Annotated in this window: 210 protein-coding genes, 7 tRNA genes, 3 rRNA genes, 3 pseudogenes and 1 riboswitch (1 of these 224 running past the window's edge); of the genes and pseudogenes, 108 read left to right on the plus strand and 115 right to left on the minus strand. The window is 42.1% G+C overall.

The window, feature by feature from the left end:
* Positions 1-146: 146 nt before the first annotated feature.
* Positions 147-359, minus strand: coding sequence for a 50S ribosomal protein L31 (gene rpmE / locus BTO08_RS12290; RefSeq protein ID WP_105061118.1), 213 nt, complete (start codon positions 357-359; stop codon positions 147-149).
* A 266-nt stretch (positions 360-625) separates the two neighbouring features.
* Between rpmE and priA the strand changes: the two genes are divergently transcribed.
* The 7 genes from priA (at position 626) to rraA (ending at position 8631) form a co-directional block, all read left to right on the plus strand.
* Entirely contained in the window at positions 626-2827 is a 2202-nt protein-coding gene (gene priA / locus BTO08_RS12295; protein ID WP_105061119.1) for a primosomal protein N', read from the plus strand.
* Between the two features lie 184 nt (positions 2828-3011).
* Entirely contained in the window at positions 3012-4034 is a 1023-nt protein-coding gene (gene cytR / locus BTO08_RS12300) for a DNA-binding transcriptional regulator CytR (protein ID WP_289844205.1), read from the plus strand.
* Between the two features lie 159 nt (positions 4035-4193).
* Positions 4194-4928: an SPOR domain-containing protein gene (locus tag BTO08_RS12305; RefSeq protein WP_105061120.1), complete on the plus strand. Its 735-nt coding sequence runs from the start codon at positions 4194-4196 to the stop codon at positions 4926-4928.
* A gap of 182 nt (positions 4929-5110) precedes the next feature.
* Positions 5111-5638: an ATP-dependent protease subunit HslV gene (gene hslV / locus BTO08_RS12310; RefSeq protein ID WP_005371875.1), complete on the plus strand. Its 528-nt coding sequence runs from the start codon at positions 5111-5113 to the stop codon at positions 5636-5638.
* A gap of 10 nt (positions 5639-5648) precedes the next feature.
* Positions 5649-6980, plus strand: coding sequence for an HslU--HslV peptidase ATPase subunit (gene hslU, locus BTO08_RS12315; protein ID WP_105061121.1), 1332 nt, complete (start codon positions 5649-5651; stop codon positions 6978-6980).
* Between the two features lie 134 nt (positions 6981-7114).
* On the plus strand, positions 7115-8023 hold the full coding sequence (locus BTO08_RS12320) for a 1,4-dihydroxy-2-naphthoate polyprenyltransferase (protein WP_105061122.1): 909 nt from the start codon (positions 7115-7117) through the stop codon (positions 8021-8023).
* Between the two features lie 122 nt (positions 8024-8145).
* The gene (gene rraA, locus BTO08_RS12325) at positions 8146-8631 is read left to right on the plus strand and encodes a ribonuclease E activity regulator RraA (protein ID WP_045083854.1); all 486 of its coding nucleotides are present in this window, start codon (positions 8146-8148) and stop codon (positions 8629-8631) included.
* 100 nt (positions 8632-8731) lie between these two features.
* On the opposite strand, the gene zapB is transcribed toward rraA, so the two are convergent.
* Positions 8732-8974: a cell division protein ZapB gene (gene zapB, locus BTO08_RS12330; protein ID WP_005371883.1), complete on the minus strand. Its 243-nt coding sequence runs from the start codon at positions 8972-8974 to the stop codon at positions 8732-8734.
* A 609-nt stretch (positions 8975-9583) separates the two neighbouring features.
* Between zapB and glpX the strand changes: the two genes are divergently transcribed.
* The 5 genes from glpX to tpiA all read left to right on the plus strand — a co-directional run bounded on the left by glpX (position 9584) and on the right by tpiA (position 13560).
* Complete coding sequence (gene glpX, locus BTO08_RS12335) at positions 9584-10591, plus strand: class II fructose-bisphosphatase (protein WP_105061123.1); 1008 nt, start codon at positions 9584-9586, stop codon at positions 10589-10591.
* A 162-nt stretch (positions 10592-10753) separates the two neighbouring features.
* On the plus strand, positions 10754-11368 hold the full coding sequence (locus tag BTO08_RS12340; RefSeq protein WP_105061124.1) for a helix-turn-helix transcriptional regulator: 615 nt from the start codon (positions 10754-10756) through the stop codon (positions 11366-11368).
* 15 nt (positions 11369-11383) lie between these two features.
* The gene (locus BTO08_RS12345; protein ID WP_105061125.1) at positions 11384-12127 is read left to right on the plus strand and encodes a ferredoxin--NADP reductase; all 744 of its coding nucleotides are present in this window, start codon (positions 11384-11386) and stop codon (positions 12125-12127) included.
* Positions 12128-12266: 139 nt separating this feature from the next.
* On the plus strand, positions 12267-12605 hold the full coding sequence (locus BTO08_RS12350) for a DUF3135 domain-containing protein (protein WP_105061126.1): 339 nt from the start codon (positions 12267-12269) through the stop codon (positions 12603-12605).
* Positions 12606-12789: 184 nt separating this feature from the next.
* The gene (gene tpiA, locus BTO08_RS12355) at positions 12790-13560 is read left to right on the plus strand and encodes a triose-phosphate isomerase (protein ID WP_105061127.1); all 771 of its coding nucleotides are present in this window, start codon (positions 12790-12792) and stop codon (positions 13558-13560) included.
* A gap of 145 nt (positions 13561-13705) precedes the next feature.
* Here tpiA and pfkA read toward each other — a convergent pair whose 3' ends face one another.
* Together pfkA and BTO08_RS12365 are read right to left on the minus strand one after the other, a co-directional pair.
* Positions 13706-14668, minus strand: a complete 963-nt coding sequence (gene pfkA, locus BTO08_RS12360) for a 6-phosphofructokinase (protein ID WP_105061128.1) — start codon at positions 14666-14668, stop codon at positions 13706-13708.
* Between the two features lie 472 nt (positions 14669-15140).
* Positions 15141-15608 carry a Spy/CpxP family protein refolding chaperone gene (locus tag BTO08_RS12365; protein ID WP_105061129.1) on the minus strand — a complete coding sequence of 156 codons (468 nt, stop codon included), beginning with the start codon at positions 15606-15608 and terminating at the stop codon, positions 15141-15143.
* Between the two features lie 199 nt (positions 15609-15807).
* Here BTO08_RS12365 and BTO08_RS12370 point away from each other — a divergent pair, with 199 nt between their 5' ends.
* Both BTO08_RS12370 and cpxA read left to right on the plus strand, forming a co-directional pair.
* Positions 15808-16500, plus strand: a complete 693-nt coding sequence (locus BTO08_RS12370) for a response regulator (protein ID WP_105061130.1) — start codon at positions 15808-15810, stop codon at positions 16498-16500.
* A complete protein-coding gene (gene cpxA / locus BTO08_RS12375; RefSeq protein ID WP_105061131.1) occupies positions 16500-17879 on the plus strand; it encodes an envelope stress sensor histidine kinase CpxA in 1380 nt (459 codons plus the stop codon). Before BTO08_RS12370 ends, cpxA begins: the two co-directional genes overlap by 1 nt.
* On the opposite strand, the gene BTO08_RS12380 is transcribed toward cpxA, so the two are convergent.
* Complete coding sequence (locus BTO08_RS12380) at positions 17857-19497, minus strand: sensor domain-containing diguanylate cyclase (protein WP_105061132.1); 1641 nt, start codon at positions 19495-19497, stop codon at positions 17857-17859. The two genes, cpxA and BTO08_RS12380, sit on opposite strands and share 23 nt — an antisense overlap.
* 177 nt (positions 19498-19674) lie before the next feature.
* On the opposite strand from BTO08_RS12380, the gene BTO08_RS12385 reads away from it, so the two are divergent.
* Positions 19675-20139 (plus strand): tRNA (cytidine(34)-2'-O)-methyltransferase, encoded by a 465-nt coding sequence (locus BTO08_RS12385; protein ID WP_005371898.1) that lies wholly within the window; start codon positions 19675-19677, stop codon positions 20137-20139.
* Between the two features lie 72 nt (positions 20140-20211).
* Here the strand turns inward: BTO08_RS12385 and cysE are convergent, their stop codons facing one another.
* The 4 genes from cysE to BTO08_RS12405 all read right to left on the minus strand — a co-directional run bounded on the left by cysE (position 20212) and on the right by BTO08_RS12405 (position 23243).
* Positions 20212-21033: a serine O-acetyltransferase gene (gene cysE, locus BTO08_RS12390; RefSeq protein WP_105061133.1), complete on the minus strand. Its 822-nt coding sequence runs from the start codon at positions 21031-21033 to the stop codon at positions 20212-20214.
* A gap of 150 nt (positions 21034-21183) precedes the next feature.
* The gene (gpsA, locus tag BTO08_RS12395; RefSeq protein ID WP_105061134.1) at positions 21184-22200 is read right to left on the minus strand and encodes an NAD(P)H-dependent glycerol-3-phosphate dehydrogenase; all 1017 of its coding nucleotides are present in this window, start codon (positions 22198-22200) and stop codon (positions 21184-21186) included.
* A 17-nt stretch (positions 22201-22217) separates the two neighbouring features.
* Positions 22218-22679, minus strand: a complete 462-nt coding sequence (gene secB / locus BTO08_RS12400) for a protein-export chaperone SecB (RefSeq protein WP_045083845.1) — start codon at positions 22677-22679, stop codon at positions 22218-22220.
* Positions 22680-22802: 123 nt separating this feature from the next.
* Positions 22803-23243, minus strand: a complete 441-nt coding sequence (locus BTO08_RS12405) for a rhodanese-like domain-containing protein (protein WP_105061135.1) — start codon at positions 23241-23243, stop codon at positions 22803-22805.
* Positions 23244-23662: 419 nt separating this feature from the next.
* On the opposite strand from BTO08_RS12405, the gene gpmM reads away from it, so the two are divergent.
* Positions 23663-25204, plus strand: a complete 1542-nt coding sequence (gene gpmM / locus BTO08_RS12410) for a 2,3-bisphosphoglycerate-independent phosphoglycerate mutase (RefSeq protein WP_105061136.1) — start codon at positions 23663-23665, stop codon at positions 25202-25204.
* Between the two features lie 8 nt (positions 25205-25212).
* Complete coding sequence (gene envC, locus BTO08_RS12415) at positions 25213-26508, plus strand: murein hydrolase activator EnvC (RefSeq protein ID WP_105061137.1); 1296 nt, start codon at positions 25213-25215, stop codon at positions 26506-26508.
* 85 nt (positions 26509-26593) lie between these two features.
* Here the strand turns inward: envC and BTO08_RS12420 are convergent, their stop codons facing one another.
* Positions 26594-27238, minus strand: a complete 645-nt coding sequence (locus BTO08_RS12420) for a TetR/AcrR family transcriptional regulator (RefSeq protein WP_105061138.1) — start codon at positions 27236-27238, stop codon at positions 26594-26596.
* A gap of 115 nt (positions 27239-27353) precedes the next feature.
* Between BTO08_RS12420 and rfaD the strand changes: the two genes are divergently transcribed.
* The 6 genes from rfaD to waaA are packed head-to-tail and all read left to right on the plus strand — an operon-like array spanning position 27354 to position 33940.
* A complete protein-coding gene (gene rfaD / locus BTO08_RS12425) occupies positions 27354-28298 on the plus strand; it encodes an ADP-glyceromanno-heptose 6-epimerase (RefSeq protein WP_045083840.1) in 945 nt (314 codons plus the stop codon).
* 7 nt (positions 28299-28305) lie between these two features.
* Entirely contained in the window at positions 28306-29262 is a 957-nt protein-coding gene (gene lpxM / locus BTO08_RS12430) for a lauroyl-Kdo(2)-lipid IV(A) myristoyltransferase (protein WP_105061139.1), read from the plus strand.
* Positions 29262-30533 carry an O-antigen ligase family protein gene (locus BTO08_RS12435; RefSeq protein WP_105061140.1) on the plus strand — a complete coding sequence of 424 codons (1272 nt, stop codon included), beginning with the start codon at positions 29262-29264 and terminating at the stop codon, positions 30531-30533. Before lpxM ends, BTO08_RS12435 begins: the two co-directional genes overlap by 1 nt.
* The gene (locus tag BTO08_RS12440) at positions 30530-31612 is read left to right on the plus strand and encodes a glycosyltransferase family 4 protein (RefSeq protein WP_105061141.1); all 1083 of its coding nucleotides are present in this window, start codon (positions 30530-30532) and stop codon (positions 31610-31612) included. Before BTO08_RS12435 ends, BTO08_RS12440 begins: the two co-directional genes overlap by 4 nt.
* 15 nt (positions 31613-31627) lie before the next feature.
* Entirely contained in the window at positions 31628-32659 is a 1032-nt protein-coding gene (waaF, locus tag BTO08_RS12445; protein WP_105061142.1) for a lipopolysaccharide heptosyltransferase II, read from the plus strand.
* Between the two features lie 6 nt (positions 32660-32665).
* On the plus strand, positions 32666-33940 hold the full coding sequence (gene waaA / locus BTO08_RS12450; RefSeq protein WP_105061143.1) for a lipid IV(A) 3-deoxy-D-manno-octulosonic acid transferase: 1275 nt from the start codon (positions 32666-32668) through the stop codon (positions 33938-33940).
* A gap of 41 nt (positions 33941-33981) precedes the next feature.
* Here waaA and BTO08_RS12455 read toward each other — a convergent pair whose 3' ends face one another.
* Complete coding sequence (locus tag BTO08_RS12455; RefSeq protein WP_105061144.1) at positions 33982-34686, minus strand: 3-deoxy-D-manno-octulosonic acid kinase; 705 nt, start codon at positions 34684-34686, stop codon at positions 33982-33984.
* An 89-nt stretch (positions 34687-34775) separates the two neighbouring features.
* On the opposite strand from BTO08_RS12455, the gene BTO08_RS12460 reads away from it, so the two are divergent.
* The 4 genes from BTO08_RS12460 (at position 34776) to BTO08_RS12475 (ending at position 38181) form a co-directional block, all read left to right on the plus strand.
* A complete protein-coding gene (locus BTO08_RS12460) occupies positions 34776-35834 on the plus strand; it encodes a glycosyltransferase family 9 protein (RefSeq protein ID WP_105061145.1) in 1059 nt (352 codons plus the stop codon).
* A 7-nt stretch (positions 35835-35841) separates the two neighbouring features.
* Complete coding sequence (locus tag BTO08_RS12465) at positions 35842-36618, plus strand: glycosyltransferase family 2 protein (protein WP_105061146.1); 777 nt, start codon at positions 35842-35844, stop codon at positions 36616-36618.
* 8 nt (positions 36619-36626) lie between these two features.
* Positions 36627-37109: a pantetheine-phosphate adenylyltransferase gene (gene coaD / locus BTO08_RS12470; protein WP_105061147.1), complete on the plus strand. Its 483-nt coding sequence runs from the start codon at positions 36627-36629 to the stop codon at positions 37107-37109.
* Between the two features lie 265 nt (positions 37110-37374).
* Complete coding sequence (locus BTO08_RS12475; protein WP_039872822.1) at positions 37375-38181, plus strand: glycosyltransferase; 807 nt, start codon at positions 37375-37377, stop codon at positions 38179-38181.
* A 17-nt stretch (positions 38182-38198) separates the two neighbouring features.
* On the opposite strand, the gene BTO08_RS12480 is transcribed toward BTO08_RS12475, so the two are convergent.
* The 6 genes from BTO08_RS12480 to radC form a co-directional block, all read right to left on the minus strand.
* The gene (locus BTO08_RS12480; protein WP_105061148.1) at positions 38199-39203 is read right to left on the minus strand and encodes an NAD-dependent epimerase; all 1005 of its coding nucleotides are present in this window, start codon (positions 39201-39203) and stop codon (positions 38199-38201) included.
* A gap of 142 nt (positions 39204-39345) precedes the next feature.
* Entirely contained in the window at positions 39346-40155 is an 810-nt protein-coding gene (gene mutM, locus BTO08_RS12485; protein WP_105061149.1) for a bifunctional DNA-formamidopyrimidine glycosylase/DNA-(apurinic or apyrimidinic site) lyase, read from the minus strand.
* Positions 40156-40169: 14 nt separating this feature from the next.
* Positions 40170-40688 carry a hypothetical protein gene (locus BTO08_RS12490; protein ID WP_105061150.1) on the minus strand — a complete coding sequence of 173 codons (519 nt, stop codon included), beginning with the start codon at positions 40686-40688 and terminating at the stop codon, positions 40170-40172.
* 171 nt (positions 40689-40859) lie between these two features.
* A complete protein-coding gene (gene rpmG, locus BTO08_RS12495) occupies positions 40860-41027 on the minus strand; it encodes a 50S ribosomal protein L33 (RefSeq protein WP_005371942.1) in 168 nt (55 codons plus the stop codon).
* Positions 41028-41040: 13 nt separating this feature from the next.
* Positions 41041-41277, minus strand: coding sequence for a 50S ribosomal protein L28 (rpmB, locus tag BTO08_RS12500; protein WP_005371944.1), 237 nt, complete (start codon positions 41275-41277; stop codon positions 41041-41043).
* A 172-nt stretch (positions 41278-41449) separates the two neighbouring features.
* Positions 41450-42124: a RadC family protein gene (gene radC / locus BTO08_RS12505; protein WP_105061151.1), complete on the minus strand. Its 675-nt coding sequence runs from the start codon at positions 42122-42124 to the stop codon at positions 41450-41452.
* Between the two features lie 233 nt (positions 42125-42357).
* Here radC and coaBC point away from each other — a divergent pair, with 233 nt between their 5' ends.
* From coaBC to slmA, 3 genes are all read left to right on the plus strand, one after another.
* Positions 42358-43572, plus strand: coding sequence for a bifunctional phosphopantothenoylcysteine decarboxylase/phosphopantothenate--cysteine ligase CoaBC (gene coaBC, locus BTO08_RS12510; protein ID WP_045149856.1), 1215 nt, complete (start codon positions 42358-42360; stop codon positions 43570-43572).
* An 8-nt stretch (positions 43573-43580) separates the two neighbouring features.
* Positions 43581-44036, plus strand: a complete 456-nt coding sequence (dut, locus tag BTO08_RS12515; protein WP_045083821.1) for a dUTP diphosphatase — start codon at positions 43581-43583, stop codon at positions 44034-44036.
* Positions 44037-44269: 233 nt separating this feature from the next.
* Positions 44270-44860, plus strand: coding sequence for a nucleoid occlusion factor SlmA (slmA, locus tag BTO08_RS12520; RefSeq protein WP_005371955.1), 591 nt, complete (start codon positions 44270-44272; stop codon positions 44858-44860).
* 76 nt (positions 44861-44936) lie between these two features.
* Here slmA and pyrE read toward each other — a convergent pair whose 3' ends face one another.
* Positions 44937-45578 (minus strand): orotate phosphoribosyltransferase, encoded by a 642-nt coding sequence (gene pyrE, locus BTO08_RS12525; protein ID WP_045083819.1) that lies wholly within the window; start codon positions 45576-45578, stop codon positions 44937-44939.
* Between the two features lie 145 nt (positions 45579-45723).
* Positions 45724-46440: a ribonuclease PH gene (gene rph / locus BTO08_RS12530; RefSeq protein ID WP_105061152.1), complete on the minus strand. Its 717-nt coding sequence runs from the start codon at positions 46438-46440 to the stop codon at positions 45724-45726.
* 227 nt (positions 46441-46667) lie between these two features.
* Here rph and BTO08_RS12535 point away from each other — a divergent pair, with 227 nt between their 5' ends.
* From BTO08_RS12535 to recG, 6 genes are all read left to right on the plus strand, one after another.
* Complete coding sequence (locus BTO08_RS12535; RefSeq protein ID WP_105061342.1) at positions 46668-47531, plus strand: YicC/YloC family endoribonuclease; 864 nt, start codon at positions 46668-46670, stop codon at positions 47529-47531.
* Positions 47532-47732: 201 nt separating this feature from the next.
* On the plus strand, positions 47733-48359 hold the full coding sequence (gmk, locus tag BTO08_RS12540) for a guanylate kinase (protein ID WP_005371959.1): 627 nt from the start codon (positions 47733-47735) through the stop codon (positions 48357-48359).
* A gap of 51 nt (positions 48360-48410) precedes the next feature.
* Positions 48411-48686: a DNA-directed RNA polymerase subunit omega gene (gene rpoZ / locus BTO08_RS12545; protein WP_005371960.1), complete on the plus strand. Its 276-nt coding sequence runs from the start codon at positions 48411-48413 to the stop codon at positions 48684-48686.
* Between the two features lie 17 nt (positions 48687-48703).
* On the plus strand, positions 48704-50806 hold the full coding sequence (gene spoT / locus BTO08_RS12550; RefSeq protein ID WP_105061153.1) for a bifunctional GTP diphosphokinase/guanosine-3',5'-bis pyrophosphate 3'-pyrophosphohydrolase: 2103 nt from the start codon (positions 48704-48706) through the stop codon (positions 50804-50806).
* A gap of 118 nt (positions 50807-50924) precedes the next feature.
* On the plus strand, positions 50925-51650 hold the full coding sequence (gene trmH / locus BTO08_RS12555; protein WP_105061154.1) for a tRNA (guanosine(18)-2'-O)-methyltransferase TrmH: 726 nt from the start codon (positions 50925-50927) through the stop codon (positions 51648-51650).
* Positions 51650-53731: an ATP-dependent DNA helicase RecG gene (gene recG / locus BTO08_RS12560; protein ID WP_105061155.1), complete on the plus strand. Its 2082-nt coding sequence runs from the start codon at positions 51650-51652 to the stop codon at positions 53729-53731. The genes trmH and recG overlap by 1 nt, the downstream gene beginning before the upstream one ends.
* A 71-nt stretch (positions 53732-53802) precedes the next feature.
* Here the strand turns inward: recG and envZ are convergent, their stop codons facing one another.
* Together envZ and ompR are read right to left on the minus strand one after the other, a co-directional pair.
* Positions 53803-55134, minus strand: a complete 1332-nt coding sequence (gene envZ / locus BTO08_RS12565) for a two-component system sensor histidine kinase EnvZ (protein WP_105061156.1) — start codon at positions 55132-55134, stop codon at positions 53803-53805.
* A 3-nt stretch (positions 55135-55137) separates the two neighbouring features.
* The gene (gene ompR, locus BTO08_RS12570; RefSeq protein ID WP_005371969.1) at positions 55138-55857 is read right to left on the minus strand and encodes an osmolarity response regulator transcription factor OmpR; all 720 of its coding nucleotides are present in this window, start codon (positions 55855-55857) and stop codon (positions 55138-55140) included.
* Between the two features lie 364 nt (positions 55858-56221).
* On the opposite strand from ompR, the gene greB reads away from it, so the two are divergent.
* Both greB and BTO08_RS12580 read left to right on the plus strand, forming a co-directional pair.
* The gene (gene greB, locus BTO08_RS12575) at positions 56222-56704 is read left to right on the plus strand and encodes a transcription elongation factor GreB (RefSeq protein WP_105061157.1); all 483 of its coding nucleotides are present in this window, start codon (positions 56222-56224) and stop codon (positions 56702-56704) included.
* A gap of 163 nt (positions 56705-56867) precedes the next feature.
* Positions 56868-59198, plus strand: coding sequence for a Tex family protein (locus tag BTO08_RS12580; protein ID WP_105061158.1), 2331 nt, complete (start codon positions 56868-56870; stop codon positions 59196-59198).
* A 66-nt stretch (positions 59199-59264) separates the two neighbouring features.
* Here the strand turns inward: BTO08_RS12580 and BTO08_RS12585 are convergent, their stop codons facing one another.
* A complete protein-coding gene (locus BTO08_RS12585; RefSeq protein ID WP_105061159.1) occupies positions 59265-59723 on the minus strand; it encodes an ATP-dependent Lon protease in 459 nt (152 codons plus the stop codon).
* A 71-nt stretch (positions 59724-59794) separates the two neighbouring features.
* Entirely contained in the window at positions 59795-60577 is a 783-nt protein-coding gene (gene bioH / locus BTO08_RS12590; RefSeq protein WP_105061160.1) for a pimeloyl-ACP methyl ester esterase BioH, read from the minus strand.
* 35 nt (positions 60578-60612) lie between these two features.
* Between bioH and BTO08_RS12595 the strand changes: the two genes are divergently transcribed.
* Positions 60613-61320 carry a ComF family protein gene (locus tag BTO08_RS12595; protein ID WP_105061161.1) on the plus strand — a complete coding sequence of 236 codons (708 nt, stop codon included), beginning with the start codon at positions 60613-60615 and terminating at the stop codon, positions 61318-61320.
* Between the two features lie 142 nt (positions 61321-61462).
* The gene (nfuA, locus tag BTO08_RS12600; RefSeq protein WP_005371977.1) at positions 61463-62041 is read left to right on the plus strand and encodes a Fe-S biogenesis protein NfuA; all 579 of its coding nucleotides are present in this window, start codon (positions 61463-61465) and stop codon (positions 62039-62041) included.
* A 73-nt stretch (positions 62042-62114) separates the two neighbouring features.
* Here the strand turns inward: nfuA and BTO08_RS12605 are convergent, their stop codons facing one another.
* The 6 genes from BTO08_RS12605 to BTO08_RS12630 all read right to left on the minus strand — a co-directional run bounded on the left by BTO08_RS12605 (position 62115) and on the right by BTO08_RS12630 (position 67290).
* Positions 62115-62498, minus strand: a complete 384-nt coding sequence (locus BTO08_RS12605) for a 3D domain-containing protein (protein ID WP_105061162.1) — start codon at positions 62496-62498, stop codon at positions 62115-62117.
* A 105-nt stretch (positions 62499-62603) separates the two neighbouring features.
* On the minus strand, positions 62604-63950 hold the full coding sequence (gene dinF / locus BTO08_RS12610) for an MATE family efflux transporter DinF (protein WP_105061163.1): 1347 nt from the start codon (positions 63948-63950) through the stop codon (positions 62604-62606).
* Positions 63951-64065: 115 nt separating this feature from the next.
* On the minus strand, positions 64066-64983 hold the full coding sequence (gene cyoE / locus BTO08_RS12615; RefSeq protein WP_105061164.1) for a heme o synthase: 918 nt from the start codon (positions 64981-64983) through the stop codon (positions 64066-64068).
* Complete coding sequence (locus BTO08_RS12620) at positions 64976-66049, minus strand: COX15/CtaA family protein (RefSeq protein ID WP_105061165.1); 1074 nt, start codon at positions 66047-66049, stop codon at positions 64976-64978. Before BTO08_RS12620 ends, cyoE begins: the two co-directional genes overlap by 8 nt.
* A 24-nt stretch (positions 66050-66073) precedes the next feature.
* A complete protein-coding gene (locus tag BTO08_RS12625; protein ID WP_105061166.1) occupies positions 66074-66610 on the minus strand; it encodes a cytochrome oxidase in 537 nt (178 codons plus the stop codon).
* Entirely contained in the window at positions 66607-67290 is a 684-nt protein-coding gene (locus tag BTO08_RS12630; protein ID WP_105061167.1) for an SURF1 family protein, read from the minus strand. The genes BTO08_RS12625 and BTO08_RS12630 overlap by 4 nt, the downstream gene beginning before the upstream one ends.
* Before the next feature lie 91 nt (positions 67291-67381).
* Between BTO08_RS12630 and BTO08_RS12635 the strand changes: the two genes are divergently transcribed.
* Positions 67382-67588, plus strand: coding sequence for a DUF2909 domain-containing protein (locus tag BTO08_RS12635; RefSeq protein ID WP_105061168.1), 207 nt, complete (start codon positions 67382-67384; stop codon positions 67586-67588).
* Positions 67589-67610: 22 nt separating this feature from the next.
* On the opposite strand, the gene BTO08_RS12640 is transcribed toward BTO08_RS12635, so the two are convergent.
* From BTO08_RS12640 to lexA, 6 genes are all read right to left on the minus strand, one after another.
* Positions 67611-68507, minus strand: a complete 897-nt coding sequence (locus BTO08_RS12640) for a cytochrome c oxidase subunit 3 (RefSeq protein WP_105061169.1) — start codon at positions 68505-68507, stop codon at positions 67611-67613.
* Positions 68491-69066, minus strand: a complete 576-nt coding sequence (locus BTO08_RS12645; RefSeq protein WP_105061170.1) for a cytochrome c oxidase assembly protein — start codon at positions 69064-69066, stop codon at positions 68491-68493. The genes BTO08_RS12640 and BTO08_RS12645 overlap by 17 nt, the downstream gene beginning before the upstream one ends.
* An 8-nt stretch (positions 69067-69074) precedes the next feature.
* Positions 69075-70694, minus strand: a complete 1620-nt coding sequence (gene ctaD / locus BTO08_RS12650) for a cytochrome c oxidase subunit I (RefSeq protein WP_105061171.1) — start codon at positions 70692-70694, stop codon at positions 69075-69077.
* Positions 70695-70706: 12 nt separating this feature from the next.
* Positions 70707-71849 carry a cytochrome c oxidase subunit II gene (coxB, locus tag BTO08_RS12655; protein WP_105061172.1) on the minus strand — a complete coding sequence of 381 codons (1143 nt, stop codon included), beginning with the start codon at positions 71847-71849 and terminating at the stop codon, positions 70707-70709.
* 365 nt (positions 71850-72214) lie between these two features.
* Positions 72215-73012 (minus strand): class I SAM-dependent methyltransferase, encoded by a 798-nt coding sequence (locus BTO08_RS12660; protein ID WP_005372004.1) that lies wholly within the window; start codon positions 73010-73012, stop codon positions 72215-72217.
* Positions 73013-73151: 139 nt separating this feature from the next.
* Positions 73152-73772, minus strand: coding sequence for a transcriptional repressor LexA (lexA, locus tag BTO08_RS12665; RefSeq protein WP_005372006.1), 621 nt, complete (start codon positions 73770-73772; stop codon positions 73152-73154).
* 351 nt (positions 73773-74123) lie between these two features.
* On the opposite strand from lexA, the gene plsB reads away from it, so the two are divergent.
* Entirely contained in the window at positions 74124-76565 is a 2442-nt protein-coding gene (gene plsB, locus BTO08_RS12675; protein ID WP_105061173.1) for a glycerol-3-phosphate 1-O-acyltransferase PlsB, read from the plus strand.
* A gap of 80 nt (positions 76566-76645) precedes the next feature.
* Here the strand turns inward: plsB and ubiA are convergent, their stop codons facing one another.
* Both ubiA and BTO08_RS12685 read right to left on the minus strand, forming a co-directional pair.
* Entirely contained in the window at positions 76646-77506 is an 861-nt protein-coding gene (ubiA, locus tag BTO08_RS12680; RefSeq protein ID WP_105061174.1) for a 4-hydroxybenzoate octaprenyltransferase, read from the minus strand.
* Entirely contained in the window at positions 77500-78042 is a 543-nt protein-coding gene (locus tag BTO08_RS12685; RefSeq protein WP_105061175.1) for a chorismate--pyruvate lyase family protein, read from the minus strand. Before BTO08_RS12685 ends, ubiA begins: the two co-directional genes overlap by 7 nt.
* Positions 78043-78210: 168 nt before the next feature.
* Between BTO08_RS12685 and BTO08_RS12690 the strand changes: the two genes are divergently transcribed.
* Positions 78211-78630, plus strand: coding sequence for a flagellar basal body-associated protein FliL (locus tag BTO08_RS12690; protein WP_105061176.1), 420 nt, complete (start codon positions 78211-78213; stop codon positions 78628-78630).
* Positions 78631-78691: 61 nt separating this feature from the next.
* On the opposite strand, the gene glpG is transcribed toward BTO08_RS12690, so the two are convergent.
* From glpG to ftsY, 6 genes are all read right to left on the minus strand, one after another.
* Positions 78692-79537, minus strand: coding sequence for a rhomboid family intramembrane serine protease GlpG (glpG, locus tag BTO08_RS12695; RefSeq protein WP_105061177.1), 846 nt, complete (start codon positions 79535-79537; stop codon positions 78692-78694).
* Positions 79538-79616: 79 nt separating this feature from the next.
* Positions 79617-79943: a thiosulfate sulfurtransferase GlpE gene (gene glpE / locus BTO08_RS12700; RefSeq protein WP_105061178.1), complete on the minus strand. Its 327-nt coding sequence runs from the start codon at positions 79941-79943 to the stop codon at positions 79617-79619.
* A 549-nt stretch (positions 79944-80492) separates the two neighbouring features.
* Positions 80493-81353, minus strand: a complete 861-nt coding sequence (gene rpoH / locus BTO08_RS12705; RefSeq protein ID WP_105061179.1) for an RNA polymerase sigma factor RpoH — start codon at positions 81351-81353, stop codon at positions 80493-80495.
* 184 nt (positions 81354-81537) lie between these two features.
* Complete coding sequence (gene ftsX / locus BTO08_RS12710) at positions 81538-82470, minus strand: permease-like cell division protein FtsX (RefSeq protein WP_105061180.1); 933 nt, start codon at positions 82468-82470, stop codon at positions 81538-81540.
* The gene (gene ftsE / locus BTO08_RS12715; RefSeq protein WP_006647648.1) at positions 82460-83128 is read right to left on the minus strand and encodes a cell division ATP-binding protein FtsE; all 669 of its coding nucleotides are present in this window, start codon (positions 83126-83128) and stop codon (positions 82460-82462) included. The genes ftsX and ftsE overlap by 11 nt, the downstream gene beginning before the upstream one ends.
* A 3-nt stretch (positions 83129-83131) precedes the next feature.
* Entirely contained in the window at positions 83132-84511 is a 1380-nt protein-coding gene (gene ftsY / locus BTO08_RS12720) for a signal recognition particle-docking protein FtsY (RefSeq protein WP_105061181.1), read from the minus strand.
* Positions 84512-84595: 84 nt separating this feature from the next.
* Here ftsY and rsmD point away from each other — a divergent pair, with 84 nt between their 5' ends.
* Positions 84596-85201 carry a 16S rRNA (guanine(966)-N(2))-methyltransferase RsmD gene (gene rsmD / locus BTO08_RS12725; protein WP_005372034.1) on the plus strand — a complete coding sequence of 202 codons (606 nt, stop codon included), beginning with the start codon at positions 84596-84598 and terminating at the stop codon, positions 85199-85201.
* The gene (locus BTO08_RS12730) at positions 85198-85464 is read left to right on the plus strand and encodes a DUF1145 domain-containing protein (RefSeq protein ID WP_005372036.1); all 267 of its coding nucleotides are present in this window, start codon (positions 85198-85200) and stop codon (positions 85462-85464) included. The genes rsmD and BTO08_RS12730 overlap by 4 nt, the downstream gene beginning before the upstream one ends.
* 259 nt (positions 85465-85723) lie before the next feature.
* On the opposite strand, the gene BTO08_RS12735 is transcribed toward BTO08_RS12730, so the two are convergent.
* The 4 genes from BTO08_RS12735 to BTO08_RS12755 all read right to left on the minus strand — a co-directional run bounded on the left by BTO08_RS12735 (position 85724) and on the right by BTO08_RS12755 (position 88576).
* Positions 85724-85966, minus strand: coding sequence for a hypothetical protein (locus BTO08_RS12735; protein ID WP_045085049.1), 243 nt, complete (start codon positions 85964-85966; stop codon positions 85724-85726).
* Positions 85967-86273: 307 nt separating this feature from the next.
* Positions 86274-86594, minus strand: a complete 321-nt coding sequence (locus BTO08_RS12740; protein ID WP_005372049.1) for a DUF2007 domain-containing protein — start codon at positions 86592-86594, stop codon at positions 86274-86276.
* 22 nt (positions 86595-86616) lie between these two features.
* Positions 86617-87237: a lysoplasmalogenase gene (locus tag BTO08_RS12745; protein WP_105061182.1), complete on the minus strand. Its 621-nt coding sequence runs from the start codon at positions 87235-87237 to the stop codon at positions 86617-86619.
* A 982-nt stretch (positions 87238-88219) separates the two neighbouring features.
* Complete coding sequence (locus BTO08_RS12755; protein WP_005372055.1) at positions 88220-88576, minus strand: hypothetical protein; 357 nt, start codon at positions 88574-88576, stop codon at positions 88220-88222.
* A 189-nt stretch (positions 88577-88765) separates the two neighbouring features.
* Here BTO08_RS12755 and BTO08_RS12760 point away from each other — a divergent pair, with 189 nt between their 5' ends.
* The gene (locus BTO08_RS12760) at positions 88766-89098 is read left to right on the plus strand and encodes a DUF2500 domain-containing protein (protein WP_005372057.1); all 333 of its coding nucleotides are present in this window, start codon (positions 88766-88768) and stop codon (positions 89096-89098) included.
* Between the two features lie 59 nt (positions 89099-89157).
* Here the strand turns inward: BTO08_RS12760 and BTO08_RS12765 are convergent, their stop codons facing one another.
* Positions 89158-90162, minus strand: a complete 1005-nt coding sequence (locus BTO08_RS12765; RefSeq protein ID WP_105061183.1) for an acyltransferase — start codon at positions 90160-90162, stop codon at positions 89158-89160.
* Between the two features lie 159 nt (positions 90163-90321).
* The gene (locus BTO08_RS12770) at positions 90322-91044 is read right to left on the minus strand and encodes an SDR family oxidoreductase (RefSeq protein WP_105061184.1); all 723 of its coding nucleotides are present in this window, start codon (positions 91042-91044) and stop codon (positions 90322-90324) included.
* 379 nt (positions 91045-91423) lie between these two features.
* Here BTO08_RS12770 and BTO08_RS12775 point away from each other — a divergent pair, with 379 nt between their 5' ends.
* The 4 genes from BTO08_RS12775 (at position 91424) to BTO08_RS12790 (ending at position 95664) form a co-directional block, all read left to right on the plus strand.
* Positions 91424-93019, plus strand: coding sequence for an AbgT family transporter (locus BTO08_RS12775; protein WP_105061185.1), 1596 nt, complete (start codon positions 91424-91426; stop codon positions 93017-93019).
* A 113-nt stretch (positions 93020-93132) separates the two neighbouring features.
* A complete protein-coding gene (locus tag BTO08_RS12780) occupies positions 93133-93990 on the plus strand; it encodes a LysR family transcriptional regulator (RefSeq protein ID WP_045084698.1) in 858 nt (285 codons plus the stop codon).
* 103 nt (positions 93991-94093) lie between these two features.
* Positions 94094-94978 (plus strand): patatin-like phospholipase family protein, encoded by an 885-nt coding sequence (locus BTO08_RS12785; protein WP_105061186.1) that lies wholly within the window; start codon positions 94094-94096, stop codon positions 94976-94978.
* A gap of 209 nt (positions 94979-95187) precedes the next feature.
* Entirely contained in the window at positions 95188-95664 is a 477-nt protein-coding gene (locus BTO08_RS12790; RefSeq protein ID WP_105061187.1) for a Dps family protein, read from the plus strand.
* Between the two features lie 144 nt (positions 95665-95808).
* On the opposite strand, the gene BTO08_RS12795 is transcribed toward BTO08_RS12790, so the two are convergent.
* Positions 95809-97032, minus strand: coding sequence for an EAL and HDOD domain-containing protein (locus BTO08_RS12795; RefSeq protein WP_105061188.1), 1224 nt, complete (start codon positions 97030-97032; stop codon positions 95809-95811).
* A 29-nt stretch (positions 97033-97061) separates the two neighbouring features.
* Positions 97062-97679, minus strand: coding sequence for a homoserine/homoserine lactone efflux protein (rhtB, locus tag BTO08_RS12800; protein ID WP_105061189.1), 618 nt, complete (start codon positions 97677-97679; stop codon positions 97062-97064).
* Positions 97680-97944: 265 nt separating this feature from the next.
* Here rhtB and BTO08_RS12805 point away from each other — a divergent pair, with 265 nt between their 5' ends.
* Positions 97945-98865 carry an alpha/beta fold hydrolase gene (locus BTO08_RS12805; protein ID WP_105061344.1) on the plus strand — a complete coding sequence of 307 codons (921 nt, stop codon included), beginning with the start codon at positions 97945-97947 and terminating at the stop codon, positions 98863-98865.
* Positions 98866-99022: 157 nt separating this feature from the next.
* Positions 99023-99829, plus strand: a complete 807-nt coding sequence (locus BTO08_RS12810; RefSeq protein WP_105061190.1) for a Cof-type HAD-IIB family hydrolase — start codon at positions 99023-99025, stop codon at positions 99827-99829.
* A gap of 57 nt (positions 99830-99886) precedes the next feature.
* Here BTO08_RS12810 and BTO08_RS12815 read toward each other — a convergent pair whose 3' ends face one another.
* Complete coding sequence (locus BTO08_RS12815) at positions 99887-100345, minus strand: EVE domain-containing protein (RefSeq protein ID WP_105061191.1); 459 nt, start codon at positions 100343-100345, stop codon at positions 99887-99889.
* A 60-nt stretch (positions 100346-100405) separates the two neighbouring features.
* Here BTO08_RS12815 and BTO08_RS12820 point away from each other — a divergent pair, with 60 nt between their 5' ends.
* The 3 genes from BTO08_RS12820 to BTO08_RS12830 all read left to right on the plus strand — a co-directional run bounded on the left by BTO08_RS12820 (position 100406) and on the right by BTO08_RS12830 (position 102076).
* Positions 100406-100822 carry a hypothetical protein gene (locus BTO08_RS12820; protein WP_105061192.1) on the plus strand — a complete coding sequence of 139 codons (417 nt, stop codon included), beginning with the start codon at positions 100406-100408 and terminating at the stop codon, positions 100820-100822.
* A gap of 78 nt (positions 100823-100900) precedes the next feature.
* On the plus strand, positions 100901-101488 hold the full coding sequence (locus BTO08_RS12825) for a tRNA-uridine aminocarboxypropyltransferase (RefSeq protein WP_105061193.1): 588 nt from the start codon (positions 100901-100903) through the stop codon (positions 101486-101488).
* Between the two features lie 120 nt (positions 101489-101608).
* Positions 101609-102076, plus strand: a complete 468-nt coding sequence (locus BTO08_RS12830) for a glycine zipper 2TM domain-containing protein (protein ID WP_045130319.1) — start codon at positions 101609-101611, stop codon at positions 102074-102076.
* Positions 102077-102151: 75 nt separating this feature from the next.
* On the opposite strand, the gene BTO08_RS22490 is transcribed toward BTO08_RS12830, so the two are convergent.
* Complete coding sequence (locus tag BTO08_RS22490) at positions 102152-102892, minus strand: type II secretion system protein (protein WP_105061194.1); 741 nt, start codon at positions 102890-102892, stop codon at positions 102152-102154.
* A 756-nt stretch (positions 102893-103648) separates the two neighbouring features.
* On the opposite strand from BTO08_RS22490, the gene potE reads away from it, so the two are divergent.
* The 3 genes from potE (at position 103649) to adiA (BTO08_RS12850) (ending at position 110517) form a co-directional block, all read left to right on the plus strand.
* Entirely contained in the window at positions 103649-104971 is a 1323-nt protein-coding gene (gene potE / locus BTO08_RS12840) for a putrescine-ornithine antiporter (RefSeq protein WP_105061195.1), read from the plus strand.
* A 219-nt stretch (positions 104972-105190) separates the two neighbouring features.
* Positions 105191-107494 carry an arginine decarboxylase gene (adiA, locus tag BTO08_RS12845; protein ID WP_105061196.1) on the plus strand — a complete coding sequence of 768 codons (2304 nt, stop codon included), beginning with the start codon at positions 105191-105193 and terminating at the stop codon, positions 107492-107494.
* 725 nt (positions 107495-108219) lie between these two features.
* Positions 108220-110517, plus strand: a complete 2298-nt coding sequence (adiA, locus tag BTO08_RS12850) for an arginine decarboxylase (RefSeq protein ID WP_105061197.1) — start codon at positions 108220-108222, stop codon at positions 110515-110517.
* Positions 110518-110695: 178 nt separating this feature from the next.
* Here adiA (BTO08_RS12850) and cspE (BTO08_RS12855) read toward each other — a convergent pair whose 3' ends face one another.
* The 7 genes from cspE (BTO08_RS12855) to BTO08_RS12885 form a co-directional block, all read right to left on the minus strand.
* Entirely contained in the window at positions 110696-110908 is a 213-nt protein-coding gene (cspE, locus tag BTO08_RS12855; protein WP_006647467.1) for a transcription antiterminator/RNA stability regulator CspE, read from the minus strand.
* Positions 110909-111160: 252 nt separating this feature from the next.
* Positions 111161-111373, minus strand: a complete 213-nt coding sequence (cspE, locus tag BTO08_RS12860; protein WP_045084685.1) for a transcription antiterminator/RNA stability regulator CspE — start codon at positions 111371-111373, stop codon at positions 111161-111163.
* Positions 111374-111626: 253 nt separating this feature from the next.
* Positions 111627-111839 carry a transcription antiterminator/RNA stability regulator CspE gene (gene cspE / locus BTO08_RS12865; RefSeq protein ID WP_005372111.1) on the minus strand — a complete coding sequence of 71 codons (213 nt, stop codon included), beginning with the start codon at positions 111837-111839 and terminating at the stop codon, positions 111627-111629.
* 225 nt (positions 111840-112064) lie between these two features.
* Positions 112065-112274, minus strand: a complete 210-nt coding sequence (locus BTO08_RS12870) for a hypothetical protein (RefSeq protein WP_045084684.1) — start codon at positions 112272-112274, stop codon at positions 112065-112067.
* Positions 112275-112612: 338 nt separating this feature from the next.
* On the minus strand, positions 112613-112846 hold the full coding sequence (gene cspE / locus BTO08_RS12875) for a transcription antiterminator/RNA stability regulator CspE (protein WP_370444651.1): 234 nt from the start codon (positions 112844-112846) through the stop codon (positions 112613-112615).
* A gap of 283 nt (positions 112847-113129) precedes the next feature.
* Positions 113130-114197 carry an FUSC family protein gene (locus BTO08_RS12880; RefSeq protein WP_105061198.1) on the minus strand — a complete coding sequence of 356 codons (1068 nt, stop codon included), beginning with the start codon at positions 114195-114197 and terminating at the stop codon, positions 113130-113132.
* 31 nt (positions 114198-114228) lie between these two features.
* On the minus strand, positions 114229-114801 hold the full coding sequence (locus BTO08_RS12885) for an isochorismatase family cysteine hydrolase (RefSeq protein WP_347337944.1): 573 nt from the start codon (positions 114799-114801) through the stop codon (positions 114229-114231).
* Between the two features lie 144 nt (positions 114802-114945).
* On the opposite strand from BTO08_RS12885, the gene BTO08_RS12890 reads away from it, so the two are divergent.
* Positions 114946-115854: a LysR substrate-binding domain-containing protein gene (locus BTO08_RS12890; protein ID WP_105061199.1), complete on the plus strand. Its 909-nt coding sequence runs from the start codon at positions 114946-114948 to the stop codon at positions 115852-115854.
* Between the two features lie 76 nt (positions 115855-115930).
* Here the strand turns inward: BTO08_RS12890 and BTO08_RS12895 are convergent.
* The 8 genes and pseudogenes from BTO08_RS12895 to BTO08_RS12930 form a co-directional block, all read right to left on the minus strand.
* A pseudogene (locus tag BTO08_RS12895) lies at positions 115931-116110 on the minus strand (NAD(P)/FAD-dependent oxidoreductase); the annotation flags it as partial.
* Between the two features lie 235 nt (positions 116111-116345).
* Positions 116346-117176 carry an ATP F0F1 synthase synthase gene (locus tag BTO08_RS12900; RefSeq protein ID WP_105061200.1) on the minus strand — a complete coding sequence of 277 codons (831 nt, stop codon included), beginning with the start codon at positions 117174-117176 and terminating at the stop codon, positions 116346-116348.
* A gap of 2 nt (positions 117177-117178) precedes the next feature.
* The gene (locus tag BTO08_RS12905) at positions 117179-117724 is read right to left on the minus strand and encodes a hypothetical protein (protein WP_198038465.1); all 546 of its coding nucleotides are present in this window, start codon (positions 117722-117724) and stop codon (positions 117179-117181) included.
* The gene (locus tag BTO08_RS12910; RefSeq protein WP_105061202.1) at positions 117724-119043 is read right to left on the minus strand and encodes a restriction endonuclease subunit S; all 1320 of its coding nucleotides are present in this window, start codon (positions 119041-119043) and stop codon (positions 117724-117726) included. The genes BTO08_RS12905 and BTO08_RS12910 overlap by 1 nt, the downstream gene beginning before the upstream one ends.
* Positions 119036-120667 carry an HsdM family class I SAM-dependent methyltransferase gene (locus BTO08_RS12915; protein WP_105061203.1) on the minus strand — a complete coding sequence of 544 codons (1632 nt, stop codon included), beginning with the start codon at positions 120665-120667 and terminating at the stop codon, positions 119036-119038. The genes BTO08_RS12910 and BTO08_RS12915 overlap by 8 nt, the downstream gene beginning before the upstream one ends.
* 6 nt (positions 120668-120673) lie before the next feature.
* A complete protein-coding gene (locus BTO08_RS12920) occupies positions 120674-123850 on the minus strand; it encodes a type I restriction endonuclease subunit R (RefSeq protein ID WP_105061204.1) in 3177 nt (1058 codons plus the stop codon).
* A gap of 141 nt (positions 123851-123991) precedes the next feature.
* Positions 123992-125371: a DEAD/DEAH box helicase gene (locus tag BTO08_RS12925; RefSeq protein ID WP_105061205.1), complete on the minus strand. Its 1380-nt coding sequence runs from the start codon at positions 125369-125371 to the stop codon at positions 123992-123994.
* The gene (locus BTO08_RS12930; protein ID WP_105061206.1) at positions 125365-125895 is read right to left on the minus strand and encodes a hypothetical protein; all 531 of its coding nucleotides are present in this window, start codon (positions 125893-125895) and stop codon (positions 125365-125367) included. Before BTO08_RS12930 ends, BTO08_RS12925 begins: the two co-directional genes overlap by 7 nt.
* Before the next feature lie 101 nt (positions 125896-125996).
* Between BTO08_RS12930 and BTO08_RS12935 the strand changes: the two genes are divergently transcribed.
* Positions 125997-126314, plus strand: coding sequence for a helix-turn-helix domain-containing protein (locus BTO08_RS12935; protein ID WP_105061207.1), 318 nt, complete (start codon positions 125997-125999; stop codon positions 126312-126314).
* A gap of 3 nt (positions 126315-126317) precedes the next feature.
* Here the strand turns inward: BTO08_RS12935 and BTO08_RS12940 are convergent, their stop codons facing one another.
* The 9 genes and pseudogenes from BTO08_RS12940 to ftnA form a co-directional block, all read right to left on the minus strand.
* On the minus strand, positions 126318-127514 hold the full coding sequence (locus tag BTO08_RS12940) for an NAD(P)/FAD-dependent oxidoreductase (RefSeq protein ID WP_105061208.1): 1197 nt from the start codon (positions 127512-127514) through the stop codon (positions 126318-126320).
* Between the two features lie 99 nt (positions 127515-127613).
* Positions 127614-129110, minus strand: a complete 1497-nt coding sequence (locus BTO08_RS12945; protein WP_105061209.1) for a tyrosine-type recombinase/integrase — start codon at positions 129108-129110, stop codon at positions 127614-127616.
* The gene (locus tag BTO08_RS12950; protein ID WP_105061210.1) at positions 129100-129609 is read right to left on the minus strand and encodes a hypothetical protein; all 510 of its coding nucleotides are present in this window, start codon (positions 129607-129609) and stop codon (positions 129100-129102) included. Before BTO08_RS12950 ends, BTO08_RS12945 begins: the two co-directional genes overlap by 11 nt.
* A complete protein-coding gene (locus BTO08_RS12955; protein ID WP_105061211.1) occupies positions 129599-131797 on the minus strand; it encodes a hypothetical protein in 2199 nt (732 codons plus the stop codon). The genes BTO08_RS12950 and BTO08_RS12955 overlap by 11 nt, the downstream gene beginning before the upstream one ends.
* Complete coding sequence (locus BTO08_RS12960) at positions 131794-133896, minus strand: hypothetical protein (protein ID WP_105061212.1); 2103 nt, start codon at positions 133894-133896, stop codon at positions 131794-131796. The genes BTO08_RS12955 and BTO08_RS12960 overlap by 4 nt, the downstream gene beginning before the upstream one ends.
* Positions 133897-134025: 129 nt before the next feature.
* Positions 134026-135036: pseudogene (locus tag BTO08_RS12965) on the minus strand (NAD(P)/FAD-dependent oxidoreductase); the annotation flags it as partial.
* Positions 135037-135181: 145 nt separating this feature from the next.
* Positions 135182-136291, minus strand: coding sequence for a mechanosensitive ion channel family protein (locus BTO08_RS12970; protein WP_105061213.1), 1110 nt, complete (start codon positions 136289-136291; stop codon positions 135182-135184).
* 151 nt (positions 136292-136442) lie between these two features.
* The gene (gene uspB, locus BTO08_RS12975; RefSeq protein WP_105061214.1) at positions 136443-136778 is read right to left on the minus strand and encodes a universal stress protein UspB; all 336 of its coding nucleotides are present in this window, start codon (positions 136776-136778) and stop codon (positions 136443-136445) included.
* A gap of 69 nt (positions 136779-136847) precedes the next feature.
* Positions 136848-137372, minus strand: coding sequence for a non-heme ferritin (ftnA, locus tag BTO08_RS12980; RefSeq protein WP_105061215.1), 525 nt, complete (start codon positions 137370-137372; stop codon positions 136848-136850).
* Positions 137373-137626: 254 nt separating this feature from the next.
* Between ftnA and BTO08_RS12985 the strand changes: the two genes are divergently transcribed.
* A complete protein-coding gene (locus BTO08_RS12985; RefSeq protein ID WP_105061216.1) occupies positions 137627-138049 on the plus strand; it encodes a universal stress protein in 423 nt (140 codons plus the stop codon).
* 147 nt (positions 138050-138196) lie between these two features.
* On the plus strand, positions 138197-139069 hold the full coding sequence (locus BTO08_RS12990) for a carboxylate/amino acid/amine transporter (RefSeq protein ID WP_105061217.1): 873 nt from the start codon (positions 138197-138199) through the stop codon (positions 139067-139069).
* A gap of 64 nt (positions 139070-139133) precedes the next feature.
* Here BTO08_RS12990 and fre read toward each other — a convergent pair whose 3' ends face one another.
* From fre to trxA, 6 genes are all read right to left on the minus strand, one after another.
* A complete protein-coding gene (gene fre / locus BTO08_RS12995) occupies positions 139134-139844 on the minus strand; it encodes an NAD(P)H-flavin reductase (RefSeq protein WP_105061218.1) in 711 nt (236 codons plus the stop codon).
* A 9-nt stretch (positions 139845-139853) separates the two neighbouring features.
* The gene (locus tag BTO08_RS13000) at positions 139854-140120 is read right to left on the minus strand and encodes a 2Fe-2S iron-sulfur cluster-binding protein (protein ID WP_045084675.1); all 267 of its coding nucleotides are present in this window, start codon (positions 140118-140120) and stop codon (positions 139854-139856) included.
* 77 nt (positions 140121-140197) lie between these two features.
* Positions 140198-142096 carry a 4-hydroxy-3-polyprenylbenzoate decarboxylase gene (ubiD, locus tag BTO08_RS13005; protein ID WP_105061346.1) on the minus strand — a complete coding sequence of 633 codons (1899 nt, stop codon included), beginning with the start codon at positions 142094-142096 and terminating at the stop codon, positions 140198-140200.
* A 169-nt stretch (positions 142097-142265) separates the two neighbouring features.
* A complete protein-coding gene (locus BTO08_RS13010; RefSeq protein ID WP_105061219.1) occupies positions 142266-143282 on the minus strand; it encodes a hypothetical protein in 1017 nt (338 codons plus the stop codon).
* A gap of 127 nt (positions 143283-143409) precedes the next feature.
* Entirely contained in the window at positions 143410-144675 is a 1266-nt protein-coding gene (gene rho / locus BTO08_RS13015) for a transcription termination factor Rho (RefSeq protein ID WP_005372168.1), read from the minus strand.
* 198 nt (positions 144676-144873) lie between these two features.
* Positions 144874-145200, minus strand: coding sequence for a thioredoxin TrxA (gene trxA / locus BTO08_RS13020; RefSeq protein WP_005372169.1), 327 nt, complete (start codon positions 145198-145200; stop codon positions 144874-144876).
* Positions 145201-145312: 112 nt separating this feature from the next.
* Between trxA and rhlB the strand changes: the two genes are divergently transcribed.
* Both rhlB and gppA read left to right on the plus strand, forming a co-directional pair.
* Positions 145313-146626, plus strand: coding sequence for an ATP-dependent RNA helicase RhlB (gene rhlB / locus BTO08_RS13025; protein WP_105061220.1), 1314 nt, complete (start codon positions 145313-145315; stop codon positions 146624-146626).
* A gap of 22 nt (positions 146627-146648) precedes the next feature.
* Positions 146649-148139, plus strand: coding sequence for a guanosine-5'-triphosphate,3'-diphosphate diphosphatase (gppA, locus tag BTO08_RS13030; protein ID WP_105061221.1), 1491 nt, complete (start codon positions 146649-146651; stop codon positions 148137-148139).
* Positions 148140-148213: 74 nt separating this feature from the next.
* Here the strand turns inward: gppA and BTO08_RS22495 are convergent, their stop codons facing one another.
* Positions 148214-148813, minus strand: a complete 600-nt coding sequence (locus BTO08_RS22495) for a type II secretion system protein (RefSeq protein ID WP_105061222.1) — start codon at positions 148811-148813, stop codon at positions 148214-148216.
* Positions 148814-148882: 69 nt separating this feature from the next.
* Positions 148883-150925: an oligopeptidase A gene (prlC, locus tag BTO08_RS13040; protein WP_105061347.1), complete on the minus strand. Its 2043-nt coding sequence runs from the start codon at positions 150923-150925 to the stop codon at positions 148883-148885.
* A gap of 214 nt (positions 150926-151139) precedes the next feature.
* Between prlC and BTO08_RS13045 the strand changes: the two genes are divergently transcribed.
* A complete protein-coding gene (locus BTO08_RS13045) occupies positions 151140-151979 on the plus strand; it encodes a 23S rRNA (adenine(2030)-N(6))-methyltransferase RlmJ (protein ID WP_105061223.1) in 840 nt (279 codons plus the stop codon).
* A 205-nt stretch (positions 151980-152184) separates the two neighbouring features.
* A complete protein-coding gene (gene gorA / locus BTO08_RS13050; protein WP_105061224.1) occupies positions 152185-153540 on the plus strand; it encodes a glutathione-disulfide reductase in 1356 nt (451 codons plus the stop codon).
* A 577-nt stretch (positions 153541-154117) separates the two neighbouring features.
* On the opposite strand, the gene BTO08_RS13055 is transcribed toward gorA, so the two are convergent.
* Positions 154118-154705 carry a hypothetical protein gene (locus BTO08_RS13055; protein ID WP_105061225.1) on the minus strand — a complete coding sequence of 196 codons (588 nt, stop codon included), beginning with the start codon at positions 154703-154705 and terminating at the stop codon, positions 154118-154120.
* Between the two features lie 459 nt (positions 154706-155164).
* Here BTO08_RS13055 and BTO08_RS13060 point away from each other — a divergent pair, with 459 nt between their 5' ends.
* Together BTO08_RS13060 and BTO08_RS13065 are read left to right on the plus strand one after the other, a co-directional pair.
* Positions 155165-156532, plus strand: a complete 1368-nt coding sequence (locus BTO08_RS13060) for a YjiH family protein (RefSeq protein WP_105061226.1) — start codon at positions 155165-155167, stop codon at positions 156530-156532.
* Between the two features lie 278 nt (positions 156533-156810).
* Positions 156811-158229 (plus strand): hypothetical protein, encoded by a 1419-nt coding sequence (locus tag BTO08_RS13065; protein ID WP_105061227.1) that lies wholly within the window; start codon positions 156811-156813, stop codon positions 158227-158229.
* A gap of 58 nt (positions 158230-158287) precedes the next feature.
* On the opposite strand, the gene BTO08_RS13070 is transcribed toward BTO08_RS13065, so the two are convergent.
* The 9 genes from BTO08_RS13070 to BTO08_RS13110 form a co-directional block, all read right to left on the minus strand.
* Positions 158288-159226, minus strand: a complete 939-nt coding sequence (locus BTO08_RS13070; protein WP_006647518.1) for an ABC transporter permease — start codon at positions 159224-159226, stop codon at positions 158288-158290.
* A gap of 3 nt (positions 159227-159229) precedes the next feature.
* Positions 159230-160207 carry an ABC transporter permease gene (locus tag BTO08_RS13075; protein ID WP_005372184.1) on the minus strand — a complete coding sequence of 326 codons (978 nt, stop codon included), beginning with the start codon at positions 160205-160207 and terminating at the stop codon, positions 159230-159232.
* Positions 160208-160282: 75 nt separating this feature from the next.
* The gene (locus BTO08_RS13080) at positions 160283-161842 is read right to left on the minus strand and encodes an ABC transporter substrate-binding protein (RefSeq protein ID WP_105061228.1); all 1560 of its coding nucleotides are present in this window, start codon (positions 161840-161842) and stop codon (positions 160283-160285) included.
* 56 nt (positions 161843-161898) lie between these two features.
* Positions 161899-163617, minus strand: a complete 1719-nt coding sequence (locus tag BTO08_RS13085; protein WP_105061229.1) for a dipeptide ABC transporter ATP-binding protein — start codon at positions 163615-163617, stop codon at positions 161899-161901.
* Between the two features lie 768 nt (positions 163618-164385).
* Positions 164386-164462 (minus strand) — tRNA-Pro (locus BTO08_RS13090).
* A 53-nt stretch (positions 164463-164515) separates the two neighbouring features.
* Positions 164516-164591: transfer RNA gene (locus BTO08_RS13095), tRNA-His, on the minus strand.
* A gap of 9 nt (positions 164592-164600) precedes the next feature.
* Positions 164601-164677: transfer RNA gene (locus tag BTO08_RS13100), tRNA-Pro, on the minus strand.
* Between the two features lie 76 nt (positions 164678-164753).
* A tRNA-His gene (locus BTO08_RS13105) sits at positions 164754-164829 on the minus strand.
* 35 nt (positions 164830-164864) lie between these two features.
* A tRNA-Arg gene (locus BTO08_RS13110) sits at positions 164865-164941 on the minus strand.
* A gap of 279 nt (positions 164942-165220) precedes the next feature.
* On the opposite strand from BTO08_RS13110, the gene BTO08_RS13115 reads away from it, so the two are divergent.
* Positions 165221-165628, plus strand: coding sequence for a c-type cytochrome (locus BTO08_RS13115; RefSeq protein WP_105061230.1), 408 nt, complete (start codon positions 165221-165223; stop codon positions 165626-165628).
* A gap of 77 nt (positions 165629-165705) precedes the next feature.
* Here BTO08_RS13115 and rep read toward each other — a convergent pair whose 3' ends face one another.
* Positions 165706-167721, minus strand: coding sequence for a DNA helicase Rep (gene rep, locus BTO08_RS13120; RefSeq protein WP_105061231.1), 2016 nt, complete (start codon positions 167719-167721; stop codon positions 165706-165708).
* Between the two features lie 310 nt (positions 167722-168031).
* Between rep and BTO08_RS13125 the strand changes: the two genes are divergently transcribed.
* From BTO08_RS13125 to ubiK, 6 genes are all read left to right on the plus strand, one after another.
* Complete coding sequence (locus BTO08_RS13125; protein WP_105061232.1) at positions 168032-169180, plus strand: efflux RND transporter periplasmic adaptor subunit; 1149 nt, start codon at positions 168032-168034, stop codon at positions 169178-169180.
* A 9-nt stretch (positions 169181-169189) separates the two neighbouring features.
* Positions 169190-172321 (plus strand): efflux RND transporter permease subunit, encoded by a 3132-nt coding sequence (locus tag BTO08_RS13130; RefSeq protein ID WP_105061233.1) that lies wholly within the window; start codon positions 169190-169192, stop codon positions 172319-172321.
* 206 nt (positions 172322-172527) lie between these two features.
* On the plus strand, positions 172528-173139 hold the full coding sequence (locus BTO08_RS13135; protein WP_105061234.1) for a TetR/AcrR family transcriptional regulator: 612 nt from the start codon (positions 172528-172530) through the stop codon (positions 173137-173139).
* A gap of 27 nt (positions 173140-173166) precedes the next feature.
* On the plus strand, positions 173167-174270 hold the full coding sequence (locus BTO08_RS13140; protein ID WP_105061235.1) for an efflux RND transporter periplasmic adaptor subunit: 1104 nt from the start codon (positions 173167-173169) through the stop codon (positions 174268-174270).
* 16 nt (positions 174271-174286) lie between these two features.
* Positions 174287-177364, plus strand: coding sequence for a multidrug efflux RND transporter permease subunit (locus BTO08_RS13145; protein WP_105061236.1), 3078 nt, complete (start codon positions 174287-174289; stop codon positions 177362-177364).
* Positions 177365-177472: 108 nt separating this feature from the next.
* Positions 177473-177742: a ubiquinone biosynthesis accessory factor UbiK gene (gene ubiK, locus BTO08_RS13150; RefSeq protein ID WP_005372214.1), complete on the plus strand. Its 270-nt coding sequence runs from the start codon at positions 177473-177475 to the stop codon at positions 177740-177742.
* Between the two features lie 67 nt (positions 177743-177809).
* Here the strand turns inward: ubiK and ilvC are convergent, their stop codons facing one another.
* The gene (gene ilvC / locus BTO08_RS13155) at positions 177810-179294 is read right to left on the minus strand and encodes a ketol-acid reductoisomerase (protein ID WP_006647529.1); all 1485 of its coding nucleotides are present in this window, start codon (positions 179292-179294) and stop codon (positions 177810-177812) included.
* Between the two features lie 133 nt (positions 179295-179427).
* On the opposite strand from ilvC, the gene ilvY reads away from it, so the two are divergent.
* Positions 179428-180324, plus strand: coding sequence for an HTH-type transcriptional activator IlvY (gene ilvY / locus BTO08_RS13160; protein WP_431356671.1), 897 nt, complete (start codon positions 179428-179430; stop codon positions 180322-180324).
* A gap of 37 nt (positions 180325-180361) precedes the next feature.
* Positions 180362-181567 carry an NAD(P)-binding domain-containing protein gene (locus BTO08_RS13165; protein WP_105061238.1) on the plus strand — a complete coding sequence of 402 codons (1206 nt, stop codon included), beginning with the start codon at positions 180362-180364 and terminating at the stop codon, positions 181565-181567.
* Between the two features lie 106 nt (positions 181568-181673).
* Here BTO08_RS13165 and BTO08_RS13170 read toward each other — a convergent pair.
* The 8 genes from BTO08_RS13170 to BTO08_RS13205 form a co-directional block, all read right to left on the minus strand.
* A tRNA-Trp gene (locus tag BTO08_RS13170) sits at positions 181674-181750 on the minus strand.
* Between the two features lie 37 nt (positions 181751-181787).
* Positions 181788-181864 (minus strand) — tRNA-Asp (locus tag BTO08_RS13175).
* A gap of 65 nt (positions 181865-181929) precedes the next feature.
* Positions 181930-182045 (minus strand): 5S ribosomal RNA (gene rrf, locus BTO08_RS13180).
* 115 nt (positions 182046-182160) lie between these two features.
* A 23S ribosomal RNA gene (locus BTO08_RS13185) occupies positions 182161-185051 on the minus strand.
* A 333-nt stretch (positions 185052-185384) separates the two neighbouring features.
* A 16S ribosomal RNA gene (locus BTO08_RS13190) occupies positions 185385-186929 on the minus strand.
* The 16S, 23S and 5S rRNA genes sit together here with 2 tRNA genes alongside, the layout of an rRNA operon.
* A gap of 454 nt (positions 186930-187383) precedes the next feature.
* On the minus strand, positions 187384-187920 hold the full coding sequence (gene hemG / locus BTO08_RS13195) for a menaquinone-dependent protoporphyrinogen IX dehydrogenase (RefSeq protein ID WP_105061239.1): 537 nt from the start codon (positions 187918-187920) through the stop codon (positions 187384-187386).
* A gap of 10 nt (positions 187921-187930) precedes the next feature.
* Positions 187931-189388, minus strand: a complete 1458-nt coding sequence (locus BTO08_RS13200) for a TrkH family potassium uptake protein (RefSeq protein ID WP_105061240.1) — start codon at positions 189386-189388, stop codon at positions 187931-187933.
* Between the two features lie 34 nt (positions 189389-189422).
* Positions 189423-190049: a YigZ family protein gene (locus BTO08_RS13205; protein WP_105061241.1), complete on the minus strand. Its 627-nt coding sequence runs from the start codon at positions 190047-190049 to the stop codon at positions 189423-189425.
* Between the two features lie 266 nt (positions 190050-190315).
* Between BTO08_RS13205 and fadB the strand changes: the two genes are divergently transcribed.
* From fadB to BTO08_RS13220, 3 genes are all read left to right on the plus strand, one after another.
* Entirely contained in the window at positions 190316-192484 is a 2169-nt protein-coding gene (gene fadB / locus BTO08_RS13210; RefSeq protein WP_105061242.1) for a fatty acid oxidation complex subunit alpha FadB, read from the plus strand.
* Positions 192485-192500: 16 nt separating this feature from the next.
* Positions 192501-193667 carry an acetyl-CoA C-acyltransferase FadA gene (fadA, locus tag BTO08_RS13215; protein ID WP_105061243.1) on the plus strand — a complete coding sequence of 389 codons (1167 nt, stop codon included), beginning with the start codon at positions 192501-192503 and terminating at the stop codon, positions 193665-193667.
* A gap of 243 nt (positions 193668-193910) precedes the next feature.
* On the plus strand, positions 193911-194891 hold the full coding sequence (locus BTO08_RS13220) for an MDR family oxidoreductase (RefSeq protein ID WP_105061244.1): 981 nt from the start codon (positions 193911-193913) through the stop codon (positions 194889-194891).
* Between the two features lie 58 nt (positions 194892-194949).
* Here the strand turns inward: BTO08_RS13220 and BTO08_RS13225 are convergent, their stop codons facing one another.
* Positions 194950-195894, minus strand: a complete 945-nt coding sequence (locus BTO08_RS13225; protein WP_105061245.1) for a LysR family transcriptional regulator — start codon at positions 195892-195894, stop codon at positions 194950-194952.
* Positions 195895-196011: 117 nt separating this feature from the next.
* Positions 196012-196191 carry a hypothetical protein gene (locus BTO08_RS13230; RefSeq protein ID WP_105061246.1) on the minus strand — a complete coding sequence of 60 codons (180 nt, stop codon included), beginning with the start codon at positions 196189-196191 and terminating at the stop codon, positions 196012-196014.
* Positions 196192-196332: 141 nt separating this feature from the next.
* Between BTO08_RS13230 and tusA the strand changes: the two genes are divergently transcribed.
* The gene (gene tusA / locus BTO08_RS13235; protein ID WP_005372237.1) at positions 196333-196581 is read left to right on the plus strand and encodes a sulfurtransferase TusA; all 249 of its coding nucleotides are present in this window, start codon (positions 196333-196335) and stop codon (positions 196579-196581) included.
* Positions 196582-196678: 97 nt separating this feature from the next.
* Here tusA and BTO08_RS13240 read toward each other — a convergent pair whose 3' ends face one another.
* The 3 genes from BTO08_RS13240 to BTO08_RS13250 form a co-directional block, all read right to left on the minus strand.
* The gene (locus BTO08_RS13240) at positions 196679-196924 is read right to left on the minus strand and encodes a hypothetical protein (protein ID WP_198038440.1); all 246 of its coding nucleotides are present in this window, start codon (positions 196922-196924) and stop codon (positions 196679-196681) included.
* Positions 196925-197092: 168 nt separating this feature from the next.
* On the minus strand, positions 197093-197650 hold the full coding sequence (locus BTO08_RS13245) for a TMEM165/GDT1 family protein (protein ID WP_105061348.1): 558 nt from the start codon (positions 197648-197650) through the stop codon (positions 197093-197095).
* A gap of 87 nt (positions 197651-197737) precedes the next feature.
* Positions 197738-197835: riboswitch (yybP-ykoY riboswitch) on the minus strand.
* A gap of 97 nt (positions 197836-197932) precedes the next feature.
* Positions 197933-198622, minus strand: coding sequence for an OmpA family protein (locus BTO08_RS13250; RefSeq protein WP_105061248.1), 690 nt, complete (start codon positions 198620-198622; stop codon positions 197933-197935).
* A 292-nt stretch (positions 198623-198914) separates the two neighbouring features.
* Between BTO08_RS13250 and glyQ the strand changes: the two genes are divergently transcribed.
* From glyQ to BTO08_RS13265, 3 genes are all read left to right on the plus strand, one after another.
* Positions 198915-199826: a glycine--tRNA ligase subunit alpha gene (glyQ, locus tag BTO08_RS13255; protein ID WP_005372243.1), complete on the plus strand. Its 912-nt coding sequence runs from the start codon at positions 198915-198917 to the stop codon at positions 199824-199826.
* 9 nt (positions 199827-199835) lie between these two features.
* Complete coding sequence (gene glyS / locus BTO08_RS13260) at positions 199836-201905, plus strand: glycine--tRNA ligase subunit beta (RefSeq protein WP_105061249.1); 2070 nt, start codon at positions 199836-199838, stop codon at positions 201903-201905.
* Between the two features lie 280 nt (positions 201906-202185).
* On the plus strand, positions 202186-203433 hold the full coding sequence (locus tag BTO08_RS13265) for a valine--pyruvate transaminase (protein WP_105061250.1): 1248 nt from the start codon (positions 202186-202188) through the stop codon (positions 203431-203433).
* Between the two features lie 89 nt (positions 203434-203522).
* On the opposite strand, the gene gyrB is transcribed toward BTO08_RS13265, so the two are convergent.
* Genes gyrB through dnaA form a run of 4 tightly spaced genes read right to left on the minus strand, consistent with a single transcriptional unit; the run spans position 203523 to position 209547 of the window.
* Complete coding sequence (gene gyrB / locus BTO08_RS13270; protein WP_105061251.1) at positions 203523-205940, minus strand: DNA topoisomerase (ATP-hydrolyzing) subunit B; 2418 nt, start codon at positions 205938-205940, stop codon at positions 203523-203525.
* A 19-nt stretch (positions 205941-205959) separates the two neighbouring features.
* Positions 205960-207042, minus strand: a complete 1083-nt coding sequence (gene recF / locus BTO08_RS13275) for a DNA replication/repair protein RecF (protein ID WP_005372252.1) — start codon at positions 207040-207042, stop codon at positions 205960-205962.
* 2 nt (positions 207043-207044) lie between these two features.
* Complete coding sequence (gene dnaN, locus BTO08_RS13280) at positions 207045-208145, minus strand: DNA polymerase III subunit beta (RefSeq protein ID WP_105061252.1); 1101 nt, start codon at positions 208143-208145, stop codon at positions 207045-207047.
* Position 208146: 1 nt separating this feature from the next.
* On the minus strand, positions 208147-209547 hold the full coding sequence (dnaA, locus tag BTO08_RS13285) for a chromosomal replication initiator protein DnaA (protein ID WP_006647549.1): 1401 nt from the start codon (positions 209545-209547) through the stop codon (positions 208147-208149).
* A gap of 475 nt (positions 209548-210022) precedes the next feature.
* Between dnaA and BTO08_RS13290 the strand changes: the two genes are divergently transcribed.
* From BTO08_RS13290 to mnmE, 9 genes and pseudogenes are all read left to right on the plus strand, one after another.
* Entirely contained in the window at positions 210023-210778 is a 756-nt protein-coding gene (locus BTO08_RS13290; protein WP_005372255.1) for an amino acid ABC transporter substrate-binding protein, read from the plus strand.
* A 79-nt stretch (positions 210779-210857) separates the two neighbouring features.
* Positions 210858-211529: an amino acid ABC transporter permease gene (locus BTO08_RS13295; RefSeq protein ID WP_045084635.1), complete on the plus strand. Its 672-nt coding sequence runs from the start codon at positions 210858-210860 to the stop codon at positions 211527-211529.
* Complete coding sequence (locus tag BTO08_RS13300) at positions 211526-212263, plus strand: amino acid ABC transporter ATP-binding protein (RefSeq protein WP_105061253.1); 738 nt, start codon at positions 211526-211528, stop codon at positions 212261-212263. Before BTO08_RS13295 ends, BTO08_RS13300 begins: the two co-directional genes overlap by 4 nt.
* A 183-nt stretch (positions 212264-212446) precedes the next feature.
* Positions 212447-212584 carry a 50S ribosomal protein L34 gene (rpmH, locus tag BTO08_RS13305; protein WP_005372258.1) on the plus strand — a complete coding sequence of 46 codons (138 nt, stop codon included), beginning with the start codon at positions 212447-212449 and terminating at the stop codon, positions 212582-212584.
* A gap of 15 nt (positions 212585-212599) precedes the next feature.
* Positions 212600-212956 carry a ribonuclease P protein component gene (gene rnpA / locus BTO08_RS13310; RefSeq protein WP_005372259.1) on the plus strand — a complete coding sequence of 119 codons (357 nt, stop codon included), beginning with the start codon at positions 212600-212602 and terminating at the stop codon, positions 212954-212956.
* A complete protein-coding gene (yidD, locus tag BTO08_RS13315) occupies positions 212923-213180 on the plus strand; it encodes a membrane protein insertion efficiency factor YidD (protein WP_005372265.1) in 258 nt (85 codons plus the stop codon). Before rnpA ends, yidD begins: the two co-directional genes overlap by 34 nt.
* Positions 213181-213182: 2 nt before the next feature.
* A complete protein-coding gene (gene yidC / locus BTO08_RS13320; RefSeq protein ID WP_045128910.1) occupies positions 213183-214817 on the plus strand; it encodes a membrane protein insertase YidC in 1635 nt (544 codons plus the stop codon).
* A gap of 153 nt (positions 214818-214970) precedes the next feature.
* Positions 214971-215630, plus strand: a pseudogene (gene yidC / locus BTO08_RS13325) (membrane protein insertase YidC); the annotation flags it as partial.
* A gap of 113 nt (positions 215631-215743) precedes the next feature.
* Positions 215744-217111: a tRNA uridine-5-carboxymethylaminomethyl(34) synthesis GTPase MnmE gene (gene mnmE / locus BTO08_RS13330; RefSeq protein ID WP_005372275.1), complete on the plus strand. Its 1368-nt coding sequence runs from the start codon at positions 215744-215746 to the stop codon at positions 217109-217111.
* A 75-nt stretch (positions 217112-217186) separates the two neighbouring features.
* On the opposite strand, the gene BTO08_RS13335 is transcribed toward mnmE, so the two are convergent.
* Positions 217187-217726, minus strand: coding sequence for a cobalamin adenosyltransferase (locus tag BTO08_RS13335; RefSeq protein WP_105061254.1), 540 nt, complete (start codon positions 217724-217726; stop codon positions 217187-217189).
* Between the two features lie 155 nt (positions 217727-217881).
* On the opposite strand from BTO08_RS13335, the gene BTO08_RS13340 reads away from it, so the two are divergent.
* The 15 genes from BTO08_RS13340 to atpG all read left to right on the plus strand — a co-directional run.
* Positions 217882-218811 carry an ABC transporter substrate-binding protein gene (locus BTO08_RS13340; protein WP_242446256.1) on the plus strand — a complete coding sequence of 310 codons (930 nt, stop codon included), beginning with the start codon at positions 217882-217884 and terminating at the stop codon, positions 218809-218811.
* On the plus strand, positions 218804-219838 hold the full coding sequence (locus BTO08_RS13345) for a FecCD family ABC transporter permease (protein WP_105061256.1): 1035 nt from the start codon (positions 218804-218806) through the stop codon (positions 219836-219838). The genes BTO08_RS13340 and BTO08_RS13345 overlap by 8 nt, the downstream gene beginning before the upstream one ends.
* A complete protein-coding gene (locus BTO08_RS13350; protein ID WP_105061257.1) occupies positions 219835-220596 on the plus strand; it encodes an ABC transporter ATP-binding protein in 762 nt (253 codons plus the stop codon). Before BTO08_RS13345 ends, BTO08_RS13350 begins: the two co-directional genes overlap by 4 nt.
* A gap of 375 nt (positions 220597-220971) precedes the next feature.
* A complete protein-coding gene (gene mioC / locus BTO08_RS13355) occupies positions 220972-221418 on the plus strand; it encodes an FMN-binding protein MioC (RefSeq protein ID WP_045153765.1) in 447 nt (148 codons plus the stop codon).
* Positions 221419-221844: 426 nt separating this feature from the next.
* The gene (gene mnmG, locus BTO08_RS13360) at positions 221845-223734 is read left to right on the plus strand and encodes a tRNA uridine-5-carboxymethylaminomethyl(34) synthesis enzyme MnmG (RefSeq protein WP_045130848.1); all 1890 of its coding nucleotides are present in this window, start codon (positions 221845-221847) and stop codon (positions 223732-223734) included.
* Between the two features lie 10 nt (positions 223735-223744).
* Positions 223745-224365, plus strand: a complete 621-nt coding sequence (rsmG, locus tag BTO08_RS13365) for a 16S rRNA (guanine(527)-N(7))-methyltransferase RsmG (RefSeq protein ID WP_045128903.1) — start codon at positions 223745-223747, stop codon at positions 224363-224365.
* A 16-nt stretch (positions 224366-224381) separates the two neighbouring features.
* Positions 224382-225179 (plus strand): ParA family protein, encoded by a 798-nt coding sequence (locus BTO08_RS13370; RefSeq protein ID WP_105061258.1) that lies wholly within the window; start codon positions 224382-224384, stop codon positions 225177-225179.
* An 8-nt stretch (positions 225180-225187) separates the two neighbouring features.
* A complete protein-coding gene (locus BTO08_RS13375; RefSeq protein WP_105061259.1) occupies positions 225188-226087 on the plus strand; it encodes a ParB/RepB/Spo0J family partition protein in 900 nt (299 codons plus the stop codon).
* Positions 226088-226264: 177 nt separating this feature from the next.
* Positions 226265-226654, plus strand: coding sequence for a F0F1 ATP synthase subunit I (locus BTO08_RS13380; protein ID WP_005372305.1), 390 nt, complete (start codon positions 226265-226267; stop codon positions 226652-226654).
* A gap of 8 nt (positions 226655-226662) precedes the next feature.
* Complete coding sequence (gene atpB, locus BTO08_RS13385; RefSeq protein WP_105061260.1) at positions 226663-227466, plus strand: F0F1 ATP synthase subunit A; 804 nt, start codon at positions 226663-226665, stop codon at positions 227464-227466.
* A gap of 64 nt (positions 227467-227530) precedes the next feature.
* On the plus strand, positions 227531-227788 hold the full coding sequence (gene atpE / locus BTO08_RS13390; RefSeq protein ID WP_005372317.1) for a F0F1 ATP synthase subunit C: 258 nt from the start codon (positions 227531-227533) through the stop codon (positions 227786-227788).
* A 79-nt stretch (positions 227789-227867) separates the two neighbouring features.
* Positions 227868-228338: a F0F1 ATP synthase subunit B gene (gene atpF / locus BTO08_RS13395; protein WP_005372318.1), complete on the plus strand. Its 471-nt coding sequence runs from the start codon at positions 227868-227870 to the stop codon at positions 228336-228338.
* Between the two features lie 16 nt (positions 228339-228354).
* Entirely contained in the window at positions 228355-228888 is a 534-nt protein-coding gene (atpH, locus tag BTO08_RS13400; RefSeq protein WP_045130846.1) for a F0F1 ATP synthase subunit delta, read from the plus strand.
* Between the two features lie 16 nt (positions 228889-228904).
* Positions 228905-230446 carry a F0F1 ATP synthase subunit alpha gene (atpA, locus tag BTO08_RS13405; protein ID WP_005372324.1) on the plus strand — a complete coding sequence of 514 codons (1542 nt, stop codon included), beginning with the start codon at positions 228905-228907 and terminating at the stop codon, positions 230444-230446.
* A 44-nt stretch (positions 230447-230490) separates the two neighbouring features.
* Positions 230491-230686, plus strand: partial view of a F0F1 ATP synthase subunit gamma gene (atpG, locus tag BTO08_RS13410; protein WP_005372328.1) — the beginning only. Its footprint extends 671 nt past the window's final position; the window shows 196 of its 867 coding nt (coding positions 1-196); the start codon lies at positions 230491-230493; its stop codon lies off the right edge, out of view.

The raw sequence follows: 230686 nt of genomic DNA on the forward strand, positions 1-230686 counted from the left end.
ATCATATGCCATTAAGTATTAATTTCCCAGCTTATAGCCAACAAGTTTTATACATTTAACCAACAGTTATTCTTTACATATTTTATTGAAGCATAAAAAAAGGGATGCTTTCGCATCCCTTTTTTCTAAATTCATCTGGCAAGTAATTACTTGCTAGTAAGCGCACCGAAACGCTTGTTGAATTTGTCAACACGGCCGCCAGAACTAACTTGACGTTGCTTACCAGTGTAGAATGGGTGGCACTTGTCGCATACATCAAGGTTGATGTCTTTACCCATAGTAGAGTTAAATACGAAAGTGTTGCCACAAGAACAACGTGCGTTTACTGCTTTGTACTCAGGATGAATACCTTGTTTCATGGGATAACCTCAAAATAAAGGCCGTGTCGCTCTCCCGATCCAAAGCCGGGCACCACACGTCGTTAAAAAATAGCTTGTCACATTATGTGACAAATCAGGCGGCGTATAGTAATCAATCATCCGGCGGAGATCAATACAGATGCCGATTTTTCACGCGTAATTTCTTTGTACCACACCGCGTTCTTCACCTATCAGACTTAACAGCACTTATCGAGTTTCACTTGGTCTGGTATTATTCAACACAAGCTCAATGACAGCAGTAAATTATGATCCCGAATATCGCTCGAGTCGCTCTCCCTATTCCCCTAGATAAAACCTTTGATTATTTAATCAAACCCAACGACCTACCTATTGTCGGCGGGCGTGTGCAGGTTCCTTTCGGGCGTCAACGTTTAATAGGTATCGTTACCGCACTGACAAATAGCTCTGAGTTTCCAATCGAACAACTAAAAGCTATTCAAAAAGTCATTGATAAAGCCCCACTGTGGATGCCGCCATTATTTGATTTGCTCAAATGGGCTAGTCAGTATTATCAGTACCCACTTGGTGATACGCTGGCTAATGCAATGCCGGCATTATTGCGAAAAGGACGTGAAGCCTCACAAACCACCCTGAAATTTTGGGCATTAACAGAAGCGGGAAAATCACAACCGCTAAATGGCCTAACTCGCGCACCCAAACAAGCCCAAATACTGCGTCTACTGCAAAACGGAGCTATCAGTCATGATGCGCTATTGAGCGAAGAAGTAAGCTCTACGACCTTAAAAACGTTAGCGAATAAAGGCTGGATCATTGAGCAACAGCAACAACCCAAAAGCCAAAACTGGCAGAAACAGTTTTCTGTTACTGAAGAAAAACCACGTTTAAATGAAGAACAAGCGTTAGCAATTGCCACCGTGAATAGTAACCCTAAGTTTGGCTGTTATCTTTTAGAAGGGATAACGGGCTCAGGCAAAACAGAAGTATATCTTAACTTGCTAGAGCCGGTGCTTGCCGCAGGTAAACAAGCACTCATCTTAGTACCTGAGATTGGCTTAACCCCTCAGACGATTAACCGCTTTCGCCGTCGTTTTAATGTGCCTTTAGAAACGGTTCACTCAGGGCTAAACGACAGCGAGCGTATGGCTGCATGGCTTGCAGGTCGAGATAATCAAGCGGGGATCATCATCGGGACGCGATCTGCATTATTCACCCCCTTTGCAAACCTTGGCATCATCATTGTCGATGAAGAGCATGACGCGTCTTATAAACAACAAGATAGCTTACGTTATCATGCTCGCGATCTTGCAGTTATGCGCGCCAATAAAGAAAACATTCCGATTATTTTAGGCTCTGCAACACCAGCATTAGAAACCTTGCATAACGCTAAAACAGGCAAATACCATCATTTAACCTTAACTAAACGTGCGGGTAACGCTCAATTGGCGCGTCATGGTGTGATTGATGTTAAAGGTTTATATCTTGATGCTGGGTTATCTGCACCACTTATCGCTGAGATGCGTAAACACTTAAATGCGGGTAATCAGGTGATGTTATTTCTTAATCGCCGTGGTTTTTCACCTGCGATGATGTGCCATGAATGTGGTTGGATCGCCGAATGTCATCGTTGTGATGCTTATTACACCTTGCACCAGCAATCTGGAGAACTGCGTTGTCACCATTGTGCAACTCAGCGTCCCATCATGCCGCAATGTGAGCAATGTGGTTCGACTCAATTATTGCCCGTCGGTGTTGGTACTGAGCAATTAGAAAATCAACTCGCCACCCTATTTCCTGAATTTAAGACGGTGCGCATTGATCGCGATAGCACGCGTCGCAAGGGGGCTTTAGAAAACTATCTCGAAGCGATTAAAAACAATGAGTATCAAATTTTAATTGGTACCCAAATGCTGGCAAAAGGCCACCATTTCCCGAATGTCACTTTAGTCGCATTAATTGATGTTGATAGCGCACTGTTTAGTAACGACTTCCGCGCATCCGAGCGTTTAGCACAATTGTTTATTCAAGTTGCAGGACGTGCAGGGCGCGCGAGTAAACCGGGCGAAGTGTTATTGCAAACTCACCACCCAGAGCATCAACTATTACAATCATTGCTTCATAAAGGCTATGGCGTTTTCTCACAAACCGCCTTAATTGAACGCCAGCAAGCTATGTTACCGCCCTATACTCACCTTGTCTTAATAAGGGCGGAAGCTAATGACAGTGATACCGTTTGCCAACTATTACAGCAAATCCGTGGCATTTTTGAATCCAGCCCCGTTTATGATCAAGATTGCTGCGTATTAGGGCCCAACCCCGCTCCTCTTGCCCGTCGTGCTGGGCGTTATCGTTGGCAATTGATTTTACAAACCCCTAATCGCAAAGCCTTGCAACAAATACTCAGTATTGCCAAGCCTGCAATTCAATTACTGCCGCTGGCTAAAAAAGTACGTTGGTCGATTGATGTAGAGCCGCAAGATTTAACTTAAGACCAACAATGCGACAAAACTCACATAGTGAATGTAATTTATGCTATTTGAGGCATGTTTAATCCCGTGTATACGCTCTACAATATCAATAGTATTGACTAATATCAGTCATTTACTGCTTCGCTGGTTTCCGTCTCAGTCCTTTTGACTTCGAGCCACCAGCCGCATAATAAGAGAGATTTAGATAAAAGAGGAAAGCAATATGGCGACAATGAAGGATGTTGCCCAGCTAGCCGGAGTTTCGACTGCAACGGTTTCCCGTGCGCTAATGAACCCGGAAAAAGTATCGGCTTCAACTCGTAAAAAAGTTGAGCAGGCTGTCATGGAAGCTGGCTACTCACCTAACTCACTTGCCCGTAATTTACGTCGCAATGAGTCAAAAACGATCGTAACTATCGTCCCCGATATTTGTGATCCCTACTTCACAGAGATTATTCGTGGTATCGAAGAAGCCGCAATGGAGTACGGTTACCTTGTATTACTGGGCGACAGTGGTCAACAGAAAAAGCGTGAAAACTCATTTGTTAATTTAGTATTTACTAAACAAGCCGATGGTATGTTACTACTTGGTACAGACTTACCTTTTGATGTTAGTAAACCAGAACAGAAGAACCTACCACCTTTGGTGATGGCTTGTGAGTACGCACCTGAATTAGAGTTGCCGACTATCCATATTGATAATCTCACCGCGGCATTTGAAGCAGTTAATTATCTAACACAAATGGGTCATAAGCGTATTGCGCAAATTACAGGCCCCGACCAAGCGCCATTATCCCAGTTCCGAAATCAGGGCTACCAACAAGCACTACGTCGTGGTGGGATCACATTAAACCCAGCCTATACTGTGAAGGGCGATTTTAGCTTTGCTGCTGGTGCGCGCGCAGTTACCGCATTGTTGTCGTTACCAGAGCCACCAACCGCATTGTTCTGTCATTCTGATGTGATGGCGATTGGCGCAATGCAGCAGGCAAAACGTCTTGGGCTTCGCGTTCCTCAAGATATTTCGATTGTTGGCTTTGATGATATTCAATTTGCTGAATATTGTGATCCACCATTAACAACCGTTTCTCAACCACGCTATGAGATTGGTCGTCAAGCAATGCTGATGTTACTTGAGTTGCTTAAAGGCAAGGAAGTACAAGCAGGATCTCGCTTACTTGATGCGAAACTGGTGATCCGTGAAAGTGCAGCCCCACCATCTCGATAGTAATAAAAAGACTGTGAGCTTATGAAATAATCATAAGTTCACAGTTTTTGCAAACTATTGACCTTAACCCACACATTATTAGTGATAAAAACTAGTCAGTATCATTCCAAATTTGTAACATAGAACTCTTTCCTTCTCTCAACATATTTGTCTATCACCGTGGCTACTAAAGATTATGTAAAACGCGGACGCTCGCCGAAACCGGCAAATAAAAAAAGCAGTCCGAGTCGAAAAAAAGCCCCCGCTCCTAGTGGATTTCCAATCAAGTGGGCGGTCACCGCTATTGTTTTAGTATTTGGACTTATTACTGGTTTATTCTTCTTGTCTGGTACTGATGTTCCTGAAAAACCAGTTCCTAAAGATGAACTGCCAATTAGTGCAAAACCTCAACCCATTAATGAGGTTAAAAAAACCGCTAATAAAGAAGTTCTACCGCCAAAACCCGAAGAAAAATGGCGTTATATTCAAGAATTAGAAAATAAAAAAGTCATCGTGCCAGACGACTTGAAAAACCAACGTGTGCAGCCAGTGGAAAAAGAAACTGCAGCTAAAAAAACAGATACACCCAAACCGAAAGAGAACGCTCAAACTGATAAGCCTGTGGTTGCTGTAGACACAAAACCAAGTCCAGCAAAAACTCAACCCGAGGCGACATCAAATGTGCGCTTTGTATTGCAGTGTGGGGCTTACCGTAAGAAATCACAAGCCGATGAACGTAAAGCAAAAATTGCATTCCAAGGCATGAATAGCCAACTTAAAATTAGCAGTGATGCAAAAGGAACCTGGTACCGTGTCGTATTAGGTCCTTACTCACAAAAAAGCAGTGCTGAAAAAGATAAAGCTAAACTACAAAGTGCTGGTGTTTCACCGTGTGGTATTTGGCATTGGCAATAACTCTCCAAGGTTAGCCAAACAATCAGAAGGACGTACCACTGTACGTCCTTTTTTTATGTTAGATAAACGTAATAATAGCGACCAATTGACAGTTCATACTTGAAAAGCCTTTCTTTCATCCCCAGATCTTTTCACATTAACGATACCGGCTATGCCGGAGCAGAACCAGAGAGGTTAACCCCGTGACAACTATTGTATCTGTACGTCGAAACGGTAAAGTCGTCATTGCTGGTGACGGCCAAGTATCACTTGGTAACACAGTAATGAAAGGCAACGCACGTAAAGTTCGCCGTCTATATAACAATAAAGTACTGGCAGGTTTTGCTGGCGGTACCGCTGATGCATTCACTCTATTTGAGCGTTTTGAGCGTAAGCTTGAGATGCACCAAGGCCACCTTCTAAAATCGGCCGTAGAACTTGCCAAAGATTGGCGTACTGATCGCGCTCTGCGTAAGCTTGAAGCCTTGTTGGCCGTTGCCGATGAAACCGGCTCACTCATCATCACTGGTAATGGTGACGTTGTGCAACCAGAGCACGACTTAATTGCGATTGGCTCTGGCGGTAATTTCGCCCAAGCCGCAGCAACAGCATTGCTAGAAAATACCGATTTAGGTGCGCGAGAAATTGCAGAGAAAGCCCTGAATATTGCTGGTGATATTTGTGTGTTCACTAACCACAATCACACCATTGAAGAATTAGAAACTAAGTAAGGAAGTTGTAATGTCTGAAATGACTCCTCGCGAAATCGTTCATGAACTTAATCGCCATATTATCGGTCAAGACAAAGCAAAACGAGCAGTTGCAATTGCACTACGTAACCGCTGGCGTCGCATGCAACTTCCTGAAGAGTTGCGTGTTGAAGTAACGCCAAAAAACATTTTAATGATCGGCCCTACCGGTGTTGGTAAAACCGAGATTGCACGCCGCTTAGCGAAACTAGCTAACGCGCCTTTCATTAAAGTAGAAGCAACAAAGTTCACCGAAGTGGGTTATGTTGGTAAAGAAGTCGAAACGATCATTCGCGATCTGACTGATGTGGCTGTAAAAATGACACATCAACAAGCGACTGAGAAAGTCCGTTTCCGTGCTGAAGAATTAGCAGAAGAGCGCATTTTAGATGCCCTTCTACCACCAGCGCGTGATGCTTGGGGTCAAAATGAAGAAGCCCCTGCAGAATCTTCTACTCGTCAATCTTTCCGTAAGAAATTGCGTGAAGGTAAGCTAGACGATAAAGAAATTGAAATGGACATTGCAGCACCTCAAATGGGTGTAGAGATCATGGCGCCTCCTGGTATGGAAGAAATGACCAACCAGCTTCAGGGCATGTTCCAAAACCTTGCTGGCAATACCACTAAAAAGCGCAAGATGAAAATCAAAGACGCGCTAAAAGCAGCAACCGAAGAAGAAGCGGCGAAGTTAGTAAACCAAGAAGAGCTTAAAGAACAAGCCATTCATTCGGTTGAAAACAATGGTATCGTGTTCATCGATGAAATCGATAAAATTTGTAAGCGTGGCGAGTCTTCCGGTCCCGATGTTTCCCGTGAAGGTGTACAGCGCGACTTGCTACCATTAGTCGAAGGCAGCACAGTATCAACCAAACACGGTATGGTTAAAACGGACCACATCCTATTTGTTGCATCAGGTGCATTCCAAGTGGCTAAGCCATCAGATTTAATCCCTGAATTGCAAGGTCGTTTACCTATTCGCGTTGAACTTGAAGCGCTAACAAGTCACGACTTTAAACGTATTCTGACAGAGCCAAATGCATCGCTAACAGAGCAATACAAAGCATTAATGGCAACAGAATCAGTTGAAATCGAATTCACAGCTGACGGTATTGACAGCCTAGCGGATGCAGCATGGCAAGTGAATGAGCGTACAGAGAACATCGGTGCTCGTCGTCTTCACACCGTGATGGAGCGTCTAATGGAAGAAATTTCCTATGATGCAAGCGAAAAGTCTGGTGATAAATTCACGATTGATGCTGCATATGTTAGCGAGCGTCTTGGTGAATTCGTACAAGATGAAGATTTAAGCCGTTTTATCCTGTAATAACATTGCCTTTCAGAAAAACGGTGCCCTTGCGCACCGTTTTTTTTATTTTAACAACTATTAATGGGATAAATTTGCGCCAATCCAAATTTTCGCCATAATAGCTATCCCCTCATTATTTAAGTATCTAGATTATGAAATCATCTTCATCACTTGCTATTTGGTTAGATGCAGCAAGACCGAAAACCTTGCCACTAGCCATCGCATCAATTGTATGCGGTAGTGCGGTGGCAGGATGGCATGGAAGTTTTTCTGCTTTAATTGCAGCGCTCGCTTTATTAACCGCCCTTTTGCTGCAAATTCTTTCTAACCTTGCTAATGATTACGGTGACGCTGTCAAAGGCACCGATAATGATGATCGTTTAGGACCTCAACGTGCGATTCAATCAGGATTAGTAACCCCGAAAGCCATGCGCACCGCTATGTTCCTCAACATAATTATGACAGCAATCAGTGGCTTATCATTGATCTTTATTGCCTGTCATAACCCTCATGACATCATTGGTTTTATACTGCTCGGCGCGCTAGCTATTGTTGCATCGATTGCTTATACCGTCGGTAATAAGCCCTACGGTTACCGTGGCTTAGGTGATTTATCAGTATTAATCTTTTTTGGCTGGCTAGGCGTTGCAGGCACTTACTACCTACAAGCTGGCAGCATTGATTCAGTGATAATGTTACCGGCAACGGCCTGTGGTTTGCTTGCTGTGGGCGTTCTTAATATTAATAACCTCCGTGATATTGATAACGACCGAGCTTATGGTAAGCAAACGTTAGTTGTACGAATGGGACCGGAATGGGGCCGTAAATACCACCTCATCTTATTAGCAGCCAGTGTTGTATGTTTAACACTTTTTTCTCTATTCGAAACAAAATCGCTATTTGGTTGGCTATTTTTATTGAGTGTTCCACTACTCTTTAAACATGGTCGTGCTGTTTATCATTCTAAAAATGGTGAAGAGCTCCGCCCAATGATGGCAACCATGGTCAAATGCGCTTTACTGACTAATTTATTGTTTGCTCTCGGGATCATCTTGTCATAATTGATGATTGCGAATTGCAATGACAGATCAACTGGTTATAATTTCAACAAGGCTTAAAATGAGTATCTCCTCGTTATAAGCCTTATTGATTTCCTTTCTTTCGCTAAATAAGAAGTCCACTTATGGAATACAATACCTCTGAACTGTGTGATATCTATCTCGAACACGTTGATGTTGTTGAGCCTATGTTCAGCTCTTACGGTGGACGCAGCTCTTTTGGCGGTCAAATAACTACCATAAAATGTTTTGAAGATAACGGTGTTATTCGCCAAGTCTTAGAACAATCAGGCGTAGGGCGAGTGTTATTAATTGACGGTGGTGGCTCACTACGACGTGCATTAATTGATATCGATTTGGCTCACTTAGCGCAAGAAAATGAATGGGAAGGGCTGATTATTTATGGCTGTGTTCGCCATGTTGATGAGCTAGATGAATTAGATCTTGGTATTCAGGCACTCGCCTCAATCCCTGTGGGCGCAGATCAACGTGATATCGGTGAGATTGACGTCGCAGTCAATTTTGGTGGGGTAACCTTCTTACCAGAAGATCATATCTATGCTGATAATACTGGGGTTATTTTATCGCCAGAGCCTCTTGATATCGATTAGACATACAGCTAGCAATAAATAAAATTACGGCCCGGTATGCTGTCGTTCCTGAAAACAACATACCAAGCCGAAAACCGAAACAGATAAACTGAATTCAGTATTATTCTACGTGTTCCATTTTGCCTAGTAGGTTGCGTACACGCTCCTGCCATGCATTGTGATCTTGACGTAGTTTTTCATTTTCTTCATTTAGATTTTCACGACCAGAGCGTAGTTCTTGCGCTTCCATCGAAAGTTGAGAGTTCTGCTCTTTTAATTCATCAATTTCCATTTGTAGAATAGAAATTGTATCAATTGCCATCTGAACTTTGGCTTCTAGTTGTTCTAACATTTCTAGAGACATATTGTTTACCTGATCTTAGCCCGTATGCTGGCTTAATCATTAAGCCAATCACCTACGCGCGAGTTAAATTCATATTCGCCTCTATTCTAACGAGGCAGTGACTATCTGGCATCCACAATTCTAATGCTTTTGGGCAAACGGATGAAAATCACACAAGTCTGATATAATTTTTGCAAAGTGGACCCAAATATCCGACCACTGAGACAACCAAATACAGCGCGAAGTTCATTTTTAATCGGATCTCAGCTTTATTTGCTCTCTTCTCTGTCAAAAAAACACCAGCGAATAAGCTTAACTGTCACCTAACTTACGCTTCCTTATTTATATCCTAATTTGTACACAGTGTTTAGACCCAATACCACCAATATTGCTTTTTTGTCACGATTTATTCATTGATATTCTGTCACCAAAAATAACGTTAATCATTAGCATGACCAAATTCAGAATATGATAGTGCTTGTCATCATTTCGATCATTGATACACAGCGATTAATACTGACTATTATCATTGCAATACCGCTCCCTTTATTTTGCGCAATCGTTTCACCATCCCTTATGTTAAAATCGACTCAGTTTATTTATCTAATCGATTTTATATCTGGAGTTATCATGAAACGCGATTTAGCAATGGCATTCTCACGGGTTACAGAAGGGGCGGCACTAGCGGGCCATAAATGGCTTGGTCGTGGCGATAAAAATGCTGCTGATAATGCTGCGGTAGAAGTGATGCGTATTCTACTTAATCAAACTGAAATCAATGGCGAGATCGTAATTGGTGAAGGCGAAATTGATGAAGCGCCAATGCTCTACATCGGTGAAAAGGTGGGTTGCGGTGGCGATGCTGTTGATATTGCAGTCGATCCCATTGAAGGAACACGTATGACAGCGATGGGACAAAATAATGCCCTCGCTGTATTAGCCGCGGGTGAAAAAGGAAGCTTTCTAAAGGCGCCTGATATGTACATGGAAAAACTGGTGGTTGGCCCTGCAGCAAAAGGCGTGATTGATCTTGAGAAGCCACTCGTTGATAACTTGACGGCTATTGCTAATGCTCTAGGTAAATCATTGCAAGATTTAGTCGTGATCACCCTTGCCAAGCCTCGCCACGATGAAACGATTAAGCAAATGCAAGCAATTGGTATTCGTGTCTTTGCCGTGCCTGATGGCGATGTGGCGGCGTCTATTCTAACTTGCATGCCAGATAGTGAAGTCGACGTGATGTACTGTATCGGTGGTGCGCCAGAAGGTGTTGTTTCCGCCGCAGCGATCCGTGCATTAGGCGGTGACATGCAGGCGCGTTTACTTCCTCGACATGAGGTAAAAGGTGATACCACAGAAAACCGCGAACTCGGTGAAATTGAAATTCGTCGTTGCCACGAAATGGGTATTAAAACCAACACATTACTGCGTATTGAAGATATGGCAAAAAGCGATAACGTGATTTTTGCAGGAACAGGGATAACTAAAGGTGACTTACTTGAAGGCATTCATCGTCAAGGAAATATCGCGACAACGGAAACCTTATTGATCCGTGGTCAATGCCGTACTATTCGTCGTATTAAGTCGACCCATTACCTTGATCGTAAAGATGACATTGTAAAATCGCACATCATCTAATTGCGATATTCACATGCAAGAAAGCGTACTTCGGTACGCTTTTTTTTCCCATCTCTCACTCCTAAGAAGCAAAATCAACGCAACCCGTTAGAATGGTAAAGAGATTGCTTTATTTAATAAGCTGATCCCATAATACCTAGAGAAATGAATATATAGGTAGCTATGAAAACCATCGAGAAAATCCTCTATCACTTAAAAAGTGAAGGTCCTGTCACGGCAAAAGTATTGGCTGAAAAGTTCTCCCTTACTACCATGGGAATTCGTCAGCACTTACAAAGCTTAGAAGATGATGGGCTGGTTGATTTTAACGATGTCAAAGTCAAAGTCGGACGGCCTACCCGTCATTGGCAATTAACAGAGCAAGGACATCGTCGTTTTACTGATCGTCATCATGATTTAGCCGTACACATGTTAGAGTCAGTTGAAGATCTGTTCGGAACATCAGGGCTTGAGCAAGTCATCGCAAAACGCGAACAGCATACTTACGAACAGTATCAACAAACATTACAAACGTGCGAAACACTCAAAGAAAAGCTCGAACACCTAGCTCAATTACGTACACAAGATGGGTATATGGCAGAGCTAATAACAACGCACGATGGTTATACCTTAGTTGAAAATCACTGCCCTATTTGTCGAGCAGCACAACATTGTCCTGCACTATGTCTCTCGGAACTTACGGTATTTAAACGCCTTCTTGGAGAAAACATCCGTATTGAACGTGAAGAACATATCATTTCAGGTCAAAGGCGCTGCACTTATCGAATAACATCATAGAATTAGGAGGCCATAATGGCTGATTGGATTCCTGCTCAAGTTATTGCAAACCGCCACTGGAATAATAATTTATTCAGTTTGTCATTAGCGGCAAACATCGAGCCTTTTAAAGCTGGGCAATTTACCAAGCTCGGCTTAGAGATTGATGGCCAAATGATCCAACGCGCCTATTCTTTTGTTAACCCTCCCCAACAGCCAACCATCGATATTTACGCCACAAAGGTTCAAGGCGGGTTATTGTCACCACGACTCCATCAACTAGAAGAAGGTGATACAGTCCTGATCTCTGCGCGCGCTAATGGCTTTTTTACTCTTGATGAAGTCCCACAAGGCGATCACCTTTGGCTACTCGCAACAGGGACGGCTATCGGTCCTTACCTGTCTATTTTACAACAAGGCGATGTCTGGCATCGGTTTAGAAAAGTCGTATTAGTTCATGCGGTTCGTTTTGCCGCAGATTTAAGTTATCAAGCAGAAATCACACAATTAAAGCAGCAATATGGCGATCAACTTATCGTCCAGCCTTTTGTCAGCCGAGAACCGTCTCCTCTTTGCCTTACAGGAAGGATCCCTCAAGCCCTTGCAGATGGGCAACTAGAGCGGCATGTTGGGCTAACATTACATCCAGATCAAAGCCAAATTATGTTATGCGGCAACCCTGAAATGGTAAAAGAGACTAAAAGTGTGCTAGAAGCTCGAGGGTTTGCTAAAAATTTACGCCGAAAACCGGGACAAATTACTATGGAGCATTACTGGTAATTATTAACACCCGATTAGTTGTATCAAATAGGAGATATATGCATTAAGTTGCTATTTATCTCCTACAAATCTCACCTCTAAGACGCCATATCCGTTATCTTTCCTTATAATGAAAGTAGTTGCACAGATGGAGTTGACGATGGATACGCTACCCAATTTTGATGATATGGCAAAAATGGCAAAAGAAGATCCAGAACAATTTGAACGACTACGCCAACAATTAATAGAAGATGCAATAAACCAAGCACATGACAGCATGCAACCACGCCTAAAGGCACAGCAAAGTCATATCGATCTAGTTATTAGTCGTGGAAAAAACCCACTTCACACTACCATGTTGTTGCGAAATGAATTACAACGCCAATTAGTTCGCTTTGCCGAAACTCTCCAACATCCCTGCAACCAAGAAAATGCTGATATCACGCCGATTTCATCTCATCCCAAACAATCCAAAAACACAGATAAAAGCTCTTTCTAACTACGCTTCCTGCAAGAAATTAACTATATTTTGAAATATTTTGAAATTATGAGTTCACTTTTCGTCTTGAAAAAGGTACAACCGAGCTCATTAATGATTTTGGACAGTAAAAATAAACCATTGTTGGTATATTTTTACTACATCAAGTTAAGTTAATTACATCATTTAAATTTGGAGAAAAGCTATGCGCCATCCTGTGGTTATGGGTAACTGGAAGCTAAACGGTAGCAAGGAAATGGTCTCTGGCCTTATCAAAGGTCTTGATGCAGCACTTAACGGTGTTGAAGGTGTTGACGTAGCCATCGCTCCACCAGTAATGTACTTGGATCTAGCTGAGCAGCTACTAAGCAAAGCGAACAGCAAAATCATCCTTGGTTCTCAAAACGTTGATCTACACAACAACGGCGCATTCACAGGTGATATCTCTCCTGCAATGCTTAAAGAATTCGGTGCTAGCCACATCATCATCGGTCACTCTGAGCGTCGTGAATACCACAACGAATCAGATGAGTTTGTTGCTCAAAAATTCGCATTCCTAAAAGAAAATGGCCTAACGCCAGTTCTTTGTATTGGTGAGTCAGAAGCACAAAATGAAGCTGGCGAAACAGTAGCTGTATGTGCACGTCAACTTGACGCTGTTATCAACACTCAAGGTGTTGAAGCACTGAACGGCGCAATCATCGCTTACGAACCAATCTGGGCTATCGGTACAGGTAAAGCAGCAACTGCTGACGATGCACAACGCATCCACGCTGCTATCCGTGCTCACATCGCTGAGAAGAGTGAAGAAGTAGCTAAGAACGTTGTTATCCAATACGGCGGTTCTGTTAAGCCAGAAAACGCAGCTGCATACTTCGCACAACCAGACATCGACGGTGCTCTAGTTGGTGGCGCAGCACTTGATGCTGAAAGCTTCGCTGCTATCGCTAAAGCAGCAGCTGAAGCGAAAAACTAATCATTCTTTTTGATTAGCCTAAGAGGTCACCTACGGGTGGCCTTTTTGTTTTTACCGCAAAAAAACCGCACTTTACCGATTTCAAGGTAATAAAAAAGGCCGATAATAATCGACCTTCTTTCTCTCTTACCGCTCGATAAATCTCTTAGAATAACTTCTCAGCTAACTCATAAAGATCGTTACGAACAGGACGACGCATATTTTCAATTGCATCGATGATATCGTGGTGAACAAGTTGCTCACACTGAATACCTACACAACGACCACCTTCTCCTTTTTGAAGAAGATCAACTGCGTATGCGCCCATACGAGAAGCAAGTACACGGTCAAACGCTGTTGGTTGACCACCACGCTGAATGTGACCCAATACTGTTGCGCGAGTTTCACGACCTGTTTCTGCTTCAATGAACTTAGCCAGTTCATTAACATCAGTCATTAGCTCAGTGATAGCAATAATTGCGTGCTTTTTACCTTTAGCAATACCTTCACGGATATGCTGAAGTAACTTTTCTTTATCTAGCCCTGTTTCTGGCGTGATAATGTACTCACAACCACCAGCAATCGCAGACATTAGGGTTAAGTCACCACAATGACGACCCATCACTTCTACAATAGAGATACGTTGGTGTGAAGATGATGTATCACGTAAACGGTCAATTGCATCGATCACAGTGTTCATTGCTGTCATGTAACCGATAGTGTAATCAGTACCTGCAACGTCATTATCGATAGTGCCAGGAAGACCGATACATGGGTAACCCATCTCAGTTAACTTCTTCGCGCCCATGTATGAACCGTCACCACCAATAACTACTAATGCATCAATGCCGTGCAGTTTTAGGTTCTCAATCGCTTTTTCACGCACTTCCACTTCTCGGAATTCAGGAAAACGCGCAGAGCCTAGGAATGTACCGCCTTTGTTGATCACATCAGATACACTTTTACGATCTAGCTTTTCGATACAGTTGTTATAAAGACCTTGGTAGCCATCATAAATACCGTACACTTCTAGACCTTCAGTTAACGCTGCTCGAACTACGCCGCGAACTGCTGCATTCATACCAGGTGCGTCACCACCACTGGTCAAAACACCAATCTTCTTAATCATGGTTACCCTCTGACTTTGGGAATTGAAAATCAAATCCGACACGATTATACCGAGGTTCCCCTGCTCGATATCACAGCAACACCTGTGCTGTGCGTGTAAAAACTGAAACTTTTCTACTTACGTAGGAGTATTACAAGTTTGCAAAAATATTTAGTTGATTCATATCACGCAAGGTCGGGATTCAATCAAGCTTCTTTTTACACAAAAATTAACCTTATCTCTTTCGTTTTAAGCTGACGTTTCTACATAATCAGCCCGATTTTTTCGTGTACTTGATGATCCAAATGCCTATGGTGTGTTCAATATCACGCAGTATAGCCGTTTTATGATGACAATTAATAACAAAACCTACGAGAAAATACGATCATCGAGGTGATTTTTTTATGAGGGCTCTAACTCCTGAGTAGAAAATCAAAAAAAAGCCACAACAGAAGTTATGGCTTTCTTTTTTTTGTCTTTATTACTCAAACACTCAGTGTGTTTTTTTCTCAAGTTTCATAAATCGCTTTTCGGCATGCTGTTGCTTTAATTCCACATATTTTGCTTTTTGCTCTGGGGTCAAAATATTCAACATTTGATGGCGTTGTTTTAATCGCTCAACACGGTGCTCGGCTTGTTTCTCTGACATACGATCGACCAGTTGACGTACCGCTTGCTCATCAAAATTATCTGCCAGTACTAATTTATCGAGTGCTTTGTGATCTGTTTGCATTTCAGTGCGATTAGCCTGTCGCTCCGCTTTCATCGCTTCACGATCTTTCTCTCGTAAGGTTTTCATTTCGGCTTTTTGTGTATCAGTCAACTCTAGCTGTTTAAACAGACCACGCTCACCATGATGCCCTTTCATACCGTGTGAGTTCGGAGCTGCCATTACTGACATCGAACCTAATACCATTGGTACTGCAATCGCCATCATCATTGTTTTTTTGAACATTTTCATGCTTGTATCTCCAACTATTAGGGTGCGGCAACCTGCGCCATTGTGCTTGGTAATCATAATAACGGATCACAAGTAAAGCGTTGTCGAGTAAACGTAAAGCTACGTAAATCAATAATAACGAAACTTGGCGTTCACGCTGACATTAGCGATACTAGGCTCAATACTCCATCACTCTCTTTATCTTTGAATAGGTTTGACCATGGCAAAAATTTTACTTGTCGATGACGACATTGAGCTCACAGCATTATTAAAAGATATTCTCGAGCTAGAAGGCTTTGATGTGATTGAAGCCAATAATGGCCAGCAAGGATTAGAGAAGGTAGATAGCAGTATCGATCTGATTTTACTTGATGTCATGATGCCAGTAATGAACGGAACGGAAATGCTACGTCGATTGCGAGAGTCCCATTCAACACCTGTGATGATGTTAACCGCTAAAGGTGATGAAATTGATCGTGTGCTTGGTCTTGAACTCGGCGCTGATGATTACCTGCCTAAACCTTTTAGCGACCGAGAGTTGTTAGCGCGTATACGCGCAGTATTGCGCCGTACTCAAGCCTCAAATGAAAAAACCACTGAAAAATCAGACCTACTCACCTATCAAGACATTACGATTTATCCTGGGCGACAGGAGGTAGTTTGTCAGGATATCCCAGTCGAAATGACGGGCACAGAGCTCGCTTTATTAAGCTATTTCATTCAGCGTCCAGGACAAATTATTGCAAAGGAATCTTTGAGTTTAGATGTGCTTGGTAAGCGTTTAGCACGGTTTGATCGCGCTATTGATATGCATGTATCCAATATTCGTAAAAAGTTGCCAGAGCGCTTAGATGGTAAGCCAAGAATTAAAACCTTACGCGGTAAAGGTTACTTATTGGTTGAGGAAGCATAATGAAATTTCCGGGGCTCACTAGCCTTTATGGCCGTATTTTTGCCGTCTTCTGGTTTACCCTTTTTGTTGTCGTCGTAACAATTGTTTTGTTATTTCAACTCGACCCTCGAACAGGACAAGCGATCCCCGAACCTCACCTTAAACGTTTAGAATATACTGCGGAAAATATTAACCAAAAACTCAACACTCCACGAAACGAAACCGTTAAAAAACTGCAGCTAGAACAAAAAATTAAACGCTTAACAAAACGTAAGAATAATCATGATATCCAGATTTATTTTACGACTCTTGATGGCGACATTATCTCACCACAAAAACACACTAAAGCACTGCGTAACTTTATTACTATTGCTGATGACCCAAGTGCCCCTAAGCAACGCTTATATGGTCGCTGGATGATGGCAGGCCCCTTTCTGATCAATACACCGAATAGTGATATTTATATGTATAGCGGCCAAGTATGGCGTGGCCCTTCCCCTTTTATCATCCAAATTTTGGATAAACCGGTTAAGCTCCTACTCGTGACAATGCTAGTCAGCACACCCTTTTTACTCTGGCTTGCTTGGGCAGTCACGCGCCCAGCAAGACGTTTACAACAAGCCGCAGAGCGTGTCGCACAAGGTGAGTTTACCGCCGATCCAAATTTAGAAACCGGACCTCGAGAATTTAAGCAAGCTGGCGCAAGCTTCAATCAAATGGTGGGAGCATTAAATACCATGATCAGTGGACAGCAACGTTTACTGTCAGATATTTCTCACGAGTTACGCTCACCACTCACTCGTTTACGAATGGCTACCGCATTAGCTCAACGCAAACAAGGGGAAAGCAGTGAGCTAACACGCGTTGATACAGAGGCTGAACGATTAGAAACCATGATTGGCGAATTGCTTGAATTATCTAGAATGCAAGTCGATAGCCATCAACAAAATGAAAGGCTTGATAGCCAAACACTGTGGTATGAGATGCTCGAAGATGCTCGCTTTGAAGCCGAACAATGCCATAAAACTTTACGTTATAACACGCTGCAAGATTGGCCGATTAATGGTAACCCTAACCTGTTGATTAGCGCACTAGAGAACGTAATACGTAACGCAATCAAATACGGTAATGACATCATTGAAATACAGTTTACGGTTCAGCAGCACCTGCTCACCATCACTATTGATGACAATGGTGATGGTGTGCCTGAAGCAGAATTAGATGATATCTTCCGCCCCTTTTACCGCGTCTCCACCGCACGAGATCGTGACAGCGGAGGCACAGGGCTTGGTTTAGCCATTACAGAAAGTGCTATTCGACAACATAGAGGAACAATTCAAGCAAATAATAGCTCCCTTGGCGGATTGAATATTACCATTACTCTGCCTCTGGCCCGTTAACGTCATTAAAGAAATACACTTGATTTTTTCCCTGCCGCTTAACTTGATACATCGCCATATCAGCTTTGTGCATCAAATCATCAAGTGAAATTTCTTTGGCTGCTGAATAGCAACCACCAATGCTTGAATGAATAGGAATAAATACCTTATTTTCAACTTCAAACGGACAAGCCAGCATTTGCTGCAAAGCGGCTGCGTAATATTCAGGACTCGCTAAATGCTGAGCTGAATACAGTAAAACAGCAAATTCATCTCCGCCTAAACGTACCAGCAACGCTTTTGAGCCGAAGACTTTACGCATCATTAAAGCGAGATGCTTTAATACTTTATCTCCAGCGCCATGACCATATTGATCATTTATCGGCTTAAAGTCGTCCAGATCAATATACAAAAGGCAGATGACTTTAGATGACGTTACGCTATTACTCAGAATTTTATTGGCTTGTGTTAGAAAAGAAGCACGATTTAAGAGTCCCGTTAAATTATCGTAATGCGCTAACGTATAAATACGCTGTTTATTAATATGTTCTTTTAATTGATAGCGTGCAATCCAATAAGATAAAACGAAACTCAATATAATTGCGACATAAACTAAGGTTTGATGATGTTCGATCGCTTTAATGAAATCGCCACGTTTATCAAAAGCAACAAAGGAAATCAGTTTCCAAGCGGTCGAATTATTTTCTGTAACATGGTATTCCTGAAAGCAGTAAGGGTTAATTCGCCCAATGGCACCAACCGACTCAATGGTTAATACACCTTTAGATGTAACAATTTGCCCCGACTGCATAGCTTGAATTTGTGCTTCTAATTCAGGGAACTGCTGATAAATAGTTTGCTCTTTTTTATTATCAAACATAAAGGCAAACTCTTTTTCTGGATACAAATTATTATAGAGATAATAGCCATCACTATTTACCAACATATAGTTTGTCCCCCCATTAAGGTTGAACAACCCTAGCCCTTCCATCAAATACTTCGCTAAATAGTTAATAATAACAATACCCTGCTTATTTCCCTCTTTATCAAATACAGGTGCAGATAAACGGATCATCGGCTTATAAGGCACTTCAATCTCACCATGCTCGATATTTAAATCAAGTGGAGATATATAGATCCCTTTGTGTTGTAATTTTGCCGCCTCAAGGAAATAGTATCGATGTTTTTTCTTCTGTAACTCATTAGAAGGCACAATCAATGCACGCCCGTCGTTAAAGTTAACCCGAGTAACTTCATTACCTTCTAAATCGAGATAGCGCATTTGATCATAGATTTCTTTACGTTGACTCACCGATTTCAGAGCTTGTGAAAAACGTGCCATTCGCTGCTGTTTTTCAATACCATCTTTCAATCCGGTAATACGGTGGATCTCATGGTTATTGGCGATATCAGCCAATAATGCTGTTTCTCGTACTACTGAGCCTATTACCACTTGGATATAATTTTTTTTACCAACCAGCAGTGCTTTTTGCTGTACTTGAATATTACTTTTTCGTCGTTCAAGTTCAGATTGTGAGTTATAGTAAAAAATCGATAGAAAAACCGTTAACAACAATAAAAATATCAGCGTAAAACGGACAAAGAAAAACTTATACTCAGGTATTGCGAGATTTTTCATAAGCAGTATGAAATAACGGCAGGCATAAAAAGCCGAGAAGTATGCCTTAAAAATATACAAAAAGCACAAAGATTAAATTTATCGTTATTAGAAATAACCTTTATTATTCTGTATTTGATTGTTAAAGCAGTGCTTGTCACAATGCACTATCTTTAGCTGTTAATGAAGCGATGAATTATGTTTGATATTGCGTTGTATGAACCCGAAATTGCCCCCAATACGGGTAATATTATTCGCCTAAGTGCGAACTGTGGCGCGAACTTGCACCTAATTGAGCCTTTAGGGTTTGATCTGGATGAAAAGAAAGTCCGTCGTGCTGGATTGGATTATCATGATTTAGCGCATGTCCATCGCCATAAAGACTTTGCAGCCTTCATGCAAGCAATGGAAGGTCGTCGTATTTTTGCCTGCACCACCAAAACCACTAATTTCCACACTAATGCGAAATTTGAACAGGGTGATGTGTTACTTTTCGGCCCAGAAACTCGCGGCCTACCGGCTGAATTTATTGCCAGCCTCCCCCTTGAACAACGCTTACGTATTCCAATGCAACCCGATAGCCGCAGCTTAAACCTTTCCAATGCGGTTGCGATTATCTCGTTTGAAGCATGGCGACAAATGGATTTTAACGGCGCAGTATAAAACAGAAAAAGGCGATCAATGATCGCCTTTTCTTTCACATTCAATATATCCTTTATTGAACATAAACGATGGCTAAATACCATCACCTTCAATAAACGTTTGCGAGTTACCATTAAATTGCTGATCCATATCCATCGATGGTTTATCAGAATTTGGTCGCCCAACGACTTTGGCAGGAATACCGGCCACAGTTGTATGGGGAGGTACAGGATTTAACACCACCGAACAAGAGCCAATTTTCGCCCCTTCACCGACTTCGATATTGCCTAATACTTTAGCACCAGCGCCTATCATCACCCCTTCTCGGATCTTCGGATGACGATCGCCGCTCTCTTTCCCCGTACCACCTAATGTGACGTCCTGAAGGATTGATACATCATTTTCAATGACAGCGGTTTCACCAATCACAATACCGGTCGCGTGATCAAACATGATCCCTTGACCGATTTTTGCCGCAGGATGCACATCGACTTGGCAAGCTACCGAGATTTGGTTTTGCAGATAAACCGCTAAGGCTTTTCGATCTTGCTTCCACAACCAGTTAGCCACGCGATATCCTTGAAGAGCATGACAACCTTTAAGATAAAGTAATGGAATAGAATACATTTCAATAGCAGGATCTCGTTCAACAACAGCACAAATATCACGTGCTGCCGATTCAACTATCGAACAATCGCTAGCATACGCTTCTTCGATGACCTCACGAACAGCCATCGCTGGCATCGATGGTGTCGCCAATTTATTTGCGAGTATATAACTTAATGCAGCAGCAAGATCATCATGCTTAATAATCGTGGCATGATAAAAACTCGCGAGCATTGGCTCATGCTCTGACTGCTCTCGTGCTTCCTGCTTGATCGCTGGCCAAAGCTGGTGTTGTTGACATTGCTTCACGTCATCCTCTGCTTACTTATCTATTCTTCTTATAACTATACTTAATTAGTCAGGTATTACTTTAACCTGATTGCAAAAAAAAACAACGCGAGCCAAGGCTCGCGTTGTTGAAACAGAAGATAATAAGGTTGATACCCTTATATCTTACTGTTATTCATATTTTTTCTCGCGTGCGAGTAATTCTTTAGCAGCCTCACGAGCATCTTTACCTTGATAAAGTACTTGATAAATTTGCTCAGAGATCGGCATCTCAACACCATAACGTTTAGCTAATTGCCAAACCTCTTTGGTATTACGATAACCTTCAACAACTTGACCAATTTCCTGCTGTGCTTGCTCTACACTTTTACCTTCACCTAACGCTAAACCAAAACGACGGTTACGGGATTGGTTATCGGTACATGTGAGTACTAAGTCACCCAATCCAGCCATGCCCATAAAGGTTTCAGGCTGTGCACCTAATGCCGCGCCAAGACGACACATTTCCGCAAGACCGCGGGTGATCAACGCTGTACGTGCATTGGCACCAAAGCCAATACCGTCAGACATACCTGCACCAATCGCAATCACATTTTTTACAGCGCCGCCTAGTTGCATCCCCGTAAAATCATTATTGCTATAAACTCTAAAGGTTTTATCACAATGAATCTTTTCTTGAAGATCAGCAACAAACTCCGCATCCGGTGATGCAACAGAAATAGCCGTCGGTAAACCCGCAGCTAGTTCTTGGGCAAAGGTAGGGCCTGATAATACTGCAAGTGGAATATCACTACCTAAAGCATCGACTGCGACATCTTTTAACAGACGTCCAGTTTCTGGTTCTAACCCTTTGGTCGCCCAACAGACACGTGAATCTGAGCGTAAGAAAGGTTTTACTTGTGATAATACTTGACCAAATACATGACTTGGTACAACAACAAGTAAATCGCGGCTACCTTCAACAGCATCTTGTAAGTTTGACGTTACAATTAACGATTCTGGAAAGTGCACACCAGGAAGAAACGCTTCATTGGCACGATCAATTTCCAATTGTGCAATATGTTCTGGGTCATGGCCCCATAAAATAACATTGGCACCATTTCTGGATAACGCAATAGCAAGTGCTGTGCCGTAAGAGCCAGCACCTAATACTGCCATTGAAATCGTATTATTTGCGTTCTTAGTCATAATTGTTACTTTGCTTATTAAGCTTCAGCGTTTGCTTCTGCTTGGTTTTGTAAGTAGTTCATGAACAATGCATCAAAGTTTACTGGTGCTAGGTTCAATTGTGGGAATGTACCCTTAACTACTAAGCTTGAAATTGTTTCACGCGCGTACGGGAATAGGATGTTCGGGCAGAATGCACCTAGGCAATGTGCTAGTTGTGGTGCTTCCATACCTGCAACAGAGAAGATACCACCCTGCTGAACTTCACAAAGGAATGCATTCTCTTCTTCATTCTTAACTGTAACAGTCAGACGAAGTACAACTTCATACACACCTTCAGCTAGTTCGCGGCTTTGAGTATCAAGATCCAATTTCACATCTGGGTTCCATTCTTTTTGGAACATATCAGGTGAATTAGGCGCTTCAAAAGAAACGTCTTTTAGGAAGATACGTTGAATTTGAAAGTTTTGTTGTGCTTCTGTATTTGCTGCTTCAGCCATTTCCTGAGTCCTTTTTGATGCTCGCTATTACGAGACTTAATACGCCAGCACAGTGCTAACCACAGGCTGTATTGAATAAATAGACAGCGGTATGACTACGCGTACCGCACATCAAACAATGCGTTATTTTTTACCTTTGCTTTTTACTAGCGGCAGGTTTGCTTCGTTCCAAGCAATCAGACCGTCTTTTAGTACGTTAACATTGGTAAAACCCGCTTTACTCAAATCATTTGCGGTTGTTTGAGCGGTTTGACCTGTCTTACATACCACAATGATTGGGGCTGTTTTATGTTTTTCAAGCTCTGTAATGTTTTGTTCTTTAATTTGGCTTGGCAAAGCGTGAAGTGAGCCCGCAATATGACCTTTACGGTATTCATCACGAGAGCGAATATCAACAAACACTCCTTCTTCACGATTGACTAATGCTGTCGCGTCGTTAATACCAATTGTTTTATACGTTGCAGTTTTCTCTTTGACCATAGAACCGATGATAGCCACAACTAAACCGATCCAAACTAGAGATAAAATAGGGTTACTGGTTAAAAATTCAATATATTGTTGCATTTGCTTCGCTCTGTTTCATGGCTAAATGGCAGCCAAGATTAACGGGATTTTTAAAGGTTTTGAGTATACCGTTGTTACCTATCATGTACAGCAACGGGTATTCATTCCGCGCTTTAACTCACTTGTTGCTATTAATAAGTTATGCGCACCACCCAGTATAAAAGCGAATCTCGCACTTACCTATTAATGAAATAGAGAAAAACTGTGATCTAGGGCTTACACTCAAGACAATAAATGCATATATTTTGTCGAATAGGTCACAATACGCTCGACAGTAAGTTTGAACTTCTCCTACTGCTTTCAATACTTTCTGTAGTAAAATTACATTAATGGATATTACAATTACCTTAAAAATGCTTTTACATTAAGCAGTTAAGGCAATTGATATAGATTTTCATTTATTCGAAGAGGGACAGAACATGTCTGCGAAGAAACCACTTGCACTTGTTATTTTAGATGGTTGGGGCTACCGCGAAGACAATGCGGATAACGCAATTGCTAACGCTCAAACACCAGTAATGGATGGGCTGCTTGCTCAAAACCCTAACACACTAATTTCAGCTTCTGGTATTGATGTTGGTCTACCTGACGGTCAAATGGGTAACTCTGAAGTGGGTCATACTAATATCGGTGCAGGCCGTGTGGTATACCAAGATCTTACTCGTATTACTAAAGCGATCAGCGATGGTGAGTTTTTCGAAAATGAAGCACTTGTAACGGCTATCGACAAAGCAGTAAACGCAGGTAAAGCGGTTCATATTATGGGTCTTCTATCTCCAGGTGGCGTTCACAGCCACGAAGATCACATTGCTTCTGCAATTGAAATGGCAGCAAAACGTGGCGCAGAGAAGATCTACCTGCACGCATTCCTAGATGGCCGAGATACGCCACCACGTAGCGCGAAAAATTCACTGGTTCGTTTTAATGAACTATTTGCCAAGCTAGGCAAAGGACGTACCGCATCACTGATTGGTCGTTACTACGCAATGGATCGCGATAATAACTGGGATCGCGTTGAAAAAGCTTACGATCTTATCACTGCCGCTAAAGCTGAGTTCACAGTCGCTAATGCCGTTGACGGTCTAGCTGCGGCTTACGAGCGTGATGAAAATGACGAATTTGTACAAGCAACTGAAGTACGTGCTGAAGGTCAAGAAGCTGCAATCGTGGCAGATGGCGATAGCGTTATTTTCATGAACTACCGTGCTGACCGTGCGCGTGAAATCACACGTGCATTTGAGCCGGGTTTTACCGATTTTGCGCGTGCACAATTCCCACAATTATCTGACTTTGTAATGCTAACGCAATATGCTGCGGATATTGAACTAACAACAGCATTCAAACCAGCAAGCCTAGACAATACATTAGGCGAATGGCTATCGAAGAAAGGCAAAAAACAGCTACGTATTTCTGAAACAGAAAAATACGCGCACGTAACCTTCTTCTTCAATGGCGGTAAAGAAGATGAGTTTGATGGTGAATCACGTCAACTTGTTGCTTCACCAAAAGTAGCCACTTACGATCTTCAACCTGAAATGAGTGCACCAGAGCTAACTGATAAGCTTGTTGCTGCAATCAAAGGTGGTGAGTTCGATATGATCATCTGTAACTACCCTAACGGTGATATGGTTGGCCATACTGGTGTTTACGACGCTGCAGTGAAAGCGTGTGAAGCACTAGATACTTGCCTAGGTAAAGTCGTTGCAGCGATTAAAGAAATGGACGGCCAGTTACTGATCACTGCCGACCACGGTAATGCCGAGATGATGGTTGACCCATCAACCGGTGGTATCCATACAGCACACACGAATCTACCAGTGCCACTTATCTACGTAGGTAGCAAAAACTTAGAACTTAAGTCAGGTGGTAAGCTGTCAGATCTTGCGCCAACGATGCTTTCACTAACAGATATGGAAATCCCTGCAGAGATGTCTGGTCAGGTGCTATACAATCTGAAATAATTATCTCCATGCGAGATATGATTAGAAAACATCTAAACAAAAAAATCCGCGCCAGTGCATTATGCACTGGCGTTCTTTTATGCATGACATTTGCCGTTCCATGTGCAGCGTCCAGTCAAAACCAGCTCGATGGCGTAAAACAGGAAATCTCACGTCAAAAAAATCAACTGGCAAGCAAGCAAAAGAAATACAACAGCTTGCAACAAGATCTAAAACAACACGAACTGAACATTGCCAAAGCTGCGAATGATATTCATGCGACAAACAATCAATTAGCAACCATTAAACGCGCTATTGATAAGTTAAATACGGAACAAACAGAACTAGAACAAAAACAGAAACAACAAAAGGCCGTTGTTGCATCTCTATTAAATGCCCAATTTCGCCAAGGCCAAGACAGCGATATCGCCAGTTTATTAAGTGGTGAGGATTCAACACGCCTTGACCGAATGACAACTTATGCTGAGTACATCAGTAAAGCCCGTGTTAATGCCATTGATGCCCTTGATGCCACGCAAACTGAAATTCAAATGAAAGTACACCAGCTCAACGAGCAAAAAACGGAGCAGCAACAAGTACTCAACACTCTTAAACAACAAAAACAAACACTCGATCAACAGCAACAATCACGTCAAAAAACGCTATCTAGTATTAAAAGTCAAATCGATAGCAGCAGTGAAGATTTAGCAGAACTGCAAGCCAACGAAAGACAAATGCTCGCTGCAATTGCCAAAGCGAAAGCGGAAGCAGAAAGAAGAGCCCGTGAAGAAGCGGCAAGAATTGCCCGTGAAAAAGCGGCAGCTCAAGCACGCATAAAAGCGGCAAAAGAAGCCAAAGCGCGCGCTGCAGCTGAAGCCGAAGCACGTGAGATTGACAGACAATATGCAAACCAACAGGCACGTGTGCCGATGGACGGCCTTGCTCGCCATAAAGGCAAACTATACTGGCCAGTGAAAGGGACTATTTTGCATAACTACGGCTCGCATCAGCAAGGACAATTACGCTGGAAAGGCATGGTATTTAGCAAGCCAATGGGTAGCCAAGTAAAAGCGATTTATTCCGGTCGTATTATTTTTGCAGACTGGCTACGTGGCTATGGTTTGATGATTGGTATTGATCACGGTAAAGGCGACATGAGTTTCTATGGCTATAACCAAACACTACTGAAGAAAGTCGGTGATACGGTTCAAGCTGGAGAGCCAATAGCCCTAGTCGGTGACAGTGGTGGCCAAACCCAACCCGGACTCTACTTTGAGATCCGCCGTAAAGGCCAGCCAATAGATCCTAAACCTTGGCTTGATTAAGCTCCACTCTAATACTAAAAATAAAAAGGTTGGTGATAATTATTATCCCAACCTTTTTTAATATCGCTTCTTTCGCAACAGATTCTTAACGCTTAGCTTGTTGCTCTTGTTGCTCGTAATACTGTTTCAATGCTTCTACACGTTCGCAGCCTAACGGTGTTGCCAGCGGCCTTACAATATTAAGTATCTGAATAACACCTTTATAGATAACCGTTGGGGTTATTTTAGCACCAGCGACTTGTGTTGTTTGATAACTAATCCAACTTGATGCCACCATCAACAAAGTCTCAGCCAAGGTTTTCAAATCTTCATCATCGATATCAACCAATCCACCTTCTTTCAAGCTTTGCATCAATATAGCGATGTTACTGCGAAGTTGCGCCTGTGCTTCAAGGTATTTAAGTTGTAATTCGGGATCACGTCGTAAGATATCAGGCAAATTTGCGTAGAAAAAACGATAGCGCCACATCAACAAAAATACGGCATCGAGATAGCTCAATAGACTTTCAGTCGTTTCAGCTTCATTGCGTGGTTGAAAGCTCACTTGTAAGTCAGTGGCATATAAATCAAAAATACTGTGGATGATCTGTTCTTTATTTCTAAAATGATAATAAAGATTACCCGGACTGATCGCTAGATCGGCGGCGATATGATTCGTCGTTACGTTGGGCTCTCCGCGATCATTAAATAACGCTAAAGCAGCATGAATAATTCTGTCTCGGGTTTTCATTTGATTGACTTCCTTCGCCCTTCTTCTACATATAATGTATCATAAGTTAACGTTTTTTTTGCTCTGTAGCGCCATAGCTACAAGTTGTTATTTCATCAATGAAGGATTTTCTCCCATGATAATTGTTACTGGCGGCGCCGGCATGATCGGCAGCAACATCGTAAAAGCCCTTAACGAGCAAGGTTGTAACGATATTTTAGTGGTGGATAACCTCAAAGACGGGACTAAATTCGCAAACCTTGTCGATTTAGACATTGCCGATTACATGGACAAAGAAGACTTCATCACCCAAATTATGGCGGGAGATGAGTTCGGAAATATTGAAGCCATTTTCCATGAGGGTGCTTGCTCAGCAACCACTGAGTGGGACGGTAAATACATGATGCTCAATAACTATGAGTACTCAAAAGAGCTATTGCATTACTGTTTAGAGCGCCAAATTCCCTTCCTATATGCTTCATCTGCAGCAACCTATGGTGGTCGCGATCATGACTTCATCGAAGAAAAGCCATACGAAGGTGCACTGAACGTTTATGGTTATTCGAAACAACAATTTGATAACTATGTTCGCCGTATTTGGCAAGATGCCGAAGCACATGGTGAGAAACTATCGCAAATCACTGGCTTCCGTTATTTCAATGTGTACGGCCCGCGTGAGCAACATAAAGGTAGTATGGCTTCTGTCGCCTTTCACCTAAACACTCAAATTAATGCAGGTGGCAACCCAAAACTATTTGAAGGCTCTGAAACCTTTAAGCGTGATTTTGTTTATGTTGGCGATGTATGCAAAATGAACCTATGGTTCTTAGCAAATAGTGTATCCGGTATTTTTAACTGTGGTACAGGCAATGCTGAATCTTTCCAAGCGGTGGCTGATGCTGTCGTTAAATATCATGGAAAAGGTGAAGTTGAGTCAGTTCCCTTCCCTGAGCACCTAAAAGGTCGTTACCAAACTTACACACAAGCAGATCTGACTAAAGTGCGCGCAGCTGGCTATACAGAAACGTTTAAGTCTGTTGCTGAAGGCGTTGCAGAATACATGACAATCCTAAACAAATAATAACGATATGATTGATAACCATTACGATAAACAAGCTTATAACCCACAATTTGAATGGTCTTTTCTAGCACCTAAATATTGGGGGACATGGCTTGCCGTTATCCTCGCTTCTCTATTTTGTTTGCTGCCCCATAACGCACGCCGCGCAATTGCGAGTACCTTTGCTAAAAAAGCTATCAAGTTAAATAGCAAATCAAATCGTCGTGCGCGCGTAAACTTACAGATGTGCTTTCCTGAAAAGACCGATGCTGAACGTGAAGATATTCTACTTCAAAGTATCACCACTGCAGGTACATTCTTGCTGGGTTTTGCATCGTTAAGTGTACGTAGCAAATTTTGGTTAGAAGATAATACCGTGATCCGCGGGATGGAGAACCTCACTACTCTCACCGATCAGCAGCAAAGCGTGATTTTATTGGTTCCTCACACTTGGGCGATTGATATTCCTGCGGTACTGCTTGCATCACGCGGTTTACCTGTTTCTGCAATGGCGAAAAAGCAGAAAAACCCAGTATCAGACTGGTTGATGCACCGTCAGCGTGTGCAATACGGCGGCCGTGTTTATGAACGCAGTGGTGGCATTAAACCATTTATCAAATCGATTCGCGAAGGGTACTTGGGATACTACTTACCCGATGAGGATCTTGGTCCTGAGCATAGTGTATTTGTTGATTTCTTTGGCACCACTAAAGCAACGATGTCAGGTTTAGGTCGACTGTCTAAATTAAGTCGCGCAAAGATCGTACCGCTTTTTGCGATGTACAACAGTGAGTCGGGGAAATATGAATTAGATTTTTACCCTGCTCTGCCTTTCCCTAGTGAAACTGAAGAGCAAGATGCCCGCATGATGAACGAATGTATCGAACAATACGTGAGTGAGCGTCCAGAACAATACATGTGGATTCTGCGTTTACTAAAGACACGCCCTAATAGTAATGAAAATCCATATCAGGTGAAAATGTAATGCCTATCTCTAGCTTTTTTAATCGTGAAATAATCATAAGCTTGCTCGTGGCAAGCTTTCCTGTTTTATGTCTTGCCTATGGTAGTGGTTATAATCTCCCTCCAATCTTACTATTAGTAGCCGCACTTAGTTTTTGTCGGCAATTCAACAAAGTTAACTATACAACACAAGTGAAGTGGGTATTAGGTAGCTTTAGCATTTACTTTCTCACTTATTTAGCCTCAACACTTTATTACGGTGGAAGCTTTGCTGAAATCGATATGCCTAACCGCATTGTCTTAGTGCTACCTATATTTCTATTACTGCTACTCTATCCACCTAAAGTTGATTTCTTGACTTCAGGTTTTATTATCGGCTCGATCATTGCTTGTATTGTGGCAATGATTCACATTTATGATTTTAATACTGGTCGAGCATTTAGTGACAGTTTAGAAAGTATTCATCCATCATTAAAAGGCTATATGCCTATTCAGTCTGGTAATATGGCGATGACATTAGGACTAATAAGCCTCACGATTAGTATCCACTTTCTGGGCAAAAAATCATGGTGGAAATTTATATTCACTTTAATTGCTGCATTTTTAGGTATCTATGCAAGCTTTCTCTCAGGAAGTCGTGGTGGCTGGATATTTTTACCAGTTGCTATCGTTTATTTAGCCTTTAGTAATCGCCAATTAATCACTAAAAAAATAGCTTTAGTTAGCATTCTTGTTCTTGGAACAGCTATATTTTCGATGGACCAAAACAAAGAAATCACATCACGTTTAGATGCTGCTACCTACCAAGTTATCCAATATCAAAAAGGCCATGATGAAAACTCGTCGTTAGGCGTTCGATTTGAACTTTGGAAAAGTGCTATTTACACCACAGAACAGCACCCTATTTTTGGTTCTGGTTATCAAGGTCGAGAAGTTCTAAGAGAAAAATGGGCTCATGATGGCCTTGTGAATGCACAAGTGATTAAAGAATATTTACATTCACACTCCCATAATCAATTCTTAGAAGACTTATCTGTCCGTGGTGTTATTGGACTAACAGCACTGCTCGCTATTTTTATTATTCCTCTTGGCATTTTTATCACAAACCATCGTATTGCAAACTCGCCCCAACAGAAAATGATCAATCAGTGTGGTGCTATCAGTGTAATCATGATGATAGGTTACTGCTTGTCTCAAGCTATGTTCCGTCATAATTCAGGAATAATTTTCTATTCACTAATAACAGTCATTCTTCTAGCACCAAGTATTTCAATGAGAGAGAAACAATCATGAGAGTACTCGTATTAAGCTCTTATTTAGATGCTTGGAACAGCGTTAGACCTGAAGCCGAAATGTGTATCGAGATGGTCAAACAAGGTCACGAAGTCACTATTATAACCCAAGGTGATGCACCTTATGTCGAGCGTTTTCGTGAAGCTGGAATAACGGTGATCGATTGCTACCCAAGCCGTAAAATTTGCTTCAACACAATAAAAACAATTCGCCAAGAACTACGCCAACACCATTATGATGTGGTGTATGCACTTAACTCTAAAACTATTCCTAACGCTGCATTTGCTTGTATTGGCTTTCCAAATACAAAACTTATTAGCTACCGTGGCACTGTTGGTGGTATTTACCGTCATGACCCATCATCATATTTAACGCATCTTCATCCTCGCGTGAATGGGATATCTTGTGTCGCAGAAGCAGTTACAGACTCGGTACGAAGTGTTGTTAAGTTAGCATCTGAAAAAGTTCAAACGATTTATAAAGGTCATGACTTAGCTTGGTATCAAGCAGATGCTCTGCCACGTGAGCAACTCGGTTTAACCGATGATGATATTATTGTCACCTGTGTTGCCAATGCACGTAAATCCAAAGGCGTCCATGTTCTGCTTGATGCAGCTAAGCAGTTAGCTGATATCGACAATCTACATCTGATACTCGTTGGTCGTGATATGGATACGGAAGAAAATGACCAATTAGCAGCAAACAGTGGCATGCAGGATCGTATTCACTTTTTAGGTTATCGCTCTGATGTACCTGAAATCATGGCGACATCCGATATCCAAGTGCAGCCATCTATTAGCGGTGAAGGTCTACCCAAAACAATTATCGAAGCGATGGCAATGGCAAAACCTTCAGTTGTCACAACGACTGGCGGCAGTAAAGAGTTAGTAGAAGAAGGTAAAACCGGATTTGTGGTTGAAACCAATAATCCTCAAGCATTAGCTGATAAAATTAAACAATTAGCAGAATCTAAAACAGTACGCGTTGAAATGGGACAGAATGCACAACAACGATTAAAAGCGCATTTTTCAATCCAAGAAACAACAAAGCAGCAGCTGAACTTCTTTCAAAGCGTATAAACCAACGGTTGTAATGTGAAAATATTAATTATTGGCCCATCATGGGTTGGCGACATGGTGATGTCGCAATGTCTTTATACCGAGCTTAAAAAACTTCACCCAGACGCTATCATTGATGTGATGGCACCCGGCTGGTGTAAGCCCGTACTTGAGCGTATGCCAGAAATCAATCAAGCGATTGAAATGCCGCTTGGACATGGCGATCTTAATCTGTTTGCTCGCTATCAATTAGGTAAAATTCTTCGCGATGACAACTATGATCATGCGTACGTATTACCCAATTCCGCCAAATCAGCCTTAGTACCTTTGTTTGCTAAGATCCCAGTTCGTACTGGCTGGAAAGGTGAGATGCGTTACGGCTTACTCAATGATTTGCGTAATAACAAAAAATTATTCAACTTGATGATTGAACGCTATATTGCACTCGCCCATCCGGCAACAGAAATGATAGGCTCTGGCTGTTTAACTGATATGCCACACCCGAAGCTCACCATCGACGCCATAGCTCAAAATGAAGCACTAACTAAGTTCGGTTTAAACCGAGAAAGAACCGTGATTGGCTTATGTCCAGGTGCTGAATTTGGCCCTGCAAAACGTTGGCCGGAGCAACATTTTGCAAAAGCTGCCGCAACGCTGATAGAGCAAGGTAACCAAGTATGGTTATTCGGCTCAGCAAAAGATCGTGAAGTTACCGATAAAATCAAAGCCAGCCTGCCGCAGGAAATGCAAACGCATTGCCAAAATCTTGCTGGTAATACATCTTTGATCGAGGCGATTGATTTACTTGCCGCCTGTAAAACCGTCGTTAGCAATGACTCTGGTCTGATGCATATTTCAGCCGCTGTTGGCTGTAATATCGTGGCATTATACGGTTCAACATCACCAGGTTATACCCCACCGCTAGCCGAGCATGTTGAAGTATTAAATACCGACATCAGCTGTCGCCCATGCTTTAAACGCGAGTGTCCATTAGGTCATTTGAAGTGCTTAACAGAGCTGACACCTGATTTAGTAGTTGATGCAATCAATAAGTTGCAACAAGCGTAAGTGAATATGTTACTTAGAACCGTTTATACCCTACTGCTTGCTCTAGTTTCCCCGTTACTTCTGTTTGGACTTTACAAACAAAAACCGGGGAAACCTCGTTTTGGTAAGCGCTGGAAAGAGCACTTTGGTTTTACGCCAGCAGTTAATGGTAAGAAACCTATTTGGATCCATGCCGCATCGGTTGGTGAATCTATTGCCATCACGCCACTGATCAAAGCGCTAAGAGAGCAATATCCAGCGCAAGCTATCGTGGTAACAACAACAACCAGCACAGGTGCGGAGCAAATAGCCAAGCTAGGTGATTTGGTTGAACACCGCTACATGCCGATTGATTTTGCTTGGTGTGTACGAGGTTTTCTAAAAGCGGTGCAACCTAAACTGATGCTGATTGTTGAAAAAGAACTCTGGCTCAATACGCTAGCAACCGTTAAAAAACAGCATATCCCGATCGTGATCGCTAATGCTCGCTTATCAGAACGCTCTGCTCAACGATATCAATCGGCAGCTTTTTTTACCAAACCACTACTCAATAATGTTGATAGCATTCTTTGTCTTCATCAAGACGATGCAAATCGCTTTATCGATATTGGAGCGTCCAAAGAGAAGGTTACAGTAACAGGCTCAATTAAATATGATCTTACTATTGCGCCAACAGTCTTTGAGCATGCTGCACAATTACGTTCACTACTGGGTCAAGATCGCCCAGTGTTCATTGCCGCGAGTACTCATAAAGGTGAAGATGAACAGATTTTTACAGCTTTTAAGGCGATATTGCAGCACAACGAGAAAGCATTATTAATCATCGTTCCTCGTCATCCTGAACGCTTCAATGATGTTGAAATATTGGCAAAACAGCAATTTCAATTATCCGTTCATCGCCGTACTAATAACGATGAATTTACGCCACAAAACCAAGTGTATTTAGCCGATACCATGGGTGAGATGTTATTACTTCTTGCTAGCAGTGATGTCGTATTTGTCGGGGGAAGTTTGATCGGTGATAAAGTCGGTGGACATAACCTACTCGAACCTGCCGCAGTAGGAAAACCAGCTATCACAGGCCCTAGCTACTACAACTTTATAGATATTACAGAACAACTACTTCAAGCTGACGCAATAGAAGTCTGTCAAGATAGTGCCGAGCTAGCAAGACAAGTAATTGGGTTGTTTGATAACCCAGAACGTCAACATGTAATGGGAGAAAACGCTAAAAAAGTGGTAGAGCAAAATCAAGGGGCGGTACAACGCACCATTGATAGCATTACTGACTACCTGCATTAAATTCGTAGCGATGAGAGCCCACACTCATCGCTACTTTATTCCTAACCTTGTTGATAGCCATCGCATAATGCTTGCCAGTCCTGAGCTTGCCATTGAATATTACGCTTCTTCACTTCTTTGATAAATGAGCGCTCTAAACGGGCTAAGTTATCTTTTTTCCAACTTTCACCCTGTTGCTGATAGCACTTATCAAAGTCAATCAACCAAACTTGCTGATCCATATCAAGCAAGATGTTGTGGGCATTTAAGTCTGTGTGGCAAACCTGCAGATCATGCATCTTACGGATCATGATACCAATTTGACGCCAAACCGAACTTGGCAGAGGTAATTTAATAAGTAGCGCAACGAGATCACGACTATTAGGGATTTTCTCAACCAAAATATCTGCTCGATAAACACAGCCTTTCTTCTCAGCTTTTGCGGCTACTGGCCGAGGAACGTTTACCCCGCCTTCACGTAATACTTTTAAAAGCGTCAATTCAGCATAACTACGGGTGTTATCCCAACCAGTAAACCAATAACTGTCACTCACAAACTTACCAAATAAACCACCACGACGATAATGACGCAATGCCATTTCCATTTTATCGCCAGCAACAAACCAAGTCGTGCCCCGCCCTTGCGCCGAGCCGACAATGGCATTTTGTTGACGCCAAAAATCAATCTCAAAGCAACAATGCGGATCGACAGTTAAATAATTGTCATCAAACCATATCATTTGCTGTTCATGGCTAATTTTCTGCACTGTTGTCTTTCTCCTGTTTATTTTGGTTTATTTTACAATTACCAGCGCTAACTGCATAATTCGCTAACCACTTTTTATTAGGTACCACTATGGCTTTGTTTACCACTGCGCCTCAATCCATCTGTATTTTACGGCTATCAGCTATTGGTGATGTGTGTCATGCGATCGCTGTAGTACAAGCTATCCAAAAACATTGGCCAGAAACCAGTATTACATGGGTAGTGGGCAAAACAGAAGCTCAGCTTGTGGGCACACTGCCTAATATCAAGGTGGTTAGTTTTGATAAAAAAGCAGGCTGGCAAGGGATCAAAGCAGTTTGGAATACCTTGAAAGGTCAAAAGTTTGATGCCTTACTCGACATGCAAGTAGCGCTGCGCGCAAGCCTATTATCTTTAGGAATTAAAGCACGCTATAAAGTCGGTTTCTCACGTCAAAGAGCCAAAGAGGGACAATGGCTATTTACTAATAGAAAGCTGCCACAAACAAATGCTTCTCATGTACTTGATAACTTTGCAGAATTCGCTCGCTATCTAGGCGTACCTTTTGCGGCTCCAGATTGGCAGATCCCATTATCAAGTGAAGATATTGCCTTTGCTCAGCAATATACTAACAAACCAACATTGATCATCTCACCTGCTGCTAGTAAAGATGAGCGTAACTGGCTTATAGAGCGCTATGCTGCCGTTGCTGATCATGCCGTTAGTAAAGGATTAAATGTCATCCTATGCGGTTCACCGACACAACGTGAGCAAACGTTAGGTGAGAAGATCATACAACATTGTCATCACCCTATTACTAACCTTATTGGTAAAACAAGCCTTATCCAATTAACCGCATTGCTAAAATACGCAACGGTTGTTATCGCTCCCGACTCAGGTCCAGCCCATTTAGCAACCACACAGGGCACTCCAGTGATCGGTTTGTACGGGCATAGTAATCCAACACGCACAGGCCCTTATCTTAGCCAACAATATGTCGTCAGTGTGTATCAACAATTTGCAGAAAAGCATTATGGCAAACCTATTTCAGAGCTTCCTTGGGGAGCACGAGTGAAAGGCAGTGATATTATGACTGCGGTTTCTGTTGATGATGTTATCACCCAACTTGATACCATCATCGCCCCCTTAACTTTGACCCAATCACAGTGAGAAAACAATGAACCAGCAAAACACCAAACCAAGCCTTGCTGTTGCACTGATTGTAAAAAATGAAGCCAAGCATCTGGCGGCATGTTTAGACTCAGTAAAAGATTGGGTTGATGAAATCGTGATCCTTGATTCTGGCAGTAGCGATACAACAGAAGCCATTGCACACCAATATACTGATAAATTTTTTGTCAGTAATGATTGGCCTGGTTTTGGTATGCAACGTCAACGTGCTCAACAATATGTTAAGAGCGATTATATTTTATGGCTTGATGCTGACGAACGAGTAACGCCAGAGCTACGTCTATCGATTCAACAAGCTGTCGCAAGCAATCACATCAATACTGTTTATCAAGTTAATAGACTAAGCACAGCATTTGGTAAATTTATTCATCATTCTGGTTGGCATCCAGATTGGATCTCGCGTTTACATCGCCGCAATGAAACCCAATATAATGACGTCAAAGTACATGAATCTATTGTGATCCCTACTAGTGGAAAAGTCGAAAAGCTAACGGGTAATTTAGAACATTACACTTTTGAAGACTTCTTTGAATTTCAGCGCAAACAACAAAAGTATGCTGAGCTTTGGGCTGAAGAAAAGTTTTTAAAAGGAAAAAAATCATCTATTGCCTCTGCTGTTATCCACTCTATGTTTAGCTTTATTCGAACTTACATTCTTAAAGCTGGATTTCTAGACGGCAAGCATGGGTTTATTATTGCTTGTATAAACGCCCAATACGTCCTAAATAAATACTTAGGTCTTCACTTAAAGCACAAGAAGTAACGACAATTATGACAACTCGAGTAATTTATCCTGGCACTTTCGATCCTATTACCAACGGTCATTTAGACTTAATTGAGCGTGCAGCTGCAATGTTTGATCATGTGATTGTTGGCGTTGCTTTTAACCCAAGTAAAAAGCCACTGTTTGACCTTAATGAACGCGTAGAGCTGGCAGGTAAAATTACCCAACACCTAGATAATGTAGAGATTGTTGGTTTTTCAGGGCTGTTGGTTGATTTTGCTAAAGAACGCAACGCCAACATTCTAGTCCGTGGTCTGCGTGCTGTATCCGATTTCGAGTACGAATTTCAGCTCGCCAATATGAATCGTCGTTTGATGCCAGAGCTAGAAACAGTTTTTTTAACTCCAGCGGAAGAAAACTCGTTCATCTCATCGACAATTGTTAAAGAAGTCGCATTACACAAAGGGGATGTCAGTCAGTTTGTTGATCCACTCATTACTGAAGCATTATTAGAAAAGTTTGTAAAATAGACATTAAAAAAGGCGCTTTATGCGCCTTTGGGTACTTTTATTGTTAAAAAGATTAATAACATAAAAATTTACATTAAAAGCCAATAATTACATATGTTTATATGCCTATTATTCCCTTCAATGATAGTTACAAGCTTTAACTATCATCATTTATATACTAAATAAATAAATATCTATATTACTGTCTTGAATTTATTTTGATAGAATCCAGTGTTCATTTCTATAACTAGATAACAAGCCTGAAATAAGGTCATTAATATAATATATGAAAATAGAAGTTATTATGAGTGCATACAATAATGTACGTGATCTAGAGCTTGTTTTAGATGGCTACCTAAATCAATTAGATAATGACTTCTCTTTATGCATTGCTGATGACGGCTCTACACATGAAGTTACCGATTTAATTAAAAAATACTCGCAGTCAAGTTTAACAATTCGCCATGTTTGGCATGAAGATAAAGGCTTTAGAAAAGCTAAAATTCTCAACCAAGCAATCAAAACAAGTTTTGCGGATTACATCATTTTTACTGATAGCGACTGCATCCCTTCGCAGAACTTCATTTCAGATCATAGAAATTTGGCTTCAAAGACAACCGTAACTATCGGTGTAAGAGCTTATATTAAAAAAGATTTATCAGAAGCTTTTCGTCACAGCGCTATCTCTATTGATAAACTTTCCAATATCCCTTGGTTATTATTTAAATCAATGATTGGTGAAGTTTCGAAAGTTGAACAAATTATTAATTATCCAAGCTTTATTCTCAAGCCTATCGCAAAAGCTAAACCTATCTTATCTCAATTTGGTTCTAACATGGCAGTAAATATAGAGGCATTATTTAAGATAAATGGTTTTGATGAAGACTTTGAAGGATGGGGATACGAAGATACAGATCTATTATATCGTCTTGATAAGTTAGGCTTAAATTTTATCGGCACCATTGGTAGATGTAGGCAATTTCACCTAGATCATAAAATAAATGCGCGTAACCCTAATGGTGAAAAGCTATTTAGGCAAAAACAAAAAGACGGTAAAATTTTCTGTGACAACGGAATAAATAAAAAGGCCTAATATTAGGCCTTTCCCGATTACTTTTGGTAAAACTCGCGATACCAATCAACAAAAGCTTTTACACCTTCTTTGACTTTCACCTCAGGTTTATAGCCAGTTGCTTTAAATAAATCTTCTGTATCTGCGTAAGTCATGTAAACATCGCCCGGTTGCATGTCCATGAAGTTTTTCTTCGCTTCGATACCTAAAGCCTCTTCCAACGCTTCAATATAATCCATCAGTTTTACTGGACTACCGTGACCGATGTTATACACGCGATAAGGTGCAGAACTGGTTGCTGGTGAACCTGTTTCTACTGTCCAATCAGCATTTGGCTGTGGGATCACATCCTGAATACGCATTACACCCTCAACGATATCATCGATATAAGTGAAATCGCGGCGCATATCGCCATGGTTATACACATCGATCTCTTTACCTTCCATGATCGCATTAGTGAATTTAAACAATGCCATATCTGGACGCCCCCATGGGCCATAAACGGTAAAGAAACGTAAGCCCGTCGTTGGAACATCGTAAAGATGCGAATAGGTATGTGCCATCAGCTCATTAGATTTTTTAGTTGCAGCATAAAGTGAAATGGGATGATCAACGCTATCTGCCGTATTAAACGGTGTCTTGTGATTTAAGCCATACACTGAGCTTGAAGAAGCATAAACCAGATGCTCAACCTTATTATGGCGACAACCTTCTAAAATCGTGAGATGTCCTACCAAGTTACTATCAGCATAAGCCAATGGGTTATCAATCGAGTAACGAACGCCTGCTTGGGCGGCTAAGTGGATAACGCGGTTAAATTGTTGCTCTGCAAATAAGTTAGCAATACCGTCACGATCCGCTAAATCTAATTCGATAAAAGTAAAACTTGGATGAGCAATACGTGCTAAACGCGCTTGTTTTAGTGATACATCGTAGTAATCATTGAGGTTATCGATACCAATGACTTGATGGCCTTGAGCACATAAACGTTCGGTGATTGCGCTACCAATAAAACCAGCAACACCAGTGATGAGATATTTCATTTTTCTATCCTCAATAACGCTTCATTATGCGCTACTCAACCTAAATACTGTGGGCATAATACCATTTTAGATCAATCAACAAAGGTTAATCCCAAACCAACTGACTCAATAATTATGATACCTAGGTTAATTATTATCGAACCTACTTCTGGCAATCACTGCAAAACACTGTCGCGCGTTGACCTATTTTTGCTTCACTTAAGGCCTTACCGCATTTAGGGCAAGGTTTACCTGCCTTGCCATATACCTGCAACTCTTGCGAAAAATATCCCGGTTTACCGTCTGCATTTTTAAAATCTTTTAATGTTGTACCGCCCTGTTTAATGGCAAATGCTAGAACAGATTTGATCTCTGCCACCAGCTTCGTCATCCGTGCGAGTGAGATTTTCCCCGCGGCACGTTTAGGATGAATACCTGCCGCAAACAAAGATTCATTAGCATAAATATTACCCACGCCAACAACAACATGATTATCCATAATAAATTGTTTTATTGCTGTCCGTTTTCCCTGTGCTTTTTCATGTAGATATTCTACGTTAAAATCGTCGCTCAGAGGCTCTGGACCCATTTTCTCAAGCACAGGGTGTGTTACCCCTTTCTCTTCCCATAACCACGCGCCAAAGCGCCTAGGATCGTTATAGCGTAGCACTTCACCACTAGTAAGAACCAAATCAACGTGATCGTGTTTTTCAACAGGAGTTCCTACGGGTAAAACACGTAAACTGCCTGACATTCCTAAATGTACAATCGCATAGCCAACATCGGTTTCTAACAGCAAGTATTTAGCGCGACGTGTCACCCCACGAATCACTTGCCCTTCTATCGCTTTAATCGCTTCAGGAATAGGCCACCGCAATCGAGGGTTACGGATAATAATTTGTTTTACCGTTTGATCGATGACATGAGGAGATATCCCCATCCGGCTCACTTCTACTTCTGGTAATTCAGGCATGACTCAATCTCGTTTTATTCGTTATTTGATAAAGACGTCGGAAACAGATAATCCGCAGCAACAGACACGGCAACCCATTGTTGACCATTATTGAACAACCAAAATTTAGGCAAGGCATAAACCGTTAATCGAATAGGTTCTACTTGTTGCTCCCCCCAAACTTCTATAGTTTGTGGAGGTGGTAGCTGTAAACTCAACTTTGATATCGTTGCTTCATCCACCACTGTGCCTTGTAGATGTTGCCAACGTTGTACTAACTCACTGGCTGAAATCGATAACTTAGACGAGCTTTGCCACTGCCCATTACTTTGCTTAAGCGTCAAATGTGGAAAAACAACTCGCTGAATCAAAAGATCTGGCGAGAGGACAAAAACAGTATTGGGAATATTATTTACTTGCTCGGTAACAGTTTGTGTCACCGCTTCTTTAGGTGCAAATCGCTCCCGTAATAAATCGGGTAATTTAATCATCGCAATAAAACACAGCACACCAATGATGATGATGTTATTCCAACCACGTCGAGTTAAGCGCATTCATCCATTCCTGTCTTATCTTAATGAGAATAAAGATAACACTGGTAAGGTCATTGCACCATTGGCAGATAAATAAGTAACAGAAAGGAAGTCAGTGGTGTTAAATAGAAAAGTAATAGATATAAAAAAACCCAGCTAGGCTGGGTTTTTATCAAAGATTGATAAAACCAATTACTTGATTTTAGCTTCTTTGTAAAGCACGTGCTGGCGAACTACTGGATCAAATTTCTTGATCTCAAATTTGCCTGGCATGTTGCGCTTGTTCTTGTCGGTAGTGTAGAAGTGGCCTGTACCAGCAGATGATACTAGACGGATCTTCTCACGAATGCCTTTAGCCATTCTTTAAATCCTCTTAAACGTTCTCGCCGCGAGCACGCATTTCACCAAGAACGACATCAATGCCTTTCTTATCGATGATACGCATGCCTTTCGCAGAAAGGCGTAGTTTAACGAAGCGTTTTTCGCTTTCTACCCAGAAACGATGAGTTTGCAGGTTCGGCAGAAAACGACGCTTGGTGGCATTACGTGCGTGTGAACGGTTGTTACCCGTTACAGGACGCTTACCAGTTACTTGGCATACTCGGGACATTACTGTCTTCTCCAAATCGTTTCAGCTCGATATCTACTGTAGAAATTCACTGTAAAAATAATTTTCACAGATAACCACAGCTATCAAAGGTCGCGCATTATACTAAGTCAAAACCAGTTGCTCAAGTCCCGAGCAGATCCTTTCTCACTTTTTTATCGAAAAATCGGCTATTTTATAGCCAACCACGCTCGGTGAAAGAAATAATCTCCCCATCACCAACAACAAAATGATCCAGAACACGAATATCGACCAAAGCCAGCGAATCGCTGATTTTGCGCGTTATTCGACGGTCAGCCTGACTAGGTTCAGCGACGCCTGATGGGTGATTATGCGCTAAAATGAGCGCTGCTGCATTAAGTTCTAGTGATCTTTTTACAACTTCACGTGGATAAACGCTCGCACAATCGATCGTTCCTTCAAATAAAACCTCTCCAGTGATCACTCGGTGCTGGTTATCTAAAAACAGGATATAAAAGGCTTCACGCTGTTTATCTCGTAATTTTCGCGCTAAATATCGACGAGTATTTTGTGGGCTTGTGAGGACATCATCTTTTTTTAAAGTTTCTTCTAAATATCGCTCATTCAACGCTAAAACTGCCTGCAATTGTGCAAATTTTGCCGGCCCCAAACCTTTAACCTGACAAAATATCTGTTTTTCAGCACCAAGCAGTGCTCGAAGAGATCCAAACTCATCCAGTAAATGGGTCGCCAATTCCAGCGCATTCATTCCTTGAGTACCGGTGCGTAAAAAAATGGCTAATAATTCAGCATCGGTTAATGCATCAGAGCCATGAGATAGTAATTTTTCTCGCGGTCGTGATGCGGCTGGTAATTGCTTTAATGACATAACCCCTCCCATTGATATACCACTAGCAAAACAGTCGACACCATTATCACAACCTAACAAGGTGCTTTTTTAGAAAACAGTCACAGCGAAAAAGTAATCAATAAAATATTCAGTACTCAAAATGCGAGGCACACAACTTCCCATTCAATTCAGAGTTGATCCGAATCGATGATCAAAAATTACTTTGGTGGTATCTTGTTGCCAATTTATAAGCCCAAGACACAGGCAGACGAATGCAAACACTGGCAGGAAAAAAAATTCTTCTCGGCATTAGCGGCGGTATCGCTGCTTACAAATGTGCAGAGCTCACCCGACGACTTATTGAACGTGGGGCGCAAGTGCGCATTGTTATGACCACAGCTGCAAAAGAGTTTATAACACCACTCACCATGCAAGCCGTGTCAGGCCACCCCATTTCAGATAGCTTGCTAGATCCTTCCGCAGAAGCGTCCATGGGTCATATTGAATTAGCTAAATGGGCAGATTTAGTTCTCTTAGCACCTGCGACAGCGGATCTGATTGCACGAATGAGTGCAGGGATGGGCAATGACTTACTGACAACGCTTTGTCTCGCAACCGATGCACCAATCGCTGTTAGCCCGGCGATGAATCAGCAAATGTACCGCAATATCGCAACACAAGAGAATATTGCCACCTTACAACGTCGCGGCTGCCGTATTTGGGGACCTGCAAGTGGTGAGCAAGCCTGTGGTGATGTAGGCCCTGGTCGTATGCTAGAACCCATGCAACTGGTACATTGCTGCGAAGACTTTTTTCAGCCACAAGACCTTAGTGGTCTAAATATTGTGGTAACAGCAGGTCCTACACGAGAAGCGATTGATCCAGTACGTTATTTAAGTAACTACAGCTCAGGAAAAATGGGCTATGCCATTGCTCAAGCCGCAGCAAAGCGTGGTGCAAACGTCACCCTAATCAGTGGCCCAGTAAATTTAACCACACCTGATGGTGTAACGCGTATTAATGTCAGTAGTGCCCAAGAGATGCACCAAGCGGCACTTGAACATGCCGTTAATCACCACATTTTTATTGCTTGTGCTGCCGTTGCAGATTTCCGTCCAGCTCATCTCGCAACTCAAAAGATGAAAAAACAAGACGGCAATGATGACATGGTGATTCAGTTAGTGAAGAACCCAGATATTGTTGCCAGCGTAGCGGCCTTAACAGAAAACCGCCCATTTACGGTCGGGTTTGCTGCAGAGACACAAGATGTTGAGCAATATGCACGTGGTAAACTGGCAAAGAAAAACCTTGATATGATTTGTGCCAACGATGTGTCGGTACAAGACCAAGGCTTTAATAGTGATAACAACGCGCTACACCTTTACTGGTCTAACGGTGATAAAGCACTACCTCTTGCTGCCAAATCAGAGCTTGGGCTGCAATTAGTCAATGAAATTATTAATCTTTACCAACAAGCGAAACAATAGAGCGAAATATGAATAGTATTGATCTGAAAATTCTTGACCCACGCGTCGGCAATGAATTCCCACTTCCAGCGTATGCAACCGAAGGTTCTGCTGGTTTAGATTTACGCGCTTGTTTAGATGAAGCATTAACCGTCGCACCGGGTGAGACCCATCTTGTACCAACAGGCCTTGCGATCCATATTGGCGATTCAAATCTTGCGGCAACCATCCTGCCTCGCTCAGGCCTTGGCCATAAACACGGCATAGTTTTGGGAAATCTTGTTGGCCTTATTGATTCTGATTACCAAGGTCAATTAATGGTGTCGGTGTGGAACCGAGGTGAAACCACATTTACTATTGAGCCGGGTGATCGTATTGCTCAGCTGGTTTTCTTACCTGTGGTACAAGCGCAGTTTAATATTGTTGATGATTTCGATAGCACAGATCGTGGCGAAGGTGGTTTTGGTCATTCAGGCCGTAGCTAGTCGCTATTGATGTTAAAAAAGCGTGATCTAATTAGCCTTGTATTATCAATTTTGATGATAAAATAAAGGCAACATATTAAAGCAAAGCGCAACCTCTTCAGCTTGCGCTTTTTTTGCGAATAAAAATACGTACATTTCGATTGCGCTACTTTTCACAACGCCAAGGCATCGCTAAGATAGGCGGGTTTCATACTGTCCATGGACAGTCTCATTTTGTAAAGGAACGATAATTCATGGCAGGCACCAAAAAGAACAATCGCCGCGAGGAAATACTTCAGTGCTTAGCGCATATGCTGGAGTCTAACCAAGGCAGTCAACGCATCACGACCAAAATGCTAGCCGCGAATGTTGGAGTTTCAGAAGCCGCACTCTACCGCCACTTCCCAAGCAAAGCGCGTATGTTTGAAGGGTTAATTGAATTTATTGAAGATTCAATTACCACTCGTATTAACCGCATTTTAGATGATGAAAAAGATACACTGAACCGCTTACGTATGGTGATGCAGTTCATCCTCATGTTTGCTGAGCGTAACCCTGGTTTAACTCGTATCATGACTGGCCATGCTCTGATGTTTGAACAAGATCGTCTTCAATCTCGTATTAATCAACTGTTCGAACGTGTTGAATCGCAACTTCGCCAGATCTTAAAAGAGCGTAAAATTCGTGAAGGTAAAGGCTTTCCTGTTGATGAGTCAGTGCTAGCAGCACAACTTCTAGGTCAAGTAGAAGGCAGTTTAAACCGCTATGTTCGCTCTAACTTCAAATACAAGCCAACGGCAAACTTTGATGAGTACTGGGAGCTATTAAGTGCGCAATTAGGATAATACTTAGTTGACGGACACAAAAAAGCGAGAGCCTCTGCCCTCGCTTTTTTATTATCTATTTTTTCTTAAACGGTACTTATACACCATACTCGGCACGGTACGCTTTTACCGCTTCAAGATGTTGTTCCATACCTGCTTGCTCAGAAAGGTAGGTCACCACATCGCCTAGCGAGACAATTGAAATAACCGCACAACCAAAGTCACGTTCAACTTCTTGAATCGCAGATAATTCACCTTGGCCTTTTTCTTGACGATCAATAGCCACTAAAACGCCAGCTAAATCTGCGCCATTCGCTTTAATGATTTCCATTGACTCACGAATCGCCGTACCTGCGGTGATCACATCATCAACCAACATAATACGACCGTCTAGTGCGCTGCCGACTAAGTTGCCACCTTCACCGTGATTTTTTGCTTCTTTACGGTTGAAACAGTATGGCGTATCGACATCGTGGTGATCAGCGAGAGCAACTGCCGTTGTTGTTGCAATCGGGATCCCTTTATAAGCTGGGCCAAACAACACATCAAATTCAATCTTGGCATCAACCAAAGCTTCAGCATAAAAACGACCAAGACGTGCTAAATCACGACCGGTATTAAATAAGCCAGCATTAAAGAAGTACGGACTCTTACGACCTGACTTCAATGTGAACTCACCAAATTTTAATACACCTTTCTCTAGGGCGAATTCAATAAACTGACGCTGATATGCTTTCATTGTGTCTCCTTAAACTACTTCTCTGTGTTTTAACAATGTACCTGTTACCTAACACTCATCAGGTAACAACTAAAACCAACAAGTACTCCACTTGATATTCAGTTTTAGCTAAAAAAAAGCGGCTCCCAATAGGAACCGCTTAATATCAATTTGCTAACGCTTGCTTCTGCATCGAAATAATATCGGTTATACCGTCTTTCGCCAGAGCCAGCATTGCCAGTAATTCTTCATGGCTAAAGGCTTCACCCTCGGCAGTACCTTGAATTTCAATCATCTTGCCTTCTTCTGTCATCACCACATTCATGTCGGTTTCAGCAGCAGAATCTTCAAGATATTCAAGATCGCAAATAGGTTCGCCTTTATAGATACCCACAGATACCGCAGCGACCATACCTTTCAGTGGGCTTTTCTTAATCATGCCTTTCTCTAGCATGTAATTAATTGCATCAACCAGTGCAACCATCGCACCGGTAATAGATGCGGTACGTGTGCCACCATCAGCTTGGATAACATCACAGTCAACGGTGATCATCTGCTCACCTAATACTTTTAAATCAACCGCAGCACGCAAGCTACGTGCAATAAGACGTTGGATTTCCATCGTACGTCCACCTTGCTTGCCACTCGCAGCTTCTCGACGATTACGAGTATGCGTAGCACGAGGTAACATGCCATATTCAGCCGTCACCCAACCTTGGCCTTTGCCTTTTAACCAGCGCGGAACATTTTCTTCTACACTCGCGGTACAAATAACCTTGGTATTACCAAACTCAACCAGTACTGAACCTTCAGCATGGGCTGTATATTGGCGAGTAATAGTGATTGGACGAACTTGAGTCGCACTTCTTCCGCTTGGACGCATCGGGATTTCCCTTTGGCTGGATGATATTAACCGGCGATTATAGCGATAACTCAATCTCAGTGCACGAGAAAACGATAACGTAAGCTGACAAACAGTAGCCCCTAGAGGCCAATATCGCATATAATCTCAACACCCGGTAACGACGCACCTGTTATGAATAATTAAGACTTATCGTGGGTAACGGTAAGTTAGTCGTCGCACCATTCTCAACTAAAAGGCCACAAGCCATGATCCATAGTATGACTGCTTATGCCCGTCGCGAAATTAAAGGCGATTGGGGCACTGCTGTGTGGGAGATCCGCTCAGTAAATCAACGTTATCTTGAAACCTACATTCGTATGCCTGAGCAATTCCGTAGCTTAGAGCCAGTATTACGTGAGCGTTTCCGTAAACGTCTTGCTCGCGGTAAAGTAGAATGTAATCTACGTTTTGAAGCTAATATTGCCGCAAACACAGAGCTAACTATTAATGAAGCGTTAGCAAAGCAAGTTATTACCGCTGCAAAATGGGTAAAAGAAACCGCGGGTGAAGGCAATATCGGTCCATTCCAAGTCCTTAATTGGCCGGGTGTGATGGAAGCGCCAGAGCAAAATTTAGATGCGATTAACAAAGATCTACTGACGGGCTTTGAACTCGCTATGGATGACTTCATTGCTGCACGTGCAAGCGAAGGCGATAACATGAAGCAGCTTATCGACCAACGTCTAGATGCTATTTCGGTTGAAGCAACCAAGGTACGCACTATGATGCCAGAAATCATCAACTGGCAGCGTGAGCGCATTATGTCTCGCCTTGAAGAAGCAAAAGTTGATCTTGATGCTAACCGCATTGAGCAAGAGCTGATCATGCTCGCGCAAAAGAGTGATGTAGCAGAAGAGCTTGATCGTCTAGATTCTCACGTGAAAGAAACCCAAAAAATCATCGCAAAAGGTGGCGCATGTGGACGTCGTTTAGACTTTATGATGCAAGAGTTCAACCGTGAATCTAACACCCTCGCATCAAAATCAATCAACACTGAAGTCACTGCTTCTGCAGTTGAACTTAAGGTATTGATTGAACAAATGCGCGAACAAATCCAGAATATCGAATAACTCGATAATCGCTCAACCAAGGAAGCCATGGCTTCCTTGGTTGTCGTTGATTAGCTTCTGCAATTATGAAAAACGCATTAAAGCCAACTAGGCTTAAGCTATATCGCACAAAAAGATGAATTTTCCAGCAACTAGCTAATTTCAATTATGCGCAGATCATGATAATCTTCGCGCCCTTCTATCACTGAGTGAAAATAGGCAATGAGCAAAGGTACTCTATACATCGTGTCGGCCCCAAGCGGTGCTGGTAAATCAAGTCTGATTAATGCCCTTCTTGAAACAAACCCGACCTATGACATGAAAGTATCCGTGTCCCACACAACTCGCGGCATGCGCCCGGGTGAAGAACACGGTGTTCATTACAATTTCGTTAGCGTAGAAGAATTTACTGACTTGGTAGAACAAGGTGCATTCCTTGAACATGCAGAAGTATTCGGCAACTACTATGGCACTTCACGCCCATGGATCGAAGAGCAATTAAACAAAGGAATTGATGTATTCCTTGATATCGACTGGCAAGGTGCGCGTCAAATTCGCACACAAATGCCAGCGGCTAAGAGCTTATTCATCCTTCCTCCTTCAAAAGAGGAATTAGAGCGTCGTCTAAATACGCGCGGTCAAGATAGCGAAGCTGTTATTGAACGTCGTATGCAAGAAGCTCGTTCAGAGATCTCACACTACGATGAATATGATTATGTTATCGTAAATGATGATTTTGATGTTGCTTTAATCGACTTTAAAGCAATTATTCGTGCTGAACGATTGAAGCAAGACAAACAAGCTGCTAAATATAAGAGCATGTTGTCTGCACTACTAGCAGATCAGTAAGTTATTTTGTACAATTTTCTATTCCTAATTTAATAACCACTGGAGTCCTCCATGGCACGCGTAACCGTTCAAGACGCTGTTGATAAAATTGGCAACCGTTTCGATCTGATCCAAATTGCTGCTCGCCGCGCACGTCAAATGCAAACCGGCGGTAAGGATCCATTGGTTCCTGAAGAAAACGACAAGTACACAGTAATTGCACTTCGTGAAATCGAAGAAGGCCTAATTACTAAAGATATCCTTGATGCTCGTGAGCGTCAGGAACTGCAAGAGCAAGAAGCTGCTGAATTAGCAGCAGTTAGTGCTATTGCTGGCGACCACCGTTAATCAGGGAACCGGGCGAATTGTATCTTTTTGATAGCCTGAAAGAAGTCGCAATCGAGTACCTGCCAGAGCCTCAGCTAGAGGCTCTTCGGCAGGCTTTCCTCGTTGCTCGCGACGCACACGAAGGGCAAACTCGCTCCACTGGCGAGCCTTATATTATCCACCCCGTTGCGGTTGCTCGCATCTTGGCGGAAATGCGTCTCGATATTGAAACGCTCATGGCGGCATTGCTTCATGACGTTATCGAAGATACCGAGGTCACTAAAGAAGATCTCGCCAGCCGTTTTGGCGACACTGTCGCAGAATTGGTCGATGGCGTATCGAAACTCGATAAATTAAAGTTTCGCGATCGAAAAGAAGCACAAGCTGAAAACTTCCGAAAAATGATCATGGCAATGGCTCATGATATTCGCGTAATTTTAATTAAGCTGGCTGACCGTACCCACAATATGCGAACACTCGGTGCGCTTCGCCCCGATAAACGTCGTCGTATTGCCCGCGAAACTCTTGAAATATTCTCTCCTCTTGCCCACCGTCTGGGTATCCATAACATCAAATCTGAACTTGAAGAGCTTGGCTTTGAAGCGTTATACCCAAATCGCTACCGTGTATTAAAGCAAGTGGTAGCTGCGGCGCGTGGTAACCGTAAAGAGATGATCAATAAAATTCACGCTGAAATTGAGGGTCGCCTCAGTGATGCGGGAATTCACGCTACCGTATTAGGCCGTGAGAAAAACTTGTTCTCTATCTATAACAAGATGAAGAACAAAGAGCAGCGTTTCCACTCGATCATGGATATCTATGCTTTCCGTGTACTTGTGAGTGACTTAGATACCTGCTACCGCGTATTAGGACAAGTACATAACCTGTACAAACCCCGTCCTAGCCGCATGAAAGACTACATTGCGATTCCGAAAGCCAATGGCTATCAATCGCTGCATACCTCGCTTGTTGGCCCTCATGGTGTTCCCGTTGAAGTACAGATTCGTACTGAAGACATGGATCAAATGGCAGACAAAGGCGTCGCGGCGCACTGGACCTACAAAGATGGCGAAAGCTCAGGTACCACCGCGCAAGTTAAAGCCCAGCGTTGGATGCAAAGCTTACTTGAACTTCAACAAAGTGCAGGTAGCTCATTTGAATTTATTGAAAATGTAAAATCGGATCTTTTCCCTGACGAGATTTACGTTTTCACCCCGAAAGGCCGTATTGTTGAATTGCCTGTTGGCGCAACTGCGGTGGATTTTGCTTACGCCGTTCATACTGATGTCGGTAATGCATGTGTTGGCTCTCGCGTTGATCGCCAACCTTATCCACTTAGCAAGCCACTTAAAAACGGTCAAACGGTTGATATCATCAGTGCTCCTGGCGCTAGACCTAACGCTGCATGGCTTAACTACGTGGTGACATCCCGTGCCCGTACTAAGATCCGCCAAATGCTGAAAACCATGCGTCGTGATGAATCAATTACTTTAGGTCGTCGTTTGCTAAACCATGCACTTGATGGCACCAGTATTGATAATATTGCTAGCGAAAATGTCACCAAAGTATTGTCTGATCTCAAACTCAGCTCAATGGATGATCTTCTCGCTGAAATTGGCTTAGGTGAAGTGATGAGTGTCGTCATTGCTCGTCGTTTCTTAGGCAATGTCGATGAACTCACACCAAAAGAAAATGATCGTCGCTTACCGATTCAGGGCGCTGATGGCATTTTATTAACCTTTGCTAACTGCTGTCATCCGATCCATGGCGATCCGATCATTGCCCATGTTAGTCCAGGTAAAGGCTTAGTGATCCACCGTGAAGAATGTGCCAATGTCCGTAGTCATCGTAAAGAGCCGGATAAGTACATGGCGGTAGAATGGAGTGAAGACTTCGATCAGGAATTTGTTACCAGTTTGAAAGTCGACATGCAAAACCACCAAGGTGCGTTAGCCGATCTCACCAACACTATTGCTGCGACAGGCTCGAATATTCAAGGCTTAGCGACGGAAGAAAAAGATGGTCGTTTATACACCATCACCGTTAAGCTAACCACACGTAGCCGTATTCATTTAGCCAACATTATGCGTCGAATTCGTATCATGCCAAATGTAGTACGTGTCGCGCGCCAGAAAAACTAAAAGTTAATATACGCACATTTTTCATTATAAAAACGCCCTTTATTGGGCGTTTTGTGTATTTGGCAATAAAGCCTTATTATCATAAACCTATCTCATTTGTTTTCATTAGGTAACATCCATGACCCCAGATCGTTTTCAACGTATCCACCAAGTATTGGCAACGCGTCAGCCCGATCTGACGGTATGTATGGAAGAAGTCCATAAACCTAATAATGTCTCAGCGATAATCCGTACTGCTGATGCTGTCGGTGTACATAAAGTGCATGCCGTTTGGCCTAAAGAAGGCATGAAGGTACTAAGCCATACTTCGGCTGGTGCGCGTAACTGGGTTGAATTAGATACCCATGATTCTATGGTTGAAGCCGTGCAAGCATTAAAAGATCAAGGCATGCAGGTACTGGCTACTAACCTGTCTGATACTGCGATTGATTTTCGTGATGTTGATTACACCAAGCCAACAGCGATTATTTTAGGCGGAGAGAAAAACGGGATCACTGCTGAAGCGCTAGCGATGGCCGATCAAGATATCATCATTCCAATGGTCGGCATGGTGCAGTCATTAAATGTATCGGTAGCAAGCGCATTGATTTTGTACGAAGCACAGCGCCAACGCCAAAATGCAGGTATGTATGAGCGTGAAAAAACCTTACTGCCAGATGATGTCGTTAACCGTATTTTGTTTGAACGCGGGCATCCTGTTCTTGCTAAAGTCGCGCAACAAAAAGGCTTAGCTTACCCACAACTCGATGATCAAGGTCAGATTGTCGCTGATGAAGCATGGTGGGCAGCCATGCAAGCGAAGAAAGTGAAAAAACGCCAACCCGCAATGGAGAATAACGAGTAATGAGCGGACAACTCCTCAATACTATTTCGCTAGCTGAACTCTCTGGCGTTGGAGCAAAAATGGCAGAGAAACTGGAAAAGATTGGGCTCCATAATGTCCAAGATTTACTGTTTCACTTACCATTACGCTATGAGGATCGCACTCGTATTTGGCCTATCAATCGAGCTATGCCAGGGCAACACTTGACCGTTCAAGGTGAAGTCCACCATACCAGCATTACTTTTGGTAAACGTAAAATGCTGGCAGTAAAAATTGGAGACGGCACAGGCTCTGTCACGCTGCGCTTTTTTAATTTTAACGCGGCAATGAAAAATAGCTTTGCTGAAGGAAAACAAGTTAAGGCTTACGGCGAAATCAAAGGCAGTAAATTCGGTCTTGAGATCATTCATCCGGATTACCGTATTTTCTCAGAGCCGACCGAACTCAGCGTTGAAGAAACCTTAACGCCAGTATATCCAACCACTGATGGGTTACGTCAACTGACCCTGCGTAACCTAACCGACCAAGCGCTCAACTTACTCGATAAGGCCGCGGTGACAGAACTACTGCCGGAAGGTTTGTACGACCGTCAAATGACGCTTGCACAGGCATTACGTGCGATGCATCGTCCAACCCCTGATATCTCATTAGATCAATTAGAATCAGGTAAACATCCAGCTCAACATCGATTAATTTTAGAAGAGTTGTTGGCGCAAAATTTATCGATGCTGGCACTACGTAACAAGGGACAACAACATAGTGCTTGGCCACTTGCCGCGAAAGATTCATTAAAGCAGCAACTGCTCGATAGTCTTCCGTTCTCTCCAACGGGGGCTCAACAACGTGTTGTCGCTGACATTGAAGCCGATCTTATCAAGCCGCAGCCTATGATGCGTTTAGTTCAAGGTGATGTTGGCTCGGGTAAAACCTTAGTTGCCGCTCTTGCCGCCCTACGCGCTATTGAACATGGCTTTCAAGTCGCCTTAATGGCACCAACAGAGTTACTGGCAGAGCAGCATGCTATTAACTTTGCCAACTGGCTTAATCCAATGGGGATTCAGGTTGGCTGGATGGCAGGTAAGCTGAAAGGCAAAGCGCGCGAAGCCGAGCTTACCCGTATTGCTAGCGGTGAAGTGAAGATGGTGGTAGGTACTCATGCACTATTCCAAGACCACGTTAAATTTGAAAATTTAGCGCTAGTCATCATCGATGAGCAACACCGATTTGGTGTCCATCAGCGTTTAGAGCTACGAGAAAAAGGGGCCAATGAAGGTCGCTACCCACACCAGTTAGTCATGACAGCAACCCCCATTCCACGTACTCTTGCCATGACAGCTTATGCCGATATGGATACGTCTGTCATTGATGAACTGCCACCCGGCCGAACACCGATCCAAACCGTTGCCTTACCCGATGCCCGCCGCCCTGAAATTATCGAGCGCATTCGATCTGCTTGCGTTAATGAAGGACGCCAAGCCTATTGGGTATGTACCTTAATTGATGAATCTGAAGTGTTGGAAGCCCAAGCCGCCTCAGATACTGCCGATGAACTGACAGGCTTACTGCCTGATTTAAAAATTGGTTTAGTACACGGGCGAATGAAAGCCGCAGAAAAACAAGCGGTGATGGCAAGCTTCAAAGCTGGCGAGCTGAATTTGTTAGTAGCCACAACCGTGATTGAAGTCGGGGTGGATGTGCCTAATGCCAGTTTAATGGTGATTGAAAACCCTGAACGATTAGGCTTAGCGCAGCTCCACCAGCTACGTGGCCGTGTCGGTCGAGGAAAGGTTGCGAGTCACTGTGTATTGCTTTATCACGCCCCCCTATCTAAAACCGCTCAAAAGCGTTTAGGGGTATTACGTGAAAGCAGTGATGGTTTCGTGATCGCCCAGCGAGATTTAGAAATTCGTGGTCCGGGTGAATTACTGGGTACTAAACAAACCGGTATTGCTGAATTTAAAGTCGCCGATCTTATCCGTGACCAATACATGATCCCACAAGTGCAGAAGCTGGCTCGCTATATTCATGACAGTTACCCCGATAGCGCTAAAGCAATCATTGATCGTTGGCTTGGACAACGAGAAAACTACTCAAACGCTTAGTTATTGGTACAGTACAAATACAACAAAGCCCACATTACCGCGCAGTAATATGGGCTTTTTTATTTGCCGACTTACTTCATTTTATGTAGCGGTAACGTCACTTCAACGCGTAAACCACCTTCACTGCGGTTACGCACTAAAATAACACCATCATGCTGATCAACAATACGCTTCACAATCGCAAGTCCTAACCCTGTCCCTTCCGCTTCACTACCGCGAGCTGAATCACCACGCGTAAGGGGTTGGAACATCTTATTGACCTGATCAGGCGCAATACCCGGACCATCATCTTCAACGCAAAACCATACAGATTTACGATCAGCAGAAGCACCACTCGATATCTTCACCCAACCTTTACCATAGCGTTGTGCGTTCACCACAAGGTTTGCGACAGCACGTTTAAGCGCAACCGCATTAGCGGAAACCGTTCCAGGGATCTCACCGAGTTGCTGATCAATAGTTTTACCGTAACTGCCTTCAGTATGCGCAACATCAATCAGCAAGGTATTCAGATCAAGATCTTCTTCTTCCTGCTTTTTAGTCGATTTTAGATAATCCATAAACTGACTAATGATCGCGTTACACTCTTCTGTATCAGTGATCATCGATTCCGCTAAATAGCTATCTTCAGGTGACATCATTTCTGTAGCCAGACGAATACGGGTTAATGGCGTACGTAAATCATGGCTGACACCTGCCATTAACAGCGCGCGATCTTCTTCTAGCTGTTTAATACCCTGTGACATCTGATTAAAGGCTTTGGTTACTGAGCGAATTTCAGAAGCGCCTTGCTCAGGAAGTTGTGGTGGCGTTTCACCACGACCCACCATAAGTGCGGCCTGTTCCAACTCCATTAATGGACGGTTTTGGATCCGAATAAATAACCAGCCACCAGCAATCACAAGAAAGGCAATGATCAGGCTATAACGAAATAGCGGCGCAAAGTCTTCTTCTTGCAGTTCTGATAACGGGACTCGCATTAAGAAATTCGGCATCGCATCGGTTTTTAGCCACAGTACATAACTGTCAGCGCCGAGCAATAAACGAACATCGGTTGGCGAACCAAGATCTTTGGTCATCTGCTCACTGAGATAACCAATATGCATAGCATCATGGAAAGGTTTTGCAGCTTCACTATCAGGAGCGACTAAGGTTAGACCTAACTCTTCTAATAGTTTACGACGAAGAGGACGGTCAAGATGTACACATTGATCATCCGGCATCGCCAATTCATCGTTAAGCATCAATTTTACTTCATAAGATAGGATGCGGTTGAATTGCTGAATGCTGGGTAATAAGGCGTAATTAACTATGGTCAGATACGAAAAAATCTGGCTTGCGATAAGCAAGCCAGCTAATAGGATTAACGTTCGACCAAATGTGCTTTTTGGCGATAAACGCATGGCTTACGCCTCGCGGCCATCAGGAACGAAGACATAACCTAAACCCCACACTGTTTGGATATAACGTGGACGGCTTGGATCTTCTTCAACCATACGACGTAAACGTGAGATTTGTACGTCGATAGAACGTTCCATTGCTGAATATTCACGACCACGCGCCATATTCATCAACTTATCACGTGACATCGGCTCACGAGCATTAGTAACCAATGCTTTTAATACCGCAAACTCACCAGACGTTAATGGCATAGGAACATCGCCACGGAACATTTCACGCGTGCCTAAGTTTAAACGGAATTCACCGAACTCAATCATCTTGCTATCAACACTCGGTGCGCCCGGTGCTTCAATTGTTTGACGACGTAGTACCGCACGAATACGCGCTAACAGCTCTCGTGGGTTAAACGGTTTAGGCAGGTAATCATCAGCGCCCACTTCAAGACCCACAATGCGATCAACCTCATCACCTTTTGCTGTTAGCATCAAAATAGGTAACATGTTATTGGCATTACGTAAGCGACGACAAATTGATAAGCCATCTTCACCTGGCAGCATTAAATCTAACACCATTAGATGAAACGTTTCGCGGGCTAATAGACGATCCATTTGTTCGCCATTTGCCACACTTCGAACCTGAAATCCTTGCTCAGATAAATAACGTTCTAATAGCGCGCGTAAGCGCATGTCATCATCAACAACCAGAATTTTGTAATTTTCTTGCATAATCCACCTTCAGCGGTCGAGGTCTTGAGCTTTTGCCGTAGTGTACGTCAGCTCACTAAACAGACTCAGAATTTCCTGCGTTTTTTTCAGGCAAATATGTAACAGAGTATGTATATTCGTTTTATGCGCCAGATAAGCGCCTGAGTCAATTAAGTAATTATAAAATAGCTAAAATGAAGTGAAAACTAGGGTTGCAGTCTATTTTATCTTGGTGAAAAGACACCTCTTCCCTGTCATATCTCATCTTTATTTCTACATAATTTGAAACTTACCGCGACAATTTATTATTGCGCTTATTGACCCATCCGTCTAAGCGTTAGATCATCGCCCCATTCCTCGTTCACGTCATGTTATAAGGATAGCTATGAGAACCAACCTAGTGACGCGTGAAGGTTACAATAAATTAAAAAAAGAACTTGATTTCCTATGGCGTGAAGATCGCCCTGAAGTGACCAAGAAAGTCACTTGGGCTGCTAGTCTGGGTGATAGATCGGAAAATGCCGACTACCAATACAATAAAAAACGCTTGCGTGAAATTGACCGTCGCGTCCGCTTTTTACGTAAACGCTTAGATGTATTAAAGGTGATTGATTACTCCCCGCAACAAGATGGCAAAGTCTTCTTTGGTGCTTGGGTGGAAATTGAAAATGAAGCAGGAGAAACAAAGACCTTTCGTATCGTTGGTCCTGACGAAATTTATGGCAGAAACGACTATATCTCGATTGATTCACCTATGGCACGGGCGCTACTTAGCAAAGAAGTCGATGATGATATTGTCGTTACCACTCCGCTTGGCAAGAAGGAATGGTTTATCAATGAAATCCGCTACGACACCGACATTGAGTAATTAAATCATCATTACTGCATACGATAGAAGCCGTTCGTTATGTACACGGCTTCTTTTCCGATCTTTTTTCTGCTCACTGACACACTCTTAACATCGGTAAACTTGCCACTCTCATCGGGAGACGTAGAATGTAAGCTTAACGATAAACAAGAGATACCTACGGATGAGCAACTCTATCAATCAGCTGATTGCCAGCGAACTGAATGTTCGAAATGAACAAATCAATGCAGCAGTCACACTGCTCGATGATGGTAACACCGTGCCTTTTATTGCCCGTTACCGTAAAGAAGTCACTGGCGGCTTGGATGATACCCAGCTTCGTAATTTAGAATCACGTTTAGGCTACTTACGTGAGCTCGATGATCGTCGTCAGGTCATTTTAAAATCGATTACCGAGCAAGGTAAATTGACCCCTGCGCTAGAGGCTGAAATCAAGACAGCAGACAGTAAGACCCGTCTTGAAGATCTTTACTTGCCTTACAAGCCTAAGCGCCGCACTAAAGGTCAAATTGCCATTGAAGCCGGTATTGAGCCTTTAGCTGATCTGCTTTGGAGCCAACCAGACAATACTCCTGAGCAAGCAGCTGAACAATTTTTAAATCCAGAGCAAGGCTTTGCTGATACCAAAGCGGTACTGGATGGCGCTCGCGCAATCTTAATGGAGCGCTTTGCTGAAGATGCAACCTTGCTTGATAAGATCCGTCGCCAGTTAAACGGTCAAGCAGAACTGACTTCTCGTCTTGTCGATGGCAAAGAGCACGATGGTGCGAAATTTAAAGATTACTTTGAATATAACGAGCCATTAAAAACTATTCCATCTCACCGCGCACTCGCGCTATTTCGTGGTCGTAATGAAGGCTTCCTACAATTAGCATTGAATGCTGATCCCAACCAAGATGAAGGCGTTCGAGGCTCTTACTGTGAAGTGATTATTGCCGATCACTACGGCGTAAAACTGGGAACAGCACCTGCTGATGCATGGCGTAAGCAGGTAATAAGTTGGGCATGGCGCATTAAAATTTTAATGCACATGGAAACCGAACTGATGAGCGCACTGCGTGAAAAAGCCGAAGATGGCGCGATGCAAGTGTTCGCCGACAACCTGAAAGATTTGTTAATGGCAGCCCCTGCTGGCCCTCGCGTTACACTAGCACTCGATCCTGGTTTACGTACAGGGAGTAAGATTGCAGTAGTTGATGAAACCGGCAAGTTACTCGATACTGCCACCATCTACCCGCACCAACCCCACAACAAAATTGCAGAATCAAGCAAAGTCGTTTTAGCCTTAATCAACAAGCATAACGTTAACTTAATTGCGATTGGTAATGGTACTGCTTCACGTGAAACAGATGCGTTTGTTGCCAAACTACTTAAAGATAATAATCTAAAAGTACAGAGCGTAATGGTGAGTGAAGCCGGTGCATCGGTATACTCTGCATCAGAACTTGCTGCAAATGAATTCCCAAACCTAGATGTTTCTATCCGTGGTGCGGTGTCTATTGGTCGTCGTCTGCAAGACCCATTGGCAGAGTTAGTGAAAATTGATCCGAAATCTATCGGTGTGGGTCAATACCAACACGATGTTAGCCAAAGCATGTTAGCGAAACGCCTCGATGCCGTAGTTGAAGACTGTGTAAACGCCGTAGGTGTGGACGTAAATACTGCATCTGCTGCACTACTTACGCGCGTGGCAGGTTTGAACGCTACCATCGCACAAAACATCGTGAACTATCGTGATGAAAATGGCCGCTTTGATGCGCGTACAGCCCTGAAAAAAGTCGGACGTTTAGGGCCAAAAGCATTTGAGCAGTGTGCTGGATTCTTGCGTATCATGAATGGCAAAAATCCACTTGATAGCTCTGCAGTTCACCCAGAGTCTTATGCGGTAGTTAAAGCTATTTCGGCTGCTAATAATAAACCGGTTGATGCAATCATTGGTAACACCGATTTCCTACGTAGCTTAAAAGCCGCTGACTACACCGATGCAGACTTCGGTTTACCAACGGTAACCGACATCATTAGCGAGCTGGATAAACCCGGTCGAGATCCTCGTCCTGAGTTTAAAACAGCCACCTTTGCTGAAGGCGTTAATGAAGTAAAAGATCTGATCCCTGGCATGGTATTAGAAGGCGTGATCACTAACGTGACTAACTTCGGTGCTTTTGTTGATGTCGGCGTACACCAAGATGGTTTAGTCCATATCTCCGCCCTATCTGATAAGTTCGTTTCAGATCCACGCGAAGTGGTAAAAGCGGGTGATATCGTTAAAGTGAAAGTGATGGAAGTGGATTTACAGCGTAAGCGTATTGGTATGTCGATGCGTTTATCTGATGAGCCGGGACAAGAGAAGCCGACTCGTCAACCTCGCGACAACTCACCACGCCCAACTAGAAGTCAGCCACAAAGCCAACCTCGTCAACATAGCAATAGTAATAGCAACGCCGCAATGGGCGGGGCCTTTGCTGCTGCCTTTGCGAATGCTAAGAAAAAATAAGCTAACGCCTTATTCATGAAAGAAAAAGCCAGACATGATGTCTGGCTTTGTTTTATCAAGTAGAAATTAAATCACTTGTAGATATTCTGTTGGCGGGTTTGGCACACTGGCTTGTGCATATTTAAATGCCACCACCCCTTTGGTCCGCTCGTTTTGATTAATTTTATCTAATTGCTCAAGTAATTCTCGCGGTAATTTAATGTGCATGCTGTAACCCAGCGCACTGTCTTTCTCAAGATAATTACTGGCAGATAGCAGATCAACAAGACGGGCAATATCCTCTTGATAACCTTTTAAAATTTCATCATCTTGCTTATCGTAATCCGGATGTTCACTCGGATCCCAACTTGGTTTTTTTAGCTGTTTCTCTTCACTAGTGATTGGCTTTTCATCTGCCGCCGCACTACTTGCAGTTAACGGGACAATTTTTTCTCGCACTCGGTTATCCCGCGCAACTTGATCAGTTGGCGGATTGACCGTTGTAGCTAATGGCACACCACCAGCTTGTAGAGGAGAAATATTCATACCGAAAGCAAATTCACCATGTGCAAAGTAAACAAACCCAAGTGGTTACTATTTAATCATAACGGTAATTTTTAAGATACAACAGCATCTTCAACAATAAACTGCCTTACTACAGCGATAAATTCATCAGGATGTGAAATAAACGGTGCATGAGATGCCGACTGAAAAACATAACTCAATGACTGTGGGCAGAGCTTGGTAATCGCGGCTTCTGTTTTAACGGGTACCAAGCCATCTAAGCGACCATACATTCGCAGCCAAGGTTGAGTGAGTAATGACAGATCTGGCCGCTGATCAACGGTTTCAAGTAACGTTAAACCCAGTGCCAAGGCTGAAGATTGTGGCGTAGGTCGCTCAAGAACGGCTTGCTTTAAATTCTTAATATCCTGTCGTGCAGTCGGGCTGCCCATCGCTTGTAACGCTAAGAATCGCTCTACCGTTAAGCTAAAATCAGAAGCGAGCTGTGATTGAAAATTCCTGAGTACATCAGGTTTGATCCCTCGCCATCCCTCTCGCGCCATAAAACTTGGCGAACTGGCTAAAGTCATTAATTGAGTTACACGCTCAGGTGCAAGTAATGCCGCTTGCGTTGCCACTAGACCACCCAGTGACCAGCCTAACCACGCAGCTTTCTGAGGGGCGCGCGCTAATACAGCTTGCGTGATCTCGACCAATGACTCCGCAGTAACATCACCGCTATAACCATAACCCGGTAAATCACACCAATGCACAGTAAAATGCTCAGCGAGGGCTGGGATCACATCTTGCCATACCGCACCATTCATTCCCCAGCCATGAATGAGAACCAGATCCGAGCCTTGACCTTTACTGTGCCAATCAAGCATTACCGCCATTACACTTCCTTATTCGGTTTTTTGAGGTTTTGTTTATGATGCCAAAAAACACAACGGCTTGGCTATCTCACACCTACCGTAAACTATTATTTCGCCACTGTAGTTTATGTCAGTTGCCACTCGAGCCTAATGATGACTATTGGTGTCATTATTGTCTTTCTCAATTTCCATCCCCGCCTTACTGTCAACGATGTGGTACAACGACTTTAAACGCTGAACAATATTGTGGTCACTGTTTGACTACTCCGCCACCTTGGCAGCGGCTTTATCGTTTAGGTGAGTACCAACCGCCTCTACAACAATTAGTTAGCCAATTTAAATTTGGTAAAAAGTTTTGGCTTGCAAAACCATTAGCCAAACAATTAGCACAACAAATTACCGATCCTGCTCCTTTATTGCTTCCTGTTCCCTTGCACCGCTGGCGTTATTGGCAACGTGGATTTAACCAAAGTCATTACTTAGCGTTAGCCTTAGCTCGTGAACTTAATACCCAAGTAGATCACAAGATATTGGTGAGAACCCGACATACTCAAGCACAAAAATCCCTTACAAAAAAACAACGTAAAACTAATTTAGCCAATGCATTTACTATTAAAGACTGTGCGCTTCCGCAGCATATCGCCTTGGTTGATGATGTCGTTACCACAGGAACGACCGTCGCATTATTAACCCAACAACTCCACCGACGAGGCGTAAAGCGCGTTGATATAATTACGATTTGTCATACCGAAAAACCCGTATAGTCATCACTTATAACAAAAAAGTCGCGCATTATGATGTAAAACGTGATGAAATTAAAAATGCTAAGATTAGGGATGATAGAACGTCTCTCTAAGAGTAGAATAGAGAAAACTCACTAAATAGGTCAGGTATTACGTCGTGTCAATGATCACTATTACTGAAAGCGCTCAGCAGCACTTCGGCAAGCTTCTTGCCCAGCAGCCTGAGGGTACTAATATCCGTGTTTTTGTTGTTAACCCAGGCACTCAAAGTGCTGAATGTGGTGTATCCTACTGCCCACCTGAAGCGGTTGAAGCAAGCGACACTGAAATCAAACTAGAGCTATTTTCTGCTTTTCTTGATGAGCTAAGCCTGCCATTTTTAGAAGATGCTGAAATTGATTTTGTTACTGACAAAATGGGCTCACAGCTTACGCTTAAAGCACCGAATGCAAAAGTGCGTAAAGTGTCTGATGATGCACCATTAATGGAGCGTGTTGATTACGTTATCCAAACCCAAGTTAACCCACAACTTGCCGGTCACGGTGGTCACGTTTCTTTATCAGAAATCACTGAAGATGGCGTTGCTATCTTACAATTCGGTGGTGGCTGTAATGGTTGTTCAATGGTTGATGTCACGCTAAAAGAAGGCATCGAAAAAGAACTACTCGCACAGTTTGAAGGTGAGCTAACTGGCGTTCGTGATATTACCGATCACGCACGTGGTGAACATTCATACTACTAATTTTTAGTGTGAACGGAAAATCAAAAAGCCGCATATGATATGCGGCTTTTTCGTTTTGAAACAAAGATGCTCGTTATAATACGGTGAGAGTAACTTTCTTTCGTCCCCAGCGTTTCGCGGCACGAATGTCTTTCCCCATGTAAATATCAATCTTATTACGCCAACGGTGGTTCATTTTATCTAACACAACATATTCACCGGGCAAACCTGATATTTTCACCTTTACACCTCGTTTTAATCCTTTTTTCAACAAATCCCGTGAAACGGCAATTGCTTTCATCCCTGGTTTTAACCTATCTCCCCATGCAGCAATGCTAGGGTTTGAGTTTGTCTGCGCCCTAACAGAATTATACGCTGTCGCTGTCACATGCATTGTTTTAGGCTTAGCAGCAAAGCTATTTACGCTAAACAGTAATGCAATAGTCAGTAAGAAATAAGCAAGAATATTCTTTTTCATATCCAACACCCGGCTAAAAAGTGCTCGCATTTTAACCAAAAGAACATCACGTTTAATAGCTTTTTTTGCTTAAAATTAATACAAAATGTGTATTTTACGTCTAACTTACTGTTTTAAAGCAGAAGGTAATAAAAGATTTTTTTTCCACTGATATCCAAAAACAACCGCTAATGTCGCACCGCGTAATGCCATAAAACCTAACATCGCGGCCCATAATGCATGGTTACCATAGCTATCCATTAACCACCAAATGGCAAAAAAGCCACAGGTTGCAACAAACATACTATTACGCATTACTCGCCCTTGCGTCGCGCCAACAAAGACACCATCCAGTAAAAAACACCACATTGCCACTAATGGTACTGCAGCAAGCCAAGGCAAATAAATATCAGCTTCAGCTTGAACCGCTGGAAGATCGGAGATCAAACTGACAATACGCTCACCACCTAAAGAAAATGCCAATGTAAGAGCAACAGATATTATAAAACTCCAAAATGTAGTGTTAATTAAATAACGTCCTAATTGATCGCGATTGTTCGCACCAACGGCTTTTCCTACTAATGCTTCCATCGCATAGGCAAAACCGTCCATGGCATAAGACACCAACATTAAAAAGCTCATTAACACAGCGTTTGCCGCGACTACGTTATCGCCTAATGTTGCACCTTGGAAAGTCATAAATGTAAACGTCGCTTGCAAGCACAAGCTACGTAAAAAGATATCTCGGTTTAATTTAAGTAGTCGCCCCATACCATGTCGCGCAGCCATAATTTTTTCTTTTAACGGCGGCAAACCTAACGCTAACCATTGACGAGAAACAAACCATAACCCTAATAACATACCGCTATAATCAGCTAGTACCGACGCAGAAGCAGCACCTTGAACTTTCCAGCCAAAGCCTAATACAAACAGAACGTCCAATAAAATATTAACGAGGTTAGTGACAATCAAAAGCCACATTGGCAACTTGGCATTTTGCGCTCCAAGTAACCAGCCCATGATCACAAAGTTTGCTAAAGCGGCAGGCGCTCCCCAAATACGGATTGAAAAGTATTGCTCTGCGTAAACTTTCACTTCATTGCTAGCATCACTGAAATGAAAAATAGTACTGCTGACAGGTTGGTGTAAGGCAATAAGAATAAACGCGAGTAACCATGCCAACGCGATACCTTGAACAAAAATAGCCGCTTGCCCGTGTTTATCTTCTCGGCCAAAAGCTTGTGCGGTAATACCTGTGGTTGCCATGCGTAAGAAACCCAACAACCAGAATGTAACGTTGATCATGGTACCGCCAACCGCGACGCCACCGAGATACCACGACTTATCAAGGTGTCCGATCACAGCAGCATCCACCAGCCCGAGTAACGGTACTGTAATGTTTGAAAGTACCATTGGCAGGGCTAATGCAAACACCTGATAATGTAATGATTTGTCTTTTAATGCTGCTAGCACGTACTACCTCTGCCGCGATAATTTTTGTTATATAGCAGAGCAGTTTAGCCAGTTGATGATGGCGACAAAAGTCTTATTGATTAAAGCGTATAAGATCTGTTGTTCATACTAGAGACTAACCATACCAAGGTAGTAACCAATGATCGGTAAGAAGTACTACAAATAAAGCCAATAAATGCCAGATAGAATATTTAAATGTCGCCCATGCATGGCCTTCACTATCAAAAAATTTCAACTTCAACGCATAACCTAGAAAGCCCAAATTCAATGCGCTACTCCCGATTAAATAGACCCACCCACTCATATTAGTTAGCCAAGGTAATAACCCAACCGCAAAGAGAATCACGGTATAAAGCAATATCATGGTTTTGGTGTATTCAATCCCATGTGTAACAGGCAGCATTGGGATCCCGGCTTTGGCATAATCATCACGACGATGGATCGCTAATGCCCAAAAGTGTGGTGGAGTCCATGCAAATACCAGCATCACTAATAACAGTGCATGCGGATCAAGGTGTCCGGTTACTGCCGTCCACCCCAATAGCGGAGGCGCCGCACCTGCAAGCCCTCCGATCACAATATTTTGTGGTGTCGCATGTTTTAGCCACACGGTATAAATCAACGCATAACCGACTAAACTTGCCATCGTTAGCCATGCCGTTAAAGCGTTAAGCATCATCAATAACCCAAAACCTACCAACATTAACGTCGTTGCAAATACAACGGCTTTCCACGTTTCGACTCGCCCTTTCGCAAGCGGTCTATGGTAAGTTCGTGCCATTTTGGCATCAAAGCGTCGATCTAATACATGATTAAAAGTCGCAGCCGCAGCCGATTGCAGACCTATCCCTGTTAAACCTAATATCACGGCATCTGCCGGTGGAATACCTTGCACGGCCAAACACATGCCCACTAATGCGGTCAGTAATAACATGGCGACGACTTTTGGTTTCGTCATCGTAAGGTAATCACGCCAAACCGCTATCGGTGGCGAACGAACTCGACTGGAATGAAGCCGTTGTGAGTTATCCATGAGTCGCGCTCTCCGATGCAAAATACTTTACCTCTAATGGAGAGCGGCAATCGCATATCAGGCGATAACAGGTGGTGACAACGGTAAGTAGTAAGATTAATCCAACTACATTGTGCGCAACGGCAATCAGTAACGGTAAGTTAGCAAGCACATTGGTGATACCTAATATTATTTGTACCGCTAAAACCCCCATCATACCAATGCTATAACGACGTAAGGGCGGTTTAAGCCACAGCAACCCAGCCAGCACCAAAACCAAAATCGTTGTGATAATTGCACCAATACGATGAGTAACATGAATAGACACCCTTTGGGCATAATCTAAAACGCCATATTCATAGCTACTGTGTTGAGGTTGAATCAATTCAAACGCGCGAGGATCAAACATTCCCAGCCAATCCCCTTCGCATATTGGTAGTTGTGTGCATACAACAGCGGCATAATTAGCTGCTGTCCAGCCACCTAATGCAATTTGGCTTATGACAACAACTAAAGCTGCAATTGCTACGCTTTTGAGTAAAGTTAAATATCGATGTGATAATGATAAATGTGTCTTAAAACCATCTTGATAGAAAAGTGGTTTAGGTTGAATCCGCAAACGTAGTAGCCACAATAACGATACAATAGTAAAACCGCCTAACAAATGCGCCATCACCACAACAGGCATAAGTTGCATGGTAACCGTCCACATTCCAAGTAACGCTTGAAAAGAAACCGCACCCAATAACAAACTGGGTAACAATTTAGGCCGTCCACTTCGGCTCCATGCCATAACAGCAATCATTAACACCAAAAGACCTAGCGATCCTGCAATATAGCGATGTACCATTTCATTCCATGCTTTTACTGGTTCAACGGGCGAGTCAGGGTAAATCGTTTGTGCTGTTTGTAATTGTGATTCAGTTTGCGGTACTGACATGAACCCATAACAGCCAGGCCAATCGGGACATCCTAACCCCGCATCCGTTAACCGCGTATAGGCACCTACACCGACCACAATCAAAGAGAGAAAAAAAGCAGCGGTGACTAAAAAGTAGAACGGTCTATCTTTTTGCGTTTTATGCATAATCAACCCCACTATTTATGATATTTAGCCAATTTTTGATACTTTTAGCAGCCTTTTTAAATCACGTAAGATGTCTTTACCTTGTGCTAAAATGGCCTGTGGTTCAGCCTCTAGCGGATAGGCCATCATCACATTGCCATGAGGATCGGCTAGGTATACTGCATTGAGTCCATATTGAGATGGCACAAATTGCTCATATTCTGCTGTGTTGCTGCGATAGCGTTGCAGATTTTCAACATCAACGGGAACGACTGCTGTTGTCTCTTCAGGTGAGAGCAGCACAACACTTCTCACCCGATCTTGATAAGCCCCAACAGCAAGAGGCATTTGCTTTAAGTGAAATAATGCACCTTCACAACGGCTATCACATTGTTGAGGCAACCAGTAAATAAGTTGCCACTTTCCTGACGCAAGCCAATTTGCCGTCAACGGTGGAGTTAATAATTGACCTTTATTGGTGACACCACCGCTATACCACTGCTGTGTCAGCATCAATTTCGCGAGGACAATAGGCAGTAAAAACATCACGCCTAATAACATTAAAACCTTATATTTTTTCATTCACTATTCCCTCTTGATAACCACCACCCAGCCATCCCTAATACTGCAAAGGCTAAAACAAACCACTGCGTGGCGTAGCCATAATGCTTATCCGCTTTCATCACAACAGGGGTCCAATTTTGTTTTAACGCTAGAGGGTTAGTAGCTGCAATTTGAACCACCCATTGCGGTAGGGCGCGATTTAATTGTTGTGACAGCCATGCCGGTTCAATGTTTTGTACCCGTAAAGGCCAACTCACGGCTGATGATTCAGGCTTAAGTTGTAGTAATGAAGTGGTCGGTGCAATTAGACCAGTAATGACTTTTTCACCGCTAAATTGCGGTAACACGGGATATAACTCACGATAAGGAGGCGCGGCAATCCAGCCCAGATTGACCAATATCCATTGACCTTGGCTAAGGAAAGGGAGATAAAAATGGTAGCCTGCTTGACCATTATTTAGTTGGTTATCAAGTAAGATCGGATGCTGATTATCAAACACACCAGTAAGCGCCACATTATGCCAAACGGGCGTACTGGGTAATTGCGTAATATCAGAGATAGGTTCGGTCTGAATCGTTTCTTCTACTCGCTGTTGTAGTTTAAGTTTTTCAGCTGCTCGGCTTAATTGCCAAAAGCCTAATCGCCCTAACATACACACCACGATGAAGGTAAAAATAACAAAAGCAACTTTTCGCATCGATGTTTCCTCCATCCCTATTGGTTGAAAACAGCTATCCTTAAATAAGCGCTTAATGTGTTATCACCCCCTATTCAATCAGAGGCTTTCGATGTTGATAAAAATACTGCTTATCGGCTTATTACTGGTGATCATCGTCAATCTTTTTAAAGCCCTCCCAATCATGTTAAAAGGTCAATCATCACGCCCAATGTCGCATTACTTAGGCTGGCGTATTGGCTTATCTGTCGTTGTTTTTAGCCTGATTGTGATTGCTTTATTAACTGGGGTTATCACACCCAACCCTCGCCCGTATTAATCTTGTATCTTCAAAATAAACACTAAAGAATATAAACAAACAGAAATAAACCTAACCACACCACATCAACAAAGTGCCAATACCAAGCGCCTGCTTGAAATGCAAAATGATGTTCAGGCGTAAAGTGCCCTTTTAAAATTCGACACCACACAATAAATAAGATAATCGCACCAAGCGTGACATGAACGCCATGAAACCCAGTTAACATAAAGAAGGTATTACCATAAATCCCTGCATCTAATCGTAGGTTCATGTCTTCATAAGCATGGACATATTCAACACCTTGTAAGTACACAAACACCGCGCCTAGTAATACCGTAAGCAACAGTAGCAACTTCAATCGAGGACGATTATTTTGCTCTAATGCGGCATGAGCAAAATGCAATGTAACCGATGATGTCAGTAATAAAATGGTGTTATAAAGCGGTAAACCTATTGGCCCCATCGCTTGGGTTTCGGTGCCATCTGGCGTTTTTTCCAATGGCCACATTGCGACAAAGTCCGGCCACAACACCGCATTGGTCATGACATTATTACTTGCACCACCCAGCCATGGCACCGCAATCATTCGGGCATAAAATAACGCACCAAAAAAAGCGGCAAAGAACATCACTTCGGAAAAAATAAACCAGCTCATTCCTTGACGAAAAGAGCGATCCATCTGCGCACTATAGAGCCCTGCCATCGATTCCCGGATCACATCACGGAACCAACCCACTAGCATTAATAAAATTAGCCCAACGCCTACCAATAAGATCCAAGGACCTTGACCGCCAAACAGATCTCCGACAGTCGCGCCAGCACCTAAGGCTATAAGAAATAAGGCAATAGCCCCCACAATGGGCCATGCACTTTCATCGGGAACATAATATTTCGTTGTTGGCGGTAAGTTATCGGTTTCACTATAGGGCTTTGACATTATCCACCTCACTGTGTTGCTCAATCACAGGGTTATCCTTGTCCGTTGCAACGTTGAATAGGGTGTAAGCTAAAGTCAGCGTTTCTATCTCTTTAGGCAAGTCAGGGTCGATATAGAACACCAACGGCAATTCTGCATTTTCACCACCCTCTAAAGGCTGATGGTTAAAACAAAAGCATTCGATTTTATTGAAGTACTTCGCCGCTACACCTGGTGTTACCGAAGGCACAGCTTGTCCGATAGTGGCGACTTTATTTAAGTTTTTCGCATCGTATTTGATAATTTTCGTTTCACCAGGATGCACCGTGATTTGCTTTACCTGTGGCGTAAATTGCCACCTCACGCCAGGATTAATATAGGCGACAAATTCAACCGTCACTTCTCGGCTGGTATCCACTCGATCACTTGTTTCTGTTGGTGTTGATGCGGTTTTTCCGTTGATCCCCGTGATATCGCAAAACACGTCATAAAGGGGAACCAACGCAAAGGCAAAGCCAAACATCCCAACTGCTGCAGCAATTAACCCCCACAATGATCGCTGTTTTTTAGGCTCATCCATCATGCCTCCTAAGGATCAATCTTGGGCGGTGTTGAAAAGGTGTGATATGGTGCAGGTGATGCGACTGTCCACTCCAGTCCTTCGGCACCTTCCCACGGTTTGGCTGCTGCTTTTTCTCCCCCTCGAATACATTTCACTAAGACCGCAATAAATATCAATTGAGAGAACCCAAACAAGAAACCACCAATACTGACCACTGCGTTAATATCAGCAAATTGCAGAGCATAATCAGGAATACGGCGAGGCATCCCAGCGAGTCCTAAAAAATGCATTGGGAAAAATAAGATGTTGACCGAGATCAGCGAGCACCAAAAGTGCCAGTGCGCCAAACGCTCATCAAACATGTGCCCCGTCCACTTGGGTAACCAATAATAGGCCGCTGCCATGATAGAAAAGATAGCCCCAGTAACTAATACATAATGGAAATGAGCCACCACAAAATAGGTGTCATGATATTGAAAATCAGCAGGCGTAATGGCAAGCATCAGTCCAGAGAAGCCGCCAATGGTAAAGAGCACAATAAACGCAATAGCAAACAGCATTGGCACCTCAAAAGTTAATGAGCCTCGCCACATTGTCGCTACCCAGTTAAAGACTTTCACTCCCGTAGGGACTGAAATCAACATGGTGCAATACATGAAAAACAGCTCTGCCGCGACAGGCATCCCCGTGGTGAACATATGGTGCGCCCAGACTACAAAGCTTAGCCCAGCAATGGATGCCGTGGCGTACACCATAGAGCTATAACCAAAGAGTTTCTTACGCGAAAAAGCAGGGATAATGGCAGAGATAATACCGAAACTCGGCAAAATCATAATATAAACTTCAGGGTGACCAAAGAACCAGAAGATATGCTGGAACATCACAGGATCACCACCACCCGCCGCATCAAAAAAGCTCGTACCAAAATATTTATCGGTTAATACCATAGTCACTGCGCCTGCTAAAACAGGCATAACCGCGATAAGTAAAAATGCGGTGATCAACCACGTCCAAACAAAGAGTGGCATTTTCATATACGTCATACCCGGTGCGCGCATATTCACTATGGTCACAACAACATTAATCGCTCCCATGATCGAGCTAATTCCCATGATGTGAATGGCAAATACAAACAATCCCGTACTCGGTGGGCTATATGTTGTTGAAAGTGGCGCATAGAATGTCCAACCAAAATTAGGCCCGCCTCCTTCCATAAAAAGAGAGGCTAACAATAAGCTAAATGCAAAAGGTAGGATCCAGAAACTCCAGTTATTCATCCTTGGTAAAGCCATATCTGGTGCCCCAATCATCATTGGGATCATCCAGTTAGCCAGTCCGGTGAAAGCTGGCATCACGGCGCCAAACACCATAATTAAGCCATGAACGGTAGTCATCTGATTAAAAAAGTTGGGCTCAACTAACTGTAAACCCGGTTGAAATAATTCAGCCCGAATAACCATCGCCATTGCGCCGCCAACAAAAAACATGGTTAAACTAAACAGCAAATATAGGGTGCCGATATCTTTGTGATTGGTAGTAAACAACCAACGCTTTAGCCCTTTCGCAGGATACGCATGATGGTCGTGTTCTGTGTCAGTACAGCCAGCAGTATCAATTTCAGCTTCTTGGCGCATTGTATCCGTCATGCTTACTCTCCTTTATAGTTGCTGACCGTTTTTAATCGCTTGTACTTCCGCCGCTTGAACAGATTCTCCAGTATTATTTCCCCACGCATTACGCTCATAAGTAATAACAGCGGCTAACTCTTTCAAACTCAACTGAGGACCAAACGCTTGCATCGCGGTACCTGCCTTGCCGTGAACAACAACGCTTATGTGCTCTAACTTACTTTTAGGATCAATAGAAACCCCTTCACCAGCCAGTGCAGGAAATGCCCCTGGAATACCTTCTCCATTTGCTTGGTGACACATGGCACAACGAGCGGTATAGGTCTTTTCGCCCAGTGCCATAAGCTCATCTAATGACATTTGCATGTCCAACAAACGCTGCTCTTCTTCACGCGCTTTACGTTGAGTGATCTTGGTTTTCTGCAACCAATCATCGTATTCAGCTTGCGGCTTAGCTATAACTACAATTGGCATAAAGCCATGATCTTTACCGCATAATTCGGCACACTGACCTCGGTAAATACCGGGCTTATCAATTTGTGTCCACGCTTCATTAATAAAGCCAGGATTAGCATCTTTTTTCACCGCAAAAGCTGGCACCCACCATGAGTGGATCACATCTTGTGAGGTGATCAAAAAACGTACTTTTTGTCCGACAGGAAGAACTAAGGGGTAATCGACTTCTAATAAATAGTTGTCGCGCTTTTGTCGTTGATTGCTGATTTGTTCAGCACTTGTTGCAAGGTGGGAATAATATTCAACGTCTTGGTTGAAATAGCTGTAATGCCACTTCCATTGCGAGCCTGTCACAAGGATAGTCACATCCGATTTTGAGGTATCTTCCATTGCAATCAATGTCTTAGTTGCAGGAATAGCCATGCCAATTAAGATAATGAAAGGGATCAACGTCCAGATAATTTCTACTTTGGTGCTTTCATGGAATGAAGCAGGCTTTGCGCCTTTTGACTTACGGTGGTGAAAGATAGCCCAAAACATGACTCCGAATACCACCACACCAATCGCGATGCAAATGTAGAGAATGGTCATATGAAGACCATACACATTCTGACTCACCGCCGTTACACCCGGTGTCATATTAAGCTGCATGGTGTCAGCCATCAGCGGCATTGAGAAAAGTACACTCGCTATTCCTGCGATCAATGAACGAAGCATCGCTCTGACCTCCCCTGTCATTCAAATATGCAATTGAACGAATTTTATGTGGCAGAATGCTTCTATCTATTAATAACGATGCAACTGAGCTATCAAATCGGCATCATTTAATTTATTTTTTATTATTTAAAGCATTTATTGGGCAGCACATACCAACACATAAAAATGTCTCGATATATTTAACGTAGGCAGGAATCGCAGAATACGCAAAGAATCATGAATATAAAATAACTAACAAAAAAGTAGATAACACTTTGATATATAGATACAAATAAACTACTCGCTATCATGTATCACAATATCAATAAGTTACAGCTGTGACGAGAAGCGTTGTTTATATCAACAATAGTAATATTAATACCTTGCTATAATTTCAAATGAACAACAACAGGCGTTAATCGATATTTCATACTGGGCATTTTAGCAATCCAACGTTGCCATGTTCGCCATCTCGGACAGGGATTATCAAATGGGCTAAAACAATCAATCAACTCAGCCCATGGCAACCAATTGATCATTTGTTGCGCAGGATCTCTATAACCATGATGGTATTCACCGCACCCCATCTTTTTCGCAATTGGGACATGGCATAGATCGCCCGCAACCACGATACACATTTCCATATGGCTAAAACTACACCCCATACGCTGGATAAATGTTGCTAATTGCGCTGAATTACAGGCTAATAGTGCTTGATCGCAAATTAAAAGTATCGGTGTTTGAGCACTTTTCGGAAGACGCTTTAACCAACTGAGATCAGTGACTGAACCTGTTTTCAGCATATAACGATCACTGCGATGAAATAGTTTCTCTCGCCAAAGTAAATTTTCATCAGTATCTAACTCAAACCAGCGACAACGTCCGTTATCTAAACGGTAAAAGCGGGTATCCAGCCCTGCACCTACATTAACAACCTGCCCATAAGGATATCGAGTTAAGAAGTCTTTAACTTGTTTATCGCACTGCAAAGTTAAAGTGGCATGTAAAAGTTGACGTTGAGGAACTTGTTGCCCTACGCAATCAGGCTCAAGATAACATTGACGACATGCTACAGCAGCCACCGGATCATAAATAAGACCGTCATCGGCTAAGCTTTCTCGGCTGCGATACCAAAGTGGTTGAAGTAAATCAGAGGGAATGGTGTAGCGCTTTATTTTCGTCATCATTATCTCCTTATGAATAAAAGATGATAATAATTATCAGTTAGATTTGCAAAGTTTACTAGTCATTTTCTTGAGACAATAAAAAAGCGCAGCTTTAACTGCGCTTTTTTGCTTTACTCAATCCGTCGTTCAATAACCATCACATCCAATCAGCGTTTCGTATCACGCCAACAGCAATGCCTTCGATGGTTAAGCTTTGATGCTCAAGATCAACTTCAATAGGTGAAAACTCTTCGTTTTCAGCATGGAGTAGCACTTTGGCTCCCTGCTTATCAAGACGCTTAACCGTTACATCGTCATCAACACGTGCAACCACAACTTGACCGTTATGAACATCTTGGGTTTTATGTACGGCCAGCAAGTCGCCATCCATAATCCCGATATTTTTCATACTCATCCCATTTACACGTAGTAAAAAATCGGCACGAGGTTTAAATAACATAGGATCGACTTCATAATGCGCTTCAACATGTTCTTGCGCTAAAATCGGTTCGCCAGCAGCGACACGACCAATTAGTGGTAGTCCCTGCTCTTCAGGCTCTTCTTGATTGACAAGTAAGCGAATACCACGCGATGCGCCTGGAATAATTTCCAACACTTCTTTACGTGCTAATGCTTTTAAATGTTCTTCTGCCGCATTCGCAGAGCGAAAACCTAATTCACGTGCAATTTCAGCACGTGTCGGTGGCATACCTGTTTCGTCTATTTTTGCTTTGATTAAATCAAAGACTTCTTGTTGGCGTAATGTCAACGGCTTCATGAGTCACCTGTCTTTTTATACAGTTCACTGTGAGTATATCCAGTGTTCAGCCACATTAAAAGGCAATTGTTTACGAAAACACCAATTTGATCAGTTATTCAAACTTATCAGAGCTTACGTACTAGAATAATTACAGCCGTCTCGCAGATATAATAATTTCAGTAGAATCAATTAGATTTAACTCACTGGTCATGCCAGATTGTTTTTTAAACCACTCATCGGTCAAAAAGAAACAATAAAAGACCATAAAAAATGATAATTTAAACGCTATCAACTGTATTTTAGCTGCATGAAATCAATCATTTTCTGCTATCCTTGCGGCGCATTAAGATTCTGAGGCTCGTTATAAATATGTCACGTTGGCAAAAATTTTATCAACAATTATTAAAGTTGCCGCTTTCTTTATTAGTTAAACCAGCAACCATTCCATCTGATCCTGTTGCTGATTTAGAGTTGGATTTAGAGCGACCAATCGCCTACATTTTACCGTACTGCTCTAATACTGATTTATTAACACTACGTAGCAGTGCTAAAGCATTAGGACTACCCGATCCATTAACTAAATTAGAAATTAATGGTCATAGCTTTCCACGTTTTGTCTTTGTTGCTGAAGGCCCGAGTGTATTTGGCACTAATAATGCCCTACCTCAAGATTCGATTGAACTCTTTACCGAGTTACTTGAGCAACACAAACAAGATCCTGAGTTAAACGTTCAGTTAGTGCCAGCTTCTATTTTATGGGGACGAGCACCGGGTAAAGAATCCAAACGCAAAGCAACCTTACGACCTTTAAATGGGCCTGCAAAATTCTGGGCAATCTTAACGCATGGTCGTGATTCTTTAGTGCGTTTAAGTACGCCAGTATCGCTTCGTTATATGGCCGATCATCATGGTACCGATGATGCGATTGCACAAAAACTAGCACGTGTGGCAAAAATCCATTTTTCGCGCCAACAAATTGCGACGTCTGGCCCACGTCTGCCTGATCGTCAGCTGCTGTTTAAGCGTCTACTGGCTTCTAAAGCCATTGATAAAGTGGTTCAAGAAGAAGCGATCAGCCGTCAAGTACCAGTTGAGAAAGTACGTAAAGAAGCCATCTGTATGATGGAAGAAATTGCGACAGATTTTTCTTACCCACTGATCAAGAACGGTGAGCGCTTCCTACGCTGGCTATGGACCAAACTTTACCAAGGTTTAAATATCAAAAATGCCCAACGTGTGCGTCGTTTAGCACAAGATGGTCATGAAATTGTATATGTACCCTGCCACCGAAGTCACATGGACTACTTACTGCTTTCTTACGTGCTTTATAACGAAGGCTTAGTACCGCCACACATTGCCGCTGGTATTAACTTAAACTTCTTCCCTGCCGGTCCTATTTTCCGTCGTGGTGGTGCGTTCTTTATTCGTCGTAGTTTCCGTGGTGATCGCCTGTACTCAACAGTCTTCCGTGAATACTTATCTGAGTTGTTTACTAAAGGGTATTCAGTTGAATACTTCAGTGAAGGCGGTCGTTCGCGTACAGGTCGCTTATTACCGGCAAAAACCGGTATGCTTTCAATGACAATCCAAGCCATGCTGCGTGGTTTAAACCGCCCAGTTACGTTAGTACCAGTGTACATCGGCTATGAACATGTAATGGAAGTGGGCACTTACGCAAAAGAGCTGCAAGGTAAGCGTAAAGAAAAAGAAAATGTTGGCCAAGTTATCCGAACATTACGCAAGTTGCGTAATTTAGGCGAAGGTTATGTCAACTTTGGTGAGCCTATTCCACTTAACCAATACTTAAATGACAATGTACCTGAGTGGCACAAAGACATTAACCCAATCGAGCCACAAAAACCAAGCTGGTTGACACCTGTAGTGAACGATTTAGCCGTTAAAATGATGACGCATATTAACGACGCTGCAGCAACCAATGCAATGACGTTATGCGCCCTTGCATTACTGGCATCACGACAGCGCGCATTAAGCCGTGAAGTACTAGAGCAGCAAATTGAATGCTACATTGAACTATTGCGTAATACGCCATATTCAAGCCAGTGTACAACGCCAAAAGAAAATGCCGAGCAAATGATTGAGCATGCGGTTGCAATGGATAAGTTCGTGGTTGAGCATGACACATTAGGCGATATCATTTCGCTTGATCGTCAGCAATCGATCTTGATGACGTACTACCGTAATAACATCATTCACTTATTCGCATTACCATCATTGATTGCACATATTGTGGTACAGCAGCAAAGCTTAACCAATGATGAAATTCATGAACAAGTTGAATTACTGTATCCATTCTTAAAAGCAGAATTGTTCTTACGTTTTGATAATGAGCAGCTAAATACTGAAATTGATAAGATCATTGATGAGCTTGTACGCCAACGTCTATTGCTTAACGATGGGATTAATATTTCTATTAATAATGCCCGTATTGGCCCTCTTCAGCTACTGGCTCGCACAATATCAGAAACACTACAACGTTATGCGATTGCACTAACCTTGCTGCGTGCAGAGCCTGAAATGGCGAAAAATGATTTAGAACATCACAGCCAAGTACTTGCTCAACGTCTAAGTCGTTTACACGGGATCAATGCACCAGAATTTTTCGATAAGGGTGTCTTTAGTATTTTGGTGAAAACATTACGTAGCGAAGGTTATCTCAATGACGAGTGCCATGCGGTAGCACGTCCAGTAGAAAACTTAGCGAATCTACTCACCTCGTTAGTCTCACCAGAAGTGAATCTCACCATTCAAGCGGTGATGCACCTAGAAGATGCTAAAGACAAACAAGAATAAAGATACGTAACGAAAAAAAGCGCCATAACGGCGCTTTTTTTATATCTTTAACAGATTCACTAAAGCATTAAATCATATTTCTAAAAGCAGACACTTAATACAATACCGACACAGACAATCATGCCGAAGTAGTTATTATTTAAAAACGCACGGAAACAGCTTTCACGTAGGCGCTCTTTAAGCAACATCTGTTGATAAACAAATAAGCCTGACGCTAGCAACAATGACCAGTAATACATTTGACCTAATTGCAGCACCATACCGACAGCAATCAATAAGCTCAGCGTTGCAAGCTGAAGTAAGCCAATAATTAGCTTGTCAAAACGTCCAAATAAGATGGCTGTCGACTTAATCCCAACCTTTAAATCATCATCCCGATCTACCATCGCATATTGGGTGTCATACGCAATCGTCCACAAAATATTGGCGGTAAATAATAGCCATGCACTCAGCGATAAATCACCCGCTTGTGCTGCATATGCCATTGGAATAGACCAGCCAAATGCAACACCTAAAACCAATTGAGGTAGATGGGTATAACGCTTCATGAATGGATAACATGCCGCTAATAGTACTCCCACCACAGATAACATGATGGTTAAGCTATTCATGGTTAAAACCAGTAAAAAAGACACCAGAACTAACAAGAAAAATAAGCCTAACGCTTCGCGCTCAGACACCTTACCCGACGGCATTGGACGATCTTTGGTACGTTTAACATGACCATCAAAATTACGATCAGCAAAGTCATTAATCACGCATCCTGCTGCACGCATGAAAATGACACCTAAGACAAAAACAATTAATACATTTATATTTGGCATGCCATCAGCGGCAAGAAAGAGTGCCCACAAGGTTGGCCATAATAATAATAAGCTACCAATTGGACGATCAAAACGCGCTAATTGCCAAAACGCTCTCGCCTTAGTCATTTCTAACATTTGTTATTCCTTGCATACACAGGTGAACGAGGTAAAAACAACTCTGCCACCAGCATAGGTTTTTCATTAATCCATAATCTTGAACGACGAGCCCAAATCGATTGTTCTGGCATGCCTATTTTTGCAACTTCCAGAGCATCACGACGGGAATTGTTGCCATTAAAAATACGATACCCTAAAGGATTAGCGCCTAATTCGGCTAAATCACTTTCGTCCCCACATAATATCGTGGTCGGCATTAGTGTTCGAGCATAGACCCAAGGCTGTTGATCACCATTGAGCATAACAATACGTTCAAGGCAATCGCTGTGTCCTAATAACGCACGCTCTGATAGTGATAACTCACTATTTTTTATTACGTTTTGCGCTAATACTGTGACTGAAAAAACACGACAATGCGCGGCTAAACGGCGCGATAAAGAGTCAGACTCGAGTAACCAAGAACCAACGGAACGTCCTTCTAATGCCCATTCAGAGGCTGGATACCATACAGCACCTTCAAGTAACGGACTATATAACTGCTTGAATTCCGACATTTTCTCACTACTTAATCAACAAACTCGTGATCGATAACACTTGGTTGTATTCGGTTAATTTATTACCATAATGATCTGCTATTGTAGCAAGCTGTAACCAGTACGAATATCGTTACCGTGCAAAGATTACACCTGTTTCTCACAAACTAAGTGGACAACATAAGTATAATGATAAAATTATCTGTTTTCGCGGCAGCGCTAACGCTTGTCAGCATGCTTCAAAGCCCAATGGCGGTAGCATCTAATGAAGATGTGGCAGCCTCCCCTCAAATCACTTACTACACGTTAGAGCCTGACATCACAACCAACTATGTTACCCAAGGTAAACGGCTGGGTTATATTCGTCTCCAAGTGGATTTGATGATAAACAATCAAACCAACCTCACCAATATTGAGCACCACACCCCGCTTATTCGTGATGCGATTATTGATATTGTGAGTAAACAGCCAGAAGCAAAAATCAAATCACTTGCTGGCCGTGAAGAAATCCGCCGAGCTTGCCAAGATCAAGTCAATCGACTCCTGCTAGCAGAAACCCGCCAACAGCCCGTCGCTGAGCTGCTCTTTACTAAGTTTCTTTATCAATAAAAGAAAAGACAGTGAAATATCGTTAAAGCAAACTTTCCCCTTTAACGATATTGTCTTTCCATTATTGAGCACGCTTTGATGGGTTTACTTTAGCGTCAAATAACGCAATCACACAGCCTGAAATTAAGCCAAATAAATGCGCCATATTGGCAATCGACATTCCCATCGGCTCAGCAAATCCAATCACTAACCATACCAACATAAACACAACGTAAGAGCGGGCAATCACTAAACCGCGCTGTGGTGCCAGCCATCCCATCCACCAGATGTAGCCTAATAGCGCATACACCACACCAGATAAACCGCCGAAATTAGGCCCATCAAGCCAGAACTGACCAAAACCTGAAACTAATGAGGACAGTAAAAAAATCTGCACTAATTTAGCAGAACCACTATGACGTTCAATTTGCCCGCCCAGTAACCACCACCATAGGCAGTTAAAAATCACATGAATAGGAGAAAAATGCAGTAATGCGTGAGAGAAGTAACGCCATAATTCCCATTGATCGCCATTCATAAACGGGAAATGTAGCCACTCAAATAAGACCTGTTCAAAACCGAGTAACCATAAGCCATAAATCACCAATGATGCGACCATGACCAATAAGGTAAAAGGCCCTGCTTGAGCTTTAACCATATTGATCAAACTTGGATTACTGTAGTTAAACTTTGCGGTTCGGCTTTCAGCGACTTGCCAAGATGCCGCTTGATATTTTTTATTATTGGGGTCGAGTAAAAATGCATTAAGCTCAGCTTCTGCTTCAACAAGGTATTGCTCATCTGCCAACCATAATGCAAATTTACCTTCAGGCTCTGGCGCCATCGATATTTCGATACCTCGATAGGCCATATAATCGATAAAAGCTTGTGCCTGTCGTGGGTTATAAAATCCCGCTAAGCGATACATAATGATGACCTTTCTGTTCAAAAATAGAATCTGACTTAAGATCTATCATTATCGCGCGCTCGATACCACTGTAAAGCCTTTATGCTTCAATCACAGGTAATGCCGCACGACGCCAACCTTCAAAGCCACCATCTAAGCTATACACATTTTCATAACCTTGATTGATCAAATACTGTGCAGCGCCTTGACTACTGATACCGTGGTAGCACATCACAATCACCGGCTGCTCAAAGTCCACCTGATCCATCCAGCTAACCATGGTGTCATTGGTTAAATGAAACGCTTGCTCTGGGTGCGCTAGGGCAAATGACTGAGGATCGCGAATATCGACTAAAACTGCCTGACTATCCGTTTGTTGTAATAACTGATAGGCCTGCTCGACTGAGATATGTTGAAACTGTTCCATGATTTTCCTTTACCTGACTTGTTATTTTTATCATCGCATCGTGATCTACCAATGCTCAATAATATGATCCGCTAAACCTATACAAGATCCTTTTCACATGATCCTGACTTTTACTGCGGTATCTCATTATTAAACACAGTATACCTCAGCTTCTGGGGAATATATTCCACGCCAAAATCAGGGTTTATCCACACACAGGTATCTTATCGGCTCATGAAGTTTCAAATGAAGACAAAGGCTTGTCGATGATCATAACCTCAACACGAACACAAAGTAACCATCTGTGGAAAAAGCTGTGAATTGCGTTGATAATGTGTTTTAGCAACAAAGGATCCACTACATATAGTTAGGATCCGATCATAAACTGTGGATAACATGCTATTTAGTACACAACTATACCCACAATTGTGATGTTTATCTCATTATATTCAAGGTGATAGTCAACTAGCTCAATTGCGTTAGATCACTCTGTTTCTAAGCTCATTACGGATCCTCAGGCACAAAAAAGCCGACACTTAGGTCGGCTTCTCATCTTCACAATGCAAAGGATCAATAAAAATCGCCCACTGCATCTTTTAACTTTTTCATCGCATTTTTTTCTAACTGGCGAATACGCTCGGCAGAAACACCGTAATTATCGGCTAAATCTTGCAACGTTGATTTTTCATCATCTAACCAACGTGAACGTACGATATGCTGACTACGTTCATCAAGGCTCGCTAACGCCTGAGATAATCGATTGTTCGCATGATTTTCCCAGTTGTTTTCTTCATATGTTAATGCGACATCAGAGCTTTTATCTTCTAAATAGTAAGCTGGAGCAACCGGTGTGGTATCACGCTCATCATCGTCATTTTGCATTTCAAACGTAGGATCTTGCGCTGCGAGACGTGATTCCATTTCACGTACATCGGAAGGTTCAACCCCAAGCTGCTCTGCGACCATATTGACTTCATCATTATTAAACCAACCCAAGCGCTTTTTCGACTTACGTAGGTTAAAGAATAATTTACGTTGTGCCTTGGTCGTTGCAACTTTCACAATTCGCCAATTACGCAGTACATATTCATGGATCTCTGCTTTAATCCAATGCACAGCAAACGACACGAGTCGTACCCCAACTTCGGGGTTAAATCGTTTCACTGCCTTCATTAAACCAATATTGCCCTCTTGAATAAGATCGGCAATTGGTAGGCCATAACCAGAGTAACCACGAGCAATATGAACAACGAAGCGCAGATGCGACATTACTAATGCTTTCGCAGAATTAATATCATCATCGTAATGCAGACGTTCAGCTAACTCTTTCTCACGCTCAGGCGTAAGCATTGGATAACGATTAACAGTTTGGATATAACTATCTAAACTTTCCGTTGATACCAGAGCCATTGCAGACATCTCTTGTGACATTCAAAGACCTCGTATGTTTGTGCTATTTTTGTTCTATCGTAACGATAAATAAACGACAACGAACGTTACGTGAACATGCAATAATGCCTGTAAACATAGTTCAATTGCAAGCTCAAGCGCAAATGAATATGAATTACAGGCATCAATAATAAATAAAAATGATGTCGGAACTGAGAACAATACGTTACACAGGCTCGATCTCTTTTAGATGTCGACCAGCAGAAAGTCGTGCAGCCAACAAGCCTAAAAACGTAGCAAGCATAACCATAATTAAGCTTTCGTCCCAGCTCAATCCTATCATTCTAAAATTGCTTCCATAGAGGTTAGCAAGTTTCGCCACAGCTTCATCAAGCAGTAATGTCACAATCGCAGCTAAAATCCAAGCAATCACGGCCGCAATCAAACCATACCAAGCGCCAACATAAAGATAAGGGCGTAAAATATAACTGTCGGTAGCCCCCACCATTTTCATCACTTGAATTTCATCTTTATGGCTCAGTACTTGTAAACGTAATGTATTACCAACAATTAAGAACACAGCAAAGAGCATTAAACCTGACATCAATGCAGCTAACGTTACAGCAAGATCTTGAATAGCGGCTAAACGTTGTAGCCAATCACTATCTAAACGCACTTCATTAACTTGTGGCTCTTTACCTAATTTATCGGCTAGCGCACGGGCTTGTACATCGCCCTGCCAATCAGGTGCAGGCTTAACAATAACGACCGCAGGCAAAGGGTTATCTTTACTATCAAACAAACTCAATGCTTTCTCAAAGCCGCCGTGTTGACGGAATTCTTCTAATCCTTTGGCCGCCGAAATATATTGAACACTTTCAGCTTCAGGCCAGGTTTTGACAGTATCAGCAAAAGCTTGACCGTCACTGTCACTAACATCGCTATTCAAATACAACGTAATTTGGCTAGGGTTTTGCCAAGAATCGGCCACTACCGTGATATTTTTAGCCATTAGGTAGAAGGTACAAGGTAGCGTTAACGCAAATGCGAGTACTGCTAAGGTTAAAAAGTTACCTAGTGGGCGACGAAACATATCCTTTAATGCGGTACTTCCCTGCTGACGATGGATCGCAAAAAAGCCCGTAGATTTACGCGCCATGAGTAAGCTCCCTTAGATTTCCTTTTTGTAAATCAAAGCGACGATAGTTTCGACTCGCTAATAATGATGTATCGTGGGTTGCCATTAAAACGCTGACTCCAACACGATTAAATTCTTCAAACAAGCGTAGTACTTGTTGTGATAAATCCGCATCTAGGTTACCGGTCGGCTCATCAGCTAGCAGTAACATAGGTTTGTTAACAACAGCGCGGGCAATACCGACACGCTGTTGCTCACCGCCAGATAATTGGATAGGCAAACATTTTGCTTTATCCAATAATCCAACCTTATCAAGTGCCGCACAAACACGACGCTTAATCTCATTTTCCGAAACTTGTTCAACTCGCAGTGGTAACGCGACATTGTCGTAAACACTGCGATCCATTAACAATTTATGATCTTGGAAAATAATACCGATATTTCGGCGCAGAAAAGGGATCTGCTTATTTGGTAATCGCGTGATGTCATGACCGTTAAACCAGATCTGACCATCACTTGGTCGTTCTAAAGCACAAATTAATTTCAGCAGAGTACTTTTACCGGCACCAGAGTGACCAGTTAAAAAAGCCATGTCTGCTGGACGTAGATGAAAATCTACTTTCTGTAGGGCTTGCCTACCGCCACGATAAGCTTTACTTACCTGCTGAAATCGAATCACACTTTATTCCTCATCACTAAATAATGCTTCAATAAATTCTTCTGCAGCAAATGGACGGAGATCGTCAATACCTTCACCGACACCAATGTATCGAATCGGAATATTAAACTGATCTGCCACCGCAAAGATCACACCACCTTTCGCTGTACCATCTAATTTAGTGATCGTAATTCCTGATACAGGAGCAACATCACTGAACAATTTAGCTTGGCTAATGGCATTTTGACCAGTGCCCGCATCGACAGTTAGCATAATTTCATGAGGGGCATCAACGTCCACCTTTTTCATTACACGTACGATCTTACGCAGCTCTTCCATTAAGTTGCCTTTGTTTTGCAAACGGCCAGCAGTATCGGCAATAACCACATCAACATTCTTTGCTTTTGCCGATTCAATGGCATCAAAGATCACTGATGCGCTATCAGCGCCAGTGTGCTGGGCAACAACAGGAACGTTGTTTCGTTCACCCCAAACTTGTAACTGTTCAACAGCAGCAGCACGGAATGTATCACCTGCCGCTAACATCACAGATTTACCTTCCGCTTGGAATTGCTTAGCTAACTTACCGATAGTGGTCGTTTTACCCACTCCATTTACGCCGACCATTAAGATGACATAAGGCTTTTTGCTAGTATCGATAACCAAAGGTTGTTCGACTTTAGCTAACATGTCAGCTAGTTCATCTTTTAGTAAACCATAGAGGGCTTCACCGTCTTTAAGTTCCTTTTTTGATGCTTTATCGGTCAGATTTTCGATAATTTTCAGCGTGGTATCCATGCCGACATCTGCAATGAGTAGCTGTTCTTCCAGCTCTTCAAACAGCTCATCATCAATTTTCTTACCGCTAAATAAGCCAAAGAAACCCGCACCAAAATTGGTTTTGGTTTTCTTTAAGCCACGCATTAAGCGGGCAAAGAAGCCTTCCGATTTCGGTTTTTCTTGCTCTACAGGTTTTGCTATCTCTTCTTCCGTCGCTGATTCGGTTTCACTTGTTTCAACGTTTGTTGAAGCGATAGATTCTACAATCTCAGCGTTATCTATTGCATTAGAAGGCTCAAGAACATCAGAAGCTTCAGGCTCAATCGTTACAGTTTCTTCAATAACACTGCTTTTTTCAGCGTCATCTACTTGCAACGTCTTTGCCAATTCGACATCATCGGTCTTAGCAATCTTTTCTTGCTCTGCCGCAGCGCTTTCGTCAGTTTGAACATCGTTATTATGCTCAACTTTCGTCTTCGCCTCGTCAGAGGAATGTGTTGATTCAGGGCTATCAATAGCCCCATCCACTACTGATTGTTCAGTAGTTTGTTCCTTTTGAGCATCGTTATCTTCAGAGCTAAATCCGAGCCATGAAAATAAACCGCGTTTCTTTTTTTCTGCCATTGGCGAATCCTAGCGCTTGATTGGTACAATTTGCAGCCTAAAAACAGGTGTATACTATCATTTTCTTAACGGTCAAAAAAATCTATGACGCAGCGTAGACAACAAACAACTCGCAAACCACAAAATAATCGTCCTGGCGGGTTCGTTCGCATCATTAGCGGACAATGGCGTGGACGCAAATTACCCGTTCATGATGTCGAAGGACTACGTCCGACCACTGACCGTGTAAAAGAAACACTTTTCAACTGGTTAGCGCAAGACATTTATCAATCTAAATGCCTTGATCTGTTCGCTGGTAGCGGCGGTTTAAGTTTTGAAGCTCTTTCTCGTGGCGCTGAAAGCGTAACGATGCTTGAACTCGACAAAAAAGCCGCGAATCAATTAGAGCAAAACTTAAAAACCGTTGGGGCAAAAAATGCCACTGTGGTTAATGGTGACAGCTTAACGTTTTTGTCACAACAAGGACGTGCACATGATTTAGTCTTTATTGATCCCCCATTTAGAAAAGATCTTATTCAAGACGTGATCGCCGCATTAGAAAACAACGGCTGGCTTGCTCCCCATGCAATGATTTATATTGAAGCAGAAAAGGAATTGGGCAACCTGATAACGCCAAGCCATTGGCACCTACACCGTGAAAAAACGGCAGGACAGGTTTGCTACCGCTTATTTGCAAGAGAGGAACCATGAAGGCGCTAATACTTATCGCAAAACTTGCCATTGCCTTTGTTTGGCTGGTACTACTGATTAATATCGTTCACCCATTCCCTGGCGTTGCTGCTATGGCGTTATATATCATGACAGCGTTCTTGTTTATGATGCATGGCTTACAAATGCTGATATTTATTGGTGCATTTGGCGACAAAATTAACATGTCCGGTTGGGAAAAGTGGTCCATTTTAATTTTTGGTATCTTCGCCCTGCTTGATATCCGCCGTAAGCATATGATGTAACCAAATTAAAGATAATAAAAAAGCGAACCATAGGGTTCGCTTTTTTTGTTGCATCACCTCATTACCGATAGTCTGGGTAATAACATGCGTGAATAACAAAGTGAGTGCTATCGACACCGAATCTTTATGGTTGTTGTTGGTGTTGGTGTTAATGCTAACAACAGCTCACTTACCGGAAATAAACAATAAAATGAAAAGTTAACCACTATTACGTAAACGTAATAATTAAAATGGGGTGTTGCTTGCCGATATCTGCGGCTTATTTATCAGCAGCAGACAGTAGCTTTTCAGCAAAGGTAAGTTGTGATGCTGATTGTGTGAATACCACACCTGAGTGTGAACGCTCTGCAGTACCTTGTTTTTGGTAGTGCGCCGCATTCATAGTGCTAGCCGCTGCTTTTTGAAATTGAACATTACCTGTGAACGCACCATCTTTTGCTGAAGCGTTGTAAGACATAGCGATGATAGCGGCTGCGATAGTTGCTTTAATAACTGTTTTCATGAGTAATAAAACCTTGTGTCTTTATGTTTGTGAACGCCTTGTGCGTTTCGATGGATGCATTATCAATAATTACACCAAAAACAACAATACAATAAAAACACAAAAGATTATTACCAATAAGCAATAATAAAAGAGAAGGTCGTGAAGTACTTAATAGCGGAATAGGTAAGACGAGGAAATTAAACAATAAAAAGATGATTCGGAATAACCATCTATCAAGAAGGGATACGCATTAAAGAATGGGGTTAAAGACGGTTGGGTTTTCTTATTATTTGCACGTTGATTTGATACTTATTTTCTACCTCGATTAAGGCTCTTGATCGCGGTCGCATTGGCAATTCCAACACAGTTCAAATTGTCCTTGATTCACTTCACCGCACTGCGAACAATGCCAATCATGATAATCAGTGCGTTTATAATCACTGACAATCCCTTGTGCGCGTTGCCATTGCCATTGCTCAACCCATACTTTCACTTCAACAACATTCGCTGGAAGCTCTCCCATCGCAGCACCTAACGCCTCACCCGTTAACCGTGCATTAACTCCCTCACTTTCTAATAACCCTTTCACGCTGTGCGCTTCCAAGCTATTACAAGCGCTATAGATACACTGCCATTGCTCTGACATAGATAACTCCTCAAATGACAGGCTATAAAACGAGTACTGAGCCAACAAATAAACCTTGAGCAATAAAGTACGTCGACATAATGATTGCCGTTGCGGCACCGAACTCACCCTTAAAACGATTAACAGCCAAGGTAAGATCTGATAGCACAAATAAAATAGCGCCAACGACGGTAAATAGTGCGGCTTGGCTATGGGACAACAACCAATACTGCCCAGCAGCAAAGATCATCGCCATAATAATGAGTATATAGAAAGCAACTGGCGTTTGTAGTGGTGCTAGAGAAGGTAACAACAGTAAGAAAACGACAATACCGATGGCTAGACAAAGCGCAAGTAACCACCAACTTATTGTTCCTTGCCATTGACTGGCAAATGCGACGGTAAAAGCAATATGAGCAAGAAAAAAGCTCATCAGGCCAGCGAAAAAGCGATCTGTTGGCAACATTAAGTAAATATCACCAATGATTGAAAAGCAAAGCCCTACAACAATTGCCCAGTAATAAAAACTGGGAGCACCGATCCATACGCATTGTATGACCATCAACATAACCGTTAACGGTTTACTGACATAGTAAAGCCAGCGTGGTCCTCGATAAGCAGCAGTAATGTGCAATACCGCTAAAAATATAATACATAACCACATAATCAGACATTCACTACGATTTTAAATACACTCTTTGTAAAGGTGAGCAAATATTATTGTATTTGCCATCTCAATAATCAGAAATGGCGTACAACCACCTCATAACAGCCCTCAACACACCTTTGATAGATTGTAAAAGCAACCGTTTACCTCTTATGCAAAGCTATTTTATTAATTTTTTATCACTTTATATCCACAAAATACATCACCGCTTCAAGAAGACTATAAAGACAACAAAAAAAACACCTATAAAACATAAAGATAAGAAATAAAATCATGCTATAACCGTAATTTTTCACGCATATTACTTTGGTGAATAAACCACCAAAAAATAAAAACACAATCCAAATAGGCGTTTGGGTAATAATAAACACCAAAAACGACTGATTTAGTTATAAAAAAACAAATATCACTACAGAAAAGTTAGAATAAATTAAAGGACAAAAGACTAGACAACATAAACACTTATTTTGATAAATAAAGAATTCACCATCACAATGAAAAACAAAATAACAAATAAAAATCAATAATATAAAACCAAAAAACAACAAAACCAAACAAAAACACCCTGCGTAAAAAAACAATAAACTTCTCTTTTTCGTCCATTTAAAAGCTTTATCTTGATTTTAAAATGTTTTTATCTAAGTTTTTCACCACCCTCAATTGCCAAAGCAGCTAAAAAAATGTTATTCTTTTTGTCAAGAAAAAAAACAACCACTAAAAAAGGATAATAAAATAATGACACCTTCACAAAAACAAGGGCTTATGATGATTGCGGTTGTTGTAGGCCTAATGACATTGCCAGTTCTTTACTAAAAGAATTATCAATTTCAAAAAAATAGCGCCTATTGGCGCCATTTTTTTATCTACATCACAAAATGTTAAGATTCGTATTAAATTCCTACAATTTTTGATTTTTAAATAAAAGAAAACCCGACGCATTACTGCACCGGGCCTAATAAGAAAATCTAAGATTTAACGCTTACAACTTAATATGGTGCCAATTCACGCTATAAAACCATATTGCCGCAAGCGTAAAGCCACATAATAATGTAATCGCCACTCCCCATACCAAGCGACTACTTCGCGGGGCTAGCTCTTTTTCACACCAATTACATAACTTGATAAATTCATCACTCGAATCAACTAATGTATCTGATGAAGTAAATTGTTTATTTAATTCAGCAACCTTATCCAGCTTAATTAGCACATCATGTGGTAGGCGATCTTCACAACTGATTATTAATTGCTGAAGATCAGAACCTTTCGCGTGATAATGCTGACGTAATAAATCTTCAATACGGCGAGAACGATCAATCACTTGCTCAATATCAATCATGAGCCCACTCCTTGTTGATGCTATACCTTTACCTTACAACTAAAGTGCCAATATGCAAGATAAGTAACATAAAATTTACTTCATTTTGTCGCGTATAGATCACGCTTTTCTATCCATTGATTAGTGATATCTCACTGATTGTGAATAATAGCCATGAAACTGTCTTTCATCGTTCAAGGAGTTAGTGTTATGCCAACAGGGATCATCGTGGCAATTTGCATTCTATTTATCTTCTCATTTGGTTATTTTATTTTTAGCTATCGTCGACATACGCTGGGGCTTGGCGCGCCAGAGAAAAAACTCGACGTTATGATCCTCGATAAACAGAGCAATAAAATCATCGGCGCTCAAGCGGGTGAAGAAGATGAAGAATATTGGATTTATGTTGAGCCTATATCAGGAGGGCCAAAGCGTGAATTTATGGTAGGTATCCACTATTACCATGCTTTAAACCCGGGAGATAAAGGCACTATGACCTATCGTGGACAGCAGTTTATTCACTTTGCCTTACAACGTGATTAACTATTTAAAGCGCCAATATGATGCAATAAAAAAGCCTGACAACGTCAGGCTTTTTTATTTTATGGTACCAACCAAGCGGTTTTCGGGCTGCGGCTTAACAGCCAACTCGCTCCTAACGCTAGTCCACCCGCTATCACTGTCCAAACTGGGATAGCAATCAGAGGATTCGCAAAATACCAATCATAATTTCGCAATGGCCATAAGAAAATAGGGTGGAGCAAATACACCCCTAAGCTATAGCGGCTCAGTACTGCTAATCGAGAACGCGCACTCTCACTAAATTTATCAAACATGTAACGACACAAAACGAAGACACCTGCGGCCGCTATTGCTGTATTCAGGGTTTTATATGATAACCAACGACCAATTTTATATTCGCCAGCCGTTAAACTATGGCTCACTACCATATAATCTGTCACCAACAAGGCCACAATTGCTAAAGGAATAAGCCACTTCATCGCAGGCCAATGATATTTGTACAGACAGTAGCCTAGCACTAAATAGCCACTGTATAGGAGGTAAGTCTCACTCCATAAACCATCAATGTGGTACAAGTACGAACCTGTGATCACCAGCCATACCATCACCACCCCTTTCACTTGTCCTGGCTCCATACGTTGAACCGCCCATTGATAAAAAGGGACAATGACATATAAAGGAATGAAGTAGTAAAAGAAACCTAGGTGGTAATAAGTTTCATGAAAAGGCAGATCTGTCAGTAGCTTCCAACTGGTCGAAAAGTTTGTGCCAGAGGCAGAAAAAGCCGAGAAGAAAGCGTAAAAAACAGACCACACAACAAATGGAATCAAAACCTTACCGACACGACGCTTGAAATAATAGCGCCCTTCAAATGGACGTTCATCGCTGAGCATTAACGCCCCTGTGATCATAATGAATACAGGTACAGCCCAACGACTAAAACTGTTAAAAGTAATCGCGGTGATCCATTCCCAGTTAGGTATTTGCCCTAATTGTTCTCGATACGGCCCTAAAACATGGATCACAACTACAGCAATGGCCGCAACCACCCGCAGAAGATCAAAATACCCAACCTTTTCTCTCATTACCTATCCCTCTGATACAAAAAAGAGAAGTTATTAATATCACTGATACCAATAACTTCTCTTTAAATATAACAGGGGATCAATAACATGTATTGAATAAGCGTGTCTTTTTAACATTACTCACAACACGCTGACATTGCCCCCTTCAGCGACAACGCATTATGGTTGTTGGCGCGTAGCGGCAAGCACAATTTCACGAATACATAAATTCTGAGGTTGGTTGTATGCATAGCTAATCGCATTCGCAATATCTTGTGGTGCAATCACCCCACCCATACCTTCTTTCCACTCTTCATAGCCAGCTTTAATCGCGTCACTACTGGTATGGCTTAGTAATTCAGTTTCAACAGCACCTGGTGCGATAGTAATAAAGCGAACATTATCGTCAGCGACTTCTTCACGGATATTTTCAGTGATCGCGTGAACAGCAAATTTAGTTCCGCAATAAGCCGCATGATTAGGGAAGGTTTTACGTCCAGCAATAGAGCTAATGTTAATCACTGTACCGTGTTTACGCGCTTTCATGCCTGCCAATACGACGTGAATGCCGTTTAGCATACCCATCACATTAACATTGAACATCGTCTGCCATTCTGCTGGATCTTGTTCATCAGCAAGGCCAAGTAGCATCATGCCAGCATTGTTAATTAAACAATCAACAGAACCAAACTTTTCTTCCGCTTCAGCAACCGCAGCTTGAATTGCTTGCGCATCAGTCACATCGACTGCTCGACACAGTGTATTCGGTAAGTTCATTGCTTCCATGCGTTCTACACGACGCGCAAGTAATAATAATGGGTAACCTTCTGCAGACAATTGACGTGCTGTTGCTTCACCAATACCCGAACTTGCACCTGTAATAACAACTAAAGATTTAGACATAAGACTTTCCTACTCTGGTAATTCGAAAAATATTCAACAGGCCGGCATGTTGTTGATGCATTCACTATAGGTCGAATTGAGAGAAGTGAAAAATATCGATTTCTTAGGTTTATCATCAAAAAAAATTATGGATAAGAGCTTTTTTTATTACTTTTTTTGTTGGCTTTTCTTATCCAAATGAAAGGTTTTTTATGCAACAAAAAACATAGCTTTAACAAATAGTTAAAAATCCCGCGTTAAAACACATTTAAAAGTCTTATTTATTACTCATTTACAATTAGAAACAATTTAACATTGATTTCACAACATTTTGCGATATAACATCTCATTCACAAAAGCAGTACCCATTGATGGGATTAAAACTATATTGGAGGTAGTGATGCATTCATCAGCTTCACAACAACAACCACAACCTAAGAAAACACTTTTTACTCGTTTTCTTGATACCGTCGAATGGTTAGGTAACTTATTACCTCACCCAATCACACTCTTCGCTATCTTCTGTGTCGCGATTTTAGTTGCCTCTGGCATTGCAGGCTATTTCGGTGTTTCTGTTGCCGATCCTCGACCAGAAGGCGCGGCAGGTCGTGCTACAGACGGTATGATCCACGTGGTCAGCCTATTAAATGCTGAAGGCTTGCAACTTATCGTGGCAAACCTTGTGAAAAACTTCACTGGCTTTGCCCCACTAGGTACCGTACTGGTTGCCATGTTAGGTGTCGCGATTGCTGAACACTCAGGCCTACTTTCTTCGGCGATGCGTGGTTTAGTAATGGGCGCATCTCGTCGTATGGTAACGCTGGTTGTAGTATTTGCCGGTATTATCTCTAACACCGCCTCTGAACTTGGCTACGTGGTACTTATTCCACTTGCGGCAATGCTATTCCACTCGCTAGGTCGTCACCCATTAGCAGGTCTTGCTGCCGCTTTTGCTGGTGTATCAGGTGGTTACAGTGCGAACTTACTACTAGGTACGGTTGATCCACTGCTATCGGGTATTACCCAAACTGCAGCACAGATGATCGATCCTAATTACATTGTTGGCCCAGAAGTGAACTGGTACTTCATGTTTGCTTCAACCTTTGCTATCACCATCATGGGTGCATTCGTTACTGAGAAAATCGTTGAACCAAAATTGGGCAAATACGATGCCTCTGAAGCCAGTGATGATTTAAGCCAAGATAAAATGGGCAAACTGACTGCGCTTGAAAAGAAAGGTTTGAAAGCGGCTGGTCTTGCTGCACTGGTTGTTGCAGCACTACTAGCACTGACGATTGTGCCTGCTGACGGTATTTTACGTAATCCACAAACAGGTTTAGTGGCAGGCTCTCCGTTCCTTAAAGGTATTGTGGCATTTATCTTCGTGTTCTTCGCCATCCCAGGTTTTGTCTACGGTAAAGTAGTAGGCACAATGAAGAACGACCGTGATGTGATCAACGCGATGTCTGTGTCAATGTCATCAATGGGTATGTACATTGTACTGGTGTTCTTCGCAGCCCAATTCGTGGCGTTCTTTAAGTGGACTAACTTCGGTCAAGTGTTCGCAGTTGGTGGTGCAGATTTCCTACAGTCTATTGGTCTAACAGGTCCTGCGCTGTTCTTCGCCTTCATCCTAATGTGTGGCTTTATCAACCTAATGATTGGTTCGGCATCAGCACAGTGGGCGGTAACCGCACCTATCTTTATTCCAATGTTAATGCTGGTAGGTTACGCGCCTGAAACAATTCAAGCGGCATACCGTATCGGTGATTCTGTTACCAACATCATCACCCCTATGATGAGCTACTTCGGTATGATCTTAGCGGTAGCCACTCGCTACCAGAAGAACCTTGGTTTAGGTACGCTAATTTCAACTATGCTACCTTACTCGATTGTATTCGTGATTGGCTGGAGCATCATGTTCTATGTTTGGGTGTTCGTTCTGGGTATCCCAGTCGGCCCAGGTGCTAATACTTACTACAACATCGCAGGTTAACCTGTAATCCCCCTTTAGCCGGACACCATGTCCGGCTTTTTTGTGCCTGTTTTCCCGCTTATTCGATTCCTATGATAATCTGCTTAATTAGCATCATATTCAGGTAACTTACGATGGATTTACGACTACTACGCTTTTTCATTGCGGTTTATGAAGAAAAAAACATCACCCTTGCCGCAGAGCGCTGCTTTGTTTCTCAGCCATCGATTTCCAACGGTATTAAACAACTAGAGCAAGAGCTGAATACTGTGCTGTTCTTACGTCATAAAAAAGGGGTTGATGTCACCGATGAAGCTCACTACTTATATCCCTTAGCAATCCGTTTGCTTAATGATGTGAATACCCTACCGCAGCTGTTCCAGCAACGAACCGAGCGCTTACCATTAACCTTGGCAAATTTTCCTGATTTAAGCCAAAGCCAACTGGCGAAAGTCTTTGCAACCTTACACCACAATATTGCCAATTTATCGCTCGAACTGGTTGATCACGAGAAACCTGCTGATGCACGCTTAACTCTTGATATGTTCAAAGCCGAAGATGAGATTTTCTTACCACTATGGGATGAAGATTACGTGCTTTGCATGTTGCCGGATCACCCGTTGGCAAACTTACCGTCGGTCTCGCCTGAGCAATTACATCAGCATGATTTTATTGAGTGCCCACCTTGCGAAGCCCATCAGCAAACCATCAGCTTACTCGCCTGTGATGGCCTATCCGTTAATCTCGTTGCAAAAGCTGAGCATAAAACTCAAGTCATGCACTTGGTTCAAGCAGGGCTTGGCATTTCGTTTTTACCTACAGGAGTGCTGGAAAGTGCTAATCAATTAGTGACCGTTCCACTCGAAGGCCCACGCATGTTCCGCCGTTTAGGGCTGTGCTATCCCGCCAGTAAAACCTTAAACCCAGCCCTTTCTGAATGTATTAAAGTATTGAGCCAAAGTGTTACCACCACCCAAGCAGAAAAAGGTTAAGTTTTTCCTATCACACTGATAAGAAAAACCGACTATTACTACAGCCCAGCTCACTTTATTCTTGTGACATTGGTCACTTAATTCTAGTTATGGGTAGTTTGGTATGAGCACAGCAGAAAATTCACGAGCACTGGTTGTTGAAGGCGGTGCAATGCGCGGTATTTTTGCGAGTGGCGTACTCGATGCCTTTCTCGATAACAACTATGTTGACTTTGATTTTGCGATTGGGGTGTCAGCTGGGGCAACCAACCTCATTGGTTACCTATGTGGTAATTACGGACGTAGCCATAAAATCATTACCGAATATTCCCGTGCTCCTGAGTTTATTAACTTTTCACGATTTACTCATGGTGGACACCTCACTGATATTGATTGGTTATGGCGAACCAGTACCCGTCATCTTCCACTCAACTTACACAAATATGAGCAGCGTCAAATTCCCTTATTTGCTACCACAACAAATCTAGAAACCGGTAAAGCCGAGTACATTGAAGTCACTCGCAATAACCTGACCCCCGTGATGGAAGCGACCTGTGCCCTACCCATTGCTTATCGCCACAACCCTACTATTAATGGCATTGCAATGAGTGATGGCGGCGTAGCAGATTCCATCCCTGTTATCGAAGCTTACCGTCGCGGGGCCCGTGATATTACGGTAGTACTGTCTAAGCCTTTAGGTTTCCACAAAGCCGAAACCAAAGTGCCATGGTTGATCAAATCCATGTTCCACGATCATCCTGCATTTGCAGATTCGGTGATCAAACGTGCTCAACGCTATAACGCCGCGCTCGATTTTATCAATCACCCACCGAAAGATTGTAAAATCACAGTCATTGCGCCTAATAACGATTTTCAAGTTGGACGTTTAACCCGTAATCTCGATAAGCTAGAACAAGGCTATGCGATGGGTAAAGCCGCTGGCAACCGTATTTGTGGTATCACCCCTTGTTATGGTGAAAACTGCCACGGTGATTTAATCGCCGCGTAAATAGTAATAAATATCTTTAGAAAGCCACTCGATGTTTACCGAATCACATCTGGTGGCTTTCTCTTATCCAGCCAATAAAGATAGCCACTACCTATTGGTACAATAGAACCTAACAGTTATACCTATCATAAGATTCATCCTATACTGAACACATCTTCTGAGAGGTAAGCACCTTTTAGCCAATTTATCGAATAAGTGAGGAAAGTAGCATGACTAGCGAAATGAATTTAATCGGTCTCGATACCCAAAAAGCGCAAGCTCTGGCTACAGACCTCAATAAATTATTAGCTGATTACCAAGTGTTATACATGAATACCCGTGGCTATCACTGGAATATTAAAGGACAAGAGTTTTTTGAACTTCATGTGAAGTTTGAAGAGATCTACACCGATCTTCAGCTAAAAATCGATGAACTTGCAGAGCGTATTTTAACCCTTGGTCATACGCCAGATCATAGCTTCAGTAGTTACCTCGCCGCGAGTGATATCAAAGAACATCACAATGCAACGCAAGGTAAAGAATGTGTTGAAGGCTTAGTGAATGGCTTTAGTGTCTTGCTACGTTTAGAACGTCAAATTTTAGCGCAAGCAGGTGATGCGGATGATGAAGGTACGGCAGCATTGATGGGTGATTACATCCGTGAGCAAGAAAAACTGCTATGGATGTTAAACGCATACCGTCAATAGAAAAAAGATAAACAAGCTGATATGGATTTAGTCGGGCCATATTATGCTCTTGCAGCGTTGTATCAACGACGCTGCTCCCTCTGACTCACCAACAACAATATTACGATTCCTATTCGGGGGCGAGACTACATAGCCCCCATTTTTTTATCGCTTTAAATTCACCGCGGTACATTTATCTGCCCACTCAACCGCAGACAAATAACTTTCATGCACCACTTCTTCTTTTATTCCAAGCACCTGACAACAAATTTGTACCCGTGTCCAATCTGCAGTACAAAACGCATCAACCACATCCAACACTAAGCCTAATCGTCCATTACGTTGTAAAAGTGCGGATTTAATTTCAGGTTGAAGCTGGATCATGTTCAGTAAGCTCTCTAGTGAGTTATCAAGCAATGCATCCAATAACGAGAACATCCCAGCTAAAAAGGCTTGTTCTGAGCGAAGCACAATACCGCCTTTTGTCACCAGTAACTCACACATTTTGGCGCGTAATAACGATAAAGCATAAAGCTCTTTCGGCTTCTCGAGCGCAGCATGCGCGGTCGCTACAACACCAATAAATAAGCGTAAGTTATCTTCACCTAAATACACTAAAGCTTGGCGAAATGAGCTGATCGGTGAGCGTAAACGCTTGGTCACGGTATTGACGTAACGAAGTAATAAATAGGACAGAGAAACGTCGCGGCTAATAATAGTTTCGATGCGCGAGAAGTCTACCGGATCATGGGAAATTTCATGCAGTAGCTGTACCGTTGTAAGCTCTGATGGTGCCACTTTGCGGCTTTTTAGCACTTCAGGTTTACTGAAAAAATAACCTTGGAATAAATGAAATCCTACAGCTAGTGCTTGCGCATAATCCTCATAAGTTTCAACTTTTTCTGCTAAAAACTTAGCTTTTAGGTGCTGGTTATCTTTTACATATTGGCAGGCTTGATCGAGACCTAACGCCAGTAAATCTAACTTAATGACTGAGATGTACGGCAGGAAACGCTGCCATTCAGGATGACAATCAAAATCATCAAGCGCAAAGAGATAACCTTTTTGATGAAGATGTTTAACTGCCTGTAAAAGCTCATCACTTGGACGACAACTTTCAAGGATTTCAATAATAACTTTATCTTTAGGCAGTAATAGTGGCATCAATTCAATCAAACAATGCTCAGGAAAATTAATAAAGTTTCTCTGACCTTTGTATGAGCGGTTGTCACCAATCGCCATGTAATTTTCCATGACTAAGCGACATGTCGCTTCACTCGCATCGATATTCGGGAAAGCATTACTTTCTCCGTCACGAAATAATAATTCATAGCCAATCGTTTGTTGTTTACGATTAAAAATTGGCTGACGAGCAACATAGGAATACATCAAACCTTTCCTTTATCTATCATCAAAATTTACGCTCGAGCCAAAGCAAGTAAAGCACCACATCCGATAAACATAGATCCGAATAAACGGTTTAAACGAGACATCACCGTTGTTGAACGGATATAGCGGGTAAAGCGTGACGCTAACAGTACATAAAATAACATTACACAACCATCGACGACTAATGTCGTTATACCAAGTACCAATAACTGCGGTAATTGAGGTTCTAATGGGTTGATAAACTGAGGAAATAACGCAACTAAGAAAACTATTGTTTTAGGATTGGTTAAATTGACAAACACTGCCCGTTTAAACAATGTGGCAGCCGATACAGAACTATCACGCTCATCTATGGCTAATGCTGACTTCTCGCGCCACTTTTGGATCCCTAGCCACACTAAGTACACCGCACCTAGCCACTTAATAATGGTAAAAGCCAACTCAGAGCCGGCGACTATCGTTCCTAACCCTACGCCAACAAGAATGATGTGTGCTGCCATGCCACACTGCAAGCCGATAATAGAGGCTAATGACTTACGCCAGCCATAAACCATCCCATTACTGATTGAATTTACGGTACCAGAGCCTGGTGCAAAACTAAAGATAACTGCAGCGAGCAAATATGCTAACCAAACATCAATACTCATGTGATCTCAGTGAAATTTTTATGACATTTATAAAATGCGTTTATAACCTGAATAGAACAAATAAAGCAATATGGATACACTTATTCTGTCTTAGATAAATAAGGTATACTGTATTAAGTATACCATTTTTGACTAATCCACAGTAATCGCCACGCCATAATTTGCTGTGATGATTTTCAAACAGATAAATTTCGGACGCGCTTTAATGACTTGTCAACCTTCGACTTTTCCCTCTTTTTCTCAAGAAGAACATTTCACAGACACAATGACGAGTGCGGTAAGTGAAATGTGGCAACAACGTCACGAAGGAAAATTTACGGGCGTTAAACAATGTGAATTAGGATGGGTCAGTTTAACCCCAAAGTGCAGTGATAAAGTCATTATCGTGGTTAATGGACGAGTAGAAACCTATTGGAAATACCAAGAGCTGTTCTATGATTTAGTCAAACAAGGCTACCATGTTTATTCCTTCGACCATCGTGGTCAGGGTGTGTCTGAACGCTTAGTCGCCGATCATGAATTGGGGTATGTCGAAGACTTTGATGACTACGTTGAAGACTTGCATCTTTTTATGCAAAACATCGTCAAACCACAAGGTTATAAACAGCACTTCATCCTTGGTCATTCAATGGGAGGGGCAATCACCAGTTTAGCACTTGCTCGTTATCCCACTCTTTTTGACCGCGCCGTACTTAGTGCGCCGATGCATGGTATCTATGTTAAACCTCACTTAAAGCCCTTTGCCGAAGCCTTGATCGGCATCACCGAATTATTTCGTCGTCAACCTCACTATGCTATTGGTCAAAAGCCCTATTATGCAAAACCGTTCGATGGCAACTTACTCACCCACAGCCAAACACGTTACCAGTGGTTTCGCGATCTTTATGATGTTCGCCCTGAATTACGTATTGGTGGCGCAAGTAATCACTGGGTATGGGAAAGCATTAAAGCGGCACGTCGAGCGATTCAACAAGCCAATACCATCACTATCCCTGTTCTTTTACTTCAAGGCAGTGAAGATAAAATTGTTGATAACGCCTGTCAGCAGCAATTTCATCAACAGCTAAACCAAGGCTCTGGACACTGTGATTTTAAGATTATTGAAGGTTCTCGCCATGAGATCTTATTTGAAAGTGATCCACTCCGTAACCAAGCGATTGCCGCACTCTTGACGCATTTTGCTTAATCTTCACTAACAGACTTTCGTTTTTATCAAGCGAACGAAAAGCGGAAGTCTAATTATCCAACTTTAGCCTCTTTTTTCCTCTTTGACTTGTTCTAGAATTAATCTCTCATTGGCATGCTACATACCATTACCGCCCGTTTTACTATCGAGAGTTCACATGTTTAAAATTGTTGCTTCAGATCTAGATGGCACCTTGCTTACTCCTGAGCATAAGATCGCCCCGTTTACTCAAGATGTCTTACAACGTCTTTATCAACACAATAAGCATTTTGTATTTGCAACAGGTCGCCACCATATAGATGTCGCTGAAATGCGTGAAAAACTGGGTATTCCGGCTTACATGATCACATCAAATGGCGCCAGTGTGCATGATGCCGACGGTAATCTTGTGTTCCAACAAAGTTTAAGTCCTGAAGTGATCCGTGGCGTTATTGCACTAGCAAAGCACGATCCTGATTTACACATTCACTTGTACCAAGGCGACCATTGGCTACTCAATCATGAAAATGAAGCACTGCGTGATTTCCACGATAGCTTTAACTATCAGTTATTTGATGTTGAGAACCCGCCAACAGATAACGTATTAAAAGTGTTCTTCACCCGTGACGATCTTGACCATGAGAAGATGGTGAAGTGGGAGCAAGCATTTAATCAAGAGTTTAAAGATAAAGCGAATATCGCGTTTTCCACACCTTGGTGCTTAGAAGTGATGGATGCGGGCGTATCTAAAGGCGATGCCTTAGCCGCTGTAGCCAAAGCGCTCGAGCTGACGTTAGATGATTGTATTGCCTTTGGCGATGGAATGAATGATGTTGAAATGCTATCAATGGCAGGTAAAGGCTTAATCATGGGCACCTCTCATGACAAAGTGAAACAAGCACTGCCAGATAATGACGTTATTGGTTCGAGTGCTGATGAAGCGGTAGCGCACTACTTAGAAAAGCACCTCCTTAATCACCCATAACAAACCAATAGAAAGGCTGTTAAACACAGCCTTTTTCTTTTCACCTTGAAAAACAGCTTAGAACTGCCCTGTCATGGTTAAAATTTCCTGCCATTGCGCATCAGTAACAGGCATCACACTTAAACGACTGCCTTTTTTTACCAGTGGCATTTCAGCCAAGGCTGGATTGGCTTTCATACGTTTTAAGCTAACTAACCGTAAGTGACGTTGGTATTCAATATCGACCATAAACCAGCGCGGGTTCTCAGGATCTGATTTCGGGTCAAAATACGGGCTTTCGGGATCAAACTGGAAGTGATCAGGATACGAGGCTTTCACCACCGTTGCGATCCCAACCACACCGACATCTTTACACGATGAATGATAAATGAAGACTTGATCGCCTAATTTCACCTCATCACGTAACATATTACGTGCCTGATAATTACGGACGCCTTCCCAAGGTGAAACTTTTTGTGATTTTAGGGTGTCTATAGAAAATGTATCTGGTTCGGTTTTAAATAACCAATAGGCCATATTGTTCTACCATTACTGCCAACTTCCTCATGAATTTGAGCCTACCATAGAGAGAATAAAATGACAGTTTCACGGTTACCCCTAGCCCTTATCTTTACCGCATCTACGCTAACTGGCTGTGCAAGTTGGTTACCAAGTAGCTTTGGTGGCGATGACAGTAATAGTACTTGGGTGGGTGAGTATCAAAGTCAGCCAGAAATGGGATTAACGACTCTACTGAGCCTTAAAAGCGATCACTCTGCGACAACCACATATCAATATACCAATGGTGATCCAAGTCTAAAAGAAAACGGAAATTGGCAAGCGATCAGCGACACTCAACTGCAAGTAAAGATGACCTCACATCATGGGCTCAATAGCGAACGTATTTATACTTTTGATCCAAGTAAGCAGCAGCTCAGCGCAACAGAGGAAACTGTCAACGGTCAGAAATATCACATCGGTAATAATGGGCTAGTGCTGACAAAACAAAACTAAACGCCACTATCACTGTCGTGACTTAAGACATCGACTTATGCCACACTGCAAGGGTATTTGAGGTTAGGAGAAATAACCATGTCATGCCCTCGCTGTGGCTTTCAGCACAATTGTATTTGCAACCTTGAGCCACACCTTCAGTGCCCCGCACACTTTGTGTTATTAACTCACCCTCGAGAGCTTAATAAAGATACCAACACAGGTAAGTTACTGGTAAACAGCTTGCCCTATTGCCGCGTTGAGGTATGGCAACGTACAGAGCCGCCAGCACACTTGCTAGCGCAACTGCGTGATCCTTGCTACCAAGCTTATCTGGTTTTCCCAAGCGATGAACAACATCCGAGTATCGAGCTACCTCAAGCCCAAGCTGACCAACCCACTCCCCTGTTTATTATTCTTGATGCCACCTGGCAAGAAGCGAAAAAAATGGTACGTAAAAGCCCTTGGCTTAGTGACTTGCCGCGTTTAGCTTTAACGCCACAACAGGCATCAAACTACGCCTTACGACGTAATCAACAAGACGGTAATTTATGTACCTGTGAAGTGGGGATAGCGCTACTTACTCAACTTCAATTCACAACAGAAGCAGCACAGTTACACCAATACTTCACGGCATTTATTGATACTTTTCATGCTGATAAAAGTGGATATAAGAAGACGTATTAACAGATTCAATACCTTATATTTACTGTTTTAGTAAAATGAGTTTTCGTGCTTTCTTTTCTTATCGAATGAGCTCAAATTACACCCAATATTTAAACACTGTATTTTTATTGAAGAAACAACATGAAAACAAAGATACTTGCCTTAACCGTGATTTTATCAACGTTAGGTCTCGCAGGCTGTGCAGCCAATCCTTATGGTAATGCTTACAATGTTAATGATGCACGCCAGATGCAAGAAGTATATTACGGTACTGTGGTTCGCACCCAAGCGGTAACATTAAATGGTAACGGTAATGGCATTGGTACTCTTGCAGGCGGTGCCATTGGTGGGATTTTAGGCTCTGGCGTAGGTGGTGGTACAGGCTCTGAAATTGCAACCATTGGTGGTGCATTACTCGGCGGTTATTTAGGTAATGAAGCAGGTGAGCAAGTCACAAAACGTAATGGTGTTAACTTAACCATTAAGTTAAACAGTGGCCGTACCGTCTCTATCGTGCAGCAAGTTAATCCAAACGTCATGTTCCACACCGGTGAGCGTGTTCAAATTAACATCTCAGACGATGGCACTTCTCGCGTGACTCCAGCTTAAGTATTATTTCTTCTTAAACAACACCAAAAAGGCGCTAATTTAGCGCCTTTTTCTTTGATAGTGATAGGTAGTGCCTCAACATTTGTCATCAACAACTGTAATCATCGGAGCATTTAACAAATTAGGCTCATTGTTATTATTATGAGCTTTATTATCTGTTGCTTGATGGCAGATATTAAAATAGCTATCTAAATGAAAGGGCGCTAATACATAAGGGCAAATCCCTTCCTGCCAAATTTTCTTATGGAACTGATACAGTTTATTTCGCCAGCCTGATACCGATTTATCACTACTCTCAGGAATGGGAGCAGTATTACTAGACACTTCCGCTCCCTCTGCTAAATCAACGTACATGACATAACAATGAGTATCTAAAATCTGCTTTTGTGAAAGTCCAGATAGATCTTTTAATGAAAAAATCATCATCCCCATATTCAGTTGCAGCTTGCTGCCAGCCCAGCCACTCCAAAAATGATCACCTAACGCGAGCTTTTTCATATCAATAGAATAATGATACCAAGTATTCGGTGAGGCTAGCGCTTGAACAATACCGCTCTTCGTTGCTGTGGGATAACCATTCGCTATCGATATACCATCAACGGTACTCACTAAAGCTGTTTCTTTCCCACTCATCATCGCTTTGGCGTTTACGGTTACAGATGTTGATTGCAACGTACCGGCTAGCTGATGGAGATCAGCCTTACGAGCATCGGATTGTATTTGCAGATATTTGGGTACCGCAACAACAGCTAAAATACCTAAGATAACAATCACTATGACTAGTTCTATAAGAGTAAAACCGAATTTACGCTTCATTTATCTACCGCCAACACCTAAATCATGATTTAAAGGCATAATAAATCAATAAGTATTTTTATTGAAAATAATGACGGTCTTTTATTACAAAAAACGATTAAAAATATTATTAATATTCCATTTATTATTAATGAATCCTGAACGTATCATTTAAGTTTTTACTATACCTCTCAAAATGACGCCGATTTCTTACTAAAAAAGTACTTTTTACTGTCATTAAATAAAAATTAACCCTGAATAAGAAAAAAATAAACGCTATACAAATGGCATTTAACCGCACAAAAAGTGAATAACTATATTTTAATTATTCACTTTTCCGGTCTGTTTTGTATGATAAATCTCATCATATGAGATTTTCAACCTATTGTTATTCATTGTTATTTTAAAAAAACACCTGACAACAACAACTTACAAACCGGCGTTATTCACGATAGTTACTGATCGAATAACGATACTGTTTGTCATTTTTAACACTAAAAATGGAACGTTTCATTCCGAAATTAACGTTTTTTTTTTACCAAAACAGTCGCATTATACGCTCCATCGAAGGGATGAAGAGTTCACTCTCATATATAAGTCTTAATAACCAAGGTTTATATCTGAGTTATTTTTTAGTTTGTTCCCCCTACTAAAAAATAATAATCAATAACCTAACTGTTATTAATGAATTCACCATGGATTGGGTCTTATTAAATATAACAATAACTACTTACTTATTTTATTTGTAGTTATTACCTTCTAATCATAGGTGAATATATGTCATCAGATACTGGCACTAAAAAAATGGGCCTTGTCGGCTTAACTGTACTTGTTGCAGTTAACATGATGGGTTCCGGTATTATTATGCTACCAGCGAGCTTGGCTCAAGTTGGTGCGATTTCAATGTTGTCTTGGGTGGTTACAGCATTAGGTGCAATGTGTATTGCTTACACGTTCGCTAAATGTGGTGCTTTTTGTAAACGTTCAGGCGGTATGTCAGCTTACGCAGAAGAAGCACACGGCAAATCATCTTTCTTTATCTCTTCTTACACATACTATGTATGTCTAGTAATTAGTTGTGTAGCAATTGCCGTATCAGCTGTTGGTTACATTAAGCCATTCATGCCTTGGTTAGATACGCCAGTACACACTTTCTTCGGTGTGTGTGCAATTCTTATCATTACTATGGTTGCTAACTTTGGTGGTCCTAAGATCACAGGTCAAATCTCAGCATTCACTGTTTGGGGTATTATTTTACCTGTACTTGGTCTATCTGTTATCGGTTGGTGGTGGTTCGATCCACAAACATTCATGAGCGCATGGAACCCACACCATGACACAACAATGCACTCTGTATCTTCAGGTATCGCACTAACACTATGGGCATTCCTAGGTATTGAATCTGCTGGTGCTAACTCTGATGCAGTTGAAAACCCAGAGCGTAACGTACCTCTAGCAGTACTATTTGGTACAGGTTTCGCGGCTGTTATCTACATTGCGTCTACTGGTGTTATCCAAGGTATTATTCCTAACGCAGAACTAGCAGCATCTACTGCACCATTTGGCTTAGTATTCAGCCACATGTTTAACCCAACAGTAGGTAACATTGTTACACTAGCAGCGGTTATCGCATGTATCGGTTCACTATTAGGTTGGCAGTTCACTAACGCTCAAGTATCTAAATCAGCAGCAGAAGAAGGTCTATTCCCTAAAATCTTCGCTAAGACTAACAAAGCAGGTGCACCAATTGCCGGTATGCTTATCATGCTAGTTGCTGAATTGATTCTTGCTGTGATGACTATTTCTCCAAACTTGATCAGCCAGTTCAACGCACTATTGAACCTAGCCGTATTTATTAACATGGTACCTTACATCCTATCTATGACAGGTTTGGAAGTACTACTTCGCAAGAACAAAGTTACACCAAAACAATACCGCCTAGGCGCTGTTGTGGGTACATTAGCCGTTATCTACAGTATTTACGGTGTGTACGCTTGTGGTGCAACAGCTGTGTTCGGCGGTACCATCTTGATGCTATTCGGTTACATCTTCTATGGATTCATCGCTGCTCGTGATGTAAAACCAGTAGAATCTAACTAATTAAAGATTTAATAAATTCGATAATAAAGAAATTTATTAATAACCAGCTAGAAAGGAAATGGGAATAAATAATAAAGAAGCTTTAAATTAATATAGACATTAATAAACAGCATTATTTATTCCCTTCTAAAAATATTAGGTACGACACTTTTATTACTTCATATTAATTATGTCGCGGTAAAACACATCTGCCTTCAATCATTTTATTCAGGCGTTATTATGAACAACAATAATAGTACAAATAAAATGCGTGCTCTCGTTATTGAGCACCAAAACATTACTCCAAACAGCTTTGCAGATCGTGCAACTAAATCATTAATCGCTGAATTAGAAAGCCGCACTATCGAAATCGTTACAGCAACTTCTTACGAAGATGCACGTGCAGTTATCATGGCATCTCAAATCGATAGCCTTGTATTAGCACTAGAAAAAACTGAAGAGCAAATCGTTAACTCTCACGAAGAAGTTGATTTGTTAGCAGCACTACAAGCACGTCAACCTGAAGTGCCAGTATTTCTACTAGCAGAACGCGCTCGTACTTCTATTCTTAACAACCGCCAGTTAATGGAACGTGTTGATGAGTGTTACTCAGTACTAGAAGATACTGCAGACTTCGTTGCAGGCCGTATCGTTGCTTCAATGCGTCGTTACCGTTCACAAGTGCTACCGCCTTTCATGAAAGCGATGATGCACTACAACGACATCCATGAGTACTCATGGTCTGCGCCTGGTCACCAAGGTGGTATCGGTTTTACTAAGACCCCTGCTGGTAACCAATTCTTCGAATTCTTCGGCGAAAATCTATTCCGTACCGATATGGGTATCGAACGTGCAGCACTAGGTTCTCTACTTGACCACAGCGGCGCATTCAAAGATTCAGAAGTTGAAGCAGCTAAAGTATTTGGTGCTCACCAATCTTACTCTGGTATCGTAGGTACTTCTGGTTCAAACCGTACAATCATGCAAGCATGTTTGAAAGATGACGACATCGCTATTTGTGACCGTAACTGTCACAAATCAATCGAGCAAGGTCTGATCTTAACGGGTGCACGCCCTATCTACATGGTACCTAGCCGTAACTGTTACGGTATTATCGGTCCAATCAGCCAAGTTCAAATGAGCAAAGAAGGCATTGCACTTAAAGCTAAAAATGCTGGCATTCCTTTCAACGCTGATGAGAAAAAAGCAGGCTACGCGGTTGTAACTAACTGTACTTACGACGGTTTATGTTACCACTCTGAAGTGACTGAATCACTACTAGGCGAAAGCTCTAGCCGTATTCACATGGATGAAGCATGGTTCGGTTACGCACGTTTTAACCCTATCTACAAGGGTCACTTCGCAATGCGTGGTGATGCTAAAGACCACAAAGGTCCAACAGTATTTGCAACTCACTCAACTCACAAGTTATTGAATGCATTGTCTCAAGCATCATACATTCACGTACGTAACGGTGAAGACGCGATCAACTTTGACCGTTTCAACCAAGCATACATGATGCACACTTCAACATCGCCACTATACGCAATCTGTGCGTCTAACGATGTTGCTGCTAACATGATGAAAGGCGAAAGTGGTAAAACACTGACTGACGAAGTAAACCGCGAAGCGATCATCTTCCGTCAAAACATGCGTCAGCTATTCAACAACTACACCAATGACAACGATTGGTTCTTCAAACCTTGGAACGCAGAAACTGTTACAGAAATGAACGGTGACAAGGTTAACTTTGAAGATGCATCTGTTGAGTCTCTAATGACTATCCAAGAGAACTGGAAACTAACTCCTGGCGACAAGTGGCACGGCTTTGACGAAATCGACAATGACTGGTGTATGCTTGATCCTATCAAAGTTAGCTTGCTAACTCCTGGACTTGACGACAACGGTAACTTCCTAGAAACAGGTGTTCCAGCAGCGCTTGTGACTGCATACCTAGGTCGTTTCGGTATCGTACCAACACGTACTACTGACTTCCAAGTAATGTTCCTATTCTCAATGGGTATTACTAAAGGTAAACGTGACACATTGATCAACACATTGTTGTCATTCAAGCGTCACTACGATGCTAACGCAGATATCGAAACACTATTACCTGAGCTAGTTGCATCAGCTCCAGAAGTGTACAAAGGTCTTGGTCTTAAAGATCTAGGTAACAAGATGTTTGAATACCTAGTTCGCCATAACCCAAGCCAAGTACTAAACCATGCTTACTCAAGCCTTCCTGTAATGGAAGTGAAACCACGTACTGCTTACCAGTTCGTAGTGTCTGATGACGTTGAGCTAGTACCTTCTGACAAGCTAGTGGGTCGTGTTGCAGCGAACTCTGTTATCCCTTACCCACCAGGCATCCCAATGCTAATGGGTGGTGAAAACTTCGGTGACGAAACAAGTCCTCAAATCCAGTACTTGAAAGCACTAGAAGCATGGGATGCAGAATTCCCAGGTTTCGAACACGAAACTGAAGGCGCAGAGATCGAAGACGGTAAATACCACGTTCTTTGTATCAAAAAAGACGCTCTATAATCGACTAAGTCGATAAGGTGACTACCTAAATCCCCACTCATTGAGTGGGGATTTTTTTATGCCTTTAAATCACAGTAATATATCCCCAAAAACGGGTACCTCTCTTACCGAACTCTCACCGCAACTTAAATAAATACAATTTAAATATAACTTAAACCCCACTTAAGAAAATATTTTTAAATTTTGATATGAATTTATTCTCACTATTTATGCATAATCAAAATCAGGCCATTATTTGAGTTTAATATGAAACCCAAGGCATCACCCCCAACCCATTGTAAACAATAGATTTAATTTCAAAAAAACATCAAATGTAACATTGCCGAACGATTTATGAAAAAACATGGTCGAATAATGATACTTATCGGCTTATTTTTCGATAAAAATGCAATAATTCATTCCGTTTATATGGTTTTATTTTTGTGAAAAGAGCGCATTATATACCTCGAAGACAAGATAACTATTCAACTTAAAATATCATTCTTATAAACAAGAGTTATATTTTAATTATTTAAATCTATCGAATTTAAATACGAAAAATCACTTGTTAATTAACAGGCAGTAAGAATAAAGATAATAAGCAGCAATCCCTCTATATTTAATATCGATATTAATTAAGAGGTTGTTTATTTTATTCTCAACAAATTCTGCTAGATATTTTATTGCTTTATATCACTTATAAATCGAAAGATATCTGCATCAATCATTTGTATTCAGGCATTATTATGAATAATAGTACTAATAAAATGCGCGCTCTCGTTATTGAGCACCAAAACATTACTCCAAACAGCTTTGCAGATCGTGCAACTAAGTCATTAATCGCTGAATTAGAAAGCCGCACTATCGAAATCGTTACAGCAACTTCTTACGAAGATGCACGTGCGGTTATCATGGCATCTCAAATCGATAGCCTTGTATTAGCACTAGAAAAAACTGAAGAGCAAATCGTTAACTCTCACGAAGAAGTTGATTTGTTAGCAGCACTACAAGCACGTCAACCTGAAGTGCCAGTATTTCTACTAGCAGAACGCGCTCGTACTTCTATTCTTAACAACCGCCAGTTAATGGAACGTGTTGATGAGTGTTACTCAGTACTAGAAGATACTGCAGACTTCGTTGCAGGCCGTATCGTTGCTGCTATGCGTCGTTACCGCTCACAAGTGCTACCGCCTTTCATGAAAGCGATGATGCACTACAACGACATCCATGAGTACTCATGGTCTGCACCTGGTCACCAAGGTGGTATCGGTTTTACTAAGACTCCTGCTGGTAACCAATTCTTCGAATTCTTCGGCGAAAATCTATTCCGTACCGATATGGGTATCGAACGTGCAGCACTAGGTTCTCTACTTGACCACAGCGGCGCATTCAAAGATTCAGAAGTTGAAGCAGCTAAAGTATTTGGTGCTCACCAATCTTACTCTGGTATCGTAGGTACTTCTGGTTCAAACCGTACAATCATGCAAGCATGTTTGAAAGATGACGACATCGCTATTTGTGACCGTAACTGTCACAAATCAATCGAGCAAGGTCTGATCTTAACGGGTGCACGCCCTATCTACATGGTACCTAGCCGTAACTGTTACGGTATTATCGGTCCAATCAGCCAAGTTCAAATGAGCAAAGAAGGCATTGCACTTAAAGCTAAAAATGCTGGCATTCCTTTCAACGCTGATGAGAAAAAAGCAGGCTACGCGGTTGTAACTAACTGTACTTACGACGGTTTATGTTACCACTCTGAAGTGACTGAATCGCTACTAGGCGAAAGCTCTAGCCGTATTCACATGGATGAAGCATGGTTCGGTTACGCACGCTTTAACCCTATCTACAAGGGTCACTTCGCAATGCGTGGCGATGCTAAAGACCACAAAGGTCCAACAGTATTTGCAACTCACTCAACTCACAAGTTATTGAATGCATTGTCTCAAGCATCATACATTCACGTACGTAACGGTGAAGACGCGATCAACTTTGACCGTTTCAACCAAGCATACATGATGCACACTTCAACATCGCCACTATACGCAATCTGTGCGTCTAACGATGTTGCAGCTAACATGATGAAAGGCGAAAGTGGTAAAACACTGACTGACGAAGTAAACCGCGAAGCGATCATCTTCCGTCAAAACATGCGTCAGCTATTCAACAACTACACCAATGACAACGATTGGTTCTTCAAACCTTGGAACGCAGAAACTGTTACAGAAATGAACGGTGACAAGGTTAACTTTGAAGATGCATCTGTTGAGTCTCTAATGACTATCCAAGAGAACTGGAAACTAACTCCTGGCGACAAGTGGCACGGCTTTGACGAAATCGACAATGACTGGTGTATGCTTGATCCTATCAAAGTTAGCTTGCTAACTCCTGGACTTGACGACAACGGTAACTTCCTAGAAACAGGTGTTCCAGCAGCGCTTGTGACTGCATACCTAGGTCGTTTCGGTATCGTACCAACACGTACTACTGACTTCCAAGTAATGTTCCTATTCTCAATGGGTATTACTAAAGGTAAGCGTGATACATTGATCAACACATTGTTGTCATTCAAGCGTCACTACGATGCTAACGCAGATATCGAAACACTATTACCTGAGTTAGTTGCATCAGCTCCAGAAGTGTACAAAGGTCTTGGTCTTAAAGATCTAGGTAACAAGATGTTTGAATACCTAGTTCGCCATAACCCAAGCCAAGTACTAAACCATGCTTACTCAAGCCTTCCTGTAATGGAAGTGAAACCACGTACTGCTTACCAGTTCGTCGTATCTGATGACGTTGAGCTAGTACCTTCTGACAAGCTAGTAGGTCGTGTTGCAGCGAACTCTGTTATCCCTTACCCACCAGGCATCCCAATGCTAATGGGTGGTGAAAACTTCGGTGACGAAACAAGTCCTCAAATTCAGTACTTGAAAGCACTAGAAGCATGGGATGCAGAATTCCCAGGTTTCGAACACGAAACTGAAGGCGCAGAGATCGAAGACGGTAAATACCACGTTCTTTGTATCAAAAAAGACGCTCTATAATCGACTAAATCGATAACGTGTGACTACCTAAATCCCCGCTCATTGAGTGGGGATTTTTTTATGTCATTCCATTCATAAAATTAATATCGTGCGTATTACATCGCAATCAATGACGCCAAATTACAGATATAAAAAATGCCGGCCTTAGCCAGCATTTCATGCTTATCAACAGATAAACTTATAGCGCGATAACATTTGCCGCTTGCAGACCTTTTTGGCCTTGCTCTACGTCAAATGAAACTTTCTGACCTTCAGTTAAGGTTTTAAAACCTTCTGAAGCGATAGCACGGAAGTGAACGAAGACGTCAGCGCCGCCATTGTCTTGAGTTAGAAAACCAAAACCTTTCTCTTCGTTAAACCATTTTACTAAACCAAGTGTTTTATTAGACATTATGTGTCCCTTATATGTATTTCATTGAGGTGCGCAATACGCGACGGCCGAAATAACGATGTTTGAACTATCGATAAAGCAAAGGGAAACACGGATAAAACAACATAAATGCAGCGATAAACAGTTTTCTTCTACGAAAAAGATGACAAATTTCAATTTTCAGCGAGTAAGACATTTAACTAATATCTTCTTTAGTTAAACACCCTAGTGGATGTTCAGGTAGCAGCGATGCCGCTACCTGATCGTCAGTCTTTACAGACCAACCACATTTGCCGCTTGCAGACCTTTTTGGCCTTGCTCTACGTCAAATGAAACTTTCTGACCTTCAGCTAAGGTTTTAAACCCTTCTGAAGCGATGGCACGGAAGTGAACGAAGACATCAGCGCCGCCATTGTCTTGAGTTAGAAAACCAAAACCTTTCTCTTCGTTAAACCATTTTACTAAACCAAGTGTTTTATTAGACATTATGTGTCCCTTATGTGTATTTCATTGAGGTGTCGCAACACGCGACGGCCGAAATAACGATGTTTGAACTATCGATAAAGCAAAGGGAAACACGGATAAAACAACATAAATGCAGCGATAAACAGTTTTCTTCTACGAAAAAGATGACAAATTTCAATTTTCAGCGAGTAAGACATTTAACTAATATCTTCTTTAGTTAAACACCCTAGTGGATGTTCAGGTAGCAGCAATGCTGCTACCTGATCGTCAGCCTTTACAGACCAACCACATTTGCCGCTTGCAGACCTTTCTGGCCTTGCTCTACGTCAAATGAAACTTTCTGACCTTCAGTTAAGGTTTTAAAACCTTCTGAAGCGATAGCACGGAAGTGAACGAAGACGTCAGCGCCGCCATTGTCTTGAGTTAGAAAACCAAAACCTTTCTCTTCGTTAAACCATTTTACTAAACCAAGTGTTTTATTAGACATTATGTGTCCCTTATATGTATTTCATTGAGGTGTCGCAACACGCGACGGCCGAAATAACGATGTTTGAACTATCGATAAAGCAAAGGGAAACACGGATAAAACAACATAAATGCAGCGATAAACAGTTTTCTTCTACGAAAAAGATGACAAATTTCAATTTTCAGCGAGTAAGATTATTAAATTAAGCGAATGTGTTTATTCGATTAATTTAATACTCTTTGAGTATTAATATGAGATGGTGAAATTACCAATTAATTTATTATCGGAATTAGTAATATCGCCTTTACCTGTTTTTTCACAGTATGAGAAATTAATATCCACATTATCAACATTCCCTTTCATTAATACATGTCGGGTTAATACATCACTATTTAACTGATGAATTTTTGAGTTCCAAGAATGTTTATTTTTTAATAAGTTAAAATTTACGTTCATTATTTTACTGCTTCTTTTGTTTGTGTATTTATTGTATTTACAGGGCGGTTTTGTTGAAACCAAAATCGTTTACGACCAAGAGATCGAGACATAAGCATATCCTTAGCTTTATCATCAACTTAAATGAACTTATAAGATATTTCTTAGTACATTTAAATTATAAAATGAGTATAAAATCTATTTATTATAGGTAACGAGGGAAATAGGAACGTAACGACAAATACAAACAAAAGCAGATATTGGAAGTGGTTATTATTTTCGATGGTACGGTATAACTAATTATTTTTACTTTGAAAGCGGCGCAAATAGTATATAACTCTTTGCGCCAACTTAAATTCTTATAGCGCTACAACGTTAGCTGCTTGTAGGCCTTTTTGACCTTGCTCTACTTCGAAAGAAACTTTTTGGCCTTCAGCCAAAGTTTTAAAACCTTCAGAAGCGATAGCACGGAAATGAACGAATACGTCAGCGCCGCCATTATCCTGAGTAATGAAACCGAAACCTTTCTCTTCGTTGAACCACTTAACGATACCAGTAGACATATTGTGTCCCTTATTTAAATTAAAATTCATGAGTTATCGCAATAAAAAATCACGATGCGCTGAAAGCTTGAATTATTGAATGTGACGATGAAGCTAAGGGAAACACTGAGGATGACAACAATAACGAAGAAATTCTGAGGTTTTACTTTTACTTGATGTTTCATTAATAACTCTGAACAACAGAGCGACGCCATTATTGTCTTATAACCAATAATTGTAAAGGGTTATTTTCTATAATTATTGGTTATCGTTGTAACTCATTGATAGTAATACTTTTAAATTTAAAATAAATGTTTTAGGTTTAAATGTCGCTTCAATAGTCCTCTTTTCCTCTCTTTATTTTCAATAAAAGGCTAATAACATAAGTCACAACATAAACACTTATCACACCAATCGCACCACCCAATACAACATCGAACATTCGAGCCATCGCAATTGATTCTGTATGTGCCATCGAGCCAGCAGCAATGGCAATAAGCATACAACGTAATGTAAAAGCGACAGGATAAGGTTTAATGACTAGAGTTAAAGGAATAAGAAAAGCGGCAAAGCTATTTAGTAATGTAACACTTCCAATAAATGAAGATAGATAAACAGCCCCTCCTCCTAAACTTAAACCTAATACCGCCCCTCTACCTCGATGTTTAAACTTTTTATGCATGCTACTTAGCTCTCCGGTTATCACACTCACCGAAGACCAAATAACCCACTGTCCTTGCTTTATAGCGAAATATTTAACAAAAACAGCGGTCATAAAAATAGCGAAGAAAATACTTAATACCGAGTAAATGACCACTGGTTGTTTTTTAACGATATAGGGATGATCCCTACCAATTAGAGCATATGTCCGATCTTTCGGTATTTTAGCCATATTTAAACAGACTAAAACCAATATTGGTCCAATTAAGCTAACGGGTAATTGCTCAAGTAATTTTATATACGCAAGAGTAAATGTATGAGGGGTTACACGATCATAAAGCTCACAACTTAAATATAACACAGGGATCAATATCCAATTTCCTAACGATTTTAAATTTTGATCCCAATAAGAAAAACTGGCGCAAATCGCACCCAATAAAGCACTGAACAAAGCGAATAACAAAGGAGAGCTTTGCACCCAATAAAGGACCGTAAAACCCAAAATAATAGCCAGCCAATGTAAGCACGTTTCTAATAACCCACTTAAGCCTAAACTATTTTGCACACAAAATAGTGCCCCACTCACCAACCCCAGTTGCAGATAACGATGATCGCCAGTTATACACGCCACAATGAAACAGGGAAAGATAGCAACCGTCATACAAACAAGCGTTGGCACATCACACCATGCAGATAGCGTCTGTTTTATATGCCACTGATTATAGCCCCATGTCATTTTCATCGGCTTTATGCTCTTGTATTTGTCTCAATTACTAACAGGTAAGCTGTTCAACACTGATCACTTCGGCAAGTCGAGAAAGCAACTCAATAGACTGTTGATGTGTTTGCTGACTGTCTGCAGCACAAGCGTCTTCAATGATCGTCACTTTATAATCGCGGTCATGCGCATCTCGGGTCGTCGATTGAATAGCTAAAGTGGTACTCACACCAGTTAAATACACATGTTCAATACGGTTGGCACGTAAAACCGCTTCTAATGGTGTACCGTAAAAAGGGCTAATTCTTGGTTTTTCAATAATAAAGTCACTCGGTTGTACATCTAAATCATCATGAAATTCAGTACCAAAGCAGCCTAACTGCAATGCCTTATATTGATTAGCCAAACCAAAGATTGGTGAGTTTTTGGGTTGGGCATAATAATGGGATTCGAATCCGACTTTAACGAGAATCACTAACCAATCATTTTTACGGGCATATGCAAGCGCTTGGTTGGTATGGGGTATCGCATTTTGTTCTTGAACATGCGAAGCACATGATGGGATTTTTCCGTCGGGGTGGACAATATCATTAATAAAATCGATAACGAGTAATGCTTTTTTCATCATAATTTTCTCTTGTTAGGTCATTAGCACTTCAATTAGATATCCTGCTAAATATGACTATTTCATATTGTTTTCACTGTATTTTAGTTTTTAGCGACAATAGAGAGAAACGATATATACTTACGGTTATGTAAGTTTTTCTAACAAATGAAAATGAAGCATATACCGCCATTAAAATCGCTGCCTGTTTTTCTCAGCGTATGTAAACACCTTAATTTTTCTAAAGCAGCCAATGAGTTGTGCGTCACTCACTCTGCTGTTAGTCAAAGTATTCAAAGCCTTGAAAGCTATCTCGGAAAGCGGTTATTTCATCGCACAACACGTCAAATGACGTTAACAGAAGATGGAAAACGCTATCAACGTGCCATTCAAGAGGGGATAAATATCATTGAACAGGCAACTCTTCGAGAGTTAACCTCTCAGCAGCAGATCTCTATCAGTATTATTCCTTCCTTAGGGCTAAAATGGTTAATTCCTCGAATGCCAGCATTACAAGAAAAGTATCCTGATATTGATTTACGCTTTTCTACGCATTCAACGTTGGCATTAGAGCTCCTTCCCCATAACCTTGATATTGCTATTTGTTATGGTGAGGGAAATGAATGGCCTGAGTACAATGTGGTTCCTTGGAATGAAGATAGGTTGGTGCTAGTCGGTAGCCCCGCCAAAAAGCCTCTTCCTGATGATTTAGATAACTACTTTGCTGAACAGCCAACGATTTGGGTGGATCGCTCTCTACGTGACTCAGATTGGACACATTGGTGTCAAAGCTTAGGCGTCGATGTACCTAACAACACCAAGCGGCGTTATTTTCAAAGTTCTGTGCAGGCAATTGAAGCTGCTATCGCAGGGTTGGGTGTTTTTGTTACACATCGAATGTTTGTCAACGATGAAATAAAAGCAGGCTTATTAGCAGAGCTTACACCCCATAGTGTATTAAGCCGTTGTAGCTATTTCATCGTCAGTAAGAAAGAAAGCCAGAACAGGCCAGAAGTACAAAACGTCATTGCTTGGCTACAAGACACGCTCAAACAAGAAAAGTCAGTAACGTCGTGATAGGCAGGGAGATACTCTCTTATCTTTCTTAATAAGAGAGTATTAAAACTAGAGACAAAATATTGTATGAAATAAATTAGGCATATTGCCCAGCAACATAACCAGAGCTCCATGCCCACTGGAAGTTATAGCCACCTAACCAACCACTCACATCCATCACTTCACCCGCAAAGTACAAGCCTTTAACTTTCTTAGTTTCCATGGTTTTTGAGGATAGCTCATCGGTATCAACGCCGCCTAATGTCACTTCTGCTGTATTCCTAACACAGTCGAAATGTTGTCAAAAATATAATTTATCAATTCTGTCTTTCTCATTTAGAGATGGTCTTTTAATGGTCAAAGCCCTCAAGAAACAGAACTGATGCAAAAATTAAATTTATGGTTCAACATTGATTACATCAAGATTATTCATCCGTCTTTCGAACACATTATCAGTCTGACTAAGATCCAAGCGGTATAAAATAGTTATGCATAACTATTACTTGAACGTCTTACATAAGTTGAACAGAATTAGCCAAACGCTTTTCATGCCCTAAAGGTGTAGTGTAAAAACGCTGCTCAATACCGTAGAGCAAATATTTCAGCTCATCGTCTGAGTTGATTTCAAACTTACTGTTTTCTTTATCGAACGTTAACTTTTGCTCGCAGTAACTATGAATATACGAGTACATTTGATCTCGTTCTTCCACTGGCAATGCCGCCAGTGTATCCATTGCCAATGCGATACGTTTACGATTAGGCTTCGATACTTTAGAGGTATCATAGCCATCAGAAAGCTCAATAAAGTCCTCTTCTAAGAACTTTTCAACCTCTTCTTTTGTTGCTTCTTTGTAGAGCTCATCAATACCTTTAAAGATGCTAGATATTGTCGCTAGACTCTTAAATACTAACTTATCCTGCGCTTTGTAATAGACAGCATCAGCCACTTGATTAACAACCAAACGCTTTTCAGTACTTTCAAGCTCCGCAGCTTCGCCGAATGCAATCATCTTCTTGGTGACAAAAAGGGAAGGCGTTATTTTTTGAAAATAAAAATTATTACCTTGAATCGCATAAAGCTGAGCAATGTCTTTAAACTTAGCTTTTGGAAGGTCGTCATAGTCTTTTGAATCAAAATCGACTTTAAGAATATCAAGACAGTATGGCTGTTGACTAAAGTTATCGATTTTAAACCACGAATCCTCGTCTAGGTTGTGGTCAGGGGTATACTCGACACAGGCATCATCAGTAACGAGCAACTCTTCGAACAACGTTTCATCTGAAAGCAGCTTAAATACATTCTTTTTACTGCGACCTTTAACTTTAGTCAGTACTGAATCCACAATTACCCTCGCTCAATAAATGTATAATTATTAATACGATAAGCTTTATCGATCACTATATCACCTGGTGTTTTATAGCGCTCTTGGCTTATCAAAAAGATGGTTGCACCATTTTTCGTTTTGATGTTGTAGAACTCAAATCCAAACAATAAAAACAGCGGGTTGAAGTAAAGTGCCTGTGACAAGAAGGTAAACACAAACAGAACACCATATACAAAAAACAAGGTTTCCCAACTGCCAATGCTTAGTGCCACAAAAAAGTAGCCTAAGTAACTAGGAAGAAAACTGTTATTAGCGTGTTCAACCTCCACCACCTGGCCTACTTTGAATTCATCCTTACCAAGGTATCGACAGAGGAAGATGCTCAGCCCACTTAACGCTATTGGTATCAAGAGATAAAAAATATATGAAATTGCGTTCGGCAGGGTAGCTAAGTAGATACACTTGTCAAAAAAGTAACCTAACGTAAAACCTTTTTGCACCACAAAGATTATCAACAACAAAGATGTTGCGGTAACAGTGAGCAATAGCCGATACGCAATATTCATCATTTTACCGTAACCTGCCCATTCATTAGCATCGGTAGAAGCCAGTCTCGTAAAGCTTCCAACTCAGAGTTCTCTTTGAGTAAGTTCTGTTTTTTACTCTGTAATGGGCTAACAAAATCGTAAAATTTCTGAGCTAAAATTTCTGGTGGCATAGCAACGCTGTACTTAGTCACAAATGAATCAAACAATAGATTTTTAATTCCACTAGTTTTACCTTCCCAGCCAAATAAAATTTCATGATCGTAAATCCACTGCCACATGTAAGTAAAATTATAAAAATATGAAATATTTTTCAGCGAGATCGCCTTGCAAAAATTAGAACAAATGACAGGATGCTCAAAGCGTTCAAGTACTTCTTTCGTTATTCCAGATAATCGACCTGTAGACTGAGTCGGACTACCGCCAGAAATTTCAATTACAAAGTCAAAAGGTGAAAGCAGTTTATGTTCATTCTTCTTGAGGATAAATCGGTTTGGGGCAGCTACTTTTCCTGAACCATTGATCCCATTAATATCCGCACCTCTAATACAGTCGACTCGCAAAGTGTAATTGCCTTCTTGAGCCTCTTTTCCCCAATCGCCTGTTTTATCAGATTTGATCCAATCTGATAGAAAGTTCACATTCCATTCAACAGGAATCTCTCGATCAAGAGATTCATTATAAACCATCTTCCCACCAGATGATTTATAAGGCCTTCCGTCTGTATCAGGAAAGTCAAACTGTACAAACCAGAAGTCATATAGCGTTTTCGCAATAGCTTCTAATTCGCTGTTGATACAGTTGTTTAGTTCGATTTTATCTTCAATAGAATAAATAACGTTCGCCAACTTCTCTTGAATTTCTTTGACCGGCCCATTAAACGGTACGCTAGAAAGAATGCCTGTATTCAAGTTTGGCATTGTAGCCCCAACGGCTTGCTTAACTATCCAATTCTGAAGTGTTGGAGTGCTCAGATATTGAGTTAAAAACCTAGAATCAAATTTACTTCCTGGACGCAGTAATAGGCAGCCTGTACCACAAAAGTAACCAGCTTCTTTCTCTCGAATTAAAGCTTTGAGTGTTACATTTCCTCTACGGCTATAAACAATGTCCCCTTCCTTAACGATATACTTCGAGAGGCGATTTGCATCTTCTTCTGTGATAAAAGCTATATTTGAAAGGTCAACCCTATTATCTTTCATATTGGCAGGCATAATACATGGCACACCAACCTTAACATAGTCTTCAGCATGCAGCTGACTGCCAAAAGGACCTGTATGAATTTTCCCCCCTCCAGCCTTTACTAAGTCCCCAAGTTTATCATTAATGGTACTAATCATATTTTAAACCCGCTAACTGCTTTTTAATTTCAGCCTGTAGAAAGGTTGATTGACTGAACATGCTATCCAAATTATCGCTAAAAAGTCGCATTTTCTCTGAAAATTGTTCTTGCGTCATGTTTACGTATTCAACTTTAACCTCAAAATACTGCCCTGCACTCAGGCTATAATTCTTAGCTTCAATATCTGCATAGTCAACAGCTACAGAGAGGTCCTCTACAGTTTCTTTGGCAGTGAATACATCGATAATTTGCTGCTCTTCCTCTGGTGACAATACCGTTTTTTGGTTTTTGCCTTCTTTAACCTTTTGGCCAAGGTTAGAAGCATCAATCAACACAACCTTGCCATTGTTTCTTTTATCAATAAACAGGATAGAAACATTGGTGCCTGTGGTAGCAAAGATGTTTGATGGCATTGATACCACGCCCGCAAGCATTTTGTTATCGACTAAATACTGGCGGATCTTTTTATCGATACCTGATTGCGCTGTTATGAAGCCTGTAGGCAACACTACTGCCGCTTTACCATTAGACTTTAATGAATAAATGATGTGTTGTAAGAACAACTGATAGATAGCCATTTTATCTTTAGCTTTTGTTGGCACTTTTGGCACACCAGCAAAGAAACGCTTTTGGTGCTCTTTCCCATCTAGCTCTTCATGAATCTCACTAAAATCAAGCTTAAATGGTGGGTTTGATACGATGTAATCGAACTGCTTTAACGCTGCACCATCTTTGTGGTGAGGATGACGCATAGTGTCACCTTCAATCACATTAGGAATTGAATGCACAAGGTTATTTAAGATTAAGTTCAATCGTAGAAGGTTCGATGACTTCTTCGAGATATCCTGAGTAAAGATAGAACAACGACTTTCACCAATAGCGTGTGCAACGTTCATCAACAAAGTACCTGAGCCGGCTGATGGGTCATAACAACTTACGTTACTAATTTTTCCTTGCTGCTCTTCTGGTACAAGAATATTAGCCATAATGCGAGCCACTGCATGAGGTGTATAGTACTCGGCATATTTGCCGCCTGAATTGCTGTTGTAATCTTTGATTAGGTATTCAAAGATCACTGCATAGAAGTCGTACTTTTGGGTAAAAATACGCTCAAAGCTAAACTCAGCAATGCTATTAATGATTGCACGACAAAAGTCATCACGCTTACTAACGGTCACGTACTCACTGATCGATTCGAACAGTGCAACCTTCTCTCCAGAGTCAGTCATTACTGAGAAGGTATCACTGTTGAGCATAGAGATATCGCGTAGTGTGTCATCGAACAACTTAGCGAAATCAGCTTCATTTTGTTTTGCAAACAAGGTTGAGATGAAGTGCTCTTGTTTTAGCTCTGCCGCATCGGCTGGCAACTGCATTGCTAGCATTTCTCTCTCATCATCGCTTAACGCGATAAACGCTTGCTCCCAGTTGTCGCTGCTTGCTAGCTTGGGTTCTATTTGCTTCGTTTCATAGGTGAACTTATCGTTCAATAGCTTATACAAGAATACCTGAGTAATGATCTTAAACTCACTCGCGTCATTACCTAAACCATTACGTGCACAGGTTGATTTTAAGTCATCAATCAGTTGTTTAGTTTTACTTTGGAAATCTTGTTCTACCATTTTGCCCTACCACGGCGTTCTGCCGTTAAATTCGTTTAAATACTCTCGTACCACCAAAGTATTGATATGTTTCGCGGCTACAGGAGTTAAGTTGATTTTTTGTTCCACCTTGAACTGTTTGATGGTGTTAGGCATCACTGTACGTTCAAAATAGCTCTCGTTATTGAGCAGCTGCTGATTGTTCAACACTTGCTCATCGGTTAGCTGCTTAATTGCTGCTAGCGCATCAAAGATACGACGTTCCACTAAGTTTTCAGTGCTCTCAAACAGCTTACTATGCTGCCCTTCTCCTCGTTTCCCCTCAAGGAGTCGCTTATGAGTTCTAGCGTACTTTTCATCACCTAGGTACTTAGCCTTATAACGGCTGTTTTCTTGGTTAAGCACCTTTACTCGCTCATGAATCTTTCGCAAAGCACCAATGTTTTGATCCATCTGTTCTTGGCTTACTTCACTCAAATTCTTAGTTTTGAATAGGCGTTCTAACTCTTCTTTCAAAGCAATAAACTTCGGGTCAGCTTGGTCTATGTTACCAGCCAAAGCCTCACGGGTTTTGCGTAAGGTGTTTTTAAGTTCGTCTGCTAACTTAAGTTCACTTTCACCGACCTTAGTAAACATAAATACGACATCTTCTAGCGCCGCATTTAGTAAGTTAGTGGTATCGGCATTGTTCTCTATTTGCTCTTTTAGGTTCAAATTACCTAAGTGATCATTGGTATATCGGTACAATACGTTGAGCTTTGCGAAATCAAGCTCTTGAAGCTGCTCAGTATCCCCTTGAAGGCGGATGAGATTATACAGGTCTTTAGCACTCTCTAAGGCTTTTTTTAAAGCGAGTATCTGTTTGCGATCTGAGATCTGGCCAATCTGTTGCTGGAACAATTCCGTGTTCTCAGTATCGAATTGGAATAACACATCTTTTATGTGCTCAATCTCTTCGCACACTTCTTCATGACTTTTGAACAAGTTGGAATAACTGTCCATTTCATCGCCAAGTTCACTTTTTAGTTCATCAAAATAGGCTTTATTGGTCGCGTCAAATTCAGCGCTGATATCAGCAAAATCAACTACGTAACCATAGCGGAACTCTTTGTAGGTGCGGTTTACACGTGTTAACGCTTGAAGTAGGTTGTGCTTTTTAATGACTCGACCTAAATAAAGCTTTTTCAATCGTTTAGCATCAAAGCCCGTAAGTAGCATGTTGTAGACAAACACGAAGTCTATTTCACCTGCTTTATATTGTTCTACCCACTCTTTACGCTCTTCCTTACTACCTACATCATGTAAAATCAGAGCAGCTGAATGTACTTGGTTATCTCGTTTTAACTTTTCGTTGTAGCTAGCCCTTGGCTCATGAATAACGCTTTCTTTTACCACTGCCTTTTCAGACTTAGAACTTGCAGGTAAAACAGGCTTGGTGGCATAAATAGCATTAAACTGTTTGAAAAGTTCTTTTGCTTGTTCAGAGCTATCACAAATTACCATTCCACCAATGCTGTTATCTCCCCACGAAGAGCGGCTTTTTTCAAAGTCCTGAACGATGTAGTTCAGCATAGGTTCTACGAATCTAGGGTGGGCATAGGCTTGCTTCTTATCTATACTTCCTTGCTGCAATTCTACCTCTTGCAGAGCTTCACGCATTGCCATGACATAATTGCTAGCAATCTCTTCACGAATTAAACGTAAGGTATAGCCATCTGCAATTGACGCGTTGTAGTAATACTTGTGGATGTAATTGCCAAAAATCTGTTTAGAGCTAAATGCTTTGGGCTCTTTAGTTGGATCTTTATCCTTTTCCTCCAGAAGCAACGGAGTACCTGTTAAACCAATCTTAATTGCATTGGGGTCTGACTGGGTGAGGTTGGCTAAGAAACTACCTTTAGGGTTGTAGCTACGATGCACTTCATCTAAAAAGTAAACACGTTGGATATTGACGTCATAATCAACTGTTCGTAGAACACTAGGGTCATCCTCGAACTTTTGAATATTAACAACGGTGATCTCCGGCTTACCCGAATCATTATGGATCACCTTAGTTGCCTTGATACTCTGAGCAAAAGCTTCTCTAGAGTTCACAGTATGAACCATTAACCCACGACTCGTAAATTCACGCTGTGCCTGAATCAGTAGATCAATCCGGTCAACAATAAAATAAAACTTAGGGATTATGTGTTGCTTTTGATAATAGTCGGTTAGGTGCCTTACGTTGTAATAAGCCAGGGCCGTTTTCCCACTTCCCTGTGTATGCCAAATAATACCTTTCTTAATACCTTCACTTAACTTATTTTCAATCGCTTTGGTCGCAAACAACTGTGGATAGCGCATCACGTGCTTTTGTAAACCATCCGTTTCTTTAACGTAGGCTAAAGAATAACGAAGCATGAACGCAAGACGCTCAGGATTTAGTAGTGATGTACATATTCTATTAGTTGGCGCATCATGATCTTTGTTAGTGAGGAATTCAGGACTATGTTTAATAACAGTGTAGTTATTGTCTTTTAAAACAAAGTTCTCTGTATCATCAGCTAAAGGCTTAAGTAGCTTAGTAAGGTTCAGTACTTCCTCTTCTCGGAAGTAGTTAAAGATAGGCTTTGTATACGAAGAACTCGCATAGAACGCTCCCTGGATAGGCTCCGAGCTACCGTCGTCGTATTCCATGTTATTAGAAAACAGCATAAGCTGAGTAATGTTAACGAAGCGTCTAAACTTGGGATTTTGAAAACGAGTGTTGATTCGATTTCTTTCGGCTATAACACCGTCTTTATTGTTTGGTTTTTTAACTTCAATAAAGACCAAAGGCATACCGTTTATAAGCAGAATGATATCTGGTCGAAACTCTTCATCACCGTTCTTGTATGTAAGTTCTGTTACTACATGTAGGCTGTTTTTTGAAAAATCATCAAAATCAATGAGTTTTGTTCCAGAGCGACTCGTCAACTTTTCATAAAAAGCACGGCCTAAATCTTCATTGTCTAGGCTTAGCTTTATGTCATCCAAGCAACGTTCAACATCTCCATTATCCAAACTAGGGTTAATACGCTGAATTGACTCTTTAAAGATATCAGGGAAAATGTTGGTATCAGTACACCAAGTGCTCTGCTTTAAAGATAAGTACTCATACCCTAAGCGCGTTAGGTGCAGTATGGTTGGTATTTTTACTCGTGTGTCTTCATTTTGTTTTATCATGGTGCACCTGCTTGGAATAGAGTTACTCACTCAATTGAATATTTATAACCACGCAGAGAATAAGTGAAAATTTAACTTCTGACCACAATTAAACACATATAAATCAATAACATTTATATAAATTTAAACTACCCCCTATAATTATATCTTTAAAAAAGCAGAAATAACTCGCTGCTTAAAAGTACCCAATAAAAGTTCATCTATAATCACATTTGGATAATCGTAGGAACTACCATCCACTTTGTTATTCCAAACTAAGTTTGTAGAACCATCAACGCCAAGATTTTCTACCTCAATTATTTCATCTAGGCCAATACGTTGAGATTTCGTATGTAATATCTCTGTATTTGTCATTTTCTGAAACATACAAGATTCAGGGATGTCTTGTTCTATTCTCTCAGAGAATGTAATTAAACTTTCCTCTGCAAACGTGAACAGCCATGCTTGTTGATTAATTCCCTCATTAACCCGAAGAATACGTCCCAGCACCTGCCTGAAATACAACTCTGTTTTAACAGAACTTATATGGCAACAAACTTGAAGCCGAGGTATATCTGTACCTTCACTAATCATTCCAACACTAACAATCCATTGGGTATTTCCCTGACGATAACGTTCTATTTCTGCTAAAGGTTCATCATGTCGGTATGTCACGACAGTTACAGTTTGTGCGTACCGTTCTAAAAGTATTCTTTTTATAGATATTGCATGTTGAACCGAAGAAGCAACAACCAACCCTCCGGCTTGGGGTGACTCTAAACGAATATCAGCAAGTTTTTGGCAACCTAATCCCAATAAATATTCCATAGCCTCATCATTCTGAATAACACTTTGATAAGAGGTCTTCGTTTCTTTTAGCATTTGCAATATCGAAGAAAAAGATTCAGTTTTATTTTCACTTGTCACTGATAAGCTCTCGTTATCAACCAATACAATCTTTGGAGAACGGCAAACTCTATCTTCAATCGCTTTCGCTAAGGTGTATTGATAATCAACAAAAAGTTGACCATTACTACCTTTATATTCACTCATAACTATCGGGAGCATATCAGATCGCCAAGGTGTCCCAGACATAGCGAGTGTATATATCGCCAGATGCTGAACCTTCGCTAGAATTTGTTCTCCCCAAACATTTGCAACTCCTATATCAGAGCCTGCGCAATGATGTATTTCGTCAAAAACTACAAGTACACGATGATTTTGTAATGTTTTCCAAAAGTCATCTTTTAAATACGGAATAGATTGATAAGTAATCGACTGCCCAATCGAACCTAAACCACCATAAAACGAACAATTTAAAATTCTAGAAAAAGTTCGTTTTATACTTTCAGCAATTGTCAGTGACGGAGAAAAACAAAGAACAAGGTCAATCATATCTTTTTTTAAAAGCTCTAAAGCTACTGAAGCAGCGAAGACCGTCTTTCCTGCTCCAGGCGTAGCCTGACAGAAAAAATGGGAGTTCCCTTCTGTAAACTTTTTCAGAGCTAAAGCTACACACTCCTGCTGCCACTGCCTTAGCATAAGCCATCCTTAGACAATGAAGTCAGTAGTTTAGTTAAGCCATTCACCTTACCCAGCAAGTATGCAGATTGTTCTCTTGCTTGTTTTAATAAAAAATCAAGCCTATCTTTTAGTTCAGGAAATCTCGATTTTAATGAGTTATATTGCTCTATCTCACCAAGTACAATCTCTAGCTCAGCCTTATATGTTGTTTGCTCTTTGAGTAATACAGAATAATCGTTTTCTAATCGTTCCTTAGCTTTACGTTCATCAATTGAAGAACTTTTTTTGTATAATTCAAAGCTATGAAATAACGATGTTTGAAAATACCTCTTTTCTCTTCCTTTTCCTTCAGTGGATAGCCACCCTTTTTGCTCATACTGCCAAAGTTTACGATAAACTTGTTTCCTCGCTACATCATAGTCTGAAGATATAGCAGTCATTGGCAAAAGAATATCTCTTGCTTCGAGAACTGAAAAACCATCCATTCTTTTTTCTATCAATAAGTTATACATCACTTCACAAATTTTTTTTGAAGGTTTCATTTTTAGCTCATAGAATTAAAAGACTCAGGATTCCTGAGTATACATAAATCAATAATACTAAGAAAATCTGAGCAAACGTACTAGTAAATTATGAATTGTAAGTGTCAACAAATAATCCAATCCCTGGACGCCTCAAAGAGATACGTAAACAAGCAAAAATCTCACAAAAAAAGCTTGGGGTATGTATTGGTATTGATGAAAGCTCTGCAAGTGGAAGAATGAATCAATACGAGAAAGGAAAACATACACCGGATATAGGCACGCTAAAAAAAATTGCCGATGAACTGGGTGTGCCTGTAAGTTATTTTTACTGCGAAGATGAAGAATCAGCTGAATTAGTCTGCTTGATAGACAAACTAACAAAAGCCGATAAGAATTCTCTTATCGACTACATCAAGAATAGATACCAAGAAAAGTAATTACTATACGTTTTGACCCGCAACCCAACCAGACGACCAAGCCCATTGGAAGTTAAAACCTCCAAGGTGACCTGTCACATCAACACACTCACCAATAAAGTAAAGCCCAGGAATATCTCTAGCTTCCATTGTTTTAGACGATAAATAATTGGTGTCAACACCACCAATGGTCGCTTCTGCTGTTCTATACCCTTCCGTTCCATTAGGTTTAATTTCCCAAGAGTGAAGAGCTGAGCTAATATTATCTATCTCTCGTTTATTCAATTGGCGAAGTGGTTTATTTTCAAACACATTAAGTTCGATAAAATACTCGACAAGACGTTTAGGTAATACTTTAGACAGCGTTGTTTTGACCTCTTGTGCTGGGTTGCTTTCTGTTGCTTTTTCGATCAACTCAATGGCACTCAAATCAGGTAGCCAATCAACTTGAACGACATCGCCAGAGTTCCAATACGAAGAAATCTGCAATACTGATGGGCCAGAGATACCTCGGTGAGTAAATAAAAGAGCTTCTAGGAACTCTTGATTGTTGCAGGTAATTCGGACAGGGAGAGCAGTTCCAGTTAATTCTGTTAACCCTTTTTCTCGACCATCTAATGTAAACGGTACCAAGGCTGCTTGAGGAGAAATAACCCCTAAGCCAAACTGTTCAGCGACTTTCCAACCCAAAGGGGTCGCACCTAAACGTGGCATTGATAGTCCACCGGTTGCGACAACCAAAGACTTACAATTAAAGACTCCATTGGAAGTCTCTATTTTAAAGTTATTATCGGCTACACGTTCAATTGAAGTAATTTCACACTGGTACTTATACTTCACATTACCAGTTTCATCACACTCATTAATTAGCATTTTTACGATATCTTTCGAGTCATGATCGTTAACACAGAACAATTGCCCGTGATCACGCTCTTCAAACTCAATACCATGCTTGTAGATCATCGAAATGAAATCCCAATTGGTATATTGAGCCAATGCAGACTTAACAAAGTGGGGGTTTTGACTTAAAAAGTTCTTTGCTGTGACATCATAGTTGGTGAAGTTACAACGCCCACCTCCAGCAATAAGAATCTTACGACCAGGCCGCTTACCATGATCAAGCACAAGAACTGAACGCCCGCGTTGACCTGCACTAGCTGCGCACATTAAACCAGCGGCGCCTGCTCCAATAACAATAACATCTGACTGAATAGCTGACATGAAATTAAGACTCTCAGGGCTATGAGTGATAAAAGAGCGACATAGTACGGAAAAAGGCATTCACCAGCAACAAGCTCACGCAGGTATCAACATGCCTAGTCACTTATCAACTAGAAGGTTCGACTCTTCTTCAATCGCATTCAAGTTTTTTATTATAGGTTTTAAATCAGCCTCACTGTAATTTAGCCCTTTTATCTGCGCTCTAGTATCACTAACCAGTTTCGATATTGCACTAAAACGTGAGTGTAAATTCTTCATTTGATAAGCATACTCAAAGACATCTAGTTCCTCCCAAGCTAGATCAATATATTCGTTCAAACTTTTATGGTCTTTGTGATCAGTGAAACTAGCAACTTTCTTCAGAATGGTTTCATAATCTTTATCATTAAAATTATGATTGCTCTTCAAAGGGTTTTTATCCATGAAAGAAACAAGATGTAGCTTAACCATATTAGTTACAAAACGATGTCTAAACATACTTTGACAGGTTTTAGTCACGATACCAGCTCTCAAGCTCAATCGCTTAAAATCCATATAAGCTGCAGACTGTTTTACAGATTTAGCTGTCTCTGAATTCAAATATATAAAATCATCCACCTCAGATTCACTAGATATAAGCTCATACTTTATCAACCTCTTGATGAACTTATCTCTATGCACTGACATAAAAATCTCGATCCTCATAGCAACACTACGTTCTATGGGAATTATGCGAAATCGTGCCTCTTCACGTTTATATGTTGGAATTTCAATCTTTGCATTTTCTATGTGTTCTACATTCGAACTATAGGGAATTCGAACAAGTTCTATTGGTCTCAATCCAGTAGCTTCAAGCAATTCAAGCTGAATACGCCTTCTGTGGTACATATAATCAAGGTGAGCTTCTTGGTCTTCCTTGTCAAAAAGTTGAAGTAAATGGTCATTTAGCCGCATCACACCCTTTTCGTAATTCAATGTATCCCATAACCTCTTTATGACAGAGACGGCAATAGCGGTTTTTGGCTTTGTGGCTGAAGTTGGTAAACGTGTAAGGAAAACTTCGGACGGTCCAAAATTTCGACCTTCCCGGCCTCTTTTTTGAATTATTTTGAGCTTAACTTGATACCTTTGCTTTGGTCTATCAACACCGATAATGTATTGAGTTGGGAAATGCTCTGCTTGAAGCCATTTAAGAAAAGCTACAAACTTAGGAAGAATTATAAGCCTAATAGTGTCGTTATTACGTGCACGCGTTAACCCATCCGATTTCTTTTCAGCAACTAATTCACTGACTAACTCATCGATGTGTACTGTTGTTAGATCCCAAAATTCAACGTTCTTCTTATAACAATAACGGACCAGATGAGACAGTGCAGAGGCATAAGTGCCAACTGTCCCCCCATCTTCTCGAGTAATTGTTACTGCACCTTCAGAAACTAAGTGCGCAAGATACATTTCAACAGGAAAGCAAGTTGTTCCATCAGGCCAACGAAAATGGTAAATACCCTTAGATATATCTTTATTTGTTAAGACTTCACCAGAGCTCTCATCAAAACGAAGTATTGAAGGAAACTCCATATCAGAAATAAAGGTGTATAGTTGACTTTTATTTTTCATTATCAACCTCTTTCTCTAACCCGAAATAATCTGCATACAAGTTTTTATGCTTGTTATATTCAAGAGCATTTCCATTCGAGTTTGCAAGTAAATCAAGTACTAAACGATTAAGGTCGTTATAAGCCCTAACCAAAATAGCTTGGTCGCGTTGCAAGTTATCAATTTGTTGCTTCGCTTCCTCCATTGGTGTCAGGTTTGGTCCTTCATTACTTGATTCTAAAGGGATATTTTTATGCGTTTTTATTAGCTCCTTTCTAAGATTGTCAACGACTTCATAACCATTGAGGTTCCCTTCACATGGAATATAGTCTGTACAATATTTCTTGAAGGAGTTCAGAGACATCCCTTCAATGCCTCTTCCCTTACGCTTAAGATTGGCAAGGCTTTCTTGACGATCACATTTCGAGATTAGCCATGTATAAGTATTAGAATTGTCATTTATGGCTTTTTTCATCTCACTGTATAGATTAATGACTGACTGAGCTTTGTTATTTAACATTACTTTCCCCCTCATCAACTTTGGTTACTTGGAAAGCAACCTTTGCCTTTTCAATCAAACCATTACGCTCACTAATACTATAGAAAACAATCGAAAACTTACCTTTTCTCAAACGAAGCGCTATATAGGCTGCAAGATCTTCTTCAGGGATTGATGTGTAATCTTTAACCTTAAAGTGCTCACAAACAAGCCTATATAGCTCCTCCGTATTTTTCATTTCAAGTAAAGAACTTTGTTCATGAAAGTAGGTGACTTGTTGACGAGCATAATCAGCTTCTATCTCTGTCATTTCAGAGCCTGGACTGTTGGATTCAATATAAGAAAGGATATGTTCTGAGTTAGCATGACCTGCGATCCATCGGCATGCATCGATTGAGGAATGTTTAAAAGACCAAAAGAATGTCAGTAAAAATGTTTTCCTCATCTCGTGAACATTAATATACCAACGTCGACCATACTCATCGACAGTCGTCTGATAATAATCACAAAATCGCTCCAGAGCTCCAATGATCAAATCTGAACCGAGGATACTTCCCATTCTATTATTTGAACCTGTATTTAATTGATAAAGCAGGTAACCCGACTCCCGCTTACTCACTTCATAAGCAAATTTCTGTGTGATTTTGTTGAGTTTTTGTAAGGTCTGAATCGCTCTTGCTGTAATCTTAGGGATAGGTTTAGCTGTTTCAGGAAGTTGGTCATTCACTCCAGACTTCATGAGAGAATGAACCATCCAGTAACCGTCTCCTTCTTTGTGAAATAAACAGTTATATGGCAAGCGAACAATTTCTTCCATGCGAATCGGTTTCAAGCCCGCAATCAAAATAAAACAAGACGCTTTCAATAACTCTAAGAGACATACAAAAGATAATCCGGTTCGATCTCCATTCATTTTATTCTTTGAGCACTCCTTAAACTCTTCATCAAGACGAGAGAAGCTCACTATATTAAAGTGGTTTTTGATCTCACTAGGCAGCAGTGATTTCAATACATCAATTTTTTTGTAGTTGTAATTACTGTCTCTATCCAAGTGCCCCTTAATCTCAAGTTCTGTTAACAGAGTCTCATAAAACTGAACGATGTTATCTGCATGATTAATTATCATATCGATAGACTTATTAAGAGTAAGCAGACTGGTTTCTAAAGGTATCCAAGGTGTGTGCTTTTTAGGTGTCGATATCCTAGAAATGTAGGCTGAAAGCTCTCCAATCCTTATTGCATCAGGATTTGGTAAAAAGGTTTTAAACATATCCCAATACTGGAAACCTTTTCGGAAAAGCGTAACAATCGCTACTGCTGCTGAATCTGTATATGTTTTTCCTCTTACATCTTTTATCAGTGGGGTTCGGTGAGATGGAAAGTCAGTATATTGATTTACTGGCAATAAGACCTGGTTGTTTTGCTCAAGTAGATCCGGCTCGAATTGCCTAAAGAACAAAGTTCCAGCATGCCCATAGGCATCTTGTGTAGAGAGAGAGGTATTTTTATAGAAACTTTTTCTATCAACCACCTTTTTTCCGTGGCCGTTATCTCTATATAACTCGTTACTTTCAAAAAACGAAATGCACTCTTTTATCGTTTTTTCATCTAACGTCAAAGGATCAACATAATAGTCTAGATGTAGACCAATCTCAGCCATCAAACGATGACCAAAACGAAGAGCGCCGAATGAGCCACCAGATATCACTTCCTTTAAAAACAATTTGATATCTGATTGTGATAATTTAGAAAAACCATATCTACTCGGTTCAAACTTGTCTTTATGAAGATACAGCCAGTTGACGAAGGTTAATATTTTTGTCCCCATATCTTGAACAGATTTTGAAGCCATTCTTTCTTGGTTAATAGGATCATCAACTATTAAAAAGAACCACTTTTGTAACTGATATAAGAGAGGCTGGTTAACTGTATCCGTGAGGGTTGTTCCATCAGGCAACTGTCTATTCCAGTTAACACTGACAGTATAACGGTACATTTCTCCTGTTTTTTTCAGTCGCTCTTTAGTGTTTTTTCTAGTTTTTGACGTTCTAACAATCCACTTTTCAGCATGAATATCCGAAAGTAACCACCGAGCTTTGTACTCCGTATAAACAAGGTTATCTATAGCATCGAAAGCCGAGAGAAAATCTACAATTTCAGCTTTCAAATGTGCTTGATTTGGTCCGATATGAACATTAATAGACTTCATTGCTCTTTCCCTTTAGATACAAACAAATCGCCCCAGCTTGTTTTATTCAATAGCTTGGTTGCCTGTTCGGTGGCTCTTATGTGTATTTGACTAATGCGTGATTCTTTACTTGTCGGAAGGTAATTGATGAGATGGTTTGCAAGTGTAATAAAAGCAAGAGGTGATAGCTGAGTTGTATCATCTACTATGGATAAGCTCTTTGAACTCACCGAACTATTTAGTGCGGCTAGTCGGTATAGGTATAGTGCAGTCAGAACATTTTCAGAAAGAGGAATATCTAATTTTCCTTTCACCTCACGGCTTACACCTTCTGAAGATAGGCTACGTAAATACTCAATAATAGGACTTTTATTATCCTCGTCTTCTAGAAGCGTCAGAAGAAAATGGTGTAATTCTTGCCAAGAATTAAAATCGACAGCCTCAAGACAGTAATCTTCCTTGAATGTCGCTGTCACGATAAGTAGATTCTGAAACCGTCGAACTAATCTTGTATTGTATTTAGCGATCAAAGGCTCTGGAATATAGTGCTTAAGAGCAACTTTCTGTGTGTTTCCCAAAACTCGAGAAACTGAAGCTATCGAGCCTGTTCTGAACCACTCTAAGACACCCTCAGATGCTCGGATCTTAGAGTGATTTATGGCATCCGGCCCTAACCCAACATCAAGTAATGAAGGAAAGTGACTTGATAAGTGTATCTGCTTATGACCTCGCTCAATTGAGCGTTTAAGTTCGGCTCCTGTTATGATTTTATCCACCTTACAAGAGTCAGGATTAACTAGTCCTTTACTCTTTCGGGAGTAAGCCAAAAATAGGAAGTTTTCTTGTTTCTTATTTTTTATTAAATGTAGGTGTTTTTCGCGGATTTCATGAAGAAATTCAATTATCTCTAAGCTAACATCATCAAGGTTTTCTTTTTTCATATCTGACGCGCGAGCTTTAGTAATAGAGAACGACATTCCTAAGTCATCAAGCTCCAATAGGGGTTTATTATCTGTATATTTAACCTTAGCTTGCAACAATGATATGTAGGTGAATTTGGGGTTTAACATCATTAATAGTGCAATCAAACAACCAATATCAGCATTACGAATATAACCAAAACACCAATCAAAACGATGTGAAATATCGATATTATCAGTAGATTCAAAACCTAACTTAGGTAAGCATCTAACCGTGAATGCCCGATCTGATAGTGAGCTGGGTAGTTTAGCTTTGGGTAAGTCTTGGATCCTAAAAATGCCATTGCATTCTGAACCAACTACATACATGAATAGCATTGAACCAAATAATGACGTTGGATTAGCTATATGTATCCTACGCGGGGGTTTTGGTTTTCCAGTTTTGCCTAAGTCATTGCGGTCATGAGAAAAGTCATAGAGATCACTATTTATATATCGAGCCAATAATTGGGGGTGCTTTTTAGGGAATTCTTCCATCAAAGATTGAGCAAAGTCATAATGTAATTTAATAGCTTGCCAGTATTTTAGTAGGCAATCATGCAATACAGTCCTTGAACGCTTCAAATCAAACTGTATCTCATCAAGGTATTCGGCATCATTTCTAGAAAGAGAAATTGGTACTAAGACATTGTTAATGTTGTCATCAACTTTAACTTCAGTCGCTTTTTTTTCACCGATCAGCACGGCCTTAAAGCTACTTTTCTTACTAAGTTCACCAGTCTTTTTCATTCTAGGAATAATCACGTGGGGAGGTATGACGTCTCGATCCTTCAAGAACACTAAGAAAGGTTTGAGGTTTTTATTCCACTCAGCAACACGAGTAGATAGCGCCTTGTCGTTTGGGGATACTAGTGTTTTAGCATACGCTTGTTTCACTAATTCGCGCCACTCTGTCGCGTTAGTTGGTAGGCAATCTATGGATATATATTCTAATGCTGCATAGAGTGTACTGTTGATACGTTTAATCCAAGACACATAAGTTGCAGATCTCTTGCCTTGGCAATAAAGAATCATTAGCTCTGATAAGACATCTCTATCTTTAAGCTGAAGGTGATAAGTTGAAAGCTCAATAAATCGATCGATTCCACGATCGCAAGTATAGTTAAAGCCTGGTTTACCGTTTTGGACATGATATTTCATGAACCCACCCAATTGTCATTATTTCAATCAAAAACAAAAACTTAAAAATCAAGCAATATCATTATAGAACATATACTTAAATTAAGTTTTAACTCCGATTTTGACAACTTAGTGTGTTAGGAATAAAGGTGTACGATAGCCTTCTGTACCATTTGGCGCGATCTGCCATTGGTGGAAGTATTCACTCAGTAATGCCAGCTCTTTATGATTAAGTTGCTTTAACGGTTTATCTTGTACATCACCACGCTCAATCAAAGCCTCGATAAGACGCTTAGGCAGTAAGCGAGACAGCGAGTTTTTCAAGCTTTGGTTTGGATGTGCTTCACGCATCTCATTTAAGGTGTCAGCCAAGGTTAAATGCGGTAATAAATCTGCGGTGATCTTCTGACCCGGCTTCCAGTATGACGATACCTGTAAAATCACAGGGCCTGATAAACCACGGTGGGTAAACAGTAAGTTCTCTTTAAATGAAGTGCCATCTTCAGTTTCAACGACCGCAGGAACAGCAATACCAGACAGATCCGCGAGCGCTTCTTTATCTTCAACATGCAGCGTAAACGGTACAAGACCTGCAGTAGTTGGGATCACTTTCAAGCCAAACTGCTCGGCAATTTGATAACCAAACGGGGTTGCGCCCAGTTTAGGCATTGATAAACCACCGGTTGCAACCACCAGCGATTCACAACTGACAGTGTCAGTGTTAAGCCCTAGAGTAAATCCAGATTCAGTCTTTTCAATACTATGAACATCGACTTGGTAACGTTGGGCGATATTAGGCATATCGCATTCAGACAATAACATTTGAACAATGTCTTTGGCGGAATCTAGGCAGAATAACTGGCCATGATCGCGCTCTTCGTAATCAATCCCGTGTTGGCAAACCATGCCTATAAAATCCCACTGGGTGTATTGAGATAGCGCAGATTTCACAAAGTGTGGATTACGACAAACAAAATTATTCGCGGCCACATCCATATTGGTAAAGTTACAACGACCGCCACCTGAGATCAGAATTTTACGTCCCGGCTTCTTACCATGATCAACCACCAATACAGAGCGACCACGCTTACCTGCTTCAGCTGCACACATCAGTCCTGCAGCACCCGCACCGATAATGACGACATCGTATTTATTTGCCATGAATTACTATCTGCCTTTCAAAAACACTAAGGGAAAAACGAAAAAAGGATGCTAGTCGCTAGCATCCTTTCTCTCTCGCGGCGGCTATTTTACCTACCTAATGGCGTAATACCAACCGTAATAATTTATCCTGATAGCAAACCTATTAAGCTTGCTGAGCACGCTCAATAGAGGCCAACGCCGTAGATGCCGCTGCAGGCATATCTAATGTTGTGGTTGGGAAAGCAAAATCTGCCCCATGCGAATGTACTATCTCAACAATTTTAAGCATCACATCCTGCTGTACGTCTTTGTACTTAATCCATTCAACCGTTTTGGTAAAGGTATATACCAAGATATTAAGTGACGACGCACCGTAAGTATCAAAGCTCACAATCAAGGTTTGTCGAGTATCGATATCTGGATGGTTTTGTAGCATGGTTTTAATATCACGCACGACATCACCCACTACCGCAGCATCACAATAACGTAAACCGACACTTTGCTTAATACGACGGTTGAGCATGCGAGACGCATTTTCTACCACCACCGAGCTAAACACAGAGTTAGGCACATACATTGGACGCTTATCAAAGGTGCGAATAATGGTCATACGGAAACCAATTTTCTCTACCGTACCTTCAATTTGACGATCAGGACTGCGGATCCAGTCACCCACCTTAAACGGACGATCAAAATATAACATCATGCCGCCAAAGAAATTCGCCAGCAGATCTTTCGCTGCCATACCGACAACTAAACCACCAACACCACCAAAGGTAAGTAAGCCTGATAAGCTCAAGCCCAGATTTTGCATCGCAATTAAACCGCCAAACACCATGACGATTAAGCGCAAAATCTTCGATATCGCATTAACGGTTGTCGCATCACGCTGTGGTCGATTTTCCAATATGGTCTGCTCCATATTGGAAATTAAACGAAATAGCGTCCAAACAATGGTCCAGATCAGCAACAGATGACGGAGAGTCGATAATGATGTGCTGGAATAGCTGGTCAAGTTATCAATTAATATGCCAATCGACAGCAAGCCCGGCCAAACCCAAATACATAAAGTAATGGGTGCGCGGATCGCACTGATTAATGCGTCATCCCAAATAAACTGACTTTTATCTGCCACCGTAGCTAAACGACGTGACAGTAAGATCCATCCACCCCATAGCACAGAGCTCAACAATAATAATAAGCCGATGTTATACATCCAATCGACAGATGCGCCCTTTTCTAACGACGACCACCAATATATGAACTTTTCCATAACGTTTCTGTTTCTCTATGATTAGCGATACGTAAAAAATAGGCTATCAATATAGCCTATCCGTCATATTATATTGAGATCATACTAAACATCAGGCACCGCGCAAAGCTAGCCTAAAAACAAGGTTCTTAGTGCTCCGTCGAAAGAAGTATTAGTAGCCAAGAAAGGCAACCGCAAAAATCGCGATAAAAAAGGTGATCATAAAGGTACTGGCGAGAACAAACAGCTTACGTACTTTAATACATTTCGCCATAAAGACCGGATCATGATGCTTTTTATATTGCTCACTGCGGATGTAATGAAATAAACGTATCTGTTTACTGACATTACCTTGAGAAGAGAAAAAACCGCGTCCATCCACTTGCTGATACAAAAGAGGATCACATTCTCGCATCACCACCAGTAATGTTCTTAAGGTGCTGATGTAACGAGACGTATTAACAACTGCCACTAAAAAAAGTGCGAAAAGAAATGCATCACTACTCATTTATATTCTCCCAAAAAATGCGGTTCCACTCACCGGGAGATAAGGGAGCGAATTCGCTCCCTATCAATATTAGGCTTGTGAATCCATAACAGATGTAGACTCTGCTTTTGCCATCGCGGATAAATCTTTATCAATAAAGAATAGCGCCTTACCGTCTTCACCGACTAATTCAATTTTATCTAAAATGCCTTTAAACAATTTTTCTTCTTCGTGTTGCTCTGATACGTACCACTGTAAGAAGTTAAATGTTGAGTAATCTTGCGTAGTAAATGCAACATGAGCAAGCTCATTGATCTTCTTAGTAATTAATTGCTCGTGCTCGTAAGTTTCACGGAATACATCACCTAATGATGCATATTCGTGTTTTGGTGCTTCAATAGTGCCAAGAATTGGCAACGCGCCCGTTTCGCTTACATAAGTAAACAAACGTTGCATATGTTCCATTTCTTCAACGGCATGAGCTCGTAAAAATTCAGCAGCACCTTCAAAACCTTTATCCTCACACCATGCACTCATCTGTAAGTATAGGTTTGAAGAGAAAAATTCTAAGTTGATTTGCTCGTTTAGGTTATCAACCATAGCCTTGGCTAACATTGCACTACTCCTGTTTGTTTAAGTGTAATCAAGACATTGTCACTGTGCATTGTTTAGAATGCAACTAACGAAAAAAAATACTGAGATAATTCTCTTTATTTTTCACAAGGTACGAAATCAAAAGCAAAAACGCTTACTTGTTTTTGAAAAATAATTAACCACTAACTTCGCAATAAGATGCGACTAAATCGATATTTTTGCCCCATACTCAATGCTAATATGAACGCCACCTAATGAATATGGAGTGTCAGTTAATGGTCTATAAACATATCCTTGCCGCCATTGATTTATCAGACGATAGCGAAGTATTAGTCCATAAGGCCGCGCTATTAGCCAAAGCCCTCGATGCTAAATTGTCTCTGATCCATATCGATGTTGATTACGCTGATTTATATACCGGACTCATTGATATTAATTTAGCAGAGATGCATGAGCGCGCTGAAAGTGATGCGCAAACACGACTTCATCAACTGGCACAAAAAGCACAATATCCTGTGTCACATACCCTTGTCGGTAGCGGTGATCTGAGTGAAGAAATTTGTCATGCGATAAAAAACATGGATATCGATTTGGTGATTTGTGGCCATCATCAAGATTTCTGGAGCAAAATACTATCATCAACCCGCCAGTTACTAAGCCGTACACCTGTTGATTTATTAATGGTTCCACTGAAATAATCTTGCTATAACCTCTCTTTATCCAGCAGCCAATATCGTTGGCTGCTGCTCATACCTGTTCTTTTCTACTCTATATTTCATAGGCGACAAGATTAACTTTCGCTACACTGAATATCCTTAATTTTTCAAATGGATGTTGCTGGCGTAATGGGATATTTATCTGTCATCACCCTTTTATGGGCGTTTTCTTTTAGCTTAATTGGCGTCTACCTTGCCGGTCAGGTTGACCCTTGGTTTTCTGTATTAACTCGTGTCAGTTTAGCCGCACTAGTTTTTATCCCTTTTTTACGCTTTAAACACATCCATCCCAAATTAGCGCTCAAATTAATGATCGTCGGCGCTTTCCAATTAGGGATCATGTATTGCTTCTACTACCAATCTTTTTTATATCTCAGTGTGCCTGAAGTATTACTGTTTACTATTTTCACACCGATTTATGTCACTTTAATTTACGATGCACTCCATAAACAGTTTTCTCCTTGGTATTTACTCACCGCAGCAATCGCTGTACTGGGTGCTGCTGTGATCAAGTTTGAAGGCATCAACCAAAACTTTATTATCGGCTTTTTCATCGTCCAAGGGGCAAACCTGTGTTTTGCTATCGGGCAAGTGGGCTATAAGCGAATTATCGAACAAGAAACCACAGAGTTGCCACAACATACGGTATTTGGCTGGTTTTACATTGGTGCTATCTGTATCGCGTTACCGATGTTCTTATTGTTTGGCAATAACGACAAGCTACCGACGACCGATACTCAATGGGGGATCTTGGTTTATCTTGGTGTCGTTGCTTCAGGCTTGGGATATTTCATCTGGAATAAAGGGGCGACGTTAGTCAATGCTGGCGCTCTTGCTATCATGAATAATGCACTGGTACCTGCTGGGTTGATTGTCAACATTGTGATTTGGAATCGTGATGTCGACTATCCACGTTTGATTGTAGGTGGCGTGATCATTATGTTTTCACTGTGGCTAAATGAAACGTGGGTGAAACGCAAAGTTCAGCAAAGCCAACGATAAGTCGCTTGTTATAAAAACAACAAAGCCAGCGTTTAACGCTGGCTTTGGTTTAAACATTTAATCGTTAAATAAACGCAAATGCGTCAGCAAACATATGTTCTCTTTGCGCATTTTTATCACTGCAGAAACGCTCACGGGCAGCACCTGCCATTTCAAAACGCCCACAAACATAAATGTCATACGCAGATAAACAAACAAAGTCTTCAGCAACAGCATCTAAAACGTTACCTACTTTGCCTTGCCAGTTATCCAGTGCTTCTTCTACCACTGGCACATAAGTAATATTGCCATGTTTTTCAGCTAACGCCTGCATTTCATCGTTGGCATACAGTTGGTCAATACTGCGTCCACCCCAGTACACAAAAATAGGCTGGGTTAAACCACGGCTAATGCAATTATCTAGCATGCTACGGATATAAGAAAAGCCCGTACCACCAGCAATCATCAGTAGTGGACGCTCACTTTCGTGACGTAGCCATGCATTACCATGTGCAGCATCAATCACCACAGGCTCATTACAGTCTAATGCTGCTTTCATCGCTTCAACAACTTCTAGTGCGTAAGCATTTTGCTCTGCCGCGCCAATATGCAGCTCTAATTCACCTTCTCGGCAAGGGCTGCTCGCAATTGAAAAAGGACGTTTATCTTTCTCACCCATTACAGCAAGTAAGTATTGTCCGGCTTTAAAATCAATTGCCTGCTCAGGCTGTAGCAATATACGATAAGTATTTGCGGCTAATGGTTGTACTGACTTTACTAAACACTGGATAGACATGGTTTTCCTCTAGTCTAACGTTAACACCAAGTCGCTTTCTGCCATCGCTTGACAGGTAAAAATCCATCCTTCAGCTTGTTCGTTTTCTGTGAGCATAGGCTCTAACTGATAACTCACTTCGCCGGATGTTTTGCGGCACATGCACATAGCACATGCTCCTACCTGACAACGATTGGGGAAAGCGATGCCTGCGTCGAGCGCTGCTTGTAATACCGTTTGCTGCGTTGACGCAGTAAAGGTGATGTTATGTGGCAACAGGCGTACTTGGTACATAATAGTTTCTCAGGCTGATCAAGCTCTAACGATCAGCGATAAATAATAATAACTCTATCGCTCAGTATAGCGATAAACAGTTAGATCTCGATCCCTAGTTGTGGCCATATTGCATCAACACGTGCAACAACATCTGGGTTTTTAGTGATTGGGTTGCCCCACTCACGTTTAATCGCATCAGGCCATTTATTGGTCGCATCAAACCCAAGTTTGCTTCCTTGGTGCGTAGTTTGCGATGATGCACTACCTGATAGCGCATTTAATTGTGCTTCTATCAATACCGTATCACGGCTTGGATCCATACGTGTAGTGATCGCCCAAATAACATCATTCCAATCACGGACGTTGACGTCTTGATCACACAAGATGACAAATTTTGCATCAGTAAACTGCGCCATAAAGCCCCAAAGACCAGTCATCACACGCTGTGCTTGTCCAGATTCCGTGTTGGTGATGCTGACTAAAACCATTTGGTTATCAACCGCTGCTGGCGGTAAATAGATATCAACGATTTCAGGAAATTGCTGGCGTAAGTTGGCAATACCGGCTTCAATATCAAAGCTCTTATCTAATGTGCTGACAACACTTGGTGTACTTGCCAGTTCAGCGTCCCACTTCACCGTCGCATCTAAGCCCATCTTAGAGCCAAGACCTACCACTGGAGAGGCAAAATCTAAGGAATCAATCGGCGTGTTATCAATAAATAACGTGTCACGTACTGGTTCCATATGGGTTGTCATGGCTTCTACCACACTATCCCAATTACGCGCATCGACACTCTCGTCACACACAATGACATATTTGGTATACATGAACTGACGCAGGAAAGACCACACTCCCATCATCACTCGTTTGGCGTGACCTGGATATTGCTTCTTCATCGTCACTACAGCCATGCGGTATGAACATCCTTCTGGCGGCAGGTAAAAGTCAGTGATTTCAGGAAATTGCTTTTGCAAAATAGGCACAAAGACTTCATTAAGTGCCACACCCAATACCGCAGGCTCATCTGGCGGACGACCAGTGTAAGTGCTGTGGTAGATAGGATCGTTACGCATTGTGATATGCGTGATGGTAAAGACGTGATGACGCTCTTTCTCGTTATAGTAACCCGTATGATCGCCATAAGGACCTTCATCGGCAAACTCTTCGGGATCAATATAACCTTCCATCACAATTTCTGCGCTCGCTGGCACATCTAAATCATTGGTTAGGCTCTTGACTACTTCTGTTCGACGACCACGCAGTAGGCCTGCAAAGGCATATTCCGATAATGTATCAGGAATAGGCGTTACCGCGCCAAGCACGGTTGCAGGATCAGCACCAAAAGCAACAGTGATTGGGAATTTTTCACCGGGATGGGTTTCTATCCAATCTCGTAAATCAAGCGCGCCACCACGATGAGCAAGCCAACGCATGATGATTTTATTTTTAGCAATTTTTTGCTGGCGATAAATACCTAAGTTTTGGCGTTTTTTATGTGGCCCTTTGGTGATAGTTAATCCCCACGTAAGCAATGGTGCAACATCATCAGGCCAACAGCTCATCACAGGGATTTTATCTAAATCAACGTCATCACCTTGCCACACAATCTCTTGGCACGGTGCATTGCGCAGACGCTTCACTGGCATATTAAGCACTTGCTTAAACGCCGGTAATTTATCTAACGCTTCACGAAAACCACGTGGCGGCTCAGGCTCTTTTAAATATGCCAACAACTTACCGACTTCACGCAATTCTTTAACTTCAGAGCGCCCCATCCCCATCGCCACTCGTTGTGGGGTACCAAATAAATTAGCCAGTACCGGCATATCGTAGCCAATAGGATTTTCAAATAATAACGCGGGGCCACCAGCACGTAAGGTGCGGTCGCTAATTTCCGTTATTTCCTGATCTGGATCGACAGCCTGCTTAATTCGCTTCAACTGCCCGTTCTGTTCTAAATAGGCGATGAAGTCTCGCAGATCCTTGAATTTCATATCTGATACCACGATTGAGCTACGCCTTTAATATCAAAGATAGAGGCGCAGGGATGAGAATGATTTTCGCTAGTATAACCAGTTGTGCGCACTAAAACACCCATCAACAGGCGCTAATTTCATCACAAAAAAGAGAAAAAAAACGCCATAATCCTTATAAAAACAAAGACTATTTACGAGTTATTGGAGGTATTTGACCTGTCGGTAATATTTCTTTGATGTGCGCGACTAAATCAGGATCAGTACTGATTACTAATAATTGTTGTAACCAATGATCATGACCTTGTTTCATCAAATAAGGAGTGATGAGTGATCGTTCAATCTGATCGCCTAACTGTATCTGCAAAAACGATTTCGCCATTTCGGGTAATGGATTAAAGGACGTCAATGCGCGATAAGCTGGCTCTTTGAGTGAAGGATTTGAAGTGGCTGCAATTAACTGGCTAACAACAAAATCAGAAGCTGATGAAGTAGATAAGCGTTGTAGTTCCGCCAAGCTGTATTGATCGGTACGGCGACGCCACAGTAAATCATATAATTTACTATCATCAGAATAAGCAGCAAGGACGGCAAGAATACTGTTATCAGGTAACCACATTAACTGTGGATCAGAATGAAACTGCTCGACTAAAACAGTAATGGCAGAATCAGATAATTGTGGGATCGCACGCACAATCACTTGGCTGCGTTTTTGTTGTTGCTCTAAGTCCCCTGTAAGCCATTCTGATAAAGCCAATTTCCCTTGTTCTAATTGCACCGTTGCACGTTGGCTGATCAGCTCTTTTTTCCACTGACGCAATAAGCCATTCGCTTGATTGCTGTAGAAAAAAGCCATTCGTTGTACCGTATAGCCATCACCTTGTTCTGTAATAGTAAACGGCGATTGTCGCTCGGCTTGAATAGTTAACCATGCAATACGCGCAGCATTAAGCTGTTTTACTTCACTGGCATATTGAATTAATTGGCTGCGGGCAACCTCTTGTGTCAAAGCGGGAAGTTGATCGAGTAAAATTTCCAAAGACTGAAAATCACTGTGATCATAATAAGGTTTGAGGGTTTCAATATGCGCGACAAATTGAGGCATTGTTTGAACATGCTGAATTTTCGCTTCAGTCACTTCTAATGCAGAAACAGGCTGTAATACACTCGCGATCAGTAAGCTTAACGCACACAATCGTCGTAACATAACACCTCCTTGTTAAGTCAAATACGCACAATCCGTGCCTATACAATCTCAGTATGCGGTAATTTCTGTCAATAAAAAACGCCGCCCGTGGGCGACGTTTTTAATAAATGTGACTCAGTGCAGCGAATTATGATTTCTGACGACGCATCGCATCAAAGAATTCATCATTAGTCTTCGTCATTGATAGCTTATCAATTAAGAATTCCATGCTGTCAGTTTCGCTCATTGGGTGAACGATCTTACGTAGAATCCACATTTTCTGTAGCTCGTCCGCTTTCGCTAATAGTTCTTCACGACGCGTACCAGAGCGGTTGATATCGATAGCAGGGAATACACGTTTCTCAGCGATCTTACGAGAAAGGTGAAGCTCCATGTTACCTGTACCTTTAAATTCTTCGTAGATAACTTCATCCATTTTCGAACCAGTATCAACTAGTGCTGTTGCGATGATAGTTAAGCTACCGCCTTCTTCTACGTTACGTGCAGCACCAAAGAAGCGCTTAGGACGGTGAAGGGCGTTGGCATCGACACCACCTGTTAATACCTTACCAGAGGAAGGAATTACGGTGTTGTATGCACGTGCTAGACGTGTAATTGAGTCAAGTAAGATAACAACATCTTTCTTGTGCTCTACTAAACGTTTTGCTTTTTCAATTACCATTTCAGCCACTTGTACGTGACGTGATGCTGGCTCATCAAACGTTGATGCAATCACTTCGCCTTTTACAAGGCGTTGCATCTCGGTCACTTCTTCTGGACGCTCATCAATAAGCAATACCATTAACTCACACTCAGGGTGGTTATGGGCAATACTTTGGGCAATGTTTTGAAGCAGCATTGTTTTACCCGCTTTTGGCGGAGCAACAATCAGACCACGCTGGCCTTTACCGATTGGTGATGCTAAATCAAGAACACGTGCTGTGATGTCTTCTGTAGAACCGTTACCACGTTCCATACGCATACGTGAGTTTGCATGCAGTGGGGTAAGGTTTTCAAATAGGATCTTATTGCGGGCGTTGTCTGGCTTGTCGTAGTTTACTTCGTTAACTTTCAGTAGTGCAAAGTAACGCTCACCGTCTTTTGGTGGACGAATCTTTCCGGCAATAGTATCGCCAGTACGTAAGTTAAAACGACGGATTTGACTTGGTGATACATAAATATCATCAGGGCCAGCAAGGTAAGAACTATCAGCGCTACGAAGGAAGCCGAAGCCATCTTGTAATATTTCTAGAACACCATCGCCAAAAATATCCTCACCACTCTTCGCATGCTGCTTAAGAATGGAGAAGATGATGTCTTGCTTTCTCAAGCGGGCAAGGTTTTCTAATCCTAAACTTTCGCCAAGTGATACCAACTTAGAAATCGGTTGGCTCTTTAATTCTGTAAGGTTCATAGTGGTGGGTTTCTTGTCTGTCAAAATCGGGGTTCTATATTAGTTGAGATAAAGATGACCAATAGGGCCTGGTCAAGAAATGAACGAAAATGTAATTTCTGTGCGCTACGGTAACACTAAACGTTCTATCCGTCTAGCATAGACGTTAGACAAACCATGTACAACTTAGAAATTGTCCATGGTTTGTAATAATTGCACTTATAGGTTCGCGTCTAAGAACTCTTTAAGCTGTGTTTTCGACAGTGCGCCAACCTTTGTTGCCGCTACACCACCGTCTTTAAACAGCAGTAATGTCGGAATACCACGAATACCAAACTTCGGCGGTGTCTCCGCATTCTGATCAATATTTAGTTTACCAATCGTTAGCTTGCCTTCGTATTCATCAGCGATTTCGTCAAGAATAGGGGCAATCATTTTACATGGACCACACCATTCAGCCCAAAAATCGACTAATACCGGGCCAGCAGCATTGATTACATCAGTGTCAAAACTCGCATCTGTAAGCTGCACAATCTTGTCGCTCATCTTCCACTCCAACAGTTGATTTTGTTAGCTGATCTTATTTTACCAGCAAATCGTTGCCCTATTTGAATGGAATACGTTTCGTATTGCAACCCTAAGCTGATATTCTATAGCAATGAAGACGACTCACATCACAGAGCGGAAATTTGCCGAGCTAGGGTTAAACCCTCTAGTTTTAAAAGGATTGGATGATAAAGGGTTCCATAATTGCACCCCGATCCAAGCCTTGGCATTGCCAGTTATGCTCACTGGCCATGATATCGCGGGACAGGCTCAAACAGGTACGGGTAAAACCATTGCCTTCCTAACCGCTACTTTTAACCATTTATTGGAGACAGCTGCGCCTGCGCATCGTAAAACCGATCAACCGCGTGCCATTATCATGGCGCCTACGCGTGAATTGGCGATCCAAATTTATAATGATGCATCATCACTGATTGCAAGTACGGGCTTAAAAGCTGGCCTCGCTTACGGTGGCGAACCTTACGAGAAGCAGAAAGCGGTTCTTGATGAGGGTGTAGATATCTTAATCGGTACGTGTGGCCGTATTATTGATTTCTACAAGCAACGTGTTATTGATTTAGCGAGCATTCAAGTAGTAGTACTTGATGAAGCCGATCGTATGTTCGATTTAGGTTTTATTAAAGACATTCGCTTCTTGTTCCGTCGAATGCCAGCACCGAGCGAGCGTTTAAGCCTGCTATTCTCAGCCACATTGTCCTACCGTGTGAAAGAATTAGCATTTGAACATATGAATAGCCCTGAAAGCGTTGTCGTTGAGCCGGAGCAAAAAACAGGCCACCGCATTCAAGAAGAATTGTTCTACCCATCTAACCAAGAAAAAATGCGTTTACTACAAACGTTGATCGAGGAAGAGTGGCCAGAGCGCGCAATTATTTTTGCTAATACCAAACACCGTTGTGAAGATGTTTGGGGTCATTTAGCCGCTGATGGTCATCGTGTTGGTTTGCTAACTGGCGATGTGCCACAGAAAAAACGTGAGCGTATTTTGGATCAATTCACCAAAGGTGATGTTGATATCTTAGTCGCGACCGATGTCGCTGCTCGTGGTTTGCATATCCCTGCAGTAACGCACGTATTTAACTACGATCTACCTGATGATGCAGAAGATTATGTACACCGTATTGGTCGTACAGGTCGTGCAGGCCTAAGTGGTCACTCAATCAGTTTTGCTTGTGAAGAGTACGCTATTAACCTAACCGCTATTGAAACTTACATTGAACATGGTATTCCACAGTCAAAGTATGACTCAGAAGCATTGTTAGACGATCTTCCAGCACCGATCCGCCTACAACGAAACCCTCGTCAAGGTGGTCGCCGTAACACTCAACGTCAAGGCCAAGGTCAAGGGCAACAACGTTCGCGCAATAATCGCCGTCGTCCGCCTCAAAACAACAAGCCTGCGTAATAACGATAAGTAATGTATGTCTATGGAAAGAAATTCAGTATCACCGCTTTATGCCGCCATTGATCTCGGCTCAAACAGTTTCCACATGTGGATTGTGCGTGAAGTAAATGGCAGTGTTCAGACACTCGCGAAAATCAAACGTAAAGTGCGTTTAGCCGCTGGTCTTAACAACCAAAATGTACTCAGTGAAGAAGCGATGCAGCGTGGCCTTGATTGTTTGGCTCTCTTTGCCGAACGTTTACAAGATATCAAAGCCGACCACATTCGTATCGTTGGTACTGCCGCCTTACGTACAGCGGTGAACGCAGAAGAATTTCTTTCCAAGGCGAAGGCTATTCTTGGTTATCCGGTCAGTATTATTCCGGGTGAAGAAGAAGCTCGCATTATCTATCAAGGGGTGGCACACACCTCTGGTGGTAGTGATAAACGTTTAGTGGTTGATATCGGCGGTGCCAGCACTGAAGTTATTATCGGCAAAGGATTTGATAGCAGCGCTTTAACCAGCTTAAAAATTGGTTGTGTGACATGGCTTGAGCGTTACTTTAAAGATCGCTACCTCACATCAGCCAACTTCGACGCTGCGATTAATGGCGCTAAAGAAGTTATTGAACCGATCATTGAACGCTATACCGAACTCGGTTGGGAATCTTGTGTTGGTGCCAGTGGTACCGTACAAGCACTACAAGAAATTATGCTAGCGCAAGGAATGGATGAAATCATTACCTTGCAAAAGCTTAAGCGCTTACAACGCCAAGCTATGCAATACGAGCGTTTAGAAGATCTTGATATTGAAGGTTTAACACTAGAACGCGCATTAGTATTCCCTAGTGGCTTATCAATTTTAATCGCGCTATTTGAGTCATTAAAAATTGAATCTATGACGCTAGCCGGTGGCGCACTTCGTGAAGGCATGGTTTATGAAATGATGGAGCAAATGCGCCATCATGATGTATGCACTCGTACCATAGACAGTGTCCAGAAACGTTTTCAAATTGATACCGAACATGCCGATATTGTCAACAATATGGCAATGTTGATGTTAAGCCAATGCCCGAATTGGCAACTTGAACCACAAGCTCAAAATATCTTGGAAGCGGCAGTAAAACTGCATGAAATAGGCGCAAGTATTGAGTTTAAGAAAAGCACTGAACATGCCGCTTACCTAATTAAACACCTTGATCTTCCAGGCTTTACCCATGCCCAGCGTAATTTACTGGCTGAAATCCTGCGTCGTTACACAGGACCTCTGACTAGCTTACCTGAGCAACATGCACTCTCCGCACAAAGTGCGGCGCGTTTATTACGTTTGTTACGTATAGCCGTGATTGTATGTCATCGTCGCGATACGCGTTGTTTACCACCGTTTAACCTGCAAGTAGAAGGGGAAAAGCTAATCCTACTACTGCCTGCAAAATGGTTGATCAACAACCCGCTGACACGAAGCGAACTGCACCAAGAAGCGACCCGTCAAACAGACATGGGTTGGCCAATGCTCGTGACATCGCAAGACTAAACATTCTATTCGATCAAAAAAGGCTCCGTTAGGAGCCTTTTCTTTATCTCAATTAGTGTTAGAAAATATCAGTGTTAACAACCATCTTCTTGAGTAGAAATTTTCTTAGATAGCACTTGCTGAGTGGCTTCATCCATTTTGGCAGAATAATATGCAAAGCACTTATCTTGCAGGGTTTTACCTTGCGGTATAATTGCCAGCGACCAACCATCAGTCTCAGGAAACACCTTACCAGGGCGAATTTGATCAATCACACAAAATTCAGCATCAGTACAAGATGTTGTCTCAACCTTATCTTTGCTAAAGCCACTTGCGTTGCCTAAGTACTTAAAATCCTGCGTCATAATCGTCATCAAACCATCATGATCACTACCTGCTGTCCACTTAGCACGCGGCACACCAAAGTAGGTAAAGATTTTATTACCATCAACATCAACTTCTACACCATATTGATGCTCTTTGCCTTGCATAATGGCTTTGTATTCCACCAAATCAATCACGGTACGCACACTACCAGCTATGCCGTTTAGCGACGCTTTGGTTGCATCTGATGAAATAGATAAAAATCGCGGGGCTGCAGTGACCGCAAGAATGCCTAAAATGACAATCACGATAACCAATTCGATGAGGCTAAATCCTTTTGACTGGCGAGCTATCACCCCGTATCTATCCATGAATACTGCTCTCTACACTAATTGCATGCAGCAAGTGACCATCCTCAGTCACTCACTGCACGTGTTACATTAACCTGTAATACCGCTATGACGCAGCATTGCATCTAGCTCAGGCTCTCGACCACGGAAGCGTTTGAATAGCGCCATTGGCTCTTCACTGCCCCCTTGCTCAAGGATACAAGTTAAGAAGTCTTGTCCTGTTAGCGGATTGAAAATTCCTTCCTCTTCAAAGCGTGAGAACGCATCAGAAGACAATAATTCCGCCCACAAGTAGCTGTAGTAACCTGCGCTGTAGCCACCAGCAAAAACATGACTAAAGCTATGTGGGAAACGTCCCCATTCTGGGCTTGGAACCACTGATACACGTGATTTCACTTTAAATAAAGTATCTAACACCTGTGCACCTACTTCTGGATCGTATTCGGTGTATAACGTGAAATCAAACAGACCAAACTCAAGCTGACGTAAAATAAACATCGCTGATTGGAAGTTCTTCGCCGCCAGCATCTTATCTAGCATTTCTTTTGGTAACGGCTCACCTGTCTCATAGTGACCAGAAATAAACGCCAGTGCTTCTTCTTCCCAACACCAATTTTCCAAGAACTGGCTTGGTAGCTCCACCGCATCCCATGGCACACCGTTAATACCTGATACTGACGCTACATCAACTTGAGTCAGCATGTGATGGATACCATGACCGGTTTCATGGAATAAAGTCACCACTTCATTGTGGGTAAACAATGCCGGCTTATCGCCAATCGGACGGTTAAAGTTACAAGTTAAGTAGGCTACTGGGGTTTGTAACGTGCCATCAATACGGGTGCGACGAACCATGCATTCGTCCATCCACGCACCACCACGTTTATGATCACGCGCGTAAAGATCAAGATAAAAGCTACCGCGAAGTTTGCCTTTATTATCAAAGATGTCATAAAACGTTACTGATTCATGCCAAACTTCTACACCTTCACGTTGTTTGATCTCTAAACCAAACACACGCTTTAATACTTCAAAGAGACCTGCAACCACTTTCTTTTCAGGGAAATATGGACGTAACTCTTCATCTGAAATGCTGTAACGATGTTGTTTTAGTTTTTCTGAATAGTAAGCAAAATCCCATGGCTGTAGATCGTCAATACCAAATTCATTCTTAGCATATTCACGTAATTCAGCCACCTCACGCTCACCTTGTGGCTTCGCACGATCAGCAAGATCATTTAAGAAACCTAACACTTGCTCGGTAGATTCTGCCATTTTGGTCGCCAGTGATTTTTCACTGTAGCTGTTAAAACCTAACATGCGAGCCAGTTCGTGGCTCAGTTTAAGTTTTTCTGCAATTACTTCAGTGTTATCAAATTCACCTGCATTAGGACCACGATCTGAGGCACGGGTACCGAACGCTTCATACATTTCAGCACGGAGTTCACGGTTATCACAGTATGTCATTACTGGTAAGTACGACGGCATTTCTAGGGTGAATAAATACCCTTCTTTCTCTTTCGCTTCTGCGTTCGCTTTTGCCGCAAGCAAAACCGATTCAGGCAAACCGCTTAATTGCTCAACATCAGTAATGACCTTGTTCCATGCCATGGTGGCATCTAACACGTTATTACTAAAGGTTGAAGATAGCTCAGATAAACGTTTACTGATCTCACCGTAACGCGCTTGCTCTTGTGCAGGTAAGCCAATACCTGATAGCTCAAATTCTTTTAAGGCGTCTTTGATCGACTTTTGCTGCGCTTTGTTCAACGACGAAAATTTATCACTCGCTTTAATCGCTTTATAGGCTTCGTACAATCCTTTGTGTTGTCCAACCCAAGTACTGTAATCAGATAACAGAGGCAAACAGCTTTCATACGCTTCACGTAATTCAGCACTATTTTTCACGCCATTAAGATGACCGACAGGTGACCAAATACGACCTAGGCGATCATCAGTTTCAGCTAAAGGCGCACAGATGGTTTCCCAAGTTGGCTCTGCCATTTCCATCAACACAGATTCTACATTTTCACGGCAATCTGCGATCGCTTGTTCTACCGCGGGCTTAATATGCTCAGGTTTAATATGAGCAAACGGTGGCAAATCTGTCATCGCTAATAATGGGTTGGACATACGCTTTTCCTTTATTTTTATCTTATTATTAACATGCGCCCATGATGGATGAATTTCAATCCTTGCTGCAATTTTGCCGCTAAATACTTCGTAATAACGGGTTGATACCGCACGGTTAGGCGCAAAGGTTCGCATCATGGTTGGATAATAGTTGAGAATTAACGATAATACCGACTAACAACCCCTCCTTTAGATACCGATAGAGATTGATTTCATGCTGAGTTATCGTCACAGCTTCCACGCAGGCAACCATGCTGACGTGGTTAAACACATTGTTCAAAGCTTAATTCTGGATGCACTCAAGCAAAAAGATAAACCTTTCGTCTATCACGATACTCACTCTGGTGTAGGTCGTTACGATCTGCAAGATGAGCGCAGCGAAAAAACCGGTGAGTTTAAACAAGGTATTGCGCGTATTTGGTCACGTGATGATATCCCTGAAGCGATCCAGAGTTACATTGAAGCGATTAAAGATCTGAATCACGGCGAAGAGTTGCGTTATTACCCGGGTTCCCCAAAAGTGGCACGCGCACAAATCCGAGATCAAGACCGTATGGTACTCACCGAGCTTCATCCAAGTGATTTTCCATTACTGCTGCAAGAATTTCGTGGCGATCGCCACGTTAAAATGTATAAAGAAGATGCCTTTGCCCGCTTAAAAGCTAGCCTTCCGCCTAAAGAGCGTCGCGGTGTCGTATTGATCGATCCCCCCTACGAACTTAAACATGAATACCAAGATGTAGTAAAAGCGATCAAGCAAAGCCATCAACGTTGGGCTACGGGTACCTATGCTATTTGGTACCCAGTGGTTTATCGTGAAACTATCAACAACATGCTTCAAGGCTTAAAAGATTTAAATATCCCTAAAATCTTACAAATTGAACTGGGTGTAGAGCCTGATAGTGAAGAGCGCGGTATGACAGCATCAGGCATGATTGTGATCAACCCACCTTGGAAGCTAGAAAGCCAAATGCGTGACATTCTGCCTTGGTTACAGCAAGCCATTGCACCTAATCATGGTCACCACACCGTTGAATGGGTTGTGCCTGAATAAACCATTGGCAATATTTCCTCCCTTTAAAATACAGGCAGTGTATGCTGCCTGTACCAGATAATTCGTGCCACAATCTCAATTTTCGATGATTTAATGGTAAATCAATCGTATTTTCCGATTTTAAATCCTCGTCAGGCACCCCAATCTTTATTACACTAGCTCAATAGCTCGTCACGAATATAACGAATATTAATGGAGTAAAGTCATGGCAAAGCATTTTGATTACATCTGTATCGGCGGTGGTAGCGGCGGCATTGCATCAGCAAACCGTGCTGCAATGTATGGTGCAAAAGTTGCGATTATCGAAGCAAAAGCACTCGGTGGTACTTGTGTAAACGTAGGTTGTGTACCTAAAAAAGTGATGTGGCATGGTGCTCAAATCGCTGAAGCTATGCACCTTTACGCTAAAGACTACGGTTTTGACGTTGATGTAAAAGGTTTTGACTGGAGCAAGCTGGTTGAAAGCCGTGAAGCTTACATTAGCCGTATTCATACTTCTTACGATAACGTATTGGGTAACAATAAAGTTGAAGTGATTAATGGCTTTGCAAAATTTGTCGACGCAAAAACAATTGAAGTGAATGGCGAGCATTACACAGCCGATCATATTTTAATTGCTGTCGGTGGTGAGCCAACAATTCCTGCGATCCCAGGCGCTGAACACGGTATCGACTCCAATGGTTTCTTTGAGTTAAACGAACAACCTAAGCGTACTGCAATTATTGGTGCGGGTTACATCGCCGTTGAAATTGCAGGTGTACTAAGCGCACTAGGCACTGATACTCACCTATTCGTACGTAAAGAATCACCACTACGTAGCTTCGATCCTTTGATTGTTGAAACGTTGGTTGAAGTAATGGCAGCTGAAGGCCCAACACTACACACTCATTCAGTGCCTAAAGAAGTGGTTAAAGAAGCTGATGGCTCTATCACTCTGCACTTTGAAAACGGTGAATCACACAATACTGATGTACTGATTTGGGCTATTGGTCGTCACCCAACCACAGATAAAATTAACCTTGAAGCAACTGGTGTTGCAACCAACGACCGTGGTTACATCAAAGTCGATGAATACCAAGAAACGAATGTGAAAGGTATTTACTGTGTCGGTGACATCATGGAAGGCGGTATTGAGTTAACCCCAATTGCGGTTAAAGCTGGTCGTCAACTTTCTGAACGTTTGTTTAACAATAAACCTGATGCGAAGATGGATTACTCACTCGTACCAACAGTTGTGTTTAGTCACCCACCAATCGGTACGATTGGCCTGACAGAGCCTGAAGCTATTGCGCAATACGGTGAAGAAAACGTAAAAGTATACAAGTCTGGCTTTACCTCTATGTACACCGCTGTAACGAGCCATCGTCAACCTTGTAAAATGAAACTTGTATGTGCTGGCGATGATGAAAAAGTGGTTGGTCTACATGGTATTGGTTTCACTGTTGACGAAATGATCCAAGGCTTTGGTGTTGCAATTAAGATGGGCGCAACAAAAGCTGACTTTGATAGCGTTGTGGCAATCCATCCAACGGGCAGCGAAGAATTCGTTACCATGAGATAATTGTCTCACTGAGATAATATTAAAAGGCGATGTATGCAAAATACATCGCCTTTTTTATTCTCTTTATCGTATCAACCACAGGTCTCAATATCAGTGTTAGAAGCCTTTTAATACTCAATCAATCTTTGCATTTTCAAATTAGAAAAACTAATACCAAAACACTAGTTTTTTTCATTTTTCAATAATCCGAAAATATCTATAATGCGCGCATCGAAACACGACCGAATGCCTGTTGTTACATTGTTTAGGCGATGGTTGTACATAAAATCTAGCTTAATCTTTTATAGGTAATTCCATGACTCGTATCGTTAATAAAATTGTTGCTCTATACACTCCTGCGTTTTCTTCTCTATACAAAAACGGCAACAATAAGTAAGCATTAAATACCTTACTGAAAAAGAATTTAAAGAGGGCTTTGAACGGCATGTTCAAAGCCCTTTTGCTATATATCTACAAAAACATCTACCAATCAAAATAAATCTTTGGCCTGACGTTTTTTAATCACGACAAAGTCAGCGTTATTGAGACGAAAAAAAACACCGCGTAAAAGCGGTGTTTTTTAAAATCTATTCACTTATTAGTGATGGTGGTGATGATCATGACCACAGCTACAACTTGGCGCAATCACACTTTGAATTTGCGTAAGCGTGATTTGTTTTAGCAACTCTTCAGTGCTGATAGTGTTTAGTAAATGCATGTTTTCTGCATTCACAGCCATCACATCTTCGATTTCACGCTGCTTGTTAACCACATCAATTAATTTATGGCTAACTTCTGCTGGCAATGAAAACTCACGGATCACTTTCATTTCATTGCTTTGTGTATCAACAGCCATCATGTTTAATGTTAATGAAGCTGTATCTTCAGCGGGTTGTGCAAAAAACTCATTAGGGATCACCGCAGCATTAAACTGAATATCAAACGCTAGATCACCGAGTTTTAATACCACTAAACAACCGCCATTTTCAGTACTTAATACACCAAACTCAGCACCTGACTCAGCAAGTAGTTGTTGTTCGTCTTCAGTAATATTCTCTAAACCAATAAAAACAACATTCGTCATATCATTGCGGAACATTTCCAGAACAGCACCATCTCCCGCTGCAAATGGATGATTTTCAATAATTTGACCAACGTGAAAATGATTATGATGTTGTTCTGTCATAGCAAACCTCAATAAATTGGTAACGTTATAATTAAGCTAAAGCAATAAATACAACATATTGTTTAATGTCATAATTATAACCATTACAAAGAAAAACATAATCCCCACAAAAGCAAAAACACTATTACAGATAAGTAATAATATTGCGCAAATGAGAAGAGTCTCTAGAACCACTAGAATAATGAGTCAACTACCCATCACATTATAATAGTCATAAAGCCCTAATTTTTATTAATTTGTTAAATCACAACGTTTACTAAACACATAAACATTAGAATAAAATCAAAAAATATTTACATAATTAACCATTTTTTACCAGTCAACTATTCCATGCTTTATTAAAAAAATGTAATCTCTCCCTCCCTAAATATGATAAACCAGTGAATAGTTATTCTCACTGGACCTATAGGGGGTATTCCTATTTATTCGGCAGTTTCTATCAGTAGGTTGTAAATCAAGATGCATGACCAAGCAGTAGCACCACCTAAAAACACCTTGAACACCTGGCTAATGTTCGTTATCCCATCGTTAATTGGCGTCTTTCTTTTCATGGCACCGATTAATTTTAATGGTGATATTACGATCCCTATCGCAATCTTAGCGAAAACGATCCAAAGCCATTTTGAGAACTCGCTAACCTCTATTGTGACAGCAGTAATTAGCTTTACTGCGATTATGTCTATCATCACTAAATTGTTTAAACCGGGTTTTATTACCCGTAATAGCTTTTTAAACGGGTTAATGAACCCATCAGCAATGTGGTTTGTGGTTCAACAGCTTGGTGCTATTTTTGCTGTTATGGCGTACTTTAATATTGGCCCTGTGATGTTTCGTAACGACGCGACAGGCGGTCTTGTATTAAACGATTTACTACCTGTTCTATTCTCAGTATTTATTTTTGCCGGTTTGCTACTGCCGCTTCTACTCAATTTTGGTCTACTGGAATTTTTCGGCACTTTATTTACTCGAATCATGCGTCCGATTTTTGGTTTGCCTGGCCGTTCATCCGTTAACTGCATTGCATCTTGGTTAGGTGATGGCTCGGTAGGCGTATTATTGACCAGTAAGCAATACGAATCGGGAATGTACACCCAACGTGAAGCGGCCATTATTGGTACAACCTTTTCAGCGGTATCTATTACCTTTAGCTTAGTCGTGATCGCGCAAGTTAACTTAGAGCACATGTTTGCACCGTTCTACTTAACGGTATGCCTTGCAGGTCTTGTCGCGGCAATTATTGTGCCTCGTCTACCGCCACTATCACGTAAGAAAAACATCTACATTGATGGCACAACAGAGAGTCAACATGATGAAAATGTGCCACAAGGTTACAACGTTTTCTCTTACGGTTTACACCAAGCACTAAAGAAAGCCGCTGAAGTAAAAAGTATTCCAGCAATTGCGTTAGATGGCGTGAAAAACGCTGTAGATATGGTGTTTGGCGTACTACCTGTCGTGATGGCGATTGGTACTATCGCGCTGGTGATTGCAGAAAATACACCGCTATTTGATTACTTAGGTATGCCATTTATTCCGTTCTTAGAGCTACTGCATATTCCAGAAGCGGAAGCGGCATCTAAAACGATTGTGGTGGGTTTCGCTGATATGTTCTTGCCTTCTATTTTGGCATCAACAATTGAAAGCGACATGACGCGCTTCATCATCGCTGCAATGTCAGTGACACAACTTATCTACATGTCTGAAATTGGTGCACTATTAATTGGTAGTAAAGTACCTGTAAAAGCGTGGGAACTGTTTGTAATTTTCATTCTTCGTACACTGGTGACTTTACCTGTGATTGCAGGTATGGCGCACCTACTGTTCTAAAATTTGAGTTTCACTGATAAAAAAGGCGACCATTGGTCGCCTTTTTTATTATCAAAATATTGATACAGCTAAGGCATTAGAATTAACACCAACTAGCAATTTCGTTAATTCCATCGCATTTTATAAAATCCAATATTCATCATAAGAATAAGCACTTTTTTGCCATTGATTTTATTTTCCTCAATTGCAAACATGTCAACAAGCCAAATCTAACCAACTGTTTTTAATGTTATTTACGGCTTATTAACCATGCATATTGTTTAAAGGGAATCGATATAATGCAATTCAAACTATCTATTGTTGCAGCATCACTTCTTGCGACGCTTACTCTTACTGGCTGTAACGATGATTCATCTTCAACATCAACAACACCTGATATTGAAAATACATCACCAGAGACTGGGACTCCTGACACTGATAAGCCTGATACTGAACAACCAACGCCAGATACTAGCACTATCACCATTCAAGCTATCGATGGTTACCTAGCCAACGCAGATATCTGTATTGACCGTAACGACAATAATGTATGTGACACTAATGAACAGTTAGACGTTAAGACAGACAAAAACGGTAAAGCTGAAATTAGCAAAGAAGATGCTAAATTCAATATCATAGTATCAGCAAAAGCATCGGTGACTAGTGACTCAGATAAGAGTGGTAAGTTAGGCAATGACTTCCAATACATCGTTTCTGCAAGTGATAATATTGAGAATAACACTATTTCAGTGACGCCTTTTACTACAATGGCACACACAAAAGACACCACATTAGAAGCCCTTGCAGATGAGCTAAACCTGCCACTTAACACCATTGCTGGTGATTATGTTGCACAAAAAGAAAGTGATGATAATGCACAGAAAGTGCATGCGATTGCGCGTTCAATTACAACCTCACTACCAACGACCATTGCAGCTATCGATGCCGACAAACTCGTTAAAACAACCACTGACATCAGCAAAATATTAGATGAAAAAATTAACAACAAAGAAGATTTGAACACCATCAACATTGAATTTGATGAAAAAGGCCAAGCGGTAAGTAAAGCCATTTACACCACTGCAAGCTACTTTGCTGTTAACGAAGAAATGTGGGCAGTAAGCTTAAATAAAGCATATGCGACTCAAGAAGGTATTGATTACGCAAAAGTTATCTCTGCTAACACGCTAGAAATGACACGCTACAACACAGGTAAAACATCGACAGGTGAATTTACGATCAACGGTGACGCTATCGTTTCTGATGGTGAAGCAGATACTTTCATCTACATGACTCAAGACGTCTCACTCGCTGTACCACAAAATGACGGTGATCTAATCCTGTGGAGTAAGAAAGATCTGCGTCAGAAAGAAGCTGTTTATGCTGAAACCTTTGCGAATAAGACTTTCTTCTTTATTGCAGATGACTCTACAACCTATAACCCTGATCCAATGTTAGCAACAATGCGCTTTACAACTGATAAAGTGACGATTGAAGAAAACGGTGAGTCAATGGAGCTTAGTTGGGCAATTCAAAACGATAACCTATTTATCGATTTCCCAGACGGCGATAACGATATGAACTTCAAGATCATTGCCAAAGATCGTAATTTACTGATCACAGAAGACAGCACAGTTAAAAACATGTTTGGTATGTTTGCTTCTAATGAAGCATTCGCAAGAGATCTTCTGACAAAGTGGAAAGCATCAAGCAAGTAATACAAAATCAAAAAAGGCGACCAATAGGTCGCCTTTTTACTATCTAAACGTCAGCTCATTAACCTTTATAAATCTTCGGGTTAAACACGTCCCGTAACCAATCACCTAACAAGTTGATTACCAGTACTAATACCACCAGCAAAATACCTGGGAAGACAGTGATCCACCACGCGCCAGAGAAGATATATTTAAAGCCGATACTGATCAGTGAACCCAATGATGGCTGATCTACCGGTAAACCTAAGCCTAAGAATGACAAGGCCGCTTCTGACATAATGGCATTTGCCACCTGTACCGTTGAAATCACTAAGATCGGTGATAAACAGTTTGGCAGAATATGACGGAACATAATACGTGGCGCTCTAAAGCCCATGACTTTTGCCGCTTCAACATACTCTTTCTTCTTTTCGGCTAATACCGAAGCACGCACTGTACGTGCATACTGAGGCCATTCAGCAATACCAATGATCATTACCAACATGATCACCGCATATTGCGCATAGGTTTCAGCACCTAATGCGGTTCGGAAAATCGCAGAAACGATGATCGCCACCATCATGGTCGAGAATGACAACTGCACGTCCGCAATACGCATCAAGAAACTATCAACACGACCACCATAATAACCCGCAGTTAAGCCAATCACGATCCCCAGTGTCATTTGCAGTGCAACAGCAAGTAAACCAATCGTTAGTGATAAACGCGCACCATAAAGCATGGTCGATAAAATATCACGGCCTTGATCGTCGGTACCAAGTAAGAAGTTCTCATCACCATCTTCCATCCATGATGGCGGTAACTCTGAATCCATAATATCTATCGACGCTAAATCATACGGATTACTCGGCGCTATAAATGGTGCAAACAATGCCGTGGTGGCAAACGTTAGAAAGACAGCGAAGCACACCATCGCCACTTTGTCTTTCTTAAAATAATACAAAATATCGGAGTTTTTAAAACGCTCCCAACGGCTTGGTGCAGCTAGTGTATTACTCATGACTTACTCTCCCTTGCCAGTCAGGTTTACAGTCGGGTTAACCAATCCATAGAGCAAATCGACGATGGTATTAGTTACAACAAAGATCAAGCCAACAAAAATCACGTAAGCTGTGATAAGTGGGGTATCAACACGGTTAATGGCATCTAAAAACAGCAATCCTGTGCCTGGCCATTGGAATACACTTTCAGTCAAAATGGTGTAAGCAATCATGGTACCGATCTGCACCCCGCCAACCGTTAATACCGGCAGCATGGTGTTTTTTAAGGCGTGTTGGTAGTAGACCTTTTTCATCGGTAGCCCTTTCGCTTTCGCGAACTTAATGTATTCAGAGCTCAACACTTCTAACATTTCAGAGCGCACTAAACGAATAAACAACGGCAACATAATCGACGCTAAGGCAACACATGGCAGCACAAGGTGCTTTAAGCCATCAAGGGTAAAGAACCCCGATTCCCAACCTAAATAGTTGGCGGTTTCACCTCGACCAAACGAAGGTAACCAACCAAGTTCAATAGAAAAGACGTACATCAACATAATGGCAGTTAAGAAAACGGGAATTGATATACCAATACTACTGAACGCCATAATGGCTTTGGTTAAGAAACTATTGGGATGAATCGCGGAGTACACGCCAAGCGGAATAGAGACCAAGACAATAATAATTGTGGCACCAAAAACTAACTCTAAGGTGGCAACTAATTTGTCTAAAATCACCTCTGTGGCAGGCTTTTTAAAGGTATAAGACGTGCCTAGATCGCCTTGTACCGCATTCGCTAAAAATCGGCTGTATTTGGTGATAAACGGATCGTTAAGTCCTAAATCATCACGTAATTGTTGTCGTTCAGCTTCTGATACAGATTGCCCCACCAACTCTCGTAATGGGTCGCCAAGGTTATCTTGGATGGCAAAGGCCACCAAACTGATCACAAACATCACTATCAGTGCCTGATACAGGCGCTTGACCAGAAACGTAAACATTCCCTGCCCCTTCTCTTTCTTCCTGAAAAAGTGCCGGAGCAAGCTCCGGCACTGTCGCTTTCGCTATAACATTACTTACTTTTCATCAACCACAAGATCGCCAAAGTAAGGCTGTTCCATTGGGTTAACAATATCGGCCGCGTGTACATTTGAACGCGCGCCCCATGCAAGGCTCTGCCAGTGCAGTGGGACAAACGCCGCTTCGTTGTACAACGTTGCTTCTACTTTCTGTAGCATTGCTTTACGTTTGGTTTGATCGGTTTCTACGTTCGCCGCTTCAATCAACTTATCGACTTCAGGGTTAGAGTAGAAACCACAGTTGTACTGACCTTGACCTGTTTCTTCATTACGCGTCATGGTTAGGAACTCAGTCATGTTCGCTGAATCTTCAGTATCGGCATGCCAACCAATCATCATCATGTCTGCCGCACACTTATCAAACTCAGGCCAGTATTGCGCTTTTGGCATGGTCTTGAGATCGACTTTCACGCCAATTTTAGACAGCATCGCCGCTACCGCTTGCGCTACTTTTGCATCGTTCACATAACGGTTATTCGGTGCCATCATGGTTAATGTAAAGCCGTCGGCATAGCCTGCTTCTTTCATTAATTCTTTGGCTTTTTTCACATCGTAACGCGGTACTAAATCAGCATTGTAACCTTGGTAACCGGCTGGGCTCTGTTGACCTGCCGTAGTCGCAAAGCCTTTCATGATTTTCTTCACGATGCCTTCGTTGTTAATCGCATGTACAATCGCTTGGCGTACGCGTACATCTTTCAATGCTTCATTGCTGTTTTGGTTCATTTGGAACGTGATGATACGGGTACCCGGTAGTGTCACCAGATCAACATCTTTTGCTTCTTTCAAACGTTTATGATCATTAGGTGCAACGTGATCAATCATATCAACACCGCCAGAAAGCAACGCAGCAAGACGTGTTGCATCTTCTTTGATCGGCAATAGCGTTAGCTTATCTACATTACCTTTTGACGCTTTATCCCAGTAATTCGCATTACGGGTAAATTCAACTTTTACCCCTTGCTCACGCTCTGTAACGATAAATGGACCGGTACCTGAAAGATTGGTAGAAGCAAATGAGTTACCGTGTTTCGCAATTTCCGCTTTATCTTTACCTTCAGCAGTTTTCCCTGTGTAGAACTTACTGTCCATTGGGAAAATGTATGTCGCGGTTTGCAGAACCAGTGGATAGGTTCCTTTCGAGATCAACTCAACCGTGTAGTCATCCACTTTTTTCATTTCAGAGTACGGGGCAAAGATCTTTTTAAAGTCTGCCGACTCTTGCAGACGATTAAATGTCCACACCACATCGTCAGCCGTGAGTGGATTACCTGAATGGAATTTCACCCCTTGACGTAATTTGAAGCGGAACGTGTGATCATCAACACGCTCCCAGCTTTCAGCTAGACGCGGCTCAAAATCCATATCTTGGGTAAAACGAACAAGAGGATCGAACACCATATGAGATAGCTGTAGCGTACCGCCTGATAACTGCTCATGCGGATCTAATGAAACAGGATCCGAGGCATAACCCAGTTTGATTTCTGCGGCAGTGACACTAAAACTTAAACCCGCGGCAATCAATGCTACGGCTAATTTGCTCTTGATGGTTTTCATTGCATAACTCCTTTATGCACGGGACCTCTCCCGCGAGTAATGTTTGTTGATGTGGACTAAGCGCGTTTTAATCCATTTTGACTAATCCCTTTAAACTCCGGCATCAGTGAAATTAAATGTTGGCTGTATTCATGTTGAGGATCGGTAAAGAGCTGTTCAGTTTTCGCCACTTCCAACAAAGTACCTTTTTGCATCACCCCAATGCGATCACACATTTGACGGATCACTGGTAAATCATGGCTGATAAACAACATGGTTAAATTCAATTCGTCTTGTAGATCTTTAAGTAAATTCAAAATTTGTGCTTGAACAGACACATCCAGTGCTGATGTTGGCTCATCACAGATCAACAATCGTGGACGTGTTGCGAGAGCACGAGCAATGGAAATACGTTGACGTTGACCACCTGAGAACTCGTGAGGGTATTTCACTCCAGAGGCACGTCCTAACCCAACATGATCCAATAAATCATGCACAATTTGACGGGTTTGTGCTTCATTCTCGGTTAATTTATGAAAACGGATAGGCTCTGCAATAATATCGAAGATACGCATCCGTGGGTTCATCGAGGTATAAGGGTTTTGGAAGACCATTTGCATTTGACGACGGAAAGGACGACGGTCAGCTTCACTTTTCAACGCCGTTAGATCCATCCCTTCAAATGTCACCCGACCTTCATTTGGTGGGTATAAACCAGCAATCACACGGGCTATTGTTGATTTACCTGAGCCAGATTCACCCACTAAGCCAAAAGTTTCACCTTCAAAGACTTGGAAACTGACATCATTATTGGCTTGAACATATTCACGACGACTTTCAAAGAAAGAATCTTTGGTCACAAAGCGCAAACTCACGTTCTCTACATTCAACAATGGTCCTGAATAATCACGTTGCTCTTGGCGCTGCCCTAACCAATGATTTTTAACATCTAATGGCGGCGTTTCTTCTGCCGCTTCGATATAATTTACCAATGGAAAACGCTGTAATTTAATATCTGAACGTGGAACAGCTGAAATTAGGCTTTGAGTATATGGATGCTCTGGACGGTGTAAAACTTGCTCTGTCGTACCAAGTTCGACTAAGTCACCACGATACATTACAGCAACGCGATCAGTCACATTCGAGACAACGCCCATATCGTGAGTAACCAACATACAGCCAACGTTTTTCTCTACACACAACTCACGGATCAACGTTAAAATTTGATCTTGAATCGAAACATCTAACGCTGTTGTAGGTTCATCAGCAATGATTAAATCAGGCTCTCCTGCCAGCGCGATAGCAATTACGACACGTTGGCGCATACCCCCTGAAAACTGGTGAGGGTATTGTTTAATACGTAATTCCGGTTGTGGAATGCCCACCAGCTCCATCAACGTTAATGCACGCTTATATGCTTCCTGCTGAGTGACTTGTAAATTAGTTACAATGGTTTCAGTGAGTTGTTGTTCAACCGTAAATAGCGGATTTAGCGACGTCATTGGATCTTGGAAGATAAATCCAATCTTAGCACCACGTACCTGACGCATTTGCTCTGGCGTTAGCCCTGAGATTTTTGTTCCATCAAGATACACATCACCATTAGCGATTTGCCCTGGTGGACTCAATAGATCAATCACCGCATTGCCTACGGTTGATTTACCCGCACCAGATTCACCCACTACGCCGACAATTTCACCGCGTTCAATAGAAAACGACAATGATTTCACCGCGGCATGAACACCATGGCGGGATGGATATTCTATCCGAAGGTTTTTTACTTCTAATAAAGCCATGACCGACCCCAATTGCTTGGCAGTTCCTGCCAATATAAAAACTTGAATCCTTTCCACACCAGAATATTCATCTATGGCATGTCGGCCTATCAATCTGTCAAAGATTTCACACAAAAGCAACATTTCAAAGCAAAAAACTATAACGAATGCAAACTATCGAATAATTATTCACTTTAATTCACCAGTAAAACAATATACATCTAAATATTTAATCGATACAAAACACCCACAATCACTGAAATAACAAGTGAGCACAAATAGAAAACCCACCACTTACTAAACAAAACAAAAAAACAAGATATGAATAATTTGTCACTAACAAAAAACACATGTATTTACACGATAATAACAAACGCTACTTTATCCATAATAAATAACAGCAAAAACCATAAAAATTCAAATAAATAGATATAAAAGCGAAAAATTACAATACCTTTGATATTTAACACTAGATAAAATCAGGGTTATCACCAAAAAGTCTAACTATTACGTTATAGATCTTTAATTCGGATCGATGAAAAGCGAGGCTCTATTATCAAGCCCCGACCCTTGGCGCTCTAATCAATAACGCAGAGCGACTTTTACTTTTCTATAGGCGAAAAAAAAACGCATCTTTCGATACGGTTTTCTTAATGATGGTCGGTGAAGAGCAAGGTTCTAATATCAGGGAACCCCCGCCCCTTGGCGCTCTAATCAATAACACTGAGCGACTTTTACTTTTCTATAGGCGAAAAAAAACCGCATCTTTCGATACGGTTTTCTTAATGGTGGTCGGTGAAGAGGGATTCGAACCCCCGACCCTCTGGTCCCAAACCAGATGCGCTACCAAACTGCGCTATTCACCGACAATGTTTTAGGCTTACAAGGCCAAGGTCTCTTAATAAGATAACCTAAATAATGGGGTGGCTAACGAGACTTGAACTCGCGACAACCGGAATCACAATCCGGGACTCTACCAACTGAGCTATAGCCACCATTGTAAGTGGTCGGTGAAGAGGGATTCGAACCCCCGACCCTCTGGTCCCAAACCAGATGCGCTACCAAACTGCGCTATTCACCGACTTAATTCTGTGTGCTTGAATAAACAAGCGGGCTTTTAAAAAGCCAGAAAGCTGACGTATCAACTCTCTATAATATGGGGTGGCTAACGAGGCTTGAACTCGCGACAACCGGAATCACAATCCGGGACTCTACCAACTGAGCTATAGCCACCAATGTATTACCTTCCGCCAATACGACCATTTAAATGGTGCGCCCGAAAGGATTCGAACCTTCGGCCTTTGGCTCCGGAGGCCAACGCTCTATCCAGCTGAGCTACGGGCGCCTTGCCCTATCGACGGGGGTGAATATTACGGATCAGAACGCCTCTCGGCAAGTGTTTTTTTTCATTTTTCTTTCGCTCGCTGATTTTATGCTCAAATAACTATTGATTCGTATCATACAAATACAGCGCACTAGTTTGATCCTACGGTACAACCCGATATACTAACAAATGTATAACAATATAATTATTTTAAAAACATTCGCCGTACTATTTCAACATTAGCCACGAGTGAAGATAACAGCAACTACAAATACAATTTGGAAGTATAAGGTGAGCGCCATGAATTTTTCTTTTCGACAGTTTATATTCGCTGCTGTAGCCACATTTACCATTGCTGTTCCCGCAGTTGCTAACGACATGACAGATGAAGCTATTGCTGAACGTATTAAACCTGTAGGTTCGTTATACCTTGAAGGTGAAGCCCCTGCTGTAGAAGTAGCAGCCAGCCCTCGTAATGGTGAAGCCGTTTATAATTCTTTTTGTGCTTCTTGCCATACTCCAGGTGTTATGGGTGCACCAAAAAAAGACGATGCGGATGATTGGTCTGCTCGTATTGCCCAAGGTAAAGATGTGTTAGCCGATCATGCTATTAATGGCTTTAATGCGATGCCTGCAAAAGGTGCCTGTATGGATTGTAGTGATGAAGAAATTGTTGCCGCAATTAATTACATGATTGCTGGCTTATAATTTTTCTCAATAATAAATAAAGAGGGTGGGCATTATGAATGCTCACCCTCTTTTTATATAGCCGCTATTTAGTAGGATTACTTTTTAAACATCGCGCGAATATTAGCAATATGCGCTTGCCCTTTATTCATCCGTTCTTCTGCAGAAACGGGTTTGCGCTCACTTTCCCACTCCAAATCATCTTGTGGTAATTCGTACAAGAATCGACTTGGCTCAGGTTTAATTAGTTCGCCATACTGACGACGCTCTTTACATAAAGTAAAGGTTAGCTCGCGTTGTGCTCGCGTGATCCCAACATATGCAAGGCGACGTTCTTCATCAACGTTTTCTTCATCAATGCTGGTTTGGTGCGGCAAGATCCCCTCTTCTGTCCCCACTAAGAACACATAAGGAAACTCCAACCCTTTAGAAGCATGCAGCGTCATAAGCTGTACTTGATCAGCATCGTCATCATCTTCCCCTCGCTCCATCATGTCGCGTAGGGTTAAACGCTGCACTACTTCTTTTAAGGTTTTCTCTTCATTATCATAGTTATCGCCTTCTAAATCAGCGGTGATCCAACTATATAAATCAGAGACATTTTTCATTCTCATCTCAGCAGCTTTCGGGCTTGGTGAGGTTTCGTATAGCCAATCTTCGTAATGAATATCACGCACTAATTGACGCACAGCAGCTACCGTATCACCACGTTCAGCATTATCAGCTAATTGATTAACCCAATGGGTAAAGCGTTGCAGTGATTCTAAACCTCGACCTGATAGGTGTTGCTCTAACCCCATCTCAAAGCTAGCGGCAAACAAGCTTTTACCACGCATGTTAGCGTATGTACCGAGCTTCTCGAGTGTCACTGGGCCGATTTCTCGACGCGGTGTATTCACTATACGTAAAAATGCGTTGTCATCATCTAGGTTAGTCAGTAAGCGTAAGTACGCCATGATGTCTTTTATTTCAGAGCGTGAGAAAAATGATGTGCCACCTGAAATCTTATAAGGAATACGGTTTTGCATCAGCGACTTTTCAAACAAACGTGACTGATGGTTACCTCGATACAAGATCGCATAATCTTTATAAGCGGTGTTATTCATAAAGCGATGAGCAATGAGCTCACCAATCACTTTTTCTGCTTCATGCTCTTCATTTTTCGCTGTGATCACTTTAAGCATCGCGCCGTCAGGGATCTCAGAGAAAAGGGCTTTTTCAAATAAATGGGGGTTATTAGCGATCAAAATATTCGCTGTTCGCAAAATACGGCTGGTTGAACGGTAATTTTGCTCAAGTTTGATCACTTTTAAACTAGGAAAGTCTTTATTTAGCAAACCTAAGTTTTCTGGCTGCGCTCCACGCCATGAGTAAATAGACTGATCGTCATCACCAACCACAGTAAAGCGCGCACGCTCACCCACCAATAGTTTTACAAATAAGTATTGGCTGGTATTGGTATCTTGATACTCATCCACCAGCAGGTAACGAATACGGTTCTGCCAATGTTTTCGCACTTCAGCGTTATCTCGCAACAACAAGACGGGCATTAAAATCAGATCATCAAAATCTAATGCGTTGTAGGCTTTCATTTGACGCTGGTACATTTCATAGCAATGCGCAAACAATTGATCGCGCTCACTACGAGCGTGTGCACCCGCACCGGCGGGCGACAACATGTCATTTTTCCAATTAGAAATAGAGGACATTAATTGCTTTAATAAATCTTTATCACCTTCAAGCTCATCTTCGGTGAGCTCTTTGAGAAGCGCCATTTGGTCTTGATCGTCAAACAGTGAAAAACTGGCTTTTAAGCCTAAATGCTTATATTCACGACGAATGATATTCAAACCTAAAGTATGAAAGGTAGAAACCATTAATCCTTTCGATTCTTGACGTCCCAATGTTTGCCCTACACGCTCTTTCATTTCACGTGCCGCTTTATTAGTAAAAGTCAGCGCGGCAATATTGCGTGCTTTGTAATCACACTGCTGTACCAAATAAGCAATTTTATTAGTGATCACACGGGTTTTACCAGAGCCTGCACCGGCGAGTACTAAGCATGGCCCAGAAACGTATTTTACTGCTTCTGTTTGCCTTGGGTTCAGTTTCATTCGTTATCCTGACGCTCGTTTAAAAAAATGCATACACATGCACTTTAAACCTGAGTTTTATTCATTTGACAAATAATTAAACCCAGACCAATCACAAATAATCATACATAATGATTAACAATCCCCTATAGGTATAAATAGTAATTTCTACGTTACTCCATGGTAGAAACTCTATTTTATGCCAAAAATAACCGTTCTGTGTTTAAACGGCTATCATAGGTTACAAAATGGTAAATAGTGGTTATTCTATTGTAAATCCATAAATTTGGATATTTACGCTCGGTTATATTGCTTAAAATTAGGAGATTTCATGCGGAAAATCGCAAAAATTGCCATGGTTGTCAGTATGGCACTATGGGTAACAGCTTGTGATCAAAATGCGGCAGAAAATACTGCGCAACAAGCAGCAAAAAGTATCCCCGTAGGTACTATAGCCATTACATCTCACCCACAAGAAATCCGCGTGGAATTACCCGGTCGAAGCAAAGCTTATTTAGAAGCAGAAGTTCGTCCTCAAGTTTCAGGCATTATCACAAACCGTGGTTTTACCGAAGGTAGTGATGTAAAGAAAGGCCAATCCCTTTATAACATTGACTCTGCAACTTATAACGCTGCATATTTAAGTGCAAAAGCAGAACTTGCCAAGGCACAAGCAACGCTTGATTCAGCAAAAGCATTAGCAATTCGTAGTAAAAAGCTAGTAGAACGCGGTGCTTTCAGTAAACAAACTAACGATGATAACCAAGCAGCCTATAAAGTCGCTATAGCAGGGCTTGAAGTTGCAAAAGCAAACGTCAATACAGCCAAAATCAATTTAGATTATACCAAAGTTGAAGCCCCAATTTCAGGTCGTATTGGTCAATCTTCGGTTACTCCCGGCGCATTAGTTAATGCTGGGCAAGCCCAAGTGCTGGCAACTATTCAGCAGTTAGATCCTATTAATGTCGATATTGCTCAATCTAGTGCGCAATTACTACGCTTGAAAGCGGCATTAAAGCAAGGGGAACTCCAAGCCAGCCAGAATGCTGATGTCGAACTTATCCTAGAAGATGGTTCGGTTTATCCTCATCACGGCGTATTACAGTTTTCTGAAGTCAACGTTGATCCTAATACAGGCTCAGTCACATTACGTGCTGAATTCCCAAACCCCGACGGTCTTTTGCTACCGGGTATGTATGTTCGCGCAGTGCTAAACACAGGTACCGATCCTAAAGCGATTATGATTCCCCAAAAAGCTGTTACCCGTAATAGTAAAGGTGAAGCAACGGTCATGGTTGTTAATGCCGAAAACAAGGTGGAATCTCGCCTTGTAACGACAGCGCAAGTGATCGATAACCAATGGCGTATCACTAAAGGCTTAAAAGATGGTGACCAAGTCATTGTCGATGGCCTACAAAAAGTTCGTCCAGGCGCTTTGGTTCAACCGACCACAGCCAATAACACACAACCACAAAAGTAGAGATAAGATATGGCTCGTTTCTTTATCGATCGCCCTATTTTTGCTTGGGTGATCGCAATTATCGTGATGCTTGCGGGGGTACTGTCAATTCTCAAATTGCCAGTGTCGCAGTATCCGAGTATTGCACCGCCTACGGTGGTGATCAGCGCTAGCTACCCTGGCGCAAACGCAAAAACTATGGAAGATACCGTTACTCAGGTTATCGAACAACGTATGACGGGTATCGATAACTTACGTTACCTATCATCCACTAGTGATAGCTTTGGTAATACCCAAATTACCCTAACCTTTAATGCTGAAGCGGATCCTGATATTGCTCAGGTACAGGTACAGAACAAACTGCAATCTGCCTTGCCTCTGTTACCAATGGAAGTACAGCAACAAGGTGTGAAAGTAAACAAAGCAAGCTCATCATTCTTGATGGTTGTCGGCTTCTACTCCAAAGATGGCTCAATGGATAAAAACGATATTTCGGACTACATCAGTTCGAACGTTGCCGATCCTATGAGTCGTGTTCCGGGTGTGGGTGAAATCACCACTTTCGGTGCACAATATGCGATGCGTATCTGGCTAGATCCTTTAAAATTGACCAAATATAACCTTACTAGTATTGATGTTATTTCTGCAATTAAAGAGCAGAATGCACAGATATCGGCAGGTCAACTTGGTGCATCTCCTTCTCTGCCAGGTCAAGAGCTGAACGCAACAGTTTCCGCACAAAGCCGCTTACAAACACCAGAAGAATTTAAAAACATTATTGTTAAATCTGACTCTTCTGGCGCAACGGTTCACCTTAGTGATGTCGCACGTGTTGAATTAGGGGCTGAAAGTTATTCGGTTCAAGTACTTTATAACGGAAAACCTGCCAGTGGTTTAGGTATTAAACTAGCAACAGGCGCGAATGCGCTTGCGACAGCGGAAGCGGTAAAAGCGAAAGTTGAAGAGTTAAAACCTTTCTTCCCTGAAGGTTTAACTGCGGTTTACCCGTACGATACTACGCCATTCGTTGAAAAGTCGATTGAAGGGGTTGTTCATACACTGTTTGAGGCGGTAGCACTGGTGTTTATCATCATGTACCTATTCTTACAGAACTTCCGCGCAACCTTGATCCCGACCATTGCGGTTCCCGTTGTACTATTAGGTACTTTTGCGGTGCTGTCTCTGGCGGGATACTCCATCAATACCTTAACCATGTTCGCAATGGTTCTTGCCATCGGCTTGCTGGTTGATGATGCCATCGTGGTGGTAGAAAACGTTGAACGTGTAATGCATGAAGAAGGCTTAAATGCCGTTGAAGCAACACGTAAGTCGATGGATCAGATCACAGGTGCACTGGTCGGTATTGCCTTAACCCTATCAGCTGTATTTGTTCCTATGGCATTTATGTCTGGTTCAACAGGGGTTATTTATCGTCAGTTCTCAATAACCATTGTTACCGCCATGGCACTCTCGGTCTTGGTGGCCGTGATCTTAACTCCTGCCTTGTGTGCAACCATGCTAAAACCGGTAGAGCACGGGGAGAAAAAAGGCTTCTTTGGTTGGTTTAACCGCACCTTTGATAACTTGACTAAACGTTATGAGTCAGGCGTTGCGGCGATGATCAAACGCTCCATTCGCGTGATGTTTATCTTCCTAGGCCTAACTGTTGCCGTTGGTTGGATCTTCATGCGTATGCCAACCTCGTTCTTGCCAGATGAAGATCAGGGTATCTTGTTTAGTCAGGCTATTTTGCCTGTTAACTCGACCCAAGAGCAAACCCAAGAGGTAATGGATAAAGTCTCTGATTACTACCTAAATCAAGAAAAAGATAGCGTTGCTAGTGTGTTTAGTGTGTCAGGCTTTAGTTTTGCTGGTAGTGGTCAAAACATGGGTATGGCCTTTGTTGGATTAAAAGATTGGTCTGACCGTCAGTTACCAGGGATGGATGTAAAATCTATCGTTGGTCGCTCAATGGCTTATTTCCATCAAATCAAAAATGCATTGGTATTTTCATTTGCACCACCAGCGGTGATTGAATTGGGTACTGCCAGTGGTTTTGACTTCTATCTCCAAGATAGAAGCGGTCAAGGTCATGATAAACTGATCGCGGCTCGTAACCAGTTATTAGGTCTAGCGGCACAAAATCCAAATCTTGTTGGGGTTCGTCCTAACGGACAAGAAGATGCGCCGATGTACCAAATCAATATTGATCAAGCCAAAATTCGTGCCCTCGGTATTGATATTCAATCGGTGAATCAGGTATTGGGTACCGCTTGGGGTAGTTCGTATGTGAATGACTTCATCGACCGCGGACGCGTGAAAAAAGTGTTCGTACAAGGTGATGCACAATACCGTATGAAACCGACGGATTTAGATACTTGGTATGTCCGTAACAACAAAGGTGAAATGGTACCATTCTCCGCCTTTGCGACAGGTGAATGGAAGTACGCGTCACCTCGACTTGAGCGTTTCAATGCGACACCTGCGGTCAACATTCAAGGCAGCGTGGTTGCAGGTTACAGTACAGGTCAGGCAATGCTTGATATTGAAGAGATGGTGAAACAATTACCACCAGGCTTCGGTGTTGAGTGGAATGGCTTATCCTATGAAGAGCGTCTATCAGGTAACCAAGCACCTATGCTGTATGCGTTATCTATCTTAGTTGTATTCTTAGTACTTGCAGCATTGTATGAAAGCTGGTCTGTTCCTTTTGCCGTGGTATTAGTCGTACCACTTGGGATCATCGGTGCACTACTGGCCATGAACGCTCGTGGTATGCCAAATGACGTGTTCTTCCAAGTAGGTCTATTAACCACAGTTGGCTTGGCGACTAAGAACGCCATCTTGATTGTCGAATTTGCTAAAGAGTACTACGAAAAAGGTGCTGGATTGGTTGAAGCAACACTCCATGCCGTTCGTGTACGTCTGCGCCCGATTATCATGACATCTCTGGCATTTGGTCTAGGTGTTGTGCCATTGGCAATCAGTACCGGTGTTGGCTCTGGCGGTAAGAATGCGATTGGTACTGCTGTACTTGGCGGTATGTTAAGTTCGACATTCCTTGGGATCTTCTTTATTCCAATATTCTTTGTAGTGGTTGAACGTATTTTCAGCCGCGGCAAAAAGAAAAATACTGACAATAAAGAGCAAGTAGCCGAGTAATACTTACTCCGAAAAACAAATAGCGCATGCCTTTGGGTGTGCGCTTTTTTTTACTTCCAATTCCCTCTAGCAGCAATACCTATAACGCCTAGCAAATAAGTTCAAAGCCACCATTCACCAGACACATAACTTAAACTGAATAATCAATGAATATTGTGCAAAAGCTATATTAAAAACTTGCGTATCAAGGGCGACTATCTACAATAATGAACGATCGTTCATTCATTGCACACCCAAATATTATTACTATTATGAATGAGAAAAGAATACGTATATTGGCAGCAACAGAAAAACTCCTTGCCGAGTTTGGCTTTCACGGCCTTTCAATGCAAATGGTGGCTAAAGAAGCCAATGTTGCAGCAGGAACCATTTATCGTTACTTCAACGATAAAGACGACTTACTCAACCAATTACATGATCATATTTTAAGTTATATCGCCGCTCAAATTAGTCATGGTGTTGTCGATACCATGCCGATTAAGCAACGTTATCGCACAATGTGGCTTAATTTATGGCATATGACTCTAAATGGTGATGCCCCATTGATCATTCGGGGTCAGTTCCAAAATCTACCTTGTCGCAGTAGACAAGAGCAGAAGCACTTAAGCCAAAAATTGTTTTCTTCCGTAGCAACTATGTTTAATGAAGGAAAAGCCTGCGGCTTGTTTAAAAATATTGATAACGAGGTTCTAAGTATTTTGAGCCTTGAGACGAGTTGTAACTTAGCTCGACGTCAAATCAATGGTGGTTTACAGATCAACGATGACGAACTTGAAGCAGTAATCAATGCTTCGTGGGACGCCATCATTCTGCATTAATAGCGTAAAACCGGAGCAAACTTTACAATGAAAAAATGGATAGTCGTGTTACTTCTTGTCCTCCTGTTATTCGGGAGCGTCATTGGTTTCAACTTGTTCAAACAGAAAAAAATTGCTGAGTACATGGCAAACATGCCAGAGCCTAACTACCCAGTAACGGCGATGACAACCAAAGGCGAAAACTGGTATCCTGCCATTCAAGCGATTGGTTTTATTGAACCAGTACAAGGTGTAACGTTAACTTCTGAAGCCTCAGGTGTGATCAGTAAAATCGCATTTGAATCAGGTCAACATGTTAAAGCTGGTCAAGAGTTAGTCTCAATTAACTCTAATGTAGAAGTCTCTAGCCTAGAAAGTACTAAAGCGAAATTACCTGCAGTACAAGCTACCTACAAGCGCTACCAAGATTTATATCGTAAAGGCTCGGTGTCTAAATCAAACCTTGATGAAGCAAAAGCCAATTACCTTGCACTTGTCTCACAAATCAAATCGTTAGAAGAATCAATCCAACGCCGTGATATCGTGGCACCCTTTACTGGTGAAGTTGGCTTACGTAATGTTTACTTAGGTCAGTACATTCAACCGGGCACACAAATTGTTCGTCTAGAAGATACCCGTACCATGCGTTTTCGCTTTACGGTTCCTCAAACAGATATTTCTAAGATCAAGATTGGTCAGGAAGTAGATATCAATGTCGATGCTTATCAAGATATTAACTTCAAAGGTCAAATCACAGCGATTGAGCCTGCGGTAAATGCCCAGACAGGTCTAATACAAGTTCAAGCAGATATTCCAAACAGTGGCGGTAAATTACGTAGTGGTATGTTTGCTCGTGCTCGCGTGATCTTACCAACTATTCCCGATCAAATTATCGTCCCACAAACTGCGATTACTTACACCTTATACGGTGACACGGTATACGTACTAAAAGAACAAGACGGTAAATTACGTGCAATTCAAACAGTGATAACCACAGGTCAAAACCATGGTAATCAAGTGCGAATCCTTTCAGGTCTCAAAGCTGGCGAGCAAATTGTTACTACAGGTCAAATCCGTTTAAGTAACAAGACGCTAGTACATGTCGTTGAAAATGATGCACTTAAAGCTCCAGCCGTAACCCCACTGTTGTAATTGGAGAACACTCAGTATGCGCTTTACTGATATATTTATCAGACGCCCAGTCCTCGCGATTTCGATCAGTTTAATGATCGCATTGTTAGGATTTCAGGCGATTTTCAAAATGCAGGTTCGACAGTATCCAGAAATGACCAACACCGTAGTAACCGTAAGCACAGCTTACTACGGTGCAAGTGCCGATCTGATGCAGGGCTTTATTACTCAGCCCTTAGAACAAGCCATTGCCCAAGCCGATAATATTGACTACATCACCGCCCAAAGTACCTTGGGGATGTCGACAATTACGGTACAAATGAAACTGAATACCAACCCAAATGCAGCCTTGGCTGATATTTTGGCGAAGGTAAACTCAGTACGCTCACAACTGCCAACAGAAACCCAAGATCCGACTATTACCTTATCAACAGGTAGTAATACAGGTGTGCTTTACTTAGGTTTCACCAGTAAGAGCCTAAACTCTAGTCAAATCACTGACTACATTGAGCGAGTGGTTAAACCACAGTTATTTACCGTTAACGGTGTATCTAAAGTCGATATGTACGGTGGTGTTCCTTACGCCCTTCGCGTTTGGTTAGATCCACAAAAGATGGCGGCATTTAACTTATCAGCAACTGATGTTATTCAAGTACTCAAAGCCAATAACTACCAATCTGCTGTTGGTCAAGCGAATAATGACTTCGTGCTTTATAACGGTAGTGCTAACACACAATCAAATAGCCCTGAAGCATTAGAAAAGCTGGTTGTTACCAGTAAAGATGGCCAAGTCACTCGCTTAGGTGACATCGCTAAAGTGACGTTATCAAGAAGTAGTGATACCTACCGTGCGACAGCAAATGGTCAAGAAGCCGTGGTAGCTGCCATTGAAGCTACACCGAGTGCAAACCCAATTGACATTGCAGCCGATGTACTAAAACTACTGCCAACCATTGAACGTAACATGCCAAGCACCATCAAAATGACGGTGATGTACGATTCAACGATTGCGATTAACGACTCGATTCATGAGGTAATTAAAACCATCCTTGAAGCGGCAGTAATTGTATTGGTGGTGATAGCCCTGTTTATCGGTTCGCTACGTTCAGTACTGATCCCAATCATCACAATCCCGCTATCACTTGTTGGTGTCGCCCTCGTGATGCAAATGTTTGGTTTTTCTTGGAACCTCATGACGCTACTGGCCATGGTACTCGCCATCGGACTGGTAGTGGATGACGCCATCGTTGTTCTTGAAAACGTTGAGCGTCACATGAAAATGGGACAAAGCCCTTTCCGTGCAGCCATTATTGGTACCCGTGAAATTGCCGTTCCGGTTATTTCGATGACTATCGCCCTAGGCGCGGTATACGCACCTATCGCATTAATGGGTGGCTTAACAGGCTCGCTGTTTAAAGAGTTTGCATTAACACTCGCGGGAGCCGTGTTTATTTCAGGGATCATTGCACTAACATTATCGCCGGTAATGTGTGCTCACTTTCTGAAAGAAAATGCAGCGCCGAATAAATTTGAACAAACAGTACATCGCTTCCTTGATCGCCTCACCCTACGCTATGAAAAAATGCTAGGCGGCATCATGAAGATGCGCTCTGTTGTGATTGTATTTGCAATCTGTGCATTTGCGAGCTTGCCGTTCTTATTCAAGTTCATTCCAAGTGAACTGGCCCCTGCTGAAGATAACGGTGTGGTGGTATTCCAAGGTAATGCGCCATCAAACGCAAACTTGGATTACATTGAAGACACCATGAACCAAGTTAACAAGGTGCTAACCGATCAAAAGAGCGTGGAATACGCGCAGGTATTCTCCGGTATCCCTGCATCTAACCAAGCCTTTGGTCTAGCCACCTTGAAACCTTGGAGTGAGCGCGACCAAAGCCAAGCCGAAGTGGCAAATGATGTAGCGAAGAAAATCAAAGATATTCCTCAAATGTCAGTGGCTGCGTTCCAAATGCCAAGCTTGCCTGGTGCTGGCGGTGGTTTCCCTGTTCAGTTCGTGATCACCACGCCGAATAACTTTAAGAGTTTGTTCCAAGTGGCATCTGACATGCTGACTAAGGTGAAAGATAATCCGATGTTCGTATTCTCAGATCTCAACTTGAAGTACGACTCGGCTGATATGAAGATCAATATCAACAAAGACAAAGCAGGCGCTTATGGTGTAACGATGCAATCGATCGGTAACACATTAAGTACCATGCTTGCAGGCGGTGATATTAACCGTGTTGATATCTTAGGTCGTTCATACAAAGTGATCCCACAAGTTGAGCGTAAGAATCGTTTTAATCCAAGTGATTTAAACAACTATTACGTAAAAACCAATACTGGCGATCTGATCCCGCTAGGTAGCTTAGTAACCATCACGGTGAAATCAACCCCACCAACGTTACCAAGCTTTAACCAGCAAAACGCAGCAACCATCAGTGGCGTATTAGCTCCTGGTACATCGATTGGTGAAGCGGTAAGTTGGTTAAATACCGAAGCGGCAAAAGTTCTTCCTAAAGGTTATAGCTACAACTACCTTGGTGAAAGCCGTCAGTACGTAACAGAAGGTAATGCGCTATACGCAACCTTCGGTTTAGCATTGGCTGTTATCTTCCTAGTACTTGCGATTCAATTTGAATCTCTACGCGATCCGCTAGTTATTCTTGTGTCAGTTCCACTTGCGATTTGTGGTGCGTTAATCGCACTGGCATGGGGTGCAACGACCTTGAATATTTACTCACAAATCGGTTTGATAACCCTGATAGGCTTGATAACCAAACACGGTATATTGATTTGTGAAGTGGCAAAAGAAGAGCAGTTATACCATGGTAAGAATCGCTTAGAAGCGGTCATGGAAGCCGCGAAGATCCGTCTTCGTCCAATCCTAATGACCACATGTGCGATGATTGCAGGTCTGATCCCACTACTTTACGCATCAGGCGCAGGTGCTGCCTCTCGCTTTAGTATTGGTATCGTTATCGTGGCAGGTCTTTCTATCGGTACATTGTTTACCTTGTTTGTTCTGCCAGTTATCTATACATTCCTAGCAAGCGAACACAAACCACTACCTGTATTCGTTGAAGATGACGATGCAACAGATAGCCATTTCTAAGTAATAAATAAATGAAAAAGGGCGCTGGAACTTCCGCGCCCTTTTATTTTAACTAGTACGACGATTACAATAGAAGAATAACGATTCTCGCAACGGAGTAAGCGAATCATGTTTGATCCAAAGAAGCTTGAGCAAGTAGCTAAGCAAATTCAAGACGCAATGCCACAGCCAGTAAAAGAGCTAGGCAATGACGTTGAGCAAAAAGTACGACAAGTGATCCAAGCGCAATTGGGTAAATTAGATGTCGTGAACCGTGAAGAATTTGATGTGCAAACTCAGGTTCTCCTTCGTACTCGCCAGAAGCTTAATGATCTTGAGCAAAAAATGGCAGAGCTTGAAGCAAAACTTGATGCTGAAGCGAAAAGCGATAACGCTTAATTTGAAAATTCAGAGACTAAAAAGCCCGGAATCAACCGGGCTTTTTTCTATTTAGTCGACGCTAAAATTAACCGCCAACAGCGATTTGCTTCATGTCTTTCATGTAACCACGTAGCTCTTTACCAATCACTTCCACTGGGTGATTACGTAGTGCTTCGTTCACTTCAATTAGCTTCTGGTTATCAGCAAAATTAGATGTCTCACCCAAGCCTTTACCAATCACATCCGTCGCTACTTTCGGCATAAATTGCTCACGTAGTAATGGTGTTGCTACGTTTGCAAATAGGTAGTTACCGTACTCTGCTGTATCAGAAATAACCACGTTCATCTCGTACAGACGCTTACGTGCAATGGTATTTGCAATAAGCGGTAGTTCGTGTAGTGACTCGTAGTATGCTGACTCATCAATAATGCCTGATGCTGTCATTGCTTCAAATGCCAATTCAACACCTGCACGTACCATAGCAACCATAATGATGCCGTTATCAAAGTACTCTTGCTCACTGATTTGAATATCAGAAGATGGGTAGTTTTCGAATTGTGTTTCAGCGGTCTCACCACGCCAGCCAAGAAGATCAGCATCATCGTTCGCCCAGTCAGCCATCATCGTGCTAGAGAAGTGACCAGAGATAATGTCATCCATGTGCTTGTTGTAAAGTGGACGCATCAGATCTTTTAGCTCTTCAGATAGATCAAACGCTTTTACTTTAGCTGGGTTTGATAGACGATCCATCATATGAGAAACACCACCAAACTTCAGCGCTTCAGTGATCGTTTCCCAACCGTACTGCAGAAGCTTACCTGCGTATTCTGGTGCGATACCGTCAGCAATCATCTTCTCGTAACATACGATAGAGCCTGCTTGTAGCATGCCACAAAGAATAGTTTGCTCACCCATTAGATCAGATTTTACTTCTGCAACGAATGAAGACTCAAGTACGCCCGCACGGTGACCACCCGTTGCTGCCGCCCATGCTTTAGCAATCTCAAGACCATCACCTTGTGGGTCATTTTCTGGGTGAACAGCAATCAGTGTTGGAACACCGAAACCACGCTTATATTCTTCACGAACTTCTGTACCTGGACACTTAGGTGCAACCATAACAACGGTTAAGTCTTTACGAATTTGCATGCCCTCTTCAACGATGTTGAAACCGTGAGAGTAACCCAATGATGCACCTTGCTTCATTAATGGCATAACCGTTTCAACAACATTCGTGTGCTGCTTATCTGGAGTTAGGTTTACCACTAAATCAGCTTGTGGGATCAGTTGCTCGTAGCTACCTACTTCAAACCCATTTTCTTTTGCGTTCTTAAATGATTGACGTTGCTCATCAATCGCCGCTTGGCGTAGCGCATAAGAGACATCTAGACCAGAGTCACGCATGTTAAGACCTTGGTTAAGACCTTGCGCACCACAACCAACAATCACTACTTTTTTACCTTTAAGGTAATCAGCTTCTGTTGCAAACTCTGCACGATCCATAAAGCGACAGCGACCTAGTTGATCTAACTGCTGACGTAGGTTCAGGGTATTAAAATAATTAGCCATAACAACAAACTCCGTGAAAATATATCCTTGGGTCGACATCTTTACTGTCGAATAAGCTGATAGTAGATCAGGTAATTTGTTGCGCAAAGTGCTATATTCACAACAACTAATTGCAAATTATGCAACATGGATGATGAATATTAAAAATCTGCAACTATTTCTTCACCTTTGTGAATCCCATAACTTCAGCCAAACGGCGCAAGCCATGCATATCAGCCCTTCGGCATTAAGCCGCGTTATTCAGCGTCTTGAAGAGGAGTTAGGCCAAACCTTATTTATGCGTGATAATCGCAGTGTTGAATTAACGCAAGCTGGAAAAAAATTACTTCCCGTCGCATCTTTAATTGTGAGTAATTGGTTCGAATTAAAAAGTGAATTACAGGAAGATCATTCTCAACTACAAGGGAAATTAACCCTCTTTTGCTCGGTGACTGCAAGTTATAGTCACCTTCCGAATATATTAAATAAGTTTCGCATCATTTATCCCCATATCGAAATTCAACTTCAAACAGGGGATCCGGCACTCGCAATAGAGAAAGTACTATCTGGTGATGTCGATATCGCCATTGCCGCCAAACCTGATCTCTTGCCATCTAAATTAACTTACATCGAAGTTGATCAGATCCAGATGTCGTTGATTGGGCCATTAATCTCATCACCCACATTACAAAAAAGCTTAAATTATGATCCAGATTGGAAATCTTTATCTTTTATACTGCCAGAATCTGGACCTGCGCGAACCCGTGCTGATAAATGGTTTAAGAAAAAGAAAATAACCCCTTCGATTTATGCCCAAATATCAGGCCATGAAGCCATTGTTAGTATGGTTGCGCTTGGCTGTGGTGTAGGCATAGCGCCCGATGTTGTTATTAATAACAGTCCTGTTAGTGATAAAGTACAACGGTTTAACACCGAATCAATAGAGCCGATGAGTTTAGGTTTATGCTGTAAACAGTCCCGTGAGCAAGAGCCTTTATTGCATGCTTTACTACAGCTTTTTAATGATAGCTATGTAGATAACTTACTTTAGCTCGTTTTATTAGTGCATTTTTCAAGGAACAACAGTAGTGCCTAGTCCAATATTAACGCATTCATATTGTGCTGATTTTTATGCTGATCATGGTTATCAATTTCTAAAAAAACTCTCACAAGAATATGTTCTCCCTAATAATCTTGTGATTTTTTCTGTCATGCATTGCTATGAAGGCTCTTTACCCTATATTAACGTTCTTTCCGAACTGGCTGACAAACTTATCTTTATTCCTAAAGATGCGACTGTCGGTGCAAATCCTGAGCTACTCACAACGATAAGGAAAATCCCACGTTGTCATATTGTTGCTACTCACAATAATAAAGCTTACTTAAAAAATATTGAGCATTGTGAGATGCTTATCCGCCAGCATATTAGCCCTGACACCCCTTTCCTTATTCTTGATCACGGTGGATATTTCTCGTCCTCTATTACACATATTTGCGACACCTTCAAAGAACAATGTATTGGCATTACTGAGTTAACCGCGAATGGCTTACAAAAATATATTAATAAATCAATTCCTAAGCCTCTTGTCACTGTTTCTCATCTGAGTATCAAAGCGCCAGCAGATTTTGAAGCTTCTGAATGTATTGTTCACTATTCTGATCAAATATTACGAGAAGAGTTTGGTCTTAAAATCAATAACTCAGGCTTTCTAAAAGCAGGCGTGATCGGTGCAGGAAATTTAGGGCGCGGTGTGATAAAGCACCTTAAAGCTAAAGGTATTACCAATATTCATGTTACTGATATCGACCCAAGAAGGTTAACTCAATTCCCTCGTGATGGCATTCAAGCTTGCTCAATCAAATATTTAGTCGAACATTGTAATATGCTGTTTTGTTGCACAGGAAATCAATCGATTACACCTGAGATGATTGATGCACTTTCACAGCCAATGTTTATAAGCACGGTTACCTCTGCTGATGATGAACTTCACTTGCCTGATTTATTACAACAAGGTGTACTCACCGAAGTTAAAACTAATAGTTTAACCAAAGAATATAAGACACGTCATGGATACAGCGTGTATCTCTTTGCGGGGGGAGAATCAGCAAATACACCTTTTAAAACAGGGATGGGTGATCCTACTCTGTATTTATTTGAAGCGGCTCATATGCTTGCAGGATTAAAGCTAATTAAAGATGCCACGCAATTTAAATCTGGTATTCAATCATTATGTGAAGATGACGAAATAATGATAGCTGAGCGTTGGCTACGTCACTTTTATCATTATCAATGATCATCATATTAAGCCTCACTTCATCGTGGGGCTTTCTTAATGTAGGAATTTACAATCATACAGACGTAAAAAAGCCCCGTCATTTCTGACGAGGCTTTCTTGAAGATGGCAGGGGTGGAGAGATTCGAACTCCCAACACGCGGATTTGGAATCCGCTGCTCTGCCAATTGGAGCTACACCCCTGTAGTTATTTTAAAGACTTAACTGTGTCTAAATAAAGTGGCGGAGCGGACGGGACTCGAACCCGCGACCCCCGGCGTGACAGGCCGGTATTCTAACCAACTGAACTACCGCTCCACACGGAGATAAAACTTTCGTTTTATCCGATATCCGTAGTTCAAAACGAATATCTGAAATTTGAAGCCTGGCGATGTCCTACTCTCACATGGGGAGACCCCACACTACCATCGGCGCTATTACGTTTCACTACTGAGTTCGGCATGGGATCAGGTGGGTCCATAACGCTATGGTCGCCAAGCAAATTCGGTTTTATTTATTGTCATCGACAATAAATAGCAATCTGGGAAAGTTAACTAGTGTTCTCTACACGTTCAAGTGTACTTGGAGTCCGTATAAAACCCCTTGGGTGTTGTATGGTTAAGCCTCACGGGCAATTAGTATCGGTTAGCTCAATGCCTCGCAGCACTTACACACCCGACCTATCAACGTTGTAGTCTTCAACAACCCTTTAGAGACCTTAAAGGTCTAGGGATGACTCATCTTGAGGCTCGCTTCCCGCTTAGATGCTTTCAGCGGTTATCGATTCCGAACTTAGCTACCGGGCAATGCGTCTGGCGACACAACCCGAACACCAGCGGTTCGTCCACTCCGGTCCTCTCGTACTAGGAGCAGCCCCTCTCAATCATCCAACGCCCACGGCAGATAGGGACCGAACTGTCTCACGACGTTCTAAACCCAGCTCGCGTACCACTTTAAATGGCGAACAGCCATACCCTTGGGACCGACTTCAGCCCCAGGATGTGATGAGCCGACATCGAGGTGCCAAACACCGCCGTCGATATGAACTCTTGGGCGGTATCAGCCTGTTATCCCCGGAGTACCTTTTATCCGTTGAGCGATGGCCCTTCCATTCAGAACCACCGGATCACTATGACCTGCTTTCGCACCTGCTCGAATTGTCATTCTCGCAGTCAAGCGGGCTTATGCCATTGCACTAACCTCACGATGTCCGACCGTGATTAGCCCACCTTCGTGCTCCTCCGTTACTCTTTGGGAGGAGACCGCCCCAGTCAAACTACCCACCAGGCACTGTCCGTAATCCCGATAAGGGACCAACGTTAGAACATCAAGCATACAAGGGTGGTATTTCAAGATTGACTCCACAACCACTGGCGCGGTTGCTTCAACGTCTCCCACCTATCCTACACATGTAGGGTCAATGTTCAGTGCCAAGCTATAGTAAAGGTTCACGGGGTCTTTCCGTCTAGCCGCGGGGACGCAGCATCTTCACTGCGATTTCAATTTCACTGAGTCTCGGGTGGAGACAGCGTGGCCATCATTACGCCATTCGTGCAGGTCGGAACTTACCCGACAAGGAATTTCGCTACCTTAGGACCGTTATAGTTACGGCCGCCGTTTACCGGGGCTTCGATCAAGAGCTTCGACCGAAGTCTAACCCCATCAATTAACCTTCCGGCACCGGGCAGGCGTCACACCGTATACGTCATCTTTCGATTTTGCACAGTGCTGTGTTTTTAATAAACAGTTGCAGCCACCTGGTATCTGCGACTCCCGGCAGCTTAGAGAGCAAGTCTCATCACCGCTAGGAGCGTACCTTCTCCCGAAGTTACGGTACCATTTTGCCTAGTTCCTTCACCCGAGTTCTCTCAAGCGCCTTGGTATTCTCTACCTGATCACCTGTGTCGGTTTGGGGTACGATTTCTTATAATCTGAAGCTTAGAAGCTTTTCCCGGAAGCATGGCATCAATGACTTCGTCACCGTAGTAACTCGACATCGTATCTCAGCCTTAAGATGGTCCGGATTTGCCTAAACCATCAGCCTACATACTTGGACCTGGACAACCGTCGCCAGGCTCACCTAGCCTTCTCCGTCCCTCCATCGCAATTATAAGAAGTACGGGAATATTAACCCGTTTCCCATCGACTACGCCTTTCGGCCTCGCCTTAGGGGTCGACTTACCCTGCCCCGATTAACGTTGGACAGGAACCCTTGATCTTCCGGCGAGGGAGTTTTTCACTCCCTTTATCGTTACTCATGTCAGCATTCGCACTTCTGATACCTCCAGCAAACCTTACGATTCACCTTCAACGGCTTACAGAACGCTCCCCTACCCAATGCAGTAAACTGCATTGCCGCAGCTTCGGTGTATAGCTTAGCCCCGTTAAATCTTCCGCGCAGGCCGACTCGACCAGTGAGCTATTACGCTTTCTTTAAATGATGGCTGCTTCTAAGCCAACATCCTGGCTGTCTGAGCCTTCCCACATCGTTTCCCACTTAGCTATAACTTTGGGACCTTAGCTGGCGGTCTGGGTTGTTTCCCTCTTCACGACGGACGTTAGCACCCGCCGTGTGTCTCCCGGATAGTACTTACTGGTATTCGGAGTTTGCAAAGGGTTGGTAAGTCGGGATGACCCCCTAGCCTTAACAGTGCTCTACCCCCAGTAGTATTCGTCCGAGGCGCTACCTAAATAGCTTTCGGGGAGAACCAGCTATCTCCGAGTTTGATTGGCCTTTCACCCCTAGCCACAAGTCATCCGCTAATTTTTCAACATTAGTCGGTTCGGTCCTCCAGTAAGTGTTACCTCACCTTCAACCTGCCCATGGCTAGATCACTCGGTTTCGGGTCTAATCCTAGCAACTCATTCGCCCAGTTAAGACTCGGTTTCCCTACGGCTCCCCTAAACGGTTAACCTTGCTACTAAAATTAAGTCGCTGACCCATTATACAAAAGGTACGCAGTCACCCAACAAGTGGGCTCCTACTGCTTGTACGTACACGGTTTCAGGTTCTATTTCACTCCCCTCACAGGGGTTCTTTTCGCCTTTCCCTCACGGTACTGGTTCACTATCGGTCAGTCAGGAGTATTTAGCCTTGGAGGATGGTCCCCCCATATTCAAACAGGATATCACGTGTCCCGTCCTACTCGTTTTCACTGATAATGCGTTGTCGGTTACGGGGCTATCACCCTGTATCGCAGAACTTTCCAGAACTTTCACCTAACGCAAAACTAGCTTAAGGGCTAATCCGGTTTCGCTCGCCGCTACTACCGGAATCTCGGTTGATTTCTCTTCCTCGGGGTACTTAGATGTTTCAGTTCCCCCGGTTCGCCTCATAGTGCTATGTATTCACACTATGATACGTGCTTATGCACGTGGGTTTCCCCATTCGGAAATCCCAGAGTCACCGGTTTTTACTACCTTCTCTGGGCTTATCGCAAGTTAATACGTCCTTCATCGCCTCTGACTGCCAAGGCATCCACCGTGTACGCTTAGTCACTTAACCATACAACCCCAAGAGGTTTCGTATGTTCAAACAACCAAGGTTTGTGTTTAACACTTCGATCAAGAAAGTATTAAACGTTGGTTTTTCGCCGGACTCGATACAAGACACTTGAATGTGTATTGTTTGAGAACTCGTTTTTATCCGAAGATAAAAACATTTTTTAAAATCAATCTATCGATTGAATTTACTAGTCAGCTTTCCAGATTGTTAAAGAGCATAACGCAAAAAAGCGTTAATCAATGCGTAAGCATTCATTAGCACTTTCGTACTTTTCTTTTAACTATTTTACCAAGCAATCTGTGTGGACACTGCATTAAACAGCAAGTCTTTAGGTAAGGAGGTGATCCAGCCCCAGGTTCCCCTAGGGCTACCTTGTTACGACTTCACCCCAGTCATGAACCACACCGTGGTAAACGCCCTCCCGAAGGTTAAGCTATCTACTTCTGGTGCAGCCCACTCCCATGGTGTGACGGGCGGTGTGTACAAGGCCCGGGAACGTATTCACCGTGACATTCTGATTCACGATTACTAGCGATTCCGACTTCATGGAGTCGAGTTGCAGACTCCAATCCGGACTACGACGTACTTTCTGGGATTCGCTCACCATCGCTGGTTGGCAGCCCTCTGTATACGCCATTGTAGCACGTGTGTAGCCCTACTCGTAAGGGCCATGATGACTTGACGTCGTCCCCACCTTCCTCCGGTTTATCACCGGCAGTCTCCCTGGAGTTCCCACCATTATGTGCTGGCAAACAAGGATAAGGGTTGCGCTCGTTGCGGGACTTAACCCAACATTTCACAACACGAGCTGACGACAGCCATGCAGCACCTGTCTCAGAGTTCCCGAAGGCACTAAGCTATCTCTAGCGAATTCTCTGGATGTCAAGAGTAGGTAAGGTTCTTCGCGTTGCATCGAATTAAACCACATGCTCCACCGCTTGTGCGGGCCCCCGTCAATTCATTTGAGTTTTAATCTTGCGACCGTACTCCCCAGGCGGTCTACTTAACGCGTTAGCTCCGAAAGCCACGGCTCAAGGCCACAACCTCCAAGTAGACATCGTTTACGGCGTGGACTACCAGGGTATCTAATCCTGTTTGCTCCCCACGCTTTCGCATCTGAGTGTCAGTATCTGTCCAGGGGGCCGCCTTCGCCACCGGTATTCCTTCAGATCTCTACGCATTTCACCGCTACACCTGAAATTCTACCCCCCTCTACAGTACTCTAGTCTGCCAGTTCAAAATGCTGTTCCGAGGTTGAGCCCCGGGCTTTCACATCTTGCTTAACAGACCACCTGCATGCGCTTTACGCCCAGTAATTCCGATTAACGCTCGCACCCTCCGTATTACCGCGGCTGCTGGCACGGAGTTAGCCGGTGCTTCTTCTGTTGCTAACGTCAAACGCTGAAGCTATTAACATCAACGCCTTCCTCACAACTGAAAGTACTTTACAACCCGAAGGCCTTCTTCATACACGCGGCATGGCTGCATCAGGGTTTCCCCCATTGTGCAATATTCCCCACTGCTGCCTCCCGTAGGAGTCTGGACCGTGTCTCAGTTCCAGTGTGGCTGATCATCCTCTCAGACCAGCTAGGGATCGTTGCCTTGGTGAGCCATTACCCCACCAACAAGCTAATCCCACCTGGGCTAATCCTGACGCGAGAGGCCCGAAGGTCCCCCTCTTTGCTCCGAAGAGATTATGCGGTATTAGCTATCGTTTCCAATAGTTATCCCCCACATCAGGGCATATTCCCAGGCATTACTCACCCGTCCGCCGCTCGTCAGCATTGATAGCAAGCTATCAATCTGTTACCGCTCGACTTGCATGTGTTAGGCCTGCCGCCAGCGTTCAATCTGAGCCATGATCAAACTCTTCAATTAAAGTTTTGTTGGTCTTTCGACCGGCTCAATGAATACTGTTAAAATACCGCTAACTAGAAGCTAGTTAGGATATTTGAATTGACTGTGCCGATATTTCTATCGTTTTGGTCACTAGTATCATTGATAAATCTTTCGACTTAACTTTTCAACGAGTGCCCACACAGATTGCATGGTCAAATTGTTAAAGAACAATCTTCAGCGAAACTAAAACTTTTAAACGTTTCAGGGTTTCGTTGAAGTGGATGGCCATTCTAGCGAAATAAGCTGCCGTGTCAAACACTTTTTTCAACTTATTTTATTAAATCTTTCATCCTATCGTCACTTCCCGAAATCCTTACTGGAAGCCGTTATCGTGTCGATGTGGCGGCATTATAGAGACAAAATGGGGCTTAGCAAGTAATAATTAACTTTTCTTTTAAAAAAGAGCACTTTAGATCAAAAAGCAACCAACACTCTATTTTTCATTCCTTTGCTGCTTAAATTGCGCAGCAAAATCGCTCACTTTATTCCAATCCGTGTATTCCACTTCTTTCGTCGTATCCGTTTCTCCACCTGTGATTTTCATAATCAACTTAATCATTGTGCGATCAAAGAAGTTATAACGGGGATATCTTAATGCGCCAGCAAAAACGCCGATTAACACAGGCTGCCATGGTGACTTAATTAAGAACTTCTTAATATAAGCGCTACCCTCTGGCGTATCTTTGCCTTCTTTACGCGCAGTTAGGTTCACACAAAAGAAAGCAACATTATATTGTAATAGTTCTTGTTGGTATTTATTGATAAAGCGATACAGTTTCTTATTAAAGTGACCATAACGAATAGAGGCACCAACAAGCACACGATCATACAAACTAAAATCAACATTGGGCTCACTGTGAATGTCTATATAGTCACAGTGGTACTGATCACCTAATTGTTGCTCAATATGATTTAAGATTTTCTTGGTTTGCCCTTCACAACTCGAATGCAGCAACAATACCTTTTCCATAAGTACTCCTTTAGTTACGCCAGAATGTCGGCGTAAATAAAACTAATAATGTAAAGACTTCTAATCGGCCAAATAACATCGCAATAATTAATATCCATTTTGCGGAATCATTAACTTCACCAAAGTGGACTGCGACTTCCCCTAAACCGGGGCCTAAATTATTAAGTGTGGCTGCAACAGCAGAGAATGCAGTCAGCTCATCAAGCCCGGTCGCGATTAATGCCAACATGCAAACCACAAACACTAAGGCATAAGCCGAGAAAAACCCCCACACAGCATCAACGACTCGCTGAGGTAATGCTTTATTACCCAACTTAATCGTGTAAACCGCACGCGGGTGAACAAGACGTTTTAATTCACGTACACCTTGTAAAGAAAGCAATAAGATTCGGATCACTTTCATACCACCACCTGTTGAGCCTGCACACCCTCCTATAAATGAAGAGAACAAAAGCAGTACAGGTAAGAACAGCGGCCAATCAGAAAATCCTGTGGTCGTAAATCCTGCGGTGGTTGAGATAGATACAGTTTGAAATAACGCCTGATCAAATGCCGTAAAATAGGAATCATAAGGGCTATGTTTAAGTAACAAACCAAAACAGATACCAAATAAAATCACCTGCGCACCGAGAAATGCGCGAAACTCAGGATCACGCCAATAGGTTCTTAAGTGCACGCCACCATTACCGAAGGCTGCAAAGTGCAAAGAAAAATTGCATGCTGAAATTAAAAGAAACACCACGGTGATCATATTAATCGTGGGGCTATTAAAATACCCGATACTGGCATCGTGGGTAGAAAAACCACCAATAGCGATAGTTGAGAAGCTGTGTGAGACAGCATCAAAAGCTGACATCCCTGCTAACCAAAATGCGAGTGCGCAAGCAATGGTTAAGGCAAGATAGATATACCACAAGGTTTTTGCTGTCTCAGCAATACGCGGCGTCATCTTACTGTCTTTTACCGGTCCCGGAATTTCTGCTCGATACAGCTGCATACCACCGATACCCAGTACGGGTAAAATGGCGACAGCAAGTACGATGATCCCCATACCACCAAACCACTGTAATAACTGGCGATAAAACAAAATCGCTTTAGGCAGATAGTCAAGACCGACAATAACGGTCGCTCCTGTGGTTGTCAGCGCGGAAAATGATTCAAAAAAGGAGTCTGCGACTGACAAATCAGGTGTTTTAGATAATAAAAATGGGATTGCACCCGCACTACCAATAACCACCCAAAATAAGACGACAATAAGAAAACCGTCTCGGGCTTTTAGTTCATGGCGATGTTGTCGGTTTGGTAGCCACAATAAGCCACCACCCGTAATAAGAATAAAGAACGTCACGACAAACGGGAAACCCGCACCATCACGATAGATCAATGCCACCAGTGCTGGGATAAGCATGGTGACACTAAATAACGCGAGCAATAGCCCGACGATTCGAATAATTGAACGAAATTGCATGGCCTAAGCGGCTCTCACCTTTATATGGAAATGATTATGTATCTGAAGCCGAGCCTGCAATGATGCGCCCGCCACTACGATTGGTTAATTTGGCACGAAACTCTTCCACTATACGATTATCTAGCTCTATCTGCATAGTGACTTGATTACCATAATCGGCATGTAACTGAGTGCCATTGTATTCACTTAATAATGCTTCAACCAAAGACACTTGATTATATTCACAACTCAAATGCAATATTGATGTGATCACTTTTTCTTTTGTTTCGAGTAATGTTAGGGCTTGTTGTACCCCACCACCATAAGCTTTTACTAGCCCACCGGTACCTAAACGAATACCACCATAGTAACGTGTTACAACAGCGGTAATTTCACCAACACCAGAGCCTGTTAGCTGTGCCAATATCGGCTTACCAGCTGTACCTGATGGTTCGCCATCATCACTAAACCCCCATTTCATTGAGTCACTAGGGCGACCAGCGACAAATGCCCAGCAATTATGGCGCGCATCATGGTGACGCTCTTTAATTTGCTGTACGAACTGTTTCGCGGCATCAATATTAGGGGTATGCGCTAAATAAGTAATAAAGCGACTTTTCTTGATCTCTTCTTCAAATATCACTTCTGCCGTAGGAACAAGATAAGGTTCAGAATTCGACATTATTTACGCCTTAATGATAAAGGGGAGGCAGGATACCACATTCCTCTCCATCTCATAGTGCTGTCGTTAACACCCTGTTATTACGCCATGCGTCAACTCACACCTTGTCTTGAAGTTGAGTCATTCATCATAAATGTTAAACAAATGTTTAAATTAGTGTTTGAATTTGTTTCTTTTAGGGTTCACACTTAGCTTATACCTACAACAGGTCAAACCAGTTAAATCAAACCAAATCCAGCGTAGACTGGAACATATGGAGATAGAACATGATTTACCAAGGTGAAACCCTATCCGTTAGCTATCTGGAAGATGGTATTGCGGAGATCAACCTTAATGCTCAAGGCCCAGTGAATAAATTCAATATTTCGACACTGGAAAGCTTCAATCAAGCACTAAATGCGTTGTATCAACAACCCGATTTAAAAGGGGTAATTATTACCTCTGCAAAAGATGCCTTTATTGTCGGTGCAGATATTACTGAGTTTCTCGGACTATTTGCCAAGCCAGAGCAAGAGCTCTCACAATGGCTTTCTCATGCCAATGACATATTTAATAAGCTTGAAGATCTCCCAGTACCAACGCTTTCAGCCATTAATGGTTATGCGTTAGGTGGCGGTTGTGAGTGTGTACTCGCTACAGATTTTCGTGTTGCTGACACCAAGGCGCGTATTGGCCTGCCTGAAACCAAGCTAGGGATCATGCCGGGCTTTGGTGGCACTGTAAGACTGCCGCGTTTAATTGGTGCTGATTCAGCAATGGAAATCATTACCGCAGGTAAAGATAAGAAAGCACAAGACGCTTTAAAGTTGGGACTGGTTGATGCTGTTGTTGAAACTGACAACTTGAAGTGCGCCGCACTGGCAATGATAAAAAGTGCGATTGAAGGAAAACTAGACTGGCAACAACGTCGAAAACAAAAACAAGCACCGCTCTCGCTTAATAAAATAGAAGCCACTATGAGCTTCTCGACAGCCAAAGGTATGGTCGCCAAAGTCGCTGGTAAACATTACCCTGCACCTATGGCTGCTGTGGCGACTATCGAACAAGCCGCACGATGCGCTCGAGATGAAGCATTAGTGATCGAAAACCAGCATTTTGTTCAATTAGCCAAAACCGATGTTGCTCAAGCATTGGTCAGCATTTTCTTAAACGATCAATATATTAAAAGCCAAGCCAAAAAAGCGTCAAAATCAGCAAAACCGACAGAGCACGCCATGGTATTAGGCGCAGGTATTATGGGTGGTGGTATCGCCTATCAATCAGCGCTAAAAGGTACGCCTGTTTTAATGAAAGATATTGCTGAAGCTTCATTGAGCTTAGGCATGAATGAAGCGGCCAAGCTGTTAAATAAACAACTTGAACGTAAGCGTATTGATGGTTTAAAAATGGCTTCCGTTCTGTCATCCATTACTCCGAGTTTACATTACGCTGGCGCAGACAGTGTCGATATCGTAGTGGAAGCTGTCGTTGAAAATCCAAAAGTAAAAGCGGCGGTATTAGCTGATGTTGAAAACCAAGTTACCGACGACACCGTGATTGCTTCAAATACCTCAACTATTCCAATTAACCTACTAGCCAAATCACTTAAACGCCCTGAAAATTTCTGTGGCATGCACTTTTTCAATCCCGTTCATCGCATGCCATTAGTTGAGATCATTCGCGGTGAAAAAACATCGAAAGAGACCATTGATCGCGTTGTCGCTTATGCTGCGAAAATGGGTAAATCACCAATTGTTGTTAATGACTGCCCAGGATTCTTTGTGAACCGCGTACTCTTCCCTTACTTTGCTGGCTTTAGCTTATTGCTTAAAGATGGTGCTGATTACATTCAAATCGATAAAGTCATGGAAAAAGAGTTTGGTTGGCCAATGGGTCCAGCTTATCTACTTGATGTTGTCGGTATTGATACGGCGCATCACGCGCAAGCGGTCATGGCAGAAGGTTTCCCTGATCGTATGGGGAAAAATGGTAAAGATGCCATTGATGTGATGTTTGAAGCACAGCGTTTCGGTCAGAAAAACGGCCATGGTTTCTTTAGCTACTCTATCGATCGTAAAGGTAAACCGAAAAAAGCCGTGTCAGATAAGACAGAGGCACTTCTTGCCCCTGTTTGCCAACCAAATACAGCGTTTACCAGCGATGCTATTATCGCTCGTATGATGATCCCTATGATTAATGAAGTGGTGCGTTGCTTAGAAGAAAACATTATCGCCACACCAGCCGAAGCCGATATGGCGCTGGTATACGGTTTAGGTTTCCCACCATTTAGAGGCGGTGTATTCCGTTACCTTGATAGCTTAGGGCTTGCCAATTATGTTGCATTGGCCGATCAGTATGCCGAATTAGGTGCATTGTATGAAGTACCAAAAGGACTACGAGAAAAAGCCACTAAAGGCGAAACGTACTATAACCATACCACTAACCTGAACGCTTAAGGATGAGGATATCATTATGAATAACGTTGTAATTGTTGATTGTATCCGCACCCCGATGGGACGTTCAAAAGCTGGGGCTTATAGAAACGTTCGCGCCGAAGATCTTTCCGCTCATTTAATGAAAGGTTTGCTTGAGCGCAACCCACAACTCGATCCAAACAATATTGAAGATATTTACTGGGGCTGTGTGCAGCAAACCTTAGAGCAAGGTTTTAATGTCGCACGTAATGCCGCGCTTTTAGCAGGCATTCCCCATTCTGTTGGTGCAACAACGGTCAATCGCTTATGCGGTTCATCAATGCAAGCGATACATGATGCAACCCGCGCAATCATGGTTGGTGACGCGAAAACATGCATTATCGGTGGCGTTGAACACATGGGACATGTACCAATGAACCATGGTGTTGATTTCCACCCGGGGTTATCAAAATCCGTTGCAAAAGCGGCAGGTATGATGGGACTAACCGCTGAAATGCTAGGTCGAATGCATGGTATCAGTCGAGAAATGCAAGATGCCTTTGCTGCACGCTCCCATCAACGAGCTTACGCAGCCACAGTTGAAGGACGTTTTAATAACGAAATATTCGCCACTGAAGGTCACGATAGCGATGGCATTTTAAAGCGCTTTGAAACCGATGAAGTTATTCGTCCTGAAACAACCGTAGAAACCTTGAGTCAGCTTCGCCCTGTTTTCGATCCCGTTAATGGTACGGTTACCGCAGGTACCTCTTCGGCATTATCTGATGGTGCATCTGCTATGTTATTAATGGATGAACAACAGGCTCGTGATTTAGGGCTCCGTATTCGTGCGCGCGTAAAATCGATGGCCGTTGCAGGCTGCGATCCTTCGATTATGGGCTATGGCCCAGTACCTGCCACTCAAAAAGCACTTAAACGAGCAGGCTTAACCATCGATGACATCGGAATGATAGAACTCAATGAAGCCTTTGCAGCGCAATCGCTCCCTTGCGCAAAAGACTTAGGCCTACTCGATAAAATGGATGAAAAAGTCAATCTCAATGGCGGTGCGATTGCACTTGGGCACCCTCTTGGCTGTTCAGGCTCTCGTATTTCAACCACATTAATAAACTTAATGGAAAGCCATGACGTTGAGTTTGGTTTAGCGACCATGTGTATTGGTCTTGGCCAAGGTATTGCTACCATTTTTGAACGCGTAGAATAATAGACACGCCACTGACACAAAAAGCTTACCCTCACGGTAAGCTTTTTTTATTCTCGCTATTTATTTTTTATATTAGCGATATACTCAATCAGACTATCTACCTAAAAAATAAAAGACGATTTCAACGAATATATGCTAGGTGTACATAGATACCATGATTAAGTTTCATTTTATTCATAACTAAAAGTCGATATACACTTATCTTACATTCACTGTCGAACATGAATTTACCGGAGCATTGCTATGTTTAAAGCACTCGTACTAGAACAAGAAGATAAAAAAACAATTGCAGGTATTCGTCAGCTAGAAACATCAGAGCTTCCTGAAGGTGATGTATTAATTAATGTTGATTACTCTTCACTGAATTACAAAGATGGTTTAGCGATCACCGGTAAAGGTCGCATTGTTCGTCAATTCCCAATGGTTCCAGGTGTCGATCTAACGGGTACTGTCGCTGAGTCTTCAGATAACCGTTACAAAGCTGGTGATAAAGTTGTCTTAACTGGCTGGGGTGTCGGTGAAGGTCACTGGGGTGGCATGGCAGAAAAAGCACGCCTAAAAGCAGATTGGTTAGTACCGCTACCTGAAAAATTCGATGGCAAACAAGCCATGATGATTGGTACTGCAGGCTTAACAGCAATGCTTTGTGTACAAGCGCTTATTGATGCTGATGTAAAACCAGAAGACGGTGAAATTTTAGTTACAGGTGCAAGTGGCGGTGTTGGCTCTGTTGCTGTGACTTTACTTTCTCAACTAGGCTATAAAGTAGCGGCAGTGACAGGTCGCGCAGAAGTTAATGGCGACCTACTGAAAAAGCTTGGCGCAACAACAATTATTGAGCGTAGCGTATTTGAAGAGCCTGCTCGCCCATTAGATAAACAGCTATGGGCTGGTGCTATTGATACTGTTGGTAGCAAAGTATTGGCAAAAGTATTGAGCCAAATTAACTACAATGGTGCGGTTGCTATTTGTGGTCTTGCTGGCGGTTTTGATTTACCAACAACAGTAATGCCATTTATTCTTCGTAACGTTCGCCTACAAGGTGTTGATTCTGTAATGTGTCCGTTCGAGAAACGTCAACAAGCTTGGCAACGTCTATCTGAAATTCTACCAGCAAGCTACTTTGAACAAGCTTGTCGCGAAGTAGAACTTGAAGAAGTTGCAGAATGTGCTGAAGCGATCACTAATGGTCAAATCACAGGTCGTGTCGTTATCAAGCTTTAATCGATAACCCCACACCAACTAAGAAGGTCAGTCATTGTGCTGGCCTTTTTGTTATCCGCTACTTTATTAAACCCATATCAAGGATCCGTGAATCAATCAGCCGACTACACTCTTCTTTTATAATATTACGTAGCCATATTTGCGATGCTGAGTGCTCACACCGTGAGTGCCAAATAAGAGAGTAATCAAAAGGTTTAAACTCAAACGGCAGCGGTTTAACCACCAAGTCATAACGTTCTGCGACTAAATACGCAAGATCGGCAGGAACAGTAATAATCAGCGGCATGATCTTGAGCACCGCTAATGCGGCTTCTAAGTGGTATGCCCGTAGCACCAATTTAAGCTCAGGGTATCCACGCAACTCATCATCAATTAATGACTTAACTCCATCACTAATAGCAATCATCGCATGAGGGTACGTCAGGTAATCATCAAACGTTAATGGCTTATTGGCTAACGGGTGATCGGATGCTATCAGGCAAAACACACTCACTAAACCAAGTTGCTGATGACAAAGTGAATCAATATCTCCAACAGGGCGACAAATTGCCATGTCACAACCGTCACTGGTTAATTGCCCCAATAGGTGATCATGTTGCAGTGGTGCAAACTCTAATGAGATATGTGGCGCTTCTTGATAAATTCGCGGCAAAGCAAAAGGTAAAATGGTTTGCATCGCATAGTCTGTTGTCGCAATTTTGAACCGCTGATCACACTGGCTAGGTTGAAAATCATTAGGCGTTAATAAAAGACGCAACGACTCCAAGGGGTCATTTAACTGCTCATTGATCTCTAATGCACGTTGAGTCGGAATTAGTGCCTGCCCCTGTCGGGTAAATAAGGGATCATGTAATAAATCACGTAATCGACCTAACACGCGGCTCATGGCTGATTGGCTTAAATTCAAACGAACAGCAGCACGACTAACGCTTCCTTCATCCAAAAGAACTTTCAGTGCTACCAACAAATTTAAGTCACGACGATAAACTTCTTCTAGTTCCATCAGGCTCTCAGGGACTCGGAATTAATCAAATGTGACAATATTATGAGGGGATAGATAAAAAAAATCCCGCTTTAATCGCGGGAAAACCCAAGATGATGGGTGTTGGTTATGAATAAGTTAGCTTTCTTCTTCTAATTCAGCATCGCTGGTCAGTTCAAACCATAATCCAAGAGCCGCTGAAAACAGGCCTCCGATAGCAAAAATGCCCATATCATTTGAACTGGTTAACACGATGGTGCAGAACGAGATAAAACACAGTACAGCATAAATTGTTAGTCTATCCATTGATGTCAGCATACTACTTCCCCCTAATCCTTCAGAAAGAAAAGTTAACAACTTGTTAATTACGTTACACAGTATATCTTGATTTGCCAAGTGTTATTGATTAATTCTTGTCCATAAGTATGATCTACCACTTACTAATAAGATGTGTATGTTATGACTGCTATTTTTGATAATCCGACCCACAGCCTAGAAGCACAAGGACTACGCTGCCCTGAGCCTGTGATGATGGTTCGTAAAACGGTAAGGAAAATGGCCGAAGGCGAAACCCTATTGGTATTGGCTGACGATCCGTCAACGACCCGCGATATTCCCAGTTTTTGCCGCTTTATGGATCACACACTGCTTGCCGCAGAAACAGAAAGCGTTCCTTATCGCTTTTTGATCCAAAAAGGCACTAATTAAGCGGTGTTAAAAATACTAAGAAAAAGAACAAAAAAGGCAGCCATTAATTAGGCTGCCTTTTTAATCACTATCACATTCTCTCTAACGTGTAAGAACACTACACATCATTCATTTTTTGACGAAGTGCTACTAACTCATTATGCAAATCACGTATTTCTTTTTTAAGCGGTAAAACATAACGTAATCGGACTAATGAATCTAACGCCAGATATAACGTAACAAGCGCCCCTACTACCATAGGAAGCCACATATCCGTTAAGACCATACCAAAGATATTTAGCACCAATGCCAAGTGAAATAACCAACATTGGCTTTTTAGCGATATCGCGAGAAACTGAGCCATACTCCCTCCTGCAATTACAGCAAAACGAACAAATGACATAACTTCATTTACTCTAGCATGAGGGAATTAATGCTTCTTATAGTGCTATCACACTTCATCATAATGAAATAAAACACTTATTCCTGCAGGATAATAACGTCATGTTTCACATGAAACATTCAGTGATATCTACATACCAAACGCAGCACCCACAGCTAAGAAAACAAAAAGCGCAGCTGTAATTTTACGTATTAGTCCTAACGGCATTTTTTCAGCTGATAACTTACCAATAAGAACCACGGGTACATTGGCCAACAACATTCCAATCGTCGTACCAAGCACAACCCACATTAGAGCATCATGGTATTTCGCCCCTAGCATCGTCGTAGCAATTTGGGTTTTATCACCAATTTCCGCAATAAAGAACGCAATAAAACTGGCAATGAAAGGGCCTCGATTTGATAATTTTTCTTCATCATCGAGTTTATCGGGAATTAAGATCCAGCCAGCCATTAAAATAAAACTCACCACTAACACCCACTTTAAAATACTCGGCGTTAAGTAGTCAGCGATAGCGACACCAAGCCATGCTGCTAATGCATGATTAACGATCGTCGCAAGAAAAATGGCACAAATAATGGGAAAGGGTTTGCGATATCGACTGGCTAGCAGTAGGGATAAAAGTTGGGTCTTATCACCAATTTCGGCTAAAGCAACAGACGTAATAGAAACAGCTAAAACACTCACAACATACTCTCTGGGGCGGGAATTATTGATACCAATAGCAAACATACACTCCCACCCCGGTTTGTGTTGTTTGCCGTTGGTCTTGCCAAATTTACCGCGTTGGATAAATCATAATTACCACGAAGATTTTGCTTCGATTATGTTGATAATTATCTCGCAAGGTGCGAGAGGCTACTCCCCAAAGGAGCCATAATTCTAACAGAGAAATGAAGGTAAGTGTTATTCGATAGATACAAAAACGGTGAGCCAGCGCTCACCGTTTGATTACACTAAACGTAATAATTAACCAAGTGGAGAAAGAATAATTTCTACACGACGGTTTTGCGCACGACCGTTCGCAGTACTATTAGATGCGATTGGGTTAGACTCACCACGACCTTGAGAAACCACACGGTTAGCATTCACACCTTGACGGATTAAGTAGTTAGCAACAGCATCTGCACGAACTTGAGATAGGCGAAGATTGTAAGACGCAGCACCTTTGCTATCAGTGAAACCTAATACATTTAATTGTGTTTTTTCGTATTCTTTAGCCACAATCGCTACGTTATGCAGAGCATTCATCGCACGATCATTTAAGTTTGCCTGATCAAAACCGAACGTAATTTCGTTTGGCATGTTAAGAACGATGTTATTACCATCACGGGTAACACTGATACCTGAAGATGCTAATTGCTGACGTAGTTTCGCTTCTTGCACATCCATGTAGTAACCAATACCACCACCAAGTGCAGCACCAGCAGCAGCGCCGATCAGAGCACCTTTACCACGGTCATGTTTGCTTGAAGAAGCAACACCAATTGCAGCACCAGCAAGTGCACCAATAATTGAGCCGCCTGTACCTTTCGCTGTTTGTGATTCACCTGTGTATGGGTTTACTGTTGAACAACCAGCCATAGTTACAGAAGCCACAACAGAAAGTACTGCAGCGCGCACCCACTTTTTAGATGCCATTGCTTGAATTTGAGCCATCTTTTTAAGTATCCGTATACTCGATCCGAGAATCGAAAAAATTGAAATTTATGCTACTAGGCTATTAAACCCAATAATACTTTTTGCGTATTGTAATCAACAACGGTATATGAGGCATCAAAAGAATGTAAAAATTCCCTTAATGCAAAATAAAAAAGGATAAAGCTGGAAGAATTTTGGTAAATCCCCCCACAGATGTGTAAAAAACACGCACTGCCCCTACTCGCCTCAGAGTTGGCGAGGTATACTGGATTATTACTCTTTTTAATCCACTAATCTCGCGAAGCTGACAATGCAGAAATACGATATTAAAACCTTTCAGGGCATGATCCTCGCGCTGCAGGATTACTGGGGCCAACAAGGTTGTACTATTGTACAACCCCTAGACATGGAAGTGGGCGCAGGTACTTCTCACCCAATGACATGTTTACGTGCTCTAGGTCCAGAACCAATTGCAGCAGCGTATGTACAACCATCTCGCCGACCAACTGACGGTCGTTACGGCGAAAACCCTAACCGTCTACAGCACTACTACCAGTTCCAAGTGATGCTAAAACCATCGCCAGACAACATTCAAGAACTGTACTTAGGCTCATTAGAAGTACTAGGTATCGATACTAAAGTGCACGACATCCGTTTTGTTGAAGACAACTGGGAAAACCCAACATTGGGTGCTTGGGGTCTAGGCTGGGAAGTTTGGCTAAACGGCATGGAAGTAACACAGTTTACTTACTTCCAGCAGGTTGGTGGCCTTGAGTGTAAACCTGTAACAGGTGAAATCACTTACGGTATCGAGCGTCTTGCGATGTACATTCAGAACGTTGATTCTGTTTACGACCTAGTATGGACTGACGGTCCTTTAGGCAAAGTAACGTATGGTGATATTTTCCACCAGAACGAAGTTGAGCAATCAACGTACAACTTTGAGCACGCTGATGTCGACTTCCTATTCACATTCTTCGATCAATGTGAAAAAGAATCAATCAAACTACTTGAGCTAGAGCAACCACTACCGTTGCCAGCTTACGAGCGTATTCTAAAAGCCGCTCATGCATTTAACCTATTAGATGCACGTAAAGCGATCTCTGTAACTGAACGTCAACGTTACATTTTGCGTATCCGCAACGTAACTAAACAAGTTGCTGAAGCTTACTACGCATCTCGTGAAGCACTTGGCTTCCCAATGTGTAAAAAAGACAAGTAAGGGATCGCCATGACACAGAAAAATTTCTTAATCGAACTCGGTACGGAAGAGCTACCACCAACAGCACTACGTACCCTAGCAGAAGCTTTTGCTGCTAACTTTGAAGCTGAGTTAAAAGCTGCAGATTTACCTCATGATGGTATTAAATGGTATGCCGCTCCTCGTCGCTTAGCCCTTAAAGTAACAGGTCTTGCTGAAAACCAGCCTGACAAAGTGGTTGAAAAACGTGGACCTGCGGTATCAGCAGCATTCGACGCTGACGGAAACCCAACCAAAGCAGCTCAAGGCTGGGCTCGCGGTAATGGTATTACGGTTGATCAAGCAGAGCGCATGGTTACCGATAAAGGCGAATGGTTACTGTTCAAGCAAGAAGTCAAAGGCCAACCAGCCCAAACACTACTACCTGAACTGGCTGCTGCTGCACTGGCTAAACTACCAATCCCACGTCCAATGCGTTGGGGTGATAAAGAAACTCAGTTTATCCGTCCAGTGAAAACACTGACCATGCTATTGGGTGACGAGCTAATCGAAGGCACTATTTTAGGTGTTGCTTCAGCACGTACCATCCGTGGTCACCGCTTCATGGGTGAAGCTGAGTTTACTATCGACAACGCGGATCAATACCCTGCTATCTTAGAAGAGCGCGGTAAAGTAATGGCTGATTATGAAGCGCGTAAAGCGATCATTTTAGCTGATGCGAAAAAAGCAGCTGAAGCTGTTGGCGGTATTGCAGATCTTGAAGATGATCTGGTTGAAGAAGTGACCTCTCTTGTTGAGTGGCCTGTTGTACTAACAGCATCTTTTGAAGAGGAATTCTTAAAGGTTCCTTCTGAAGCTTTAGTTTACACCATGAAAGGTGATCAGAAGTACTTCCCTGTCTACGATGCGGAAGGCAAACTTGTGCCTAAGTTCATCTTCGTATCCAACATCATCTCTAACGATCCAAGCCAAATTATCTCGGGTAACGAGAAAGTGGTTCGTCCTCGTCTAGCGGATGCTGAGTTCTTCTTTAATACTGACCTTAAGAGCAAGTTGATTGATCGCCTGCCTCAACTAGAGACTGCGATTTTCCAAAAGCAATTGGGTACGATTAAAGACAAGACAGATCGTATTACTGAACTTGCTGGCTACATTGCAGACAAGATCGGTGCTGATGTAACTAACGCAAAACGTGCTGGTCTACTTGCGAAATGTGACCTAATGACATCTATGGTATTTGAATTTACAGATACGCAAGGTGTAATGGGTATGCACTATGCTCGTCACGACGGCGAAGCTGAAGATGTTGCACTAGCACTTAACGAGCAATACATGCCTCGTTTTGCTGGCGATCAACTACCAAGCACACCTGTATCATCAGCAGTTGCTATGGCTGATAAACTAGATACGATTGTGGGTATCTTCGGTATTGGTCAAGCACCAAAAGGTAGTGACCCATTCGCACTACGTCGCGCATCACTAGGTGTATTACGTATCATCGTTGAAAATGGCTACGACTTAGACTTAGTTGATCTTGTAGCTAAAGCGCACTCACTATTTGGTGACAAGCTAACCAACAACAACGTTGATTCAGATGTTATTGAGTTCATGCTTGGCCGTTTCCGTGCATGGTATCAAGATGCAGGCTTTAGTATTGATGTTATCCAAGCTGTGCTTGCGATGCACCCAACTCAACCAGCCGACTTTGATAAGCGTGTTAAAGCGGTAAGCCACTTCCGTGAGCTTGATGCAGCTGAATCACTAGCTGCAGCGAATAAGCGTGTAGGTAACATCCTAGCGAAATTCGACGGTGAGCTACCAACTACAGTTGATAATAGTCTACTTGTTGAAGCTGCGGAAAAAGAGCTAGCTGAAAAAGTTGAAGCGGTTGTAACAGCCCTTGAACCTGTTTTTGCTACTGGCGATTACCAAACAGCACTGACAGAACTTGCTTCACTTCGTGAGCCTGTTGATGCATTCTTCGATAACGTAATGGTTATGGCTGATGACGAAAAACTTAAAGTTAATCGTCTAGCACTACTTAACCTACTACGTAACCAATTCTTGAAAGTGGCAGATATCTCTCTACTTCAAAAATAAGGTTGGTTAACGTTATCTAAAACCACGCTCCGGCGTGGTTTTTTTATACCCTGATTCTGCTGTATCTTATCTATTGTTTCATGTGGAACACTTTTTTACTTTTATTAAATACGTATATAACCTCTCTGCTATACAAGAAAATCCACACCACCGACCACCACAAACCGATAATATTTCAACTTTCTCTGAACCGGACAATACGTTATGTTACGCTCAATAAGCCATCATATTGATAGCACTTACATCAAGAACTAATATCGACACTGAGGTTGTAAACGTAATGGACTTTTCGCGCTTTGGTAATAAGTTTGCAGGCGACTCTGGGATCACCCTATTAATGCAAGATCTCAACGATGGACTCACCAATCCCAATGCCATCATGCTCGGTGGTGGAAATCCGGCGCAAATCCCAGCCATGAATCACTACTTTACCGAGCTATTAAAAGACATGGCAACGACTGGTGAGCTTACCGCATCGATGACTAACTACGATGGCCCACAAGGTAAGAATCGTTTTCTAGATGCGCTTGCAGCACTGTTACAGCAACAATACGGTTGGGAAATTAGTGCGAAAAATATTGTCTTAACCAATGGCAGTCAAAGTGCCTTTTTCAGTTTATTTAACTTGCTGGCAGGTGAATTTGAAAATGGTAAAAAGAAAAAAATATTACTACCTTTATCACCAGAATATATTGGTTACGCTGATGCTGGTTTAAGCCCTGATATGTTTATCTCGTACCAACCTACGATCAGCATGTTGGAAGATGGCTTTTTTAAATATCATGTCGATTTTAGCAAGTTAGTCATCGATGACAGCATCGCAGCAATTTGCGCCTCTCGTCCTACTAACCCGACTGGCAATGTACTTACAGATAAAGAAATTGAACATTTAGCAGCACTGGCTAAAGAGCACCAGATCCCATTAATTATCGACAATGCTTACGGCTTACCCTTCCCTGATATTATTTTTGAAGATGTAACACCATTTTGGGATGACAACACCATTCTGTGCATGAGCTTATCCAAACTTGGGTTACCCGGTGTCCGATGCGGTATCGTGATTGCCAATGAAGCTATGGTTACTGCTTTGTCTAACATCAATGGTATCGTCAACTTAGCGCCTGGTAGTATTGGCCCTGCGGTGGCAACAAAAATGATCCACCAGCAAGAACTATTACCACTGAGCCAAAACGTGATTAAGCCGTTTTATCATCAGAAGGTGCAACGCGCCGTTGAATTACTGCGCCAAGCTATCCCCGATCCTCGATTTAAAATTCACAAACCTGAAGGCGCTATCTTCTTATGGCTATGGTTTGAAGATTTACCGATCACCACGAAGGTACTGTATCAACGCTTAAAACAACGTGGCGTACTGATCGTGCCTGGTGAATATTTCTTTATCGGATTACAAGATGAGTGGGCACATAGCCATGAATGCTTACGCATGAACTATGTCCAAGATGATGAAGCAATGCAGCGTGGTATTACGATTATTGCAGAAGAAGTCGCTAAAGCTTACGCAGAATAACCGCTTTTTAGTTAATATGAATAAATAAAAAACGCCGCTATCACTAGCGGCGTTTTTATTGAGCTTGAAAGCCAAACTATACGTTTGTGCTACACGTCAAGGTTAGCAACTTTCAGTGCATTCTCTTCGATGAAGTTACGACGAGGTTCAACCTGATCACCCATTAGACAGGTAAACAGTTCATCCGCTGCAACCGCATCATTGATCGTTACTTGCATCATACGACGGGATTCTGGATCCATCGTTGTTTCCCAAAGCTGCTCTGGGTTCATCTCACCCAGACCTTTGTAGCGCTGTAGAGAAAGACCACGACGAGATTCTTTGTTCAGCCACTCCAATGCACCTTTAAAGCTTGAAACCGCTTGCTTACGCTCGCCACGTTGAACAAACGCAGTGTCATCAAGTAAACCGTTTAATGCTTCAGAAAGATCTGCAATCTTCGCGTACTCTTTTGAATTCAGTAAATCAAAGCTTAGTAAGTATTCGTGATCAACACCGTGAGTACGAACCACAACTTTAGGTAGGTACACATTATTTTCTTCATCACGGATAACTTCGAAGCTGTACTGACTTTCACCGGATTGTTTAGCATTAAGTGCAGCAATCAATGGTGTTAACCATGCTTCTACTTGTGCTTCTTCAGCCATCATCTCTGTACTTAAACGAGGTTGATATACAAACTCATTTAACATCAATGATGGGTAGCGACGACTCATACGCTCAATTAACTTAATACCCGCATTGTATTGAGTAACAAGACTTTCTAATGCTGTACCCGTCATTGCTGGTGCGCCATCATTGGCAAACAATGATGCGTTATCCAGTGCCAATGTCGTTTGGTACTGGTTCATGTCTTCATCATCTTTAATGTATTGCTCTTGCTTACCTTTCTTCACTTTGTAAAGTGGTGGCTGAGCAATATAAATGTGACCACGCTCGATCAGCTCTGGCATTTGACGATAGAAGAAGGTCAATAGTAGCGTACGAATGTGCGAACCATCGACGTCGGCATCGGTCATGATGATGATATTGTGGTAACGCAGTTTATCTGGGTTGTACTCGTCACGACCGATACCACAGCCCATTGCCGTGATAAGTGTTGCCACTTCTTGTGAAGATAGCATCTTGTCGAAACGGGCTTTTTCTACGTTAAGGATCTTACCTTTAAGCGGTAAGATTGCCTGATTTTTACGGTTACGTCCCTGCTTGGCTGAACCGCCAGCAGAGTCCCCTTCCACAATGTAAAGTTCAGATACTGCAGGATCTTTTTCCTGACAATCTGCAAGTTTACCAGGAAGACCTGCTAAATCTAATGCGCCTTTACGACGTGTCATTTCACGGGCTTTACGTGCTGCTTCACGCGCGCGTGATGCATCAATGATTTTGCTACATACGGTTTTCGCATCACTTGGGTTTTCTAATAAGAATTCCGCCAGCTTTTCATTCATTGCAGATTCAACAGCCGCTTTGACTTCACTTGAAACAAGCTTATCTTTAGTCTGGCTAGAGAACTTAGGATCAGGTACTTTAACAGAAACAACCGCAGTTAAACCTTCACGCGCATCATCACCCGATGTCGCTGCTTTAGCTTTCTTCGAGTAGCCTTCTTTATCCATGAATGAGTTCAGCGTACGTGTTAATGCACCACGGAAACCAGCTAAGTGCGTACCACCATCACGTTGAGGGATGTTGTTCGTAAAGCAGTAAATATTTTCTTGGAAGCCATCGTTCCACTGCATCGCAACTTCAACTGAGATACCGTCATCACGTTCACTATCAAAGTGGAAAACCTTCGGATGAATTGGCGTTTTGTTACGGTTTAAGTGCTCTACGAATGCGCGAATACCACCTTCATACATGAAGTGATCTTCTTTACCTTCTTCACGCTCATCACTTAAGTTGATTGATACGCCAGAGTTTAAGAATGAAAGCTCACGTAAACGCTTTGCTAAAATATCGTAGTGGAATTCGATATTAGTAAAGGTGTCTTCACTTGGCCAAAAACGGATTCGTGTACCGGTTTTTTCAGTATCACCGATCACAGCTAATGGCGCATCAGGTACACCATGACGGTATACTTGTTGGTAAATGTGGCCAGCACGTTGAATAGTTAACTCTACTTTTTCAGATAAGGCGTTTACAACTGATACACCTACACCGTGTAGACCACCTGATACTTTGTAAGAGTTATCATCGAACTTACCACCAGCGTGAAGTACCGTCATGATAACTTCTGCCGCTGATACACCTTCTTCTTCGTGCATCTCGGTAGGAATACCACGGCCGTCATCGCTTACCGATACCGAACCATCTTCATGGATAGTAACAATGATATCTTCACAGTGACCAGCAAGAGCTTCATCGATAGAGTTATCGACAACCTCAAAAACCATGTGGTGCAAGCCAGTACCATCATCGGTATCACCGATGTACATTCCTGGGCGCTTACGTACCGCATCGAGGCCTTTAAGCACCTTAATGCTTGATGAATCGTAATTATTGGACATTGAGTTACTCTCGCTTTAATTATCCTGCGGTTATTTTACCGTGTTCCACATGGAACAACTTGCCATTTTCATCAAGCATATCGGCAACTTGATCGTCACTAATAGCACTGATAAATACTTGGGCGTTCGTTTCCTTTAATCGTTGCGCTAGCAACGCTCGCCTGTGGCTATCCAATTCGGAAGCAAAATCATCAATAAGGTAAATACATTGTTTGCCAGTCGCTTCTGTAAGGTGTAAACCTTGCGCTAAGCGCAAAGCACACACCATCAATTTCAGTTGTCCACGAGACAACACGTCCTCAACAGGCGTACCGGCAACCTTTATCCGTAAATCAGCTTTATGTGGCCCACTTACGGTATAGCCAAGTTGGCAATCACGTTCAAAATTGCGCTGCAACAACTCAGCATAAGGTGTTTCTTTTTCCCAGCCTCGGTAAAAGCCGAGTTGAATATCAAATTCAGGGAGAAAAACCTGAAATATCTCTGCGGCTTTTTCTTTTACCGCAGAAATGTAATCTTTACGCCACACGCTTATTTCTTCTGCCAATAAGGCAAGCTCTTGATCCCAGTAACTGAGCTCTCGATAACTGCGGGCAGTTTTTAATAAGGCATTACGTTGTTTAGTTAATCGTTTTAAGCGCGCCCATGCATGATAGAACTTAGGTTCAACATGAAAAACACCCCAATCGATAAACGCTCGGCGGTATTTAGGACCGCCGATTAATAAATCAAATCCTTCAGGGGTTATCAACTGTAATGGCAAAATCTGAGCAAGTTGTGCCAATTTTTGATTGGACTCCCCTGCTATTTTTACGTCAGTTGTCCCATCACGTTTTTTGTTGATCCCTATCGGCAGCATTAACTGAGTTTGGTTATCAACCACTCGACCATGAATAAACAGCTCGGCCTGTTCATGGCGGATCACTCTGCTCGTTAAGTGGCTACGGAACGAACGCCCATGACCTAAGTAATGGATAGCTTCCAATACACTGGTTTTGCCACTACCGTTAGCACCCACTAAAAAGTTAAAGCCAGCAGCTAATGCTAAATCACACGATGCAATATTACGAAAGTCGTGCACCATCAAACGAGTAAGTGCCATACCTATAGTCTGATAGGCATCACCACATACATGGCTTCATCGTTAGTGGCATCTTCAATTAACGACGGCGCATTAGCATCAGATAATGACAAACGGACTTGATCGCATTTAAGAGTGTTTAATACATCCAACACATAGCTCACGTTAAAACCAATTTCTAAGCTATCGCCTTGGTAATCAACATCAAGAAACTCTTCTGCTTCTTCTTGCTCTGGGTTGTTTGCCGTAATACGCATCTCACCATTAGACAAGTTAACACGCACACCACGGAATTTTTCGTTTGATAAAATCGCCGCACGAGCAAATGCATTACGCATCTCTTCACAGCCAGCTTCTACAAACTTAGTGCTGTTTTGTGGCATAACGCGACGATAATCAGGGAAACGTCCATCAACTAATTTAGATGTGAAGACAAAGTTGTTCACTGTCGCGCGAATATTTGAATTACCAATTTGAATGTTAACTAACGATTCAGGGTTATCAAATAGACGAACCAACTCTAATACCCCTTTACGCGGTACGATAATTTGCTTCGTTGGTAATTCATGACCCGTATCAATCGCACATACCGCCATACGGTGGCCATCAGTTGCTACTGATCGTAAATGCTGACCATCAGTTTCAAACAACATACCATTTAAGTAGTAACGAACATCTTGGTTAGCCATTGAAAACTGCGTGCTATCAATCAACTGACGCATACGGCCTTGTTCAAGCGTAAATTCAACTTCGCTTTGCCAATCTTCAATATTTGGGAAATCAGCAGCAGGCAGTGTGGTTAATGTATAACGGCTACGGCTTGAACGAATAAGTACGCGATCACCTTCGTAACTCACCGAGATAGTGGCATTACTTGGTAAACCACGACAAATATCGAGGAACTTACGAGAAGGTACAGTAACCGTACCGGATTCATAATCCCCTTCAAGGGCAACCTTGGCGATAAGTTCAACTTCAAGATCGGTACCCGTCATCGACAAGCAACCTTCTTCTACTTTCAACAAGATATTACCTAAAATCGGCAATGATGGACGACCACCAAGTGCTGCAGCAACTTGTTGTAAAGGCTTTAATAAATATTCGCGTTCGACGGTAAATTTCATATCAAGACGACAATGTTCTAATTAGGTTTGAATAATCTTCTTTAATATCGTGGCTCTCTTCACGCAGTTGCTCGATCTTACGGCAAGCATGAAGCACGGTAGTATGATCGCGACCACCAAAAGCATCACCGATCTCAGGAAGACTGTGGTTGGTCAATTCTTTTGCCAGTGCCATAGCCATCTGACGAGGACGTGCAACACTGCGAGAACGACGCTTAGACAACATATCTGCCATCTTTATTTTATAGTATTCAGCAACAGTCTTCTGAATATTATCTATCGTGACCAGCTTTTCTTGCAGTGCTAGTAAGTCACGCAATGCTTCACGAACAAAATCAATCGTGATCGCACGACCAGTGAAGTTTGCATTAGCAATAACACGGTTCAATGCCCCTTCTAACTCACGGACATTTGAACGAAGACGCTTGGCAATAAAGAACGCCACTTCATCAGCCAGACGAATATTATGATCTTCCGCCTTCTTCATTAAAATAGCAACGCGTGTTTCAAGCTCTGGCGGCTCAATTGCCACCGTTAAGCCCCAACCAAAACGTGATTTTAATCGATCCTCAACCCCATTAATTTCACGCGGGTAACGATCTGAAGTCAGAATGATTTGCTGGTTACCTTCTAATAACGCATTAAAGGTATGGAAGAACTCTTCTTGAGAACGCTCTTTATTAGCAAAGAATTGAATATCATCAATCAATAATGCATCAACGCTACGGTAATAACGTTTAAACTCTTCAATCGCATTATTTTGTAAGGCTTTGACCATATCCTGCACAAAACGTTCTGAATGCATGTAAACCACTTTGGCATTCGGTTTACGGTTAGCAATCGCATTACCGACCGCATGCAATAGGTGCGTTTTACCTAACCCGGTACCGCCATATAAAAACAATGGATTATACGCCGCTCCCGGATTATCAGATACCTGACGACACGCCGCTAAACCTAACTGGTTAGATTTACCTTCAACAAAATTATTAAAATTATGTTTTGGGTTGACGTTAGAACGGTAACCACCTGGCGACTCATTTTGCACAGGAGAAGGCGCAGGCTCATGGTGGACGGCTGGTTGAGGTTCTACCGCAGGTTTTGACTTTGGCAAAGTAAAGACGGGTGGCGCAACTGGCTGCGGCGGTGCTGCAACGGGTTTGCTCCCTACCTCAAAATGCAAGCTCGGTGCATCAGCACCACAAAACTCATTAAGTAGACGATTGATGTTATTAAGATATTTATCGCGAACCCAATCTAATACAAATCGATTAGGAGCAAATAATGTCAAAGTATGATCATTTAACTCAGCCTGAAGCGGACGTAGCCACATACTGAATTCTGTCGCAGGGAGTTCTTCTTGAAGGCGTTGAAGGCACTGCAACCATAGCGAAGATGACAAGGTAGACTCCACACTGAATAAACAAAACATAAAAGGAAGATAATTTTATACTCGCTGAACAAGGATCACCAGTAAAGAGATCGCAGATCCAGTGAATAAGATCGAACTTATGCACATAGATCGCACTACAACATGCAAGATCAGCACAAATTAACCCACCATTACCCACAGCTATATTAACACAGCTAGCACAAAGATAAGTCTTTCATTCCCCGTTAAATGGTATTTTTACTGAAGAATGACCATTTTATCATCGTCAATTATCATCCACAGGGAAAAGTTTTCATTGTGGGTAACCTTTTCTATCAATTTCCTCGCTCACATCATGCAGAAAAGACATGATGACACACGGTAATATGCTAGCAATTAAACAAATAGTTATTTCAAATAACTGTAAATTATTATCTTTATCATTTAATGCCAAGGTAGGATTTATTACGCACATAAAACACTACGAATAAAAGGTAAATACCGAATGAAAAACTGGATAAAACCCGCAGTTGTTGCCACAACACTGCTTGCATGTTCTACCACCAGCGTTATGGCAGCAACTACGGTAAAAGTCGGTATGTCTGGACGTTATTTCCCTTTTACATTTGTTAGTAACGACAAATTACAGGGATTTGAAGTCGACCTTTGGCATGAGATTGGTAAACGTAATGACTATAAGGTTGAATTTGTCACAGCAAGTTTCTCAGGGTTGTTTGGACAATTAGAGACAGGACGTATTGATACAATTTCAAACCAAATTACCATTACCCCAGAACGCCAAGCCAAATTCTTATTTAGCCAGCCTTATGTCATTGATGGTGCACAATTAGTGGTAAGAAAAGGCAATGATACGATCCACTCAACAGCTGATTTAAATAATAAAACCGTTGGCGTTAATCTTGGTTCAAACTACGAGCAATTATTGCGAGATCTACCTAACGCTAAACAAATCAACATCAAGACGTATGACAGTGGTATTGAGCAAGATGTCGCACTAGGACGAACAGATGCCTTTGTTATGGATCGTTTATCTTCCGTTGCCATTATCAAAGATAAACCCTTACCGCTTCAGTTAGCTGGTCAACCGTTTGCAACCATTGAAAATGCGTGGCCGTTTTTAAATACCTCCCACGGTAAATTGCTTCAACAGCAAGTGAATACGGCATTAGCAGCAATGCGCAAAGACGGCACTCTAACGGCTATTTCAACCAAATGGTTCGATAACGATATAACCCAATAAAACGATCCCACCATTGACCGTTTAACTCAATGGTGGCTCTTTCTTCGCTTTCATACCTTCAATACAACGGATCACCATTATGGGTTTTGATTTTAATTACATGCTGTCGTTGATGCCTATATTGTTGAAATACCTACCAACAACATTATTAATGGCAACCATTGGCGCAATATTTGCTCTCGTAGTTGGCCTTATTCTCGCATTAATACGGATTTATCAATTACCACTGCTCAATACACTGACTCAGCTTTATATAAGTTTCTTTCGCGGTACCCCATTACTGGTACAGCTCTTTTTACTTTATTACGGCTTACCACAGATCATACCAAGCTTGGTCGGGCTAGATGCATTTAGCGCGGCCGTGATTGGTCTTAGTCTGCATTTTGCCGCTTACATGGCTGAAAGTATTCGCGCAGCAATTACAGGGGTTGATCGAAGCCAACGTGAAGCGAGTTTGGCGATTGGCATGACAGAATGGCAAACAATGCGGCGTATTATTTTACCGCAAGCCACCCGTATCGCCTTACCGTCGTTGATGAATTATTTTATCGATATGATCAAATCCACGTCACTCGCGTTTACGCTTGGCGTACCAGAGATTATGGCCAAAGCACAAATGGAAGCCTCATCAAGCTTTAAATTTTTTGAAGCATTCTTGGCTGTTGCAATGATTTATTGGGCAGTGGTGGTAGTGCTTACTCGCTTACAACAACTGGCTGAAACCCGTTTAGACAGGGCATATGTACGATGATAAAGATCAAACAACTTACCAAACAGTTTGGTGAACATACCGTCTTTAGTAACCTTGATTTAGAAATACAAAAAGGCGAAATCGTAGCAATTATAGGCCCATCAGGTACCGGGAAATCGACTTTTTTACGCTGCCTTAATTACCTTGATAGTGCTAATAGCGGTTCGATCACTATCAATACCACCACGATTGACTGCACACAGCCGAAAAAAAGTGAGATTTTAGCTCTTCGCCGCCAAACCGGGTTTGTGTTTCAAAATTACGCCTTATTTAATCATCTCACAGCGCAACAAAATATCAGTGAAGGATTAGAAGTCGTTAAAGGCCAGAGTAAACAACAAGCTAAAGCGCGTGCTTTAGACATTTTGAGCGATATTGGTTTATCCGATAAAGCCAATGCTTATCCAGCAGCACTCTCAGGCGGTCAACAACAACGTATTGGTATTGGTCGAGCAATGGCATTAGATGCTGAATTATTGTTGCTTGATGAGCCAACATCAGCCTTGGATCCCCTATGGGTAAATGAGGTATTAAGCTTGATCAAACAATTAGCTCAACAACAGCAAACCATGTTGATCGTCACCCACGAATTACAGTTTGCCCGAGAAGTCGCCGATAGAGTGATCTTCATGGCTGACGGCGAGTTTGTCGAGCAAGGACCACCACAACAGATCTTCACTCAACCCAAGGATCCACGGCTACAAGCGTTCTTAACACAAATTGAGATCCAATAAGGATCCTTGAAGTTCGTCTAATAAAAAGTATAATGCAGCGCCCGTTGCCAGTTACACGTATATTTATTGACTCTTTGTTAGTCAGTGATTACAATTCCGCCTCTTTGTTAGAGGTGTTTGACTAATTTAAGTCAAAGACTGGTAACGAACTTAAAAACTGATCAGTTAATTTAAGGTAACAAAATGTCTAAACGTACTTTCCAACCAACTGTTCTTAAGCGTAAGCGTACTCACGGTTTCCGTGCTCGCATGGCTACTAAGAACGGTCGTGCAACAATCAATGCACGTCGCGCTAAAGGCCGTAAGCGTCTTTCTAAGTAATCATCGACGATTATTTTGAAGAACTACGCTTTTTCTCGGGAGTTACGCTTGTTAACTCCCGAACATTATAAAACTGTCTTCCAGCAAGCTCATCGTGCTGGCTCTCCTCACTTAACTATTCTTGCCCGTTCTAACGAACTAAACTGCCCCCGTCTTGGTCTGGCTGTTCCAAAAAAACAGATTAAAACTGCTGTAGATAGAAATCGCTTTAAACGTATTGTGCGTGAAAGTTTTCGTCTGAAACAACATCAGCTTCCAGCAAAAGACTTCGTAGTGATTGCAAAGAAATCAGCTAACGAGTTGAGTAACGAAGAACTCTTCAAGTTGTTAGATAAGTTATGGCATCGCCTGTCTCGCCCTTCGCGTGGCTAGTCGTAGGACTAGTCCGCTTTTACCAACTGGCAATCAGTCCTCTCCTTGGGCCACGCTGTCGTTTCACTCCGACCTGCTCCCAATATGCGATCGAAGCTGTAAAAACGCATGGAGCGTTAAAAGGTTGTTGGTTAGCGGCGAAACGTCTATTAAAATGTCACCCTTTAAATGACGGTGGTTACGACCCCGTTCCGCCAACTAAGCATAACGACAGAGAACATTAACTATGGGTTCCCAACGTAATATTCTGTTAATTGCCCTACTTTTTGTCTCATTCTTATTATTTCAACAATGGAATGCTGACAAAACTCCTAAGCCTCAAAGCCAAGGTGTAGCGCAACAATCGACACAAAGCAGTGATATCCCGTCACATTCTGCTGAAGGTCAGCCACTAACTGATCAAACTAGCTCACAAAACTTAATTACCATTAAAACGGATGTACTGGAATTAACAGTCGATACGCTTGGTGGTGATGTAGTTGATGCTAAACTTCTAAAATACAACAACACACTAGATTCAAAAGACCCGTTTGTACTGCTTAACGATACAGATGGTCATGACTATATTGCACAATCAGGTTTAATCGGCCCGAATGGTGCTGATTCTCAACAAGGTGGCCGTGCGCAATACAGCGTAACAGCAAAAGACTTTGTAATGGGTCCTGAGCAAAATGAATTACGTGTACCGATGACATTCACTAAAGATGGCATCAATTACACCAAAACATTTGTTCTTAAGCGTAATGATTACGCTGTTAACGTTGATTACACCGTTGCGAACAACACTGATAAAGCAGCAAGCGTACAAATGTATGCGCAGCTTCGCCATAAGCTAAGTGATTCAGGCGGTAGCCTAACTATGCCTACTTACCTAGGTGGCGCATACTCAGCGAACGATACTAAGTACAAGAAATACAGTTTCGACGACATGAAGGATAAGAACCTTGATGTTGCTGCAAACGAAGGTTGGGTTGCTATCATGCAACACTACTTTGTTTCTGCTTGGATCCCACGCGATGGCGCAGATCAAACGTCTCAAGTTTACTCGACCACAAGTAATGGTAACGGCTACATTGGTGTTCGTATGCCAATCGAAACGGTTGCACCGGGTCAAAGTAAAGAAATCAAAGCAACGCTTTGGGTTGGTCCTAAACTTCAGAACGAAATGGCTGCAACGGCGAAGAACCTTAACCTAACAGTTGATTACGGTTGGCTATGGTTTATCGCAAACCCACTACACAAGCTATTATCATTTATCCATAGCCTTGTGGGTAACTGGGGTATTGCAATCATCATCCTAACGTTCATTGTTCGTGGTGCAATGTACCCACTAACAAAAGCGCAATACACGTCAATGGCTAAAATGCGTATGCTACAGCCAAAGATCCAAGCAATGCGTGAGCGTTTAGGCGACGACCGTCAACGTCAAAGCCAAGAGATGATGGAACTGTACAAGAAAGAGAAAGTTAACCCACTGGGTGGCTGTCTTCCTATCTTGCTACAGATGCCAATCTTCATTGCACTGTACTGGGCATTAATGGAATCAGTTGAATTGCGTCACGCGCCATTCTTCGGTTGGATCCATGACTTGTCAGCACAAGACCCGTACTACGTGCTACCTATCTTAATGGGTATCACTATGTTCTTTATCCAGAAGATGAGTCCGTCAACAGTGACAGACCCTATGCAGCAGAAGATCATGACCTTTATGCCGGTTATGTTTACTTTCTTCTTCCTGTTCTTCCCTTCAGGTCTAGTACTTTACTGGTTAGTGTCAAACATCGTGACGTTAATCCAGCAAACTATTATTTTCCGTGCCCTTGAGAAAAAAGGCTTACACAGCAGTAAAAAAGCGAAGTAATCTTCTCTAGCACTAAAAGGCGACCCTCGGGTCGCCTTTTTTATTTGCATTACTCGGACTTTAATACGATTATTATTGGTTAAAATTTAATCTTTATATGGTAGAGCTCGGCACAACATTATGAATCCAGATTTAAATACAGCAGCACTCCCTGATTACGGTTGGTCATCCTTTATCGCCAGTCCTTTACATGAACTTCTTGCCTTCATTCATGGCATCGTGGGTAACTGGGGCGTCGCCATCATTATTCTAACCTTGATTGTCCGTGGCTTGATGTATCCGCTAACTAAAGCGCAATACACATCAATGGCTAAGATGCGCATGCTACAACCGAAAATCCAAGCGATGCGTGAGCGTTGTGGCGACGACCGTCAACGTCAAAGCCAAGAGATGATGGAGCTGTACAAGAAAGAGAAAGTTAACCCATTGGGTGGTTGCTTGCCTTTGCTAATACAAATGCCCATTTTTATTGCGCTTTATACCGTATTGAATCTATCTACAGAGCTGCGTAACGCGCCCTTTTTTGGTTGGATCCAAAACTTATCAGCGCAAGACCCGTACTACGTGCTACCGATTTTAATGGGGATCTCAATGTTCTTTATCCAGAAGAATAGTCCCTCTACTGTCACCGATCCCATGCAACAGAAAATAATGACGTTCATGCCGGTAATATTCACGGTTTTCTTCTTGTACTTCCCAGCCGGACTTGTGTTGTATTGGTTAACCTCCAATATTGTCACCTTGATCCAGCAAACCATTATTTTCCGTAAATTAGAACAACAAGGCTTACACAGTAGAAAAAAGACGAAGTAAGAGAATATTTGCACTGAGGTGGCTTTTTAGTCACCTTTTTTATTTGCCTAATTAGGTGTTACACGCAACACTAGTTTACAATTCCCCTGTTTTTATCAAGCAAAGCCAAGGTTATGAATCAACACATCGATACTATTGTCGCTCAAGCGACACCGCCGGGTCGTGGTGGCGTCGGCATCATCCGCGTTTCAGGCCCTAAAGCCAAAGAGGTTGCGCTAGCTGTTGCAGGTCGCGAGCTGAAGACGCGTTACGCTGAATACCTTCCTTTTAAAAATGAAGATGGCACCGCACTGGATCAAGGCATCGCCCTCTTTTTTAAAGGCCCTAACTCATTTACTGGCGAAGATGTGTTGGAACTCCAAGGTCATGGTGGCCCTGTACTGATGGATATGATGATCCGTCGTATCTTAAAAATTGACGGGATCCGTGCAGCACGTCCAGGTGAGTTCTCAGAGCGCGCCTTTATGAACGATAAGCTCGATTTAGCGCAAGCAGAAGCGATTGCCGACTTAATTGATGCAAGCTCTGAAGAAGCGGCAAAGAGTGCGTTTAAATCACTGCAAGGGGCATTCTCAACCAAAGTCAATGAACTGGTTGAAGCCTTGATCCATTTACGTATCTTTGTAGAAGCAGCAATTGATTTCCCTGAAGAAGAAATTGATTTTCTTTCTGACGGTAAAGTCGGTGGTGATTTAAATGGCATTATCGATCGCTTAAATGCAGTACGTAAAGAAGCCAACCAAGGCGCGATTATGCGTGAAGGCATGAAAGTCGTCATTGCTGGCCGCCCTAATGCAGGTAAATCTAGCCTGTTAAATGCCCTATCAGGTAAAGACAGCGCGATTGTGACAGATATCGCGGGTACGACTCGTGACGTATTGCGTGAGCATATCCACATTGATGGTATGCCACTGCACATTATTGATACCGCAGGTTTACGTGAAGCTTCTGATGAAGTAGAGCGCATTGGTATTGAGCGTGCGTGGGATGAAATTGCACATGCTGATCGCGTTCTGTTTATGGTTGATAGCACCACGACAGATGCGACCGATCCCAAAGAGATCTGGCCTGACTTCATTGAGCGTCTGCCTGCTGATATGGGCTTAACTGTCATTCGTAATAAAGCAGAACTTACCGGTGAACAAGCGGGTATCTGTCATGCCAATAATCCAACTTTAATTCGATTATCAGCACGTACGGGTGATGGTGTAGATGCACTGCGTGAACACCTAAAACAATGTATGGGGTTCTCTGGTACCACTGAAGGCGGCTTTATGGCACGCCGTCGTCACTTAGATGCTCTAGAGCGTGCCGCTGAACACCTTGCTATAGGTAAAGAGCAACTTGAAGGCTTTATGGCAGGTGAAATCCTTGCCGAAGAGTTACGTCTTGCTCAACAACACTTAAGTGAGATCACTGGTGAATTTACATCGGATGATTTACTGGGTCGTATCTTTACCTCGTTCTGTATTGGTAAGTAAATACTAACCATTAATAACAGAAACAAAAAAGCCTCATATTACTATGATATATGAGGCTTTTTATTATTTTTTATCTTAGCTTTTCGGCGCTTTAGGATAATTAATACTGATGTATTCCGGCTCTTCTATTCCCGCTTGCTGGTTCAAGACCCGCGTTAAGGCAAAGTAGTAGTTCACTAACAAATTAGCAAAGCGTGGTAAGGTTTCAGGTACCTTTTTTCCCGAAGCATCCACTAACACTAATTGACGTACCACTTTCTTTGCTAAGCTTCGACACTGATGTAACAGCACAACCGAACCTACACCACGAGGCAAAACAAAGCGTTTATTGTTATCTGTTACCTGCGCTCGGAAATGATGGTAATCAGATTTTAGTTTCTCGATATCAGCTTCAAAAATCCCGCATTTACCCCGAATAGAGCCATTTAGATGGAAGATATATGGCTGTAGCCATGCTAATGATTGGCGGATCTCCCCCTCTTCAAGTTGAGATAATGCCAGCCCTGTATAAGTGCATAACTCATCGGTTAGAATTTCAAAATCACACAGGGGGGAGTCTTCAAAGATAAAGGGATAAGCCAGCTCATCAATATCGCCTGAGAACTTTAATGTCATTGGTACCACCTAAAGATAACGAATATGGCGATATTAACAGAGTGATACACGACTGTAATTGACAGCATAATCAAAATCGCTAACTATGAACGCCATCTTTTGTTCGCCCAAGGAAGAGCGACAAGCAGCCTTTATCATGCTTTTCGATGACTATTATGCGCCAATTTTTTCATGCTTTTTCACTGTGCACCGCTTTACTACTCAGCATCCCAAGTTATGCTGAACAAGCAACAACCTACCCGCTAACAGTAATGGATGCGACCCAAAAAATGGTCTCTCTCGACCATCCACCATTGCGCGTATCATCAAAAAGTATGTTCAGTGATCAGGTATTAATTGAATTACTGCCACCAGATCATATCAGCAGCTTAAGTCGATTAAGTAACGATCCGACTTACTCTTTGATCGCCAATAAATTACCGACAACGATCCCACTGCTCGATCTCAATGTTGAACGTACTATTGCCAACCAACCAGATTTACTGATTGCAGCCAATTGGAGCGACCCACAAAAAGTGAATATCCTGCGTCAAGCAGGTATCAATGTTTATGTATTTAATACCGTATATACATTAGCTGATATTGAAAAAAACATTCTCATGTTAGGTAAATTAGTTAATCAAAACCAACGCGCTCAGCAGTTAGTCGAGACGATGGATCGTAAATTAAAACAACACGTCGTCATTCCCAAACATCGACTTACCGCCGTTGAATACACCCCATGGGGCGCATCAAGCAACCGCCAATCAACCATTAATACCATTTTTGAGCAGGCTGGCTTAATCAATGCCATTGCTGCAACCCAAGGGGATAAATACGGTCAAGTACCACTGGCAAAAGAGCAGTTATTACTTATCAATCCTGATGTCGTTATTGTTCCTGGAACCTGTGGTAAAGATACCAATGATAGCAGTAACACCTTTCGTAAGGAGTTATTAAACGATCCTTCACTACAACAATTAAACGCCATTAAACACCATAAGGTGATCTGTTTGCCTCAAGCACTACGTTCAACAGATAGTCAGTATATTGTTGATGCCATTATCTATTTAAACCATCACGTTTATGGCAAACCCCATGCATAAATTAGCAACCTCCTATCAATGGTTACTGACGAGCGTTATCTTTATTGTTACCGTTATAGCCTATCTCAGCTTAGGCTCTGTCTCTATCCCAATAACAGATCTCACAGGTCTGCTACATACTTATCTCATCCAAGGTAGCCACGCTGCTGCGGAGCAATATCCACTCGCCAATGCTATCGTGCTCCATATTCGCCTCCCTCGTGCTTTTGCCGCCATATTAGCTGGTGGTGCATTAGCCCTTGCAGGCGCTTGTAGCCAAGGCTTATTTAAAAACCCCTTAGCCAGTCCTGACATTTTAGGGATCAGTGCCGGTAGCAGCTTTGCTGCTGTTATCGCCATCGTCACTGGGATCAGTGCCACAGCTATAGGTTGGCTACCTCTTTTCACTACCATTGGCGCACTTACTAGCGCTTTATTGGTGTATATGCTCGCGGCGAAATCTCACCAACAAGGGCTATTTATCATCTTGGCAGGTCTCGCAGTATCAAGCTTGCTAGGAGGCTTAACCATGGGCGTATTACTGACGGCACAACAATATGAGATCAGCGAATTTGTCTTCTGGACAATGGGTGGACTAGACTCTCGCGTCTGGCAACAGTTGTTATGGCCCACGCCAATCATTGTTATTGCAGCAATCGTGCTGTTACGACATGGCCAAGTTTTAAACTTGCTGGCTTTAGGTGAACAAAATGCCCATGGTATGGGCGTTAATGTCAGGCGCAGCCGATTCACATTACTCGTATTAACCACCGTACTCACCGCAATGGCAATTGCGGTAGCAGGCCCAATTGGCTTTATCGGTTTAATCGTACCGCATTTGGTCCGCCTTATTTTAGGGCCAGATAATCGACGTTTATTGCCATTTTCAGCTATTTTCGGCGCCTTATTTTTATTACTGTGCGATCTTCTAGCGCGGACCGTGATCGCTCCTAACGAATTAAAAACAGGGATCATTACCGCCGTTATTGGTGGCATTTATTTTATTGCCCTATTGATCCGTAGTCAGTACAAAGGGATAACTCAATGAATACGATCATTCAAGCCAAGCATCTTTCTTTTCAGCAAGGAAACAAGCAGCTATTAACCGATATCAATTTCACAATTGGCGCAGGTGAACTGGTTGGGATTATTGGTCCAAATGGTGCAGGAAAAAGTACATTATTAAAGTGTTTAGCGGGCTATTTGACGTCGTCATCTGGCGAGATATTTCTCAAGGAAAAGACACTTTCCAGTTATCGTCACCAACAACGTGCACAGCACATGAGTTATCTCCCCCAACATACAGAGCCAGCGTTCGCTTTTTTAGTCAAAGATGTAATTGGTTACGGCCGCTATAGCCACAGCAACCCAATAAGTGACAAAGAGTTTAATAGAACTATCCATCAATTAAATATTGAAAAACTATTAAATCAACCACTTAATCAACTATCGGGAGGAGAACAACAACGAGTACACTTTGCTCGTTTATTACTTCAAAACGCTGATTGTATGTTACTGGACGAGCCCACAGCCAGCCTAGATATCGGCCATGAATCTGAGTTAATGAATATCCTCGCAGCGCAATGCCAACAAGGAAAAACGGCGCTGGTGGCAATTCACAACCTTAATACTGCACTTGAGTTCTGCGATCAGTTATTACTTTTACAGCAGGGTGAATTAATTGCCTTTGATACGCCAGATAATGTATTAACTCCTTCTCGATTACATCAGTTATACCAAGATAACATCACTATTTGTCGCCATCCGGAATCAGATAAACTTTATCTGACACCACGAAAAAAATAGATCCTCTCTTTTTATAATAAAACGACAGGATCGGCCTTTTTGTTATGATCATAAGCCTGTGATTAAAATATCAAGATCATGTGGGTAAGATCATTAGCATCATATTATCCACAACAATATGATCCCTAATCTAAGATCTTCTATCTACTTTATAACTCGACTTTTTCTTATAAAATACCCACATATTTTCCTCTTAATTAAGAGTTAATTTGCTGGTGGATATCAGTTATCCATAGATAAGTGAATAAAATGGCGATAACCTACAGCAAAGAAAGTCTAATTGATGATAAAAATCATCGAAATTAACGATCAACACGAGCTAGATCTTTGCTAATTCAGAGGCTCTAGCTTTTTCTATCTATATAAAGGATAACTATGAGCTCACTTAGCCTTATTACCGGTAGTACTTTAGGTGGTGCAGAATATGTCGCCGATCATTTAGCAGAATTGCTCGAAGATAATGGCCACCAAGTTGAAGTCATCAACCAAGCAGAGTTTTCAGAGCTCGATCAAAACACTATCTGGCTAATCATTTGCTCAACTCACGGTGCTGGCGACTATCCTGATAACTTTTTGCCATTTGTAGAGCAACTCACTCAACAACAACCCACACTTAGCGGTGTTAAATTTGCTGTTATTGGGCTTGGTGATAGTAATTACGATACCTTCTGCGCGGCAGGTAAGAAAATAGAAGGATTATTACTTTCTTTAGGTGCAAACCAGATCGGTGAACGTCTTGATATTGATGTTTCAGAGACACCAGTACCTGAAGAACCTGCTGAAGTATGGTTTGATAACTGGAAAAACTTAATTACTGATTAAAAAACCATCAATAGTTACTCAATTTCCAGCTTATTTCGATCTTTTTTCTGTGGATAACTATAGATCTAAACGGTGATCAACCCATAGTTATCCATTTAATAACTTATATGGCTTCCTCCCCCTGTGCATAAGTGGCATTTTTGATCCCAGCCTATCCCCGATCAGATCCAAGCTCCTGCACAAGAAATGATCCTCCTTAAATACATGATCATTAGGATCATTTGTCGGTTATCCACACGATCATGCGATCCTAATAGTAGATCTAACAGAAGATCTCTTTAAAAAGATCTTATATATATTTAAAGAGCGTAATTAAACTGATCAAATGATCTTGATGAAAGATTCTCTCTTGCACAGAAAAAGGATAGAATGTCCGCCCTTTGCTCGAGTTAACTCACTGGCTATTTAAATACCTGAGGAAGTTCCATGTTTTACCAGGAAAAATTTGATGTCATCGTTGTGGGTGGTGGTCATGCAGGCACAGAAGCCGCATTGGCAGCAGCCCGAATGGGACAAAAAACCTTACTGTTGACCCATAATATCGATACGTTGGGCCAAATGTCGTGCAACCCAGCTATCGGCGGGATCGGGAAAGGACACCTGGTTAAAGAAGTTGATGCCCTTGGTGGATTAATGGCGCAAGCCATTGATAAAGGTGGTATTCAATTCCGTACACTGAACTCATCGAAAGGTCCCGCAGTACGTGCTACTCGCGCCCAAGCAGACCGCGCATTATATAAAGCGGCTGTTCGTAACGTATTAGAAAACCAAGAAAATCTAATGATTTTCCAACAAGCAGTTACTGATTTAATTGTTGAAAATCACCGTGCAGTTGGTGTTGTAACGGAAATGGGCTTAAAGTTCCATGCCAAAGCCGTTGTGTTAACTGTTGGTACTTTCCTTGGTGGTAAGATCCACATTGGTATGGAAAACTACAGTGGCGGTCGTACTGGTGATCCTGCATCAAATGCCCTAGCGGATCGTTTACGTGAATTACCATTACGTGTTGATCGCTTAAAAACGGGTACTCCTCCACGTATTGATGCGCGCAGTGTTGATTTCAGTGTGCTTGAAGAGCAGCACGGTGATAACCCAACTCCAACATTTTCATTTATGGGTAAGTCGTCGGATCATCCACGTCAAATCCCATGTTTTATTACTTACACCAATGAACGCACACATGAAGTGATCCGTAATAATTTGGATCGTAGCCCAATGTATGCGGGTGTTATTGAAGGAATTGGCCCACGTTACTGTCCTTCAATTGAAGATAAAGTGATGCGTTTTGCGGATAAAAATAGTCACCAGATCTTCATTGAGCCAGAAGGCTTAACGACAAATGAATTATATCCAAACGGGATCTCCACCAGCTTACCGTTTGATGTACAAATGCAAATTGTTCGTTCAATGCAAGGCTTTGAAAACGCAACCATTATGCGTCCAGGTTATGCGATTGAATATGATTTCTTTGACCCTCGCGATCTAAAACAAACCTTCGAAAACAAATATATCGATGGTCTGTTCTTTGCTGGGCAAATTAACGGTACAACAGGTTACGAAGAAGCGGCAGCACAAGGCTTAATGGCGGGTATGAACGCCGCGCTTCAAGTTCAAGATAAAGAAGGCTGGAGTCCTCGTCGTGATCAAGCGTACATGGGCGTATTGATTGATGATCTATCAACGATTGGTACTAAAGAACCATACCGTATGTTTACTTCTCGTGCCGAATACCGCTTATTGCTTCGTGAAGACAATGCTGATTTACGCTTAACCCCAATGGGTCGTGAGTTTGGCTTAGTTGATGATGCTCGCTGGTCTCGTTTCAATCAAAAAATTGAAAACATGGAACTTGAACGTCAACGCCTGAAAGATATTTGGATCAATCCTAAGTCGGATCATGTTGATGAATTAAATAAAATCCTTAAAGCACCGATCGCTCGTGAAGCGAGTGGTGAGGATCTTCTTCGTCGTCCTGAAGTGACTTACGAACAACTGACAAGCATCGAAACATTTGCACCAGCGCTTGACGATATTGAAGCGCGTGAGCAAGTTGAGATCCAGGTGAAATACCAAGGTTATATTGATCGCCAGCGTGATGAAGTTGAAAAATCCCTGCGTCATGAAACCACTAAGCTGCCATTTGATATTGATTACAGCAATGTTAAAGGTCTATCGAATGAAGTAGTGGTAAAACTTAATGATGCAAAACCGGAATCAATTGGTATGGCATCACGTATTTCAGGTATTACCCCTGCTGCGATTTCGCTGTTATTGGTTTATTTGAAAAAACACGGCTTATTAAAAAAAGGCGAATAAGGACTAAACAATGAAACAACGATTAGTACAACTTATCGCCCAAACTGAACTGCAGGTCACAGAACAGCAACTTGACCAGCTGATCGGTTATGTAGAACTGCTGCACAAATGGAATAAAGCGTATAATCTGACATCAGTCCGTGATCCTAACGAAATGTTAGTTAAACATATTATGGATAGTATTGTAGTCAGCCAATATTTAGATGGCGCTAGTTATATTGATGTCGGTACAGGACCGGGACTTCCAGGTATTCCGTTGGCTATCATGTGCCCTGATAAATCATTTACCTTGTTAGATAGCTTAGGTAAACGCATTCGTTTTATTCGCCAAGTGATCCATGAGCTAAAAATTACCAATGTGACACCAGTACAAAGTCGCGTTGAAGAGTTTGAAGCGGGTGATGGCTTTGATGCAGTGTTAAGTCGTGCGTTTGCTTCAATGGCTGATATGGTTAATTGGTGCCACCATCTACCAAAATCAGGTGGTCAGTTCCTCGCATTGAAAGGCCAATATAACGAGCAAGAAGCGGCAGATTTGCCTGAATGGTGCTCAGTTATAGAAGTGAAATCTTTACAGGTTCCTGATTTAGAAGGTGAGCGTCATCTAGTAGTCTTGACGGCAAAGGATTAATTGTTGAGGTTTTCTTGTGGGAAGAATCATAGCGGTAGCAAATCAAAAAGGTGGTGTGGGTAAAACCACCACCTGTGTAAATTTAGCAGCATCCTTGGCTGCAACCCAACGTAAAGTGTTAGTGGTTGATCTTGATCCGCAAGGTAATGCAACCATGGCCAGTGGGGTTGATAAATACCAAGTTGATGCCACCGCTTATGATCTTTTGGTCGAGGAAACGCCATTTAATGACGTTGTTATAAAAGAAACGACGGGGGGCTATCACTTGATAGCCGCCAATGGTGACGTCACTGCCGCTGAAATAAAATTGATGGAAGTGTTTGCCCGTGAAGTACGTTTACGTACTGCACTTGCCAAGGTTCGTGATGACTACGACTATATTTTTATCGACTGTCCCCCTTCGCTAAACTTACTCACCATTAATGCCATGACAGCGGCTGATTCCGTATTAGTGCCAATGCAGTGTGAGTATTTTGCTCTTGAAGGCTTAACGGCATTAATGGATACCATTAGCAAGTTAACTGCAGTGGTGAATAGTGAACTGAAAATTGAAGGTTTACTGCGCACCATGTTTGATCCTCGTAACAGATTAGCTAACGAAGTCTCTCAACAACTGAAAAAACACTTTGGCGACAAAGTGTATCGTACTGTTATTCCGCGTAATGTCCGTTTAGCAGAAGCACCAAGCCATGGTCGTCCTGCGATGTATTACGATAAGTATTCTAGTGGTGCGAAAGCCTATTTAGCACTGGCGGGTGAAATGATCCGTCGTGATGAATTGGCATTACAAACGGTGACTTCTGAGGACGCATAAGGCTTTTCATGAATTTTAATAAACGTGGTCTAGGCAAAGGTCTTGATGCCTTGCTTTCTACCAGTGCTGTCGCACAAGCCAAGCAACAAACCCAACAACAAACAGCACTTTCGACTTCAAACATCGACAGTGAACTGCGTGAACTTGCGATTGAACTGCTGCAATCGGGTCAGTTCCAGCCGCGTAAATCGATGGCTGATGATACGCTTGCGGAGCTTGCAGAATCGATTCGAGCCCAAGGGATCATTCAACCTATTGTTGTACGTCGTTTAGCCGATCAAAGTTTTGAAATTATTGCCGGTGAGCGTCGTTGGCAAGCGGCTAAAATCGCAGGATTAACGACGGTGCCTTGTTTGGTTAAAAGTGTTGATGATCGCGCGACAATAGCTATTGCGTTGATTGAAAATATTCAACGTGAAGATCTTAATGTAATAGAAGAAGCGGTTGCTTTAGCACGATTACAGCAAGAGTTTTCACTGACTCACCAGCAAATTGCTGAAGCTGTCGGAAAATCACGTGCAGCAGTCTCTAACTTATTGCGTTTAAACCAGTTAAGCGAGCCTGTTAAACAATTAGTGGAGCAGAAAAAACTCGAAATGGGTCATGCAAGGGCTTTATTATCCTTAGATGAAACACAACAGTTAGCTGCAGCACAAAAAATTGTCAATAATTTGTTAACCGTGCGTGAAGCTGAAAAACTGGTTAAAACACTTTTAAATCCATCAATACCTAAAGTACCTGCATCACAAAGTGAACATGTTGTTTTGTTACAAAATAGGCTAACTGAACAATTAGGCACTAAGGTGGCGATTAATCAAACTAAAAGTGGCAAAGGAAAAATCGTTATCAACTTTGATCAACAAGACAAATTAGAGCAGATTCTTGCAATGCTCGAGAATAAAATGTGATGTTAAAGATGCAATTTTTGTTAAAAAACTAACATCATCGTGATCAAGTTAGAGTGTTGTCAAATCTAACTGTTTTTTTTACTGTTATTTGATTGCAATCAATTTTATGAACCGTATAATTTTCGCTGTTTTCCCAAGCACGGATTGTGTAAAGGAATGGACTCGAGGAACGAATACATGGTATCGACGCTAGCTAAACCGGGACGCCAATTGGCAAAACGGTTGTTGTTATTACAATCTGGCGTCGTGATAGCAACGGCATTAACGGCAGTTTTTGCTGTCAATGTTGACTGGGGAATCTCTGCATTGATTGGTGGTGGCATCTTTGTTATTGCCAATGCTGTCTTCGCGATGTGTGCCTTCATGTTTAGTGGTGCCAGGAATGCACGGCTAGTCATGGCGTCATTTTATGGCGGAGAAGTGCTTAAAATTCTTATTACAGTCATCCTTTTTGCCATTGCTTACCTGTATATGGGAGTGGAACTTGTTCCCCTCAAACTAACCTATTTGCTGGCCCTTGGTATTAATATTTTTGGACCGGTTTTATTCATTAACAACAACAAATAGGATGAGTTATGGCTGCGCAAGGTGAAGCGCTAACGTCTGCAAGTTATATCACTCACCACTTGACCAACTTATCAACTGATAAATTGGGCTTGGCGAGTGAAGGTAGCTTTTGGGCGGTAAACATAGATAGCCTTATCTTCTCTGTTTTGACCGGTTTAGCTTTTCTATGGCTATTTCGTTCAGTAGCGAAGAAGGCGTCATCAGGAGTTCCAAGTAAAGTACAATGTTTTGTTGAAATGGTTGTTGAATTCGTTGATACCAACGTTAAAGATACGTTCCATGGCCGCAATCCACTTGTAGCTCCGTTAGCACTAACTATTTTCTGCTGGATTTTACTGATGAACATCATGGACCTTGTGCCTATCGATTTCATTCCGTATGCCGCGCAAAGTGTTGGGATCCCTTACATGAAAGTGGTTCCAAGTGCTGACGTTAACATCACCATGGCAATGGCGCTAGGCGTGTTCGCATTGATGATTTACTACAGCATCAAAGTGAAAGGTCTTGGCGGTTTTGTTAAAGAACTGGCTCTTCACCCGTTCAATCACCCTATCATGATCCCGTTTAACCTACTTCTTGAAGTGGTATCGCTACTAGCGAAGCCAATTTCACTAGGTATGCGTTTATTCGGTAACATGTTTGCAGGTGAGGTGGTGTTTATCCTAATCGCGGCACTAATGCCGTGGTGGGCTCAATGGCTAGGCTCGGTACCGTGGGCTATTTTCCACATTCTGGTCATTACAATTCAAGCTTTCGTATTCATGATGTTAACTATCGTGTACCTGTCTCAGGCACATGAAGACAATCATTAACGATTATTTGTAACATTTTTTATTATATTGGCGTTTTGCCGACAACTATAAACTGGAGATAGTGATGGAAACTTTACTAAGCTTTTCTGCAATTGCCGTGGGCATTATTGTAGGTCTTGCTTCCCTTGGTACAGCGATCGGCTTCGCACTTCTAGGTGGTAAATTCCTTGAAGGTGCTGCACGTCAACCTGAAATGGCTCCAATGCTTCAAGTTAAGATGTTCATCATCGCTGGTCTACTTGATGCGGTACCAATGATCGGTATCGTAATCGCGCTGCTATTCACATTCGCAAACCCATTTGTTGGTCAGCTAGCTGGTTAATAAATCGTAATGTCAGCTTGTCTCAAGCTGACATTAAGTAGCAAATGGACTCTAGCAACCCTTTTAAAGGAGATGCGTTGTGAATATGAATGCAACTTTGCTGGGTCAAGCTATCGCTTTCTTCCTCTTCGTGGTGTTCTGCATGAAATATGTATGGCCACCGATTATGGAAGCGATTGAAGAACGTCAGAAAAAAATTGCTGACGGCTTGGCTGCCGCAGATCGCGCAGCTAAAGACCTTGACCTTGCACAAGCGAATGCTTCTGATCAACTAAAAGAAGCGAAACGCGCTGCGAGCGAGTTGATCGAGCAAGCAAACAAGCGTAAAGCTCAAATTATCGATGAAGCGAAAACGGAAGCACAAACTGAGCGTGAGAAAATCCTTGCGCAAGGTATGGCTGAAATTGAAGCGGAACGTAATCGTGCTCGTGATGAGTTAAGAAAACAAGTTGCAACTCTAGCTGTGATTGGTGCTGAGAAGATCATTGAGCGCTCCATTGATGTGGATGCTCAAGCCGATATTCTTAACAAAGTCACTGCAGAACTGTAATTAAAGGGGCAAGCATATGTCACAAATGACTACAATCGCACGCCCCTACGCTAAAGCAGCTTTTGACTTTGCGGTCGAGACGAACCAACTAGCACAGTGGGCAGAAATGCTGAACTTTGCTAGTGAAGTAGCAAAAAATGACACTATGCAGGATGTACTGGATAGCGGATTTGCTGCGGATAAGCTAACTGAAATTTTTGTTTCAGTATGCGGTGAGCAACTCGATGAATTCGGTCAAAACCTTCTAAAGGTGATGGCTGAAAATGGACGCCTTAAGGCGCTACCTGATGTCTGTGATGAATTCATGCTGATGAAACATGAGCATGAGCACACCATCGAAGCGACAGTAATTTCTGCTATTGCTTTAGATGATAATCAACTAGATGCCATTAGCGTGAAACTTGAGCAGCGTTTAGCGCGTAAAGTTATGCTGACTTGCAGTGTAGACGAGACCCTGATTGCCGGGGTTGTAATTAGAGCTGGAGACCTTGTTATCGATAACTCTGTACGGGGCAAATTGAACCGTCTGAGCGATACTTTGCAGTCTTGATTTGGGGAATTGGAGCATGCAACTTAATTCCACGGAAATTAGCGCACTGATCAAACAACGTATTGAAAACTTCAACGTTGTAAGTGAAGCGCGTAACGAAGGTACTATCGTTTCTGTAAGCGACGGTATTATTCGTATCCATGGCCTTGCTGACGTAATGCAAGGTGAAATGATTGAACTACCAGGCGGACTATTCGCACTAGCACTTAACCTTGAGCGTGACTCGGTAGGTGCAGTTGTAATGGGCCCTTATGCTTCTCTACAGGAAGGTATGAAGGTAACCGGTACTGGTCGTATTCTTGAAGTACCTGTAGGTCCTGCGCTACTTGGTCGTGTTGTAAACACACTAGGTCAGCCTATCGATGGTAAAGGTCCAATTGAAACAGAGACATTCTCTCCTGTTGAAGTAATTGCACCGGGTGTAATCGATCGTAAATCTGTTGATCAACCAGTACAAACTGGTTACAAAGCAGTTGACTCAATGATCCCAATCGGCCGTGGTCAGCGTGAGCTTATCATCGGTGACCGTCAGACTGGTAAAACAGCGATGGCTATCGATGCCATCATCAACCAGAAAAACTCTGGTATCTACTCTGTGTATGTGGCTATTGGCCAGAAAGCTTCAACTATCGCTAACGTAGTTCGTAAGCTGGAAGAGCACGGCGCACTGGAAAATACTATCGTAGTTGTAGCATCAGCATCAGAAGCTGCTGCGCTACAATACCTAGCACCATACTCTGGTTGTGCGATGGGTGAGTACTTCCGTGACCGCGGCGAAGATGCACTGATCGTATACGATGACCTGTCTAAGCAGGCTGTTGCTTACCGTCAAATCTCACTATTGCTTAAGCGTCCACCTGGTCGTGAAGCATTCCCTGGTGATGTTTTCTACCTTCACTCTCGTCTTCTAGAGCGTGCTTCTCGTGTAAGCGAGCACTACGTTGAGAAATTCACTAATGGTGAAGTGAAAGGTCAAACTGGATCGCTAACGGCACTACCGATTATCGAAACCCAAGCGGGTGATGTATCGGCATTCGTACCGACTAACGTTATCTCTATCACCGATGGTCAGATCTTCCTACAAACAGAGCTATTCAACGCTGGTATTCGTCCTGCTGTTGACCCAGGTATCTCTGTATCGCGTGTAGGTGGTGCTGCCCAAACCAAGATCATCAAGAAACTGTCGGGTGGTATTCGTACCGCACTTGCACAGTACCGTGAACTTGCAGCGTTTGCACAGTTCTCGTCTGACCTTGATGACGCAACTAAGAAACAGCTAGATCATGGTCAGAAAGTAACTGAACTGATGAAGCAAAAACAATACGCGCCAATGTCTGTATTTGAGCAAGCGGTTGTTATCTTTGCAGCTGAAAAAGGCTACTTGAATGATGTTGAGCTAACTAAGCTTGCTGATTTCGAAGCAGCGTTACTTTCTTACGCGAAAGGTCAGTTTGCTGAGCTTGTAGCTCAGATAGATGAAACGGGTGCTTACAACGATGAAATCGCTGCGCAGTTTGCAAAACTGCTAGAAGATTTCAAAGCGACCCAGACTTGGTAATTGGTTGGTGATCGCTTGCGATCACCTTCTAACGGAGAGTAACGATGGCCGGCGCAAAAGAGATTCGTAACAAGATCGGTAGTGTTAAAAACACGCAAAAGATCACTAAAGCGATGGAAATGGTGGCTGCTTCTAAAATGCGTAAAACGCAGGAAGCAATGGAGTCATCACGTCCATACGCACAAACTATGCGCAAAGTGATCGGTCATATCGCCCTTGGTAGCCTCGAGTATAAGCATC

This window comes from Photobacterium angustum, from assembly GCF_002954615.1.
Lineage (GTDB): Bacteria > Pseudomonadota > Gammaproteobacteria > Enterobacterales > Vibrionaceae > Photobacterium > Photobacterium angustum_A.

Coding starts and splice junctions, on each gene's coding strand:
- rpmE (WP_105061118.1), bottom strand. CDS start 359: ATGAAACAAGGTATTCATCCTGAGTACAAAGCAGTAAACGCACGTTGT.
- priA (WP_105061119.1), top strand. CDS start 626: ATGATCCCGAATATCGCTCGAGTCGCTCTCCCTATTCCCCTAGATAAA.
- hslU (WP_105061121.1), top strand. CDS start 5,649: ATGTCTGAAATGACTCCTCGCGAAATCGTTCATGAACTTAATCGCCAT.
- BTO08_RS12320 (WP_105061122.1), top strand. CDS start 7,115: ATGAAATCATCTTCATCACTTGCTATTTGGTTAGATGCAGCAAGACCG.
- rraA (WP_045083854.1), top strand. CDS start 8,146: ATGGAATACAATACCTCTGAACTGTGTGATATCTATCTCGAACACGTT.
- zapB (WP_005371883.1), bottom strand. CDS start 8,974: ATGTCTCTAGAAATGTTAGAACAACTAGAAGCCAAAGTTCAGATGGCA.
- glpX (WP_105061123.1), top strand. CDS start 9,584: ATGAAACGCGATTTAGCAATGGCATTCTCACGGGTTACAGAAGGGGCG.
- BTO08_RS12340 (WP_105061124.1), top strand. CDS start 10,754: ATGAAAACCATCGAGAAAATCCTCTATCACTTAAAAAGTGAAGGTCCT.
- BTO08_RS12345 (WP_105061125.1), top strand. CDS start 11,384: ATGGCTGATTGGATTCCTGCTCAAGTTATTGCAAACCGCCACTGGAAT.
- BTO08_RS12350 (WP_105061126.1), top strand. CDS start 12,267: ATGGATACGCTACCCAATTTTGATGATATGGCAAAAATGGCAAAAGAA.
- tpiA (WP_105061127.1), top strand. CDS start 12,790: ATGCGCCATCCTGTGGTTATGGGTAACTGGAAGCTAAACGGTAGCAAG.
- pfkA (WP_105061128.1), bottom strand. CDS start 14,668: ATGATTAAGAAGATTGGTGTTTTGACCAGTGGTGGTGACGCACCTGGT.
- BTO08_RS12365 (WP_105061129.1), bottom strand. CDS start 15,608: ATGAAAATGTTCAAAAAAACAATGATGATGGCGATTGCAGTACCAATG.
- BTO08_RS12370 (WP_105061130.1), top strand. CDS start 15,808: ATGGCAAAAATTTTACTTGTCGATGACGACATTGAGCTCACAGCATTA.
- cpxA (WP_105061131.1), top strand. CDS start 16,500: ATGAAATTTCCGGGGCTCACTAGCCTTTATGGCCGTATTTTTGCCGTC.
- BTO08_RS12380 (WP_105061132.1), bottom strand. CDS start 19,497: ATGAAAAATCTCGCAATACCTGAGTATAAGTTTTTCTTTGTCCGTTTT.
- BTO08_RS12385 (WP_005371898.1), top strand. CDS start 19,675: ATGTTTGATATTGCGTTGTATGAACCCGAAATTGCCCCCAATACGGGT.
- gpsA (WP_105061134.1), bottom strand. CDS start 22,200: ATGACTAAGAACGCAAATAATACGATTTCAATGGCAGTATTAGGTGCT.
- secB (WP_045083845.1), bottom strand. CDS start 22,679: ATGGCTGAAGCAGCAAATACAGAAGCACAACAAAACTTTCAAATTCAA.
- BTO08_RS12405 (WP_105061135.1), bottom strand. CDS start 23,243: ATGCAACAATATATTGAATTTTTAACCAGTAACCCTATTTTATCTCTA.
- gpmM (WP_105061136.1), top strand. CDS start 23,663: ATGTCTGCGAAGAAACCACTTGCACTTGTTATTTTAGATGGTTGGGGC.
- envC (WP_105061137.1), top strand. CDS start 25,213: ATGCGAGATATGATTAGAAAACATCTAAACAAAAAAATCCGCGCCAGT.
- BTO08_RS12420 (WP_105061138.1), bottom strand. CDS start 27,238: ATGAAAACCCGAGACAGAATTATTCATGCTGCTTTAGCGTTATTTAAT.
- rfaD (WP_045083840.1), top strand. CDS start 27,354: ATGATAATTGTTACTGGCGGCGCCGGCATGATCGGCAGCAACATCGTA.
- lpxM (WP_105061139.1), top strand. CDS start 28,306: ATGATTGATAACCATTACGATAAACAAGCTTATAACCCACAATTTGAA.
- BTO08_RS12435 (WP_105061140.1), top strand. CDS start 29,262: ATGCCTATCTCTAGCTTTTTTAATCGTGAAATAATCATAAGCTTGCTC.
- BTO08_RS12440 (WP_105061141.1), top strand. CDS start 30,530: ATGAGAGTACTCGTATTAAGCTCTTATTTAGATGCTTGGAACAGCGTT.
- waaA (WP_105061143.1), top strand. CDS start 32,666: ATGTTACTTAGAACCGTTTATACCCTACTGCTTGCTCTAGTTTCCCCG.
- BTO08_RS12460 (WP_105061145.1), top strand. CDS start 34,776: ATGGCTTTGTTTACCACTGCGCCTCAATCCATCTGTATTTTACGGCTA.
- BTO08_RS12465 (WP_105061146.1), top strand. CDS start 35,842: ATGAACCAGCAAAACACCAAACCAAGCCTTGCTGTTGCACTGATTGTA.
- coaD (WP_105061147.1), top strand. CDS start 36,627: ATGACAACTCGAGTAATTTATCCTGGCACTTTCGATCCTATTACCAAC.
- BTO08_RS12475 (WP_039872822.1), top strand. CDS start 37,375: ATGAAAATAGAAGTTATTATGAGTGCATACAATAATGTACGTGATCTA.
- BTO08_RS12480 (WP_105061148.1), bottom strand. CDS start 39,203: ATGAAATATCTCATCACTGGTGTTGCTGGTTTTATTGGTAGCGCAATC.
- mutM (WP_105061149.1), bottom strand. CDS start 40,155: ATGCCTGAATTACCAGAAGTAGAAGTGAGCCGGATGGGGATATCTCCT.
- BTO08_RS12490 (WP_105061150.1), bottom strand. CDS start 40,688: ATGCGCTTAACTCGACGTGGTTGGAATAACATCATCATCATTGGTGTG.
- rpmG (WP_005371942.1), bottom strand. CDS start 41,027: ATGGCTAAAGGCATTCGTGAGAAGATCCGTCTAGTATCATCTGCTGGT.
- rpmB (WP_005371944.1), bottom strand. CDS start 41,277: ATGTCCCGAGTATGCCAAGTAACTGGTAAGCGTCCTGTAACGGGTAAC.
- radC (WP_105061151.1), bottom strand. CDS start 42,124: ATGTCATTAAAGCAATTACCAGCCGCATCACGACCGCGAGAAAAATTA.
- coaBC (WP_045149856.1), top strand. CDS start 42,358: ATGCAAACACTGGCAGGAAAAAAAATTCTTCTCGGCATTAGCGGCGGT.
- dut (WP_045083821.1), top strand. CDS start 43,581: ATGAATAGTATTGATCTGAAAATTCTTGACCCACGCGTCGGCAATGAA.
- slmA (WP_005371955.1), top strand. CDS start 44,270: ATGGCAGGCACCAAAAAGAACAATCGCCGCGAGGAAATACTTCAGTGC.
- pyrE (WP_045083819.1), bottom strand. CDS start 45,578: ATGAAAGCATATCAGCGTCAGTTTATTGAATTCGCCCTAGAGAAAGGT.
- rph (WP_105061152.1), bottom strand. CDS start 46,440: ATGCGTCCAAGCGGAAGAAGTGCGACTCAAGTTCGTCCAATCACTATT.
- BTO08_RS12535 (WP_105061342.1), top strand. CDS start 46,668: ATGATCCATAGTATGACTGCTTATGCCCGTCGCGAAATTAAAGGCGAT.
- gmk (WP_005371959.1), top strand. CDS start 47,733: ATGAGCAAAGGTACTCTATACATCGTGTCGGCCCCAAGCGGTGCTGGT.
- rpoZ (WP_005371960.1), top strand. CDS start 48,411: ATGGCACGCGTAACCGTTCAAGACGCTGTTGATAAAATTGGCAACCGT.
- trmH (WP_105061154.1), top strand. CDS start 50,925: ATGACCCCAGATCGTTTTCAACGTATCCACCAAGTATTGGCAACGCGT.
- recG (WP_105061155.1), top strand. CDS start 51,650: ATGAGCGGACAACTCCTCAATACTATTTCGCTAGCTGAACTCTCTGGC.
- envZ (WP_105061156.1), bottom strand. CDS start 55,134: ATGCGTTTATCGCCAAAAAGCACATTTGGTCGAACGTTAATCCTATTA.
- ompR (WP_005371969.1), bottom strand. CDS start 55,857: ATGCAAGAAAATTACAAAATTCTGGTTGTTGATGATGACATGCGCTTA.
- greB (WP_105061157.1), top strand. CDS start 56,222: ATGAGAACCAACCTAGTGACGCGTGAAGGTTACAATAAATTAAAAAAA.
- BTO08_RS12580 (WP_105061158.1), top strand. CDS start 56,868: ATGAGCAACTCTATCAATCAGCTGATTGCCAGCGAACTGAATGTTCGA.
- BTO08_RS12585 (WP_105061159.1), bottom strand. CDS start 59,723: ATGAATATTTCTCCTCTACAAGCTGGTGGTGTGCCATTAGCTACAACG.
- bioH (WP_105061160.1), bottom strand. CDS start 60,577: ATGGCGGTAATGCTTGATTGGCACAGTAAAGGTCAAGGCTCGGATCTG.
- BTO08_RS12595 (WP_105061161.1), top strand. CDS start 60,613: ATGATGCCAAAAAACACAACGGCTTGGCTATCTCACACCTACCGTAAA.
- nfuA (WP_005371977.1), top strand. CDS start 61,463: ATGATCACTATTACTGAAAGCGCTCAGCAGCACTTCGGCAAGCTTCTT.
- BTO08_RS12605 (WP_105061162.1), bottom strand. CDS start 62,498: ATGAAAAAGAATATTCTTGCTTATTTCTTACTGACTATTGCATTACTG.
- cyoE (WP_105061164.1), bottom strand. CDS start 64,983: ATGGATAACTCACAACGGCTTCATTCCAGTCGAGTTCGTTCGCCACCG.
- BTO08_RS12620 (WP_105061165.1), bottom strand. CDS start 66,049: ATGCATAAAACGCAAAAAGATAGACCGTTCTACTTTTTAGTCACCGCT.
- BTO08_RS12625 (WP_105061166.1), bottom strand. CDS start 66,610: ATGAAAAAATATAAGGTTTTAATGTTATTAGGCGTGATGTTTTTACTG.
- BTO08_RS12630 (WP_105061167.1), bottom strand. CDS start 67,290: ATGCGAAAAGTTGCTTTTGTTATTTTTACCTTCATCGTGGTGTGTATG.
- BTO08_RS12635 (WP_105061168.1), top strand. CDS start 67,382: ATGTTGATAAAAATACTGCTTATCGGCTTATTACTGGTGATCATCGTC.
- BTO08_RS12640 (WP_105061169.1), bottom strand. CDS start 68,507: ATGTCAAAGCCCTATAGTGAAACCGATAACTTACCGCCAACAACGAAA.
- BTO08_RS12645 (WP_105061170.1), bottom strand. CDS start 69,066: ATGGATGAGCCTAAAAAACAGCGATCATTGTGGGGGTTAATTGCTGCA.
- ctaD (WP_105061171.1), bottom strand. CDS start 70,694: ATGACGGATACAATGCGCCAAGAAGCTGAAATTGATACTGCTGGCTGT.
- coxB (WP_105061172.1), bottom strand. CDS start 71,849: ATGCTTCGTTCATTGATCGCAGGAATAGCGAGTGTACTTTTCTCAATG.
- BTO08_RS12660 (WP_005372004.1), bottom strand. CDS start 73,012: ATGACGAAAATAAAGCGCTACACCATTCCCTCTGATTTACTTCAACCA.
- lexA (WP_005372006.1), bottom strand. CDS start 73,772: ATGAAGCCGTTGACATTACGCCAACAAGAAGTCTTTGATTTAATCAAA.
- plsB (WP_105061173.1), top strand. CDS start 74,124: ATGTCACGTTGGCAAAAATTTTATCAACAATTATTAAAGTTGCCGCTT.
- ubiA (WP_105061174.1), bottom strand. CDS start 77,506: ATGTTAGAAATGACTAAGGCGAGAGCGTTTTGGCAATTAGCGCGTTTT.
- BTO08_RS12685 (WP_105061175.1), bottom strand. CDS start 78,042: ATGTCGGAATTCAAGCAGTTATATAGTCCGTTACTTGAAGGTGCTGTA.
- BTO08_RS12690 (WP_105061176.1), top strand. CDS start 78,211: ATGATAAAATTATCTGTTTTCGCGGCAGCGCTAACGCTTGTCAGCATG.
- glpG (WP_105061177.1), bottom strand. CDS start 79,537: ATGTATCGCTTAGCGGGATTTTATAACCCACGACAGGCACAAGCTTTT.
- glpE (WP_105061178.1), bottom strand. CDS start 79,943: ATGGAACAGTTTCAACATATCTCAGTCGAGCAGGCCTATCAGTTATTA.
- rpoH (WP_105061179.1), bottom strand. CDS start 81,353: ATGTCACAAGAGATGTCTGCAATGGCTCTGGTATCAACGGAAAGTTTA.
- ftsX (WP_105061180.1), bottom strand. CDS start 82,470: ATGGCGCGTAAATCTACGGGCTTTTTTGCGATCCATCGTCAGCAGGGA.
- ftsY (WP_105061181.1), bottom strand. CDS start 84,511: ATGGCAGAAAAAAAGAAACGCGGTTTATTTTCATGGCTCGGATTTAGC.
- rsmD (WP_005372034.1), top strand. CDS start 84,596: ATGACGCAGCGTAGACAACAAACAACTCGCAAACCACAAAATAATCGT.
- BTO08_RS12730 (WP_005372036.1), top strand. CDS start 85,198: ATGAAGGCGCTAATACTTATCGCAAAACTTGCCATTGCCTTTGTTTGG.
- BTO08_RS12735 (WP_045085049.1), bottom strand. CDS start 85,966: ATGAAAACAGTTATTAAAGCAACTATCGCAGCCGCTATCATCGCTATG.
- BTO08_RS12740 (WP_005372049.1), bottom strand. CDS start 86,594: ATGTCAGAGCAATGGCAGTGTATCTATAGCGCTTGTAATAGCTTGGAA.
- BTO08_RS12745 (WP_105061182.1), bottom strand. CDS start 87,237: ATGTGGTTATGTATTATATTTTTAGCGGTATTGCACATTACTGCTGCT.
- BTO08_RS12755 (WP_005372055.1), bottom strand. CDS start 88,576: ATGATTGATATTGAGCAAGTGATTGATCGTTCTCGCCGTATTGAAGAT.
- BTO08_RS12760 (WP_005372057.1), top strand. CDS start 88,766: ATGCCAACAGGGATCATCGTGGCAATTTGCATTCTATTTATCTTCTCA.
- BTO08_RS12765 (WP_105061183.1), bottom strand. CDS start 90,162: ATGAGAGAAAAGGTTGGGTATTTTGATCTTCTGCGGGTGGTTGCGGCC.
- BTO08_RS12770 (WP_105061184.1), bottom strand. CDS start 91,044: ATGTCTAAATCTTTAGTTGTTATTACAGGTGCAAGTTCGGGTATTGGT.
- BTO08_RS12775 (WP_105061185.1), top strand. CDS start 91,424: ATGCATTCATCAGCTTCACAACAACAACCACAACCTAAGAAAACACTT.
- BTO08_RS12780 (WP_045084698.1), top strand. CDS start 93,133: ATGGATTTACGACTACTACGCTTTTTCATTGCGGTTTATGAAGAAAAA.
- BTO08_RS12785 (WP_105061186.1), top strand. CDS start 94,094: ATGAGCACAGCAGAAAATTCACGAGCACTGGTTGTTGAAGGCGGTGCA.
- BTO08_RS12790 (WP_105061187.1), top strand. CDS start 95,188: ATGACTAGCGAAATGAATTTAATCGGTCTCGATACCCAAAAAGCGCAA.
- BTO08_RS12795 (WP_105061188.1), bottom strand. CDS start 97,032: ATGTATTCCTATGTTGCTCGTCAGCCAATTTTTAATCGTAAACAACAA.
- rhtB (WP_105061189.1), bottom strand. CDS start 97,679: ATGAGTATTGATGTTTGGTTAGCATATTTGCTCGCTGCAGTTATCTTT.
- BTO08_RS12805 (WP_105061344.1), top strand. CDS start 97,945: ATGACGAGTGCGGTAAGTGAAATGTGGCAACAACGTCACGAAGGAAAA.
- BTO08_RS12810 (WP_105061190.1), top strand. CDS start 99,023: ATGTTTAAAATTGTTGCTTCAGATCTAGATGGCACCTTGCTTACTCCT.
- BTO08_RS12815 (WP_105061191.1), bottom strand. CDS start 100,345: ATGGCCTATTGGTTATTTAAAACCGAACCAGATACATTTTCTATAGAC.
- BTO08_RS12820 (WP_105061192.1), top strand. CDS start 100,406: ATGACAGTTTCACGGTTACCCCTAGCCCTTATCTTTACCGCATCTACG.
- BTO08_RS12825 (WP_105061193.1), top strand. CDS start 100,901: ATGTCATGCCCTCGCTGTGGCTTTCAGCACAATTGTATTTGCAACCTT.
- BTO08_RS12830 (WP_045130319.1), top strand. CDS start 101,609: ATGAAAACAAAGATACTTGCCTTAACCGTGATTTTATCAACGTTAGGT.
- BTO08_RS22490 (WP_105061194.1), bottom strand. CDS start 102,892: ATGAAGCGTAAATTCGGTTTTACTCTTATAGAACTAGTCATAGTGATT.
- potE (WP_105061195.1), top strand. CDS start 103,649: ATGTCATCAGATACTGGCACTAAAAAAATGGGCCTTGTCGGCTTAACT.
- adiA (WP_105061196.1), top strand. CDS start 105,191: ATGAACAACAATAATAGTACAAATAAAATGCGTGCTCTCGTTATTGAG.
- adiA (WP_105061197.1), top strand. CDS start 108,220: ATGAATAATAGTACTAATAAAATGCGCGCTCTCGTTATTGAGCACCAA.
- cspE (WP_006647467.1), bottom strand. CDS start 110,908: ATGTCTAATAAAACACTTGGTTTAGTAAAATGGTTTAACGAAGAGAAA.
- cspE (WP_045084685.1), bottom strand. CDS start 111,373: ATGTCTAATAAAACACTTGGTTTAGTAAAATGGTTTAACGAAGAGAAA.
- cspE (WP_005372111.1), bottom strand. CDS start 111,839: ATGTCTAATAAAACACTTGGTTTAGTAAAATGGTTTAACGAAGAGAAA.
- BTO08_RS12870 (WP_045084684.1), bottom strand. CDS start 112,274: ATGAACGTAAATTTTAACTTATTAAAAAATAAACATTCTTGGAACTCA.
- cspE (WP_370444651.1), bottom strand. CDS start 112,846: ATGAATTTTAATTTAAATAAGGGACACAATATGTCTACTGGTATCGTT.
- BTO08_RS12880 (WP_105061198.1), bottom strand. CDS start 114,197: ATGAAAATGACATGGGGCTATAATCAGTGGCATATAAAACAGACGCTA.
- BTO08_RS12885 (WP_347337944.1), bottom strand. CDS start 114,801: ATGATGAAAAAAGCATTACTCGTTATCGATTTTATTAATGATATTGTC.
- BTO08_RS12890 (WP_105061199.1), top strand. CDS start 114,946: ATGAAAATGAAGCATATACCGCCATTAAAATCGCTGCCTGTTTTTCTC.
- BTO08_RS12905 (WP_198038465.1), bottom strand. CDS start 117,724: ATGAATATTGCGTATCGGCTATTGCTCACTGTTACCGCAACATCTTTG.
- BTO08_RS12910 (WP_105061202.1), bottom strand. CDS start 119,043: ATGATTAGTACCATTAATGATAAACTTGGGGACTTAGTAAAGGCTGGA.
- BTO08_RS12915 (WP_105061203.1), bottom strand. CDS start 120,667: ATGGTAGAACAAGATTTCCAAAGTAAAACTAAACAACTGATTGATGAC.
- BTO08_RS12920 (WP_105061204.1), bottom strand. CDS start 123,850: ATGATAAAACAAAATGAAGACACACGAGTAAAAATACCAACCATACTG.
- BTO08_RS12925 (WP_105061205.1), bottom strand. CDS start 125,371: ATGCTAAGGCAGTGGCAGCAGGAGTGTGTAGCTTTAGCTCTGAAAAAG.
- BTO08_RS12930 (WP_105061206.1), bottom strand. CDS start 125,895: ATGAAACCTTCAAAAAAAATTTGTGAAGTGATGTATAACTTATTGATA.
- BTO08_RS12940 (WP_105061208.1), bottom strand. CDS start 127,514: ATGTCAGCTATTCAGTCAGATGTTATTGTTATTGGAGCAGGCGCCGCT.
- BTO08_RS12945 (WP_105061209.1), bottom strand. CDS start 129,110: ATGAAAAATAAAAGTCAACTATACACCTTTATTTCTGATATGGAGTTT.
- BTO08_RS12950 (WP_105061210.1), bottom strand. CDS start 129,609: ATGTTAAATAACAAAGCTCAGTCAGTCATTAATCTATACAGTGAGATG.
- BTO08_RS12955 (WP_105061211.1), bottom strand. CDS start 131,797: ATGAAGTCTATTAATGTTCATATCGGACCAAATCAAGCACATTTGAAA.
- BTO08_RS12960 (WP_105061212.1), bottom strand. CDS start 133,896: ATGAAATATCATGTCCAAAACGGTAAACCAGGCTTTAACTATACTTGC.
- BTO08_RS12970 (WP_105061213.1), bottom strand. CDS start 136,291: ATGGAAAAGTTCATATATTGGTGGTCGTCGTTAGAAAAGGGCGCATCT.
- uspB (WP_105061214.1), bottom strand. CDS start 136,778: ATGAGTAGTGATGCATTTCTTTTCGCACTTTTTTTAGTGGCAGTTGTT.
- ftnA (WP_105061215.1), bottom strand. CDS start 137,372: ATGTTAGCCAAGGCTATGGTTGATAACCTAAACGAGCAAATCAACTTA.
- BTO08_RS12985 (WP_105061216.1), top strand. CDS start 137,627: ATGGTCTATAAACATATCCTTGCCGCCATTGATTTATCAGACGATAGC.
- BTO08_RS12990 (WP_105061217.1), top strand. CDS start 138,197: ATGGGATATTTATCTGTCATCACCCTTTTATGGGCGTTTTCTTTTAGC.
- fre (WP_105061218.1), bottom strand. CDS start 139,844: ATGTCTATCCAGTGTTTAGTAAAGTCAGTACAACCATTAGCCGCAAAT.
- ubiD (WP_105061346.1), bottom strand. CDS start 142,096: ATGAAATTCAAGGATCTGCGAGACTTCATCGCCTATTTAGAACAGAAC.
- BTO08_RS13010 (WP_105061219.1), bottom strand. CDS start 143,282: ATGTTACGACGATTGTGTGCGTTAAGCTTACTGATCGCGAGTGTATTA.
- rho (WP_005372168.1), bottom strand. CDS start 144,675: ATGAACCTTACAGAATTAAAGAGCCAACCGATTTCTAAGTTGGTATCA.
- trxA (WP_005372169.1), bottom strand. CDS start 145,200: ATGAGCGACAAGATTGTGCAGCTTACAGATGCGAGTTTTGACACTGAT.
- rhlB (WP_105061220.1), top strand. CDS start 145,313: ATGAAGACGACTCACATCACAGAGCGGAAATTTGCCGAGCTAGGGTTA.
- gppA (WP_105061221.1), top strand. CDS start 146,649: ATGGAAAGAAATTCAGTATCACCGCTTTATGCCGCCATTGATCTCGGC.
- BTO08_RS22495 (WP_105061222.1), bottom strand. CDS start 148,813: ATGGATAGATACGGGGTGATAGCTCGCCAGTCAAAAGGATTTAGCCTC.
- prlC (WP_105061347.1), bottom strand. CDS start 150,925: ATGTCCAACCCATTATTAGCGATGACAGATTTGCCACCGTTTGCTCAT.
- BTO08_RS13045 (WP_105061223.1), top strand. CDS start 151,140: ATGCTGAGTTATCGTCACAGCTTCCACGCAGGCAACCATGCTGACGTG.
- gorA (WP_105061224.1), top strand. CDS start 152,185: ATGGCAAAGCATTTTGATTACATCTGTATCGGCGGTGGTAGCGGCGGC.
- BTO08_RS13055 (WP_105061225.1), bottom strand. CDS start 154,705: ATGACAGAACAACATCATAATCATTTTCACGTTGGTCAAATTATTGAA.
- BTO08_RS13060 (WP_105061226.1), top strand. CDS start 155,165: ATGCATGACCAAGCAGTAGCACCACCTAAAAACACCTTGAACACCTGG.
- BTO08_RS13065 (WP_105061227.1), top strand. CDS start 156,811: ATGCAATTCAAACTATCTATTGTTGCAGCATCACTTCTTGCGACGCTT.
- BTO08_RS13070 (WP_006647518.1), bottom strand. CDS start 159,226: ATGAGTAATACACTAGCTGCACCAAGCCGTTGGGAGCGTTTTAAAAAC.
- BTO08_RS13075 (WP_005372184.1), bottom strand. CDS start 160,207: ATGTTTACGTTTCTGGTCAAGCGCCTGTATCAGGCACTGATAGTGATG.
- BTO08_RS13080 (WP_105061228.1), bottom strand. CDS start 161,842: ATGAAAACCATCAAGAGCAAATTAGCCGTAGCATTGATTGCCGCGGGT.
- BTO08_RS13085 (WP_105061229.1), bottom strand. CDS start 163,617: ATGGCTTTATTAGAAGTAAAAAACCTTCGGATAGAATATCCATCCCGC.
- BTO08_RS13115 (WP_105061230.1), top strand. CDS start 165,221: ATGAATTTTTCTTTTCGACAGTTTATATTCGCTGCTGTAGCCACATTT.
- rep (WP_105061231.1), bottom strand. CDS start 167,721: ATGAAACTGAACCCAAGGCAAACAGAAGCAGTAAAATACGTTTCTGGG.
- BTO08_RS13125 (WP_105061232.1), top strand. CDS start 168,032: ATGCGGAAAATCGCAAAAATTGCCATGGTTGTCAGTATGGCACTATGG.
- BTO08_RS13130 (WP_105061233.1), top strand. CDS start 169,190: ATGGCTCGTTTCTTTATCGATCGCCCTATTTTTGCTTGGGTGATCGCA.
- BTO08_RS13135 (WP_105061234.1), top strand. CDS start 172,528: ATGAACGATCGTTCATTCATTGCACACCCAAATATTATTACTATTATG.
- BTO08_RS13140 (WP_105061235.1), top strand. CDS start 173,167: ATGAAAAAATGGATAGTCGTGTTACTTCTTGTCCTCCTGTTATTCGGG.
- BTO08_RS13145 (WP_105061236.1), top strand. CDS start 174,287: ATGCGCTTTACTGATATATTTATCAGACGCCCAGTCCTCGCGATTTCG.
- ubiK (WP_005372214.1), top strand. CDS start 177,473: ATGTTTGATCCAAAGAAGCTTGAGCAAGTAGCTAAGCAAATTCAAGAC.
- ilvC (WP_006647529.1), bottom strand. CDS start 179,294: ATGGCTAATTATTTTAATACCCTGAACCTACGTCAGCAGTTAGATCAA.
- ilvY (WP_431356671.1), top strand. CDS start 179,428: ATGAATATTAAAAATCTGCAACTATTTCTTCACCTTTGTGAATCCCAT.
- hemG (WP_105061239.1), bottom strand. CDS start 187,920: ATGGAAAAGGTATTGTTGCTGCATTCGAGTTGTGAAGGGCAAACCAAG.
- BTO08_RS13200 (WP_105061240.1), bottom strand. CDS start 189,388: ATGCAATTTCGTTCAATTATTCGAATCGTCGGGCTATTGCTCGCGTTA.
- BTO08_RS13205 (WP_105061241.1), bottom strand. CDS start 190,049: ATGTCGAATTCTGAACCTTATCTTGTTCCTACGGCAGAAGTGATATTT.
- fadB (WP_105061242.1), top strand. CDS start 190,316: ATGATTTACCAAGGTGAAACCCTATCCGTTAGCTATCTGGAAGATGGT.
- fadA (WP_105061243.1), top strand. CDS start 192,501: ATGAATAACGTTGTAATTGTTGATTGTATCCGCACCCCGATGGGACGT.
- BTO08_RS13220 (WP_105061244.1), top strand. CDS start 193,911: ATGTTTAAAGCACTCGTACTAGAACAAGAAGATAAAAAAACAATTGCA.
- BTO08_RS13225 (WP_105061245.1), bottom strand. CDS start 195,894: ATGGAACTAGAAGAAGTTTATCGTCGTGACTTAAATTTGTTGGTAGCA.
- BTO08_RS13230 (WP_105061246.1), bottom strand. CDS start 196,191: ATGCTGACATCAATGGATAGACTAACAATTTATGCTGTACTGTGTTTT.
- tusA (WP_005372237.1), top strand. CDS start 196,333: ATGACTGCTATTTTTGATAATCCGACCCACAGCCTAGAAGCACAAGGA.
- BTO08_RS13240 (WP_198038440.1), bottom strand. CDS start 196,924: ATGGCTCAGTTTCTCGCGATATCGCTAAAAAGCCAATGTTGGTTATTT.
- BTO08_RS13250 (WP_105061248.1), bottom strand. CDS start 198,622: ATGGCTCAAATTCAAGCAATGGCATCTAAAAAGTGGGTGCGCGCTGCA.
- glyQ (WP_005372243.1), top strand. CDS start 198,915: ATGCAGAAATACGATATTAAAACCTTTCAGGGCATGATCCTCGCGCTG.
- glyS (WP_105061249.1), top strand. CDS start 199,836: ATGACACAGAAAAATTTCTTAATCGAACTCGGTACGGAAGAGCTACCA.
- BTO08_RS13265 (WP_105061250.1), top strand. CDS start 202,186: ATGGACTTTTCGCGCTTTGGTAATAAGTTTGCAGGCGACTCTGGGATC.
- gyrB (WP_105061251.1), bottom strand. CDS start 205,940: ATGTCCAATAATTACGATTCATCAAGCATTAAGGTGCTTAAAGGCCTC.
- recF (WP_005372252.1), bottom strand. CDS start 207,042: ATGGCACTTACTCGTTTGATGGTGCACGACTTTCGTAATATTGCATCG.
- dnaN (WP_105061252.1), bottom strand. CDS start 208,145: ATGAAATTTACCGTCGAACGCGAATATTTATTAAAGCCTTTACAACAA.
- BTO08_RS13290 (WP_005372255.1), top strand. CDS start 210,023: ATGAAAAACTGGATAAAACCCGCAGTTGTTGCCACAACACTGCTTGCA.
- BTO08_RS13295 (WP_045084635.1), top strand. CDS start 210,858: ATGGGTTTTGATTTTAATTACATGCTGTCGTTGATGCCTATATTGTTG.
- BTO08_RS13300 (WP_105061253.1), top strand. CDS start 211,526: ATGATAAAGATCAAACAACTTACCAAACAGTTTGGTGAACATACCGTC.
- rpmH (WP_005372258.1), top strand. CDS start 212,447: ATGTCTAAACGTACTTTCCAACCAACTGTTCTTAAGCGTAAGCGTACT.
- yidD (WP_005372265.1), top strand. CDS start 212,923: ATGGCATCGCCTGTCTCGCCCTTCGCGTGGCTAGTCGTAGGACTAGTC.
- yidC (WP_045128910.1), top strand. CDS start 213,183: ATGGGTTCCCAACGTAATATTCTGTTAATTGCCCTACTTTTTGTCTCA.
- mnmE (WP_005372275.1), top strand. CDS start 215,744: ATGAATCAACACATCGATACTATTGTCGCTCAAGCGACACCGCCGGGT.
- BTO08_RS13335 (WP_105061254.1), bottom strand. CDS start 217,726: ATGACATTAAAGTTCTCAGGCGATATTGATGAGCTGGCTTATCCCTTT.
- BTO08_RS13340 (WP_242446256.1), top strand. CDS start 217,882: ATGCGCCAATTTTTTCATGCTTTTTCACTGTGCACCGCTTTACTACTC.
- BTO08_RS13345 (WP_105061256.1), top strand. CDS start 218,804: ATGCATAAATTAGCAACCTCCTATCAATGGTTACTGACGAGCGTTATC.
- BTO08_RS13350 (WP_105061257.1), top strand. CDS start 219,835: ATGAATACGATCATTCAAGCCAAGCATCTTTCTTTTCAGCAAGGAAAC.
- mioC (WP_045153765.1), top strand. CDS start 220,972: ATGAGCTCACTTAGCCTTATTACCGGTAGTACTTTAGGTGGTGCAGAA.
- mnmG (WP_045130848.1), top strand. CDS start 221,845: ATGTTTTACCAGGAAAAATTTGATGTCATCGTTGTGGGTGGTGGTCAT.
- rsmG (WP_045128903.1), top strand. CDS start 223,745: ATGAAACAACGATTAGTACAACTTATCGCCCAAACTGAACTGCAGGTC.
- BTO08_RS13375 (WP_105061259.1), top strand. CDS start 225,188: ATGAATTTTAATAAACGTGGTCTAGGCAAAGGTCTTGATGCCTTGCTT.
- BTO08_RS13380 (WP_005372305.1), top strand. CDS start 226,265: ATGGTATCGACGCTAGCTAAACCGGGACGCCAATTGGCAAAACGGTTG.
- atpB (WP_105061260.1), top strand. CDS start 226,663: ATGGCTGCGCAAGGTGAAGCGCTAACGTCTGCAAGTTATATCACTCAC.
- atpE (WP_005372317.1), top strand. CDS start 227,531: ATGGAAACTTTACTAAGCTTTTCTGCAATTGCCGTGGGCATTATTGTA.
- atpH (WP_045130846.1), top strand. CDS start 228,355: ATGTCACAAATGACTACAATCGCACGCCCCTACGCTAAAGCAGCTTTT.
- atpA (WP_005372324.1), top strand. CDS start 228,905: ATGCAACTTAATTCCACGGAAATTAGCGCACTGATCAAACAACGTATT.